Source organism: Paenibacillus sp. FSL H3-0457 (genome assembly GCF_037981725.1).
GTDB lineage: Bacteria > Bacillota > Bacilli > Paenibacillales > Paenibacillaceae > Paenibacillus > Paenibacillus amylolyticus.
The window spans coordinates 2364532-2595217 of record NZ_CP150283.1; the positions used below are offsets into that span (position 1 = coordinate 2364532).

Genomic DNA, 230686 nt, shown 5'->3' on the forward strand with positions numbered 1-230686 from the left:
ATAAACTGTATGGATTCATGGCGAAGGAGGCCTATCTGGCATCGGCAGAGATTGCAGCAGAGAAGGGAGCTTTTCCAGCTTTCGAAGCTGAACCGTATTTACAGAGTGGATTCATGAAAAACATGGTTGCGACGTACCCTGAAGTGGGAGAGGCCATTCGTAAACAGGGCATTCGAAATGTCACACTGATCACACAAGCGCCAACGGGAAGTACAGGTACGATGGTGGGCACATCAACAGGTATTGAGCCGTATTTCGCCTTCAAGTATTTCCGTCAAAGCCGTCTAGGTTATGATGAACAGTTCGTACCGATTGCACAAGACTGGCTGGATGAACATCCGGGTGAAGCTTTACCAGACTATTATGTGACGGCAATGGATTTGTCGGCTGAGAATCACATACGGGTGCAGGCTGCGATCCAGCAATGGGTGGATAGTTCGATCTCGAAGACGGCCAACTGTCCGGCTGATTTTACAGTGGAGGATACGGCTGAGCTGTACGAACTGGCCTTCGACCTTGGCTGCAAGGGAGTAACGATATACCGCGATGGTAGCAGGGATGTGCAGGTGTTGTCCACGTCGAAGAAGGAAGCGACCCAGGCTGAAGATCAGAACACGGCGGAAGCTGAAGAGAAGACAGTCGTATCTGCTATAGAAAACCCGAATAATGCTGAAGTACAGGCAAGTGATGGAACTTCCAATAGCCAGGTTGGTGTTAGAACGCATTCTTCTGATCAAGCCCCGTCCTCATCTACAGTACTGGATAAACAATACAGAAGCCGTCCTCAAGTACTGCGCGGTGCGACATACAAAATCAATACGCCATTTGGTATGGCTTACATTACGATCAATGATCTGGAGGGAACGCCGGGTGAGATCTTCCTGAACGTGGGCAAAGCGGGATCGGACGTGTTTGCCATGGCTGAGGCACTCGGTCGAGTATGCTCTCTGTTCCTTCGATACGGAGACCATGGGCACAAGGTTGAACTGTTGATCAAACATCTCAAGGGAATCGGTGGTTCGGGAGCGATTGGCTTCGGAGCCAATAGGGTGGAATCGATTGCTGATGCAGTCGCCAAAGCATTGGAAAGTCATGTACAGAGCGATGTGCAGGAGAACGAACCTGGAGCATTACAAAAACAGAATCAAGTGGAGAGCACGTATCCAAAAGTAGAGGATAAGAAAACCTTTATCGAATCGAGAGATTTATGTCCTTCATGCGGCTCGGCATCCCTGATGAATGTGGAAGGTTGCAAAACATGCAGCAACTGTGGGTACAGTAAATGCAATTAAATATCTTTTGAAAAAAAGAGAAAAAGAAAGGCACTCCTGACTCCATTACGAAGTCAGGAATGCCTTTTTGTCATTTAGCTAACTAACACCAATCCTGGCATCGATCTGCAAGTGATTGCAATTCATTAAATACAACACCAGCATGGTAGCCGTCGCACACGGCGTGATGTAACTGAACGGATAAGGGAAGATATACTTTATCGTTCTGTTGAACATATTTCCCCATCGTGAAAATAGGCAACAAGTAGGTTCCCTCATTGTAAATATTCAGATTAAATCCCGTAAAGTTCACCCAAGGAATACTGGAAACGGGAAAAGTATTTGGCGGTTCATTGGGTTTGGCAACAAATTGTTTGTGATCTTTGTAATTCTTCATATCTTCCAGATAACGAATGTGGAACGTCTCGAAATCTTCATGGAATGCTGTCCAGATTGTTGAGAAACTTTTGTTGTCCTCATGAAAAATCGTATAACTCGGAGACAATTCGTCCCAATAGCCCAATCTCCCCTCGGCATCAAAACAAGTTCGAAATTCCCTGTGTGCATTGACAACCGTAGAGATCATATGAATAAGAGCCGGATAGAACTTCAATCCTTTAAGCTTCAGTTCGTTGATTAATAGAGTGATATCCAGATTAGCAGTTATGCTGTAGGTACATCTGACCTGATTCAAGTAGTGGTCAAAGTATGGCTTTCGATCCCACTGATCTAACACGATTGAATTAAACATAAGTTATAACCTCCTAAATTTGAATAATGTCTTTTATTTAGGAGGTATATTTGACTGATTTGACCATATCCTATCACATTCCCAGTATCGTATTTTTAGAAATTGATCCATCTCAGTATAACATGATACTGAATGTGTCGCTTATAGCGAAATCCTCTGCAAAACGCTTTTTCAACCTGTTTCTTTCCTTTATAATTAAAGTTGTGTTTATAACGAAGAAGAGAGGGGATTAGATGCGTCAGCCGATAGAAGAACCCATATTTTATTCTTATCCTGGAATGGTAGCGGTGGTGACTTCACGTCATGAGGGAGTCCAGAATGTGATGGCGTCCGGATGGCATACATACATCGGGTCATCACCAGGCGTATACGGCATCTCCCTTCGTAAGGAAACATACTCCTATGAACTCATTGAGAAGAGTGGCGTATTCGGTGTTCATTTCCTACCAGGTCATCGATCAGAGTGGATTCAAGCTGCAGGAACGTTCAGTGGAAGAGATACGGATAAATTCACAAGATTCGGCATTCCATATGAGGAAGGAATCAAGGTAAGTGTACCCATGTTGACAGATGCTTATTTTGCTTATGAATGCAAGGTTATGGATATTACGACATATGGTGACCATGAATGGATTGCAGGCGAAGTGTTGCAGCGATATCAGGATCAGAAGTACTTTCTGGAGAATGGAATGGTTGATCTGGAGAAGTTGCAAATCCCAATGTACACAGGGCGTTCAGCATACCGGATCATGGATGCGAGGACAGAAGAAAAGATTCACCCGTTCCACCTCTAGGGTCCTAGGCAAGAAGAAGCAATTATGAGCAAAACTTTCAATCCGGTCTGACATAGGTTTATAATGGATATTGGCTGCTGAGCAAGTCGGCAGCCTTTTGTTATGAATTCAATTGTTTCAATCGATGTGTGCGTGGGTATGCTGGTTTGCGCAAGTGAGACAGGTAATTTTAGCCACTCGATGAAAAGTACTATATTTAACGACAAAATTAGAGTATGATTTTACAGCTATATGAGCTGGCAGGAAAGGTTACATCGGTTTAATCGTTTGTAACTATTCCTGTAAAGTATGAGGCTTATTTCGGGCGTATAATGCTAAACGTGAACTCACGAATGAATATAAAGAATATTTTAATAATTAAACTTAATGGACAGGCAAATCGTCTTCTTTAAGATTATAGAATTCACACAGAATGTCGCATCATCGGATAGTGCTTCGAACAGAAGCTTTTCTTATGCTGTAAATGAAAGATGGAAGGTGCAATACGTATGTTAATGACAACCAGAACGATCAGGAGTTCCTTTATGCCCCCAACACCGATGTTGTTGACTCACAGTAACAAGGAGGGGCATGCATGTCACAATCGTTAAATCGTAAGAGACATATGAACGGACTTGACGGCTTGCGAGCCATTGCTGTACTTGCGGTAATCGCGTATCATCTGAATTTGGATTTTATTCCGGGCGGACTGCTCGGTGTAGGTATATTTTTTGTTCTCTCGGGATATTTAATTACAGATATTCTCGTGTCACAGTGGCAGGAACATGGACGCATTTCACTCGGTGATTTCTGGGTAAGACGGGTAAGGCGTTTGCTTCCAGGCATGCTGACCATGACAGCTGTGGTGATGATCTGGTTGGCCTGTACAGACCCATCCCGGCTTGCTGCGCTTCGTGGTGATATCGTTTCGGGTGTATTATACATAAGCAATTGGTGGTATATCTTTCACAACGTTTCCTATTTCGAAAGTTTTGGCCCTCCATCACCGTTTGGACATTTCTGGTCACTGGCTGTGGAAGAGCAATTTTATCTTATATGGCCTCTTCTGCTGATTGCAGCAATTGTAGTGTTCAAAAGAAAGGGATGGCTGGTCGTTTTCATTGTCGTCGCAGCTGAATTATCTGCTGGCGCAATGGCCATCATGTATAATCCGGATTTGGACCCGAGCCGTGTATATTATGGAACAGACACGCGGGCATTCGCACTGCTTGCTGGTGCTGCTCTTGCCGTGGTGTGGCCTAGTCGCAAGCTGTCGAACTCTCTGTCTGGCATGAACCGGCTTGTGCTCGATGTGTCGGGACTTGCTGCGCTCGCTTTGTTAATCTACATGATGCTGAACAGCAGTGAATATGATCCGTTTCTGTATCAAGGGGGCATGGTGCTTCAGGCTATCGCAACAACGTTGCTGGTAGCGGTGTTGGCTCACCCATCGTCTTTCCTGGCACGTATCATTGGCGCGAAGCCATTACGCTGGATCGGAGAGCGATCCTACGGATTATATCTGTGGCATTATCCAGTCATTATGTTAACCAATCCCGCGGTGGATACGGGAGGAGCACATCCTGTACGCATCATTTTACAGGTTGCTGCAACGGTTGTACTGGCCTCATTGTCCCTTAAATATATTGAAAATCCGATTCGGTACAATGGATTCCGTGATTCTTGGTCCCGATTATGGGGAAGAGGGCGGTCATCAATCGGTATACGTAACGTATGGTGGAAGCGGGCAGGTCTGTTGATGACGATTCTGCTGTTGTCCTATACGGTATCTCAGATGATGGTCTCCCATGCAGCGAACTCCGATTCCCATTCGGTATCGATGTCCAACACATTAAATGGAGAGAATTCCGTAGCGGAGGAACAGGGACAGGATGTGTTGCCGGCTATTACAGGAACGTCAGGCTCTGGCCAAAATAACGATGCTCATACCCATAAACCGGAAGCAGGAACGAAAGATGATCCGGGGAAAAATGAGAAGCCAACAGGAGAGACTGCTCCAGATTCAAAACCTGACGAACAAGACAATTCAGTGAATGCTGGCAAGGACGGTCAGTCTGAAGATAAGCCGACTGAGGACTCCGTGACTAACGAGAATGATACACCAGATGACGCTGGAGCGAATCAATCCGATAATACGGATCATGCGGATGATGCACCTGATTCATCTCAGGACAATGAAGAAACGGCTCCTCCTGCCGAGGATGGAAAGGTTCATTATACCGTTATTGGAGATTCGGTGATTTTGGATGCAAAACCGTATCTGGAGCAAAGTATATCGGGAGTGTATGTGGACGGACATGTTGGTCGTCAGATGTGGCAGGCAGGCGATGTATTGGAAGGTCTGAAGCAAAACAACCAAATGGGCAGCAAAGTGGTGCTGGAGCTCGGGACGAATGGTTCTTTTAACTCCAAAAACTTGAATGCTGTGCTTGATTATCTGAAGGATGAGGATCGGGTATATCTGGTTACTGTGCGCGTACCTCGTCCATGGGAACGAACGGTGAACAGGGCGTTGAATGAGGCAACATCCAAATACAGCAATGTCTCGTTGATTGACTGGAACAGTGCAAGTGAGGGACATGACGAATATTTTGAAAAAGATGGCGTACATCTCACTACGCAAGGGTCCGAAGCTTTTGCAGAACTGGTGAAGAACAGTATCCAATAATACGCAATCCATATTTAATACGATTTAGCACTTATTCATTATATATAGCCTGGGGTGAAGCTACCGACGGCTACAACAAGAAAGAGCTCTCATTGTGAGGGCTCTTTTTTATATGTTATGAACAAATAAGTCAGCAAAGTAAATTCCAAACAGGGGAACCGATATTTTTCACCCCTGCATCCGTGGATCGTCACCTTACGGTATGATAGCGTTACCATTTACAATAAGTGTATTCAAATCGCCGAGGGGGATTATAGAGATGTTGAAAAAATGGCTTTCAGGTTTCCTGGCAATAACATTGTTCTCCATTATTCTGGCTGGCTGTGCTGGCGGGGACACTTCAGAAGGAGGCAGTGGGAATGACAAAGTAACCGTCACACTCTGGCACAACTGGACCGGACAGGATGCAAAGGCGGTTGCGATGCGCAAAATTATTGAAGATTTTCGCACGGCGCATCCAGATATTGAAGTTGTGGATGAAGGCCTGCCAACAGATGGTCTCAAAACCCGGCTTCGTACGGTGGCCGCTGCCAATGAGATGCCAGACCTGTTCGTGATGTGGCCGGATGCCATGACGAAGGAATTTGTCAAAGGGGATCTGTTACAGCCCATTAATGCAGAGCTGGACGCAAAGCCGGAGTGGAAAGATAACTTTATCCCGAATGCACTGGACGGATACACCGTAGACGGGAATATCTACTCCGTGCCCATGAATCTGGCGCCAAGTTCCTTCATTTATTACAATGAAGCTCTTTTCAAACAGTACAACGTAAAAGTGCCTGAGACGTGGGCGGAACTGGAACAAGCGATTGCTACTTTTAATCAAAATAAAGTCATTCCCATGGCACTTGGCAACAAGGCCAACTGGGTAGCTCAATCAACGATATTCAGTACACTGGCTGATCGGATTACTGGCACAGACTGGTTCCTGGAAGCGGCAGCACAAGAGGGTGCAAGCTTTACCGATCCACAATTTATTGAAGCCTTGAACAAGATGCAGGAGCTAGGCAACACCAAGGCATTCCAGGATGGATTCAATAGTATTGATGAAACACAGATGATGCAGCTTTATTTCCAAGGTAAGGCAGCGATGGTCATGAACGGCGGATGGGCCTTGGCTAATCTGGTGAACAATGCACCTGAAGAGGTGTTGAACAACACACATATTACGATTCTTCCTCCAGTGGACGGAGGTCAGGGTGAACCAAGAACAACATCCGGTGTAGTAGGAACCGGGTTGGGTGTAAGTAAAAAGCTGAGCGGTGCACAAAAAGAGGCAGCGATGGAGCTGTTCTATGCGCTGGCAGGACCTGATGGTCAGAAGGCCACATTGGATAGCAGCACATTGGTGAGTTACAAGATTGATCTGGACAAAACCAAAGCACATCCATTGTTCGTTGAATTATATGATCTGATGCAGGAAGTGAAGATCACGCCAGTATACGATTCCAAGCTGGGATCGGCAACGGTTGAGGTTATTAATAATGCATTGCAAGAGTTGCTTATGGGCGGCAAGGCCGAAGACATTGCGGCTAAAATTCAGGCGGCTCAAGCCAATGCAGTTAGTCAGTAACCATTCGTTAAAACCCCTTCCCGGCAGGGGAGGGGTTTTAAGTATGAATGAGAAAGTCAGTTGCAGGTTGGTAAAGGCATTTATGGAAGGGAAGTGAACAGATGAACGCACTGCGAAGTCGGCGTTTTATTATGCTGGGGCTGGCCCCGGCAGTCATCATTTATGCATTGTTTGTATTTGTACCAGTGGTGTGGTCGGCATACTACGGTTTCTTCAACTGGTCCGGCATCGGCGCATCCAAATATATTGGTGTGGATAATTATGTGGAGATCTGGCATGATCCTGTGTTTTGGCGGGCACTGAAAAATAACGTTATTTTTGTGTTGGCATCGGTGTTTGGACAAATTCCGTTAGCGTTGATGTTGGCGGTCATATTACACAAAAGCAATCCATTACAGCGGTTTCTGCGCTCAGCCGTATTTCTGCCGATGGTGTTATCCACTGTCGTTATCGGTATGATCTGGCAGTATATCTATCATCCGCAGATCGGGATATTGAACTTTCTGCTGGACGCACTGGGGCTGGAAAGTTGGAAGCTGCAATGGCTTTCCGATGACAAGATTGCCATTTTCTCATTGGTACCGCCGCTGCTCTGGAGCTTTGTCGGGTTGTATCTGATTATCTTTATCTCGGCGTTGCAGAATATTCCAGGCGAGATTCATGATGCTGCCAAAATAGACGGGGCTTCAGGAATCCGGAAACTGGTATCGGTCTCTTTGCCCATAATCTGGGGTACGGTTCAGGTAGCGATTATTCTATGTATTTCGGGTAGTCTGAAATCATTCGATCTGGTCTACATCATGACCAAGGGTGGTCCGGCACATGCGACGGAACTGCTTGCAACGTATATGTACAATTCAACCTTTACAACATACCGATATGGTTTTGGTAGTGCGATCTCCACAACCATCGTACTGATCTCCCTGCTGCTGATCGGAACAAGCCAGTGGCTAACCAGTCGCAAACGAAAAGAGAATCAATAGAGAGGAGGAGTTATCATGCGCGTGACACCTGTATCCATGCCATCACCACAAAGCAGCTCGGGCCATCCGATTCGTCGCCTACGTAGCGGAATTGTTTGGACGCTGCTAACGGTCTATGGTATTTTAACATTGTATCCGTTCTACTGGCTCGTGATTAGTGCATTCAAAACAAATGAAGATTTCTATAGCAGGCCCTTTGGTCTGCCGGAAAACTGGAATGTTGCCAATTTCAGCAATGCATGGGAAAGCTCCAGGCTGGGAACCGCTTTTGGCAATTCACTAATTGTATCGGTGGGATCACTTATTCTGACGCTGTTTATTGCAGCGCTGGCTTCATTCATCCTGGCTCGTTTCCAGTTTCGCTGGAAAGGGTTAATCATGACCTTCTTTGTTGTTGGTATGCTCATTCCGATCCATAGTACACTTGTCCCCTTATTTATTCTAATGAAACAGATGTCCTTGCTAAATACGTACTGGGCCTTAATATTACCTTATACGGCTTTTGCATTGCCTACGGCTATTTTTGTGCTTACTGCTTATCTGACAAGTGTTCCACGTGATATTGAAGAGGCAGCTTTCATTGATGGAACAGGACTTTGGGGGCTGTTTACCCGGATCATGTTACCCATGTCCGTACCTGCGTTGTCTACGGTTACGATCTTGAGTTTCCTGCATGCGTGGAATGACTTTTCATTTGCGCTTGTATTCATCAACAAAACCGGATTGAAAACGTTACCGCTGGCCATTGCGAACTTTGCGGATGGGTATCAAACCGATTACGGATTAACGCTTGCTGCCATGACCCTATCGGTCATTCCAACCATTATCTTGTATCTCATATTCCAGGAACAAGTTATGAAAGGCATGACAGCCGGAGCTGTCAAAGGATAAGCGAAAGCGCATCCAGAGGAGGAGAAACGTTTGGCACGCTGGCTCACATCTTCGTTACAAAGGAAGCTATCGGTCGTCGTGACGGCTTCAATGATTGTGCCATTGCTGGCGTTGGGTCTGTTCGCCTTTCTGATCTCTTCCCGCATTACAGAGCAAAAAACAAAGCTGTCCGGCATGGATACGCTGAAACAGGTGGAAGCGAATCTTCGTTATATGTTACAAGATGCCGAGAACCTATCGATTTTTCTGATTGGAGAACGGGACATCCAGCAGTATCTTAGCCACAATGAAGATCATGAGCTGGACCGGGTGGATATCCTGGGCAGGATGACCAATCTGGCGGCTTCCAAGAAATATATCGCCAACATCGCCATATATCCGGGACGTTTTGATGCCACATTGTCAACCGCTACCTGGTATGTATCCAATGAATCCAACCTTTCGTATCCCTCTGTTCCAAGCGGTGAAGCAGTCAAACAATGGACAGGGGTATACCCGGTGCAGAATTACGCGGGTATTCAAAATGTGATCACATTGGTTCGGCCAATCCGTAGTATCCATGATTATCGACCCATCGGCTGGTTAGCCATTAGTCTGGATGAGAAGGCCATATCCAAGGGATGGGCGGCTCTGGGATTAGGCAGAGGGCAAGGCAGACTGGAGCTCATCGGCAGTTCTGGAGAGATTCTGTCTTCGATGGACAAATCCCGGCTTGGACTTAAGCTGGAAGGTGTCGAACCAGGGATTACGACGTTAATTCAGGATGGCGGTAGCGGAACCACCACGTATGGCAGTGGTGACGATAAACGGACGTTGCTCTATTATCCGGAAGAATTGACGGGGTGGACGTTGGTTGGAACAGTCCCATACGACCAGTACAAGTCCGAGAATCGGTACATTCTTATTCTAACCGGCTGCGCCGTTGCCATGTCTGCTGTGATCAGTGCTGGCTTGGTCTGGTTTACGGTGCGGCGTGTGACGAGGCCGCTTCGTGTGCTTACCCGGCATCTGTCCCGAATTGATCCGGAGCGTCCTCTTCCGCTGTTCCGGTCTGAAAGTGATGACGAGATTGGCAGGCTTGGGGAGAGTTACAATCTGCTCGGTGCACATATTCAGTTATTGAAGGAAGAGGTTATTCGAGGTGAAGCTCGCAAAAAAGAGGCAGATCTTCGAGTGCTTCAGGCGCAGATTAACCCGCACTTTCTCTATAACACGCTCTCTTCCATTCACTGGATTGCCTTAATGTCTGAAGAGAAGAGAATTGCGGATATGGTTGAGGGCCTGAGTGATTTTCTGCGTATCAGCTTAAACAATGGTCAGGATTACTGCCCTGTGGAACAGGAGATTGCTCATATTCGCCATTATGTGCGTGTGCAGTCGATTCGTTTCCCTGATCAATTTGTGTTGCATTATATCGTAGATCCAGCACTTGAGAAGCGAATGATGCTGAAGCTATTGCTGCAACCGCTTGTTGAGAACGCCATGATTCATGGCATTCAGCCCAAAGCAGGCGTGGGTACCATCACCATAATGATTCGCAAGGACCCGGATAATGAACAGATAAATGTGCTGGTGCTGGATGATGGTGTAGGCATGGAGCCGGACAGACTGGAGCAATTAAGGATAAGCATTAGGGAATGGAAGGGAAAACAGCCGGAAAAACAGCTGAACCAAGGCGGTTATGGGCTCTGCAATGTGAATGAGAGACTGCTGCTCCATTATGGAGCGGATGCACAGCTTGAAGTAGACAGCAGGGTTGGGGGAGGTACCCGGATTTCGTTTTCCATTCCAATCTTGGAGGGTTCGCCATGAGACTATTAATTGTTGATGATGAAGTGATTATCCGTACAGGGCTTGCCAGCGTTATCGCTTGGCATGAACTCGGAATTGAACTTCTTCAACCTGCTGCCTCGGCAGAGGAGGCGTTAACACGCATGGCTGAGGAACGTCCGAATATCCTGATGACGGATATTCGGATGACAGGCAGATCAGGGCTGGAACTGGCAGAAGAGGGCCTGCGATTACTACCTGAGCTGGAGGTCATTATTTTGTCTGGATACGATGACTTTTCTTATGCCCAACAGGCGATTCGCCAAGGTGTTACAGATTATCTGCTCAAAACAAGCAAGCCGGAAGAGATCATCAAAACCGTATTACAGGCCAAACAGCGAATCACGGAACGTTGGGCAGAGAAGTCCCGAGAGGGCCAGCTTATGCGGGAGAATCGAGAGCGGTTATTTGCTGGATGGATCATTGATGGTGACACCGCTTCGGGCCATTTCCCTTCATTTTTGCGATCTGATGCTGGAAAAGAGGCAGGGGTTGTTGGCCTTGATGATGAACAGATTCTCAGACAAGTCATTATTGTTCGAGCAGAGGGGTGGGATCAATCCTCGGATGCGCTATTACGATTTGCGGTGCAGAATACCCTGGAGGATATGTTACCTGGTGCCATTGCTCATGTAGAGAAACAGCAAATTATCTGTGTAGTTTCATGGCCGCCTGTGGAACATGAAACTACGTTCAGGCTGGAGAGTGCATTACGTCGGGTGGAGCAATTACTGAAGTGCACCCTGCGAGCAGCGGTAGGTCTGCCTATGCGTGGATATGCAGATCTGCACGAAAGCTATAGAACTGCTTCAGCTGCCTTCCGATATCGGGGTCTGATGGATGATAAAGTATGGCATTATGAGCACGTTCAGGATCGCCAAGGTGGTAAAACTGTACTTACGCACGAAGAGGAGACCAGACTTGGTACAATATTGCTGGATAATGATTCAGTCACGTTAACGACATGGACGCGGGAACTTGTGGCTAATCTGATTACAGAACCGGAGGTCACACCAGAATCGTTCAGTGCTTGTCTACACTCGGCCGTTATTGCAGGTCATCGCTGGCTGACTCGCACAATGCGAGCCACAGGGCGTGAAGAACCCGCAAGGCTCGAGCCCTGGTTGCCGGAACCGGATGCCGAAGCTGTGGAGCTCGGGGATATGCTGTTCCATCATCTGTATGGTCTGATGCATGTCTATCATAGCCGAATGGGCCAGGGACAGGCTGCCCATGTGCAGAAGGCTATCGGTTATATTGAATCATCATTGGCGCAGGATATTAATCTGCAGCAGGTAGCTGGACATGTTCATTTGCATCCGGGTCACCTCAGTGAGCTGTTTAAAAAAGAAATGGGTGTGACCTTCGGAGATTTTGTCACCGATATGCGTATACGAAGAGCGATGGATATGCTGGCGGTGTCTCCAGCGAAGGTCAGTGAAGTCGCTGCAATCAGCGGCTACGAGGACGTGAAATATTTTAGCAGACTGTTCAAAAAACATACGGGCAAGACCCCGAGTGAGTATCGCGAAGAGGCGTTGTTGTTCAAGCCTTCGGGAAGTTAGAAATGAGCAGATTAGGAAACATGTTTTACCTTTCTGCAAACGTTTTCGATATAGTATTACTCAGGGTTATTGGAGAGTGAGGGCATACGGATGAAGACCTATAGTTCAAGTCAGGATTTATCGGGACAATGGAAGATACAGCATTTTGAAGTTGGAGAGAAGCGGGCAATGGATGTGGCAGCAGCTGCACTGGATGACCGTTTCTGGATCGGGGCTGAAGTGCCTGGCGATGTACATGCTGCATTGGTTGAGCGCAGTATCATTGATCCGCCCTATTACGGACATAATGATGCCAAAAGTCGCTGGATTGAGCAAAAGGAATGGTGGTATCGCACAACCTTCAATCTGGTGAGAGATGCAGAGACGGAGGAGCACTTTGAATTGGTGTTCGAAGGACTGGATACGTTTGCAACGATATATGTCAACGGCCATGAAGTCGGGAAAACGGCCAATATGCTTATGTCACATGCATTTGATGTAACGTCTCTGGTACGCAGCGGTTGGAATGCGATTGCTCTCAAGTTTGATCCGCTTCACCTGCATCACCGGGACAAAGAAACCTTTGACTGGTCCTCATATACGAAGGAACGGCCATGGTTGCGCAAAGCAGCGATGAATTTTGGCTGGGACTGGGGTCCACGCATGGTTACGGTGGGGATCTGGGGTGCGGTAAGGCTTGAAAAACGAACAATCGCCAAGCTGGAAAATGTGTATGCTCGTACGGAATCAGTCAGTTCAGAGCAGGCCGTCTTACATGTCACGGCGAATGTGAATTCGGTCTTGTCTTACCGTAGCAGACAGAAACGAGAGCAGGCTGTGGTTGCGTCCTGTAATGTTCGTCTGTTGGATCGCAGTGGACACGAGGTGGCAGGTGTAACTGAACTACCCGTAGAGGGTGGCAAAGCGGATACCACATTAAACGTTACGTCACCTCAGTTATGGTGGACTCATGATCTGGGTGAGCCATACCTGTATACACTGGAGGTTACATTGCATGCAGATGGCGTTGAGGTGGATCGTTATAGCGAGCCTTATGGTTTACGAACGATTGAGCTGGCTCTTCACAATGAAGGGGGTGAAGATGCATTTGCTTTTATCCTGAACGGAGTCAAGATCTACGCCAAGGGAGCCAACTGGATTCCGGCTGATCATCTGATTGGCGCCATCCCCAACTCTCGGTATCGTGAGCTTGTCGAGCTGTCGGTGGAAGGGCATATGAACATGCTGCGTGTCTGGGCTGGTGGTATATATGAGAAGGATGTCTTCTACGATGAGTGTGATCGGCAAGGGGTGTTGGTGTGGCAGGATTTTGCATTCGCGAATGCACTGTTCCCGGATTTCAATCGTGATTTCATGGATAATGTACGGCATGAGGTAGAAAAAAATGTCCTGCGCCTGCGTAACCGTGCCTCGCTTGCCCTCTGGTGTGGGAATAATGAAATAGATTGGCTCTATGATATGAAGTCTGCAAGTGGAGATATTACCAGCCCGTTCTACGGTGAACTTATCTATCATGAGCTGATCCCTGAAGTGCTGGAGCGATTGGATCTGTCTCGTCCGTACTGGCCTTCTTCGCCGTTCGGGGACAGTAACGGTCAGGATGCGAATGACCCGGATGTGGGGGATCGCCACAATTGGCAGGTATGGCATGGTTCGGTCTATCCAAGGAAGCATGGAGAGCCGCCGCTGCTGGACTACAGCATTGAAGGTGTAACGTTCAAAAATTATAAAAAGGATCATGCGCTGTTCAGCAGTGAATTTGGTATGCACGCCTCGGCCAATCGTTACACACTGGAGAAAAATATGCCCGCAGGGCAGTTTTACTGGGGCAGTCCGGAGATGGCCTATCGTAACAAAGATACCAATCACCAGAAAGGTATTCTGCTTATGGAGGGTTACACAGGCATTCCGCAAGATATAGAAGAGTATATGAATTACTCCATGCTTACTCAAGCAGAAGGGCTACGATATGGAATTGAACATTTCCGGCGCATCAATCACCGCAACAGCGGAGCGCTTGTATGGCAATTGAACGATAGTTGGCCAGGAACAAGCTGGTCCATGATTGATTATGAACTGCTGCCGAAGGCATCCTTTTATTATGGGAAAATATTCTTTCATCCTGTCCTGTTGTCACTGGAGCATGAGCCGGGTGAGCCGCTTGTGTTGTGGGTTGTGAACGATACACGTGACGTCTTGAAAGGGGAGCTTCGACTCAATGTCTATGCATTGAATGGAGAGAAGATCTACTCCAGCTCACATGCTGTTGAGGTAACATCTCAATCCTCACGGTGTATTGCTGAATTAACTGAAGTACAGGTGTTACAGGGTAGACGCGCGGAGGAAGTAATGGTTGAGTTGGTATCCGAAGGATTTGCGGCACCGAGTAATCGATACTTCTTGCGTGATCCTAAGGATGTGAAGTTGCCAGAGTCGCAATTGAGCGTACATGTGAACGAGGAGGAGCAGTCTGTTACGGTTACGGCCAGTGGTGCGATTGCACGATTGGTGAAGCTGGAGCTTCCCCTTGGGCGTGTCCGATTCAGTGACAATTATTTCGATCTGCTCCCGGGTGAGAGCCGAACAGTGAGACTACGTCATCCAGAGCAAACGTCTCTGCCTCTGACGGAACTTCGAGTTAGTGCCATGAACGGCAGAGAAGGATAAAATAATAATAATAGACTTCGAATCTTATTCGAGGATCAAGGTGGTAATCCTGATCAGGGATTCCACCTTTTTAACTTTTGCAGCAGGGTGAGTTCCTGTCGTTGTCGTTGTGTCAGGTGGTTTTGTCCTTATTCCACAAGCGAAACTTCCAATCGGGTTCACATCTTGTATCATTAAGGTTAGAATGATATAGAGAAATCGTTTTCAAAGGAGGTGGATTCATGTCATTTGTCTTTTACCCGGAGATGGTTATATTCATTCTGATGTTGATCCTGCTGATTATTGGTATCGTATATATCGTTCGTAAAAGCAAACAAGTATTGCGCCGCTTAAGCAATCTGGAGAAAGCAGTATATGAAAAAGATAACATCTCATCCTATCCGAAGGACGTTGATACTGTACAAGAAGGAGCACCCAGAGAAGACACGTTTGCTCCACGCAAACGAAAATGAAGAAGGATACGGAATTACATAAAAAAGATAAACCAACAAACCAACAAACCAAACAGCCGATTCTTCTCTATGAGGAAGTGATCGGCTGTTTGGGCATATAGGCATTTTATCTGTATTAACTGGGTTTAGAGAAAGGATTCATACCGCTGTTGGAAAGAGGATTCCATCTCCACTTGTCGTGCAAGTTGCTGCTGTACCTTTGCACCGCGAATCGTCTGAAGTTCCTGAAGTTGTGCAGTGGAACTGAATTGATCTGCAGCCATTTGGACAAGTAATTCGGAGAGCACATCCGCATCTTCGAGCGCGGCATTAAGTCCAAACGCACCGGTTGGTGTCATGGTATGAGCGGCATCACCGATGAGTACAACATTGTCCTGTGCCCAAGACGGGCAATAGCTGCTTTCGACAGATAACAGAACAAAATCACTCCAGCTCTGAATGTTGGCAGCTACAGAATCAGACAGGCAAGGAAAAGCAGATACAAGTTTATCTACAAAAGGAGCAATCGGCTGCTTTCGCAGCTTGGAGTAAGCTCCTTCGGGAATGTTCCATCCAATCTGAACATAACCGCCGAACTGTGAGAACAGTGCGAGCTGTTGACCATCCATGCTGGCCATTCGAACAGCGGGTTCCCAACCTACGGGTGCCGGAATGCGTGCCCAGAGCAGATCATACCCATGCTTACGAATCTCCGGGGTCATACCGGAATGTTTGCGTACAGCAGAGTATCTGCCATCAGCACCCACAATTACAGATGCTTCAATGGAGGCAGGAACACCCTTCTGCCGAATGTTAATACCCACGACCTGGCCGTTCTTGTCTCGTAACAAACCGGTCATAATCGTATTGAATAGTACTTGTTCATATGAACTGTGCTGCTGAGCGTGCGACACGATGGCTTCCAGGAGATGATCTTGGGGTACATGAATACCAACATGAGATTCTTCATTACCCGGTAGTACCGTATGAATAATCTGCCCATTTTCCCAATACTGAATCTGTTCCAAGAGCAGCGCTCCTCGTTCCTGAATGAGGGAATAGAGGGCGTGTTTATTCAAAATGGCTTCGCCATCCACATTAAGCAACTCCCCGCGAAACGACTTGTGCAGGTGGGGCTGCCGCTCAATGAGCATCGTGGAGATTCCTTTTTGATTCAGTAAATAAGAAAGCAAAGCACCGCCAGGTCCCGCGCCGACGATGCAAACGTCCGTTTTGAGTTGTGATTGTGTATTCTGATTCATGTGCATAAGTCCCTTGCATTATAATGGTGACGCTTTATTTACTTTATAACAACAGATTTATTAAAATCATTAAGTAACTAAAAGTAACTTTAAAGATATAGGTTATTATAAACAAACCCGTTGCCATAATGCAATAGGCGAAACCCAAAATAAAACAAGAGTCTTGCAGTCAACGATAGGATGTCGGATACAAGCGCATTTTTCACAAACATCATAGTGTAAATATGTTACAATACAAGGTAGGTTATGATGAAAGGCAGGAGGAACGTTTATGAGCCCGGATACGGAGCGAAACTCTCAATTGGCAAACGTAGATCAATTGTTGGAGGCCTTCTTCAGATATAAAAATAAAGTATTGGATCAGCAGCAGAAGACCGAAACCAACTGTAAACTGAATCCGACAAAAAGTCATATATTGGGCATGATTTTACGTGAAAAACGCTGCATGGCGGTTGATGTGGCCAGACAACTCAGTTTGTCTTCCGGCGCAACCACCATTGTACTGAATCAACTGGAGACGGAAGGGTTGATCCAGCGGGTGCGCAGTGAAGAAGACCGGAGAATTGTGTGGCTGTCCTTAACGGATGAAGGCGCGCAGCTTGCCAAGACACTTAATGCGAATCGCGGCCGAATGACGTGGGAATTGTTGCAAGCACTTTCCGAAGAGGAGCAACAGCAGATGTTTGGCATGCTGAAGAAAATTGAACTGAAACTACTGGAGAACATGAAGTCGTTTGAGCAAATCCACCGGTAGTCCATAATATGACTTGATCCTTGAAGACGTCAGTCCTCATGAGTTCGTCCCTAATTGCGGAGGGATGAACCTTGAAGACTGGCGTTTTTGAGTTGATTACAAATGAAAGCGAACCACATGATCCGTAAAGCCTTCCTGGATCAAAATTTCTTTTTGTTTGCTGCCCATCAGGTCAAAGTGAGGAAAGGGCTGCCGCCGATGAATGTATCGCGGGTCCAGCCCATGATCGTTGCACCAACGTTCGAGACGTTCCAGATCTGCACAGCCAACTTTGGTGACACTGGTGATACCGGGAAATCGGTTGTCAATCCAGAAATGAGTGAGGTACGCAATCTCACCCCGAGCCACTTGTTCCTTCCACGCAGCAAGCTCTTGTCGTTTAATTCCAAATGCCATAGATGCAAGTTCCTTTCCAAACGGGTATTGTCCTGAGCATATTGTAACATCTTATATACAGAATCCATCAGAAATCTTTCATTCAGACTGGTCTGAGGCGAGTTGATTGGGTATATGAATATGACAACATTTTTATAATAAAGGTTGGATTATGTTAAAATAAACCTATACAACAAAGGTTTCACCACTTCTATAGCGGAAAGGGATTGTCATCATGGAAATATTTATTGCCGTACTTGTGTTACTGGTACTGATTGGTTTATCCAATATTTTAAACCGGTTTGTACCCTTTATTCCCATTCCGCTCATTCAAATCGTGCTTGGTGTAGCTATAGCTTTGCTTCCCGCAGGTGTTCACCTGCCGTTGAATCCGGAATTGTTCTTTGTACTGTTCATCGCACCTTTGTTATACAACGATGGTAAGCGAACGCCAAGGAATGAATTGTGGAATCTGCGTGCACCGATACTTCTGCTTGCGCTGGGACTTGTGTTCGTGACGGTGGTTGTGGCGGGATATGCCATTCACTGGCTGATTCCTTCGATTCCATTACCTGCTGCTTTTGCTCTTGCAGCCATACTGTCCCCGACAGATGCTGTTGCAGTTGGCGCCATGGCGGGCCGGGTACATCTGCCCAAAGGCATACATAGGCTTCTTGAAGGTGAAGCATTAATGAATGATGCATCTGGCCTCGTGGCCTTCAAATTCGCGATTGCAGCCACAGTTACAGGTGTATTTTCCCTGGCGAATGCAACCTTCAGTTTTATTCTGATTGCGATTGGCGGACTTCTTGTCGGGGCATTGTTATCTTTTCTGTTAATCAGGCTAGGGGTATGGATCCGTAGACTGGGCATGGAAGATGTGACCATTCACATGCTGCTGCAAATCCTGACGCCATTTATTATCTATCTGGTGAGTGAAGAAATTGGGGTATCAGGTATCCTTGCGGTAGTGGCAGGCGGTATTATCCACGCCATTGAGCGTGACCGCGCTGAATCGGTTCAGTTGAAAATGCAGGTGGTATCTGCAAGCACATGGTCAGTCATTTTATTTATACTAAATGGTCTGGTGTTTGTTATTCTGGGTGTACAGGTCCCGGATGTGTTGAGTACCATTTTTGAAAATGTTTCGTTTAATAATCTGCAGGTGTTGGGATATGTGGGCTTGATCTCGGTGCTACTGCTGGTTCTGCGTTTTCTCTGGATCTATCTGTTCTGGCAAGGGAATGAATTGCTGCGTACCAAATCCTCTATTGGTCGGCCCAGATTCAAGGATATTACGATCATTTCCCTCTCTGGGGTGCGGGGGGCTGTAACATTGGCGGGTGCGTTCTCCATTCCTTATGTGCTTCAGGATGGATCACCTTTCCCTGAACGGGATCTGATTATTTTCCTCGCGGCAGGGGTTATCCTCTTCTCCCTGATTGCGGCGAGCGTGTTTCTTCCAGTTCTGGCCAAGGACGATGGGAAATCTACAGAAGAAACACCGCAGAAGTCAGAACGAAAAGCACATGACATTATGCTGAATGCGGCAATACGAGCTGTCAAATCCGAAATGAACGATGAGAACAAAGCTGCGGCACTCGCGGTTGTCTCCGACTTGTCCAAGTACATCAGACAGGCCGCAGGTCAGCTTACCGCCGATAAACGCAAAGATATTCAGAAACAAGAAACGGCTATTAACCTGATTGCCACCCGGGCGGAGCGTAAAGAAGTTGAAGTAATGTTAGACGAAAATGAAATTGCTTCTGATGCGGCCTTCAAATGTGACAGCTGGCTGGATCGCAAGGAAATGATGCTGGCGAATCGTGCAAACACTCAGTTCATGACTTCGATCAGCGAGATCGGTCGTGTGTTAGGACATCTCTTCACCAACCGGTCCCAGAAGCCGAATCAACCATTTATGCTTGAAAATGCAGAACTGTTCCGTCAGGTGAAGCTGCGCACCTCTGAAGCAGCAATTAAGGCTATTCGTGCCCATATGAACGATGGGAATCGAGTAGTCGCACTGTCGGTCATTGCCAAGTATGAGCGTGTAATTGCCAAATTGCGCACCTGGAACCAGGGTAAAACGGAAGATCCATTTAATCAGGAGAAATTGGAGTTGCAGATGGTGGCGATTCAGGAACAGCGTAATACAGTGCAACAACTGTATGAAAACGGCGAAATCACCCGTGATGTGGCTGCGAAACTGCGCCGGTTTATTAACGACGTGGAAGCAACTGCGCTGAAAAACACCTAATCCGATAAATCCGATATTTTAAATATGCTAAATGGTTTGATATAATATGGGACAAGAAAGACGTTACAACTAAATTGTACTTATTCGATCAGTGAAGGAGAGATAAGACATGGCAGAACAACAAATTCGGTTGGGCAAGACGGATCTGATCGTGAATCCCATTGGACTGGGTGCGAATGCAGTAGGCGGACATAATATCTATCCGGACATGCTGAATGATGAGACGGGTAAGGAAGTGGTTCGTACAGCTTTGAAACAAGGTATTAACTTTTTGGATACGGCATACATCTATGGACCGGAGCATTCCGAACGACTGATTGGTGAAGTACTGAAGGAAACTGGTCAGCGGCAGAATACCATCATTGCAACCAAGGCAGCTCATAAATTTGTGGATGGCAAGATTGTCATAGATAACTCACCTGCTTTTCTGAAAACAGCCGTGGATGAGGCGTTGAAACGTCTGCAAACCGATTACATTGATCTGTTCTACATCCACTTTCCGGATGAACATACGCCTAAGGATGAAGCGGTAGATACGTTAAAACAATTAAAAGACGCTGGCAAAATTCGTGCCATTGGCATATCTAATTTCTCCATTGATCAGTTGCGTGAAGCCAACAAGGACGGGCATGTAGACGTACTGCAATCTGAATATAATCTGTTCAAAAGAGATGCGGAGAAAGAGCTGTTGCCGTATACGGCTGAGCATAACATTTCTTTTGTTCCTTACTTCCCTCTGGCAGCGGGACTGCTGGGCGGGAAATATAATCGTGATACAACCTTTCAGGATGGACGGGCAAAGAACCCGCTGTTTACAGGTGAAGCTTTCATTGAAAATCTCGATAAAGTTGAACAACTGCGCAGCATAGCACAATCCAAGGATGTTGAGGTCGCTCATCTGGTTCTGGCCTGGTACCTGACTCAGCCTTCTATTGATGCATTGATTCCGGGTGCCAAGCGACCGGAGCAGGTCATTAACAATCTGCAAACATTAAATTTGGAATTAACTGCTGAGGAAATTGCAGTCGTGGATCAGATCTTTCGTTAATGAGTTCGGGTGAATCGGGAAATGCTAACAGGGAGTTTACGTATGAAGACAAAGTGAGGACACCACATGAACCTGAAGGCAGCCCGAGTCATCGGAATGTTCACGCTAATTATTTTGCTGGGTAGCAGTTCTGCCTATGCGAAGCCTGTTCAGAAGAACCGTCAGTATTATGAGGAACGAGGAGAGATTGTGTGGGAAGTTCCCACACAGGATAAACTCATCGCCCTTACCTTTGATGATGGACCAGATCCGATTCAGACTCCGCAGATCCTGGCTTTGTTACAGCAGTATCATGCTAAAGGAACTTTTTTTGTACTTGGCAAATGGGCAGATAAATTTCCTAAACTGATTAAGCAGGAACAGCTCGAAGGGCATGAAATCGCCAACCATACGTATGCGCACACGTATGCAGTTCGATCAACACGTGCGGACAAGTACATGAAGGATATGAACGAAGCAGAAAGTTCCATTATTAAAGCTGGCGCGGAGCGTCCCCTGTTGTTCAGGCCACCGGGCGGCTATTACAATGACATGGTCATCCAGGCTGCCAAACAAAAAGGGTATACCATTGTACTCTGGTCTTGGCATCAGGATACACGGGACTGGGCTTCTCCAGGTGTATCGGCTATCGTTAACAAAGTGTTGAAGAACGCACGTAATGGGGATATTGTACTTTTTCACGATAAGGTGGAAGGCAAGTCGCATACGGTAGCAGCACTCAAAACGATTCTGCCGAAACTGCAGCAGCAGGGGTACCAATTCGTTACGGTGTCTGAGCTACTTGCTGTAAAGGCACGCGAAGCCGCGAAGGATGGGACTTCACCTTCTTCTTCGTTGAAGAACGTAAAGCCCTGAACATGGTAATCCAATTAGAAACCGTAGGTCTCAGATGAAGAGACCTGCGGTTTCTTTATCTTGGTCTTGGTCTTCATATCAACCATGGAACCAGCCTTAGGAGGTTATTGCCGTGTCCCTTTTGTTTTGAAACCAAAACGTCTACAATAGATGGAGCTTTGTGTTTAAGGGTTATATAGTATACAAGATATGAATTACGACATAGAGGAGAGTGAACATAATGAATGGACAACAACGTGTAAATATTAAGCCAGGTCTGGAAGTGGACATTGTGCTGAAGCAGGATCAAGCTACAGGTAAGCTGACACGAGGCATTGTGAAGGATCTGTTAACCAAGTCACCTACGCATCCACACGGAATCAAAGTACGACTGACGAGTGGTCAAGTGGGACGTGTAAAACAGGTCATTACAGGAGGCTCGAACTAACTGTGGCCCAAGGCGGGGAGATGAGTACTACCGCAGAAGTAATGGCACATCTGGCTTCCGGTAATACACGTCAGCAGGACGCCTATTATGTGTTACAGAGTAGTGGATTGCTCGAAATATTAGCTGACTATCACCCGTATCCAGCAGGAACGGTACCAATTGATATTGATATACCGGGCAGTGATCTGGATCTGCTGTGTTATGCAGAGGATCTGGATGTGTTTGAAGCCGAGATACGCAGTCGAATTGGAGCCGTTGCTGAGCTTCAATGTGTACGTGGTGGGGATCTTCCAGACCAACGTCCTTATGTGACTTGTAATTTGCAAGTGGGACATTGGCCTGTGGAGATTTTTGCCCAATCCGTTCCAGTTTACAGGCAGAATGCATACCTACATATGATCGTAGAGTGGAGATTGTTGCAACTATGGGGAGACGCGGGACACCGTGAGATCCGCAGACTGAAACAGGCAGGGTGGAAGACGGAGCCTGCATTTGCTTCTGTACTTGGACTACAGGGAGATCCATATGTGGACATGCTGCATCTGGCAGAGATGAAACGTGAAGATCTCTGGAACTGGGCGCGTTCGCGCACGTCTTTTTAAAATGTCTATTTGAGATGAACTAATCATTTACACGATAACGGAGAGGACAGAAAAAACCTGAAAAAGCGAAGCGGTCGCCTTTATTACCGGATTTCCCCTTGAGAAAGGGGATCAAAAAAATCTGGGAATAACAGCGATTGGAAGGTGCTTCTGTCATCGTAGTGTCAGTGTAAATAACCTTTGGTCAGATCAGAAAGATGGCTACAATTGTTGTTACCGTGAGTCCCAGCAGTACAGGTTTCAGGTTGCGTCTTGCCAGTTCAAAAGGATTGACTCCGCAGATTGCAGCAGCAGGAATCAATGCCCATGGAATCAAGGTTCCGCCACCTACCCATATGGCTGCAACCTGACCTAATGCTGTCAGTACAGGTGCGGAATCTGCTGAACCTGCAAACATGGACGCAATCGAGCCAACCAGGGATATCCCCGAGAACCCCGAACCATCCATTCCGGTCACTGCTCCGGTCACAGTCATTGTAATGGCGCCCACCGTATCATTCAATGGTACCAGTCCAGCAAGTGCGACCCCGAGATCATTCACAATCCCGTGTGAACCTTCAGGAAGAGGGTTGATGAACAACTCCGTAATCGCAGCATCTCCCAGATAAAAAAATGCGGCTATGGGAATAACCGGTCCAAACACCTTGAAACCAAACTGAAATCCTTCTATTAAATAATTGGTCGTTTCCTCTGGTCCCGCATGTCGGTGTGCGGCAAGGGTAACGGCGATCAGTATAACCACAGCGGTTCCGCCAATCAGAGCTGTTGCGTCGCCGCCTTGCAATTTCAATACAAACATCAGAATCACATCAACTGCAAATAACAGAGGGATAAGCAGAGCGAATGCTTTTTGCAAACGGAGTGACATGGCTTGACGTTCAACAGGCTGATCAGTGGGTAGGGAGGTGGACACAGCCTCTGATGAAGAAGAAGGTTCCGTGCTCACGGTACCTGATGTAACGTTTGGGGAATGAACAGGTGAACCTGATTTCATCTCTTTGCGCAGCATCCAGAAGGCTGTAAGTGTAGATACGGTGCCCATGACAATGACCAAAGGAATGCTGGCCGTCATGACGGAAGTGACTGGTATACCCGCCGCATCGGCTGTAAGTTTGGGAGCCCCCTGAATAATGTAATCTCCCGACAGTGCAATCCCATGTCCAAACAGGTTCATGGCAATAGCAGCTCCAATCGGAGGAAGACCTACACGCACGGCTACAGGAAGCAGTACTGCACCAACGAGTGCTACGGCCGGGGATGGCCAGAAAAATAGCGATACTACCATCATAATCAATCCAATACCCCAATACGCTACCTGAGGAGAACGGATAAACCGGGTGACAGGTGTTACCATGACCTCATTAATGCCGGTTCTGATTAGAACACGGCTCATCGCCACAATAATCGAGATGATAAAGATCGTACTCAGCAATTCTTTTGTTGCATAGATAAAACTGCTGAAGATCCCGGCAACTGACCCGCTTAAGGTTTCGGTTGCCAGAAGTCCAATGGTCATAATACCCGCAACACAGATGATGGTGGTGTCCCTGCGCCGGATCATAACTGCGATGATCAAGACGATAAATGCCAGATAGACATAGTGTAACGCAGTGAGTTGAATATTCATCGAACAGGCCTCCCTACATCCTGGTGACTAACCCGAGGAGTGATATATCGTATGCATGTCAAGATCGGGCGTTCGTGGAGTCCGGGGCTTGCCGCAGCATTTATTTTTAGGGAGAAGCTTCTGAGTAATAATGAAGGATTTTTTTTACAACTGGAGAATTTATTACTACATGAAGCTTGTTACTCTTGAAATTGGAGCGGATGGAAGTCACCAGAATTGATATGTGAAGGTCACGGGACCCCATAGACAATGGCAAGCAGGGGTGATTACAATAAACATGCCATCATAAGGAAGAAAATAGAAAAAAATGTTGAAATAAAGTGTGTGTTCAAAAAGTCTGGTTTCAGTACAGCGGACTTTTTGAACTACCTCTAAAAGGGCGGGAATCCATAATCCATGAGCTTTATCCGTTCACTTCGTTTTAAATTTATAGTGGGTCTTACATTGATCATGCTGCCATTATTCATGCTGCTTTATTACAACAACGTCTACGCCATGAAAGTTGTACGTGACAAAGTATCCCTCACCAATATGAATCATCTCGCCAAGAGTGTGGAGCAGAATGAACGTGTGTTACAGGAGACGAATCGGTATTTATATAGTCTGGGCGAGCGGGACCCGGATATTATCTCTCTGTTTTTTCTGAAATACGGCAGCGGCGATTATATCATTGCAAAGCAACGGATTATGAACAAATTCATGACAGATATCGGTTTTTATAATCTAATCGATTCTTTTTTTCTATATGATGCCGTGAATGATGATCTGCTGCTCGCGACTTCAGGCAATTATGATGTCAAAAAGTCGGTTGTGCAGGAGAGTATGCCAGTCCAGATGCAGCAATTGGAAGGGGATATCCAGAAGCCGGAATGGAGCATCGTGCGTGGCGGGACGTGGAATGCGCTGGTGAAAACGGTGCGAATCAACCAGCAGTTCTATGCAGGTGCACTTGTTGATATGAATGCACTGAATCATACCCAACAATTCACTGAATCCGGAGATCGGGGAGGCGCAGTCATTGTTGGAACAGACGGTGGGGCACTATCGGATTCCACATTAAATACTGCACAGATTCAGCTGGCTGCAGCGCATCTTCCCGGCCTGAAGAATCCGTATCAGGTGATCTCTGAAGTTGTGAACAAGGGAGAAGCACGTCAATATTTGATGTTGGGTATTGCCTCGGCCATGTCCGAGATGAATTATATCGTGCTGCTGCCTGAGGAAGACATGATGCGTAACCTCCCGTTTTTCCAGCAGATCATTCGTCTGCTTCCTATTGGCGCGGCAGTAATTCTGGTTACTGCACTGATCTTTTTGCGGCATCTGTTATTCCGCCCGATGAATGCGTTAATCCGAGGCATGAGAAGGGTGAGCCGTGGAGATCTCGATGTGAAGCTGGACCCGCCATCTTCTTCGGAGCTTGAATTTATGACACGAAGTTTCAATCAAATGACCAGTGAGATCAGGCATCTGAAGATTGATGTGTATGAGGAACAGTTGCGGACGCGGGAGGCAGAGTTCAAACAACTGCAGATGCAGATCAATCCTCACTTTTACCTGAATTCACTCAATATTATTCATAGCCTGGCTTCCTTGCAAAAACATGAGTTGGTGCAGCAGATGGCTGGTCATCTGGCCGATTATTTTCGATTCAGTCTGCGTGCAGGCAAACGTGTTATTCGTCTGGATGAAGAGCTCGAGCACATTCGTCATTACTTAGAAATTCAAAAGCTGAGGTTTCCAAGCAGATTCGATTTTGAACTGGATGTTGAGCCGAATCTGGGACATTATGTGATTCCGCCATTAACCATTCAGCCTTTTGTGGAGAATGCCATTATTCATGGATTTCAGCGCCGGACGCAAGCCTTTGTCATTCGAATTGTGGCGCGCCTTGGTGAGAAGTCATCAGGTCAGGTCGAGGGGAGGGTGCTTCAACTGATGATTGTGGACAACGGCGTCGGATTTGAAGAGGAATTGTTGGGGCGTCTGCAACATGGACAATACGCTGAAGATCCGAGTGGACAACATATCGGTATATGGAACGTGGCTCATCGGCTTTTAGTAAAGTATGGTGATCAAGCCAGTTTGCAGTTTGGCAATGAGGTGGATCATGGCGCCAAAGTCATCATTGATTTACCCGCTCAGACCGAAGAGGAAGAAGGGGGAGCCTATGCGGAACCTGTTGATCGTGGATGATGAAGTGTATGCATTACAAGCAATGGTGGAAGGAGTCGATTGGCAAGCAGCAGGCATTGACCAGGTATACAGTGCTGGTGATGTAGAAGAGGCAAGAAAGATTTTAAAGGCTAATGCTATCGATATCATGATCTGTGATATCGAGATGCCTGGTGAAACAGGGCTTGACCTGCAAAGTTGGGTGTTAAAACATGATCCAGGTATAATGACCATTTTCCTGACAGGGCATGCTTTATTCGATTATGCTCAGACAGCCATTAAGCTAAACAGCTTTGATTATGTGTTGAAGCCGGCTCCAGTGGATCAATTGATTAAGGTAGTAACCCAGGCGGTGGAGAAGATCAAGGATGGGGAGCAGCGTACCCGTACCAACGAAGTTTATGAGACCGTATACAAACGCTGGAAAACCCATAAACCGCTGCTGACGGAACGCTTCTGGAAAGATGCCATCTCTCAGCGTATCACGTTAACCGAACAACGGTTGCAAGAGCTCGCAGAACTGTATGGTGCCGAGATTGATCCGCAGGCTCGTGTGTTACCCATTGTGATCTCAGTAGAGGAATGGGTGCGTGATTTTGATTTGCGTGACGAAGAGGTATTGGAATATGCCCTTCGTAATGCAGCCAAAGAGATGCTGCTTGGCGACAAGCCCGGTGAGGTGTTTCAGGATCAAAGTGGTTTAAATATTGTGCTTGCTTATGAGCAAGATGGCATCATTCCGAGTGCGAGCGAAGTGGCACAACGTTGTCAGGGGTATATTCAGGAATGTGGTACGTATTTCTACTGTCGGTTGTCCTGTTATGTTGGTGCCCCGGTTGCTGTAACTGAACTGCAAGGCATGTTAAATGAACTGATGGATATGGAGCGGCGCAATATTAAGGAGCTTGAAGAAGTATTTGTCTATGATGAGCGGGGAAGAGATCAGGAAGATCGCTTTTTACCTATTCCATGGTTTTCGGAATTATCCATTCTTTTTGAGACAGGTAAAGTAGGGGATTTGCGAGAACGTGTGGATGAGATTTTTGAGTTGCTTGCTGCACAGGAGGGTTTGTCTCCTGAAATGCTGCATCTCTACTATCATGCCATGCTGCATGTGGTCTATCCGCTGCTTCATCAGAAAAACGTGTCAATACGCAGTCTGTATCCGGGTGAACGGGAGCCGGAAGAGAGTATGGTGACAAGGTCGTTGCCGCAGTTGAAACAGTGGACGGCTGATCTGATTGATCGTGTTATCCCGGTATTGTACCCGGACGATCATAGCCCCATGACCATTGTGGATCAGTTGTGCGTTTATATTGAAACTCATATTGGTGAAGAACTTATGCGAGAGGAGCTTGCAGCTTTTGCCGGATTCAATCCCGCTTATCTATCACGTCTGTTTCGGAAAGAGAAGGGGATGTCCCTGTCTGAGTTTATTCTGCAGGGCAGAGTAGCCAAAGCGAAGACATTGTTGTCCCAGTCCACCGTCAAAGTGACGGATATCGCTGGCAAGGTGGGGTACTACAATTACTCGCATTTCACCAAAATGTTCAAAAAGTGCACGGGTATAACGCCACAGGAGTTTCGAAAACAGTCACGTACCGTATAGTTCAGGGCGCAGCATGCTGCGTCTTTTGTTTTTTTTGGTACTAGGACGTGTCTCAAAACTCGCTGAAGTGCATCTTTTACCGCCTTTTCGCCCCCTCCTGCGTCACTTTCCCTTGACGTGCCCCGGCACGCCTGCGGAAAACTTCCTTGCTTGGAACGAAAACTCGGGAAAATCTGCTTCCTTCGGAGTTTTCAGACACGTCCTAAAGTCATAATTTGATAAGTCAACAGGTCACCACAGCAGATAGAGGTCTTACTCCCCCCGCCGTATACTTGAACCACAGGAGCCGCAACGGAGCTTCATCCTGAGGAAGAATTCAAGAGGAGTGAGGGAGAACAAGTTATGAAGACACAACCCCAGGCGGGTAAGGGAGTACGGATATCGGAAATACCGGGAGAAACAGTCCGAAAGCGCAAGTCTGTGTGGCACAATCTTGGCAAATTCAAGGTGCTGTATCTCATGTTCTTGCCAGGTGTCCTGTTTCTACTGGTGAACAACTATATGCCGATGTTCGGCGTTCTGATCGCATTCAAAAATGTAAACTATGCTGATGGTATTTGGGGTAGCCCATGGAGTGGATGGGACAATTTTAAATATTTGTTCTCAACCAGTGATGCATGGGAAATTACCCGAAATACACTCGCGTATAACACGGTGTTTATTGCACTAAATCTCTTAGTAGGTGTCGGGCTTGCTATTCTGCTCAATGAAGTGAAGAACAAAGCAATGTCCAAGTTATATCAATCACTTATGTTATTACCGTATTTCTTGTCCATGATTGTGGTCAGTTATCTGGTACTGGCTTTCCTGGGCAAGGATTCAGGCTTCATGAACTCAACGGTTCTGCAGATGTTCGGCGGTCAGCCGATCGACTGGTATTCAGAGCCGAAGTATTGGCCGTATATTTTGCCACTCGTGAACACATGGAAAAATATTGGATATTATGCCGTCATTTATCTGGCAGCTGTCGTGGGTATCGATGAAGAATATTATGAAGCAGCTGTGCTCGATGGCGCAACCAAATGGCATCAGATACGCTTCATCACCATTCCGTTTCTCGTCCCATTAATCGTCATTATGACGTTATTGCAAATTGGCCGTATATTCTATGCAGACTTCAGTCTGTTCTATCAGGTTCCATTGGAATCGGGAGCGCTGTTCCCTGTAACGAATGTACTGGATACCTACGTATATCGTACGTTCCTTATCGGTGGAGATATCGGGATGTCATCAGCAGCCGGTCTATACCAAGCAATCGTTGGATTTGTGCTGGTTCTTGTATCCAATACCATCGTAAGGCGAATAGATAAAGATAATGCATTATTTTGAGAGGAGGCAAGTCAGCTGTGAAATCACGTGATCCACTAGCCGTATCGAAGCGTTCCGCATCCGTTATTCATGCGATGTTTCTATTCTATGCCATTGCCTGTATCGTGCCGATCCTGCTTGTCTTCGCCATCTCATTTTCGGACGAGACAACAGTAATTGCCAATGGATATAAGCTTATTCCAGAGAAATTCAGCCTGACGGCTTATGAGTTTCTGTTCAGAGATATGGATCAGATCATTCACTCGTATGGTATATCCTTTATCGTTACCGTTGTAGGTACCATTACAAGTGTTGCACTGACCGCATTGTATGCGTATCCGCTCTCACGGAGAGATCTGCCTTACCGGGGCTGGTTCGCCTTTTTCATCTTCTTCACAATGTTGTTCAATGGGGGGCTGGTACCTTGGTACCTGGTCTATGTCAACGTATTGGATCTGAAAAACTCCCTACTGGCACTCATTATGCCGCTACTGCTATCCCCATTCTTTGTACTGGTCATGCGTACATTCTTCGCGAACTCCATTCCGGTGTCTATTCTGGAATCGGCTCGGATTGATGGTGCGGGAGAATTGAGAACGTTTGCACGTATCGTGCTTCCGCTCTCTCTTCCCGTAATGGCAACCGTTGCGTTGTTCAGTACATTGAATTACTGGAATGACTGGTACCTTAGCATGATTTTTATATCAGATAACCGGACGATCAGCCTTCAGTACCTTATGTACCGGACGCTGCTCGATATTCAATATTTAACAACCAACTCCAACGTCTCTTCACAGATTTCGTCGCAGGGTGGATTGCTGAATCTGCCTAACAAAACTCTGCAAATGGCGATGGCTGTAGTCGGTATTGGTCCAATTGTACTGGCATATCCGTTCTTCCAGCGTTATTTCATCAAAGGTCTTACGGTTGGCGCTGTGAAGGGATAACTCTGAACCGGTTAGCGGAGTGGGCAAGGTAAATGAAGATGGACTGAAAGGGCATATACAGAAGTAGTTATCGGTTTATTTGTGAATTGGGGAATTCGGTTGTATGGTTCAACACATGACAGGAGGGGTTCAATTGGTTAGATCATTAAAGGTATGGTCACGCATGATGGCAACGGTTATGGCGCTGAGCCTGGTGCTGGCTGCTTGCTCATCAGACAAGGGTGGAACAACAACACCTTCCGCAGAAGGCGGAGGAGCAAGTGAAGGTGGGGGCAAACCCTATGAAGTGACACTGTTCTACCCAGGGACACCACAGAAGGATGTCGCTCTGGTGGAAGCCGAGATTAACAAAAAGATGGAACCAAAGATCGGAGCCACGCTTAAGATCAATGCAATTGACTGGGGACAGTGGGATAACAAGCTGAATCTCATGATTTCCTCAGGTGAAAAATCAGACATCATCTTCACAGCAGCTTGGCAGAACTACACGGTGAATGTAGCTAAAGGCGCATTCTTGCCCTTGAATGATCTGCTTGATGCACATGGTCAGGATATTAAGAAAAACCTGGACCCTGCCTTTCTGGAAGGTTCCCAGGTGGACGGCGTGAATTACGGCGTTCCTACGAATAAGGAACTCGCTGCCACACGTGGTGTGTTGGTACGTAAAGATCTGGCTGACAAGTATAAGCTGGACCTGACAGCTGTAAAAACTTGGGCTGATCTGGAGCCTCTGCTCAAAACAATCAAGGAAAACGAGCCAGCCATCACACCATTCTATATGTCCAATACCAACGGTAACGGGCTGTTAGAGAATCTGGATTGGGATTATCTCGGTGATGCTTCCGTACCTGGAGTCATCTCCAAAACAGCAGGCGGAACAACGGTGCTGAATGAAGTGGAGACCCCGGAATTCAAAGAAGCGGCTGAACTCGCTCGCAAGTGGTATCAAGCGGGATATATCAACAGTGATGCTGCTACGTCCAATGTGTTCCCGAAAGACCAGGCGAAGGCTGGAAAAGCGTTTCTCTGGACGGATGGCATGAAGCCAGGCAAGGATAAAGAAGAAGAAGGGTATGTGGGTTTCCCACTGACTCAGATTGAGATGACACAGCCGACAATCACGACGGGTGATGCGTCTGGAGCGATGCTTGCAATCTCCCGTTCTTCAGAGCAACCGGAGAAAGCGATGCAGGTCATTAACCTGCTGCATTCCGACAAGGAAATTAACAACTTGTTGAACTTCGGAATTGAAGGTACACATTATGTGAAAAAAGACGGACAGGATAATATCATTGCTCTCCCTGATGGCGTAGATGCTAACAGTCGTACCTACAATCCAGGTGCACAATGGCAACTGGGTAACCAATTCCTGAACTTCCTCTGGGATAATGAAGATCCACAGAAATGGGAGAAGTTCAAAGAGTTTAACGCCAAAGGTGTGAAGTCGCCTGCACTGGGCTTTACATTCAACAGCCAATCTGTCAAAAATGAAATTGCTGCGGTCAACAACGTGAACAAACAGTTCAAGCCGGGTATGACATCGGGCGCAGTTGATCCAAATGAGATGATTCCGAAATATCTGGAGAAATTGAAAGCAGCGGGAATTGATAAAATTATTGCAGCCAAACAGGAACAACTCGATGCATTCTTGTCTAAGCAATAAATGATCGTCAGCCATGACAGAGAGACCTGTGTTATTACAAGCTCTTGTCAGCGGTGAAAATGGAGGACGTTTTCGGTGAACAACCGAAGACGTTCTTTTTATTGTTGTTTTTTTGATTTGGATTGTTAATCATAAATAGGAAAAATATGATATAATAAGGTGGTTGATTAGGGGGTGTTCGTGTGTCGAGAACCAGACTTGTGTTCTCAGGGGCGTTATTGCTATTTGCTATTATCTTTACATGTAACCATCATCTTGGTTTTTCTGTTGGAGATACCATGCTGTCAGCAATAGGTATATCACCGTATACTACATCTTACTTGAGTGGAGTTCATATCACACTTTTCCTCGGATTGGGGATATTCGCGTGTGGATTTTACCTTACTCGCAAAGAAATCGGGAAATCATTCCCCGCTCTTGCAAAAGGGTTATGGATCGTAGTTATCGCTATCGTTCTCAGTTATTCGTACATGACGGATAAATTCATGTATGTAGCCAAGTGGGGAGCTTCAGGCATTAATGCGGTATCCTATGTACAGAATGCAAGTTCTTGTACCTTTAACGTGCTGAAAACGGGTGAGACCCGAGCAACCTGTGATCTGACACTCAAAAATTACGGCAGAGATTCCGTATCCGCCGTGTTATTGCCTGATCTCGCACGCAGTTATAAGTTAAAGGACGATCCCCTATTGGAAGCCTTGCAGTCTGTCCAATTAAGGCCCGTACATGTTGAGATTGAACGCCATGGAACGTTTACAGGTAAGTTGGAGTTTTACGGGAAAGCGGAATCCCCTCTGTTCGTCAATGGGAAACTTATGGATATTGTGCTGGATGTAGGCGTGGATGGAGCGAATACGGTATTTGATTATGATATTCCATAGTTGATATTTTCATAGAAAAAAAGAATAATTACATAAACAGAAGTGGAATAAAGTTTGAGTTGAATAGAACGATTAAAGATATATACTGAAATTAGATAGAGAGCTGGCTAATCGCTGGCTCTTTTTGTGCGTGGAAGTTGCATTTAGTGCAGAAATATTGGTTTTATCTCCTTTCCCCTTGAATTGGTAACGCTTACGCTAGATAATGAATCGGTTTGTCTCAAAAAAATTGTTTGTCTTTAGCGCTTACATCATTACAATTAATGTCACGACAAATTAAGACAAGGTGAGATGAAAAGATGTCATATCGGACAAACCTGTTTTCCAAAATGGTCATTCTTATTCTGATTATGCTGATTCCTGTAGTGCTTTTGTACTGGTACTCCAATCACAAAACAACAGCTGTTCTCAGAGATGAGTTGAATCGATCGAATAGTAACCAGCTTGAATTTTTCCAAAATCAAGTGAACACACACATCGAACTGTTATCCTCATGGCCGAATCTGCTCATACATGATCCTGATATTGGCAGCTTCCGGCGAATCTATGCGGACAGTAACTACTTTGATCTGGATGCGATCAACCTGGTCAAACGTATTCAGAATAAGCTGAGTATTCAGGAAAGCTCATCCAATTGGGCCACGAAATTATATCTGTATTCTCCTTCGCTGGGCAGGGTGGTTTCCGAAAGGGACGCACGTTCTTACGATAAAGAAGCGCTAAGGGAAAATATCATTTCCGGCTGGGATGTACGCAAAATTCAGGATGGGGAAGATGATCGGTTCATGTTTAGCTGGATTACGGTATCTCCATACGGTATTAAAGACCCGGCTAATAATGCAGAAACGATTATTAAACTGGAGTTTGATAGTGACAACATCCGGGATATGCTCGACAAATTCAAGGACGATGGCAGGCATGACCCCTTCTATTTCCGTGAAGAATCGGGTGTTATCTATAACCGGACTTCAGATCGTTCATTAACGAATCAGTTGATGGAAGAACTGTCCATCCATAAACTTCAGGACGTTGATAATCGTACAGTAGTGATCGGGAACGAGCCATATATGGTCAACACTGTGAAATCCAGTACAACAGGCTGGTATTTAGTGGACTATATGCCGCTATCAGATATTCTGAAGCCCATTCATCAATCAAATATGCTGTTCTATTCTTCCATGATTTGTTTGTTGTTAATGAGTTTTGGTGTGGCGTATTTGTTCTATGTACAGGTGCAGGTACCAGTGAAACAACTCATTCGAGGGTTCCAGCGGTTGAAGCAGGAGGATTATTCCGTGAGGATTAAGCCAAAGGGCCGCAATGAATTCAGTTTCCTGTCCGAACGTTTCAACTTGATGGTGGAGCAGATCCAACAGTTATTTGAACACGTTTACCTGGAACAGATTCATGTACGTGAAGCTCGGTTGAAGCAGCTGCAATCGCAGATTAACCCGCACTTTTTCTATAATTGTTTCTCCTTCATTACGAGTATGGCGAAACTCAAGCGTATGGACGCTGTTGTAGCGATGTCGCATAATCTATCGCGATATTATCGGTATACAACAAGACAGGAGCGGGACGTGGTACCGTTGACAGAAGAGATTGAATTTGTCAGCTGTTATCTGGAGATCCAACGGATGCGTATGGACCGCATTCATTACAAGATTGATCTGTCTGATGAAATGTTAAGACAGGAGGTACCGCCACTCATCGTGCAACCACTAGTGGAGAATGCGGTGATTCACGGTATCGAAGCGGACGCGGAGGCCGGAGAAATAAGAGTATCCGGGGAAAAACAGGGTGGTGTCATGGTTCTTGTCGTTGAAGATGATGGGCAAGGCATGACGCAGGAGGCACGTGAGGCGCTTCTGAATAAGCTCAGGGGAACGATGGATCAGGAGATGGGATGTGGCCTGTGGAATGTGAATCAGAGACTCCAGCTTCGATATGGGGAGCAGGCAGGGCTGGATGTAACGGAATCGGAACTTGGTGGATTACGCGTTACGCTGTCATGGCCTGCCGAACAGGAGTTTCTTCTGGAGAATGAAGGATAAGCACTTGGAATGTGTAGCGATGGAATCCATTTGCAGAATGAACGAAATAGGGAGTGAATCACTTGATTGATATATTACTGGTAGATGATGAGACATATGTAACAGAAAGTCTGGAACTTACGATCCCCTGGGGAGAGCTTGGAGTAACGACCGTGCTGCGTGCCGCATCTGGTAAAGAAGCGTTGGAGATTATGGAGGAAAATGCAGTAGACATCGTAGTTACCGATATTCGCATGCCTGGCATGTCCGGACTGGATCTCATTGCAGAGGTAAGCAAGCGCTGGTCTCATATCCGCTGTATTTTACTAACGGGTCACAGTGATTTTGATTATGCTAAAAAAGCCATTCAATTGCAGGCAGCAGATTATATCCTGAAACCCGTAAACGATGATGAGTTTATGGGATCGGTGTCGGCAGCCATCACGTCTCTTCGCGATGAGTGGGATGAATTCGATAAATATCACCGGCTGTTATACAGTCGGAAGTCTGACTATAAAATTTTGCGGGAAAATCTCATGCATGATCTGCTGCTGGGGCGTGAGATCACGGCGCGGGCACTTCGGGAACAACTGCAACAATATGAGATTCATATCGATCCGGAACAATCGGCTGTGATGATGCTGATTCGTCTTACAGGACGCTTCTCATCGATGGACCAGCAGTCTCTGGATCTGATGGATTTTGCGGTAGGTAATATTGCAGAGGAAGTACTTGGAGAGCAATTTAACGTGTGGTTTGGTCGCGGACCCCATGAGTGTCTGGTTATGTTCTTGCAGAATCAAGATCAGATCGGAGCTCCGCAGATGGACTTGGAGACGTTGAGAATCTCAGCTGAAACTTTCCGTGAGCATGTCATTCGATATTTACAGGGAGATCTGTCCATGGTAGTTACACCGTCATTTCCCTTTAACGAGTTGACAGCAGCTTATCGAAAAAGTCTGGGTTCGCTTGTCCTTTCAGGACCGGAAGAACACAAGATTATATATATGGACATGGATCAGGCACTCAGCAAAAGACCGGAGAATGATGCAACGCAGGCGCTCGAAGAGCTGTACAAACCGCCTGTACTTCCGCAATTGCTTGAGACCAAGCAATGGGAAGCGGCAGCCCGTAAGCTGAACACGGTCTTTGACGCGGCAGAACAGGTACGATTGTCCAGAGAACATGTGTATGAGATGTATCTGTCGGTAACTAATGCATTTATGTATATCGCCCATAAACAGGGGCATCTGGTGCATGAGATTGATCATGCGGGATTCGATCTGCTCCTTGCTCATCAGTTGATTCAATCCCCCGAGAAGCTGCGGCGTTGGGCTACCGAGATGCTGGCGAAGCTTCAGGAAGAGTTGTCCGATCAGGAAGGTGTGCAGAGCCGCAGACATGTGATCAAGCAGGTTCAGGAGCTGGTGACAAGAGATACAGGACAGGATCTGTCAGTGAAGATGATTGCGGACAAGGTATATTTACACCCCGTATATCTATCGAAAATTTACAAGGCAGAGACAGGGGAAGGTCTTGGGGACTACATGATTCGTATGCGCATGGAGCGTGCTCTGTATCTGCTTAAGAATAGTAATAAAAAAATATACGAGATTACGAGTGAACTTGGCTATCAAAATCCGCAATATTTCAGCAAAATGTTCAAAAAACATTATGGTATGACACCAAATGAATTTCGGGATCAGGCATAATTTCAACAACATTCCAGAATATAGGTTGGCAAAGGTGCAGAAATCTTGATTTCGTATCATAGGCTCAAAGGCCTGGTCAGCCTATAATGAAAGGGTAACCAAAATGATTTAAGGGGGAACAACATGAGAGCGCAATCAACGAAAAAGAGATTCTTGACGCTTCTCGCTACAACGCTGAGTCTAACTGTCGTTCTTGCAGGATGTTCAGGAGGCAGTGGGGGCGGAGATAGTGCAACACCAAGTACATCTGGAACCCAAAACGAATACAAAGAGAAATATGATCCGGCAGTTACTATTACTACAGCATGGGGAATCGATCCAGAGCTGAAATTTAAAAATGGCGAATCCATGGAAAATAACGTGGCAACCAAGTGGGCCAAAGATCAATTCGGGATTGAAATCAAATCGTTGTGGTCAGTAACAGACACAAATGGAGCATTTGCAACCAAGCTTCGTCTTGCGATGTCATCAGGACAGGAAATGCCTGATATTGTAAACGTAGGTGATAATCTGCTTGCTCAGGATCTGATTGATTCTGGAATGTATCAAGAAGTAGGTCCACTGTTCGATAAATATGCTTCGGACACATGGAAAAAAGCAATTGAACAAGATCCAAACGTATGGAACCAGTATAGTCGTGATGGAAAAAGAATGGGTATCCCTGTTCTGGACTATGCCTACAACAATGATTACTTGCTCTGGATTCGTCAGGATTGGCTGGATAAGCTGAACATGAAGGCGCCAAAAACCATCGACGAACTAGAAGCTGTTATGGAAGCATTCAAAAACAATAACCCTGACGGCTTGGCTCCTGATAAAGTCACTCCGCTCAGCATTGGTTTCAAAACTTCCATGAATACATGGATGGGAGACCCATCTTGGATCTTCGGAGCATATGGAACATTGCCGTTCCAATGGAATCTGGGGGAAGACGGCAAGCTGGAGTATGGCTCCATCAATCCGGGTATGAAGCAAGGTCTGACCAAATTGAGCGAATGGCTCAAAAAAGGATATATCCCGCAGGAAGCAGCTCTATGGGATGAGAACAAAACAGCAGAGCCAGCAGTTGCAGGAACTGCAGGTATTATTCCAGGACCTTACTGGATGAGTGGATGGCCACTTCTCGATACAGTGAAAAATGTACCGAGTGCCGTGTGGAAACCAATTGAAATTCCGTCTGGTCCTGAAGGCAAAGCGATGCGTCACGGGACACAGTTCGTTAATGGTGTTACGTTGATCAAAAAAGATATGGCGCACCCAGAAGCATTCTTTACGTATCAGAACTACCTGTTCGACAATTATGCTGACCCGGCTCCGGGTAGCCAGTATGACAACGGTCTGTTTGCAGGCTATGACTATCAATTGGATGCAGATGGGAAACAAATGCCGATTGACGAGATCGAAGGCGGATACGTGAACGTTGTACGTTATTTGCTTGTTCGTGACGGTGCTCGTATTCCAGATGCACAGATGAAAGCTCTGATGAATTTGGCCAATGGCAAAGAGCCGGAAACCAAGCTTGAAAAAGATGTTGCTGTCAACTACGGTAAAGAGACTCCAGCAGCAGCGAAAGTGTTGCTGAGCCAAGAAGAAATTTCCTTCAAGAACATGTTCACAGGTCCGACAACAAAGACCATGAAATCCAAGCTTGACTATTTGAACAAAATCGAGAATCAAGCATTTAACGAAATTATCTATGGCAAAAATCCGGTTGATGCGTTTGATACCTTTGTACAAACGTGGAAATCCGGTGGCGGTGACCAAATTACGCAAGAGGTTAACGAATGGTATGACAGTGTGAAAAAATAATTACAAGGAGCGCCCAGACGACTAACGTCTGGGCGCTTTTTTTGTTTATTAAAGCTGAGGCAAAGTGGTTGAATTTGTGCCATTTATATTGCTTTTATGTGCTGTTTGGACCCCGTAAAAGGTTGATATAATCGCATTATAAGCCACTCAGGGAGTACTTGAGTAGGAAGAAATACAGGGGGAGCAATCATGAGAACTTTGAAACGCACTTGGCCATTCCACGTTATGCTGTTGCCAGCCATTATCTTTCTGATTATCTTCAGTTATGTGCCTATGGGCGGAATCATTATGGCGTTCCAGAACTACAAGCCATGGCTTGGGATTAGCGGTTCTGAATGGGTTGGGCTGGACAACTTTAGATATTTGTTTGAACGTGAAGACAGCTTACAGGTCATCTGGAACACATTAATTATTGCTGTACTTAAACTGATTTTCAATTTATTTGTTCCATTTGTTTTTGCCATTCTTTTGAATGAGGTTCGCAAGATGGCTGTACAGCGAACGATTCAAACACTCGTATATTTACCTCACTTCTTGTCCTGGGTCATTCTGGGCGGGATTTTGATAGATCTGTTGTCAACAGGCGGCTTGGTTAACCGGGTTCTGGGAACCTTTGGACTTGGGCCATATTTCTTCCTGGGAGACAACAGTTGGTTCCGATCTACGGTCATTCTGACAGATGTGTGGAAAGAATTTGGCTATAACATGATTGTCTTTCTGGCTGCCCTTGCCGGAATTAATCCAGCGTTGTACGAAGCAGCGGAGATTGACGGAGCAGGACGCTGGAAACAGACACTGCACATTACAATCCCTTCGCTTGTGCCGATGTTGATGGTTGTAGGAACACTGGCGCTTGGTAACGTACTGAATGCCGGATTTGACCAGATATTCAACTTGTATAACCCGCTCGTATATCAAACGGGTGACATCATTGATACATTCGTATATCGTTCCGCAATGCAGAATGGTGAGATGGGCTTTGCAACCGCGATCGGATTATTCAAATCGGTTATTAGTATGATCTTGATCCTTGTATCGTACAGCTTAGCCAAAAAATACGCTGGATATCGCATATTCTAAACGAATGAACAGAGAAAGAAGGGACCACGATGTATCATAAATCATTGCCTTATCGCGTGTTTAATATAGTCAATACCTGCTTTCTGATTTTGGTCGCCATTATGTGTATCGTACCAATGATTCATGTACTGGCAGTATCCTTTAGTACAAAGGCTGCTGCCGATGCCAATCTGGTCAATCTCTGGCCCGTAGGATTTTCACTTGAGGCTTACAAAAAAACGATGAACAATCCAATTTTCTTGAACTCGCTCTGGATTTCACTTCTACGTACAGTGATCGGTACAGCTATTACCTTGCTGATTACGTTCCTGGCGGCGTATCCGTTGTCCAAAGAGAATAGTGAATTCAAAGGCAGAACGATCTACTCCTGGATTTTTGTATTCAGTATGATTTTCAACGGGGGACTGGTGCCGTTCTACATGGTTATCCAGAAGATCGGGTTGATGGATTCCTTCTGGGTACTGGTACTCCCAGGAGCAGTTAACACATTCCTTGTCATTCTGATGCTGAACTTCTTCCGTGGTATTCCAAAAGAGCTGGAGGAAGCGGCACTCATGGATGGAGCTAACCATTTCAGAACATTGTTCAGGATCTTCCTTCCCATTTCGATGCCGTCCATTGCAACAATTGCATTGTTCAGTATGGTGTTCCACTGGAATTCCTGGTTTGATGGATTGCTCTACATGAATAACGCCAAGGATTACCCACTTGCTACATTTATGCAAACGGTCATTATTGGACGTGATATGAGTAGCATGAGCATGAATCCAAAAGAAATGGAAGCTCTCTCTCAAACTACGGTAAGGGCAGCTCAGATCTTCATCGGAAGTGCACCAATCTTGATTGTGTATCCTTTCCTGCAACGTTTCTTTGTCAAAGGTATGACGTTGGGCTCAGTTAAAGGCTGAGCCTGTACCCCAAATTAATGGAGGTTGATACAGTGAGCAACTTGACGGAAAAGACATTCATTCTGGGAATGGATGTGTCCTTTATGGATGAAATCGAACAGCATGGCGGGAGTTATAGTGATGTGGATGGCAAGGAACAAGACTTGCTGTCCATCCTGAAGATTAATGACGCTAACGCGATACGACTTCGAATCTGGAATGATCCTGTTGGTGGATTCTGCAATCTGGAACGGACGGTGGAGATAGCCAAACGGATCAAGGAACAGGGCTTGAAATTTTTGCTTGATTTCCATTATTCTGATCGCTGGGCTGATCCAGCCAATCAATGGAAGCCGAAAGCATGGGAGAATCTGTCCTATGAAGAGCTTCAACGTGCGGTATGCATGTATACGGCTGACGTTCTGAGAACGTTGAAGGAACACGATGCGCTTCCGGACATGGTGCAGGTGGGCAACGAGATTACACCAGGCATGTTATGGAATGAGGGACGTGTTGGTGGAGAAGAGCATGATACGGATGAACAGTGGGAGCGTTTTGCAGGCCTTGTGAAGTACGGAATTGCTGCGGTCAAATCCGTTGACGCGGATATTCAGATTATGATACATATTGATCGTGGTGGAGATAACGCCGAGAGCCGCAAGTTTTACGATCGCTTTGAAGCACTGGGTGTGGAGTTTGATATCATTGGTCTCTCGTATTACCCTTGGTGGCATGGCACACTCGACGCATTACGTGACAATCTGCATGATCTGGCTGAGCGTTATGGCAAACCGATCAATGTAGTTGAAACCGCTTATCCCTGGACGCTGGAGCAGCCGGAAGGCATTGAATGGATTTTGAATCAGGAAGATATGTTGTTACCAGGATACCCTGCAAGTGTCGAGGGACAGACCAAATATCTGAAGGATCTATTGCAGATTATTCGCGAAGTTCCTGGTGGTTTGGGGCACGGATTCTATTATTGGGAACCTGCCTGGATACCAAGTAAAGAAGAATGGTCCGTCGGTCATCCGAATAACTGGGGCAACCTCACTATGTTTGATTTTAAAGGTCGCAAGTTGGAATCGTTTACAGCACTTGCTACTGTTGAAGAATCAGATGTCGTGACATACGTGTAATCTAGCGTAATATGTATCGTCTGTGAAGTCGTTGTTATCGTTATCATATATAAACTAAAAAAACAGTAATTAAAGCAAGGGAGTTGTCCTTATGACATACAAATTTCCACCTGTAAGTTCCAAAGCCCCGCACATGTTGCATGGCGCAGACTATAACCCGGAGCAATGGCTCCGCTATCCTGAAGTTCTGGAAGAAGATATTCGCTTAATGAAGCTTGCCAAGTGTAACGTGATGTCCATTGGTATCTTCTCGTGGGTGTCCCTTGAGCCGGAAGAGGGTGTATACACGTTTGAATGGCTGGATCAGGTTTTGGATCGTTTTGCAGCAAACGGTATCTATGCATTCCTCGCTACACCAAGTGGTGCCAGACCTGCTTGGATGTCCGCGAAGTACCCGGAAGTGCTCCGCGTATCCGAGAAGCGTGTCCGCAATCTGCATGGTTTCCGTCACAACCATTGTTATACTTCACCGGTATACCGTGAGAAGGTTACTGCGATCAACACAAAACTGGCAGAACGTTATTCGGATCATCCGGCTGTAATCGGCTGGCATATCTCGAACGAGTTCGGCGGAGACTGTCATTGTGATTATTGTCAGGAAGCGTTCCGTGGTTGGGTTCAGAAGAAGTATAAAACACTCGATGAACTGAATCATTCGTGGTGGACCACATTCTGGAGCCATACGGTTACAGACTGGAGTCAAGTGGAATCTCCGGCTCCACACGGTGAGACACAGGTACACGCAATGAATCTGGATTGGCGCCGTTTCGTTACGGATCAGACAGCTGATTTTATCGTGCATGAAACAAAACCGTTAAAAGCTCAGAATCCTGATCTGCCAGTCACAACCAACCTAATGGAATTCTATGGCGGTTTGAACTATTGGAAGTTCGCTGATATTCTGGATTTCCTCTCTTGGGACAGTTATCCGACTTGGCATGATGCAGATGACGACGCGAAACAGGCATCACGTATCGCGATGATGCATGATATCGTTCGTTCAATCAAAGGCGGTCAGCCGTTCTTGCTGATGGAGAGTACTCCAAGTTCGACGAATTGGCAAGATGTCAGCAAGCTGAAAAAACCTGGCATGCATCTGCTCTCTTCTCTCCAGGCTGTGGCACACGGCTCCGATAGTGTTCAGTACTTCCAGTGGAGAAAAAGCCGGGGGTCCAGTGAGAAACTTCATGGTGCGGTGGTAGACCACGTAGGAACGGAACATACTCGAGTGTTCCAAGATGTCACCGACGTAGGAACGGCTCTTGAAGGCATGGAAGCTATTGTAGGAACAGCGGTTCCGGCAGAAGTTGCAATCATATTTGATTGGGAAAACCGCTGGGCCGTTAATGATTCCCAGGGTCCGCGTAATATCGGTGTGAAGTATGAGCAGACGGTGGAAGAGCATTACGAAGCGTTTTGGAAAAAGGGAGTCGCTGTAGACGTTATTGATATGGATGCAGATCTGTCCAAGTATAAGTTGCTGATTGCTCCAATGCTCTATCTGGTACGTGAAGGTGTCGGGGAACGTATTGAGAAGTTTGTAGAACAAGGTGGTACGTTTGTAGCAACTTACTGGTCTGGTATTGTTAACGAAAACGATCTGTGTTTCCTGGGTGGATTCCCAGGCCCGCTGCGTAAGACACTTGGCATCTGGTCCGAGGAAATTGACGGACTGCATGATCGTGATCTGAACGGAATTATCCCTGAGAAGGGCAATGAGCTTCAGCTCAATACAGCGTATGATGCAATTGAACTGTGTGATCTGATTCATCTCGAAGGCGCGAAGTCCCTGGCTACGTACCGTTCTGACTTCTATGCCGGACGTCCGGCATTGACGGTTAACCAGTTGGGTTCAGGAAAAGCATATTACGTAGCGACACGTCTGAAAGCACCATTCTATGATGATTTCTATGCGAAGCTAATCGCTGACCTGAACATTGAGCGTGGACTTGAAACTGAGCTGCCTGCCGGAACAACGGCACATACGCGTACAGATGGTACAGCAGATTATGTGTTTGTACAGAACTACACGCCAGATGAGAAGCTGATTGAACTAGATGGACAGTCCTATACCGATCTGCTCAGTGGTGATGCTGTGGAAGCAAGTCTCAGCTTGAAGCCATATGACATTTGTGTTCTGCGCAGACCGGTTGCCCGGAAATAATGTAGATTCTATATGTTACTAAATAAATGAAGTTAGTAATTAGACAAAGAGTGCCCTGAACGCCTGCATTGGTGTTCAGGGCATCTTTTTTAATTTATGCATTTGGCTGTTAAACCACTTTTTCTGGACAAGATAAAGGATAAACGTGTCCGCGTAGCGAAGACAAACACGTAACATGTAACTCAAGACTTTCAGTCTGGGAGGAATGGAAATGAATCAAAGAAATCTGGATGGTAACAGCATTATTATTCGACTGGAAATGACAACTAAGGATATCAAGTTTGGCGAAGTGGCTTCGGTCATCTCGGAAGCTGGGGGAGACATCATTGCCATCGACGTGATTTCCACCAATCAGGATGTAAGCGTGCGCGACTTGACGGTCGCAGTTACAGATGCACAAGATAACAGTAAAATTATAGAAGGGGTGCGCCAGCTCAAAGGTGTGTCCATTATTAATGTATCGGATCGGACGTTCCTTCTTCATCTGGGCGGTAAGATCGAAGTAACACCAAAGACCCCGATTCAAAACCGGGAAGATCTGTCACGTGTGTACACTCCGGATGTGGCTCGTGTATGTTCAGCCATTTCAGAAGAACCCGGCAAAGCCTTCTCATTGACAATTAAACGGAATACAGTGGCCGTCGTATCTGATGGCAGTGCAGTGCTTGGGCTTGGTAATATTGGGCCTCGTGCAGCGATGCCTGTCATGGAAGGTAAAGCGATGTTATTCAAACAGTTTGCTGGTGTGGATGCTTTCCCAATCTGCCTGGATACACAGGATACCGAGGAAATCATACGTACTGTGAAAGCGATATCACCTGGTTTTGGCGGCATTAATCTGGAGGATATCTCGTCACCGCGTTGTTTCGAAATTGAACGTCGTCTGAATGAGGAATTGGACATTCCTGTATTTCATGATGACCAGCATGGCACAGCGGTTGTGTTATATGCTGGTCTGATCAATGCGCTCAAACTGGTGGGCAAGTCCATTGAAGATGTGAAGATTGTGGTCTGTGGCATCGGTGCAGCAGGTGTAGCGTGCAGCAATATATTATTGTCCGCGGGAGCCAGCCGGCTTATAGGTGTCGATCGTGAGGGTGCAATTGTACGGACACAAACCTATGAGAATGAAGTCTGGAGTGATTATGCAGCTCGTACTAATCCCGAACTGGAGACTGGTTCGCTGCGTGATGTCATTCGTGGAGCCGATGTGTTCATTGGCCTATCCCGCGGGAATCTGTTAACTCGCGAAGATGTAGAGACCATGGCAGAAGATCCAATCGTGTTTGCAATGGCAAACCCGGTGCCTGAGATTATGCCTGCCTTGGTGGAAGACATTGTTGCTGTAATGGCAACAGGACGATCCGATTATCCGAATCAGATTAACAATGTGTTATGTTTCCCGGGCATGTTCAGGGCAGTTTTGGATTGCCGAGCCACCGAAATTAATGAAGAAATGAAGCTGGCAGCCGCGCAAGCGATTGCTTCGGCCATCACGGACGAAGAGCGTACACGTTATTACATTATTCCGAGTGTGTTCAATGATAAAGTAGTCAAATCGATGCGCAGTCGCGTAATTGAAGCAGCTATTAAGACGGGTGTAGCTCGACGTATTCCTCGTGAACAGGCCCGTGAAGGCGGGGAATCGTAAGATGTCAGAGAACCCTCTTCAACCTGGTGGGAATCTGCAAGAATTAGGGCACATGCGTAATATAGATGGAATAACGGCAGGAGAGGCTGTTCTGCGCGCCGCCCGATCCTTTGTTCAAGGGGACTCATCCAAGCATAGTGATGGTCATGACTGGCCGCACATTGAACGGGTAACCGCACTTGCGGTTGAACTCGCTCACCGTATGGGTGCAGATCCATTTGTCTGCGAACTGGCTGCATTATTACATGATGTACCGGATGAGAAGCTGAATGAGAGCTTGGAAGCCGGGATGGCCAAACTGAATGACTGGCTGGATACCCAGTCTCTTGACCCGGATATACGTAATAAGGTTGTGGGTATTATTAGTACCATCTCATATGCGGGAGGCCAGCGTCCTGCGGTCAGTTCGCTTGAAGCACAGGTTGTTCAGGATGCGGATCGACTGGATGCATTGGGTGCGATTGGGATCGCGCGAACCTTTGCCTTTTCAGGTGCCAGAGGGCGCGAGATGTACGATCCGTCCCTTCCCCCACGGGAGCATATGACCCGTGAGGAATATCGCAATGGGCGCAGCACAACGATAAATCACTTTTACGAGAAGTTGTTCAAGCTCAAGGATCTGATGAATACCTCCTATGGCAAGGAGCTGGCGGAACAGCGTCATGATTATATGGTGCAGTTTGTGGACCAGTTCAAAAGGGAATGGGAGGGCACGGACCGTTAGGCAGGCATAATAAGCATGAGCATTCCACAGAGGTATCATAAGTAACAGAGGCGAATCTTTAAAGTGGTGAAAATCCATTTTGAAGATTTGCTTCTTTTTGGGTTAATAATGTGTATTAACATACATAAAGAAATTAATTTCACAGTACCTCTGACTTATGACATGGCAACGGAAGACCTTACATGGTACAATAAATCGTTCTCCTGGATGAATTCAGGCAAAAAAAGAAATATGGGGTAATAATGAACATGATTATCAAATGTAAAATTTCAGGTTCGGTAAAGAGGAGGGGTCACCACCATGTCGTTTGGTGCGCGTGTACTTAAGACGGGGATCGCGGTCACGCTTGCCTTGTACCTAAGCAGCCTGTTCTTGAACCCGCAATCTCCCGTGCCTGCCGCAATCGCGGCTATATTCGCCATGCAGCCTTCCATCTATCGTTCCTGGAAATACTTCCTGGATCAATTGCAAACGACCACGCTGGGAGCTATTGTCGCCCTGGTGGGGGGCATGGTGTTGTCCAATGAGCCAATCGCCGTTGGATTAATTATTGTACTTGTCATCATGATCTGTCTTAAATTGAATATGGGTGAGACGGTTGGCCTTACACTGGTCACGGTTGTATCCATTATGGAAGCATCGGGTGACTGGCATTTTGCACTCAATCGTTTTCTGTTGACACTGGTTGGTATTGTATCGGCGTTTCTCATCAACATTACGGTATTTCCTCCGAAACCGAAAGTTCAGTTCGTGAAGCAGATCCATAGTGTATTCAGCGGTATGTCATTGCTTCTACGAACCTCGATCTCGGATGAGATCAAGGAAGTTGTATTCCGGGAGGAGAAAAGCAACCTGGGCGGTTCCATTAAGTCTCTCTCCGACAAGTATAACTTGTTCGAAGAGGAACAGAAAAAGATGAAACGTTCGAAGTTCAGCGAAACTCGTCAGATGGTGGTCTACAAACAAATGCTGCTGAGTTTGCAAAAAGGGTACGAGGTGCTGGATTCGGTGGAACGCCACTATTTCCAGGCACCGCGGACAACGGCCATGGATCAGTTTTTTGACTCACATCTTGAACTGGTTATCAAATTCCATGAGCATGCACTGCTCAAGTTCGAGGATAAGCTGAAACCTAATGGGGAAGAGGCTGCACAGTTTGTATTGGATAATGACCGTTTCATGGAGCAGGCGATCACCCAGTTTGATATCGACAAGGAAGGGATGTTACGATTGTCCATCGTGGCAGCTGCCATTTATGATTATGGATATCAGTTGGAACGTCTGAATCGACTTGCCGAACATGTGCATAGCGCCAGTGAAGACAAAGAATCACAGGACAAAATTTTGAATTGGCTTAAGTGGCCTTAGGCATGATTCGTAATCAAAATTAGACTTTTTGAACAACCTCTAAGTGCGAATTGCACACCTGCTTGGCGATCATATACAATGTAGTTACATCATAGCCCGGACCATCGTGTCCGGGTTGTTTTGTCATACATAGGACTGAAGGGCATGAATGAATATTAACGAACTGAGGGATAGAGACATGATTATAGAGGAATTGGACGCTGAACTAATGGAATGGTTGAGTGGGACAAATCTGGAGCATAAACAGCATGAAGCCATGCAACTGCTGACCGTATCTGAGGATCAGTGGCCGCATCAGGCCATGATCAGTATGGGGGAAGTGATTGCGATAAATCCGCATCAGCTTAGACTGGCTCTATGGCAAGGTACACAGACCAGTATGAACATGAGCAAAACAGGCAAGGCTACCTTGATTGCGGTTCAAGGACATCGATTGTTGCATATCCGTATAGAAGTAGAACGGCTGCCTGAGATGAAGGGGGCTGTTCATCCGAGAGATCGTTTTGAAGCACAAGTGCTCCATGTACGTGTGGATTACGCGCCATATGCGGAGATCACTTCAGGAATAACCTTTCAATTGAAGGATGAACTTGGAGCAATTACACGCTGGAAAGAGACAATTGAAGAATTACGAAAGTAGGCAGGAGTAGCTAGGTCAGTTGAGGACCTGGTGATTGGGTAATAATGAAGAAGAAAACAACAAAAAACGCCTCCGCTTGCATCGGGACGTTGTCACTGGTACAATAAAAAATGGTTTTCAGAAAATTAGAACTAATTAACATATAATTAAAATGTTTACTTTCTAATAATTATACCATTGCCTTTTCGGGCTTGTCAAATGGGATTTTGAGGACACAATCCGGGGAAAGAGGGGCTATTAACATATGAGTACAGATCAGCAATGGATTAAGGAACAACAACGGGTCAACACCGTGACCGATCAAATTGAACGCAAGATCACAACGCTGGAAGATGAAGTTGGTTCCTTCCGTGACGAAGTGGTTGGCATGAGAAAAGATTTCTGGGATGAAGTCACGATGAACTTTAGCGAAGCGGATGATGTTGGGGAGACTTCAACCAGCATGCGGCAGCAGTCACAGGTACTGTCCGATCGGGAGCGCAGCCATCTCAATACAGCAGCTGCGTTGGATAAAATGAAACGACTGCATCATTCACCGTATTTTGGTCGCATTGATTTCAAAGAAGATGGATATCCAAATGCAGAACGCATTTATCTCGGCATTGCATCGTTGCTGGATGAGAAGGAAGAATCTTTTCTGGTCTACGACTGGCGTGCGCCAATCTCCAACCTGTATTATGACGGAGCACCGGGTCCAATCACGTATCATACACCCAGTGGGGAGATCAGCGGTGATATAGAGATGAAGCGACAGTTTGTCATTCGGGACGGTCGTATCCGGTTTATGTTTGACACAGGGGTTACGATTGGTGATGAGTTGTTGCAGGCCGTGCTCAGTCGAACTTCGGATGCACAGATGAAGAGTATTGTAGCGACCATTCAGAAGGAGCAAAACCGGATTATCCGTAATGACCGAACACGCATGCTCATTGTGCAAGGCGCAGCCGGCAGTGGCAAAACATCCGCGGCGCTCCAGCGTGTGGCATATCTTCTCTATAAATACCGCGAGCATCTGCAAGCGGATCAGATGGTTCTTTTTTCACCAAATCCAATGTTCAACAGTTATGTCTCCACGGTACTGCCTGAGCTTGGGGAGGAAAACATGTTGCAAACGACCTTCCAGGAGTATCTGGAGCGCCGTTTGGGTCGTGAATATCAACTGGAAGATCCGTTTATTCAGCTTGAATATGTACTTACGGGGACGGAAGATCCCGATTACGATGTGCGCATGTCCAGCATTCGGTTCAAGTCATCCGAATCTTTCCTCAAGGTGATTACACGTTATAAGGAAAGTATGTTGTCAGGTGGCATGAAATTCAAGCCGGTTCGCTTTCAGGGCCGAGCGATTGTCACGTCAGAGGCTATGGCTGAGAAATTCTACAGTTTCGAGTCATCCGTTAAGCTGGTGAGTCGACTGGAGATGTTACGGGACTGGATGCTGAAAGAACTGTCTGCCTTTGGTAAAGGTGAACTGGATGCGCCTTGGGTTGATCAGCAACTTGATCTGATGGAGCCGGAGGATCTGCAACGCGCGTATCAACGGTTGAAGCGCAAGCAAAAAGGAAAGACCCATACGTTTAATGACTTCGAGCAGGAAAGAGGGATTCTGGCACGTATGGTGGTCAGTGACCGACTCAAACCGTTGCGAAAATGGATTAAGTCCTTACGATTCGTTGATATAAGACAATTATATGCACATCTATTCAACGATCAGGCTCAGATGGAGCGATTGCTGGGTGACGAAGCGCTGCCTGCTCAATGGGATGAAATCTGTAAGATGACTTTACGCAGATTGAAGCTTCAGGAGTTGGCATATGAAGATATTACGCCATACTTGTACTTGCGTGAGCTTATGCTTGGATTCCATATTAACTCGAATATTCGTCATGTCATTATTGATGAAGCCCAGGATTATTCCGCGTTTCAGTTGGCATTTATGAAGAGATTGTTCCCACGGGCGAAAATAACAGCACTTGGTGACTTTAATCAGGCAATCTATGCCCACTCTTCAGTACTTAGTGGAACAGGACCCTTGACTAACCTGTACGGACCAGACAACACGGAAGTCATTGAGCTGACCAGAAGTTATCGATCTACCCGGGAGATCGTGGAGTTTACACGTGGCATGGTGCCTGGTGGGGAAGAGATTATTCCATTTAACCGCAGCGGTGAGAAACCTAAAGTGATCGTTTCTTCTGATTCAGAGCGTCATATGAATGTAATCACGACAGACCTCAAGCACTTGATTAAGGAAGGGTACGAATCGGTTGCAGTTATCTGCAAAACCGCCGAAGAGAGCAGAGACGTACATGCTGCATTGAGTAAGGTGCTGCCCACAGCACCGAAGTTAATCAAAAAAACGACGCTGGCTTTTGAGCAGGGTGTTCATGTCATCCCGGCGTATCTTGCCAAAGGTGTGGAATTCGATGCTGTCCTGATCTATGACGGCTCTGCGGAGCAGTATGCTCAGGAGCATGAACGCAAGTTGTTCTATACGGCTTGTACACGAGCGATGCATCTGCTGCACGTTTACTGCGTGGGCACACCAAGTCCGTTCATTACCGCCCAGTCGGAAGAACAGTATGATCTTGGCAAGGTGTCTACTGCGCAAGTGGACTGACATAACACTTCATATGCATAAAGAAGGCTTCCGTTCAATGGAACGGGAGTTTTTCTGTATATGATACATATATCGGGAAGAAGCTAGCTTAGCGAGGGAATTATACGTGATGAGGTTACAGCCATATAGGTGATCGTATTGATAAAAATACCTAACGTGAATTCGTAAGGATTGGGTCCCGTGGATAAATACGTCTGCATAATTTGTATTTAAACACAATGGATGTGATTTTTCTTTACACATGAGGTCCGGACTCATATAATCGTAACAATATATTTTTTTTGGATCGTTTATTAAAGGAGGCAACAAAATGAACAAACCATCTTTTGAACGGCCACTTATGGCCGATTGTGTACCGGATCTGGTCGCTACAGCACGGGGAGATTTGCCAGCGACTTTGGTCATTCGGGGAGGTACGCTGGTAAACGTGATATCGGGTGAGATTTTGCCTGAGATGTCCATAGCTGTACAGGGAGCTCGAATCGCTTATGTTGGTAAAGATGTAAGCCACACTATCGGAGAACATACGCGGATTATTGAAGCAAACGGTAAGTATATCGCTCCTGGTCTGCTGGATGGACACTGCCATATCGAAAGTACACAGATGAAAGTAACCGAGTTTGCGAGAGCGGTGTTGCCTTCAGGCACGACCGGAGGTTTCTTTGACCCTCATGAGATCTCTAACGTGCTTGGCCTCAAAGGTCTGAGACTGATGCTGGATGAAGCACGGACCACACCGATGGCAGCTTATATGCAGGTGGCTTCCTGTGTGCCTTCCACGCATCCAGGATTGGAGACAACAGGTGCTTATATCGGGCCTGAAGAGGTAGCTGAGGCTCTTTCCTGGGGTCCGGACATGATTGGTCTTGGTGAAGTGATGAACTTCCCTGGGGTGGTCTATGGGGATGAGACGATGATTGGTGAGATACAGGCGACCCTCCGGGCAGGTAAAGTGGCAGACGGTCATTTCACCTGGGCTGCAGATGACTGGCGTCTGCCAGCCTACGCAGCGAGTGGCGTTACAGGTGATCATGAATGTGTGACCAAGGAAGATGTGGTTGAACGTCTGCGCCTCGGGATGTACGCGAAGATGCGCCAAGGTTCGGCATGGCATGATGTGGCTGAGACAATCAAAGCCTGCACTGAGCTTGGTCTGGATACACGCCGGATGATGCTGGTGACTGATGATCGAAGCTCTGAATCGCTGCTCAAAGAAGGACATATGGATTTTGTTGTTCGTCTCGCAATCTCCCAAGGGGTGAAGCCGGTCACGGCTTTCCAGATGGCAACCATTAACACGGCTGAGCGTTTCGGTGTTGCGCGCGACATTGGAGCGATTATTCCAGGCAATATAGCCGATATTATTCTGCTGGACGGCCGGTTGGCGGATGTACGTGTGGGTATGACGATTGCTGCCGGGCAAGTTGTTGCCGAGAATGGGAAGATGACGGCGGTCTGGGACAGCTTCACGTACCCGGAGGAAGCGCTGAACACGGTGAAGTTAGAAGCTAATATTCAGCCAGTAGATCTGGAGTTGGCTGCGCCGATTCAAGAGGGGACGATTGGTGCCAAAATCATTCATGTGACAGAGAACCATGTGGATACAAAGGAGAAACACCTGCCTGTTACCGTAGAGAACGGCAAGGTTGTGGTTTCAACTTCAGGGGAAGTATGCAAAATTGCGGTATTGGAACGTCACAAACAAACTGGGAATCGAGCGGTAGCACTTGTTGGAGGCATCGGCTTCACATCACCTGCAGCGATTGCGATGACGGTTGCTCATGATAGTCACAACCTGTTGATTATCGGTAATGATGATGCGCTAATGGCTGAAGCCGGTAATCGCGTCATTCGTATGCAGGGCGGGGTGGCCGTGGTAACGGCAGCAGGGGTAACTGAATTCCCGCTGCGGATTGCAGGTTTGATGTCAACTGAATCTTTTGAAGTCGTTGCAGCCCAATCGGCAGCAGTCAGTGAAGCTTTACAGTCCGCGGGATGTACATTGAATAATGCGTTCATGACGCTTTCGTTGCTCGCGCTGGTTGTGATTCCAGAATTACGTTTGTCCGACAAGGGTCTTGTGCGGATCTCGGCAGAAGGTATTGAACTCGTGTCCCTTTTCGATGAAGTGGTTGACAATACACCAGTAGCTCCATCGGGTAATAAATGAACGGAAATGTCGACTAGACATCATTAAATAGGGTTCCATTTAAAGCCGCCTTAGGGCGGTTTTTCGGTGTATTTTGAGAGAAAACGCTTTCTAGGTCTTCTGGAGCTTGGTGTACATATGGCAATAATGACTGAAGTCATGCTGGAATAAGGATTGAATTTGAAAATAATAAATAATTGTGACTTTTGAACTATACATACAGAACTACGAATTCCCGAAATATAGTTATATGATTCTTTCGTCGTAAGTCTTAAAGATGATATTGCATATAAAAGCAATACCAATTCGTCGTACCTAATAAGTATCCATTAAATGAATATGAAACGACACAATTTCATCCAGATTTGCACGTCAGAGCTGATAACTTCAGAGGGAGTGTACAAATATGAAAAGCAAAAGGGGTTACCGTTTTATCTTATTACTGAGTTGTTTGATCCTGTGTGCGAGTACAGCCTGTTCTTCCAAAGCCATTGCGGATGGTTCGGTCGACAGTTATGCAACGATTCATGGAGAGCTTGATGTGCCGGTGAGAGCGACTTGGGTGTGGGATACCACCCAGATCCGAAGTAATCCTCAAGAGGTGTTAAATTACGCTACAGCGAACAAGATCAATACGATCTATCTGCAGATGAACCGGGATATAAAGATTCCTGAGTATAAAAGCTTTATCCGCCAGGCGAGAGCCAAGAACATTGCGGTTGACGTCATGGATGGAAGATCAGCGTGGGGATTGACGGAAAGTCGGGAACAGATTGCATCTTTCCTGGACTGGATCGAGGCATATCAGGCGCAGGCGTTGTCCAATGAGAAATTTGCTGGTATTCATCTGGATATTGAGCCACATGTGCACCCACAGTGGAAAATCAATCAGGCCAGTGTAATTACCCAGTGGCAAGGCAATGTGGAGTATATTGTTGAGCGAGCATCACGGCTGAAGATGCCGGTAGCGGCTGATCTGCCTTTCTGGCTCGATAACTACAAAATTCCGGGTTCTACGATGGCGGTTAGCAGCTGGATGATCCGCAAGTTTGATTCCATCACCATTATGGCTTACCGTGATACAGCTGCTGCAATCTATAGTGTAGCGAAGGATGAACTTGCGGAAGCAGCTCTGCTTGGCAAGACGATCTCAATCGCCGTGGAAACAAAGCAAAGCAAGGAAGGTGACTTCATTACTTTTTATGAAGAGGGATCTGCTTATATGGAAGCACAATTAAAATTGGTCGAAAAAATGGCTTCAGTACATGCGTCCTTTAACGGTTTCTCCGTACATGAGTACACTTCATGGAAGACACTGAAAAAGTGAGAAACTGTTAAGCTTCAAAGCGTAAGGCTGATAGCAGCGAATGAGATGAGTTCTAACTGAGCCAGTGTGGCTCAGATCAGAGCGTTATCTTATTCATTGGCTGGAAGTTGATAAAGAAGATAAAGAAGGTGTTTGCAGCTGAATAGCTGTGAGCACCTTCTTCTTTTACACCTGAACCAGGGCAGACTCCATTCTTACGTTCTCATAGAACATTTTGCGATACTGTGAAGGTGTAGTGGCTTTATGCTTTTTAAATGTAGTGATGAAGTAGCTTAGATGCTCAAAACCCACATCCATGGCGATATCAACAATCTTGTGATCTGTATTCTCAAGCTGAACGCAGGCCTGCTGAACACGGTAATAGTTAATGTAATCAACAGGTGTTTTCTGTACCATTTGTTTGAAGAAACGACAGAAGTGCCCTTCGCTCATATTGGCCTCATCGGCCAGTTCTTTCAGCTTTAATGGTTCAGGATACCGTTTGTGAATATAACTGAGCACGGATTTCAGGCGCTCTACCTTGTCATGACTGCCTGTAGCTACAGTGCCTTTGAGCGGAGCAGGTCTCATATGTTCGAACATTCGGGCAAATATGAGGTACAGGTAGGCTTTCGTTGACATTTCACATGTTTCGGTTCGGGTAGCATGGTCCGCAAATATGCGTTTCAGGTGATCCAGAATTTCTTGTCCCCAGTTCTCATCTGCCTTGATATGACTGGGGGGAATCACCGTTTTGCGTACCAGTGGACCGATGAATTTCTCTTGGACCGTATCGAAGGCACGGCTGCCAAGCAGTTCGGGATTAAATACAATGGAAGAGAATATGCAGGGCACATCGCCCTTCAGATACCCCGCATGAATCTCACCTCGATTGATGAAAATGGCTTCTCCAGCTTGAACCTCAATGGTGTTCATATCAATTTGAAAGACGGCGCAGCCCTGAGTAACCATGGTGAACTCCATCTCATCATGCCAGTGGCAATCGAGAATGCTATCCCCGTTCAGTTGTTGAATATCTGGGTACACACTGACGGGATACATGGCATTGCCGTGAATCCGGTCTTCCCGTAATCGTTCACGTTCCATATCAGATTCTCCTTTTGTATCATTATTAATGTAATCGTTTCCATAGATTGGTGATGATGTTCAAGAATCGGATGTTTATTATCAAAATCGTGATATATTTGGTCAAAATAAGAGAAGAAATTCGTTATTAATATCAATATTATTATAATATAACCAAAGGGGGAAAGAAAACATGAAATTTACTGATGGATTCTGGATGACTCGTGAAGGGTACCAGATTCAAAACCCGACTGACATTCGTGATATTGTGCAAAAAGATAATTCTTTGACCGTATATGCGGCAACTAAATATATTCGCAGCAAAGGCGACACGTTGAACGGTACATTGCTGAAAGCAACGTATAGCTCACCAATGCCTAACGTTATTCGTGTAACCTTGAATCACCATAAGGGCGGAGTGAAAAAAGGGCCTGTATTTGAGCTTAACACACAAGAAGCCAACGTTGAGATCTCAAAAAATGAACAAGGTGCTGTTTTGAAAAGCGGCAATCTGGAAGTTCAAATCGACAAAACAAACGGTTGGGATATTAGCTTCCTGTATGGAGGAAAACGGATTACAGGTAGCGGTCAAAGAGCTGCCGGTTATATTACAGGTCCAAGCAAGGAAGCGTACTTCCGGGAGCAGCTTGATCTAGGTATTGGTGAATACGTTTACGGACTAGGTGAGCGCTTCACACCGTTTGTTAAGAATGGTCAAATCGTCGATACCTGGAATGAGGACGGCGGTACAAGCAGTGAGCAGTCCTATAAAAACATTCCGTTTTATTTGTCCAATAAAGGATATGGCGTATTTGTAAACCATCCTGAACGCGTATCGTATGAGATTGCATCCGAGAATGTATCTAAAGTTCAGTTCAGCGTAGAAGGCGAGACGTTGGAGTACTTCATTATCGGCGGTGACAATCCAAAGGATGTACTTGATAATTATACGAAATTAACAGGTAAACCAGCGCTTCCACCGGCATGGACTTTTGGTCTGTGGCTGACAACATCATTCACAACGGATTATGATGAAGCAACGGTTAACCATTTCGTAGATGGCATGGCAGAACGTGATCTTCCGCTGTCTGTATTCCATTTTGACTGCTTCTGGATGAAGGAATACCAATGGTCTGATTTTGTATGGGATGAAGCGATGTTCCCGGATCCGGAAGGCATGCTTGCACGTCTGAAAGAAAAGGGTCTTAAAATCTGTGCTTGGATCAATCCATATATTGCAGAAAAATCATACTTGTTCGATGAAGGTATGGAGAACGGTTATCTGGTGAAAACAGCGGATGGCAGCGTATGGCAATGGGATATGTGGCAAGCAGGTATGGCTCTGGTTGACTTCACGAATCCGGATGCTGTGAACTGGTATAAGAGCAAGCTGGAAGTCCTGCTGGATCAAGGTGTAGATTCCTTCAAGACTGACTTCGGCGAAAGAATTCCGACAGATGTTGTGTACTTCGATGGTTCTGATCCCGTTAAAATGCACAACTATTATACACAGCTCTATAACAAAGCTGTATTTGAATTGCTTGAAGAGAAGATTGGCAAAAACGAAGCTGCCCTGTTTGCACGCTCTGCAACAGCAGGTGGTCAACAGTTCCCGGTTCACTGGGGCGGTGACTGTTCCTCCACGTATGAATCCATGGCTGAATCACTTCGTGGTGGCCTCTCACTGGGGCTTTCCGGTTTCGGATTCTGGAGCCATGATATCAGTGGTTTTGAAAGCACAGCGAGCCCTGATGTCTACAAACGTTGGGTACAATTCGGACTGTTATCTTCACACAGTCGCCTGCACGGAAGCACTTCGTATCGTGTGCCTTGGCTGTTTGACGAGGAATCCGTGGACGTTGTTCGTGACTTTACCAAACTCAAAATCAGCCTGATGCCGTACCTGTACAATTCTGCGGTGGAGTCAACGGTAAAAGGTATTCCGATGATGCGCGCGATGCTGCTGGACTTCCCAGAGGACCCAACAACATACAGCCTGGATACGCAATACATGTTCGGTGATTCAATTCTGGTGGCTCCAATCTTCAATAAGGAAGGCGATGTGCGCTACTACCTGCCTGAAGGAACTTGGACGAACTATCTGACAGGAGCGAAAGTACAAGGTGGACGCTGGATCAGTGAAAACCATGACTTCAAAACACTGCCAATGATGATTAAGCCAAACAGTCTGATCGCTGTGGGTGCTGTGGATAGTAAACCGGATTACGACTTTGCAAATGATGTGTCCCTGCACTTGTTCGAACTGGCTGATGGTCAAACGGCTCAAGCGGTCGTTGTGAACCAAGCGGCTGAACAGGAGCTGACAGTTAACGTTACACGTAATGGATCAGTGCTGGATGTTCGTGCTGAAGGTGCAGGTAAACCTTGGAACATCGTGCTTCGCGGTATTGAAAGTGTATCCAGCGTTGAAGGTGGTTCCCAAGTGTCTGGTGCAAATGGTGTTGTTGTTACAGCAGCAACAGGCGCAAACGCGCTTACAATCCAACTGTAAAATGATATAGTAAAAGAAAAGGACGGTGCCGAAAGGTGCCGTCTGTTTGTCTACGATGATAGGAGATTGAATGAAATGAGTACAATGAATTCCGGTTTGCACTGCACGATATCAGCAGAGATGCTGCATCATCTGGTAGAAATTAATTTTGGAAGCGATACCAAAGTAAAGGAGTTTGGTCTCCTGCAAGGTGGACTTTTTAATACAACCTATCGGATTCACCTTGAACATACATCCTATACGGATGTGATTTTACGTTTGGCTCCAGAGCGGGGTGAGATGACGGCTGGTTCTGCGAGTGATCCCCTATTTTCGTTTGAACGTACGATGATGGCGGCTGAACCGATTGTGTATGAATATTACCGTAAGGCAGGCATTCCTGCTCCCAACATTATCGCTTGTGATGACAGCGGATCGATCATTCCAAGAACGTACATGTTTATGGAGTTTATCCCGAGTAAGCAGCTGGATCACGCATCGATTTCAGATATAGACAAAGAGCGATTGTACCATCAGCTTGGCGCCTATACCGCCATCATGCATCAGGTCGAGGGTGCTTCGTTTGGCTGGCCGCAGGGTGATGGGACGATTAAAGGCTCGGATCAATGGTCCGAGGTGCTGCACTCTTTTGCAGAAGAAACGGCACTTAAAGCGGCACAAGCCGATTATATGTCAGGTGTGGGAGAAGAGATTGCAGCTATATTCATCAAAAATAAAGACTTATTTGATCAAGTGACCCGTCCGGTACTCGTTCATAATGACCTGTGGGAAGCAAATGTACTTGTTCATGAGGAAAATGGTGAGCTGAACATTGCGGCCATCATTGACGGAGATCGTTCCATGTTTGCCGACAGGGAGTTTGAAGCCATATTGTCGACAGAATCGGTGGCTTTTCATGAAGGATATGATCGTCCACTGGACTCATCCGCTGAAGGACAGGCACGCAGGCTTGCGTACCGAATACTGTCTTCGTATTTTAATGCCTACGTTCATGAACATCAGGTCAACCAACCTGAAGATGGTCAGAAGTATCGCCAGCGCACGCTGGATTTACTGCAGCAATGGAAGCAACTTGGACTTAACTAATTCGCAGGGGGAATGAAGGATGAAGGAGTATCATCAATACCCGATGTGGGACGCGTCACTTTCACTTGAGGAAAGGTTGGATGACCTGATTGCACGATTGACAACGGAGGAGAAGATCCGACTAATTCCTACACGCGAAGCAGCTGTACCAAGACTGGGCATTCCAGCCTACAACGTTGGGGGCGAAGCTGCCCACGGGGTTGCATGGAAAGGGGAGGCAACGGTATTTCCACAACCGCTCGGTCTATCAAGTACCTGGAATACAAGGCTCATGCGGGAGATTGGTTCAGTCATTGGCGATGAAGCGAGGGCATATCATCACCGTAATCCTGAAGTTCACGGGTTAACATTATGGGCACCAACGGTTGATCTGGAACGTGACCCACGCTGGGGCAGAACGGAAGAGGGATATGGCGAGGACCCGGTCCTCACGGGAGAAATGTCGGCGGCTCTCGTCAAAGGCATGCAGGGAAATGATCCTTTTTATCTGAAAATGGTCGCGACATTGAAACACTTTTTTGCCAATAATAATGAGAAAGATCGGCTGAATTGTTCATCCAGCATCGATCCGCGCAATCTGCGGGAATATTATTTGAAAGCATTTGAGACACCATTTGTGGAAGGTGGAGCCTTGTCCATGATGACAGCTTACAATTCCATCAATGGTACACCTGCCATTGAAAGTCCATATGTGAATGATGTGGTTAAGGGTGAGTGGGCGATGCCAGGTTTCATTGTATGTGATGGTGGAGACCTGTCACAGACTGTGAATTATCATGGTTATCATACCAGTCATGCCGAATCAGCAGCAGGTGCGTTGAAGGCAGGAGTGGATTGTCTTACAGATGAAGTTGATCTTGTTGTATCTGCTCTGGAGGAGGCTCTTGACCAGAATCTGTTGAAAATAGCTGATTTGGACAGAGCGATCCGCAACATCTTTGGTGTGCGAATGCGACTTGGACAACTCGATCAGTCCGGGCTCAATCCATATGCGTCTATTCCCGAGTCGGTATTATGTGCACCGGAACATGCCAAACTTAGTTATCGTGCCGCTACCGAATCGATTGTTTTGCTCCAAAATGATGGATTACTTCCCTTGCAGCCAGAAGTGTTGCAGAAAATCAGTGTGATTGGGCCACTTGCGGATGTTGTCTATACCGATTGGTACAGTGGCACATTGCCTTATCGAGTATCCGTCCTAGATGGATTGCGCAATCGCCTACCTGAAGCAGACGTGACCTATGTGGATGGGAATGACCGTATTCAGCTGAAGACAACAAACGGACAAGTTGTAACTCTTGGTGCGCAAGGTACACTCGTCGCTGTACCGGAAGCCAGTGCACCTACAGCCGTCGAATTTGAACATCAGGATTGGGGTTGGGGAAGTCATACGCTGAGAAGTGTAAACAATAATCGATACGTTAGCTTAACCGAGCAAGGCATATATCAGGCAAACGCACCGGAGATTGGTGGCTGGTTTGTAAAGGAAGTTGTTCGCATAGATCCTCTAACGGATGGAAGTAACACCTTGCGGACGTGGAACGGTATCCCTGTTGGACTGAGCGAATATCAGGGACAATCTGCTGTATCACCACTCCGGCCACAAGGAGAACAAACTACAGCTACAGGTACAAATCCGAATGATGTTGGTGACTCTGGACACGCAAGTCAATCACCAGGCAATACACAGAGACCTTCTGCATTCAATATTGATATTGTGACCAGCGGAATACAACAAGCCGTAGAAGCTGCACGTGGCAGTCAGGCATCTGTCGTTGTTGTTGGCAACAGCCCATATATCAACGGCAAAGAAGAAATTGACCGCCCAAGTTTGCTGCTTCCGCAAAGTCAGGTCGAGCTTGTCAAAGCCGTGTGTGAAGCCAATCCCAATACAGTGGTTGTCATTATGGGCAGTTATCCATTTGCCTTGCAGGAGTTGAAAGGTATTGCCCGCGCAATCGTTTATATGACACATGCAGGTCAGGAATTGGGGAACGCGCTTGCAGATGTGCTGTTAGGTCATTATGCCCCGGCAGGCAGATTAAACATGACATGGTATGAAGACGAATCACAGCTTCCTGACATGATGGATTATGACATCATTCAGAATGGCATGACTTATATGTATCATGAAGGACCGGTTCAATATGCATTTGGTCATGGTCTGACGTATTCCGAATTCGAATACGAAGCGATTCGTGTAAGTCGCAGTGCTTCGGGAGAATCCACCACCACAGATCAATTGAAGATTGAGGTGGAGGTACACAATAAGGGTGAACGTGACAGTGATGAAGTTGTTCAGATCTATGGATCTTCATATACCTCCCGAGTGAAACGTGCTCAGAAGCAACTGCTTGCTTTCCGTCGTGTTCAAGTCAAAGCAGGGACGTGTGTTACGATAAGTTTCGAAGTTCCTGTTCAGAAGCTTGCGCTATGGGATGTTACCCGAGATCGATACTGCCTGGAGACCGCGACCTGGGCCATCCTGGCAGGGCGTTCTTCCGCAGATATACGTCAGTCGGCTGATATTAAAATTGAAGGTGAGACGATTCCTGATCGCCCGCTGCACTTGCTTACCTTTGCCGAGAATTACGATGCTTGTGCAGGTGTTCTACTGGATGAATGTCTGGAAGGACGTTCGGCAGTTCGGGCAATCACTCCGGAGGAAGCTTTATATCGAGAGGAGCAGTCGTCTTGGATTGCTTTCAACCATAATGCTGTTCAAGAAATACAAGGATTTGAAGCCAGAGTGGCAGCTTTTGGGGAAGAGGGCAGATTGGAGATTCGTTCCGAAGGACTGGAGGGCGAACTGCTCGGTGTGTGTGAAGTTTCTGGACCTGGAGGCAGTGTGAATGGGAAAGATATCAAGTGGACAACAGTTCAGTGTTTGCTTGAGGCGCCACATAAGGTGAATGCGCTATATATTATCTTCAAAGGTGGAGCAGCGTTACGGCACTTTAGATTGTTGTAGTTGTAGCATGTCCTGAATAATCAACCTCCGAAACAAGCACAATAATGCTGTTGTGTGTAGAATCTGTAAAGGTGGTTGTGGTATGAACGATAAAAAGTGGGACCTCGTCGCACTTGCTTCCATCCCTTTAATTATGACCTTGGGTAATTCCATGCTAATACCGATCCTGCCACAGATTGAACGTGAGTTGAAGGTATCTGCATTTAAGGTCAGTATGCTCATTACAGTCTACGCTGTGGTTGCCATCCTGCTTATTCCTCTTGCAGGGTACTTGTCGGATCGTTTTGGCAGAAAAGCAGTTATCATTCCCAGCCTCGTTATTGCAGCCGTCGGAGGTGCTGTCGCTGGTGTGGCAGCATGGATGCTGAACGGAAACATAGCCTACTGGACCATTCTGGGTGGCAGGTTATTGCAGGGAATAGGTGCTGCCGGCGCATTTCCTATTGTTATCCCGTTGGTTGGGGACATGTTTAATGATGAGAATGAAGTAAGTAAAAGTCTGGGTATCATTGAGACCTCGAATACGTTTGGTAAAGTCATAAGTCCGATTCTGGGTGCAGCGCTGGCAGTCTGGTTCTGGTATGCGCCATTCATGGCTATTCCTATACTTTGTGTGCTTTCGCTGGTCCTTGTTATTTTCCTGGTGAAGACTCCCCGGAAAAAAGAAAAGCCTCCCACCTTTACGGAATTTGTGGCATCCATTCGGGACGTATTAAAAGAAAAGGGACGCTGGTTGTATGCGTTGTTTGCAATCGGCGGTATTTGCATGTTTGTCATCTTTGGTGTGTTATATTATCTATCCGAAACGCTGGAGAGCGAATTTGCCCTGAAAGGTGTACTTAAAGGACTTGTCCTTGCGATTCCGTTGGCAGCGTTATGTCTGTCTTCTTTCCTGGCAGGGAAGTGGATTGGGAAGAACAAAACGCGAATGAAATGGCTTGGCTTCGCAGGACTTGCGCTTCTGACGGTATCGCTGGGCATTATAGGTTTATTCGATAATATCTATGTTGTAGTAGGTCTTTTCACATTGGGAAGTACCGGAATAGGTGCAACGTTACCATGTCTGGATGCCTTGATTACAGAAGGCGTGGACAAAAAACAGCGGGGCACAATCACGGCTCTGTTCAGCAGCATGCGATTCATTGGGGTATCTCTCGGTCCCCCTGTCGTTTCTTTGTTGATCGGTTCTCATCATTTCCTGCTTTTTGGTGTGCTCGCTGCGTCTGGCGCAGTGGGCGGATTACTCACCTTATTTGCAGTTAAACCGGATAAGGGAGATCAGCCTACTTCAGGAAGCAAGCAGAAAGAGGATGAAACATCTATGGATGTGATCGAGACGAGTAGAAGGTATGCTCCCATAGGTCGCAAGAAAAGTCCATTTTAGATAGACGGTGCTGTATGCTGCGTTCATTTCGATGCTGTCTTAAGTTTAACATTCAGATTTGTTCCAAAAAAAACGCGTTTACGCCTAAGAAAGCGGATGAATTTGCTTTCTCGGTGTAAACGCGTTTCTCGTTTCTATGAGCAGAATGACTTTAACCAATCATTCGTGTTTGCTTTTATTTGACTGGCTAGTTTCGGTGTTGCCGGCTCCAGATTCTGAATTCTTGGATTGATCTTGAGGTGGTTCCGTTGCGGTAATATGAGTATGAGCGAGCAGAGCATGAGGTTCAATGGAGAAGCTGCCGCTTCGTTTTCCCTGAATCAGATATATAAGCAAGAACAGAATCATAAACATCACGGAATATCGATACATATCGGTATAACTGGTTATGGCCGCAATGGCACCAAGAAGAAGGGCACCGGTCGCAATACCCAGATCCAGCGAGTTTAAAAACATACCATTAGCCATACCCCGTTGAGTAGGAGATACAACTTGAATCATCCAGGTCTGGAGAGACGACTGCATGGAACCATAACCGATTCCGTAGATAAAGGCAGCAATGAACAGGAGGGACATGGAGGTTGCATACGAGAGCAGAATGAGGCCAACAGCAACGAATATTGCCCCTGGAATGAGCAGTGCTTTTGGACCTTTATTGTCATAGATCCGTCCTGCAAATGGTCTAACCAATAACACGGCGAGTGCATTGAACAAAAAGAACAGCGCAGGATTGGCCAGATTGGCTTCCTTACCATACAAAACGATGAATCCGACAAGCCCACCATAGGTGATGGATAATAGGCAATTCAGCACACTGGGCAGAATCAGCTTGCGGTTGAAAGGTGTCTTCTGTTTTGGGTTGGACCCTGAAGCACTTGTTGTGGCTTGTGGCATGATGGTTGTACTGTTATCGGTTCTGACTGCTTTTTTGCGTGTCAGCGAATAACTCAGTGGATAGATCACAACAAGCACACCCGCAGTACATAACATCAGGGTTACAAAACCTGCACCCTGGAGCAGAGTAACCCCAATGATTGGCCCCATAGACATAGCCAGGCTAGTTGATAGACCAAAGTAACCCATACCTTCACCCATTCGTTTGACGGGCACAATGTCCGAGGCCATCGTTGGAAAAGCGGTACTGCTCATACCAAACCCGATACCAAACAACATTCTGAGCAACAAGAGCACAGCTATACCGGCAGCAAAATAATAGCCGAGCGTTGCCAGCAGGGCTACGGACAGGCCTATATAAATCATGGCGTTACGAAGACCCTTCTCCAGTGCTTTCGCGGAATAGAGACGGGCTGCTATGGCACTTAGTGCAAATAGACAGGTGAATAAACTTACTTCAAATGCATTGGCGTGAAATCGCTCCTGAACGTAGGACGGAAGCGGAGAGACAATCATGTGCAGTTGCAAGAACAACAAGAAGTTGCACAGCATCAGCAGTATAAAATCGGTGGTCCATAGTCTAACTTGTTGTGTAGATTGTTCTTTCATGATGATGTATTCCCCCTGAGTTGTGATTCATTACAAGTTGCGGTTAATGAGGGAAAGAGTATGTTTAAATGCTTCCATCTGGTCTTCGGATATACCTTCAGCAAGTTCTTTATTCATTTCTCTTTCAATCGGAACGAGGATATCATTTAACGCTTTGCCTTCCGTGGTGAGATATAACAGATAGGCTCTGCGATCCTGTTCGCTGGTCCGGCGTTCTACCCAGCCTTTTTTCTCAAGCAGATCAATAATCCGCGCAGTGGTGGGTTGGTCTTTGAAGACACGTGCAGCGAGCTCCTTCTGATTCACACCTTCACCGCGGTCAACATTAAAGAGAACAGAAAATTGCTCTGTCGTAATATCATAAGGTTTGAATCGTGTCGCAAGTAAAGCTACTGCTTTACGGTGTGTGAAACCCAGCATGAATCCAACAGATTGTTCCAGTGTATAGTCCATGTGATTGCTAGACCTCGCTTCCATAATAAAATGTCCCAATTAATTAGTTGTTACAACAACTATATGTCAAACAAGTATTTTTGTCAAAATGGAATATTCTCATATCGAACTTACGTGTGCGCTGTGCAATGATCCGAAAATACTGTTAGAATAGGGATGAAACCGCTTTTATAGGATCGATGTCTAGCGTGCTTGAAGAATGGAGAAAACTAATCTGCTCTAACTAATGTTGGAGATGACCAAGGAGAGCTGTGTATGCTAAAGAATATACCCGCAATAATACCTCCAGAGTTACTCAAAATCATGTCCGAAATGGGTCATGGAGACGAGTTGGTTCTGGCGGATGGCAATTTCCCCGCAGCCAGTCATGCCAAGCGACTGGTACGTTGTGATGCACTGGGAGTCGTTGAACTGCTGGATGCCATCCTGCAATTATATCCACTGGATACCTATGCTGAGCGTCCCGCTGCTGTCATGCAGGTTGTGAAAGGGGATCAGGTGATCCCGATCATATGGGAAGACTACCGCCGGTTGATTGAAGAATATGAAGGCATCACGGATGCTTTTGATCATGAAGAGCGATTTGATTTTTATAAACGCGCTTCGAATGCCTATGTGATTGTTGCAACTGGTGAGCGAGCGCAATATGGAAATCTTATTTTGAAGAAAGGTGTCATTTTCCCCGATGCTGATCCTGGTCAGGAACAGCAGAATGCTGAATCGAACTGAATAATTACGGCGACGGAGCAGTGGATGCTTTGGTCGCCTTTTTTATTTTTGCCAATACGAAGTAAATATAACAAAACGTACAGAATTGGCATGGACTAGATAAGCAGGATGCAATCTGGAAACGCGCATGAACGAATGTCAGCTCACTGCTCAAGATACTACAAACTTTGATGCAGATGATGAATGGGGAAAAGGGAAGGACTGTTTTACAATTGAAAGAAATACAAAGGGGGAGACGATGGTCTCCATCCCAGAGGAGTTGAGTGAAATGCAACACCGAATCAGACAAGCGGATCTCCCTGATTGTAACGAAGTGGGACAATTGTTTAATGAATACAGGATGTTCTACAACCAAAATGCTGATATTGAGGCAGCACGTCAGTATATTAGAGAACGAGTGGAAGGCCATGAATCGGTGATTTTGGTAGCAGAAACAGATGTGGAAAGTGATCATGGGACAGATAAAAGCAACGTTATGTCACTCTCCAATGGCTTAATCTGTACTGGATTTGTTCAACTATATCCCAGTTTTAGTTCGGTATCGATGGGGCCTGTCTGGGTGCTTAATGATCTATATGTGCATACGGATTATCGAAAGCAAGGCATTGCCAGGAAGCTCTTGCAAGCAGCCAAGCAATTGGCATCTGAGCGAGGAGTTCTTCGTATATCACTCTCAACTGAGTTAAGTAACAAACAAGCGCAAGCTTTATATGAATCCGAAGGATATGCACAGGATACCAAATTCATGTATTATGAACTTAATGTATAAGAGGTTGCTCGAAAAGACTCACTATATGAATGAATGGCACACTCGTGTCGTCGGCAACAAGGGAGGGGAGTCGCAACATGATGCAGTGGATTGCCATGATCACGATGTTAATTGATCATATAGGGGCTGTCTTTTTTCCACATATTATAGAGTTGAGGATCATAGGTCGTATCGCTTTTCCAATCTATGCTTTTGCAGTGTATGTCGGTTATAAACATACACGAGACGTACAAAAATACATATGGCGGCTGTTCTGGATCGCGATCATATCACAGGTGCCGTTCATGGCTGCGTTTAATCATTATTCTCTGAACGTGGTATGGACATTGTGGTCAGCCCTGTTGGTATTATTCGTTATTGATAAATTGCCATCCAAACTACTGGCGATTCCGATTGTAATTGGAGCAGGTTGGTTCATGGAAATTAGCCAAATGGATTACGGGATGTACGGGTTGTTATTGGTTCTGTTATTCCGCTATTTCCAGGGTCCTGTACTTGTCGTAGCACATGTCGTGTTAAATGGACTATATCTTCTGCTGCATAACAGCTCTGTGCAAATGTATAGTGTGCTGGCAACCGCCGGCATTGCTATTGCTCAGTATTACCAGGCGGGATTCCGTATGAAGGGGCCACGTTGGGTCTGGCGTTATTTCTATCCAGCTCATCTTGCCATCATTGCAATTATCCGATGGGTCTAAAAGAATGACCTAAAAATGCGAAGAAAAGAAGCCATCTTATCGTCAGTGAATGACGATAGATGGCTTCTCTTTGTGTGACCTTATTTATTAATTAAATGTTAATGATAAAGTGAACTTACTCCATCGCTTTAGAAGTGCCGTTATGGCGCCGGATTGCAGACGGGAAATATCCAATCTGAACGGCGTAGTCTAACATGGCGGAGATGAAGCGATCATCTGTTTTTGCACATGAGATACCGGCAGGTTCCACATAAGCCGTGGTGACAGGGCAAGCATAGACATATGCTGAATCCTTCGCACCGTCGCCTTCAAGCTGTGCAATAGCCAACTGAAGAGCTTCCGGCTCTTTGCTGATGCTCGCATCGAACAACCAACGTGTGTAATCGGCGAAAGGTAGCGTTTCGACTTCGTAACCAGCCCGATTCACAGAACGGATCAGCTCATCATAACGGATGGGCTCCGGATTACAGATGTGGAATACACGACCGGCGGTATCCTGACGTAAGGCCAGATGAACGATAGCTTCACTTGCATAGTTGATCGGTGTAAAATCAACCATCCAGTCAGCCGCAGGAGCCTTGCCGAGCAATAACATTGCTTTGATCATACGATAAAAGGCGTTGCTATCAATATTGGACTGGAAGCGTCCAGTTTCGGAGTGGCAAGTGAGATTACCTGCACGATAGATGCTGACAGGCACACCTTTCTCGGCGGCAATCATGAGCACTTTCTCGGCTTCAAGCTTGCTGTCCGAATACAGGTTGTCCACATGCAAGTCAGCCGGGAACCGATCATATTGCAGGGAAGATTCCCATTGTCCGCTGAGTGCCAGATCTTCCGGAATACCCATCGTGGATACATGGTGGAAGGAAGCACCTGGTTTGCTGCGAATCAAGTCTAGCAATGCGACCGTTCCTTCCACGTTTGTTTTAGCGAACTGATCGGCATCGCCAAAATGACGTACGTCTGCAGCGCAGTGGATGACACGATCAATTCGATCCTGAACATAAGCCCTTTGTTCAGCGGAAAGACCGAGATTAGGTTGTTCGAGATCCCCTTCAATAATCTCCACACGAGTGGAGAGATGGTCAGTCAGTTGTTTGCCGAAATATCCTTCCAGCACGTTAGTCAAACGTTCCATTGCAGTTATTCCATTGGAAGGTCGACGAACAAGGGTGTAGATCCGTGTACTGGAATTCAGAATTAACTGTTGCAGCACATGAGAGCCCAGATAACCAGTTGCTCCAGTCAGTAACACATGCTCAGGTTCACGAATGAGCGGATACCCCAACTGGGGCGTTAGCTCCACAGGGTGTTCGGATAATTGTGTAATCATACCGTCGGTCACCACTGAATCCGTAACTACTGCTGCACTGAGAGACAATACTTCCACACGACGAGCGAGAGCACGGACTGTTTTCTCGGCAAAGAAGTCGGCAATGTTCAGTTGCGGATAATGTGGCTTCAGAATAACCAGTACATGAATAACCCGGAGTGAATCCCCACCGATATTGAAGAAGCTGTCTTCGACACCGAAGTCATCGTGCTGAAGGATTTCTTTCCATGCGTCCAAGATAATGGATTCCGTCTCCGTCTCAGGCATGACCCGGTCAGGGCGATCTTCATGTCGTTCCACATGAGGCAGGGATACCATCGCTTTGCGATTGATTTTTCCAGTCGGTGCAATCGGCATTTCATCCAGCTGACAGATCCACTTTGGTACAAAATAAGAAGGAAGTTTCTCCGTCAGTTCTGCCTTGATGTCCGTAACAGAGAGGGTACTGCCATCTTTCGATGTAAAGTAACCAACCAGCATATTTTGTCCATCGGATTCTTTCTTCGGAATGACCGCAACGTTCTGGATCTGATCAAGCCGTGCAAAGTGATCTTCAATCTCCCCGATCTCAATCCGGTGACCACGAATTTTCAGCTGAGAGTCACTGCGACCAACATATTCCAGCAACCCGGTATCCAGCAATTTGGCAATATCGCCAGACTTGTAGATTTTCTCACCTATCGCAAACGGGTTCTCAATGAATGCTTGCTCTGTACGTTCTGGCTGATTCAGGTAACCTTTGGCCAATGCAGGGGTAGCAATATATACCTCACCAGGTACACCTGCCGGACAGAGCTGTTGTTCTTCATTCACAATGTATACTTTGTAGTTATGAATCGGTTTACCGATAGGGATGCTCACCACATGTTCGGGAACCTGCTCACTGATGCGGTGAGTAGTTGTGGCTACTGTACATTCGGTAGGTCCGTACACATTAACAATATCAATCTGGTTTCCGAATTTGCGCTGGAAGGCACGAACCTGTTCACCATATAACGCTTCTCCGGCTACAGTAATGATTCTGACTTTGGCCAGCTTGTGGAAACCTTCATCGGATAAGTAGGAAGCAAGCTGATTGAAGAAAATCGTAGGCAGTATCGTAATGATGGTTGTTCCTGTCCGTTCAATTGCACTTGCGAATTCTTCAACGGATACACGTTCTTCCGCAGACAACAGATATAATTCTGCTCCATAGAACAAGGCGCCAATGGTATCCCACACGGATGCATCAAAGCTGTATGTAGCAAACTGGGTTAATACATCACCTGGTTGAATGTCACAATCACGCTGAACCACACTGCCAAGATTGGTTACACCTCGGTGGGCAATCAGTGCACCTTTGGGTTTACCGGTCGACCCTGACGTGTAGATAATATACGCAAGATCATCCGGCTGAATATCCAGATTGGGATTACTTGCTGCAAATCCGGCTAAACGACCATCCACAGCGAGAATCTGACGGACCGTAGCTATACTGGAGAACAAGCTGGAAGCTTGGGCATAAGAAGCCTCCGTTGTCAGCACGAAGGAGGATGCCGTATCTTCCACGATATAACTGTTACGTTCTTGTGGATGCTCAGGGTCGATCGGAACATACGCACCACCTGCCTTCAGAATACCAAGCAGGGAGATGATCGTCTCCAGACTTCGATCCATAAAGATACTCACGAATTCACCTTTCTGCAATCCATTGGATAACAGAACACGTGCAACCTGATTAGCTCGTTCATTCAATTCCCTGTACGTATAACTTTTGGATGGCGATGTTATCGCCGGTGAATCTGGATATGCCGCTGCCGTTGCTTCGAACCAGCCATGAACCGTTTGATTCTCTGGTTCGAGAACAGAAGTATCATTCATTTCACGGTAAAGCAATCGATCTGAGGCGGAAAGAATATCTACCGTACCGATTGCTTTCTCACCGTCACGCACGAGGGCGAGTAGAAGAGTCTGATAATATTCTGCATATCTCAGCACGGTAGACTCTTTTAACAGTGAACTATCATAGAACAGATCGAGGATGAGCATGTTCTGATCATCTCGAACGTTCCAGTTTAATATTTGAGGAGCTTGAGGCAACTGTACACTATTCAGCATAAAAAACGATTCAGGGTATCCACCGTTTTGCAACGTGTATTCAATCTTGAGCTGCTCTGAAACTTGATGACATAGTTGGCTGAAGGTCAATTTCCCCTGAATCTGTAATGAAAGATAGGAAGCTGCCTGATCGGGGGAAAGTATACCTATGGCAAGTTCCTGTTCAGCTGACAATCGGAATAACAAGGCTGCATAAGCTGAGAGTAGTACCGGGTACACCATCTGTTCTCCATACTTCTGTTTAAGTTCACGGCTCAGAGAAGCATGTAATGTGATTTGAGCAGACTGATAAGAGAATGATTGTTGACGTCGCCCAAAATCCAGTGGAATCTGCAGAACTGGCAAGCTAGATTCCATGGAATGGGAAGAAGATGGTTGGTTTTCAATCACTTCAGTTATTCCTCCTTGGTTCAAACCGAATGTTTGTGGATTTGAATTATTGTTTGCTTACATTGAAATGAGAGATCAATTCTTGGAGTTCCTCAGACATGCTGTTAAGGCGTGTGGAGGAGTCTACCAGTGTAATCAAAGATGCTTTTTGCTCATCAACAGATGAGGAAATTTGTTCACTGCTGTTTGCTGTCTTGCTTACGCTTGAAGACAAGTCGTCCGCTGTAGCGGTCATTTCCTCCGTACCCGCAGAGATTTCTTCTGTCGCGCTTGATACTTCCTGAATCTGATTAGATACTTTTTTCGCTGCTTCTAAAATATCTTCGAACAGTTGTCCTGTTTGATCGGCTACGCTGAGTCCTGTATCTACTTCTGACGTACCTTGTTCCATTGCACGTACAGCTTGTTTAATTCCAGCTTGAATCTCTTGGATCAATACGCCAACCTGGCTGGTTGCTTGTTCAGACTGCTCGGCAAGTTTGCGTACTTCACCTGCAACAACTGCAAATCCTCTTCCTTCTTCACCAACACGAGCTGCTTCAATGGAAGCATTAAGAGCAAGCAAGTTGGTCTGGCTGGAGATACCCGAGATGATATTGAGAATATCGCCGATTTCCTGTGAACGACTCTCCAGAACCTCAATGGCAGAAGCGGTATTCTTAACCGATTCCGTAATCAGATTCATCTGTTCAGACACCTGACGGACAACACTGTTACCTTGTTGCGAACGACGTTCCATCTCATAGGCTTCATCCGCTACACTTGCCGAGCTGCTGGCAATCGTCTGGATCACGGTAGCCATCTCTGACATGGCACGTGCACTATCCCGGGTTGCCTGTTCCTGTGAACGAATGTTGGAAGTGATTTGAGTTACATTATTATTGATAGAATCTGCATTCTCACTGTTGCGCTCGGAAACTTCATATAGCTCTTTGGCAGACTGATTTACTTCTTGTGACGTGATTTGCACTTTAACGATAGTATCGTTGATTTTGCGAACCATGGTGTTGAACTTCTCGTTAACGAGTCCCAGATCGTCTTTGCCTGTCGGAATGTTGACATTCAAATTACCCCGACTTACGTCATCAATTCCTTTGATCAAGTGACGGATAGGGGAAAGTGTGTTTTTAACTACAAGGTATTGGATAATCAGGAATAACAGCAAGAAGGCTACAAGGATGATAATTCCGTTTTTGAGCAAGGAGTTTAGTCCCGCAGGTACGGCTGATGCATCTGCATCAACGGCAAAATATGAGAAAATCTTTCCGTTGCTGTCTTTGATTGGATATGCAATGGTTGTCCATGTTCCGAAATCATCGGAATAAAATGTTGTGAATGTTGGGCGATCCGTATTAAGCATTTCTTTCAGTGCATTGGCTACAACGACCGGCTGCTCATACATGTCACCAATATTTACGTTCTCACTTTGAAAAGCCTCTCTTAGGTTGGTTGGCATCGCTACAAGGGAAGTTAATCTCTTGTTATCGCCACCGAGCTCAACACCGAAGATGTAGGCTTGTGCAATGTTAGGATAATATTCTTGCATCTCATCGAAATACGCTCGTAATTTCGTTTGTGTTGCTCCATCATAGCTACCTTCCGTAATAGCAGCTTGTACCTCGGCAGGATTGATATCTTCAGCCCATTTTTTGGTAATTTGTTCCACCTGTCCATGCAGTTGATCAACAAGAACTGTTTTTTGAAAATAGTAACTGCTTGCGATAAGTGCTACCCCGATGATAACGATATTAGTAAATGAGAGTAACAAATTTTTGGAGAAAAACGACATGCTTTTCCAACTTAATGATTTCACTAAATTCCACTCCTGATCTTCTTTAAATTAAGAAACTTTAGGGTTGCATTGGTACAGTGAACTAGATCATTCCGTGATCCCCTCCAAAGGAAATTTATGCGACCATGGTCTTGGTTTATCAGTCGCTTTCGTAGAGACTTATGTACCGTATGAACCATAGGTGTCTAATTATTAAAACACATCTATAATTAATATGTCGTATAAAATGTCGTTAAATTGAATAGTATCGTTAAATTTTTTTTAATATTTTACGTATTTATGGACATATCAGATGGTTTATAGGTATTTAGAACTGTTTATTTTTAAATTTCCCATTTTTTAGCTTCATTCTGTATTCTATAACATGGTGGGTAAAAATACATCCTTCAACAAAACAAAAATATGATGGCAGAGATGCAACAGAAGGCACGGATATACATCGGAAGCGGTTTTATCTATAATAACTACATATGCATTTCTCAAATTATGAGCAGCGGGGGTTTATAGATGAATCTTAAACAGATAGCAGCAGAGCGTGCGGCAGAATATGTTGAAGATGGAATGAAGGTTGGATTGGGTACAGGTTCAACAGCTTATTATGCCATCTGCCGGATCGGTGAGCGGGTACGTGATGGATTGAACATTCAAGCGGTTGCCACTTCAGAGGCTTCAGACAAGCTTGCCCGTGAATGGGGGATTCCCATCGTCCCATTTGACCAGATTGGACGTCTGGATCTGACCATTGATGGTGCTGATGAAGTTGATCCCGAATTTAACCTGATTAAAGGGGGGGGCGGGGCTCTTTTGCGTGAGAAAATCGTGGCGGCCAATAGTGACAAATTGATTATTGTAGCGGATGGCAGCAAAGCCGTGCAAAAGTTGGGGAAATTCCCGCTTCCAGTTGAGGTGGTTCCATTTGCTTCTGAGTGGACCTTCCAGGCGCTCGAAAAATTGGGGTGTCAACCACAGTGGCGGATGGATGGACAGCAACGTTATCTGACAGACAACGGAAACCTGATAGCAGATTGCCACTTGGAGGCGATTGATCACGCTGCGGACCTTAATGTTCAATTGAATATGTTACCAGGTGTTGTTGATAACGGACTATTTGTGGATATGGCTAGTACAGTCATTCTTGCCAATGCGGATGGAAGTATCGAAGAGCTTCATCGTTCTTAATATGGAAGAGGGTGATTTTCATCGTATGAAAGAACTGCCAATCGTTGATGGTGAACTTGTACTCAGGTGTGTGGAGAAACAGGATCTGAAAGAACTCTATGAATTGATCTACAGTGATGACGTACCTGAATGGAAGCAATGGGATGCACCCTATTACCCACTTAAACACGAAAGTTATGAAAGTTTTGAACAAGGTATGCTCAAACGTATGGACGTAGATCCAGGCGATTCCAGACCCGTATCAATCCGTATTATTGAATCCGACAGACAAATTGTGGGTACAATCAGCTATTACATAGAAGATGAGTTATCCATGTGGCTGGAAATGGGGATTGTAATATACAGATCTGTCGAGTGGGGACGCGGGGTTGGCACACGCTCACTTGTCATGTGGTCAAGTCATTTGTTCGAACAGATGCCTTTGGTTCGGGTTGGATTGACTACTTGGTCTGGTAATGAACGTATGATGCGTGCGGCTGTGAAAGCCGGATTACAGGTGGAGGGGCGAATGCGGAAGTGTCGTATCGTTCGCGGACAGTACTATGATTCAATTCGTATGGGGATGCTCCGTGAGGAGTGGGAGCAGAAGCTGGCCCCTCATACGAGCCGAAATGTAAACAACTGATGGAGGATTATTGAAATGCTGAACACGGAGGACAACCGGGAACTGTCTTTACAATTATTCGTGGTTCTTGTTCGGGCCTACAATTCTGTGACCTCACGTTCCAATCGGGACATTCAGAGTCACGGACTGAATACGACAGAATTTGGTGTGCTTGATTTGTTATATCATAAGGGACCACAGGCATTGCAAAAGATTGGTGAAAAGGTGTTAATGTCTAGTGGTAATATTACGTATGTTGTAGATAAGTTGCAAAATAAAAATCTGCTGTTTCGTCGACCATCCAAGGAAGATCGGCGTGTCATTTACGCTGAGTTAACCGAGGAAGGAAGAGAATTGTTCACACAGATATTTCCTCAACACCATCAGGTCATCATTGATGCTTTGGAAGGACTTGACCCTTCCGAGAAAGTAGCTGCGATTAAGATGTTGAAGAAGCTGGGACTGGCGGCAGAAGGGAAAACTGACTTGCGTTCATAACGCAGGTCAGTTTTTTTTGTGGATCTTGAAAAGTACAGGTATATACTGGCTGACTGACTTGCAAGGCCCTCCATAATATAGGAAGATTGTTCTATACATTCATCGTGTGTAAAACATGATTATCGAAAGTTCATGTATAATGGAACATAACGATTAAGAGCGGAATGGATGGATTGGATCAAGTAGAAGAACCTATCCCGATTGCAAGTTAGCTAACATCAATCTCATTCTGGATTAGTCACGAATGAAGATTGAGTGTGATGCGGGTATGAGGAGGGGTGCATCTATGAGTCATCAAGAAGCAGGAGAACGTTTGCTCCAAGAATCTGCGAACTTAGCTGATAAAATAACGGAGAAACAGTATCTCAGACAGCCCGATTTACTTGAGCGATTTGGCGAGAATGGAAAAATGCGAACCAAACAGGATTCGGAGTATAGCTTGAACTATTTGGCAGAAAGTACGCTCGTACAGAGTCCAGGTCTGTTTACTCATTATATTGCCTGGCTGAAAGTTCTACTTGAGGGTTATAAGGTATCACCAGAAGACCTGGCGATTAATCTCAATCTGATCAAAGAGACATTGGAAGAAGAATTTGACCATCCGTCAAAGGCACTTCTGCTCGAGTATCTGGAGATGGGAATATATAGAACAACACATATGGAGTCACAAGCGGGTTACATCAACGAATCCATGCCATATGGAGATGCCGCGCAATCGTACTTACAGTGCTTGCTTGAGAATAAACGGAAAGAAGCCTTTGAGATCATTGAAGCCCAGTTAGAAGCCGGGGTGACAATTCGAGATATTTATCGATATATCTTTCAGCCCACCCAATATGAAATTGGACGATTGTGGCAATGCCATCGTATCAGTGTGGGGCAAGAACACTTTTGTACGGCAACGACCCAGTCATTCATATCACGTCTTTATTCCCGCTGGCTGATTCATACGGGTCAGGATAAAAAACTAGTGGCTACCTGTGTAGGCAGTGAGCAACATGAGATCGGACTGCGTATGCTCACAGATGTGTTCGAGATGGAAGGTTGGGATACGCACTATCTGGGAGCCAATGTTCCCAATGGAAGTGTCATAGAGGCTATAGAGCGGCATCAGGGCGATGTTGTTGCGATTTCAGTTACGATGACGTATCACCTTCATCTGGCCAAAGAGTTGATTCATCTGATCCGTCATCATCCGGCAACGGCACATGTGAAGATTATGGTGGGGGGATATCCCTTTAATATTGATCAGGAGTTGTGGAAAACGATAGGAGCTGACGGTTATGCTCCAGGAGCCGATGAAGCGATAGCGGTTGCAGAACAATTACTGTCTCAGCCAGTTACATGTAATTATCTTGATATGGTTAGGGATTAGGAGAGGGATGTTGTGATGTCTAATGAGAGCGGAGAGATACAGAGGCTACGCAGAACGATTAAGCAGTTATCAGATCAGATGATCCGGAGTAAAGAGCAAGAGGAACGGATACTTACGGAATTCTCGGATATGAATAATGAACTGGTGACACTCCAGCGTCTGCTTGCAAAGAACAATAACAGTCTTGAAGCTGCACGTCAGCAAGCAGTAGACGCAGGTGATTCAAAAATCGCATTTATTGCAGGCATCAGTCATGATTTTCGTACGCCATTAAATGGCATATTGGGGATGGCTGAGATGCTGAAGCTGTCTCCATTGTCTGAAGAACAGGAGAATTCCGTTTCCGTTATACAGGATGCTACCAAACTGTTGCTTAAGCTGATTGAGGATCTTCTGGATCTGTCCAAACTTGAGGCGGGTCAGATGCGACTTGAACTGGGAGAAGTGGATCTGCAAGAGACGATAAACTATATTGTTCGTTTGCTCGAACCCCAAGTCAGAAAGAACGGAAATCAGTTATCGATAGACTGTGACCCCAGAATCTCTACCCTTCTTGAAGGGGATTCAACGAGGATTACACAGATACTGATCAATCTAATTCAGAATGCGAACAAATTCACATCAGAAGGTACAGTGCGGATACGAGTCGCCCTTATGAAAGATGATGAGATTACACAAATGATCCGATTTGAAGTCGAAGACACGGGGATTGGTATCTCGGAAGAAGATCAGAACCAGTTATTTCAACCCTACGTGCAGACTGAACGAGGACGCTCAAGTGAGTATGGAGGAACGGGCCTTGGATTATCGATCTGCAAGTCGCTCGTTACACTGATGGAAGGTCAGATTGGAGTAGACAGTCAGGAGGGTGAAGGATCAACATTCTGGTTCGAACTTACACTTGGTAAGAAAGACGGTAACCAGTCTGTTGCTTCCGCTCAAGAGCATCAGGGGCAGGATATGGATGATGAAGCTCCTTCTGTATCTGTATTGCTGGCCGATGATAATGTCATCAACCGGCAGCTTGTTATGTTGCAGCTCAAAAAACTGGGAATAACCCAAGTGGACGCTGTAGTGAATGGGGAAGAGGCAATAGCTGCTTTTCTCAGCAAAAAATACAGTTTGATTCTCATGGATTATATGATGCCAGTGATGGACGGTTTGGAGGCAACACGCAAAATCCGCTCGATAGAAATGGATGAAATGCGCCATACCACACCAATCATTGCAATGACAGGTAATGTCATGCAGGGAGAGAAAGACAAGTGTATGGAAGCCGGGATGAATGACTTTATTGGCAAACCCTTCACGCTGGAAATTTTGAGTAAGATGATCGAGAAGTGGCAGCAATCCTCCGAACCGACCGAGGTACTAAATATGAGCATCGTACATGAGATTGCGGAATTAAACACCGATGGCGATCGTACACTCCTTGGTATGTTGTTGGACATGTATCGTACCGATACACCTGGCAAGATTGAGGTGCTGCGCAGACATATTGTGTCCGGTGACCATGTTGCTGCAACCGAGGTAGCCCATGATCTGAAATCAGGGAGTTTGAGCCTAGGGATTCGTTATTTATCAACTTTGTTTGCTCAGATAGAGCAGTTCGCGAAGGAAGGTCAATCACGGAAAGCAGAACCTTTGCTGGATGCTTTGTTACCCGCCTATCAAGCAGCATGTGCAGCACTGCAACGAGTAAGTAAAGATTGAATATATCTTAATAAGGAAAGAGGGTAGGGCTCGTTCATGTTATTCTACGTACTTGCAGTACTGGTACTGATCGTTCTTGCACTTCTGTGGACAGGAGGGCTTTATTTTTTCAAAACGGCCATTCGCCGTACGCCAAAAACGTTTTTGGTAGATAATCCAAATCTGATGCCTGAACCGGACAATGAAATCATTAGCAGTGCTTCTGACCTGAAGTGGCTGGATGCTCAGCCTACAGAAGAGATATCTCTTCAATCACATGATGGATTAAAACTGTATGGTACATGGCTCGGTTCCAATAAAGGGTCGAATCAGACGGTTATTCTGGCACATGGTTATTCGGGGAGAGGCAGAGAAATGGCTGGATTCGCCCGGTTTTATGCGGAAAAGCATGGTTATAACGTACTCATGCCAGATGATCGAGGTCATGGACAGAGTGAAGGTGATATCATTGGTTTTGGTTGGTTAGATCGGAAGGATTATGTCCAGTGGACCAACTGGGTGCTTGAAAAAGTGGGTACACAAGGGGAAATCATATTGCACGGCATATCCATGGGAGGAGCAACCGTACTGATGACAGGTGGTGAAGTTCTGCCGATTCAGGTTAAAGCGATTGTATCTGATTGTGCGTATACATCCGTGGAAGAAGAACTGACGTTCCAGTTGAAGCAATTATACAAGCTACCTGCATTTCCGTTTATACCTGTCACAAGTCTGATCTCCCGGTGGAAAGCAGGGTATTCCTTTAGAGAGGCTTCTGCTCTCAAGCAGCTTGCCAAAGTTAACATTCCCGTGTTATTCATCCACGGAGAGGCTGATACGTTTGTACCAACGGAAATGGTGTACAGGTTGTATGAAGCCTGCCCAACCAAAAAGGAATTGCTGACCGTCCCCCGTGCCGGTCATGGCACAGCGTTTCAAGTCGATCGCACCGGATATGAGGCGGCACTGGAATCCTTTATGAAGAAAAATCTGTCACCTGCTTTTAATTGATTTTTTTGTGACAATCTGGGTATTAAGTAGAAGATGCAAATCATTTACTAAACGATGGGGGTATCTTGATGGGAAACGAACAATTTGAGGCTGCACGAAAAGCAGAGGAAGGTTATCATTCCAATTTCTATCAGAATAATGAATTATTCGCCTCTGGTACCTGGATGTCGAGGCCCGTGCCTATGGTGATGGATATGCTGGAACGCTTACTTGCTCACAAGGAGGAGTTGCGTGTCCTCGATCTGGGATGCGGAGTGGGGAGGCATACGATACCGATTGCACAGCGCCTTGTAAAAACGAAGAGTGAAGTCATCGGTGTGGATTTACTGGATGAGGCCGTAGACGGACTTCGCAAGTATGCGAAAGAATATCAGGTTGATCATATCGTGCAGGCAGTGAAAGCAGATGTTGAACATTATGCTGTGGAACCAAACTATTTTGACTATATCGCTGCTTGTTCTTGTCTGGAACATGTCTCAAATAAGCAAGCCTTCATGGAAGCGATAGACCGGTTACAGGCCGGAACTCGTACAGGGGGCATTCATTGTATTACGATGAGTACCAATGTGGAGGAGAAAGAAATCAATACAGGCAAGGAGATTAAACCATTAATTGAACTGAACCTGCCCACAGCCGAGGCGATTGCTATACTGGAGGATGCCTACAAAGGCTGGAATATTCTGCTTCAGGAACACGTTACACAGACGATTGAAGAGGAAAAGTATGATGAACCGACACAATTTCGTTGTGAACTGCTTCGTTTCGCTGTGCAAAAGCAATAAATTCTCTGCCGGGACCTGACAATGGACCCGGCAATCTTAATGTGTGGTCGGAAGGGAGATGGTTAAGGATGAATACATATGTAATAGGGATGGATGGAGGAGGGAGCCACACGCGTGTGGCTGTCGCAGATCAGAACGGGAAGATTTTATCCTATGTGCAAAAGAATGGTTGCAACCGTTATCACGATACCAATGCTGAGCAAAATGTGCTGGAGGGTATCGGAGCTGAATCGGCACACGACTTGAACTTTTAGAGGCTAACGACTACAATACGATAACGGAAACAAGCAAGGTATAGGAGGAATCAAGGTGTTAATTAATCTGAAATCACGCATACAGGAGCCGGAAGTACAGGAACTATTGTCCTACTCGGTTTTTCCTGATCCGGATCACTTGAACCGTGCGTTGCAACAATATGTAGAGAAAGACGAATTGCAAATGGGCGGTTACGAAGATGAGGGACAATTGATCGGTCTGATTGGATATGAGAAGACAGGAACAAGTGAGGTTACCATTCATCATATCTCGGTTTTGCCTGAAAACCGCTTTAAAAATTATGGACGTGGTATGATCTCACAACTGTTGGCAACATACAATCCCGATAGACTGATTGCGGAGACCGAGTTGGAAGCCGTCGAGTTTTATCGGAATACGGGGTTTGTGGTATATAGTCTGGGTGAATTATACCCAGGTGTGGAGCGATTCCGTTGTGTGCTTGAAAAAGAGGAAGATACGGACGAAGAGTAGCACAGAGACCTTTTATTACTTTAAGAAATATATGGATTATCATCAGTACAGGATGTTGGATTTGGCAATGAGCTGAGTCGGACGTCCTGTTTTTTTGTCGTTTTCATCTAAAAAGCAGGAAAAAAGTATTGCTTTGTAAGATTGTTTCATTATAGAATAGTTTCACAGAAGAATAGTTCGTTAAGTGAACTATATAGATTTGGGAAAGGAGAATGAAGAATGAGTACACCGGATGCAAAAAGTTTGGTGAACCGCTATTTGGATGCTTCCTTTATGGTCAATAAGCGGTTTGATACGCGGATACGCGAACAAGTGGGGCAGACCATAACGACCGATCAGTTCTGCGCACTTCGTCTGATTGAAGAGAAACCTTTCTGCACGCCCTCTGATCTTGCAGAGCTTCTGTGTATAGGTAAGAGTAGCATTACCGCTTTGGTCAACAAGCTGGTGGATCGCGATCTGGTCCATCGGGCCGGGGATGAACGTGACCGCCGCGTTGTATATCTGACACTGACGGATACCGGACGACAGGTATACAGGGAAACAGAACAGGAAATACAGCAGATTCTGGAGCCGTATCTGGTTCATTTTAAACCGGAAGAAGTCCGAATTTTCATTGAATCTTTTGAGAAGCTTGCAGCTTTGCTATCGCATGAAGGAGGACGGGAGAACGAATGAGAACGATACTAAAAGCAAGATGGTGGTTAATGGGGCTATGGGTTGTTGTAGCTGCCGTGTTGATGTTTACCGCCCCTAACATGAGTGAACTGATTCGGGAAAAGGGACAGTTTTCGGTTCCGGAAGGGTACTCTTCCACCCAGGCAGCAGCGATTCTGAATGAAGCTGCAGCACAAAAAGGAGAACAACAGGGGAGCCAGATCGCCCTTGTATTCTATAATCCCGATGGGCTGGGCACCACGGGGAAACAAGAGGCAGAGAAGGCCGTTAAGCAATTGGAGGCCGACAAGGAGAAGCTCGGTATTCTGTCCATTCTGGAACCTTTCTCTCAGCCTGAACTGTCCGAGAAGATGATCTCAGCTGACGGAAAAACGATTCTAACATCGCTATCCATTGATCAGGGAGATCGTACGGTCAAGGAAATGCGGGAAGACCTGAATGAAGCATTGAAGTCCGTCAATGTGGAGCACTACATAACCGGTAAAGGTCTGATTGATGAGGACACCATTGAAAGTTCCCAAGAGGGGCTTAAGAAATCGGAATATATTACCGTTGTCTTTATTTTACTCATTCTGTTCTTGGTCTTCCGTTCGTTTGTAGCTCCGTTTGTACCGCTACTGACGGTGGGGATCAGTTACATTGTATCGCAACAGATTGTTGCATTTCTGGTGGATGGGATGGACTTCCCGATATCCACGTTTACACAGATCTTTATGGTCGCCGTCATGTTTGGGATTGGTACGGATTACTGCATCCTGTTGATCAGTCGGTTCAAGGAAGAACTGGCTCATCATGAGAATACGTGGGATGCCATCATTGCGACCTATCGTACTGCCGGTAAAACGGTACTCTTCTCAGCACTAGCTGTGCTGGTTGGATTCATTGCGATCGGATTTGCCCAGTTTATGTTGTACCGTTCTGCGGTTGCCGTAGCTGTAGGTATTGCAGTGATGATGCTTGCCTTGGTGACCATCGTGCCATTCTTCATGGCGGTGTTAGGCAAGAAGTTATTCTGGCCGTCGAAGGGTTCACTTGAACATGCCGAGAGCAAGATCTATGGTGCAGCTGGTCGCTTTTCACTAAAACGTCCATGGGCTGCGCTGCTCATCGTTGCAGCTGTCTGTGTGCCTCTTCTGGCAACCTACGATGGCAAACTGTCGTTCAACAGTCTCGATGAGATTGGCGAGAAATATGATTCCGTAAAAGCATTTAACATTATCTCTGACAGCTTCGGTCCGGGTGAATCACTGCCGGGTCAGATCGTCATCCAGAACGATGAAGAGATGGATAATGCAAAGTATATGGCCGTTGCCGAGAAAATTAGCCGGGAAGTAGAGAAAGTAGCCGGAGTCTCTGGTGTCCGTAGTATGACACGACCTACGGGTGATGAGATTAAAGATTTTGAAGTTACACAGCAAGTGGGAACATTATCGGATGGACTGGGTGAAGGCAAGACGGGTCTGGACAAAATCCGTGATGGACTGAGTGAAGCCAGCAGTCAGCTAAGTAAAAATGAACCACAGTTAAAAGAAGCTGCTGATGGAGCAGGTGAACTTACCAAAGGAACCTCCCAGTTGCAATCGGGTATCACGCAACTCAGTGAGGGACTAGGGCAGATTGAAAAAGGTATTCGTGATGGTTCCGCAGGTGCGGGTGATCTGAAAGCCGGACTTCAGCAAGCCAAAACGAGTGCAGATCAGCTTGCGCAGGCGAACAATCAGTTGCTTGAAGCCTATCGTCAGGCGGGAGCAGGGGTCGCTGCACTGGGGGATGGGACCCGCGAACTGGAACAACAGCTGAACGGGGTTTCAACAGCTCTAACCAGTCTGTCCGAATCCTTCACAGCACTTGAAGAGCGTTATCCTGAATTGCAGCAAGATGCTGATTACCAGCGTATCAAAGGTACGATTGGAGAAACAGGTTCTGGCACAGCGCAGCTTGCTCAAGGTTTGGGTCAGATTAAGACCAAACTTGGGGAAGCCGCTGCTGGAATTAATCAGGCCAATGAAGGGTTTGCCTCCGCAGCAGCCGGACAAAAGGCGCTTGCCGATGGCCTGGGCCAGATTGTAACGGGAATCGGTCAGTTGCAATCCGGTCTCAAACAGGCTGCGGATGGTCAGGGTAAAGTGATTAGTGAAATTCCTTCCATTCAGGATGGACTTGGCCAGCTTCAGGGTGGTCAGGAGAAAATTCAGCAAGGCTTCTCGGATCTGAGTGGTCAGCTGACACAACTGACAGATGGCTTGAATCAAAGTGTCGATGGTATTAAACAGGTATCCGGTGGACTGGATTCAGCGCAGGACTACCTGACGCAATTGCAAAATTCACCAGATTCCGATCTGGCAGGCTGGTACGTTCCTGAAGAAGCACTGAACAGCAAAGACTTCACACAGGTATTTGATACGTATCTGTCTGAAGATCGGAAAACGATGACGATTGATGTTATTCTCGCCGAAAATCCATACGGAACAGAAGCCATTGATCGTGTTCCTGACATTGAGGCGGCAGTACATCGCGCGGTACAAGGCAGTACACTTGAAAAAGCAGATATCGCCATAGGTGGCGTTACCAGCACGTTTGCAGATTTGCAGGAGATCTCGAATAACGACTATACACGTACTGTAATGCTGATGCTGGCAGGCACATTTATTATTCTGGTCGTACTGCTTCGCTCGGTCATTATGCCATTGTATCTGATTGTTTCCTTATTACTGGCTTATTTCACATCGATGGCGTTAACCGAAGTGATCTTTGTTAATATCCTCGGATTCGCAGGCATTAGCTGGGTTACTCCGTTCTTCGGATTTGTTATGCTGATTGCACTTGGTGTGGATTATAGCATCTTCCTGATGGACCGTTTCAATGAGAACAAAGGTATGAAAGTACAGGATGCGATGTTGTACGCGATGAAAAACATGGGCACCGTTATTCTATCTGCCGCAGTCATTCTGAGCGGTACATTTGCTGCGATGTATCCATCCGGTGTTCTCTCGATGATGCAGATTGCCACAGTAGTCCTTAGCGGACTGATCTTGTACTCTCTGCTGTTCCTGCCATTCTTCGTCCCAGTGATGGTGAAGATGTTTGGCCGGGCCAACTGGTGGCCGTTCCCGAACAAGGAACAATCAGATTCCGTTGATTCGGATCGGACCATAGGCATGTAATGCATTGCAATGAATCAGGCTCTGCCGCGTTATGCGGCAGGGCTTTTTTCTTTTTTTTACCTCTACAGAAGAAGAAATATGGTTTTATGCAAAAGAAAGGTGCATGCCTAAGGACACCATCCCGCGCCTTGTCTTGCCACCCATCATAAGATATAGAGCAGTTCATTATTGTTCAGAGAAATCACAGCAGAGAGGGGCGACGGGATGGTATATCGATATGTGGCTATAGGAGATTCATTAACGGTAGGTACAGGAGCGTTGCTGGGCACCGGCTTTGTTCCTTTATATCGGCGAATGGCAGAAATGAATGTTCGTACGTTTGTATCCATGGAAAATATGGGCGTGAATGGACTGACGTCGGGGGAAATGTTGCAGATGATCTCTTCGCATCCCCGAGTGCGGCAATCGCTCCGTGAAGCGGATATCATTACCATATCCATTGGCGGGAATGATCTGATTCGTACGTTCAAAGCAAGTAATGGCATTCCAAATGCCAGCAAAATGACACAGGTGCTCGGAGAAACCCGCAGTAATGTATCCCAGATCATGCGGCACATTCGGCAGTTAAAGGGCAACCATGAGTATATGGTCCGATCCATCGGATTGTACAACCCGTATCCACAAGCGACGGAAGCTGCGTACTGGGTGCGCCAATATAATTCGTTTCTGAATGGAGCGGGATCAGGCAACTATGCGTGTGCTCAGGTGTATGACAGGTTTGAAGGTCGTGAACGTGAACTGTTGTTCTGGGACAGAGTGCATCCCAATGCAAGAGGGTATCGTGTCATTGCGGAGCAGCTTAATCGGACGGGATATTATCCGTTCTCTTGATCACTTTGGAACAGAACTAGACCAAGCGATGGACTTCCTTTAAGATAAATAAAAGACAGTTCCATTTTGTGAGATAAAGGGGTTAATTTTTGGTGCAAAACATCGATTCTGGTTCCCTCCATCCTTCAGAGCAGCAGCGTATATCCGAAGTGTTGGCCTTATATGGTTTTACATCGGATTGGAAAGGCGAGCGGGGAAAGGGTGGGATGAATAATTCTACTTACATGCTCCATGTAGACGGGACTAATTACGTCATGAGACAATATGAAACACATAATGATCCGATGAAAATCACCTTTGAACACGAGGTGCTGGAAGCCCTCCAACGTTCGAACTTTAAGCTTGATACACCTTCACTTGTAAGGCGTTTATCTGGTGAGAGAGGTACATTCCTTCCTGTAAAAGATACCCTGACAGGTCATACCAAAATCGTGACTCTGTTTCATTATAGGGAAGGCGTCAATCCCATCTGGCATACACCAGATCAATTGATAGGGCTCGGTAAAGCGGCGGGGGCCCTGTCTTATGTTATGGCTACGCTGGATATACCACTTGAACCTGTGTATCCACCATATTATCGAATTCAGGATGCGTATCCGCTCTGTTCACCAGAACGATTATTACAGCTATGCACATCGCCGCCGGAGCAATTGGCCTCATGTGCAAATGAGTTGAAGCAACTGAGAGATGCGCTGCCAGATCTGTTTGAAGCCCTGCGGGGAATGGAACATCTGCCGCATCAATTGGTTCATGGGGACGTGAATGCCTCGAATGTATTGGTAGATCAGCAGGATGGTGAAATCTGTGCCATTTTGGATTTTGAATTTACGACATGGGATTTGCGGGTAATGGAGCTGGCTGTTCCGATGTCTGACCTCCTTACCATGGACAAGAGTGAAGATTGGATGTGGCAGGCACAGGAGGGACTGATCAGGGGATTTCGGGAACAGGTCAGCCTGAAACCGGAAGAGTTGCTGGCCATACCACGATTGATTTTGCTGCGTAGTCTGGATGTGGTCATGCATTTCATCAGTCGGATGTTCGAGGGTACAGATGAGCCGGAAGTGGCTGTGGAGCAGATTGTGAAGCTGAAACAGCGGATCGACTGGATGCATCTCCATGAAGAACGACTGCGTGAGATATTGGTGTATTAATATCGCTGTTAAGAATAAAGTGCACTGGTTCTGCTCATACGAGGGCAGAGATCAGTGCACTTTTATTAGTTAGAAAAATGATATGTGAAGATTACAGTGTATAGCGGATGACATTACAATCCACGTTTGCGGAACCAACTGCGGACAGCCCAGCGGCGCTCCTGACGTTTTTTGTATTTGGGCAACGAACGATAAACGTTTAACGATTGCTCGTAAGCCTGCTTCGCGTCTGCATTGCGTCCGAGGGAACGGTGAACCGAGCCGAGCAGATAATAAGCTTCACTGGAAGAGGAATGAATCTCCTGAAACTGATGCACATAATCCAGCGCTTTGTCTTCATGCGTATCTTTGAAAGCTCCAGCAAGGGTTAGGTACGGGCGTCCGTACTTGACTCTGGGGTTGATCTCGAGGGCTTGCAAAATATGACGTTCGCCTTTTTCGATGTTGCCCAAATGAAGCTCAGTTGTCCCTAATGCCTCCCAGTACTCAGCTGATTGTTCGTATGGGCGCTCCAGTTCAAGCAATAAGGCATGTGCCTCACTGTAACGCTTGCGCTCAATTAACAGGCGAGCCAGTTCCAGCTTGGAAGAAACTTCATTAGGACTCATGGCAAGCTGTTGCCGAAGCCGTGAGATGTTACGTATACGTTTGAGAGGTTTCGTGAAGCTTGGGAACACCCCAACGTATCGACGATCCAGGAAATACAGTATAACGAGTAAAATGAGGATGGCAATGAACGGATTACCTACAATCCGCCATAGAAGACCAAAGATAAGAAATTTAATAAGCACAGGTTCAACTCCATTTATGATGTAATCGCGTTTCGTACACTTAAAATATATTTCGACTGATCCAGCGGGTTAACTCCTCTGCGTTTGCGAGTATGATTCACATCCGCAGGACAATCTTGGTATCCGGCAAACGAAGTCGTAAGCACCCCGCGGCCGCTTGTCTCGGAACGCAGTTTCACCGGATAATCCATTGAGGTGGCAAGAGGCATAACTCCTTCAATAATACAACGTCCGCTACCAATGACGGGGGCTTCGAAGGTTGCCCGCATATGTACCAGATCACTAAGGGCCTTACCGCCGTATTCCTCCGGGACCGTCAGCCGGAACTGAAGAAGGGGTTCCAGCAAAGTGGTACCTGTTCTCGCCAATCCATCCATGATTCCCATAGGCGTGGCTACAACAAAATCCAGCGGATGTGTATGCCAGACATGATGTTCCCCTTCCACCAGCGTGATGCGCAGATCGGTTACTTCCCAACCGAGCATACCTTGAGACAAGGCTTCCGGAATTCGTCGTTCAACTTCATTCTGATAACGTAACAGCAGATCTTCTGTCCTTACGGTTGAGGCATAGATCAGACCGCTTCCGCGAGGCAAAGGTTCAATCTTGAAGCGAAGGATAGCCCAGCAGGGCTTAGGCATCGTATAAGCGATGTAACCTTCTCCGGCTGTACGTGGTGTCTCCTTATAGATGACGGATGGCGGATCAAACACGACATCCAATCCGAAACGACTCAGCAACAGGCTGGATAAAATCTCAAGCTGAATGGTTCCCATGACCTTGAGATGCAGTTCTCGTTCCTCCGGCAACCATTGCAGGTCGAGTAAGGGGTCTTCATCCGTCAACTCTTGCAATGCTGCGACAAGATCGGGGTAACGTGCCGGGTCCTTGCCATGTACTTGTACGGTCAGCAAAGGCACAGCCATCTGTGGCAGAGGAGGTACACCTTCAGGATTGCCGATAATGTCACCCACATGTGTGTCACTCAGTCCATACAGCGCAGCAATCTGCCCCGCGTGAACGGCACCGGTATCCGCCCATTTCCGTCCATCCATACGGCGAATCTGCGTCACTTTCTCTTCAAGTTCCCGCGTCGAATTATGGATGGTATCCCGATTGTGTAAGCTGCCACCATACATACGGACGTATGCCGTGCGGCCCATCGTACGGTCACGTTCAATTTTGAACACAACACCGGATACGGGAGAGTCCACTGGTTGTGCAGGTGGAGGCAGAAATGCAAGGACCGTGTCCAGCAATGCCGTGACGCCAATTCCTTTGCCGGAAGCACCATAACACACAGGGAACATCTCACCCTGATGCACATACCGCAGGAATGCTTCATTCAGATCCCTTTGCGATAACGGAGTCTCCTGGATGTAGGCTTCCATGACCTTTTCGTCCAACTCGGCAAGTATCTCGACCAGACCTGGAATGGAAGGTGTGCCATCTGACAGGGAATCTTGATTCGGGTTCCATAGCGAGTCGATGCCATGAAATGAATCTTCGTGGAACTGATACGTTTGGATTTCGCATGCGAAAGGGGACAGGGTGGAACGAATCTGCTCCATTACCGCTGGGGCAGACGCACCAATCCGATCCATTTTATTAATATAAATGATGGTTGGGATGCGAAGTGAACGAAGGGCATGCCAGATGGCTTCACTCTGGGACTGAATGCCTTCTACTGCCGACAGAATGAGAATAGCGCCATCCATTACCCGTAGCGTTCGCTCTACTTCGGAGCTAAAATCAATGTGACCAGGCGTATCAATGAGGTCAATGATGGTGTTCTTCCAGATCAGAGAGGTCATGGCTGCCTGAACGGATATGCCACGTTCTTTCTCAATGTCCAGGGAGTCTGTGGCTGTTGTTCCGTCATCTACACGTCCCGGACTGCGGACGACACCACTCTCAAATAACATATGCTCGGTGGTGGTTGTTTTCCCCGCATCCACATGGGCGAAGATGCCAATATTCCTGCGATTCAATTCGTTTAACATGGAATGCTAAGCTCCTCTGACAACGGAATGCAATGTTTCCGACAAGTAATAATCCAGATTATCATACCACATCTTCCATATGGAAGAATATGTGGATATATATGATTAGGCCCAGGCACCTATGTTCCAGTCTGGTTCTATTTTAACGAGAACTGTTCATGGTTCTGCGGTATGCTGCGGGTGTTGTACCGGTTAATTTTTTGAATTGACGGTAAAAGTGGGGCAGGCTGTCGAACCCGCAAGCATCGGCAACGGCTGCCATCGTCTCATCACCTTGCACCAGATGCTCTTTCGCCATAATGACCCTTCGTGCTAATGCGTAATCCGTTAGAGTCATTCCCGTGTATCGTTTGAAGGCACGACTGAAATGGGCAGGGGATACAGAGGCGTGCTGCGCCAGTTCAGGGAGGGACAGGCCATTCCGAAGGTTATCGTCAATATGAGAGATCGTAGAAGAGAGCCATGAGGGACCAGGAGCGGATTTACCCTGATTCGCAGGTCCCGCAGCTTCCAGACGTTCCAGAAAAATGAGCAACAGTTGCAGCCTTAACAGGGCCGCATGTGCGCTTAGATGATGACCGAGCTGGAATTCGGTCTGAATATTATCAATGAGGGCGGCCACCTGTAATTGCTCCTCTGTGTTCAAATGCCTCTTATACACGCGTTGTTTACGACAACGTTCAAACAGGCTTAGCAAGGAAGAAGCAGCGCCTCCGGCGGTCGATGCCAGTAAGCCCGGGCTGAAGAACAATGCGGAAGATGTGACAGGATTGCCTGCATCCGGCAAGGCTCGATGAACCGTGCTGCCCGGTATAATGAACAGATCTCCTTCCTGCATATTCTCAAGTCCCGTATCAATAAAGATGCTTCCCTGACCCCGATATACATAGATAATTTCATGCCAGTCGTGAAGGTGATCTGGCAATTCGTTCTGAGGGGATTTGGTATCGCTGTACACCAGGCGGAACGGAATACCGGATTCTGCTTGAATAGTCGTACGAACAGGTGAACGTTCCATAGAGACTCCTTTCCAGACGATCGTCTTCAACGAGATGTTATACCTGGTCATGAGAGAGTATATTTACCGCAATATAAGCAATTTAATTTCCTTTTATTGATGATACAATGAATTTAAAGCGTTTACAATAAAAGGGTGCAGAGCCTTCGAGCTGCATTCCGACAGTACAAATAATCGATGAGGTGAGTGTCCATGTCGGCAAGCACGAAACGGCCAAGGTTGAAGCTGAATTTACTGGGGAGCGATGGTCAGCGCAAGTGCAAGGAGATTATGGAGCGTCCCGTGAAGGTTTTGCAGATTGGAGAAGGTAATTTCTTGCGGGGATTTGCAGACTGGATGCTTCATGAGAGTGCCAGACAAGGCAAATTCCATGGAAGTGTAGCTGTTACCCAACCACGACCGGGAGGCAAAGCCAAGCTGGAGCAGATTCGTGATCAGGATGGATTATATACGATGATTACACGAGGGCTGTCTCAAGGGAAGCCGGTTGAGCGGACAGAGTTGATCTCCATTTTCTCACAGTGTATCAATCCGTATGAGGAATGGGATGCCTTTTTGAACTTGGCGGAACTGCCTTCACTTGAGTTCGTTATTTCCAATACAACCGAATCAGGATTGAAATATACGTATACGGACTATATCGAGGGTGAACCGGTCCAATCATTTCCGGGGAAATTAACAGTTTTCCTGCATCAGCGATATTTGAAATTTGATGGTGATCCATCCAGAGGTTTGATTCATCTGCCATGCGAGCTGCTTGAAGGCAATGGTGACGTGCTGCGCAGTTGTGTTCTCCGTCATAGTGAGGATTATGGGTATTCGGATGGCTTCCGTTCATGGATCGAGAACCATAATCACTTCCTGAACAATCTGGTAGATCGAATTGTCACAGGTGCGCCGAGCCAGGAGGAAGCCGATTCCCTGACGAATCGCTGGGGTTACGAGGACCAGTTGATTAATACAGCAGAGCCATATCATTTTTGGGCCATTCAGGGTGATGAATCATTGGACAAAAAACTTCCTCTCAAGCAGGCAGGTCTCAATGTACATTGGGTGAAAGATCTGAAGCCTTTTCAGGTACGCAAAGTTCGTATTTTGAATGGGGCACATACCTTAATGTCATCACTAGGCATTCTGCAAGGCAAGCAGCATGTGAGAGAAACGATGGAAGATCCACATTTTGGCACATGGATCAGGGAAGCTGTGCATCAGGAGATCGTGCCTGCTCTGGATATGCCCGATCATCAGCTGGACCAGTATGCAGAAGAAGTATTCGAACGGTTCCTTAACCCGTATATTGATCACAAATTGCAAGATATTGCTTTGAATACGATCGGAAAATTCAAGGTGCGTGTGCTGCCTACACTTTTGTCTTACGAGCAAAATCAGGGAAGTTGGCCAGAACGTTTAATTCAAGGGTTTGCTGGATTATTGTGTCTCTATCGTCCGGTAAATACGCCAGAAGGTTACAAGGCACAACGACTGAATGGGGAGGACATTCTGCTGCGGGATGACCCGGATGTCCTGGCTGCTTTGGCTGCACACTGGGAAGGTTATGACACGCTGAACAGGGATCAGAAGCAACTGGATGACCGGGTAGCGGCTGTGTTGTCAGATACCCTGATCTGGGGCGAAAATCTGGATGCAAGAGAGGGGCTGCGTGCAACACTTGTTCGTGAAATCGGATTGTTGGAAGGTGAAGGGAAATGAACACAACAAGTACAATCAATGACTGGATTGCTATTCAACCGCAGGATGATGTCATTATAGCGCTTCGGGATTATGCCAAAGGAGAACGCATTACACTGCCGGACGGTGTTTCCTTTACACTGCTCGATGACGTGCCCAAAGGGCATAAGATTGCTGTGCATACCCTGGCGCCGGGTGATGATGTGATGAAGTATGGTTTCTCCATCGGGATTGCCCAAGAGCAGATCGAGCAGGGAAGCTGGATTCATAGTCACAACCTGAAGACGGGTCTGCACGGATTGCTTGAATATGAGTATCAGCCGGGAGCGCAGGTTCAGACGGACATGCCTCCGGAACATCTGCGCTCATTCGATGGATATTTGCGCCCCAATGGTGAAGCAGGTATTCGTAATGAGATCTGGATTGTGAATACGGTTGGATGTATCAATAAAGTGTGTGAAGCTTTGGCACGTATGGGTCAGTCCCAGTTTGGAAGCCGGGTAGATGGTGTATTTCACTTTCCACATCCATTCGGGTGTTCACAGCTTGGTGATGATCTGAAGTATACACAACAGTTGCTGGCCTCCTTGGTGGAGCATCCGAATGCAGGAGGCGTGCTCGTCATCGGTCTGGGCTGTGAGAACAATCAGGTCGATGAATTCCGTGAGTGTATTGCTCCGGAATACCGAGGCAAAGTACGGTTTCTCAAAGCACAGGAAACGGATGACGAGCTTGAGGAAGGGCTTCGACTGATGGAAGAACTTGTGGAGATCGTTGAACATGAACAACGGCAGCCGCTTCCGCTCAGTAAACTCAAAATTGGTTTGAAGTGTGGCGGTTCCGATGGTTTATCTGGCATTACAGCCAATCCGCTGGTCGGTGCAGTTGCTGATATGTTGGTTGCTGCCGGGGGTACGGCTATTCTGACGGAAGTTCCGGAGATGTTTGGTGCGGAGACGATCTTAATGAACCGGGCTGCCAATGAGCAGGTGTTTCACGATTTGGTGGACCTCGTGAATGGCTTCAAGCAATATTTTGTGAACCATGGCCAGAACATCTATGAGAATCCTTCACCTGGGAATAAGGCTGGTGGCATCACAACGCTAGAGGAAAAGTCACTTGGATGTACGCAAAAGGGAGGACGTTCTTCCGTTGTCGACGTTCTGCGCTATGGCAAACGTGTAACTCAAACCGGTCTGAACATTGTAGAAGCACCGGGTAATGACCTGGTGTCTGTAACGGCACTGTCTGCGGCGGGTGCACATATTGTGCTCTTCACAACAGGGCGGGGGACTCCCTTCGGAGGTCCGGTACCTACCGTCAAGATTGCGACCCAATCCGATCTGGCTAATCGCAAAAAACACTGGATTGATTTCAACGCAGGCCAGCTGTTGGAGGGGCAGACGATGGATGAGGTGAAAGCACAGCTGTTCAGCCAGCTGATTGACATTGCTTCTGGGCGGTCACATACACTCAGTGAGCAGCATGGATTCCGGGAGATTGCCATATTCAAGGATGGCGTAATTCTCTAAATCGTTCTGGATGGAGGCTGTTAATCGTCTGGGTTACATTATATGGTGAACCAAAGCCAATTCCGGTTGAAATTTGCACTACAACCGGGATTGGCTTTATTTAGATTCCACGGATGCCAAGTGCTTTGGAGATGCTTGATAATACGGCGGGTGAAGCATGTTGTTGCAGTTGTGCAACCAGCAGTTCACGCGCCTCTACTGCGCTGCCTTCAAATGGCTTAATGCCATGACGTTGCATCCAGTGATCTGCGGTCTCATATGCGGAGCTGTTCCATGCAACTTTGCCTTCTGCGAGCCCTTCTTTTTCTTTGGTGCCACTGATCACAATGGCTGCACAGCCCTGAAGGTCCAGAAGTCCACGGTCAAATGTTTTTTTGTCTTCTTTTGCTCCGAATCCTGCCTGAGAACGAAGTGCACGTCCATCGATGCCTTCCTGTTCTGCAACTAACGCATGGAGTTTGAACGCTTCACGGGAGAGCAGACCCGCTTCATACTGTTCCTTGATGGTTCTGGAGTCGGCAAGCAGTCGGTGTACCCAAGGGAAGTATTCAGATGAGACAAGAAGCGCTTTCTTTTTGACAAATTTTCCATATGCAGCAATGCCCTCCTCAGCCAGGCGTGAACGCCATAACCAGGGATCGAATTCATCATCCTTGTGCCAATTTTCTTTGGGGGTTAGCGATGATAGAGAAGGATATTCGGCAAATAGTGGTGCCAGAGGCAGCAGCCCTATAGACTGGATACGCTGTACTGCTTCTTCGTACGTTGTAACGGCTTCATATGTCATGATATCAGTAGGCTCCTTTTTGTGTGTAGTCAAGCTACGACTTGGTTGAAGCAAGGTATCTTCGGCTTACTTCCTCGGCATGCTGACGAATCTCACTGCGAAGTTGGAGGGGTTCGATCACTTCGGCTTCACGTCCCAATCGGTAAAAGAATCGTACGGCCCAGTCCCATTCCCCTGGTGGACAAAGGAATGATAATTCCCAGAGATCCGGGGCAATTTCAATCATCTTTTCACCAATATGCTCGTCCTGTTCAGCTTCAATCATTCCCCGATAACTCAGTTGTGCCTTAACCAGGGTTGGCGGCTGTTCTGGAGGGAGCGGCTTGCTCTGCTGTTGCTCCGCCTGTTCGTTAAGCACCAGTGCATCCTGTGGTTCAATCGCTTTGACATCGATAATTCGGTCAACCCGGAACAGACGCTGTTCACCATGTTCGAGGGAATATGCTTCACAGTACCAGAAGCCGGAGGAAGCATATACCCGTGTGGGACAGATATGCAACCATCGCTGACGTGATACGGAGCGATACAGCACACTAAGCCACCCGTGTTCGGGTATACATGCCAGCAGTGCGTCCAGATGAGGAAGAATGTAATTGCGGTCTGGAATATGATGATGCAGCTGTTGGAGCATGGGATCAATTCGCGACATAATATCATCCGGAATGATGGCCTTAACTTTGTTCATCAGGGTCCAGCGTTTCTCATGAAAGGGTGTGTCGGCGTAGCGACTTAGACCTTCAAGAGCGAATATGAGCGTCGCTGCTTCTACCGGGTCCAGCTGTAATGGGGGTAATACGTAACCCTCCATAAGTCTGAAACCGCCTCCCGGACCGGAAATGGCAATAATGGGCACATTCATCTCGGAGAGGGACTGAATATCCCGAAGAATCGTGCGACGGGAAACTTCAAATTTCTCACCTAATGAGTGTGCCGTTTCGTGACCATGCTGTAATGCCATTACGATGGCAGCAAGCCGATTTGTTCTGTTCATGTCAGCCACTCCGTTTCGATCTGCGCCGCCGGAAAGTGATGTCGTAGTTATATTTCTATTGTAACAACGAATAAGTGACATCATGAGTGTCACCAATATTTCAACTGTTCATTATTTTATAATGGATCAGCATCAGGATTCACAAGCATGTTCCGGCAGGCTTTGTTAAAATGTCTTTCTCGTCCAATTCGCTTTGCATACTGATATTTCCTTCTATCAAAAAGACCACAGATCATGCCAAAAACCCGTATCCGGTGTAGACGGATACGGGAAGTAGCAGCTTTTGGCTTACAGAAGACGATAAAGGTCTGAAATCTATACCAATATCCTTGCTGAAGACAATAACAAGTATAAAAGGAATGAATATGTGACACTTTGTATCACGGATATTTCTATCACATTATATTATTTCGATGATTTCAATTAAGTGAAATCGCTTATTTCATTTCGAGCAGTTGCACTCCACGGGCTTCAATCTCAACACTTCCCGAAAGCTCACGATTGGTGAGCAGATCATGTGCCTTAGCTGTTCCCAGATCATAGGATTGCGTGGTTGCGTTATGGTTCATGACAAACAAGTAGGGCTTGCCGTCTTTGGTTCGTGCGCTTACTTCAACATCTTCTGGTGTCTCAAGCAAGGACTCTACGTTCTTGGCTGCTGCAAGCTGTCCCAGCAAACCATCCAGGAAGCGCTCATCCGGGTCGGATGCAACGTACCAGGCTTCACCTTGGCCAAAGGTATTACGTGTCACAACAGGCATGCCTTTATAAAAGTCGTCTCCATACTCCGCGATGACTTCGGCTCCTTCACTGTGCAGCAGGTCACACAGCATGCCGCAGCCATACTCTCCTTGAAGATCACCGTAGGTTTCTTTGAGGACAATGCGGTTCTTTTGCTCAGGCAGCAGGGCATCAATCTCTTCCACCCAGATTCCGAGCAGTTTACGAAGTTCTCCCGGATATCCACCTGTAGTCACGAGATCGTTCTCGTTGACAATGCCGCTGAAGAAGGTTGTCAGGAATGTTCCACCTGCTTCAACATACTTCTCCAGTTTGGCGGCAAACCCTGGTTTAACCATGTAAAGAACAGGGGCAAGGACAATGTCGTATTTGCTCATATCCGTATCCACACTGATGATATCTACCTGTATGTTGCGGCGGAAGAAGGCTGCGTAGTACTTATGGATCTGATCCACATAGTTCAGGGCAACCGTAGGTCCGCTTGATTTTTCGATGGCCCACCAGTTGTCCCAGTCGAACACAATTGCCACTTTGGATTCAACAGATGCATCCAGCGTGGTATCTCCAAGAATCTGCAATTCCTTGCCCAGCTCAGCAACTTCGCGGAATACACGTGTATTCTCATGCCCAGCATGCTCAATAACTGCACCATGATACTTCTCACAGGCACCGATGGAGCGGCGAAGCTGGAAGAACATGATGGTATCGGCCCCGTGCGCAACAGATTGATAACTCCACAGACGCATGACACCTGGACGTTTCAGTGAGTTATATGGCTGCCAGTTCTGCTGACTTGGTGTTTGCTCCATCAGCATGAACGGTTGACCATCCTTCAGTCCGCGCATAAGGTCATGAGCCATTGCTGTGAAGCTGACGGGTGTTGCGAGACCAGGATAACTATCCCAGGAGACGATATCCAAATATTTTGCCCATTTGAAATAGTCCAATTGCTTGAAGAATCCCATCAGATTGGTAGTAACAACGGAGTCCGGAATATGTTTTTTGATCGCATTGTATTCCAATAGATAACAATCCAGCATGCTGTCGGAGTTGAAGCGAGAGTAGTCCAGCGAGATTCCCTGGAACGTTGAATTATTGTTACCCCAATGTTCGCTCAGGTTGCTTGGTAATACAATCTCGTCCCAATCGTAGAAGGTATGCCCCCAGAAATTCGTATTCCATGCTTTGTTGACCTGTTCCAGAGTCTGATAGCGTTCTTTCAGATACACGCGGAACGCTTTTTCACAGTTGTCACAGTAGCACTCACCGCCATATTCGTTGGAGATGTGCCATACGAGAACCGCGGGGTGATCCTTGTATCGTTCGGCCAGTTTATCCGCAATCTTCTCAGCGTATTTGCGATAGGTCGGGCTGTTGGGACAGGAATTATGGCGCCCACCGAATTTGCGTTTGCGTCCATCGGCATCTACACGAAGCACGTCTGGATATTTCTTTGCCATCCAGGCCGGATGGGCAGCAGTGCTTGTTGCAAGGCATATATAGACACCGTTTTCATGTAAGCGATTAATCAGTTGGTCGAGTTCTTCAAAACGGTATGTAACTTCATCAGGCTGAATCAGTGCCCATGAAAATACGTTGATTGTGGCAATATCAATGCCTGCCAATTGGAACATGCGCAGGTCTTCAAGGTGGGTTTCGTGATCCCACTGTTCCGGGTTGTAATCGCCCCCGTAGAACATTTTGGGCAGTTTGTTACTAATCAATGTGTTCACCTCTTGTATAAGAATAATCCTATACTATATGATACATATGACTTTTAAAATATAATAAAAGTAATGACTCATATAAGAATACGGAAGTTTATTTCAGCTTATACCCAAGGAGGCATCCCATGTTTATCTCCCCCCGACATCAACGATATTTCATGACATCACGTGATCAGCCGTTGCCCCTTTATATTGAGAGCCTGGGTTATAACGGCAATCAGGAGAAGGTGTCCAGACCTGTGGGGTATCCCTGTTACCATTGGCTTCAGACAGTAAAGGGAGCCGGAGAATTCAAGTTTGCCGGGTCCACGGTCGTACTGGGGGAAGCATCAGGTATTTTGCTGCCGCCAAATGAACCGCATGAATATGTGCGCGCCCAAGGAGAGTGGGAGACATTCTATATTACATTTGGCGGTTCCCAGTGTCCGGCAATCTTGGAGTCACTTAGTCTGGGTGAAGCAGCGTTGCATCAGTGGGAACAGAGCAGTCCGTTCAATGATTACGGCCAGGAAGTGCTGGATTCAATCAGAAGTGATCAGGATTTGTCGGGACTCGAGGCGTCAGCGGATATATATCGATTTCTGATTTTGCTCAAAAAACATGGCATGACCGGCAATCGCTCTTCGATCTCTCATGCCGTGGAGAGACTCGCTCCGCTCATTGCATTCATGGAACAGCATTATGCGAATCCCGAGATTGGTCTCGAACATATGGCTGACGTCACGGGGATCTCATCCAGACATCTGAACACCTTGTTCAAGCAGTCCTTTGGCATGACAGCCTATAGTTATTTCATTTTGCTGCGCATTCGCAAAGCCAAGGAAATCATGACCGCAGACCATAGACCCACGATTAGGGAAACTGCAGTTAGGGTAGGGTTTCGAGATGCAAGCCATTTTGTAGCAACTTTTCGCAGGATTGAGGGGGTGACTCCTGAACAGTTCCGTAATTTGTACTAACATGTACCCAAATGATCAAAAAGTGATGCCAGGAAGGTATTGATGCGTTAGGGTCATTACCGTTATGATGGTATCGATTCCTGAGATTCGAAAACGTTTAAACGGACCCATGTATCCGTTCTACTTGGAGAGGATGATTGAAGATGACAACAACTATACCCTTATGGGATCATGCTGCACCTTATGCAGCCCAGGGTCATGAAGACGAGATGCCACATTTGATTCCATTTATTCAGCCCGGTTCCGAGAGCGCTGTCATTGTGTGTCCAGGGGGCGGCTATGGATTTTTGGCTGATCATGAAGGTGCTCCAATAGCGGAATTGTTGAACCGTGCAGGTATAAGTGCATTTGTCCTGAATTATCGGGTGGCGCCTCACCAGCATCCTGCACCTATAACAGATGGTCAGCGTGCCATACGTTATGTTCGTGCTCATGCTGAGCAGTATGGCATCAACCCTGCCAAGATTGCAGTACTTGGTTTCTCCGCAGGCGGACATCTCACAGCAACACTGGGAACGCTGTATGACGAGGGACAACCGGATCATGAGGACCTCATTGAACGCCAGAGTTCACGCCCGGACCGAGTTATTCTCTGTTATCCGGTCATTACGATGGAGTTCTATGGACATGCCGGTTCCCGTGAGAATTTGCTTGGGTCTGATGCGTCTGCCGAGCAGATCAAGGCTTTCAGTGCGGAGCAGCAGGTAAGAGCGGATGCTCCTGAAGCGTTCATCTGGCACACCAGCGATGACCAGGCAGTGCCTGTAGAGAATAGCTTGCGTTACGCACTTGCATTGGGTGCGCATGGCATTCCCTATGATTTGCACGTTTTTGAGAAAGGTTCACATGGTCTTGGATTGGCTGAGGACAACCATGCGATTCGGGTATGGTCGGATCTGTGTCTCACATGGCTCAAGAATCAAGGCTGGTAATCACTGATTGATAACAACTTAACGGTCCTGACTAATCAATTATTCCTATATTAGCGCCTTGGAGCGAAGGAGAAAATAACGATGAAATTGCAGAAAAATGACAAGCTTCTGTTTATCGGGGATTCGATTACAGATTGTGGTCGGGAACATCCTGTAGGCGAAGGCAGTTCAGGTCTGGGCCATGGTTACGTAGCGCAAGTCTATGCCCTCTTGCGGTCCATCTATCCGGAATTGATGTTGCGTGTCCAGAATGTGGGTAATGGTGGAAATACGATTCGTGATCTGAAACAGCGCTGGGATCGTGATGTGCTTGACCTTAAACCGGACTGGCTGACGATCATGATCGGCATTAATGATGTATGGCGTCAGTTCGACAACCCATTGTCAACAGACTCACATGTGTTTCTTGAAGAATACGAATCCACATTGCGTGAACTGGTGGCTTCAGTTCGTCCCAACCTGAAAGGTCTGGTGCTAATGACGCCTTATTATCTTGAGGCCAACCCGGAAGACCCGATGCGGGCAACGATGGATATCTACGGAGAAGCGGTACGCAGGGTAGCCAGTGAGTATGATGCAGTGTATGTGGATACACAGGCTGCATTTGCTCCATTTTGGGATCATTTCTATACGTCTGTGCTGACTTATGACCGGGTACATCCGGATGCAACGGGCCATATGGTACTGTCCAAAGCATTCTTGGATGCCATCGGATTCGAATGGTCAGGCGGCGTCAAATCTGAATAAGGACGTGATGGCATGAGCGACGTAACTGTAGCAGTACAAACCCCGGCATTACTGGGGGAAGGTCCAAGCTGGGATGCGGAGAACAATCGATTGTTGTGGGTAGATATTGAAAGCTTCAAGGTGCATGTGTATGATCCAGCTACAGGGCAGGATCAGGCTTATGATGTCGGTGAACATGTCGGGGCTGTTGTTCCCTATCGTGGTGACGAAGTTGTGGTTGCTTTACGCAGTGGATTCCATACGTATCACTTGCTTACGGGTGAGCTGCAGGCTATTGAAGACCCTGAACAAGATAAGGATACCAATCGTTTTAATGATGGAAAATGTGATGCGAAGGGTCGCTTCTGGGCAGGCACGATGAGCATGAATAATGAGAGCAAAGCCGGATCATTGTATTGTTTGGAGCAAGGGCAACCCGTTCGCACAATGGTACAAGGTGTGTCTACATCCAACGGTCTGGGCTGGAGTCCGGATCGGCAGACCATGTATTACATTGATACCCCGACACGTTCTATTGACCGGTTTGATTTTGATCTGACGGCAGGTACGATACAAAATCGGACAAGTATCATTCACATACCGGAGGAATTCGGTTTTCCGGATGGGATGACGGTTGATGGTGAGGGCATGCTGTGGGTTGCGCACTGGGGCGGAGGAAGAGTCACTCGTTGGAACCCGCATACATCAGAATTGTTGCAACAGATCGAGGTGCCGGCAGATCAGGTAACATCCTGCTGTTTTGGTGGACCGGATCTCGAAGAGTTATACATTACAACAGCACGTATAGGGATTAAGGAAGAACGTTTGAAAGAGACACCGGATGCGGGCTCACTTTTTGTCATCAGACCGGGCGTTAAAGGGCAGGAGACTCACGCTTATGGTAGCCAGCAATAAACAGGTGCCAATTATGTAGTGAACCTTAGTGAACCTCTGCCTGGTTTGCCAGGAAAGAAACGATTCCATTTTTTTTACTCTTATATAAAATGTCGAAAGGTGCTGTTCTAACAGCATCTTTTTTTGTTGTATAAACCTGTTTAAACACTGAAAATATTTTACAAAAATCGGAATTTCGACAGAGGGGTTTGGAGATTGCCAGCGAATGTTATTTATTGAAAGTATTATCCAGATAACCGCGAATCAAGAACAATTATGTAAGCGCTTAACAATATGACTGGAAGGGGGTGAGGCTTCTTGTATCAAGGGATGCATTGATTCGTCTGGCACGCCATCATCAGCACGATGAGACAGCGGGGATAGACCGAAATGCAGTAACGAAGTAGAAGAGGAGGATAAGTTAATATGAGAACGTTTATGGGGAAATTGCGAATGATGAGCCTGACGGTTGCTGTAGTAACCGCCTCGCTGGGAGGACTTGCTGGAACAACAGCGGCGGCACCAAGTGAAGCCTATGAGTGGAAAAATGTGGTGACGGGTGCAGGAGGCGGGTTTGTACCGGGCATTATTTTCAACGAGTCGGAAAAGGATCTGATCTATGCCCGTACAGATATCGGGGGGGCCTATCGCTGGAATGCGGCTGACGAGAGGTGGATACCCTTAACGGATTTTGTCGGCTGGGATGACTGGAACAAGAATGGTGTGGACGCACTGGCTACGGACCCGGTTGATCCCGATCGGGTGTATATGGCAGTTGGGACGTATACGAATTCGTGGGACCAAAATAATGGCTCCATCTTGCGCTCTACGGACCGGGGAGATACATGGCAAACCACAACACTTCCGTTCAAAGTGGGCGGCAACATGCCGGGACGTTCAATGGGAGAACGCCTGACCGTGGACCCAAATGATAACAGTATTCTGTATTTCGGTGCACGAAGTGGTCATGGGTTATGGAAAAGTACCGATTACGGTGTGACTTGGAACGAAGTCACAAGCTTCCCGAATCCGGGAAATTATGTGCAAGATCCTTCGAATGAATATACCAGTGACATCGTAGGTCTGGCATGGATTACATTTGACAAAACAACAGGTTCGGCAGGGCAAGCAACCCAGACAATCTATGTGGGTGTTGCGGATAAAGATCAAAGCGTATATCGCAGCACAAATGGCGGCCTGACCTGGTCAGCTGTTGCTGGTCAACCTACAGGTTATATCCCGCATCATGGTGTGTTTGATTCAGACGGAAGCCTCTATATTACGTACAGCGATGGTGTTGGACCCTATGATGGGGCAAAAGGTGACGTGTGGAAACTGAATACGTCTACAGGTGTCTGGACCAACATCAGCCCTGTTCCAAGCAGTAGCACGGATAATTATTTTGGATATGGCGGATTGGCTGTTGATGCACAGAATCCCGGTACATTGATGGTTGCGACATTAAATTCCTGGTGGCCGGATGCCACCTTGTTCCGGAGTACAGATGGCGGAGCGACATGGACACGCATATGGGAATTTGAAGGATATCCGAACCGGAAGTTACGTTATACACAGGATATTTCGGCAGCGCCATGGCTCACATTTGGCACCAATCCTGCCCCACCCGAAACAACCCCAAAACTGGGCTGGATGATCGGTGATCTGGAGATTGATCCGTTTGATTCGGATCGCATGATGTATGGAACAGGTGCTACGATCTATGGAACGAAGAATCTGACAGACTGGGATGATGATGAAAAAATCAATATTTCAGTGATGGCGAAGGGGGTTGAGGAGATTGCCGTACTGGATCTGGTCAGCCCGCCAAGTGGTGCACATTTGATAAGCGGATTGGGAGATGTCTCCGGATTCCGTCATAACAATCTGGACCAGGCTCCAGCTACCATATTTACGAGCCCGAACTATCCTTCCACAGAAAGTCTGGATTTTGCAGAGTTAAGTCCAAATACGATGGTTCGCGTAGGTAAAGCAGATTATGCTGCTGATCCAAATGCAAAATCCATGGGTTTGTCCAGTGACGGAGGTACTACGTGGTATAAGGCTAATGCAGAACCTGCCGGCACAACCGGAGGGGGGACCGTAGCCATCTCTGCGAATGGTAACCGACTCGTATGGAGCACATCAGATAAAGGCGTACATTATTCGACTGGCGGCAATTCATGGACGGCAAGTACGGGCATACCTGCACAGGCAAAAGTGATTTCGGATCGTGTCAATCCAAACAAATTTTATGGATTTGCAGCGGGTAAAATCTATGTGAGTGTGAATGGTGGTGCTACTTTCACGGCAACATCTGCGACCGGACTTCCGATGGAAGGAAATGCCGATCTGGATGCCGTTCCAGGTGTTGAAGGTGAACTCTGGTTTGCAGGTGGTAGTGAGGAAGAAGGTCCTTACGGATTATGGCATTCCACGGATTCAGGCGCGACATTCACGAAGCTTGCCAATGTAGAGGAAGCAGACAGTATCGGATTTGGTAAAGCGGCCCCTGGGCAGAGCGTTGTTGCGTTATACACGGTTGCACAGATCGATGGAACACGTGGATTCTTCCGCTCCGATGACGGTGGTGCCAATTGGGTTCGTATCAATGATGATCAACATCAGTATGCTCGTGTAACCACAATTACGGGTGATCCGCGTTTGTATGGAAGAGTATATCTCGGAACAAATGGCCGCGGAATTTTGTATGCTGACCGTGTTGGAGGTAACAATGGCGGAGGAGACGGCGGGGGTACTCCAGTGACCAACTCTGCGATTACACCGGTTACAGCCGAATTTGATCGCAAAGCAGGCAATCAGATTAATATTCCAGTCACGTTAACACTTAACGGCAATACACTTGCATCCATTCGCAATGGGAATGCAACGCTGGTTTCAGGTACAGATTACACGTTGACAGGCAATGAGGTCGTATTAAGTAAAAACTACTTGGCTTCACTTCCCAATGGCGCAGCGACGCTAACCTTTCAATTCAGCGCAGGTGCTCCTGCGACCTTGAATCTGCTCATTAAAGACACGACAGCTGCACCTGCTGGAACCATACGCATTGAGATGTTTAACAGCAACACTTCAGCGACGGGCAGCTCGATTAGTCCCAAATTCAAACTGACAAACACAGGTACTACAGCCTTGAATCTGTCTGATGTGAAAATCAGATATTATTACACAATAAACGGCGAACAGCCTCAGAACTTCTTCGCTGACTGGGCGACTGCTGGCAGTGCGAATGTAACAGGCACGTTCAGTGCACTCAATCCAGTTCGAACAGGTGCTGACCACGTGCTTGAGATTGGATTCACAGCTTCTGCTGGAACTCTGAATGCAGGACAAAGTACGGAAATCCATACGCGCATCTCCAAGAACAATTGGACCAACTATACGCAAACGGATGATTATTCTTTTGCAGGTAGTCAGACTTCCTATACGGACTGGTCCAAAGTCACTGGTTATATCGCGGGAAGTCTCCAATGGGGGATTGAACCATAAGTGAGTGATTTAACGAAATAAAGGATTGAAATAGGGGTCCTGATTCGCCAGATGATCAAATGGCGAGTCGGGGCTTCTTATTTTGTCGAAATATAGTGTAAACTATAGATAGTTACCATTGCTTAAAGGATCGTTTTAGGATATAAAAAGATGTACAATTAATTTAGAATTAATGTAACCGCTAACACTGGAAAGTGTTTATAACCGATATATAATAGTTGGTATAGCCTGTACAGATATAGAGGAAAGATTAGACAAGGGGGTCGCGATCATGAACCGGTTGTGCAAGGTGCTGATTGTTGACGATGAGTTTCTGGTAAGACAGGGCATAAAGCACCATATGAACTGGGAAGCGGAAGGATTTATCATTGTGGGTGAAGCTTCCAACGGTGAAGAAGGATTACAGCAGGTCAACCTGTTAAAACCGGATATTGTGATTACCGACATTGTCATGCCTGTCATGGATGGCGAAACGTTTGTCCGTACACTAAAAGCCAGTAATCCGCAGATTGAAGTTATTGTACTTAGCAGCTTCAGTGAATTCGAGTATGTACGTTCAACGCTTCAGCACGGGGCAGCCGATTATATACTGAAACCCAAGCTGGATACAAATGAATTATTGCAAGTCCTCCAACGCACGGCGGGTAAAATTCCCGAGCTACAGTTCGAACCTTCGCACGATGGCTGGAGGCTTGGGCAACTGATGGAGAAGATGCTGTCCGGATTTACACTGGATGAAGATAGCGAAATGCCGATGATTCGAGATACCTTTCCGTATGAATCCTTTCGCTTGCTGGTGTATAAACCGGTGGGTGCTGGAGGGAATCCACTGAAGATGGATCAGGAACAGATTGAATCCAAGCTCCGCAGTGATCTGCCTGAAGTAGAATGTGCAATGGTTCCCGCAGAGGGTACATTACCTGTGATGCTTCTTAATGTCGATCCTGCGAGAGATCAATGGATGCTTGAACGGATCAGACAGTTGGCCAGTGAAAATGCAGCAGGAGAAGACAGTCCTGGTTGGGTGCTTAGTGAAAGCTTTACTTCATTTGAACAGATGGGTGTTGTTTACCGGGAACGCCTGATTAAGCTGATTGAATATCGCTTCTATTATAAGGGTCGATCAATCCTGGTGTATGGTGAACTGCCTCCAATGCATCCCGCAGGTTACCAGTTTAATGTGAATATGTTTTTGCAGCATGTGAAGCGTAACCGGGTCGAAGCGGCAAGGGAGTATTTACAGGATCATGCAAGAACACTTGGACGGGATTATATTGCCGATGTGTTTGAGATCAAATCATTTCTCGGTAACTTGATCTTTAACGTGACCATTACCCTCGCGGATATGGATGTTCAGTCTGCCGGGCTGGAAGAGAGCAAATATACGTATTTTAAAAATGTGGACGGGGCTTCGAGTCTGGACGAAGTCATGACTGTGCTTGACCAATTCATGACGGAAGTTCAGGAGTGCACCGTTGGTGCGGGTGGAAAACGAAGTGATCCCAACATGAAGATGCTGCTGGATTACATGCATGAGCACTTTGATCAGCCGCTCGGGCTTGCTGAAGTAGCAAAGCACTTTCATTTTAATCCATCGTATTTATCCAGTTATTTCTCATCTCACAAAAAAGAAGGATTTAATGAATACTTAAATAAAATTCGGATTGAAAAAGCCGAGGAACTGCTCCGATCCGATGATGTAACGATCTCTGAGATTAGCAGTATGGTAGGTTATTCCGATCATAGTTACTTTTGCAAAGTGTTCAAAAAATTCACCGGATTATCACCAAGCCGATACCGGCGCAAATTCTGGGCATAAAGTCAGAAGGATAAGATTATGAAGAAATGGATGAACCAATTATCTCGTCTCGGATTGTTTCCTAAGTTGTTTCTGGTTATGGTGGTCAGTATTGTCCTCGTTTCTGTACTCATCTTATGGACGACCATTCACATGTCAACCAATCTGTTTACTGAGACGTTCAGTATCACAAACTCCAAGGTGCTTAATCAGATCAAAACAAATTTTGAATCCTTTAATGAGGCCATTGCTGCCGTATCGAATAATGTGACGCAGAGTGGATCGATCCGAGGATTCCTGTCAGAAGGCGATGCCGATTCCCTCACGATGGCCAAATCCTTCTATAATATGAGGGAAACGATGGATCGAATTCAATCCATCACAGAATCCTACGAAGTCGGGATAACAATTATCGGGATTAATGGACGGAGCTATTCCACGAATCGTGCTCACCTTGAGTTGTCCGTGGATGAATTGAAGCAGGAGCCAATTACGATGGAAGCCGCTGAGACGCCGAGTCGTCTTATCTTTGATGTTTACCAAAACGAGGCAACGCTTGGGAGTCAGCAGATGATCTCTGCGACGAAAGCGTTGACGGACCGAACACGCAGCCGGATATACGGTACGCTTTATGTCACGATGAGAGAAGACATATTCCGGCAATTTTACAGCAGCTTTACAAGTCGTGGCAATGATGTGGTCATTATGAATGAAAAAGGTGAGATTGTATCATCGAATCGTGAAGACTGGATCGGAACAACTCAGCTGGATTTGCTATCGTATGCCCGGGATATGAACAACAACTCTCCGAGAAGTATTAATGCTCGTGTGATGGATCAGGATAGCGTTGTGTTATCCGAGTATTTACCGTTCTATCGGTTTTATATTGTCAATGTCGTGGATAAGGATCTGGCGATGGGTCAACTTATCGACATGAAGACGGTTGCCCTGATCTGTGCAGCTATCGTTGTGGGGGCACTCATCCTTGTGTTTCTCATCACCAGCCAGATTACCAAGTCACTGCGCAGACTTGTGAAGCAGATGTCCAACATTACAAAAAGTGATCTGGACAACTATATTCCGGTGAGCGGAAGCTACGAGAGCAGGCAGCTGGGTCATGCTTACAATTACATGCTTGATGAACTGCATGATTATGTGGATCAGTTAGTACAGACACAGCATGAACAACGTAACGCAGAGCTTGCGGCATTACAGAGTCAGATTAATCCTCACTTCTTGTACAATACACTTGCATCTGTCAAAGTTCTGGTGCAACAAGGCAACAAAGACAGGGCAGCGGAGACGATTAATGCATTAATTGGATTGTTGCAAAATACGATCAGTGATGTGAGTCAGACGGTTACCGTGGAACAAGAAGTCGAGAATTTGAAAAATTATGTCTTCATTAATCACGTCAGATATGGTGGCCGGATTAAAGCAGCTTTCTACGTGGCTCCGGATTGTACACACTATCATGTACCCAAACTGGTGATCCAGCCGTTTATCGAGAATGCATTTTTCCATGGATTCATCAAGAAAGAAACGGGTACGATTCATGTCATGGTTTCCAGAGCGGGAGAATCACTCATCTGTGAGATTATGGACAATGGGGATGGAATTGAAGGGCTTGTCATGGGAGAAACGTTGCCCAATCCAAAGAACAATCGTCAACTATTCAGCGGTATCGGTATTCGCAATGTACATGACCGTATTGAGTTATTATATGGTTCACCTTATGGTGTCACCATTATGAGTACGGTTGGGGAAGGAACGAGAGTCACCGTTACACTACCTTTAATCACGAGTTGAATCGAAACCCGATTCCATTGGATACACTTAAAATCGAGATCCCTCGCTTCTGTTTTCTACAGAGTCGGGGGATTTTCACGTGTCAGAGGTAAAGCGGCTGAAATCATTTTTGTACTATTTCAAGATCAAGAAATTACAAAATCAAAAGAAATTACAAAAAACCAAATTTAATGCAAACGGTTTCTGTAAAGGTTTTCATTGTGGCAATAAGATGACAAATCCGTACAAAATTATTACTAACGAATGAAGATATGGGAATGATAAGATGAATACATCGAAAGCAACCGCTTTCAGAAAACGCAAACAAATTACACACAAAGAGGTCGAAGGGGAGTTGAATGTTTTGAAAAAAATGTGGGTATTGATGCTCGTTACAGTACTGCTGTTGTCCGCATGTTCATCCGGTGGCGGAGGTAAATCCGCTAGTGGTGGTGACGAAAAAACAAACGAAATTACGGTCTGGGCTTGGGACAAAGCTTTTAACGTAGCTGCAATGGAAACAGCAAAAGAAGCATATCAAAAAGCAAATCCTGATGTGAAAATCAACATCATTGAATACGCTCAAGCTGATATCATTCAGAAACTGAACACAGGTCTTAACTCCGGAACTGCCAGTGGTCTTCCAAACGTAGTTCTGATTGAAGATTATCGTTCACAAAGCTTCCTGAATGCATATCCTGATGCGTTCAAAGATCTGTCTTCCAGTATCACGGCTTCCGATTTTGCAGATTACAAACTCGGACCAACAGCGTTTGATGGCAAACAATACGGAGTACCATTTGACTCCGGTGTTGCTGGTTTGTACTACAGAACAGATCTGCTGGAGCAAGCTGGCTACAAATCAGCTGACCTGCAAGACATCACTTGGGATGACTACATCCAAATTGGTAAAGACGTAAAAGCTAAAACAGGTAAAGAGCTTCTTTCTCTTGACCCGAATGACCTTGGTTTGATTCGTATGATGATCCAAACTGCAGGTAAATGGTATTCCGCAGAAGATGGTAAAACACCTGACATTGCTAATAACGCTGCACTGAAAGAAGCTTTCATCACATACAAAGCGATGATGGATGCCAACATTGTTAAATTGCACTCTGACTGGAGTCAATTCGTTGCCAATGCCAATAACGGTAGCGTAGCAACAATTCCTACAGGTAACTGGTTCTCACCATCTGTACGTCAAGAAGCTTCCCAATCCGGTAAATGGGCTGTAGCTCCAATACCGAAAATGGCTGGCCAATCAAACTCTGTTCACGCATCCAACTTGGGTGGTAGCTCTTGGTATGTTATGAACAACGTTCCTGGTGCAGATCAAGCAGCTGATTTTGTAGCAAAAACATTTGGTTCTGACAAACAATTGTATCAAGATCTGTTGAACAACATCGGCGCAATTGGTACGTACAAACCAGCAGTTGATGGTGATGCGTATGCCAAAGCAGACGAGTACTTCGGCGGACAAAAAATCTTCACAGACTTTGCAAATTGGACGAAAGAAATTCCAAGCGTAAACTATGGTATCAACACATATGCCATTGAAGATATTCTGGTAGTAGAAATGCAAGCATTCCTGAACGGTAAATCAATCGATGACGTTCTGGCTGATGCACAAAAACAAGCTGAAGCACAATTAAACTAAGATACCCAAGGTAACTTATAGAACCCTAGGAAACATCGGAGCCGTCTCCCACGTCCGGCGCAAGTCGAACCGGATATGGCGAGAGGCTCCGTGGGTTCTACCCATGTTCCATGGAGAGAGAGGAGCCATACTGTGAAAGCCATGAATACAGGAGACAGTCTCCAAAAGAAAAATAATTTGACTGGATGGGCTTTTGTTTTGCTGGCTGTTGTCGGGATTGTTGCATTTTACTTCTACCCGATGATTCAAGCGCTGCTCTTATCGTTCAAGTCTGGTGTAGGAGCCAATCTTGAATTTTCGGGCCTTTCTAACTACAAAAGATTGTTAGTTGATACAACGTTCCGTACAGCATTATCGAATACATTTATCTACTTGATTATTCAAGTGCCTGTAATGATTATCCTTGGTTTGTTTATTTCCGTATTGCTGAATGACAGCACACTACGTTTCCGGAGCTTCTTCCGTACAGCGATTTTCTTGCCTTGTGTAACTTCATTGGTAGCGTACTCTGTTGTATTCAAATATCTGTTCGCACCAGATGGAATGGTGAATCAATTCCTGATGGGCTTGCACATTATTGGCGATCCAATTCAATGGATCACAGACCCGTTCTGGGCTAAAATTACGATCATAATCGCCGTTACTTGGCGTTGGACCGGATATAACATGATTTTCTATCTGTCATCCCTGCAAAACATCGATCAATCGATCTATGAAGCTGCAAGAATTGACGGAGCGAATGCTTTTACACAATTCTTCAAAATCACTGTACCTTTGCTTAAACCGATTATCCTTTTCACGTCCATCACATCAACGATTGGTACATTGCAAATCTTCGATGAGATCATGAATATTACCAAAGGTGGTCCAGGTAATGCGACCATGTCGATTTCACAATACATCTACAACCTTTCGTTCAAATATTCACCGGACTTCGGTTATGCAGCAACAGTGTCGTATTCCATCGTAATCTTGATTATTGTATTGTCCATCATCCAGTTTAAAGTGGCAGGTGATAATAAAAATGGCTAAAGCTAAAGCAAAACGGATTTTCACGTATGTGTTCCTATCCATCGTCGCCTTTGTATCCATTTTCCCTTTCTTCTGGATGCTGGTCAGTTCAACAAATGCATCAGTCGATGTCACCAAGGGTAGACTGCTGCCGGGTTCAGCTTTCATTGATAACTTCAACAAACTGATTGATTCGACAAATCTGGTACAGGCTCTCGGAAACTCGGCGATTATCTCTGTAGTCTCCACTCTCTTGGCACTGTTTATTGGTTCCATGGCAGGTTATGGTTTCGAGGTATATCGCACGAAGTCTCGTGACATTGTGTTTAATATCCTGTTGTTATCGATGATGATCCCGTTTGCAGCGATCATGGTACCACTGTATCGTATGTTCGCAACAATCTCTGGAGTTGCACCGGTTATCGGTATTAACACGATGGCAGCAGTGATCTTGCCAACCATCGCAACAGCGTTCCTGATCTTTTTCTTCCGTCAGAACACCAAAATGTTCCCGAAAGACTTGCTGGAAGCTGGACGTATTGATGGTTTGAGTGAACTCGGCATCTTCTTGAAGATCTATATGCCAACCATGAAAACAACATATGCAGCGGCAGCAATCATTACATTCATGAGTAGCTGGAACAACTATCTGTGGCCACTCATTGTATTGCAAACACCTGACCAACAAACGATTCCACTGTTGATCTCAAATCTGGGTGCTGGTTATTCTCCGGATTACGGAGTAATCATGACAGCAATCGTGATTGCAACACTGCCTACAGCAATCGTTTTCTTCATCATGCAGAAACATTTTGTTGCAGGTATGGTAGGTTCCGTGAAGTAATGAAAACAGCATAATCCGTGCAAATGACGGATGCAGGAAAGAAGAGAGGGCGCTGTTATGGCGTACCTCTGTCTTTTTTGTTTATGTAAAGCAAAAGGAAATCCAGCGTAAACCTTGAATAAGTCAAACTATAACGTTTTAAAGGGAGAGAGAGCCGATGAAAGCAACAAAGGCAGATATTAACTGGTTGGGGGACGTAAGTGTATTTGAGGTAAACCGTCTTCATGCCTATTCCGATCACCGTTACTACCAAACAATGGACGAGGCTGTAAGTTCAGGCGCGATGTCCATGCGTTATGATCTGAATGGTACGTGGAAATTCAACTATGCAATTCGTCCGGACAGCCGTTCTGAGTTTTTCTATACATCCGATTTTTCCAGTGAAGGCTGGGATGATATTGAAGTTCCGGGGCATATCCAACTACAAGGATACGGACAGATTCAATATGTAAATACACAATATCCTTGGGATGGCCTGAACGAAATTCGTCCGCCGGCATTACCAAAGGATAAAAATCCAGTTGGAAGTTACATTCGCACATTCCACCTGCCGACAGGTTGGGAGTCGAATCCGGTATATATTTCTTTCCAAGGTGTAGAGTCTGCATTCTATGTATGGCTTAATGGACAATTCGTAGGATACGGGGAGGACAGCTTCACGCCATCTGATTTTGACCTGACGCCATTCCTTCAGGATGGAGAGAACAAACTCGCGGTTGAGGTGTATCAACGCAGCACAGGCAGCTGGCTGGAAGACCAGGATTTCTGGCGTTTCTCCGGCATTTTCAGAGATGTGTATCTGTATACGGTCCCTGCTGCACACGTACGTGATGTTCATGTTCGCACAGATCTGGACAAGTCCTATACCAACGGTACGTTGCAACTAGATTTGAAACTGGAAGGAAAAGCGGTTGCTGGAGCGCGAGTAGAGGCTGAACTTCGTGATCGTGAAGGCAATACCGTTAAGACGTTTGAATCCAAGGTTAACGATGGACAAGTAAGTCTTCGTGAAGATATCGGTACAGTAAATCTGTGGAGCGCAGAGATTCCATACTTGTACCGCCTTTATATTCGTGTATATGATGCTGCGGGTACACTTGTTGAGGTTGTTCCTCAAGCCGTTGGTTTCCGTACATTTGAAATGATTGATAAAGTGATGCACATCAACGGTAAACGTATCGTATTCAAAGGTGTGAATCGTCATGAGTTCAACCCGCGTCGTGGACGTGCAGTTACGAAGGAAGACATGCTGTGGGATGTTCGTACCATCAAACAGAATAATATGAATGCTGTACGTACGTCACACTATCCAAACCAAAGTCTGTGGTATGAGCTGTGTGATGAATATGGATTGTATGTTATTGATGAGATGAACCTGGAGACACACGGATCTTGGCAGAAACTTGGTGCTGTTGAGCCTTCATGGGTTATTCCAGGTGACAAACCGGAATGGCATGATATCGTTATGGACCGCGCTGTATCCATGGTGGAGCGTGACAAAAACCATCCGTCCATTCTGATCTGGTCTTGTGGTAATGAATCACACGGTGGTGAAGTCATCTACAAAGTATCCCAATACTTCAAATCAGCTGATCCAACACGTCTGGTACATTACGAAGGTGTATTCCATGATCGCCGTTTCGATGAAACAAGTGATATGGAGACTCGCATGTATGCCAAACCGGCAGACATTGAGGAATTCCTGAATGCAAACCCGACGAAACCTTATATCAGCTGTGAGTACATGCATGCCATGGGTAACTCTATTGGCGGTATGCACAAATATACAGAGTTGGAAGACAAATATCCGATGTATCAAGGTGGATTCATCTGGGATTACATCGACCAATCCATTTATAAAAAAGATCGTTACGGCAAAGAATTCCTCGCTTATGGCGGAGATTTTGGTGATCGTCCATCAGACTATTCGTTCTGTGGCAACGGTATCGTCCATGCTGACCGTAAAGTAACTGCGAAAATGCAGGAGGTTAAATTCCTTTACCAGAACATCAAGCTGTTCCCGGATCGTGAAGGTGTTAAAATTGTGAACGGTAATCTGTTCGCAGATACATCTGCGCTGGAACTGGTATACAGCCTGGAGCGCGAGGGACATGAAGTGCTGCGTGGAACATTGGAAGTGAACGTGGATGCACAAAGCGAGACGATAGTGAAACTTCCGCTGGGTGCAGAAGCTCTGGCGGGCGGCGAGTACGCTGTGAACACTGCATTTGTGTTAAAAGAAGCTACACTATGGGCTGACAAAGGCGAGGAAGTAGCATTTGGACAGTTCATTTTCACACAGGATCAGGTAAATGATGCAGTTGAAGTCGACTTGAATCTTGTAAGTGATGTACAAGTTATCGAAGGTGATGTTAACATCGGTGTTCGTGCTGGCAAGACACATGCGCTGTTCTCCAAACAGTTTGGGACACTGGTTTCCCTGAAATTGTCCGGTCGTGAGACGATTGCTGTACCACCTGCACCGCTCTTCTGGCGTGCAATGACGGATAATGACAAAGGTATGGCGATGGGCTTTGAACTGGGTGCCTGGTATGCAGCGAGCCTGATGCCACGTTCTGTAGAGTGGAAAGCGGAACAGAAACCGGATCAATACCGGATCGAGTTCACGTACAAGCTCAACATTTCGGATGATGTACAAGTTAAAGTGGTATATACCGTTCATGCAGATGGAAGTGTACGTGTGCATAATGCGTACAAAGGTACATCTGGATTGCCAAACTTGCCAATTCATGCATTGTCCTTCAGAACATCACCTGACTTCGAAAACGTGGAATGGCTTGCGATGGGACCCGAAGAAAATTATGCAGACCGCGCATTTGGCGCACGTCTGGGTATCCATGGCAGCAAGGTAGCTGATACTATGGCTCCATATCTGGTACCACAGGAATCAGGCAACCGTACGGGCGTACGTTGGGCCAAATTGACAGACAACGCGGGACGTGGCTTCAAAATTGAAGCATCCGGAACTCCGGTTGAGCTGAATGTTTCACCATATACGGCATTTGAGCTGGAGAATGCACAACATGCGTACGAATTGCCTCCTGTACACTATACGGTCGTGACTGTAGCGGGTAAACAAATGGGTGTTGGTGGTGATGATAGCTGGGGTGCTCCAGTTCATCCGGAATACCTGATCCCTTCGGACGGCGAACTGACATTTGAATTTGTCATTCGTGCACTGTAAGTAAAAGGATCATACAGAATAAAGAATGTATTCTATAAAGAACAGAGGTCTTCGCTATCGGAGGCCTCTGTTTTGTTATGTCAACGAACAGCTTGGGAGGCTTGGTATGAAACCGTTCTCTCTCCAACCTCGTAATGTACGAGACAGGAAACATAAGAGGGGGGTTCAAGATGAGTAAAAAAGCAAAGACAGGTATATGGGTGACGGTGTTGGTCTTCTTGGGCATCATAGTTGGATGTTTCATATGGTATTTCAATACCGCTTCAGGTGAACGTGCACTCAAAACAATGAGGTCCAATAACTCTGGTGGCCTGGAGAGGGTTGTTAAAGTGTACAGCAATAATGGTGAATTGATTCAGACCTATGATGGCAAGATTGACGTGGAAGATACGGAATACGGCAATAAAGTATTATTTGATCTCAATGGGAAACGTGTTGTGATCTATAATGCAACGATTGTTGTTGAAGAGAAGTAAGCAAAATTAAGGAAATGATATAAGGGTCGGGTGAGATTTTTATGGTGGATATGTACCTCATAATCCTAGTTGCTATCTTGGGAATGATCCTGTTCTATAGCTTGATCGCTTATTTCTTGATTCGTTTCATTTCGAAAAAAGCATTCAAGCTGACGTTAACCAAATATGAAATGACGGAGATTATGACTTGGCTCGCCGTGTTGTTTATTACCTTCATGATGATTAAGACGGGTTCGATAAATCTTCTCTTGCCGGTTGTTTTACTTATCATTCCATTGATCAATTTGCGAAGGTCTAATCGAAAACATCGAGAGCTGAACTCGTAAGGTCTTGCTACGTTGGGGTAAGGCACAAGAAGGATGAACATAGGAAAGGTTGACGGAGATTACATCACTAGTCAACCTTTTCTAGTTGTATGATTATGAATGGTGAAAATGAACGGGAGGATTTCAATAATGATCTTCGGAAAATCAACGGATACTTCAGGTTTAACGCAAGTTGCCAATCTTTCGGATGAGTTGCAGTCTGTTTTTGATCAAGCAGAAAGCAAATATAAAATAGTTGATATTGAACTCTTCTTTGTTTTCAGGTGTCTTCCTGAAGAATATGAGAGGAAGTCGACGGTCAGACATGTGAAGAAGGAGAATGTCATCTATTTTGATCTGGTGGTCAGCGAGGATCGTTATAAGACATTAAGCAAAAGCAAACAACGGTATGTCTTAAGCCATGAGTTTTATGCTTTTTTAAGTGAAAAGATCCAGAAATACAAGATTGAACATTTAAAAGTGAATGAGTTTATTGCAGATATGGCCATGTGGCTGAGGGAGATCGGATGGTTGCAGACTGAAGAAGAAGCAGAAATAAGTGAATTTGAAGAAAAATATAACTAGCAAAATAAATTAAAACATAAACAACAAAAAGAAGCCCTCTTTCGAGAGCTTCTTTTTCATGGGAGAGGAGAAACCGGACGAAGAGCTTATGGGGAAACGTAAGTCTTCTCCGCGGTTGTCTACGACACTTGTGATGTCGATAATTATAGAATCGCCCGATTGTTTCCTTTTTATACATATGCGTCAACAATTCGTCAACAATTTTCCAAGGGAAATGAAGACTGCACATTTTTCAAACTGAACCCGAGTGTGGTACGATAGTCGTATCAATAAACTTACATAGAGAAAAGGTGACTCGTCAAGTGAGAGTGGTATCTGGGAGTGCAAAAGGCAGGCCGCTGAAGGCTGTTCCTGGCACGGGTACGCGGCCAACCACCGACAAGGTGAAGGAAGCGTTATTTAGCATGGTTGGTCCTTATTTTGAGGGCGGCACAGCATTGGATCTGTTTGCAGGCAGTGGAGGTCTCGGTATTGAGGCGCTGAGCCGCGGCATGGACAAGGCTGTTTTTGTTGATTTGGAATCAAAAAGTATTGAAGTCATCCGCATGAATCTGAAGGCGACCAAGCTGGAAGACCAGGCGGCTGTATATCGTAATGATGCAGGTCGAGCATTGAAGGCACTCGCCAAGCGAGGCACAACGTTTGATCTGGTGTTTCTCGACCCGCCATATCGCATGAAGAACGGGCACGAGTTAATGCTGACCATGCACGAACTGGAACTTTTGGAACCCGAAGCAACCATCGTGCTTGAATATGAATCCAAACATGATTACCCTGAGCAATTCGGCCCGTTTGAACAAACGCGCAAGGCTTTGTATGGGGAGACGGCAGTATCCATCTATTATTATGCGCCAGAAGCAGTTGAAGATGGAGAATCCATTACACCGGAAGAGGAGGCTCCTCATGACTGAAATGATACACCGACAGGAACGAATTGCCGTATATCCTGGAAGTTTTGATCCCGTAACGATGGGGCATCTGGATATTATCGCCAGAGCGTCGAAGCAATTTGATCGCGTCATTGTGGCTGTGTTGAACAATATGAGCAAAAATCCGCTGTTTACGGTGGAGGAACGCAAGGAATTGATTACGGAAGTAACCCGCCATCTACCCAATGTGGAGGTGGATAGTTTCCGCGATCTGACAGCCAATTACGTCCGGCAAAAGGAAGCTCAGGTCATCGTTCGTGGTATACGCTCGGTAACTGATTTTGAATACGAGTTGCAATTGGCGTCGACCAATAGCAAGTTGAACCCGGATGCGGAAACCATATTTATGATGACAAATCCGAAGTATTCCTATTTAAGTTCCAGCATCGTCAAAGAAATCGCTCATTATCATGGAGATGTTACAGATCTTGTCTCACCTGAAGTGGAAGCTGCGCTCCGTCAGAAAATCAGCGAGAAAACCGGCGGTTAAACCAGAAGGTAAGACCTGATAGACTAACCATGACTGCAAGAAGTAACGCAAGTCCCATGCATGCAGCGGGGAAGACGCTCCAAATGGTGTTGATCGTGTATGTGTTACCTGGACTATGTATGAGTAGCCAACCAAATGGTGTTGAGAGGTCTTGCTTTGCATTCGTCTGTAATGTGGTCGAGACTTCTGTGCTATAACGGCTGAACGGCATCCATAGGAACAGACTGATGAAAAAGGCGATTAATCCATGAGTCAGACGAACTCCAGCAAAGTACAACATCGATTTGCTGCCCGGACCAGTTGTTTTCAAGACAGCAGAGACTTGCAGATGGGAGCATAAACCACCCCATCCCAGAACGGCTGCAAGTAGAGACATGAGCAGCATGGGTGTTAATGAAGTCTGGCTCAAATGATAGGTGCCTAGGTGAAGCTCGAAGAAGGCTGGCCACAGCGCAGCAGAGGACCCGGGAGTCAGATAAAGGGAGACCAGCCGGATAAATACGGCAAAACCGATCATGTACCCCCCAGTCATCATTAAGGTCTGTACAGCTTGGGATACGGTGTCACCTAACAGTTTGCCAAATCCTCTTCCATCACGACGATGTGCTTCCCTCGCTGCAATCATCATATCAGACCATATACTGCGTCGTTTGTTCGTAGCGTGGTGGGGGGCAGATGAGCGACTTGTGGAACTTGCAGGACTTGCAGGCTGAAAATCAAGAGAGTTCTTATCTGCTTGCACGGCTGTCGAGCCAACCCTGTCTTTCTGGTTACCCGGTGCTGGCAGGAGACGTGTGGCAAGAATGGCAGCAATCCAGCCGCTGATCCAGTGGACCACGAGTAGAAAATATCCGGCCGCTGGCTGGTGGAGAAAAGCAGCACCAACGACCAAAATGATCATCATTGGATTGGCAAAATGAGATGCCGCCGCAAGGACAACCGCCTGCTTGGCGGTAATTTGTCTATCCTGAAATAAACGGGATACCGCATCTGCTCCTGCGGGGAATCCGCCGCACATGCCAACGGCAATTGCCAGACCTGCGTTGCCTGGGAGTCTGAACCAGCGTTGCATTAACGGTCCAAGCAAGGCGCCGATCGCGTGGGTGAAGCCAAACGCAGTGAGCATTTGGGATAACATGAGGAACGGGAGCATGGCAGGGAAGATGATTTTCCACCATATATCCAGACCTTGAATAGAGGCGTCAAACGCTTCTTTGGGGGAAGCAACTACCGCAATGACCAACATTAAAGCGCCGGTACTTAGAATTATCGTTCGTAACGGGCCAGAATCTCTAACCTCGCTCTGTAATGTCATCGTTTCACCTCATATCAGATAACGCCTATTTGGCATCTGAATCGTTATGGACGGCCGAATGACGCCCGAAGGGCGGTTCGGCCTTGACCGGACAGGCTATTGTATACAGCGGCCTATCCGGCCTGTACCATTGTATGCACAAGGACCAGAGTGTTAGACTTGAAAAAAATGATTAAACAAGATGGAATTACGATCGCTGATTAGTGTAGAGTTCAGCTTATATAGAGATACAAAGAACGGAGGCTCATGCGATGAATCGGATTCGGAAATCTGGCGGATTCAGAGCTTCGATCTTTGTGATCGTGGTGGCTCTGGTCGTTTATGTTGCCGTGTACATGCCAACGCCGTATATCATATATATGCCTGGCAGTGCAGATGAAGTAAAACCAATGGTAACCGTTAAGGGTGGAGACCAGGAAGAACGCGGTGTGTTCATGATGACGACCGTGTCGGCAACATATGCCAATGTGTTTTTGCTAGGAACCTCTCTGTTCAATAAAAATGCTCAAGTGGATAAAAAGGAAGACCGACTGCGCGGCAAAAGCGAAGCGGAATACTCTGCCGAACAGGTGTGGTTCATGAGTGACTCACAATCCTCCGCAATGGAGGCTGCATATGAGCAGGCTGGTGTGACTTACTCTATTGTACCTGAACACATCTTTGTATTTGGACTGTCCGAAGATCCAAAACCGGAAGGAGATATTGCTCCGGGAGATATCATTCTGGGAGTGAACGGAACAGCTACGCCGGATAATACGGTGCTTTCTGCCCAGTTAAAAGATAAAAAGGTCGGAGATACGGTTGAAATGCAACTGGAACGTGGTGGAGAAACCATTAGCCGGGACGTGAAACTGATTCAGGTAAAAGACAATAAAACAGGTGAAACCCGCCCGGGACTCGGCGTTATGATTGGTGCGGTTCAGAAGGTGAAAGCTGAAGATCCAAACAAACAGATATCCTTTACAGATACTCAGGTTGGTGGTCCGTCTGCCGGCTTGATGTTTACGTTGGAGATCTATAACCAGTTAACACCTGGAGATCTGACCAAGGGGCATCGAATTGCGGGTACAGGTACCATTACCAAGGAGGGTGTGGTGGGTGCCATTGGTGGTGTAGTGCACAAGATTGTAGCCGCTGATCGAAAAGAAGCGGAGATCTTCTTTGTACCTAAAGATAACTATAAGGAAGCAGCAGCCAAGGCTGAACAGATCGGCACCAAAATGAAACTTGTGCCTGTGAGCACGGTGGATGATGCGCTGGCTTATTTGAAAACCTTGTCCGTGAAATCATAGGTTATAATCGGGCGGGAAGAGATCGATTTGAGTTGAACCGGATGGATAAAGAACGGATGAAATCCGAATAATTGATTACAGTGGAATGAAACGTGACCAAGAGATTTGAGAAGATCAACAGACTCACTAGACCTAAAGGGGTAGAGATACCCAAAAGTTATAAGAGAACAAGAATTAAGAGAATAAGAGAAGTGAATAAGGAAATCCCCTTGTTGCGAGGTGCCTGAGCGGCGCGCAGCAAGGGGATTTTTAATTGTATATTTGATTAACGAATAGTGGATATCAATGATTTGTTTAATGATGGAACAAAGAGCTTCTTAGGAGATGAAGCCTTATGGTCAAAAGCGGATTACAGTCTCACAGGCGACTCATAGTAGTCACTGAACATCTTGCGTGTGTCCTTATGCTCGCAAGCGAGCCCATACGCAACCTGAGCTTGTATATCCAGTTCAAGTTGATTGTGTGTGAACGTCGACGGTTTCAGCACAACAGGAAGCGACGCAGTCTTCTTCATTTGTTTAAGCAGGCTCTGCCCTTGAGTATTAAATCCGAGGACTCGGAGATATCCGGGTCCGGCAGCCAATTGCTCTGGTGAACACTCGGCTTTGGTGTGATTCAGGAGCAAGTGGGCGAGCATACGCTGGAGTTTGGTGCGTGTGTATCGTTTGGTCTTCATTGCATTCAGGAGTGCTTCGACTGAAGGCTCCGGGAGCTGAGCGAGTGCACGGCTCAGCCGGTGTTCCAGGCCTTCCGTGACTTCGGCGATGCGTTCCAGCTCGGAGGCACGTCGGGTGGCCGCGAGGTGCAACAGCGGCTGTGCAAAGCGCTCCCAGTGTATGGGAGCGCGCCCTTCCTGCCATTCGCGATGCAGAATGGCAAGGGTTGCCGCCGGCACGTATGGCGCGGCGGCGTCAGGTCCGTCCGCCATCAGAAGGCGGCGGACGGCTGTTGCACTGGCGATCGCCCCCGGCCCGGGCGTCGCCTCATGATACGCGGCACCGGTACGCGCCGCCGTAAAGGGCTGGATCGCGCTGCCAAGTCGTTGCAGCGCGATCAGGTAGTGCAGCCCAAGCGAATTGTTGGGCTGCTCCAGCAGTGCAGCGGCGTCGTGAGCATCGACGCCGCCGGGCGCCAGCGCTGCCGCCGCGCCTGCGTACGCGGCGGGGTAGCTGGCGCCTTCCCGCAGGCGGCGCGCGATGTCCTCGCGCATCCCTGCGGGCTCCACAGCCAGCACGCGCGCAATGCGCTGCAGGCTGTCCAGGTCGCCGGACTCGCTGCCAAAGCAGAGCGAGTCCACAATGCCGGTGCGGTGCAGCAGCGAGACCGCACCGAAGGCAAACCACTCGGCCGGTTGGACCGCGTACACAACCGGCAGTTCAAGCACGAGATCCGCGCCTGCGTGCAGCGCCATCTCGGTGCGTGCCCTTTTACCCACGATGGCGGGTTCGCCACGCTGGAGAAAAGGGCCGCTCATAACTGCGACAACGGCGTCTGCTCCGCTTAGCCGCCGAGCTTCCTGCAAATGATAGACATGCCCATTGTGCAAGGGGTTATATTCAACAATAACGCCTACGGCTTTCATGATTAGACGTACTCCTTTCGATTGGATAACCGAGTATGTATAACATCCATTCCATCATAGGGGATGTCATGTATTAGATCAAATCATGCACCAATTCAGACAAGAAAAAGGCACAAATCCAACATCAGCAGATGTCAGACTGTGCCTGCAAATCTATTGTATATTACAGATTTTCGATAATCGGAGAACGGCTTCTTCAACTTAATAAATCAGCACGCTTTAGACACTTTCCGGCGCGGGAGATAGACTTGCTTTTGGCCCAAAAAATTCATAATGAATGTTGTCCGCGGCAACACCAAGCGCCTGAAGTTCCGTATACACTGCCCGCATGAACGAAACCGGTCCACACAGATAATACGTGGAATCCAGTTCATCGATCACTTGACGAAGCCAGATCGCATCTATATAACCTTCCTTATGAAAATACTCATTTTCACGATCAGCATCCTCAGGTTGAGTATAACAATAATAAGCTTTAACGCCCTGATTACGTTTGGCCAGACTGTTCACATGATCACGGAACGCGTGCGATTGACCATTGGGACTTGCATGCAAAAATGTAATGATGCGATTTTCATTCAAGTTAACCAGCGTATTTAACATACTGATCATGGGCGTTAGACCGACACCACCACTCAGGAGAACAACAGGTCGTTTATCGTCTGCATTCAGCGTGAAGTCGCCAGCAGGAGCGGATAGTTCCACCAGACTGCCTTCTTTAATGTGATCGTGGAGATACGTAGAGATAACTCCGTCAGGACGCTCTAATACACCTCGCTCACGCTTAACGGAAATGCGATAGTGGGGTTTACCCGGGGTATCTGAAAGGCTATACTGACGAATCTGGGTAAATGACTGTGCCTCTGGTTTGATTTTGATACTGATGTATTGTCCCGGTTCATAACTAGCAATGGGCTGGCCATCGTCTGGAACGAGGTAAAAGGACGTGATGATTTCACTTTCCTGCACTTTCTTGGCAACCTTGAAGGTACGGAACCCTTCCCAGCCACCCGTTTGGTTTTCCGCTTCCGTATACATATCCTGTTCAATCCCGATAAAGGCGTCTGCAATGACATTATAGGCTTCGCCCCACGCCGTGATAATTTCATCCGTTGCCGCGTCTCCAAGTACATCTTTGATGGCTTGAAGCAGATAGGTGCCAACAATCACATATTGCTCGGGAACGATACCCAGGCTGCGATGTTTATGTGCAACTTGCCGGACGGCAGGCAGGATGGAGGACAGATTATCGATATGCAGGGCAGCGGTGTATACCATATTGGCGAGGGCGGCTTGCTGTCGTCCCTGTTTCTGATTTGCGTGATTGAAAATATTCAGTAGTTCCGGATGAGCTGTGAACATCGTTTCATAGAAATGGCGTGTGATCGCTTCGCCGTGGACTTCAAGTACAGGTACTGTAGATTTAATGACTCTAATGGTGTGCTCGCTTAACATACATTTTCCCTCCCGATATAATATGAAATAGTTGGATAATAAATCGGTCATGGAGCTGATCATGCTTCGGTTTATAGCAAGTATAGATAGGGAGCAAGCGGGTCTGTGTGACATAGATCACACCAAACGTTAACGAAATGTGACCGCTATTTGCAAGGAACTACAATTAAAATGACGACTTGTAGTTTATCTTAAAGTGAGTCTATAATAGACCAGATGGAGTAAACGGTTCTGGGCCATTGGTTTTAAAATAGGGTGTAAAGTTAAAAGTGTTGACAAACGTCTTGAAAAATCGGTATAATGATTTTTGTTTGTTAAGTCAATTTCATAATACTTTTAACGAAGATTCGTCAGAATACATACAGTCAGGATTTATTGCTTTACAAAAGCAGGCTTGACCTGTATAACTGTCGTGATACGTTTGATACGAATTATGAAATTGGTTTCGTTTGGAGTGATGGAAATGTTAATGCCATTTCGCAAAGTGGCTACCAGTGATGGTCCCCTGAAGTTTAACGAACAGTGGGAGATCAAGGAACTGGTTTCTAACCGACAAGATATCACAGCCGTTACCCCGCTGACTGCGGACTTATCTGCAGAATTCAGAGAAGGTGACGTTGTGGATGTTCATGGCAAGCTGACTGTAGGAGTGGACATGTTGTGCTCCCGTTGTCTTAAGCCGATCAATGAACATTTTCATATTGATTTTCATGAGCAATTCAAGCAGGGAAAACAGCCAGAGGGATTACACGAAGACGATGATACGCTCTATGTGGATGGAGATAGCGTTGATCTGAAGGGTTATGCCGAGGAAGCTTTTCTGCTGGATCTTCCGTTTATACCGCTATGTAGCGATACATGCAAAGGGTTATGCCCCAAGTGTGGCCATGAGCTGAACGAAGGTGACTGCGGTTGTGATAACGAGGTTATTGATCCGCGGCTTGCAGGGCTCAAGGATTTTTTTAAATGAGCATGATTGAAAATCGAACATTTTAAGACTACCTGCAAAGGTTGATTTTGATAAGGAGGTGGGAATAATGGCAGTACCTCAACGGAGAACGTCCAAGACGCGTCGCGACAAACGTCGCACTCACTTTAAATTGGCTGTACCGGGCATGGTGAAATGTGAACAATGTGGCGAACTTAAACTTAGTCACCACGTGTGCAAAGTGTGCGGAACGTACAAAGCAAGAGAGATCATCTCTCAATAATAGTTGGACATTAAGTAGCACTTCATTTCGATGAGGTGCTACTTTTTTTGGATTAGAGAGTGTAGGTAGAGTGAGCTAACAAGCATGAAATCCTTGCACCAGAAGGGTGAATTGTTTTTGTTAGGCCAGTCTTTCTTTTTGACACGGGATGAGATATACTATAGTTTAGTACCAGGTTCTAAGATTTGACGTTACATATAGATGAACCATAATCCGTTTGAGAACGACCCTGGTGACCAGGGATGCAACTATAGAAGCAACACGAAAGAATGGTTGAACTGGCCGGACGGGACGGTTCCGTAAACGATACAGCGGGGGGTGTCAGGCATCGAACGTGTACCGAAGAGACAGAGGCAACAGCAGTTAACCAGAATGATAGAAGAGAACCCGTTTGTGACGGATCAGGAACTTACACGCCAATTGAAGGTGAGTATTCAGACGATTCGTCTTGACAGGCTGGAACTTGGAATACCCGAACTTCGGGAGCGGATGAAACTGATGGCAGAGCTCTCGTATGATCAGGTACGCTCGTTGCCCTTGCATGAAATTATCGGTGATATTGTGGATCTGCAACTGGATAAGAGCGGGATTTCCCTGTTTGAGATTAAGGAAGAACACGTGTTTTCCAGAACAGGGATTGCACGTGGACACTATGTCTTTGCACAGGCCAACTCCTTGGCTGTAGCGATTATTAATGACGAGATCGCGTTGACTGCATCAGCAGACATTCGCTTTGTCCGTTCGGTTCATTTGGGAGAGAAATGTATTGCAAAGGCTTATGTGAGATCGATCCCGGGTCAAAAGGGCAAAGCCAAAGTGGAAGTATTCACTTATGTAGGTGAAGAAATGGTGTTTCAAGGCAACTTTGTAATCTACCATTCAGGTGGAGAAGACAGCGGAGAAGGAGGTCATTTGGAATGAAAATCGTCATTGATGCCATGGGAGGCGACAATGCACCTGCATCAACGGTAGAAGGTGCGATTGCCGCAGCCACGGAATGGGCGGATACACAGATCGTCCTGATCGGCGATGAAGCCAAGCTGGAACCTCTTTTGAGTCAGTCAGGTGTTAGACCTGCCAACCTTACGGTCCGGCATGCTTCCGAAGTTATTGGTTCGGATGATGAACCCGTCAAAGCAGTGCGTCGCAAAAAGGATGCCTCCATGGTGGTGGCAGGCCGCATGCTGAAAGAGGGCGAAGCGGACGCGATGATCTCGGCGGGCAATACTGGAGCGCTCATGACAGCGGGTTTGCTTGTTGTAGGTCGCATGGAAGGCATTGAACGTCCGGCGCTTGCGCCTATGATTCCAACGATTGATGATGTAGGTGTACTTGCGCTGGATCTAGGAGCGAATATGGATGCCAAACCGGAGCACCTTGCACAATATGGTCTGATGGGCAGTTTGTATCGGCAAAAAGTACAGGGCATTGAGTCCCCACGAGTGGGCTTGCTCAATGTAGGAACAGAGCCAGGCAAGGGAAATGAGTTAACCAAACATGCATACCCTTTACTGGAACAACTCCCAATTCGTTTTGTCGGTAATGTTGAGGCACGTGATGTGCTGACTGGTGCTTGTGATGTGCTTGTATGTGACGGTTTTGCAGGGAATATCCTGCTGAAGTCGCTGGAAGGCACAGCAGGTGCCATTTTCGCCTTGCTTAAGGAACAATTTTCATCTTCTCTCAAAAGTAAACTGGCTGCAGCTGTACTAATGCCTGAGCTGCGTGGGTTGAAACGAAAGCTGGATTATACGGAGCATGGCGGAGCGCCACTCCTCGGTTTGAGCAGACTAGTTGTGAAAAGTCATGGATCTGCTGATGGCAATGCCATCAAAAATGCTGTGCGCCAAGCTCGGATTGCAGTGCAGAATCAGCTGGTAGAGAGCATATCTAAGGAAATTAGCGGGAAGTGAGTGACGATATGAATAATTTGCGCCCAGTAGGGATTATTGGTACAGGGAAATATGTGCCTGAGAAAATTTTGACAAATAGCGATCTGGAGAAAATGGTCGATACCAATGACGAGTGGATCGTCAGTCGTACAGGAATCAAAGAGCGTCACATCGCTGCACCCGATCAGGCAACTTCTGATCTGGCATACGAAGCGGCGATTAAAGCCCTTGAATCTGCAGGGATGACAGGCAGTGATCTTGATCTGATCATTGTTGCAACCATTACACCGGATTCTTCGTTCCCATCGACAGCCTGCATCTTGCAGGACAAATTGGGTGCAAAAGGTGCCGCGGCATTTGATCTGTCGGCTGCTTGTTCCGGATTTGTATACGGTTTGGCTAGTGCTACGAGCTTCATCCAAAGCGGTATGTACAACAATGCACTTGTAATTGGTGCGGACTGCTTGTCTCGTATTACGGATTATACAGACCGTAACACTTGTGTCCTCTTTGGTGATGGAGCAGGGGCGGTAGTCGTTGGTGAAGTTCCGGAAGGTCGCGGATTCAAAGCGTTCGATCTCGGTGCCGAAGGTGCTGGCGGTAGTCTTCTTCAGATGGAAGGCGGCGGTTCCCGTCTGCCTGCTACTGCAGAGACCGTTGAAAATAAAAAACATTACATCAACATGAACGGTCGTGAAGTGTTTAAGTTTGCGGTACGTGTCATGGGGACGGCTACCATTGAGGTATTACGCAAGGCTGGTATGGAGCGTACGGATGTGGATCTGTTTGTTCCTCACCAAGCGAATATTCGGATTATCCAATCTGCGATGCAACGACTTGAACTTCCTGAAGAAAAGGTTGTAGTTAACGTGGATAAGTATGCAAACACATCTGCTGCTTCCATCCCGCTGGCTCTGGTAGAAGCAGCAGAGGAAGGTCGCATGAAAGCCGGAGATACCGTTCTTATGGTTGGATTCGGTGGCGGTTTGACATGGGGTGCATCGGTACTCGTTTGGTAAAATAGACATCTGGGAGATGAATGAGATGGGTAAAATAGCATTTGTATTTCCCGGACAGGGATCACAGGCTGTAGGCATGGCCAAGGACGCGTATGAGTCCGTGCCTGCGGCAACCGAAATTTTTCGCACAGCAGATGAAACATTGGGTTTCTCGCTGAGCAACCTTGTATTTGAAGGACCGGAGACCGAGTTGAAACAGACATCTAATACACAACCGGCTCTGTTGACAGCAAGTATTGCCTTGCTGGAAGCTTTCAAAGAAAAAGGAATTCAGCCTGACTATACGGCTGGACACAGTCTGGGAGAATACAGTGCACTGGTGGCAGCGGGCGTTCTTTCGTTTGCTGACGCAGTGAGCACTGTGCGGGCACGTGGTCAGTATATGGAACAGGCAGTACCGGGTGGGCAAGGAGCGATGGCTGCTGTGTTGGGTGCGGATCGGGAAGCGCTGGGGGTGCTTTGCCGTGACGTATCTGAAAGTGGTCATGCGGTTGAACTTGCCAACATTAATTGTCCGGGACAAATCGTCATTTCTGGTGTGAAGGAAGGCGTAGCTGCTGTCGCGGAACGAGTGAAAGAAGCAGGCGGTAAACGCGCCATTGCATTGGAAGTAAGTGGTCCGTTCCACTCTTCATTGATGAAGGGTGCAGCTGAGAAGCTGGCAGAGAAACTGAAAACCGTTACGTTCTCACCGGCAGCGGTCCCTGTAGTCGCTAATGTGACTGCAAGACCTGCAGAGGATGGACAGGTTCAGGATTTGTTGACAGCTCAGGTCTATTCTCCTGTATTATGGGAAGACAGTGTGACATGGCTTATTGAGCAAGGTGTGGATACGTTCATCGAGATTGGATCTGGCAGTGTATTGACCGGTTTGATTAAAAAAACAGATAAAACCGTAAAACTGTACAATGTGAACAGTCTTGAAACGCTCGAAGCAACGGCAAGTGAATTAGAAGGAATTATATGAGTTAAACTAAACTTTTTACACTAGAACGGAGAGGACAGAAAAAACCTGAAGAAGCGGAGTGTTCGCCTAAAAGCTTTCTGAAAGAAAGCTACATCGGAAGCATACGCTATCACCGGATCCTTTATAAAAGGGAATCAAAAAAATCTGGGGATAACAGCGATCGGAAGTTTATTCTGTCATCGGAGTGGCAAGTGTAAACATTCTTTGGTTGAACTGATATAGATTTGGGGAAAGGAGGAATGATTATGTCTAAACCATTAGAAGGTAAAAATGCACTTGTTACCGGGGCATCCCGGGGCATTGGGCGCAGTATTGCACTGGCACTTGCAGAAGCTGGAGCGAACGTAGCCGTGAATTATGCGGGTAGCCAAGCAGCAGCTGAGGAAGTAGCGGAAGCGATTCGTGCCAAAGGAGTCAAGGCGATTACACTTCAAGCCAATGTTGGCCTGATGGATGAAGCTGAACAAATGGTCAAAGCTACACTCGAAGCATGGGGCAACGTTGATATTCTGGTGAACAATGCTGGAATTACCCGTGATAATCTGATCATGCGTATGAAAGAGGAAGAATTCGATCAGGTTATTGAAACCAATCTCAAAGGTGTGTTTAACTGCCTTAAGGCGGTTACACGTCCAATGATGAAACAACGGTCGGGAAGAATTATCAATATCTCCTCGGTTGTAGGTGTGCTCGGTAATGCTGGACAAGCGAACTATGTTGCTGCCAAGGCAGGAGTCATTGGCCTGACAAAGGCATCTGCTCGTGAACTGGCTTCTCGTGGAATCACAGTTAACTGTGTTGCACCAGGTTTCATTGAGACAGATATGACAAAAGAGTTGTCCCAGGAGCTGGTGGACGGTATGCTAAGTGGTATTCCGTTGTCCCGTTTGGGTCAGCCGGATGAAATCGCGGGTGTAGTCACGTTCTTGGCTTCACAGGCTTCATCTTATATGACAGGGCAGACGCTGCATGTCGATGGTGGCATGTACATGTAATTCTTCCCGGACTTGAACAATAGTCGGGGAACAGGCGCTGGACGATCCGAAATGCCGGAAAAAGGCCGGGTTCCCCGGCCGGGAGCCGCATATGTCTTCTATGGCATTTTGCCTGCGATTCTCGTATAATACCAAAGAAGGAGGTGAACCGGATGTCCGATGTATTGGAGCGTGTAAAACGCATCGTCGTCGACCGCTTGGGCGCAGACGAAGCTGAAGTTACACTTGAAGCATCTTTCAAAGAAGATTTGGGTGCTGATTCTTTGGATGTAGTGGAATTGGTCATGGAATTGGAAGATGAATTTGATTTGGAAATCTCTGATGAAGATGCAGAAAAAATCACGACCGTAGGTGAAGTTGTAAACTACATACAATCTCATACCTAAAGTCATTTTTAGTCCCGCACATGTTTTCGAACAGGCGGGACTTCTCATCATTCATTGGTTTTTCTCATTCCGCAAGCAGCTCTACTCAAACAGGCCTATCTTTGTTGAGTAGATGTCTGTTTGCGGATATTCCCACAAAATACTTGCGTAATGCAGTCGATATAGAGGTGACTCGGTTTGAAACAAAGAGTAGTAATTACCGGAATGGGCGTAATGACATCGCTCGGAAAAGATTTGGAAACGTTCTGGGGCAGTTTAATGGCAGGAAAGTCCGGAATTTCTCAGATTGAGGCGTTTGATGTTAGTGAATACACGACACAGATTGCAGCCGAAATCAAGGATTTCAACCCGGAAGAATATATGGATCGCAAGGATGCTCGCAAAATGGACCGTTTTGTACAGTTCGCTGTGGCAGCCGGCTTCAAAGCCGTTGAAGACAGTGGTCTGAAAATTAACGAGAATATTGATGCAGAGCGTTTCGGTGTATCCATCGGATCAGGTATTGGTGGATTGGGTACGTGGGAGGACCAACATAATGCATTATTGCAAAAAGGTCCAAAACGGGTAAGCCCATTCTTTATTCCCATGATGATCTCCAACATGGCTTCAGGCCAAATGTCTATTTCCCTTGGTGCCAAAGGTCCTAACATTAACGTTGTTACCGCTTGTGCAACAGGTACACACTCCATCGGAGATTCCTTCAAGCTGATTGCCAATGGTGATGCAGATGCCATGATCTGTGGTGGTGCGGAAGCAACAATCAGACCAACGGGTCTTGCAGGGTTCTGTGCGATGCGCGCAATGTCTACACGTAATGATGATCCTGCGAAGTCAAGCCGTCCTTTTGATACAGAACGTGATGGTTTTGTTATGGGCGAAGGCGCTGGTGTTATGATTCTGGAATCCCTGGAGCATGCTCAAAAACGTGGTGCACGCATTTATGGTGAAGTGATCGGTTACGGTCTGACAGGCGATGCACATCACATGACAGAACCAGATCCGGACGGAGCAGCACGTTGCATGAAGATGGCACTTCGTAATGCGGGCATTGAGCCTGAAGAAGTGGACTACATTAATGCACACGGAACTTCGACGCCTGTAGGCGACAGATCCGAAACGCTTGCGATCAAAAAGGCGTTTGGTGATCATGCGTACAAGCTCGCCGTGAGTTCCACTAAATCCATGACGGGCCACATGCTTGGCGCTGCTGGTGGTGTAGAAGCGGTTATCTGCGGATTGTCACTGACACATCAGACACTGGCTCCAACGATTAACCTGGAAAATCAGGACCCGGAATGTGATCTGGATTATGTACCAAATGTTCCACGTCAAACCAAAGTTAATATTGCCATGTCCAATTCATTTGGATTCGGCGGTCACAATGCCACCATTATTCTCAAAAAATTTGAAGCATAAGGGGCTAGTTCGTTTGAGTGAAGATCTGAAGCAGTTACAACATAAACTTCAAATCAAATTTGACAACAGGCAGCTTTTAAAACAAGCGTTTACCCATGCTTCTTATGTAAACGAACACCGCTTCAGTCAGCATCAGGACAACGAGCGTCTGGAGTTTCTGGGCGATGCCGTGCTGGAACTGACTGTATCGGAGTACTTGTATCATTTGTATCCTAACCGTCCGGAAGGTGAATTAACTAAGCTGCGGGCATCCATTGTCTGTGAGCCTTCCCTCGTCAAATTTGCTGAAGTGTTGGGTTTTGGGCAGTATGTACTTCTTGGTAAAGGTGAGGAACTAACTGGAGGACGGACACGGCCGGCTCTGCTGGCGGATGTGTTTGAATCTTTCATTGGTGCATTGTATCTGGATCAGGGGCTTGCGCCTGTTCGGACATTTCTTGATCAGCATGTCTTCCCATTAATCGTATTGGGCAGCAAGCTGCAAATGAGTGATTACAAAACGGAACTGCAGGAACTTACTCAGCATCACAATATGGGAGCTTTGGAATACCGTATCGTTGAGGAACGGGGACCTGCCCATGAACGTGAGTTTGTCTCGGAGGTCCATATGGGTCAAGAAAGGCTTGGCAGAGGTACAGGACGTTCCAAAAAGGAAGCGGAACAACAGGCTGCATCTGCAGCACTTGATCGACTGAAGCTTCCGGAAGCCGGAGCTTAACCGATAGCGCATAGACAAACGAAGAGCAAAGAGCAGCCCGCGGGTCCGCCCCGGCGGAAGTAATCGGCCGGACTGCTTTTTGCTCTTTTTTTTGTAAAGAGGTTCAGGAGAAGGTTCCTGATCGTTAACTAAATAAGTGAACTTTATTTTGGTTCAATTTATTTAGGCGCTGGAATGCAATACTTGAAATTTGCAAGAGGAGGTGACGAGAAACCCTATGTTTTTAAAACGGATTGAATTGGGTGGATTCAAGTCATTCGCCGACAAAACGGAGATGGAGTTCGTTCGTGGCATTACGGCTGTTGTAGGTCCGAACGGAAGTGGAAAGAGTAATATATCGGACGGAATTCGCTGGGTTCTGGGGGAACAAAGTGCTAAGTCGCTGCGTGGTGGCAAAATGGAAGATATCATCTTTGCAGGTAGTGACGCACGGAAAGCCGTTAATTTCGGTGAGGTGTCGCTTACACTTGATAACGAGGATCACGCACTTGCATTGGATTTTGGTGAGGTGACGGTGACTCGTCGTGTACATCGTAGCGGAGATAGTGAATATTTTATTAACAAACAATCTTGTCGTTTGAAGGATATCACGGAGTTGTTTATGGATACCGGCATCGGTAAGGAGGCCTACTCGATTATTGGACAGGGGCGAATCGAAGAGATTCTGAGTACCCGTTCAGAGGATCGCAGAGGTATCTTTGAAGAAGCTTCAGGTATCGTTAAATATAAATCCCGCAAGCGGGATGCGACGCGCAAACTGGATGAGACAGAGCAAAATTTGCTGCGTATTCATGATCTGGTGACTGAACTGGAAGATCAGATTGGCCCGCTAAAGGAACAATCGGAGAAAGCGATCCACTATAAGGAACTTCGTTCTCAGCTCAAATCGCAGGAAATTTCCATGTATGTGTACCAGATCGAACAGATTCATGCGTCCTGGAGTAAGGCAAATGAGCGCCTGCAATCGCTAAAACAGGAAGAGGTTGGACTGGCGGCGATTGTCTCTACGCATGATGCCAAGCTGGAAAATGATCGGAATGCGCTGCGTATCCTGGAAACAGAGACAGAGCAACTGCAAGCCGCTTTATTGCAATTCAGTGAAGCGACAGAGAAAAGTGAAGGACTTGGAGAATTGCTCAAGGAGCGCTCGCACCATCTGCAAACAAATCAGGAACAGCTCAAAGTAACGCTTGCCGCCAGTGAAGAGAGACATCGCGAACGGGAAACCGAGCTGCTTGCACTGCGTGAGAAGTTTGGCAAGCTTGAGCATGAACTGAATGATGTGAGAAATCAGCTGTCTCAGGAAGAAGCCAAACTCATCGGTGTCACAGGTGGCATTAGTCAGCAGCAAGAGGAAAGCCTCAAAGGCAATTTGCTGGAACTGATGAATCAGATGGCTCAGACACGCAATGAAATTCGTTATGTGGATCAGCAGAAAGAAACGCTGGAGCGCAGAATGAATCGCGCGGCTGAAGAATCAGGCAAATGGGAAGAGCAGAAAGAGACACTGGAGAGTCGCAAAACGGACATTGAGAAAAAAGTTGTTCGCTTGGGCAAAGAAATCAGCGATCTACGTGGTGGTTACATTACGGAAAGTGAACGACTTCAGTCGCTGCAGAAGCTGCTCGAAGAAAGTCGGGGTACGGTCCGTAAATGGGAACAGAAGCGTGAAGCTCAAGTTTCCCGCCGCGATACGATGAAAGAGATGCAGGATGATTTTGACGGATTCATGCTGGGTGTCAAGGAGGTTCTCAAGGCTTCACGTAAAGGTACGCTGAGCGGTGTTCATGGAGCTGTGGCTGAACTCGTAAAAGTTCCCGAGAAGATCGAACTTGCGGTAGAAACAGCAATGGGAGCATCCTTGCAGCATGTGGTCATGGAAAATGAATCAGTTTCCAGACAGGCAATTGCTTTTCTGAAGCAACGCCAGTTGGGGCGTGCAACGTTCCTGCCTCTGGATGTCATTCGTCCTCGTGCCATTGGAGCGGCTGAACGTTCTATGATTGAAGGTATGGAGGGTTTTGTGGGGATCGGTGCTGATCTTGTACAATTCGAATCCAAATATGCTTCAATCATTGGCAGCTTGCTCGGTAATGTTATTATTGCCGAAACGTTGGAGGTCGCCAATAAAATTGCGGCTCGCTGTCAGTATCGTTTCCGGGTTGTGACGCTTGAAGGTGACGTGGTCAATGCGGGTGGTTCCATGACAGGTGGTAGCCAGCACAAGAAAAATGTGAGTCTGCTCAGCCGGAAACGGCAGCTGGACCAGCTCGACCAGGATATTTTGGATACGGAAAATCAAATCGTGAAACTGCATCGCAGTGTGGATGATGTAAAAGTTCAACTGGAACAGTGTCAGGACAAACTGGATGAACTTCGTCAGTCCGGTGATGATACCCGAAATGCAGAACAGCAGGCTTCGATGGAAATGAAACAGGTAGAGCATGAGCTTCGCCATGTGCTTGAACAGGTTGCCGTTGCCGGGCAGGAGAAGAGTGGCTTTACCGAAGAGATCAAAGAGCTGGATACGGCTCGGATCGTCGCTGTGAAGAAGCTGGAGCAGCTTGAAGAGGAAGAAAAAGCGACTCATCGTGCCATTCATGCAGCCGAGTTTGCTCGGAAAGCCAATGAATCTGCGAAGGAAGAATTGCAGAGCCAACTCACCGAATTGAAAGTGCGTGAAGGCAAGCTGGATCAGGAGCGATTCTCCAATGGAGAACAATTGCGACGTCTGGAGCGGGAAGTAGAGTCGCTGGTGAAAGATCTTCGTCAGAATCGCACGTTGCTGGCTTCGATGGAAGCAGATCTCAAGAAAACACAGACCGAGAGTGTTAAACAGATTGAAGATCTGAACCAGTATAAGCTGAAAAAAGCGGAAGCTTCTCAGGATCTGGACTTCAAACGTGCTGCCCGAAGTGAGTTGTCGAAAAAGCTTGAGCTTGCCGAGAGCGAAACGAAGGAACAGCGCACGCAGTTAAAAGCTGTGGAAGAACAGATGCGACAGACGGAAATTTCCGTGAACCGGTTGGATGTTGAGCTGGAAAATATACTGCGAAAGCTGACGGATGAATACGAACTGGGCTATGAACTGGCCAAAGAGCGTTATCCTGTACCGGAAGACGTGGAGCATACACAGGCAGAGGTACAGAAGCTGAAGCGCAGTATATCCGCCCTGGGTGATGTGAACCTGGGAGCGATTGAGGAGTTCCAGCGAGTCAATGAGCGATACGAGTTCCTGAGTGAACAGAAGAATGACCTGGTGGAAGCTAAAACAACGTTGTATCAGGTTATTCGGGAAATGGAAGACGAGATGGCGAAGCGATTCAAGATTACGTTTGATGCCATCCGCCGTGAGTTCGGTACCGTGTTTAGCAAGCTGTTTGGCGGGGGACGTGCTGACCTTGTTCTGATGGACCCGGAGCGCTTGCTTGAAACGGGAATAGATATCGTGGCTCAGCCACCAGGCAAGAAACTGCAAAACCTGCAACTGTTATCCGGTGGGGAACGGGCTTTGACGGCGATGGCTTTATTATTTGCTATTCTGCATGTCAAACCGGTACCATTCTGCGTGCTGGATGAAGTTGAGGCAGCGCTGGACGAAGCTAACGTGGTACGTTTTGCCCAGTACTTGCGTGAATTCTCCGAACAGACACAGTTTATCGTTGTTACCCATCGTAAAGGTACGATGGAAGAGGCAGATGTGCTGTACGGTGTTACAATGGAAGAGGGCGGTGTATCCAAGCTCGTTTCGGTTAAACTGGAAGATGAGGAAGCAGTAATTGCCTGATCTGATCCAAACCTGCGAGACAAACGAACTCATTGTAATCATTGAAAATCATTCAGATTGAGCATTTTTGCAAAACCGCTTAGATTATGTACACGATGGAGGGGCTTTATGAGTTTTTTTAAAAAGCTTAGAGACAGCATTGCAAGCAAAACGGAGTCGGTCACCAAACAGTTTAAGGATGGATTGGAAAAGACACGTAAAGGGTTAGTGGAAAAAGTGTCGGATCTCGTAATCCGTCGCAAAAAAATCGATGAAGAGTTCTATGAAGAACTGGAAGAGATTTTGATCGGAGCAGACGTTGGTGTGAATACAGTCATGAATCTGATCGAAGACCTGCGCGTTGAGGTGAAAAAACGCAAAATTGAGGATGCGGCTGAGCTGCAGCCTGTATTGTCCGAGAAACTGACGGGTCTTCTTCGCGGTGAACAGAATAACGAATTGAAAATGAACCCGGATGGCATTACCGTCATTTTGTTTGTTGGTGTTAACGGTGTTGGTAAAACAACAACGATTGGCAAGCTGGCACATCGATTTAAACAACAAGGTAAAAAAGTCATCATGGCAGCTGGAGATACGTTCCGTGCCGGAGCCATTGAACAGCTGGAAGTATGGGGGCAACGTGCCGGTGTCGATGTGATCAAACAGCAATCTGGTTCTGATCCAGCAGCGGTTATGTATGATGCGGTACAAGCAGCGAAACAACGGGGTGCGGATGTTCTGCTCTGTGATACAGCAGGTCGTCTGCAAAACAAATCTAACCTGATGGACGAGCTTAACAAGATCTATCGTGTTATTCAGCGTGAAATTCCGGATGCTCCGCATGAAGTACTGATGGTACTGGATGCAACAACAGGTCAAAATGCTTTAAACCAGGCTAAACTTTTCGGTGAGAAAAGCGGTGTAACTGGCCTCGTACTGACGAAACTGGATGGAACAGCCAAAGGGGGGATCGTTGTTGCGATCCGTCAGGAGCTGGACTTGCCTGTGAAGCTCGTAGGACTGGGTGAGAAAATTGATGATCTGCAGCCGTTTGATTCGGAGCAATTTGTGCATGCCTTGTTCGCCGGATTGATCCAAGAACAGCCAGCGGAAAGTGCTGAAGAAGAGGAAGCTAATTCCTAGAATCATTAATAATAGAATGAATTAATAATGTTAACCGTATTGCCAGTGATATACGTGATAAGTGTCACGTGTAATGTCACTGGCAATACGTGTATAATGGAGGAATAAAGCAGGCAATGTTAAAGGGTTAGAAAGGACGGTTGAAAATGGCCAATACGTATACCTATTCTCGCCGTGAAGAAGTCGCCAATGCGGTGACACATGGAATCGGCGCTGCACTCAGTGTAGCTGCACTGGTGATATTGATTGTATTTTCAAGTATGAAAGGCACGGCTTGGCATGTGGTCAGTTTCACGATCTACGGAATCACCATGCTGTTGCTCTATACAAGTTCTACACTCGTGCATGCATGGAAAGATGGAAAAGTGAAAGATTTATTTGAGATTTTCGACCATTCTTCCATTTATTTATTTATTGCGGGATCGTACACTCCGCTTTTGTTTATTGCTGTTCGCGGTACACTTGGATGGACCCTGTTTGGCATAATCTGGGGTATCGCATTATTCGGCGTGATCTTTAAGGCATTTTTTACGAAAAAGTTTCTATTCATGTCCACGATTTTCTATATTGCGATGGGCTGGCTGATCGTTATTGCCTGGCAACCTCTTATGGCGGCCATTCCTACAGGCGGCATTGTGTTGCTGGTTGCTGGAGGCCTGATGTATACACTTGGTACGCTCTTTTATGTATGGCGTGGATTTCCGTACCACCATGCGATTTGGCATCTCTTTGTGTTAGCAGGCAGTATTCTTCATTTCTTTATGGTACTGCTGTACCTGACACCACTTCGTTAGAACACCATAGACGGATGCATCTCCACGGACTGAGACGCATTCGTTTTTTCTTCTACATAGAGGTGGGTCGCAGGGACACAGATAGAATTTGCTTGTAGTGAAGAAGGGCATAAACCACCCGTTAAACATCGAAATAACGTATCATCAGAGCTGTTTTTATTGTGACAAGTATTTTTGCTTGACAACCTGATTTGTTTTAGGTATTATTAGGAACGTTGCAAGAGTGTAAAGTGTTTTTCCTTGACGAAGGGAGTGCCCCGATGTGAGTCAAGAAAATCGGCTTGAGAAGACAAACCGGATTAACTTGCTGTTTGCTTTTTATGAATTGTTACTTACCGAGAAACAGCAGACTTTTCTAAAGTATTACTTTCATGACGATTTCTCACTTGGTGAAATTGCAGCCGAGTTTGAGATCAGCCGCCAGGCGGTATACGAGCATATCAAGCGTGCCGAACAAGTGCTGGAAAATTACGAAAGCAAGCTGGGCTTGCTGGAAAAGCATGAACGGCGTAATCGCAATCTTGAAGATTTGCAAAATGCATTGGAACGCGCAGGCGTCTCCATTGATAACAACAAACAAATACACGATATCGTTGCTCAGCTTAGTGAATGAAATATTGGCTGAGCGGAACGTATCGGTCTTGCAAACAGTATTAAAGCTTAAGGAGGTGGGATCATGGCATTTGAAGGATTAACGACCCGATTACAGAATGTGTTCAGCAAGCTGCGCGGCAAAGGCAAGGTGTCTGATGAAGATGTAGCCGAGGCTATGCGCGAGGTACGTCTGGCATTGCTCGAAGCGGATGTAAACTTCAAAGTGGTCAAGGAATTCATCGCCAAGGTGAAAGAGAAGGCTGTTGGCAAAGAAGTGATGGAGAGCTTCACGCCAGGAATGGTCATCATCGACATCGTTAACAAGGAACTAACGGATTTGATGGGTGGAAGCCAAGCGAAACTGGCTAAAGCGAACAAACCGCCTACGGTGCTGATGATGGTTGGTTTGCAGGGTGCTGGTAAAACAACCACATCGGGTAAACTGGCTAAAATGCTGCAAAAGCAAAACAGCAGACCATTGCTTGTTGCAGGAGATATTTATCGTCCCGCAGCGATCAAACAGTTGCAAGTACTTGGCGAGCAGATCAAAGCGCCGGTATTCACACTGGGAGATCAGACAAGCCCTGTTGAGATCGCACGTCAAGGTCTTCAACATGCGAAGGATAACGGTAATGACTATGTTATTATCGATACAGCTGGACGTCTGCATGTTGATGAAGAACTGATGGAAGAACTTCGCCAGATTCACAGCGTAGTGAATCCGGATGAAGTACTGCTTGTTGTAGACAGCATGACAGGTCAGGATGCGGTTAACGTAGCAGAACACTTTAACCAGCAGCTTAATCTGACCGGGGTTGTCCTGACAAAGCTGGATGGAGATACTCGTGGTGGTGCTGCGCTTTCCGTCAAAGCAGTTACGGGTTGTCCAATCAAGTTTGCTTCCCTTGGAGAGAAACTTGACGCTTTGGAGCCGTTCCACCCGGAACGTATGGCTTCACGGATCCTCGGTATGGGTGATATGTTATCTCTGATTGAGAAAGCACAATTAAACATTGATACCGATAAAGCCAAGGAAATGGAACGGAAGATGCGTAATGCAGAATTCACGTTTGAAGATTTCCTGGAGCAGATGGATCAAGTGAAAAAGCTGGGACCAATCGATCAGATCATGGATATGATCCCCGGCATGGGCAAGATGAAACAAGCCAAGGATCTGAAGGTTGATGATAAACAGATGGGCCGGATCGAAGCGATCGTTTACTCAATGACGACCGAAGAGAAACGTAACCCGGACATGATCAACCATAGCCGCCGGAAGCGTATTGCTACCGGAAGCGGAACATCTCTGGCTGAAGTAAATCGTCTGATCAAGCAATTTGATGAGATGCGCCGCATGATGAAACAGTTCTCGGATATGATGGGACCTAAAGGCGGCGGTAAAAATAAAGCGATGAAGCAGCTTAAAGGTATGGGTAAAGGAATGAAGTTTCCTTTCCGTTGATTTAAGCGAAGCTGGATCATATACAGATTTCATTGAAGGAGGTGAATTTTCAAATGGCAGTTCGTATTCGTCTGAAACGTATGGGTGCTCACAAAGCTCCTTTCTACCGCGTAGTGGTATCGGATTCCCGTTCCCCACGTGACGGTCGTTTTATCGAGGAGATCGGTTACTACAACCCGGTTGAACAACCGGCTGTTGTTAAGATCGATGAAGATAAAGCATTGGCATGGCTTCAAAACGGTGCACAAGCATCTGACACTGTCCGCAACTTGCTTAGCAAAGCGGGCGTGATGAAGAAGTTCCACGAGTCTAAATTATCTAAATAAAGTGCTGATTCGGAGGGTCATCTATGGAAGAATTAGTAAGCATAATTGCTAAGGCTTTAGTCGATCATCCGGAAGATGTGACGGTTCGGACGGTTGAGAAAGACCGGCTTGTCGTTTATGAGTTAACTGTTCATCCTGACGATGTCGGGAAGGTAATTGGTAAACAAGGACGAATCGCGAAATCACTTCGTACGGTCGTCACATCAGCAGCAGTTAAGATGGATAAACGGGTTACCGTTGATATCATATCTTAAAGATATACGAAAGGGGGTTAGGATGCATGTCCTAGCCCCTTTTCGTGCATGCTGAACTTAATATGTTGAATTAGATATTGAATTAAAATATTTTGGGTATGAGTGACTTCGGAGCAGTGCAGGGGACGGGATCGATTCTGGAGAAGCGTCAGCGTTCGCCTTTATCACCTCATTTTCACCTTTTAAAGTAAGTTCGAAAAATGAGGGGGTAACAGCGATCGAAAGAACGAACCGTCGCCGGAACGACCGTACGAGAGTCGAAGTAGCTGTTTAGTTTGATTTAATTTCGTAGGAGGAACGTATGGCAGAGTTTATGAATGTAGGTAAAATCGTTAATACGCATGGAATTCGCGGTGAGGTGAGAATCATGCCTATAACCGATTTCCCGGAAGTGCGTTTCGCGAAAAATGCAGAGTTGTTTTTCTTTACACCAGATAATCATCCAGTCATGGTTAACGTGGAATCTGCACGTTTGCATAAAAATATGTATATTCTTCGTCTGAAAGAGTATGGCAATATTAATGAAGTAGAGAAGTTTAAAGGCGGTATGGCCAAAGTGTTAAAAGAGAACCTCGCTGAGCTGGAGGAAGGTGAATACTACTTCCATCAAATCGTTGGGTGTTCGGTTATCACCGAAGAGGGTGAAACGCTTGGAACTATCTCTGAAATTTTGACTCCGGGTGCCAATGATGTATGGGTTGTCAAAACGCCAGCAGGTAAAGAAGTGCTGATTCCCGTTATTGATGATGTAGTACTTGATGTGGACATCGAACAGCAGCAAGTGAAGATTCACCTGATGGAAGGGCTGCTGTAACATGAAAGTGGATGTATTAACACTATTCCCGGAGATGTTTGATGGCGTATTCGGAGCAAGCATTCTGGGTAAAGCCCAAACGAAGGGGCTGGTGTCCCTCGGTGCAACCAACTTCCGTAATTATGCCACAAATAAACATAATACGGTCGATGATGCTCCTTACGGTGGGGGTGGAGGCATGGTGCTAAAACCAGATCCGATCTTTGCTGCTGTTGAAGATGTACTGGAGCAACGCGGAGAAGCCGCGGCAACCATGAAAGCTCCACGTATCATTTTAATGTGTCCGCAAGGTGAGACGTTTACACAGAAAAAAGCAGAAGAACTTGTACAGGAAGATCATCTGATTTTTATATGTGGACATTATGAAGGTTACGATGAGCGAATTCGCGAATTTCTCGTGACGGATGAACTATCCATTGGTGATTACGTGCTCACTGGTGGGGAATTGCCTGCTATGGTTGCGATCGACAGCATCGTACGTCTTATTCCCGGTGTGCTTGGCAATGAGACAAGTGCTGTGACGGATTCATTCAGTACTGGACTCCTCGAATATCCACACTACACACGTCCACCCGAGTTTAGGGGCATGAAAGTACCGGATATGCTGTTGTCGGGACATCATCTGAACATTGAGGCATGGCGTAGAGAACAGTCGTTGCTTCGTACGCTGGAGCGCAGACCGGAGATGTTGGAAACGGCTGATTTGACGGATAAAGAACGTATTTGGTTGAAAAAGATACGCTCAAACCGTAAACATAACACAGAGTAAGTACAAGTATCGTATAAACACGTAAATATATCTTTTTATAGAGTTTGAAAAAGCCAACCTTGATACCAAAGGTTGGCTTTTCTTATGTGTTTTGTAAAGAAAGCTGGATATTAAATGGGTTATTCTATAAAATGGAGGTATATTTTAAAACTCAGTTTCACTAAATGAAACCAAAGGCGGTGTATGAATGACTTACAATATTATTGGTCTTGATCATATTCAGCTCGCAGCACCTGAATCTTGTGAAGCGGAGGCACGTCATTTTTTCCATAAAGTACTGGGCTGGACGGAGATTCCCAAACCTGAAATTCTGAGAAAACGGGGTGGTGTATGGTTCGAGTGTGGTAGACACCAAGTGCATATTGGCGTACAAAAAGATTTTATTCCCGCCACAAAAGCTCATCCGGCTTTTCATGTACAACATTTGGATCAGTTGCGTGATCATCTCATTCATAACCAAATTCATATTGTCGATGACGAAGCAAGGGCAGATGAAGGTGTAAGACGTTTCTATATAAATGATCCTTTTGGCAATCGTCTTGAGTTTTTAGAGTGGGCTTAAAATCATTCGTTTAAATCGTTTAATTACGTAGGCACTTTTTTGCAGCTTTGAACATTTTTGCATGACCACATAATAGGGTTGTAAAAAACAGGGGTTTTCTTTATGGTGAACTCAGCTGGATTTGAATAACAACGATAAGCTGAGGAGGAAGATGATGAGCATTCAGCCTTATGAAATCGCCAGACTAAATATTAGCCAAGCCGGAGAACGCTGCAAAATGCTTTTGGGAGATCTAAACGGGGATAGCAGACTTGAAATGTTGCTGGTACAGGCAGATGGGGGTATAGACGATCGGTACGTCCCGCATCAGGTATGTTGTTTGACTGCATTTGATCTGGAAGGAACATTACTATGGCAGGTCGGAACTGCTGATCCCGATGCAGGGGGTCCGGGTTCAGACTATCCCGCTCAGGTAGCAGATTGGGATGGAGATGGAAATAATGAAGTATTGTGTGTCATGGACAAACAATTTCTGGTGTTGGATGGCCGGACCGGAGAGATTAAAGAAACACGTGATCTGCCAGGTGATGAAGCACATGACTGCATTATTCTCACCAACCTGACGGGTAACCAGCAGAAAATGGACATTATACTGAAAGACCGCTATAAGACGTTATGGGCACTCGACCATGATTTTAATTTGTTATGGAAGCATGAAGGGAATCCGGGACATTTTCCATGGGTATATGACATCGATGGAGATGGGAAAGATGAAGTGATGGCCGGATATGACATGCTGGATCATGATGGGACGTTGTTATGGTCTTGTCATAATCTCGATGATCATGCTGACTGTATATGGTTTAGCGACGTTGATGGTGATGGGGAAGTCGAGATTGTTATCGGTGGCAATGTTACGGTCATGATGGACCGCTATGGTAATGAGAAGTGGCGTTATGAAGATTCGATTGAATCACAGCATATTGCATTAGGCCATTTTTGTACTGGAATGATAGGTTTACAGATTGCAGGTCTGGACCGGATTGTCCGTGGGGATGAGAATGGTAAGGATGGAATGTTCATGCTGGATAGCGCAGGGCAAGAAATATGGAAAGAAAACCGCACGACTCCTGGCTGGTTAACCATTATAGAGCCTGTATGTAACTGGGATGAAGGTGGACTCGATTATATTTTGGCGTATCGTAGAGGTGGAGATGTGTTGCCTTCTTTGGTAGATGGAGATATGAAAACGGTTACTGAATTCCCGAAAGAGGGATATGCGGTACATGCAGACCTGGTTCAGACGGGGAAAGAACAGATCATCATCTATGACGCAGAGGAAGCAGTGATTTATTCCAGCTCTCCGATGACATTATCACTTACCGATGCAAAAAGAGCCAAGCCACAGCTTAAAAGGCTGTATAACTCGACTCTGTATCCGGGCGGTGAAGTTAAAATCTAGGTTTTACTGGTCATTCTCCGATGCAAATGGTTCGTTCTGCGGACTGGATTCGGGTTGAAGCAAGGTCGCCAAATCAGTACCTGTCGTGACCGTCAAGCGAGGCAGCTTCATGGGATGATCTCCTGGATGCACAAATCCAGACTTTACGGTAAAAGCCATGCGATATCCATGTTGCTGTAACTTGTAGATCATCTGTGTGCTGGTATAACCAAAAGGATAGGCCAAATAAGGTGTGTCTATTCCGGTTTGCTTCATATGCTGGATATCATCATCCAGAAGACTGGTGTCCAGACCGACAGGAACACTGTTACCACAGCGCATAAATCCCTTGTGATGCAGGTTATAGGTATGGCTATTGAATTCAAATACGTCAGTTGCTGCCTGCATCTCTGGTTTGGAGATGAAACTGTTAATGGCGGGCTCAAATTCCGAAGGTTGATCTTGAATTTTACTGCCTATGACAAACAGCGAGGCATGAAAATTATATTTCTGAAGCACAGGGTAAGCTAAAGTATAATTGTTCTGGTATCCGTCATCAAAGGTAATTACAATGGACTTCTGTGGCAGGGAAATCTTCCCGCTAACATATTGTTCAAGCTGATTCAATGTAATCGTGCGGTAGCCTTCATCATGCAGGTATTTCATATTTTGCTCAAAATCCTCCAGATTAATGATGGATTTATTATCTGTCTCGTGATTATTCAGTTTGGGCTCTATGTAATGATACATCAGCACAGATTGGTTAGAGAAGTCAGTGTGTGACAGCTCGAATGCTTTGCGTTTGACTATGTCCCAGGATGTGCAGGCTTTGTGTGACAGTGCATTCGTTGGGTGAGTTACGGCATATGAATATAGTGTAATGGAGCATGTGAGCATGGCGAGTAGGGCAAGTGTGATCTTTTCCAATATTTCATAAGTCTTGGGATTCTCCTTTTAAAGTGGTCAATAAGTTATATCATAGACGATATTACTACACTGGAAGTTACAGTATTTTTTCCTGTATCAGGTTGACTTGCAGATGAGAGCGTTGATTCACTTTCCATACGGGAGAATGTATTTTAGAATGAAGTTAACATGTGATGGATGAGTTTCAGAGTGGCAGATTGAACAATAGGCATTTGTTTAATTTCTCTTGTGTTTTGATATGCTGCGTGATACAATAAGTCTGTTATGTGGAATACGGCGGTCCTCTATGGATGATGAAGGAGACAAGGTGATCTCTGGAAGAAGTATGAACGCCTGTATGGAAGGAGGGAGTCATAGATGAATATCGTTCAAGCGATTACACAAGAACAACTTCGCAAGGATCTTCCGAGTTTTCGTCCTGGTGACACTTTGAAAGTGCACGTTAAGGTAATCGAGGGAACTCGCGAGCGTATCCAATTGTTCGAAGGTGTTGTGATTAAACGCCGTGGTGGTGGAATCAGTGAGACTTTTACAGTTCGTAAAATTTCTTACGGTGTAGGTGTGGAAAGAGCTTTCCCGCTTCATTCCCCTAAAATCGATAGAATCGAAGTGGCTCGCCGTGGTAAAGTTCGTCGTGCGAAGCTTTATTATCTTCGTGAACTACGCGGTAAAGCAGCGAGAATTAAAGAAATTCGTTAATATAACGGATACCGGGAAGGGCTTGGAGACAAGCCCTTTTCGTTTTTGTCCGGGAAAAGTTGAACCGGAGGTACACTTCCGAGTAAAATGGTATGGCAACACATGCGGGGAATAGTCCGGGAGGATTGTAAAATCAGTTATTGAAGTGCGTGTTCAAAAGACCGGTTTCAGTACCGACTTTTTGAACAACCTCTTGAAGGCATTTGAATTGTGGATTAAATGTACTGTAATGCTTGGTGTAAGATTACATAACTGATGTGAATGTTTTGTATCCATCCATTGAGTTATTGGAACGATACAGAATGCTGGATGTGTGTACTGCTATAAACATGTACTGTGAAGAGAGGAAGATCTTGAATGGAACAAGAAGTTCAACATGACCGGGGCAATCCTGCCGAAGAGAAAGATAGTCGATCCAAAAAAGCCAAAAATGAAATTGTTGAATGGCTTAAAGCCATTGTTATCGCATTAGTTCTCGTCATTCTCATTCGGTGGTTGCTCTTCAAACCGTTTGTTGTGGACGGTCCGTCCATGCAGCCGAACTTTGAAACGGGTGAACGTGTGATCGTCAACGAAATCTTATATGATATCAGAGAACCGAAGCGCGGTGAAGTTATCGTCTTCCACGTACCATCCGAAGGTCGAGATTTCATTAAACGTGTTATTGCTGTAGAAGGTGATACCGTTGAGGTTCAAGACGATACCGTGATGGTTAACGGTAAAAAGGTTGATGAAACGTATATTCAAGGAGCCATTGATGCAGCTGAAGCAAATGGTGGAACCTATAACGTGAAGGATTTCCCGAATGAACAGTTCCCTGATGGCAAAGTGCCGGCAGGTCATGTGTTTGTCATGGGAGATAACCGTCCAAATAGTACTGACAGCCGTATGATCGGTTATGTTTCGTTAAAAGATATTATTGGTCGTGCAGATGTGATTTTCTGGCCGATCGGTGAGATTAAGTGGATCAACCACTGAAATTGAAGTAAATAATGAGGTGAAGACAAGTTGACGATACAATGGTTTCCAGGTCATATGACTCGAGCCAGACGCCAGATTCAGGATAAGTTAAAGCTCATCGACGTGGTCATCGAACTATTGGATGCCCGTCTGCCTGTCTCCAGCCGTAATCCAATGATTGACGAAATATTGCTGGATAAACCCCGGATGATTTTGTTGAACAAATCGGATTTGGCAGATGCAAAAGTGACGCAAGAATGGATTGAATATTTCAAAAAAGAAGGAATTACCGCTTTTCCTGTAGATGCTTCGACGGGAACCAATGTTAAAGATATTCCCGTGCAGGCCAAGCTTCTTCTTAAAGAAAAAATTGACCGTCAAATTGCTAAAGGGATTAATCCTCGTGCGGTTCGCGGGTTGATCGTAGGGATTCCCAATGTAGGTAAATCAACACTGATTAACCGACTGGCTGGACGGAGTATTGCGTTAACAGGAGATCGTCCTGGTGTGACGAAGGGGCAACAGTGGATCAAGGTAGGCAAAGAAATGGAGTTATTGGATACTCCAGGTATTCTTTGGCCTAAGTTCGAAGATCAAAATGTAGGTTATCGTCTTGCCGTAACTGGTGCGATCAAAGAGGAAATTTTGAATGCAGAGGATATCGCCTTTTTTGGAATCAGTTACCTGATGCGTTATTACTGGGACGCCCTTGAAGAGAGATATGGACTTCAGGAGTTCTCCAAGGATGCAGATGATTCAGACAGTGTTATTGCGATTATGGAACAAGTTGGCCGTATACGTGGTTGCATTGTAAGCGGTGGACGCATTGATCTGGAAAAGGCATCACGAGCATTTCTGCGTGAACTGCGAGCGGGTAAAATGGGACGTTTCTCTATGGAAGCTCCCTATTAAAAAAAATGGACTCTACACGATGAAGATCATTATCTTCATTTGTTCATTTCATATATACAAGTGCCGAAAGAAGCGGCCGTTACCGGATTACCGGGAGCGGTCGTTTTTTGTGTATACAAACGCGGAAGTAGAGCTGGAACATACGTCGAAAACGATAAAATGGAAGAGGATTGAAGAACAGTACGCTTTATGGAATTGGCTGACCTATATATCAGGTGCATCAAAATCGTGCTATGATAAATGGTGGTGCAATTTAAATTAGACGAGGTCTGATATATTCAATTTAAACCATCAAATACCGATAAATGAAGACATCACTATCTTTATATTGTAAATCTCAAGGAAAAGTTTTACTGATAGAGACAGGTTGTACAGAACAAAAGACAGAGGATTTACGTCTATATTATAAAAAGTTATAAGTGATACGTATGCTGAAAAAGCGTGGGTAGAGGAGATGAGCGTTATGGTTGAAAATAATGAAGAGATCGGGTTGAATCTACTGGATACTCCGATTGGACCAAAGAAGAAAAAAGAAGTCAGTGAACCTCGAGATCTGTTGCTCTATGAGCGGGAGTATTGGGACAGTGGATTTGAACGTATTGCTGGTATTGATGAGGTAGGACGGGGCTGTTTGTTTGGGGATGTTGTCGCAGCGGCGGTTATTTTACCGAAGGATCTCATCCTGGAAGGTGTGAATGACTCCAAGAAATTAACGGAGAAAAAACGTGATGCATTATATGACGTCATTATGGAAAAAGCGCTGGCGGTAGGTATCGGGTACGCGGATGCAGAGACGATTGATCGGCTTAATATCAAACAGGCTGCGAGACTTGCGATGAAACGTGCGGTTGAAGCATTGGGAGAAACTCCTGATTATATGCTGGTGGATGCCGAAAAGGTGGATGTGAATGTACCTCAACTGTCCATTATTAAAGGTGATGCTAATAGTCAATCGATCGCAGCGGCATCTATTATTGCCAAGGTAACGCGAGATCGGCTGTGTAAGGAAGAATGGGATACGTTATATCCGGAATATGGTTTGTCGATACATAAAGGATATGCAACAAAAGTTCATCGGGAGCAGATTATGGCATTGGGGGCAACCCCGATGCATCGGCGCAGTTTTCTGGGCAACCTGCTTGGAGAGCAGCAATCTTTGTTTTAACACAGGTTTGAAGAAAGGAGGGGGAGAGATTTGAATATCGGTTCCATGATAAAGGGGTTAATGGGAGACAGTAAGCCCGGCAATGCCAAACCGCTTGAATTAAAGGAAGGTCAGGTGGTTCGTGGCTCCGTCGTTAGTGTATCCGATGATGGGGGAGAAGCAGTTCTGCAGATTCAAGGTGTGCAAGTGCGCGCCAAGTTGGAGACTCCACTCCGTCCGGGTGAGACCACGTTGCTTCAAGTGCAGCCTCCAGGTGAAAATGGCATAACGGTAATGAAACCTATGACGGGTACACTTGCTGAGTTGCCACAAGCTTCGCTGAACAACCTGCTTAAGGATGTAGGACTGCCGGATACAAAAGGGAACCGGGAACTGTTACTTGCCATGCAGCGTAGCGGATTGCCACTAACGAAGGATAATGTGGCTATGGTCCAGAATATGATGACAGCTAAACCTGCACAGGTCCCTGTGGAAGAATGGGTGCAGGCGACGGGAATTGCTTTTCAGCGTGGTCTTCCGGTTACGGCGGAAACAGTAAAAGGATTACACCAGACGGTGTTTGGTCCCCCTCTGCACCAGTTGTTAAGCGGGTTGGCTGATCAGTTGGAAACGATGCTGACTCAAACAACAGGTAAACCGCTATTGCCTGGAGAACAATCTGATGCGATGAAACCAACTGTTGTGGCTGGTGTACCCGTCGTGCTGAATGAAGCACAGATGGAAGAAGGATTGGCTGCGTCAGGCAATGGTCGTCAGGTGACTGGAACCGGAACACCTGCTTTGTCAACGCAACAAGGACAAGCAGCTTTGGCGGGATCTAAATCCATGACGGATGGCGGGACAGAGGATGCAGGTACTGCGGTGAAAGGAAATGTGCAGACCGGCGGAGGCACAGCGAATGCTGAAGCCGGGGCCAAGGCAGTTGCTAGCAACGTTGAAACGGCTGGCAAAGGGGGTGCAGGTATTCCGTCTGGAACCGGAATACCTGGCGAGAGCCCGCGCGGGGCTGACGCGGGCCAAGTCGGGAGCCGCCCGGGTACACCGGGGGCGGCAGCAGAATCTGTGGCTGGCCGTGCAAGTGCAGGCCAGCCTGAAGCAGGCGCGGCCGGTCGGACTGACGGTCGCGCTGAAACGCCTGTTGCTGCGGGGGCGCCGTCCGCAGCAGGCCAGGCAGCGCCAGCAGCGCCTACGGCAGCGCAGCTGGCGCCCAAGCTGCTGACGCTGCTGGACGCCTTGCGCAGCGCGTCCACTGCAGCACAGGCCGCCCCTGCATCGCAGGGCGGCCAGGCGGTTGCGGCTGCCGGAGGCGTGCCGCAGCCGTTGCCAGCCGCTGCTGATGCGCCGCCGGCTGGCGGTAGTGCCGCAGCACCTGCGGGAGCTGCGGCAGTGCACGCGCCTGTCACCCACGAGAGGGACCCGTGGGTGGGGCGCGTGCTGAAGCTGCTCGGTGCGGAGCACGAGCAGCAGGCCGTTCACGGCGCGGCAGTGCAGCCGCGCGTGGGGGATGCGGCGAGTCCGGCAAATGCGGACACGCTGAAGGGCTTGCTGCTGCAACTTGCCAGCAGCGAAGGTGCACCGGCGGCGCTTAAGGATGCCGCCGGACAGGCCGTGCAGTATCTGACAGGTCAGCAGTTATTGCTAACAACAGATCGTAGTGCTACTTTTGCACAGATGCACTGGTTTATTCCGATCACTGGACCGGACGGGGAAGAAACGGCGTCTGTTCAGATTCAATCACGTCGTGGATCTCGTGGGGAACTAGATGCCTCCAACTGCCGTCTATGGTTTGATCTGGACATGAAAAGTCTTGGGCCTACTCTGGTAGATGTCCATGTAGTTAATAACATTGTCAGTCTGCGTGTATTAAATGATCGCGAAGGAATGGGACCGCTTCTGGAGAGTGGACGAGAGGTGATCCATCAGGCATTGGACAAGCTGGGCTATCAACTGCTGACCTTCAAGGCGGAACCGTGGCCTGCGGGCCAGGAACCGGGCGCGGAACGAAAAACGCGGGCCTCGGACTATAGTCCTGAACGATACAAAGGGGTGGACTTGAAGGTATGAAAGACGAGTCGTCACAACCGGACCTACTTTCCAAAAAGGCGGTTGCCCTAAAGTATGTCCCTGGAGAGAGTGAAGCACCTGTTGTTGTAGCCAAGGGGCGCGGCAAAGTGGCAGAAGCCATTCTGGATAAAGCCAGAGAAAACGGCGTGGCTGTTCAGGAGGATGCAGCACTTGTGGAGGTGCTCTCCAAGTTGGATCTGGATGAACAGATTCCGGCAGAACTGTATCAACTGGTCGCAGAGGTGCTAACGTACGTCTACCGTGCAGATCGCATGGCCTCAGGACGTGAGGAAAATGAGTCATGGTAGAACGTAGATTGGGTCAGGAGCCAGGATTAAAGCTCACACGACAGCAGAAAGGCCGATTAGGTGAAGAGGCTGCCTGTCAATGGTTGCGAGAGCACGATTATCGGATCATTAGACAGAACTGGCGTTGCCGTAGCGGTGAGATTGACATCATTGCTTCCTGCGAGGGCCTGATTGTCTTTGTGGAAGTAAGAAGCAGAAGTGGAGCCGCTCAGTACGGTACACCTCAGGAATCGGTTGATATGCGTAAAATGCAGCAGGTACGTTCAACCGCATCCGTATATTTGCAAATGACGGGAGAGACGGAACTTCAGATCCGTTTTGATGTAATTGCCGTAATGCTTGATCAAGCAGGAGAAATTGTCTCTGTGAATCATATTGTTAATGCTTTTTAAGAATTACAATCGAAGTTACTACTGTATTAATTGATACGAATTGTATCTTTTTAATATGAGTTGGTCAGTGATTTCGAGGTACAAGTTTAATTATGTCTTATCTTTGCATTCGTTTTAGTTTTAAAATTAGTTAAAATACTAAAGCCGCAGTTCCTATTTATACAGGAATTGCGGATTTTTTTGATTTAACTATGAAATCACAAAACAAAGGATAGAGCATTGATAATAAAATCATCGTATTTCAGAAATTTATAGATACAAAATGTATCATTTGTAATAAAATAAGAAAGTTGAAATTTAAAGAGAGGTTGGTGGGATGTATGAAAGAGTTTCAGAATACTTCGAACAACACAGTAAAACAAGTATGGGAGTGCCCTCGGATGGAAGTGCTGGATATCAGCGAGACCATGAACGGTGGACAGGGGATTTGGCAATATGTTTGGGACGGAGAATTCTGGAAGCTTGAGCTTATGGTCAGTTAATTTAAGAAGTTAAAGAGGAATGTTTGATCAATAAAATAAATGGTGAGGTGTAGTGAGAAGATGCAGACAAGTATCAAATGGATCATTCGACTAAGTACACTATCTTTATGTTTCATTTTGTTTGGAATCATGTATTCCGGAGTTTCTTATGCAGCCGATCCGTCTACACAGGCAAGTGTATCAGGTAAAGTTATTGATCGTCAGGGATTACCTGTCCAGAACGCTACTGTCAAGTATTGGCTTAATTATCGTGGGGATACGTCAGAGAAAAGCGTGAAGACGGATGGGAATGGACGGTATCATATTATAGAGTCCGTTGAAGACAATACGGACATTACTTTTGTAGTTGAAGCAGAGGGTTATGTGACGTACAGACACTATGGCTCCTACGGATTGTCCGGTGGAGAGCAAATAAAGCTTGATTTTCATATTTATGAGCCATCCACGATTGTAGGAACAGTCAAAGATCAGGCAGGCAGACCTGTTCCAGATGCTCGTATAAAAGTAACAAGTGTCTTTGATCGTATAGTGAAAACTGATCAGCAAGGTCGATATGCGGTTACAGGAATTGATTACGCCTATAATCCGAACATTGCAATATGGGTAGATGCCGATGATTATATGTTATATGAACAGGATCGCTTGGGTGTCCGGGAGGGAGGAACCTTGAGAATGGATGTTGTTTTGGCAGAGGCGGCACATGTGCGGGGAAAAGTTGTAGATGAGTCGGGCAATCCAGTAAGTGGGGCTAAAGTTAATGCTGGAGGTTCGGCAACAACAGATGCTCAAGGCAACTATTTAATAAAGCGCGTACCAACAGGGGCTAGAACGATAACGGGAGAAGCAGCAGGATATCTAAAAACGAGCCTGAGCGTTACTCTTGTAAAAGGAGATCATAATACGTTTAATATCGTACTTAAGAAGGATGCAGATATTACACCTCCAGTAACCAAGTACAGATTAGTTCCTATTACAGATACTGTGAACGGGAAAATATACATCAAAGGATTTACATTCAGACTTCAGGCAACAGACGAAGTCAAAGGCTCGGGCGTAAAAACAACGCAATATCGAATCAATGGGGGAGAATGGAAGAACTATGAAGGACCCGTCAAGTTTTATGCCCCTGATGTCAAGGTGGTAGAGTACTATAGTACAGATATTGCAGGTAACCAGGAGAAGTACAACAAAATGGATTTTGTTAATGGCACATTTGAAGGGAATGGCACGTTTGAAGGGGCGAGTTACGACGATTGATTACTCGTTGATATGATATGTGAATCAATAACATGAGAATAAAAGACGGTTCTGACTTTATGATTCCTCGTGGTGAATCAACATTCAGAGTCGTCTTTTCTGTTCGTAATGACCTTAACGGTAATGACCTCTGCCGCCCCTTTGAATCTCGTGATCAGATGGGTGTATAATCAAGAAGGTAAACTGGTATTTTATTATGTCATAAAGAAATTATATTGAATGTACAAGGCCGCGAATCACTATTGCGGTTGCAAATGATTTTATAAACAGGAGGTACGGCCGATGAGTAAAGCTACGAAAACAACAAATGAAGTCAGAAATGCGATTCAAAACCGTCGTACGGTGAAAAAATTTAAAAAAGAAGCTGTTCCTACACAGCAGATTATAGAATTGCTGGATACGGCAGTCTGGGCTCCTAATCATAAACTGCGTGAACCTTGGAGATTTTTGTTGTTTACCGGAAATGGACGGAAGAAACTGGCTGAGGCTATTGATGCAGAAATGGGAGAAGACAACAAATTCTCACCCAATATTATGCAAGTTCCATCCGTTATGCTTGTTGTGCTGGAAGAAGATCCAAGACAGAATATCTGGGACGAAGACTTCGCTGCGGTTAGTGCATTGGTTCAAAACTTTATGCTTGCAGCCTGGAGTGAAGACATTGGAACGTTCTGGGTGACCAAGCCATTTTTGTACGCTCCCAAATTCCGCAAACCGCTGGGAATAGAGGCGGGAGAGAAGATTGTAGGCATGATTTATATGGGATATCCTGATGTTATTCCTTCTGCCAAAGAACGCACACCAGCTAAGGACAAACTCACTCTTTTTGAATAATAAATTATTTTAGACCTTAGCTATATAAGAGATCCCCTTACGTTTACAGGGAAATCTACGTACAAGTACCTTTCTTCACAGAAGAGAAGGGCTTGTACGTTTTTTGTCATGTTGGCGTATCCGCATTGTAGAATCTGCATAAGGAATCCTTCTCGATCTTCCTCTGCTGTTTACAGTTTCATGCCCATTTCACTGCCTTTGGGTAAATCGGCCTGTTCTTCCCTCCATATGCTTCTAAAATAGCTTCAAAATAAATTAAGATCCAATTGACGATACTGGATGGCTTCAGCCACATGAGCTGTCACAATTTCACCTTCATGGTCCAGATCGGCAATTGTCTGTGCCATCTTGATAATCCGATCATGTGCACGCATGCTCAGGTTTAACGTTTGCAGCGTTTGCTCTAACAGTTGCTCTGCCTCTTGGGGGAGATGGATCGTTCGTCGCAAAAGCGTGCCCGAAAGCTGGCTATTCCAACGAACCGAACTTTTGGCATAACGTGTAGCCTGAATTTGATGAGCGTGGATCACTTTTGCCTGCATTTCTTCAGAGGAAGGGGAAGCAGCAGACTTGCGCCACTCGCCTGGTGGAGGAACCTCAACCTGAAGATCAATGCGGTCCAGCAGTGGTCCTGAAATTTTGGCTCGGTACGCGGCAACACGGGCTGGACTACATATGCAGCGTTGCTCCTCCGAATGAGCGGACAAATATCCGCAGGGACAGGGATTCATGGAACATGCAAGCATAAACTGGGCCGGAAAGGTGAATGCAGCGCGTGCCCGACTAATTGTCACTGTGCGATCCTCTAACGGTTGCCTTAATACCTCCAGCACTTGGCGCTGGAATTCAGGTAATTCATCCAGAAACAATATGCCACGGTGGGCAAGGCTCACTTCACCTGGTTTTGGGATACCACCGCCTCCAATCAGACCAGAGGTGGATATCGTGTGGTGAGGCGAGCGAAAAGGTCTGTCTGCAATCAGGCCTTGAGGCGCTTCTTTCAATTTGCCTGCGGCACTTAATACTTTGGTGACTTCCAACGCTTCATCTTCTGACAAAGGAGGAAGGATGGAAGGCAGACGTTTGATTAACATCGTTTTGCCCGTGCCTGGCGGTCCAACGAGCAGTATATTATGCATGCCGGCTGCAGCAATCATAAGCGCGCGTTTTACATGATGCTGCCCCAGAACATCGCTATAGTCATCTGCAAATAATGGTGTTTGTCTCGGCTTCCTATCCGCCATCTTATGAGTCTTATCAGTTATAGGAGCAGCGAGGTGTGCATAATTTTTCAACACGACTGGTCCTGCATTCGAATTATTTGGTATTCCCACTGATCTAGCGGGTTGATCTGGGTTTTCCGGAGCAATATCCTGTAAATGACGAATGCCAAACACCTGGATACCTCGAATCAGTGACGCTTCCTCTACGTTATCCAAAGGCAGGAGCACGGAAGTAAAGCCTTGTCGTTTGGCCAGATCCACCATGGATAAAATGCCCGGCACGGACCTGATCGAACCGTCCAACGCCAGTTCGCCAACCACTAGTGTCCGTTCCTGGGGAGGAAGTACAAGCTGGCCGCTTGTCATAAGTAAACCAATAGCAATGGCTAGATCAAAGGAAGATCCTTCCTTGCGCAGATCAGCGGGGGCCAGATTGATTGTGATTCGCTGTAAAGGATACTGATATCCGCAGTTTTTAATCGCTGCACGAACACGTTCAACGGCCTCACGAATGGCTGAATCCGGTAAACCGATGATGGATGTCTGTGGCAGACCATTGGATAAATCGGTTTCCACCTCGATCAGAACACCATCGATTCCGTACAAACACGCACTGTGTAATTTTCCGTACATAACAAAGAAACACCTCACTCGATTCTTGACTCCGCATAATACGGGCCAGTCTACGAATTAAGGTGCTTCCTCAGCTTCTACTAGCATTTTATATAAAAGGAATCATGGAGTCAACCTGTCATTATCATTGCTGTAGTCATCTTTCCTGATCCCTGAATTTTATTTCATGAAGGAAATCATTAAATAGCTTTGCGAACATGGTTACGTATAAACTTTCATTATGGTAATTAAATTTGACCTGAGAAAGCGTGAATCTGTTCGTCGGACTTATCTATTATTGTTGTTAAATCATGGGGATGAACTGCTGATTATCTAATTATATTTATGTTTTACACAATCTAATTTATCATAATTAAATTGAATAGTAAAATCATTTGTGCTCAATTATTCTGTTTTTTTTCTATTTTGTGATAGTATAGATCTATAGTTCCCGTATTATTAGGAATAGATTGCACAATAGGCAGGTGAGAAAGACATATGCAGACTGACAGTTTGAAGCTGGATAACCAATTATGCTTTGCCATATATGCATGTTCACGTGAGATTACGAAGATGTACCAGCCTTATCTGGAGGTACTTGGCGTAACGTATTCCCAGTATTTGGTGTTGATGGTTTTGTGGGAACGTGAAGAATGTACGGTTAAGGAGATCGGGGAGGCTCTCTATCTCGATTCGGGAACGTTGACACCACTTCTCAAACGTTTGCAGTCAGCAGGACTTATTAATCGCGAACGCTCGGCTCAGGACGAACGAAAAGTATTAATTACACTAACCGACTCGGGTCGTGAGTTGCGGAACAAGGCATTATCCATACCTGAATCCATTCAGGGAGATGCGTGTTTGAACAGTACAGAGTTTGAAACATTGCTGGGTCAGTTCAAAGGATTGCTGGAGAAAGTTCACGAAACCAACACCAACGCAGCCAAAAAATAAAATGTAGTTTTACATCAAGGAAACCTCAGTTTTTATCTGGGGTTTTTTCCATATATACCCAAGCATTCACAATATGGGATCATACTCATATCAAAATACTGTCTATTAACCATTAGTTTTTTAAGGAAAGCGTTTTAAAAACGTGTTACAATGAATTGGGCTTGAGTGAAAATAGTCAACATTTGTCTTTTGTTAGTCTACCAACCCGCCTTGTTGCAGTCATGTTGATAGGAGGATTCGAGAATGAATATCCATGAATATCAAGGAAAAGAAGTACTGAAACAGTATGGAGTTACCGTTCCAAACGGAAAGGTTGCTTATACAGTCGATGAAGCGGTCGCGGCCGCTGAGGCATTGGGCAGTCCAGTGACTGTTGTCAAAGCACAAATTCACGCAGGTGGCCGGGGTAAAGCCGGCGGCGTAAAAGTGGCAAAGAGTACGGATGAAGTTCGTGCCTATGCTTCCGAAATTCTGGGCAAAGTATTGGTAACACACCAGACTGGACCAGAAGGTAAAGAAGTGAAACGTCTTCTGATTGAAGAAGGATGCGATATCCGCAAAGAGTATTATGTGGGTGTTGTTGTGGACCGTGCCACAGGCCGTGTAGTTATGATGGCTTCCGAAGAAGGCGGTACTGAGATTGAAGAAGTAGCTGAAGCTACACCTGAGAAAATTTTCAAAGAAATCATTGACCCTGCCATTGGATTGCAAGTGTTCCAGGCCCGTAAACTGGCTTACAGCATTAAGATTCCGAATGAACTGGTGAACAAAGCTGTTAAGTTCATGCTCGCGCTGTACACTGCATTTGTCGAAAAAGATTGCTCTATTGCAGAGATCAATCCTCTCGTTGTTACCGGAGATGGAAACGTTATCGCGCTAGATGCGAAATTAAACTTTGACTCCAACGCCCTGTTCCGTCACAAAGACATTTTGGAACTGCGTGACCTGGATGAAGAGGATGAAAAAGAAATCGAAGCTTCCAAATACGACCTCAGCTACATAGCACTTGATGGCAACATCGGCTGTATGGTCAATGGTGCGGGACTTGCGATGGCAACGATGGATATTATTAAATACTACGGTGGAGACCCGGCCAACTTCCTTGACGTTGGGGGCGGTGCGACAACGGAGAAGGTGACTGAAGCATTTAAGATCATCTTGTCCGATGCCAAAGTAGCTGGGATCTTTGTTAACATCTTCGGTGGCATCATGCGCTGTGATGTTATCGCCAATGGTGTTGTTGAAGCCGCGAAGCAGCTTGGCCTGACCAAACCGCTGGTTGTTCGTCTTGAAGGAACTAACGTGGAGCTTGGCAAACGTATTCTGGGTGAATCTGGCCTGAATATCGTTCCTGCTGATTCCATGGCCGATGGTGCACAGAAAATTGTTGCCCTCGTAAAATAAGTTCATTCCTTAGTACCGGAGCTGTCCGGGAATTGAAAAATAACCGTAAGGATGTGAAGCAACGTGAGTATTTTGATTGATAAAAATACAAAAGTCATTACGCAAGGCATTACGGGTTCAACGGGAATGTTCCACACGAAGGGCGCATTGGACTACGGAACCCAGATGGTAGGCGGAGTTACACCGGGTAAAGGCGGAACTAATGTGGATATCACGTTGGAAGACGGTACAGTAGCTAGTCTGCCGGTGTTCAACACTGTGCAGGAAGCGAAGGAAGCTACAGGCGCAACAGCGAGCGTCATTTACGTTCCTCCTGCATTTGCAGCAGATTCCATTATGGAAGCTGTTGATGCTGAGCTGGACCTCGTGATCTGTATTACAGAAGGTATTCCGGTTCTTGACATGATCAAGGTTGACCGCTTCATGGAAGGTAAAGATACTGTCCTGATCGGACCAAACTGTCCAGGTGTTATTACACCAGGCGAATGTAAAATCGGTATCATGCCTGGTTATATCCATATGGCAGGGCACGTAGGCGTTGTTTCCCGTAGTGGAACACTTACCTATGAAGCCGTTCATCAACTGACGACACGTGGCATTGGACAATCTTCTGCTGTAGGAATCGGGGGAGACCCTGTAAAAGGCTCGGAGTTCATTGATATCCTCAAACGGTTCAATGAAGATCCACAGACTCATGCGGTCATCATGATTGGTGAGATTGGTGGTACAGCTGAAGAGGATGCTGCAGATTGGGTACGTGAAAACATGACCAAACCGGTTGTTGGCTTTATCGGTGGCGTAACAGCGCCTCCAGGCAAACGGATGGGCCATGCTGGCGCTATTATCTCTGGCGGTAAAGGTACAGCCAAAGAGAAGATTGCGAAGCTGGAATCATGTGGAATCAAAGTTGCACCAACTCCTGCTGAGATGGGTTCGACTTTGGTGAGTGTACTTGAGGAACGCGGTATTTTGAATTTGTGCACGACACATTAATTCTTTTTCGTTATAATAGAAGAAACGGCTCGGAAATGATTTATTTCTGGTAGACCGACTATTATGGTTACGGAAAAGGTAAGCAACCTTTTGTCCTTGAACAGGGCGAAGGGTTGCTTTTTTGCGTTTTTTTTACGGGAAAAGGGGGAGGAATTGTCTCTCATCTGCGTAAACGCTTGCATTCCGTGGTCACTTAACACACAATATGAGGGAAGATCTCTTCCCGCTTTGGGAGGTTTATGGTATGAAAGAAAGATGGATCTTGTTTGGGTTGCATGAGATGGAGGGTATTGGCAAGAAAACAATCTCGAAACTGATTCTGGGACAACATGAGTTACCCGATCTATTGAATTATGGGGAAAGCGACTGGGTCGCAGCAGGCTTGCGCAAAGATCAGGCTGCCCGTTTGGCTAGCCAATTTACTATCGACTGGATTGAGAGTAAAAGAGAACACGTTTACAATCAGGGGATAGAGGTTATTACTTATCTGGATCAGAATTATCCCATATTAATGAAGGAAACCGTTCAGCCTCCCTGGGTAATGTATGCTCGAGGGGATATTAGTTTGCTACACAATTCGTCTATTGCCATGGTAGGAACTCGTATGCCAACGGTGTATGGGCGCAAAGTTGGAGAAAAGCTGGCAGAGCAATTATGCAATGCAGGACTGACGATTGTAAGCGGGCTTGCCCGCGGTATTGATAGCGTATGTCATGAGGCAGTACTACGTGCCAAAGGAAAAACGATTGCAGTATTCGGAACAGGGATTGATAATATATACCCACCCGAAAATACAAGCCTCGCTGAACGAATCGCGGAGACGGGGCTGCTTTTGTCGGAATATCCACCAGGTACGAGAGCGCGCCAGGGATTATTTCCGGAACGGAATCGAATCATTGCCGGTCTGACACTGGGAACATTGGTTGTTGAGGCTGACATTCGCAGTGGTTCACTCATTACAGCAGATGCTGCGCTTGAAGCAGGCAGGGATGTATTTGCAGTCCCTGGACCTATTACATCGCCGAAAAGTCGGGGAGCACACAATCTTATCCGTCAAGGGGCCAAATTGGTCACTTGTGCAGCAGATGTATTGGAAGAGTATCGATTGGGCTTGCCAAATGCAGAACAACTTCCTTACAATAGAGGACGTTCGACCGAAACAAGCGAGCCTTCCAGGCGTGGGATATTCGCTGAGGTTAAGCTCTCTCCAGATGAACAACGTGTGATTTATCTGTTGGAACAGGGAGAACAATCATTGGATCAACTGGTTGAGCTGCTTGGTTGGGATTTTGGACATTTGCATTCAGTTCTGTTATCTTTAATCATAAAAAAGCAGATTAGCCAATTACCAGGCACTAAATACGCGAGGGTATGACGAAGCTACAACCTACGTAGTGCGTGGAAATATATAATTAGCAGAAGTTATTAACTATGCATAAGCTTACAGAAACAGTTTCATGACAGTTTCATGACTGAGAGGAGGATGAACCTATGGCGGATGCACTCGTAATCGTGGAGTCGCCCTCAAAGGCGAAGACGATAGGCAAATATTTAGGCAGCAAGTTCATCGTAAAAGCTTCGATGGGGCATATTCGCGATTTGCCAAAGAGTCAGATCGGCGTTGAGGTAGAGAATGATTTTAATCCGAAATATATTACGATCCGCGGCAAAGGTTCAATTTTGAAAGAACTGAAGGATGCACGGAAGAAAGTGAAAAAAGTGTATCTCGCAGCTGACCCGGATCGCGAAGGTGAGGCTATCGCATGGCATTTGGCCCATGCCCTTGAACTGGATGATACGGCAGATTGCCGGGTAGTATTTAATGAAATTACAAAACAGGCGGTCAAAGATGCGTTCAAAACGCCGCGGAAAATCAATATGGATTTGGTTAACGCGCAGCAGGCAAGACGTATTCTGGATCGGCTCGTTGGATATAAAATTAGTCCGTTATTATGGAAGAAAGTGAAAAAAGGTTTGTCTGCAGGCCGGGTTCAGTCCGTGGCTGTTAAAATCATTTTAGATCGTGAAAATGAAATTGATGATTTTGAGCCGGAAGAATACTGGAGCATTACCGCCAAGCTGACAGCAGACGGCAATCCGTTTGAAGCCAAGTTTCATAAACTGAACGGGGCCAAAACAGAGCTGGGCAGTGAAGCGGAAGTGCAAGCGATCCTGAAACAGATCGAAGGTGCAGACTTTACGATCAAGGAAGTTAAAGAGAAAGAACGGAGCCGTAACCCTTCCGCCCCGTTTACGACAAGTTCGCTGCAACAGGAAGCGGCGCGTAAATTGAATTTCAGAGCTTCAAAGACGATGTCGGTCGCCCAACAACTATATGAAGGTGTAGACCTTGGAAAAGAAGGCACAGTAGGTCTCATCACGTATATGCGTACGGACTCCACACGAATTGCGGCATCTGCACAAGAAGAAGCCAAAGAATATATCGTTGGTAAGTATGGTGAGCCATTTGCACCTGAGACTCCACGAAACTATTCCAAAAAAGCAGCTAATGCTCAGGATGCGCATGAAGCGATTCGTCCAACTTCAATTTTGCGTGACCCTGACTCAATCAAGTCATTCATGAGTCGCGATCAGTTCCGGTTGTATAAACTGGTATGGGAACGTTTTGTAGCGAGCCAAATGTCTTCGGCTATTCTGGATACACTCTCTGTAGATATTGCTGCGGGGGACACCATTTTCCGTGCAGCAGGTTCGAAGGTACGATTCCAAGGTTTCATGAAGGTATATGTTGAAGGAAACGACGATGGTACAACCGATGAAGATCGTCTGCTGCCTCCGTTGAAAAGTGGAGATGTGCTTGAGAAGCAGGAGATTGAGCCAAAACAGCATTTTACACAACCGCCACCACGATATACGGAGGCAAGGTTGGTTAAGACGCTTGAGGAATTGGGTATAGGGCGTCCGAGTACATATGCGCCAACACTGGAGACCATTCAGAAGCGCGGATATGTTGCAATTGAGGAAAAGAAATTCATGCCGACCGAGCTGGGTGAACTGGTCATCGAACAGATGGAAGAGTTTTTCCCTGAAATCCTGAATGTAGAGTTTACCGCGAACATGGAAGGTGACCTTGACCATGTGGAGGAAGGTTCCGAGGATTGGGTCAAAGTACTCGCAGAATTCTATGAATCTTTTGAGAAACGCCTTGAGTTTGCGGAAGAAGAAATGAAAGAAATCGAGATTGAAGACGAAGTATCCGATGAGATCTGTGAGAAGTGCGGCAAACCGCTGGTTTATAAACTCGGACGTTTTGGCAAGTTTCTTGCGTGCTCGGGCTTCCCTGATTGCCGGAATACCAAACCGATTATCAAGGATATCGGCGTGACTTGTCCGAAGTGTAAGGAAGGTCATGTTGTTGAGCGTCGTAGCAAAAAAGGACGTATTTTCTACGGTTGTGACAAATATCCTGAATGTGATTTTGTCTCATGGGACAGACCTTCAGCCAAACCATGTCCAAGTTGCGGATCGCTAATGATTGAAAAGCGGAACAAAAAGGGAGCACGATTGCAGTGTACTTCATGTGATCATCAGGAGCCGGTGGATGAACCGGATGACGAATCAGCTGATTAATATATATGCGAATCAAATTTAGTGAATTTTGAAATTGTTTTATGGGGGTAAATGATTTTGACGAATGAACAACAAGTAACCGTTATTGGTGCCGGGCTGGCAGGAACAGAAGCGGCCTGGCAGATTGCAAGTCGCGGCGTACGCGTGAAATTATACGAGATGAGACCTGTTGTGAAAACGCCAGCCCATCATACGGATAAATTTGCAGAACTGGTATGTAGCAACTCGCTTCGTGCGAATGGATTGACCAATGCAGTGGGTGTGTTAAAAGAAGAAATGAGAATGCTCAATTCTCTCGTATTGTCAGCAGCAGACAAACATGCAGTTCCCGCAGGTGGGGCGCTTGCTGTGGACCGGGATGGATTTTCAGGTGAGATTACATCCACGTTGCACCAGCATCCGCTCATCGAAGTGGTGAATGAGGAATTAACTTCTCTGCCGGAAGATGGCATCGTTGTTGTTGCAACGGGGCCGCTGACCTCACCTGCCTTGTCTGAGCAAATCAAGGCACTAATGGGGGAAGAGTATTTCTACTTCTATGATGCAGCTGCACCGATCATCGAAAAAGATTCAATTGATATGAATAAAGTGTATCTGGCTTCCCGTTATGATAAGGGTGAAGCGGCATATCTGAACTGTCCGATGACAGAAGAAGAGTTTGATGTCTTCTATGAAGCTCTCATTACTGCTGAAGTCGCTCAATTGAAAGAGTTCGAGAAAGAAATCTACTTTGAAGGCTGTATGCCAATCGAAGTGATGATGAAACGCGGAAAACAGACGGCTCTGTTTGGCCCAATGAAACCGGTAGGTCTGGTTAACCCTCATACAGGAGAGTTGCCACATGCGGTTGTTCAGCTTAGACAGGACAATGCAGCTGGAACCCTGTATAACTTGGTGGGCTTCCAGACGCATCTGAAATGGGGAGAACAGAAACGTGTCTTTTCCCTTATTCCTGGACTTGAAAATGCAGAGTTCGTTCGTTATGGCGTAATGCACCGTAATACATTTATTAACTCTCCTAAACTGCTTCTTCCGACGTATCAGTTTAAAGAGCGTCCAAACCTGTTCTTTGCAGGTCAGATGACGGGTGTAGAAGGATATGTGGAATCTGCTGCATCAGGGCTTATTGCCGGCATGAACGCAGCCAAAGCAGCACTTGGGCAGGAACTGGTAGTATTGCCGGTAGAAACAACACTTGGCAGTATGGCTCAGTATATTACAACTGCTGACTTCAAGCACTTCCAACCAATGAATGCAAACTTTGGTTTGTTGCCGAAGCTTGAAACGAAGATTCGTAACAAAAAGGAAAAAAATGAAGCTCTTGCACAGCGTGCCCTGGATGGCATCACCAGTTTTGCTGCGGCAGAAGGTCTAACTGTTCCGGAACGCGTATAAATTATTCGTGGGAGGATGCTGATATCATGGATATGTCATTTCATGCTACAACGATCTGTGCTGTTCGTCATAATGGTAAGGCTGCAATCGCAGGAGATGGTCAGGTGACCATGGGCCAAAGTGTTGTGATGAAGAATACAGCCAAGAAGGTAAGACGTTTGTACCGCGGACAGGTTGTTGCTGGCTTTGCTGGTTCTGTGGCGGATGCGATCACCCTGTTTGAGAAATTCGAAGGTAAGCTCGAGGAGCACCATGGTAACTTGCAACGTGCTGCTGTAGAGCTTGCCAAGGATTGGCGTCAGGATCGGATCTTGCGTAAGCTTGAGGCACTCTTGATTGTGATGGACAAATCAGGTATGCTGCTCATTTCAGGCGGCGGGGAGATAATTGAACCGGATGATGACGTTATTGCTATCGGATCAGGTGGAAACTTTGCCTTATCTGCTGCGCGTGCGTTGAAACGTCATGCAGTAAACCTGGAAGCGAAAGATATTGCGCGTGAATCACTTCAGATTGCCTCGGAGCTATGTGTATATACCAATAATAATATTATTGTAGAAGAGTTATAAGCCAAAGAAATCTCCCGTAGTGGAGCATGATTCTGTAATCTGCTCCAGGACGTCTAGGGGATTCTTTGTCCTTGTTAGGAAAAATAAATTCAACATACTGGTAGGAGGGAAGCAATATGAATACTCAAGCGTTAACACCGAGACAGATTGTTGCAGAGCTTGACAAGTATATTGTAGGTCAAAAGAAAGCTAAAAAATCGGTAGCGGTAGCTCTTCGTAATCGTTATCGGCGTAGCCTTTTGCCTGAGCACACTCAGGACGACATTGTGCCTAAAAATATCTTGATGATTGGACCTACCGGTGTGGGTAAAACGGAAATCGCCCGTCGCCTTGCTAAACTGGTAGGTGCGCCATTTGTGAAAGTGGAAGCTACCAAGTTCACTGAAGTAGGTTACGTTGGCCGTGACGTTGAATCGATGGTGCGTGATCTGATTGAGACATCACTGCGGATGGTGAAGTTGGAGCGGACTGAAAAAGTGAAGGACAAAGCTGAAGAAGCTGCCAATGAGCGAATTGTACATATTTTGGCTCCTTCACAGTCTAAGTCCAAGAGTCAGCGTAATCCCTTTGAGATGATCTTTGGTAATAATGGCAACAACGTTCAGGAACAGGATGAGCCAGAACCGGATACTGGGGTTGCCGAACGCCGCCGTAAGATCAAGTTTGATCTGTTGTCCGGCAAGCTGGAGGATGACATCATTGAGATTGATGTCGAAGACACTGCGCCTAACATGATGGACATGTTTGCTGGACAAGGTAATGATCAGATGGGCATGAATATGCAGGAGATGTTTGGTAGCCTCTTACCTCGTCGTACGAAAAAGCGCAAGCTCGCCATCAAAGAAGCGCGCAAAGTGTTGACCCAGGAAGAAGCAGGCAAATTGATCGATATGGATGATGTTACACAAGAATCCATTCGTCGAGCAGAGCAGACAGGTATCATTTTCATAGATGAAATTGACAAGGTCGCCAGTCAAGGGCGCGGTAGTGGTCCTGATGTATCCCGTGAAGGTGTGCAACGTGACATACTGCCTATCGTAGAGGGCTCTACAGTAATGACGAAATATGGTCCTGTCAAAACGGATTATATTCTGTTTATGGCAGCTGGCGCATTCCATGTCGCCAAACCCTCTGATTTGATTCCTGAGCTTCAGGGACGCTTCCCAATTCGTGTGGAACTAAGCAGTCTAACACTGGAGGAGTTTGTTTCCATTCTGACTGAACCCCAAAATGCACTGACCAAGCAGTATGTTGATCTGTTGCGGACAGAGAATATTGAGATTGAGTTCTCGGATGAGGCCATTCGCGAGATTGCCAAATTGGCTGAATCCGTCAATCAAAATACAGAAAATATAGGTGCTCGTCGATTGCATACGATTCTTGAAAAGCTTTTGGAGGATTTATCCTTTGAGGCACCTGAGCTTACACTGGAACGTATGGTGATCACTCCGGAGTATGTTCGGGAGAAATTAAATGATATTGCGCTTGATCGTGATTTGAGCCAGTATATCCTGTAACATGCGGCTAGCAATGCAGTTGTTAAAATGATGCTATAAATGAACGGTATGCAAGAGAGTAGAGAACATTTGTGTGATCGACAAAGGGACGCGATCCTTTAACGAATCACAAAGGCCCTCTTACTTGGCGCATATCGTTTATTTTTGTTTCTATCTAAAGGATTTTGATGTTACAACCGATAAAAGATGTGTGGTTGTTATACGGATCGACAAAACCTAGGACTTGTGCCGCATGTATCCGGAGTTAAAACCTATCGGAGTGGTAGTTATTCTTCCATTCCATACCCAATGATTCCCATTAAAAGAATTTTCCTTATTCCAAGTCTGGTCATCGGTTTAGTCGACAGATTGGTAAATGTTGCGTAAATGCGCAAAATGATGAATTATTGAAAAGTTTGAAGTCACTAATTTTTTTCTTAAAATTAAAATATATAGACCCCACTGAATTGTTAAGAAAGTGTTGTGTGGGCAAGACGAGTTTTCTTTATTCTTGAAAGATAATTTGTCAATTGATTAATATACAGCTTTGTATGTATACCTATCATATTGTCCTTAAACCCTTAGTATGACGGCAAAAAATTCTAACATTATCAACTATGAAATATTCGGAAATATACATAATTACGGGCGTTATAAGCTCATGTTGAGACTCAAAATTTTTTTTTTATTTTAAGAATGTATAAGAACAATAAGGGAGAGTATTAACATACTTTTGTTTTGGGCCCCAACATTTACGAAAAAATTCATAATTTGCAGAAAATACACAAAAAGCCCCGTCTTTCAGAAAAGATAGGGCTTTTTTCTTATTGTAATAAATCCCAAACTCGAAGAAACTTATGTTATACGACAACATCAGAGTTAATTCTACTTAAGTCCTAGAAAACCGTGTAAAGACGAATGTTTTTGTCGAAAAAAACATAAGAATTTTCAAGGGAAAAGATACAATCTTTTTCCATAACTTCTAAAGAGAGGAGGGAGATTGTGAATCTTTTAAACGATATCAGCTTTAAAAGATTGCAAGGTGCACTCGATGCGTCCAATATCAGACAACGAACAATTGCTGACAACATCGCGAACGCCGATACCCCGTATTTCAAGCGCTCGGACGTTTCTTTTGAAGAAATGTTGCAAGGGCAAATGAATGGAGATATGCCTGTTCTTAAGGGTAAAGTAACTGATGCAAGGCATTTTGTCATAGGTCCTTCCTCTTCCGTACCCACGCCAGTAGTTAATATGGACCAGTCTACCTCCATGAATAACAACGAAAACAATGTCGATATAGACAGAGAAATGAGTCTTCTGGCGGAGAATCAGTTACGTTATAACGCTTATATTCAGCAAGTGAACGAACAAATTAAAATCATGCGTGTTGGCGTGGAAGGGAGATAACCTAAATTGAACATTAGTAATAGTTTTAGTATCAGTAGCTCAGCTCTGACAGCCCAACGGTTGCGGATGGACGTTATATCTTCCAACATTGCCAACGCAGAGACTACGCGCGCGAGCGTATCCAATGGTGAAGCGGTCCCTTACAAACGTAAAATTGTTGTGCTTGAGCCGAATAAAACGTCATTTGGTACGATGCTGCAAAATCAGATGAGAGGTAGCGGTTCAGGAGATGGCGTAAGAGTAACGGAGATTCGCGAGGATCAGTCACCTCTGAAGCCTGTGTATGACCCTTCTCATCCGGATGCAAACGCAGAAGGATATGTATTTATGCCTAATGTGGATATTGCGAAAGAAATGGTCGACATGATCTCTGCTTCGCGTTCATATGAAGCAAACGTAACAGCACTGAATTCAACCAAAGCGATGATCTCCAAAGCTTTGGAGATTGGAAGATAATCTGCTTAAAAATGAAAATAAGAAAAATACAAACCAGGGATGAAGGGGAGGGACATTAATGATTCAGAACAACATGTTTAGCACACAGGGGATACAACCGCTACAGATGAAGAGTGCAACCGAAAGTAAGCCTTCTACACCAGCCGAAACCATTCAGAGCTTCGGTACATACTTACAGAATGCATTAGGGTCCGTTGCAGCACAGGAGGCTCAATCGCATGAAATGTCGAATCAATTTTTGGTCGGCAAAGCGAATGTGGATCAAGTAATGATTGCTTCAGAACAGGCCTTGTTAAGCCTACAACTCACAACTCAAGTCCGAAACAAAGTGGTCGAAGCATACCAAGAAGTTATGCGAACGCAGTTATAAAATAACCTACTTGCGCTTCGATAATAGCGCTGATCATTACAACAAAGCAGCTGCGATGCTGCTCCTGATCGTCAACCTATGAAACGGCTAGGGTTGAGTAAGGACAGACTAAGCAAAGTTTCGGATGGGGTGACAGAGTGAATGAGAGAATCGCCCAGTACAGGGATAAGGCATCCCAGTATTGGAATAGTTTTAGCAAAAAGCAAAAAGTATTATTTATATCCACCTTCCTGTTCCTGATTTTGGCTGCAGTTGTACTCACGATGCAATTGTCCAAAACGGAATATGAAGTTGCTTTTACAGATTTGAATGCAAGTGATTCAGCGGGCGTGATCAGTTATCTCGATTCATCTAGCATTCCATACAAATTAAGTTCAGATGGCAAGACCATATCCGTACCGAGTACAAGTGTTGCAATTGCAAAAGTGAATGTTGGATCTCAAGGGATTATTCAGAATGGTTCATTAGGGTATAAGTCATTCGAGGAGTCATCATCCCCCATCGGGATGACGGATAAAGAGTTTGATGTAAAGTACAACAACGCTATAAACGGAGAAGTTGAACAGTTACTTCAGCGGATGCAAGGGATACAGGATGCTAAAGTACTGGTTAATATGCCGAAAGATAACATCTTTGCTGGTTTAGAAGAACAAGACAAAGCATCAGCATCGGTAGCTCTCCAATTCAAACCGGGTTATCATCCAAATCAGGCAGCGGTAGATGGCTACTTTAACTTGGTTAAGACTGCAATTCCTAATCTGCCTGTTGAGAACATCACAATTACAAACACAGATGAAGCAGAATTGATCCCAACTGCCCGAGGTGGCAGTGGCGGGTTGTCTTCCGAAGTTCAAGAGAACATGGCACTACAGAAAAAGTTTGAAAACGATGTCCGTAATAACGTAAAACAATTCCTTTCCCAGATTGTAGGCGAAGACAAAGTTAATGTTTTGGTAGCCTCCAAGCTTAATTTTGACAAAGAAACACGTAAGGAAAATCTGGTCACACCTGTTGATGTAGATAATATGAAAGGCATCGAGATCAGTGTGCAGGAGATTCAAAAGAGCTACACTGGCGCAAGCAATCCAACAGGTGGTGTTGCTGGCACAGGACAAGAGGAAGTTCCGGGTTACCCATCATCTGATGCAACCGGTAACTCTACCTCCGAAGAATCATCAAGCACTATAAACTACGATGTTAATCGAATCGCTAAGGATATTATTTCCAGTCCGTATACTGTAAAAGACTTAACCATTAACGTTGCAGTTGAACCACCGAATGGAGAAACAGAATTACAGGGACCGGTTCAGGACGCAATTGAGAACATTTTGGTTAACATTGTTCGTGCTTCACTGGCAGACTCAGGCACTGTAATAAGTGACGCCGATCTGACAAAGAAAGTTTCAGTCATGTCACAAGGCTTCCAGACTGCCTCTGCAGACAATACAGGTTTCCAGCTTTCCTCAACGATGATGTGGGGTGGAGGCGCACTCATAGCGGCATTGATCGCAGCGGTAGTTATTTTGTTAGTACGCCGTCGCCGCAAACAAAACGAAGTCGAAGAAGAAGAGATTCCTCTTCCAATAGCAACAGAGTTCCCGTCCATTACGCTGGACAGTGTAACGAACGAAAGTCAGGTGCGCAAACAATTGGAGAGTTTGGCCAAGAAAAAGCCAGACGAATTCGTCAATCTGCTGCGTACATGGCTGGCTGACGAATAGAGGTGAGCGCATTGGCAAAGGCAAGCAGTCAAGGTTTGACTGGCAAACAAAAAGCAGCAATATTGTTGATTACATTAGGTCCGGAAGTATCGGCTCAGATATTCAAACATCTGCGTGACGAAGAGATCGAGCAACTTACGTTGGAGATTGCCAACGTTCGCAAAGTTGATTCTTCCGAAAAGGATATGATCATGGCCGAGTTTCACCAGATCTGTCTGGCGCAGGAATATATCTCTCAGGGCGGTATCAATTACGCCAGAGAAATCTTGGAGAAAGCTCTGGGTTCATCAAAAGCACTTGAAGTCATTAATCGTTTGACAGCTACGCTGCAAGTCAGACCATTTGACTTTGCGCGCAAAGCAGATCCGAACCAAATTTTGAACTTTATTCAGAATGAAAGCCCGCAAACGATTGCCCTGGTTCTGTCTTACCTGCAATTCGAACAGGCAGCAGCGATTCTATCATCCTTGCCGCAAGAGAAACAGGCAGATGTCGCTCGCCGGGTGGCTGTTATGGATAGTACTTCGCCGGAAGTCATCTCTCAAGTGGAGCGGGTTCTGGAACAAAAACTATCTTCTACCGTAACGCAGGATTACACGAATGCGGGTGGTATCGAATCGATCGTTCAGATTCTGAACGGAGTCGATCGGGGGACAGAGCGTACCATTTTGGACTCACTCGAGATTCAGGATCCGGAGCTTGCAGAGGAAATCAAAAAACGCATGTTTGTATTCGAAGATATCGTCAATGTGGATGATCGTTCGATTCAGCGCATTATTCGGGATATCGACAACGCAGATCTGCAACTCGCACTCAAAGTGGCAAGCGAAGAAGTTCGGGATGCCGTGTTCCGGAATATGTCGAAACGGATGTCGGAGACATTCAAAGAAGAGATGGAATTCATGGGACCTGTGCGATTGCGTGATGTTGAGGAAGCTCAGACACGTATCGTAGGAACGATACGCAGATTGGAAGAAGCCGGTGAGATCATTATCGCACGCGGTGGAGGAGATGATATCATTGTCTAATTTGATTAAGTCTTTCCAGTATGTACCCGTTGATGACCGTAAAAAACTTGAAAATCATCATCATTATGGTGGTACTGAGGAGTCTGAAACGGAATTATACGGTGATAGTGCTGAAGGTTCTGAAGCAGAAACGCTTCAAGCACGCGTGGACGAAGAAACACAACGTCTCACCGCAGAGATGCTGGAAGATGCCAAGGAGTTTGCAGAAAAGCAAGTACGTGAAGCTTCAGAAGAAGCGGAGCGCATGCTTCAAGAAGCCCGTGAACAGATCGATAGCTGGTGGCAGGAACAACGACAACAGGATGAACATCTGACCGAAGCACTACGTTCACAAGGTTTCCAACAGGGTTTTGAAGAAGGCAAAGTACAAGCTGAACTGGATCTCCAGGTGCAGATCGAAAAGATGATGAATGAAGCCCAAGAAGTGCTCAAGGAAGCTTATGTAGCTAAAGATCAGATCATTCAGGAAGCCGAACCGTTCCTCGTGGAACTCGCTTGCGGGATCGCTGAGAAAGTCATTGATAAGCAACTTACCATTGAACCCGATCATACATTGGAACTGATTCGTCAGAGTTTGTCACGTAAGCGGGAGCAGGGCTTGATCACACTTTGTGTGGCACCTGATCAGTTTACATTTGTACAGGCAGCTCGTGAAGAATTGTCTCTTTCCATTGACTCTCAGGCAGAATTGCAGATTTTGCCTGATTCAACGGTCAAAGATAAGGGATGTGTCATTCGTTCTTCGTTCGGAAGTGTAGATGCGAGAATTGATACACAGCTTGCAGAGATTAAAAAAGAACTGGTCCGCATAGCACTTGAGGATGAGGAGCGAAAAAATCAACATGAAGGTTCTTAGTTCACAGCGATATATGGAACATTTGCGCCAATTCGATCCTGTTCGTATTAACGGCAAAGTTACTCAGGTCATTGGTCTTATGGTGGAGTCAGAAGGGCCAGATGCAAGTATCGGTGACGTATGTTATATCTATCCTGGTAAATCGGCCAAGCCTCTTCAGGCCGAAGTTGTTGGGTTTCGAGATAACAAAGTGCTGCTGATGCCACTGGGTGAACTTCAATCCATCGGTCCTGGTTGCGATGTAGTAGGTACGGGTAAACCACTCGGCGTTCAGGTAGGCTCCGAATTGCTCGGTAAAGTATTGGACGGACTCGGACAACCGCTGGACGGTTCCCTCCTTCCATCCAGAATGCCGATGTACTCTACCTCCAATACACCGGTTAATCCAATGGATCGTCCGCGTGTACTTGAAACGATGGGTGTTGGTGTAAGAGCTATCGACGGATTGTTGACCGTAGGTAAGGGACAGCGTGTAGGTATTTTTGCCGGTTCTGGTGTTGGTAAGAGTACATTGATGGGCATGATCGCTCGTAATACAGCAGCAGATGTCAATGTCATCGCACTAGTGGGTGAGCGTGGACGTGAGGTACGTGACTTTATTGAACGGGATCTGGGTCCAGAAGGACTGGAACGTTCCGTAGTCATTGTTGCAACTTCAGATCAGCCTGCCCTGATTCGGATTAAGGGAGCAGTTATTGCGACCACTATTGCAGAGTATTTCCGAGATCGTGGAATGAACGTGATGCTCATGATGGATTCGGTAACCCGATATGCGATGGCACAAAGGGAAGTGGGTCTGGCCGTAGGCGAACCTCCGGCAATGAGAGGATATACGCCATCGGTTTTTGCAAGTTTGCCCAAACTGCTTGAACGGGCGGGTACAGGACCTACCGGTTCGATTACAGCCTTTTACACCGTTCTGGTCGATGGGGATGACATGAATGAACCAATCGCGGATGCGGTAAGGGGTATTCTGGATGGACACATTGTGTTAAATCGATCCATTGCAAATAAAGGTCATTTTCCAGCGATTGATGTGTTAGCCAGCATAAGCCGTGTTATGAAGGATATTGCTCCGGAAGAGCAGTTGGAAGCCGTTAATAATATGAAACGTTTGATGGCTGTGTACAAAGAATCGGAAGATTTGATCAATATTGGAGCTTACCAGCGGGGATCAAATGCAGCCATAGATGAATCGATAGACCAGATTGATAGTATATGGAACTTTACCAAGCAGAAAGTCGACGAGAAAGTCACTTTAAGTGAAGTACAGGAACGTTTGATTCTTGAATTTGCAAGGAGATGAATGGGTAAACGATGAAATTTCGATATCATTTCCAGAAAGTTGTTGACCTGAAGAGTAATGAAAAAACACAGGCAGAGTGGATGTTATCCACAGCGATCGGTAAACTTCAGACGGAGGAAGAACATCTGATACAACTTCTTAATGATAGAAGTAATCTGATCGGCATTATCCAATCTGCTACGGAAAATACAGCGTCTGTAAACAGTCTGCAGGAGATGCAGCGTTATGTACATCACCTTGACGAGTGCATTTCACGCAAAAACAGTGATGTTAAACATGCTCAGGTCAATGTGCAACGGAATCAGACGTTTCTGAACGGTAAGATGGTTGATGAAAAAGTATGGCTTGGAGCGAGAGACAAGGCAAAAATCAAATTTCAGCAGGAGATGCTCCTCCGGGAACAGAACGATCTGGACGAGATGGCTACTGTACGCTTCGCTGCCAAAGCCGGACGCGCGAATTGATGTGAGCCGGACGCGAAGTTGTCTCGTGAAGGAGGAATGAACGATGGCTGTTAAAGATGATAGCGACATGGAAAAAGAGTCGGGAGGCGGTTGGGAAAAGTTTCTCATGATTTCTATCCCGATTGTATTCACCGTGGTATTACTAGGTGTACTACTTACGCTATTTAATGTAGATATTCGTAATAATTTGTTTGAATTCGCCAACAAGATACCGGTAGTTAAGGAATGGGTACCTGATCCTGTGCTGGACCCTGAGAAAGATAAGCTGGAGAAAAGTGAGCAGCAGGTTGAAAGTGCTGAAGCGACAATTGAAAAGCTGAAGTCCCAAGTTACGGCAAAAGAAACAGAACTTAAGGCAGCACAGGAAGCGACAACAACTGAAGCGAAGAAAGCAACAGACCTTCAGAAGAAGTTGGATGATGCGGAAAAAGCGGCTGAAACGGCTACAGCAGCAACGCCGGAAACGGAATCCGATTATCAGAAACAAATCAAAGATTTGGCTAAAATGTATGCTGACATGAGCCCAAGCAAAGCTGCACCGATTTTGCAAAATATGACGAATGAGGAAATGGTATTGTTGTTGAATGCCATGCAGTCATCTGCTCGGACCAAGGTGCTTGAAAAGATGGACCCGAAAACAGCAGCCGATGTCACCATGATGATGAAGGATGCTAAACCGTCCGGGGATCTGGCACTGGATGCGCTGCAATCCAGATTGAAGAAAGAAACCGCAGCAACTTCAACTGCATCCACAACCACAAGCAAAAACCTGGATAAAAACCAGCTTAGTCAAACATTTGCTTCGATGTCTGCTTCAAGTGGTGCCAAGTTATTATTGGAAACATACAAGTTAAGTCCTGACAAAACATTGACCATCCTGAATTCAGTAGATGATGCAACACGCTCTCAATTGCTTGAGAACATGTCTTCAGAGGACTCGGTTGAAACTGCAAAAATTTTGAACAAATTAATGGGCAACAAGTAGACCTGATTGCACTGTTTAACCGAGAGGAGGTGAAAATAAATGTCGATTGTATATCAAATGGCATCCACAGCAACTGCAAAAGCAACAGGAGCAGGTCAGACAACCGGAGCACAATCGAAAGGTTCAGTTGCAGGTGCTAGCGGTGAATTTCTCCAAACTCTTGCACAATCGCTATCTGGAGGAAACACAGAAGGTGATAGTTCAAGCGCTACTGGAAGTCTAACTGCCAATCCGTTGTTGTTTTCCTTTGCTACAAGTGAAGAAGGAGAAACGGCATCAACAATCACGGATATACTGAATTCGTTGTTCACGGACTTGGATTCACTTGACGAAGCTTTGGAAAATGACCCAGCTCTACTTGCAGGTTTGCAAACTCAGATTCAACAGATGTATACACAATTAACTAATCCTTCAGGTACTAATGAAGAAGGTTCCGACGAGTCTTCGAACGGAGCGGAAAGCGTAAAAACAGTACCCGCAATTGAACTGTCGCAGCATCCGGCAGCAGTACGTTTTGTTCTGCAAGATATGCTTACACAATTAGTAGCTGGAATGAATGATCCTGAGAGTAACGTTGCGAAGAACGCTCCTGAATTCAAACATTTGTTACAATCTCTGCAGAGTCAGCTTCAAGAGGCTGGAGTGGATACCACTAGTAACAAAGGATGGACTGAACTGAAATCCCTCCTGGATACATTGACTGCAGTTAAGGATCAGACTGCACAAGTCGCTCCAAGTACTTCGCTTCAAACATCCAAACAGGATTCGGTCATACCACAAGTTCTTGTTGCGGCAGTGGCGAATTCTGGAACCCAGGTAAAAGCTGAGACTGAGACAACATCTGCTTCAAATGCAGGTGGAGAAGTGGAACACTCAACCATCATTACTGCAGGAGAGCTGTCCTTGCGTTCATCAGGTACTACAGCAGGAAAACCGGCTGAACCTGTAATGCAAACATCACAGTTTGCCAAGGAAATGACACAGTTTGTTGTTAATAAGCTGGATATTGTCCAGCAAAAAGGATTTTCCGAGGCGACCATCTCACTTCGGCCTGAGCATCTAGGTAAATTGGATGTTCAAATTACCTTGCAGAACGGGCAGTTGGTTGCACGGTTTATGACTGAACATACGATGGCTAAAGACATGCTTGAACAACAAATGACGCAGCTACGTTCTTCACTTCAAGCCCAGGGAATTCAAGTGGAACGACTTGAGGTTACCCAGAACAGTTCAATCGGATCACAGATGTATCAGGACGGAGGCCGTCAGCCGGGAAGTAACTCTCAACAACAACGCCGTTCGCGTGAGCGTGAGGAACAATCGGATGATGCTATAGCTACAGCAGGGATTCAAGAAGAATTGCGTAACTGGCGTAGCGAGCAAGTCGAAGGAAACGAATTACAGAGAGATACGTTTAGTGCTGAGGCTTAAATAGAAATGAGGTGAGTAAATGGCTAATGAAAATGTTTCAATGAATAATACCTGGCCGAACTATTCGGCAGCCAATAAAGCAACCACAAGTGCTGCAACAAAAGAATTGGGTAAAGATCAGTTTCTAAAAATCCTGATTACCCAGCTGCAAAATCAAGACCCGATGCAGCCAATGGAGGATAAGGAATTTATCGCTCAAATGGCACAGTTCAGCTCAGTGGAACAACTGGTCAATATTTCTACGCAGCTTAAAACATTGAACCAGTCCCTTGGTGCTGTATCCGGTATGATTGGCATGGAGGTAAGTTGGCTTTCTTCTAATAAAGATGATAACGGAACTCTTCGTCAGGGTATTGTAGATTCCATCATTGTAAGAGATAGCGTTCAATACGCAAAAGTGGGCAACGACGAGATTAAGCTGGATGAGATCATTCAGGTGAATTATCCAAAACAGGCAGAAGAGAGTCAAACTCCAGTACAGAACGTTCAGGATGTAACTCCTGAAACGAACGAGAGCCAGGAAGTTGAATCATCCGCTGAAACGGGTGATACGGAAGATAGCGGGAAAACGATATGAGTGATCGCATAACGGTTGGACAATTATACGCAGGCCCGATTACACCGAATATGCTTCAAAGACCCAAAACGGGAGAAGCTTCGGCTATACCCGAAAAACCTTTTGCAAAAGTACTGGAAGATAATCTTCTGAAATTGAGCAATCATGCTGCCAAGCGATTGGAACAGCGTGGTATTGAACTCAAGACTGAGCAAATGGAACAGATTGGTTCTGCTTTGGACAAAGCTGCTGCCAAAGGAGCCAAAGAGTCATTGATTTTAATGCAGGATATGGCTTTTATCGTCAATGTCAAAAATCGTACTGTGGTTACAGCTATGGATAGTGAAAGCATGAAGGATAATGTGTTCACTCAGATTGATAGTGCCGTAATCATTTCTTGACCGGCTGGCCCTTCTCGGGAGCCGGAATGCCGCTGACCGACTGATGCGGTAACCAAATGAAGACTGGGAGGATTTTTAAAAATGTTGAAATCAATGTACTCAGGCGTTTCCGGGATGCGGGGTTTCCAAACAAAACTCGACGTAATTGGTAACAATATTGCGAACGTAAACACGGTTGGCTTCAAAGGCAGTCGGGTTATGTTCAAAGATATTATGAGCCAAACAACGGCAGGGGTAACTGCCCCAACTGATGCTCCATCTGGTGGTGTGAATGCAAAGCAAATCGGTTTGGGTGTATCTGTGGGATCTATAGATACACTGCATCTCGCAGGAAGCCCAATGACTACAAACAATCCGACAGACTTACGTATTAACGGAGATGGCTTTTTTCTTGTCTCCTTGGGTGGAGATCAGGAAATTCCTTACTTGACACGTGCAGGGGATTTCCATGTTGATGCTGCTCGAAATCTTGTAACTTCAGATGGTTTGTTCGTCTTAAGTAGTGAGGGAGAGCCCATTACAATTGGGGATGATGTTGTTTCATTCACAATCGGACAGAACGGTATGATTAATCAGACAATGGCTGATGGAACAATCGAAGGCGATACTCAAATTGGAATAGGGAAGGTAGTTAACCCTGAAGGATTGGAAAAAATAGGGGGTAACCTATACCGGATGACAGCTAACGCAAATCCTGACGGTACTCTTGATCCTTTAACAGCGAACAGTGCTGAGGACGGAACAGGAGCAATCATTGCTGGACAGCTCGAGATGTCTAACGTGGATCTGACTGGAGAGTTTACTGAGATGATCGTAGCTCAACGTGGATTCCAGGCAAACTCCCGAATCATTACAACGTCGGATGAAATACTTCAGGAAGTTGTTAACCTGAAACGTTAATAACTGATTAATGAATTTTTAAAACGTGGGGGAGCTTGCTCCTCCCACTCTGATTAAGGGGGCTTAGCATGATTTCGGTTACGCGGTTAAATGGTTCTCCCATGTGGTTAAATGCGCTGATGGTTGAAATTGTGGAAGAGACGCCGGATACGTATATTACTCTGGTAACTGGAAAGAGACTGATTGTGCTTGAAAAAGCCGCTGACGTTATTTCCAAGATTAAAGATTACAACCGTGAAATCGGGGTTCAGGCAGCCACTATTAAAGTGCAGCAAACGGAGGAATCCTGATGAAAAAAATGATGCCCTGGCTTGCAACAATGTTGCTGGCGATAACACTCATTGTGGTGGTTGTGTTTGTATTTATGCAAGGACAGAACGGGAATAAGGACGACACACATACGGCGGCAGCCTCAGAAGCTAAGAAGATGACTGCGGATGAGATTGTAGAGGTTTCCTCTGAGCTTGGAGAAATTAAAACCAATTTGGCTGATACGGATCATGTTGTAGTTGTCAGCTTCTCATTCAAGTTGTCAGACAAAACAGCCAAAGAAGATTTCGAGAAAATCAAAGAAATTACAGTGAAGCCTATTATCATTCAGACGTTTGCGGATACAAAGTCTGAGGAGCTGGCTACAGCGAAGGGCCGCGTACAATTTAATGAGAGATTGACGGGACTAATTAATGAAGCTTTACCTGAAGGTAAGTTGAGCAGCACCAGTTTTTCAGCTTTTGTAATGGCGCCAATGTAAATGAACAGAACACGCTGTAGACCTGTAAGGGGGTGAGAACATGGTGGATGTATTATCACAAAATGAGATTGACGCCCTATTAGCAGCCCTTTCTTCTGGTGAAATGGACGCAGAAGAATTGAAGAAGGAAGAAACTCAGAAGAAAATCAGATCGTACGATTTTAAGCGGGCAGTGCGTTTTTCCAAAGACCATATCAGAAGCTTGACTCGTATTCACGAAAACTTTGCACGCTTTCTCACCACTTATTTTTCAGCCCAACTGCGGACGTTCGTTCAAATCAATGTCGTTCAGGTCGAACAGTTGCCTTATGATGAGTTTATCCGTTCTATTCCTAAGATGACGATATTGAACATTTTTGAAGCGGAGCCACTACAGGGACGAATGGTGATGGAAGTCCATCCAAACGTGGGATATGCGATGTTGGATCGCCTGCTTGGTGGAACCGGAATTGCTCCAACCAAGATCGCATCCATGACGGAGATTGAGACGACCATCATGGAGCGGATATTCAGCCGAGCATTTGAAAGTTTGCAGGAAGCATGGAAAACTGTGTTGGATATCTCCCCAAGGATGGAAGCGCTCGAGACCAATCCGCAATTTATGCAGATTGTATCTCCCAATGAGACCATTGCTCTGATCTCGCTCAGTACCAAAATTGGTGACACGACAGGCATGATCAATCTATGTATACCGCATGTCGTTCTTGAACCTATTATGTCACGGTTGTCAACTCATCAGTGGTTTGTTTCGGAGAAGAAAACGAGAGCTCCGGAGGAGTATGATGCTCTAAAAGAGCGTGTAAACAAAGCCAAGTTACCAATCGTTGCGGAATTGGGAGAATCGAGAATTTCAATTGCAGAATTTCTGGGTCTGTCCGTTGGCGATGTCATTACGTTGAACAAACCAGTTGATGAGGGACTTTCCATAAAAGTGGGTGACAAACTGAAATACATGGGCAGTCCGGGGACAATCAAAGACCGTGTGGCTGTGCAAATAGACAAGATTGTCACCGAAGGAGTTGAAGAATTTGACGAGTAAGGATTATTTATCCCAAGAAGAAATCGATGCTTTGCTCAGGCAATCGGAATCGATAAACAGCTCGGAACCCGCTGAAAAGACGGTTGATGATTTTTTGACCGAGCTGGAGCAGGATGCCTTGGGGGAGATTGGTAACATTACATTTGGTAGCGCGGCAACAGCCTTATCCACGCTATTAGGCCTCAAAGTAGATATTACAACACCTAAAGTTTCTATCATTAGTCGAACGCAGTTTGAAGAAGCTTTTCCTAAGCCACATGTTGCCGTTCATGTGAATTACGTGGATGGATTCGAAGGTATTAACTCACTTGTTATCAAGAAGAGAGATGCCCAAGTCATCGCTGATTTGATGTTGGGTGGAGAAGGAAATCCGGTCGATGAAGAACTGAATGAAATCCATATTAGTGCAGTACAGGAAGCGATGAACCAGATGATGGGTTCCTCTGCAACCTCAATGTCCACGATTTTTAATCGTTTTGTGAATATTTCCCCTCCGGGAATCGATATTCTCAATCTGGAGAGTGGAGAGGGTGTAAGTAATCTTCCAGCAGATGAGACACTTATCCAAGTTTCATTTCGTTTGTTAATCGGGGATCTGATCGATTCCAATCTGATGCAGTTGCTTCCAGTACATTTTGCCAAAAGCATGGTAGATATGCTGATTGGAGGCGCTCAGGAGTCAACTGCCAGCGCACCAGTGGCATCAACACCTGAACCTGCGCCAGCAGCTGTACCAGCAACGCCACCACCGGTTGCGGAGCAGCCGCCCGTTCAGCACCAACAGGCTCCACAGGCTCCACAACAGCCTGCTCAGGACTATAACGGATATGGACAGGCCCCGATGGGTATGCCTCAAGGAATGCCGCCACAGCAGCCGTATGGCATGCCACCGCAGCAACCTTATGGTGCACCTCAACATTACGGTGGAATGCCAAATAGGAATGTTAACGTACAACCAGTTCAATTCGCCAATTTGCAAAATGGGGCGTATGGTCAGGTAGACGAAAACAATTTGAATTTATTGATGGACATTCCCCTTAAGGTCACCGTAGAATTAGGAAGGACCCAGAAGCAAATTAAAGATATTTTGGAACTGTCACAGGGTTCGATTGTCGAACTGGATAAGTTAGCCGGGGAACCTGTCGATATTTTGGTGAATAACAAACTGATCGCCAAGGGAGAAGTTGTCGTTATTGACGAAAACTTTGGTGTTCGTGTTATAGATATCGTTAGCCAATGGGACCGTATTCAGAAATTACAATAAGCACAATTTAGGGAGGACTTGAATCAAGATGGCAAACCGAATTTTAGTCGTAGACGACGCTGCATTTATGAGAATGATGATCCGGGACATTTTGTCCAAAAATGGATATGAGGTTGTTGGTGAGGCACAGGATGGCTCACAAGCAATTGAGAAATTTAAAGAGCTTCGTCCGGATCTAATCACAATGGATATTACGATGCCTGAGATGGACGGCATTGCAGCTTTGAAAGAAATCAAGAAGATTGATGCTAACGCTAAAGTAATTATGTGCTCCGCGATGGGTCAACAAGCGATGGTAATCGACGCTATTCAAGCAGGTGCTAAAGACTTTATCGTTAAACCGTTCCAATCTGACCGGGTTATCGAAGCGATCAGCAAGACACTGGGCGTTTAAGAGACATGATGATGGCTCAGGGTGATATTCCAGGAGGAGCTGGCGTGGGAAGTAATTATTATTTACAGCTTGTATGGGTGATTGTTGTCCTGGCCGTCATCCTGGCCCTTATTGTTTATCTGATCCGTTTTCTAAACAAAAGGAATCAGCAAATGTTCCGGCACGGCACAATTCGTACCCTGGGCGGAGTTGGACTGGGGCAAAACAAGTCGTTGCAAATTATGGAAATTGGTGGGTGTGTATATCTGCTTGGTGTAGGTGAAGACATCCAGTTGATAGATAAGGTTTCGGATTTGGAAGAGGCCCAAAGAATCATTGATTCCTTCGAACGAGATGCTGCTGCACAACAAGGAAATCTCTCACCTCTCATTGCCAAGCTCACAAAACGTTTCCGTAAAGAAGAACCGCCGCGGGAAATGGAACTAGAGGACACAACTTCTTTTCACGAAATGTTTGAATCCAAACTTCGGCAGATGCCTAACCGTAAAGAGAAGATGGAAAAGCTCCTGGATAAAGACAATACTACAGATCGGTCGAGGGATTCATGAAGAAAAAGATTTGGTTAGCGTGTTGTTTATTAGGACTTATCAGTCTGGCATCTGTAACGGTTGCCTTTGCCGAACCCATTCCGAATATTGATATTCAGATTGGAAACGGTGATGGAGGGACACCAAGCACGAGTTCACTGTCCATCATTCTGTTAATTACAGTGCTTAGTATTGCTCCAGCAATGCTTGTACTGATGACCAGTTTTACCCGGATTGTAATTGTGCTCGGTTTTATACGTACATCTTTGGGTACACAACAAATGCCACCCAATCAGGTGCTGGTCGGTTTGGCGCTATTTCTGACACTTTTCATTATGTCGCCGACGTTGTCTTCCATAAATCAGGTAGCGCTTCAGCCCTATCTCCAGGGAGAGCTTACGCAAACCGAGGCACTTGAAAAAGCAGCGGATCCCATGAAGAAATTTATGTTTAGTCACACCAGAGAAAAAGATCTTCTGCTGTTTATGAAGTACAATCAGACTGAACAACCAAAGACCTATCAGGATATCCCCATTACTGTTATGGTGCCGGCATATGTAATCAGTGAGTTGAAGACAGCATTCCAGATGGGGTTTATGATTTTTATTCCGTTTCTGGTTATAGACATTGTTGTCGCGAGTACACTCATGGCAATGGGGATGATGATGCTTCCGCCGGTCATGATCTCATTACCTTTCAAAATACTGCTCTTTGTCCTTGTGGACGGGTGGTATCTGGTTGTCAAGTCACTGTTACTGAGTTTTAACACTTGATCCGGAAAGTTAAAGGAGGACGGTCATGACTTCGGAATTTATTATCGGTCTGGCCGGGAAAGCGGTATACACGTCATTGCTGGCCAGCGCACCTATGCTTATACTAGCTCTGGTTGTAGGACTTGCAATCAGTATTTTTCAAGCGACAACTCAAATTCAGGAACAAACATTAGCTTTTGTGCCCAAGATTGTTGCCGTACTTCTGTCAGTACTTTTGTTTGGACCTTGGATCTTAAATATCTTGGTCGATTTCACGTTTAACATTCTCGATAATCTATACAGATACATAGGGTAGGCTTTAGCAGATGGAGACATTGTTGCAAAGTTTCCCTGTCGCTCTGCTTATGTTTTGTCGAATCACATCATTTTTTGTAACTGCGCCAGTTTTTTCGGCTCGAAATGTGCCGGCTTCAGTTAAAATAGGTATCTCTGCATTTGTCACATTATCTGTCTATCTGATTTACGGAATAGACCAGACCGTACCCACAGACCTGAGTTATGTCTTATTGATCATCAGAGAGATTCTAATTGGCCTGCTTTTAGGTTTTGTGGCTTATCTGTTGATGACGGCTGTTCAGACTGCGGGGACCTTTATCGATCTACAGATCGGTTTTGGTATGGCCAATGTATACGATCCAATGACAGGTGCTTCCGCTCCACTTACGGGTAACTTGAAGTATGCATTTGCTATGCTTCTGTTTCTAACGATGAATGGTCACCATTATTTGCTGGATGCGATAGTTTACAGTTACCGGTGGGTACCATTATCTAATGTGTTTTTCCTACGGTTGGCAGATGGAAGTATTGCTGAATTTTTGATTCAGACCTTAGGTCAATCATTTATGCTGGCTTTTCAGATGTCGGCTCCGATTGTAGTTGCGTTGTTTTTGACGGATGTTGGATTGGGTTTTTTGGCCAAAACTGCTCCTCAATTTAATGTATTTGCAGTTGGGTTGCCGCTTAAGTTACTCGTTGGTCTTGCTATTTTGCTTTTGCTGGTTCCCAGTTTCTCCTTTGTATTTAGTCAATTGTTCGAAGCGATATTCAGATCGATGGAAAAATTGCTTGGAACCATTGGACAAAGGCCCGGCTGAGTGAAACGGAGGAAAAGACACGGATGAAACTTCAACTCGACCTCCAGTTGTTTTCAGGGGAGAAGACGGAGAAAGCTACCCCGAAAAAGAGACAGGATACACGAAAAAAAGGACAGGTTGTAAAAAGCGCTGAACTATCTGGCGCATCCATTCTCCTAATCGTGTTTTTGATCATGATGGTATTCAGCAATTTCTATAAAGAACGTATAGTTCGTCTGTTTACAGATATCTTCATCAATCGATTGAGTATGGATATCACCGGAGAGAATGTGATGGCGCTTATGATGCGCTATGGCATTGAAGTTTTGTTATTGATCGCTCCCGTTTTGCTGGGTGCGTTCCTGGTTGCTTTGATCGTTAACTACATGCAAGTTGGTTTTCTTCTTGTAGGGGAAGGTTTGAAGCCAAAACTTGAGAAACTGGACCCGATTAAAGGTTTCAAAAATATATTCTCTCTCCGCTCATTAGTGGAATTTGCTAAATCCATTTTGAAAATGTCGCTTATCGGTTATCTCGTTTACAGTACAATTAAAGGCTACCAGTCAGATATTGCTTCACTTTCTCATTTTTCATTGGATGCTATTTTACATTTCGCTGCGTCGATTACTTTAAGTCTTGGTATCAAGATTGCAGTGGCATTAATGATACTTGCGATATTTGATTACATGTATCAAAAGTATGACCATGAGAAGAAGATTCGTATGTCCAAGCAAGACATCAAAGACGAGTACAAGAAAATGGAAGGTGATCCGCTGATCAAAGGTAAAATCCGGGAACGCCAGCGTCGTATGGCTATGCAGCGCATGATGCAGGAAGTGCCAAATGCGGATGTGATCATCACGAACCCGACCCACTTTGCGGTTGCGCTAAAGTATGAAGGTTCCGAGATGGAGGCACCACAGATTATTGCCAAAGGTCAGGATTATGTCGCCTTGCGTATTAAGGAAATAGCCAAAGAAAACGGTGTTATTACGATGGAAAACAAGCCGCTGGCACGGGCATTGTTCCAGAGAGCCGAGATTGGTGACGCTATACCGGCCGATTTGTTTCAAGCGGTAGCTGAAGTGCTGGCTTATGTATATAAACTAAAGGGCAGAACGAAATAAAAGGGGATCGGAGGCCGTACATTCATTGAAGATTAAAGATATAGCTGTCCTTGCGGGTATCATTGGCATTGTGTTGATGATGATTCTTCCGATCCCAACCTGGCTGTTGGACTTGTTGCTGGTCGTCAATATTTCAATTGCACTGATGATACTCCTTGTTGCAATGAACAGCAAAGAAGCGTTACAGTTTTCTATTTTTCCAGCTTTGCTGTTGATCACTACACTATTCCGACTGGCTCTGAACATTTCGACTACCAAGCTAATTCTTGGTGAAGGGGATGCTGGAGCTGTAGTTGCTACCTTTGGTAGCTGGATTGCTGGAGGGCAAATTGCAATTGGATTTATCGTGTTTTTGATCCTCGTTGTCGTTCAGTTTATCGTTATTACAAAGGGGTCTGAGCGCGTAGCTGAAGTTGCTGCCCGATTCACCCTTGATGCGATGCCTGGTAAACAAATGAGTATTGATGCGGATCTGAATGCGGGTCTGATCAACGAGCAACAAGCTCGTGAGCGTCGTTCCAAAATTGAACGTGAAGCCGATTTCTATGGAGCGATGGATGGAGCAAGTAAATTCGTAAAAGGTGACGCAATTGCAAGTATTATCATCCTCCTGATCAATCTCATTGGTGGATTTATTATCGGTATGACTGTGCATGGGATGGCTTTCGCAGATGCGATGGCAACGTACTCTGTACTGACTATCGGAGATGGATTGGTAAGCCAAATCCCGGCTCTGCTTATTTCCACAGCAGCAGGACTTATCGTCACCAGAGCGTCATCAGAAGGAAACCTGGCAGATGATATTACGGGGCAACTGTTTACATATCCAATACTAATTTATATCGTAGCTTTCGTTATTGCCATGCTCGGTTTCTTCACACCAATTCATGTTATTACTACGCTTCCGTTGGCAGGTGTGTTGGCATATGCCGCGTGGCGTATGCAGAATAATCTGAATTTGAAACAAGTAGCGGAAGAACAGTTGGAAGAAGAACAGCAGATTGAAGAGGTTAGAAGTCCTGAAAGTGTAATTAACCTGCTTCAGGTGGACCCTATTGAGTTTGAATTTGGTTATGGTTTAATCCCGCTTGCTGATAATCAGCAGGGTGGGGACTTATTGGATCGGATCATTATGATTCGGAGGCAGTGTGCTCTTGAACTGGGGTTGGTCGTTCCGGTTATACGGATTCGAGATAATATCCAGCTCAGACCCAATGAGTATGTTATCAAAATCAAGGGTAATGTGGTAGGTGGCGGAGAACTGTTGTTGAATCATTACCTTGCCATGAGTCCTGGCTATGATGAGGAGTCTGTGACAGGTATTGAAACGACGGAACCTGCTTTTGGACTTCCGGCACTATGGATTGATGAAGTAACCAAAGACAGAGCCGAACTTGCAGGATATACGGTCGTTGATCCGCCTTCCGTTGTGGCTACACATCTGACGGAACTGATTAAGAAACATGCGCATGAGTTACTTGGAAGACAAGAAACAAAAGCACTTGTGGATAATCTCAGAGAGAACTATTCTGCCCTTGTGGATGAACTGATCCCTTCTCTACTTTCCATTGGTGATGTACAGAAAGTGCTTGCCAAGTTATTGCGTGAGAAAATATCTATTCGAGATATGGTTACCATCTTCGAGACACTGGCTGACTATGGTACGTATACGAAAGATCCTGATGTGCTGACTGAATACGTCAGACAATCCCTCTCACGTCAGATTACTCAGCAGTTCTCACAGAAAGGTGAGACACTTCGAGTGATCACGGTTGGACCTGGTCTTGAGAAGAAAATTGCTGAAAGTGTGCAACAATCGGATCAAGGCAGTTATCTTGCGCTAGACCCTGTATCTACACAAAGTGTATATCAGAAGCTCAGTGAACAAGTGAACCGTTTGATTCAATCAGGTCAACAACCTGTTGTATTAACTTCTCCAACCATTCGGATGTATCTGCGTCAGGTTATTGAACGTACTATGCAGGACATTCCTGTGCTATCCTACAGCGAGTTGGAGCCGAATGTTGAAATTCAAAGTATCGGGGTGGTGAACTTATGAGAGTAAAACAATACGTTGTTGAGACCATGCCCGAAGCTATGCTTCAAATTCGCAAAGACCTGGGAAGTGATGCCGTTATTCTGTCCACCAAAGAGATTAAGGTGGGCGGTGTAATGGGAATGTTTCGCAAAAAACGGATCGAAGTTGTAGCTGCAGTGGATAAGGAAGAAAACAAGCAAACAACAAAGCCAGTACAAAATCAATTCACGCCTGTACCTCGTGCATTTGTACCTGAGGCTTATCGGCAAACAGCTCGTTCGTTTGTTGCGGCTTCTGATGAGTCGGTGACAACGAATACAGCTGATCAAAGTGTACAGGACCAATCTGCGGCTGCACCGTCTGTGTTTGAATCGCGTAATATCGGTTCAAACATAGACAGCGGCTCAGGTTCTTCGAGCACGGATCATAAACCGCGACCGCAAGGGGCGGATTTTTCGGGTTCAACAACTGCTCCGAAGCCAACAGGTTCAGACCTGCAGCAGGATAAGTTAATGACTGAATTGCAGGATCTTAAACAGATGGTGACCAGGCTTTCAAAGCAAGGTACTTCTGCGGACCCTGTGCCAGAGGAACTGCATACGATCCGAGAACGTTTGACAGAACAAGATGTTTGGCCTGAAGTATGGGAATCCTGGTTTGATTCAATTCAAGCAAAATGGTCTGAGAATGGATTAAAAGAACAAGATGTAGAGCAAATAGTGAAGCTTGAGGTTATGCACTTTTTGGAGCAACGTATTGAAGAAGGCATTCTTCCTACCACGCGAATCGTCTATGTAGCTGGACCAACCGGTGTAGGGAAAACTACGACAATTGCAAAATTGGCTGCTGAACAAATGTTCAAAAAACAGCGTAAAGTTGGATTCATTACATCAGATACGTATCGGATCTCGGCGGTAGAACAGCTTAGAACGTATGCATCTATACTGAATGTTCCACTTGAGGTGGTGCAATCGCCTGGTGATACACAACGTGCCATTTCTCGATTAGAGAATTGTGATTTGATCTTTATGGATACAGCGGGTAGAAACTACAGAAATGAATTACTTGTTTCAGAACTGCAAAGTTTGCTTGCTCCTGTAGAGAATAGCGAAACCTTTCTGGTCATGAGTATGACTTCCAAAAGTGCTGATATGGTGCAGATCACGGAACATTTCAGTAAATATGGACTGGATAAGGTGATTTTCACCAAAATGGATGAGACTGGGAGCTGCGGTCCGCTATTTAACTTGTTACACCGTTTTCCACTCAAGCTCGCATATGTGGCAAATGGACAAAATGTTCCGGATGATTTGTTGAAACCAGATGCAGATTCGTTGTCCAAACAGTTGCTGGGAGAATGGTCACAATGAAGGATCAGGCAGCTACACTTCGAAGTATGGTCTCCGCGCCAATGGAAATGGAAGGCATTGAGCGAGATATTCGATCCTCGAAAATCATTACTGTGGCCAGTGGTAAGGGAGGTGTTGGCAAATCCAATTTCACACTGAACTTTGCCTTGGCATTGCAGGCTTTGGGGCAAAAGGTACTTGTATTTGATGCCGATATTGGAATGGCTAATATTGATGTTCTTATGGGTACGTCTTCTTCCTATAATCTTTACCACCTGTTGTACCGACAAAAATCCATAAGGGAAATCATACAACTGGGTGCCAGTGGCTTGCCTTACATTGCTGGAGGATCGGGCATGAAAGAGTTGTTCTCATTGTCTGATCGTGATCTGGAGTTTTTCGCCAGTCAAGTCGAGGATATTGCCCAGGAAATGGATTATGTCATCTTTGACACTGGGGCAGGACTCTCCAGAGAGAATATGAAGTTCATCGGTGCTGCTGATGAATGCCTGATTATAACTACACCTGAACCGACTTCAATAACCGATGCTTATGCTTTAGTCAAAGTTATGCACGGCCAGGAAAATGCTACACCCTTTCGGATGATCGTTAACCGGGTGGAAGACGAACGAGAAGCGGAACGGGTGGCAGAAAAAATAGCTGGAGTGGCGAGGCGGTTTTTGCAGACGGATATTCCGCTGCTTGGGTATATTTCAGAAGACGCCCAGGTAGTCAAGGCGGTTAAAAGGCAAATGCCCTATAGTCTGGCTTATCCGAATGCCAAAGCCTCTAAAGATATAGAGAAACTTGCTCTTCGTTATCTGGCTGTACCTGCAACTCCGGGATCCGGAACCTTGACAGGAATCAGGGGATTTATGAATAAGTGGCTTAAACGAACAACATGATTTCTGAATAAAGGAAACAGGGGTGACACAACATGGCGGCGTATCAAGTATTGGTTGTCGATGATTCCGCTTTTATGCGTAAGATTGTTACGGATTTGATCCAAGCGGATCCGGAATTCAAGGTTACGGCAACGGCATCAAACGGTAGAGAAGCGATTCAAAAATCACTAGAATTGAAACCCGATATTATTACAATGGACGTTGAGATGCCCGAAATGAATGGGTTGGATGCATTAAAATCAATTATGAAGGAATCTTTCGTTCCTGTGATTATGCTCTCTGGTATCAATGAACAAGGCATGAAAGAAACCATTATGGCGCTTGAAGCCGGGGCATTTGACTTCATTCGCAAACCATCTATTTCACATGACCAGGATATTGCTCAAGTTGGTAAAGCCTTGGTTGAGCGCATGCGTGCTGCGATGAATGAGATCAAAAGAAAAGCTGATCGTGAGTTATCCATGAAAAATAGAGACATGTTGCGAGGAGCAGTTGCTCCCCCAACTCAGCCAGTACAGAAAGAACTGCCGGCTAGGGATCGAGCGGAGCCTGTGAAAAAAACGATCGAACCTGTCGAGACGATTCAACGCTCTCTTCGAGAGCGCACTGAAGCCTTTCAGGCCAAAGCCAAGAAACCAATTGAACCATTGTCACCTTCAAAACCAGGTCGCGTAGAGAATAAACCGGAGCCTTTGCCAAAGGCTGAGCGTAATTTGGGGACGAAGGCAGAAAAAGCAGTGAGGTCAGCTAATCCAGTACAGACTCCAAAGGAAGTTCGACTACCTAATGCAGCTAGAGTGGCAGCTGATCAAATAGCGGCAACTTCTGCCTCTGCAAAAGCCAAGGATGTAATCAAGCCTAATCCTGTTCCCAAAGGTGGAGGAGGGCTGGAAGGACCATTCAACAAACTTGTGGCAATAGGTTGTTCTACGGGTGGACCGAGGGCTCTCAAGACATTGCTCGAGCAGTTGCCTGCTGATTTGCCTGCACCGGTCATTATTGTGCAGCATATGCCGCCCAATTTCACACGTTCTCTGGCTCAACGATTGAATACATTCAGTCCACTGCATGTGGTTGAAGCTGAAGAGGGCATGGTTCTGAAAAAAGGAACCGCCTATATAGCACCCGGCGGATTCCATGTGAAAGTTAACAAAACAGCAGACGGGAAGTTTATCGTGAAGTTGACTGAAGATCAACCAGTGAATGGCCATAGACCTTCAGTGGATACGATGTTTGAGTCACTTCTGCCGTTTACATCTTTACAAAGGCATCTTGTTTTGCTAACGGGAATGGGAAGTGATGGAGCACGTATGATGAAGAGATTATACGAAGCCGGAGTTACATCAACCTTTGCCGAGAATGAAGAAACATGTGTTGTATATGGTATGCCGCGTTCTGCTGTAGAGCTGCAATGCGTTCGTCATCTTCTGCCATTGCAGGAGATTGCTTCTAAACTTGTTCAAGCAGTGAAATAACGGAGTGTAACTCACGGAGGAGGTGCCTCACAATGGACATGAACCAATATTTATCCATGTTTATTGATGAGTCTAATGATCATCTGCAATCGCTTAACGAAAACATGCTTCAACTTGAAGGCAATCCGGAAGACCTGGGCATAGTTCAGGTTATATTCCGCTCTGCTCATACCTTGAAGGGTATGGCAGCAACTATGGGCTTTGAAGATTTGGCATCACTGACACATAAAATGGAAAATGTGTTGGATCTGGTTCGTAATGAGAAGTTGAAAATGCAGGATTACATTTTTGATACCATGTTCAAGAGTCTGGACGCTTTGGAAACTATGGTTCAGGATATTACCGAAGGTGGACAAGGTAAAGCAGATGTATCGTCGATCGTAGCTTCACTTCAAGCCATTGAAAATGGTGAAATGACAAACGGAAATGGACCTGCTACAGAAACAAACAAGCCGGCTAACGCTTCAATCTCTTCGGCTGTGGAGCTGGATGAATTCCAATATTCAGTGCTGGATCAGTCGATCGCCGAAGGTCATCGTGTGTTCTACGTGGATGTGCTTGTTAGCGAGCATAGCCAGTTAAAAGGTGTACGGGCTTATATGGTCTTTGATATGCTGGAACGTTCAGGTGAAGTCGTTAAGGCTTACCCATCCGTTCAGGATATCGAGCAGGAGAAGTTTGAGCGCAGTTTCTCGTTGTATTACATAACAACTAAAGAAGCGCACGAACTGGAAGAAGGCATCATGAGTATCTCTGAAATTGAAAGTGCAAAGCTCATTCAACTGGATCAGGAGACTCTTCAGCAGATGGCCAATCAGGTAGCAGCTACAGTTGAAGCGCCACCCGCACCAACAGCTGTAGCTGAGGTTGCTTCGCCGGATAAGAATTCTGTACCCAAAGAAGAAACCACAACGGCACCAGCTAAAACAGCTGCACCGAAGCAAGCTGCTGCACCTTCACGTACCATTCGTGTGGATATTGAACGTCTCGACGTATTGATGAACCTGTTCAGTGAATTGTTGATTGACCGTTCACGTCTGGAGCAACTGGCCAGTGAAACAGGCAACAATGATTTATCCGATACAGTAGCTCATTTAAGTCGAGTTAGCACAGATTTGCAAAATATTGTACTGAAATTGCGAATGGTTCCGGTAGATACCGTATTTAATCGATTCCCGCGCATGATCCGTGATCTGGCTAAGACACTTGATAAAAAAATCGATCTGGTGATTACAGGTGCTGAGACGGAACTGGATCGTACGGTAATTGATGAGATTGGTGATCCGCTTGTGCATTTACTGCGTAACGCGGTTGACCATGGTGTGGAATCCATTGCAGAGCGTGTAGCTGCAGGTAAACCAGAGATGGGTACAGTAAACCTGCGTGCCTTCCACAGTGGAAATCACGTATTTATCGAAATTGAAGATGATGGTAAAGGGATCTATCGCGACAAGCTTTTGAAAACCGCGATCAAACGTGGTGTTGTAACCGAAGAACAAGGTGCCAAAATGAGTGATGATGAAGTGAATCAGCTGTTGTTCGCACCTGGTTTTAGTACTGCTGATATTATCTCGGATATCTCTGGCCGGGGTGTTGGCTTGGATGTAGTAAAATCGAAGATCACTTCGCTTGGCGGTAATGTAACGATTCATTCAACTCCAGGCAAAGGCACGAACTTCTCTGTTCAGCTTCCGTTGACACTATCCATTATTGCTGCAATGCTTGTACGACTTGGCTCAGAGAAATATGCTGTTCCGTTGTCCTCCATTGTAGAGACGGCCATTGTACAACGTGAGCAAGTTCGTAATATTCACGGCAATAAAATGATCACGTTCCGTGAGTCACTTATTCCGTACTTGTCTTTGAGCGAAGTATTCTCTGTACCGGATTTCAATGACGCTGATGAGCAAGAAACAGAAATTGTCGTGATTCGCAAAGGCGACCGTCTTGCAGCCGTAGCTGTTGAAGAATTTATTGGACAAAGTGAGATTGTTCTCAAATCAATGGGAACCTATCTTCCTGCTATTGAAGGAATCTCTGGAGCAACCATTCTCGGAGATGGGCAAGTAGCCCTGATTCTTGATCCTAATGCATTTATTAAATAAGCATAGAGCTAAGTCTTACATTTAATAGGGAGGTTTTTTACATGGAAGAAGAGTTGAAAGTCATCGTCTTTAAATTGGGTTCCGAAGAGTATGGTATTGAGGTAGACAAGGTTCAGACGATTGAGCGCATGATGCCAATTACCCGTGTTCCCAAGACACTTTCCTTTGTAAAAGGAGTTATTAATCTACGCGGTGTTGTAATTCCGGTCATTGATCTACGCGGTCGTTTCTCCCTTCCGGAAACGGAATACACGGATCAGACTCGTATTGTTATCGTAGGTGTAGACGACATGCAAGTTGGCTTTATCGTAGATTCTGCTAATGATGTTATTGATATCAAAAGCAGTGCGATCGATAGCCCCCCAGAAGTGGTTGGCGGCGTCAAAGCGAGATACCTGCGAGGTGTTGCTAAATTGGAAGATTCACGCTTGTTGATTATGCTCAACCTAAACGAAGTATTAAATAAAAGCGAGATTGTACAGCTGGAAAGTGTTGAGGGCTAGTACCGTGGAGATGTTCAACCGATTTGAGGTATTCCAGATGGATGTGCTCAAAGAGGTCGGTAACATTGGAGCAGGCAACGCCGCAACGGCGTTGTCTCAACTCCTCAACAGACCGATTGACATGGGTGTACCTACAGTACAAATGCTCCCTTTTGAAGAAGTTGCCGAAAAAGTGGGCGGAGATGAACGCATCGTGGTTACCGTGTTTCTTCGTGTAGAAGGCGAAGCACCGGGAAATCTTTTCTTTATGATGACACCAGAGGCTGCTAAAATGTTGTTGAATAGACTTGCCGGGTTTGATCTGAAAGAAGGACTTGATTTTACAGATATGGAACAATCAGCGCTTTCCGAGATTGGGAATATTTTGGCTGGATCCTATCTTTCTTCTTTGGCAGATTTCACGAAGTTGTCTATGTATCCAACTGTCCCTGGACTTGCCATCGACATGGCAGGTGCTATTCTAAGTTATGGCTTGCTGCAATTTGGCGAGATGGGTGACGCTGCATTGTTGATTGACACATCTTTCTTTGAAGGTGAAGATCAAGTTGAGGGTCAGTTTTTCCTCATTCCGGATCCACCATCCTTTGCAAAGATATTTGAATCGCTAGGGGTGCCACTGAGCCATGATTGAGGACAAAAGCGTCGTTAAAGTCGGTATGGCGGATTTAAACATCGCTCATCTTCCTGGTGTAATCCGTACGACTGGCTTGGGTTCGTGTGTGGGATTAACAATGTATGACCCACATTTGAAGCTGGCTGGAATGGCGCATGTCATGCTTCCTACTTCGGAGATTGCCCGTGAAGGGAAACTGAACACTGCGAAATATGCGGATACGGCGTTGCCTGAGCTTTTGGAAAAGATGATTAAACTAGGCGCTTCTCACTCACGTATTGTGTCTAAAATGGCCGGAGGCTCTCAAATGTTTGCCTTTGCTGGCGCTGGAGATACAATGCGTATTGGACCAAGGAATGCAGATTCTTGTCGAGAGTGGCTTCAAAAACTCAATATCCCTCTTCTAGCAGAAGATACGGGTGGGAATTATGGACGAACGATTGAGATGGATTGTGAAACTGGACTTTTGACTATTCGAAGCGTACAAATGGGTGTAAAGGAACTATAAGACTATGATAGGAAACTACCGCATTAATCTTGGAGCAGGCATCGTTGGGTTTATTCTTACTTTTTTTGTAGCATACAGCAGCAATGTGCTGATGACCAGTTTAATTCGCGGATTGATCGGATTCGTAGCCTGGTTTGTCCTTGCATATGGTTTACGCTGGGGATTGGGATTGCTGCTGAACCCTCAGATCGAGGGAAATGGGTATGGTTATGATTCACCAAATGCTCAAGATCAAAGAGGTTCACAGGTGGACATTAAAATCGAAGACGATGGACAAGAGCTGAATGATTTGCTCAAGAGTGGACAGAACGCTTCATCTGGGGACGATCTTCCGCCATCTGAGACGAAAGCTCCAACGGGATTCGCCCCTTTGGATCCGCCTAAACTTGTCCGGACCAAGGATCCGGAGGAATTGGCGCAGGCCGTTCGTCACCTGACAGACAAATAAGGAGGGTGAAAGTAATTGAACGAGCGTAAAGCTTCACATTTGAACCATTCTGATCTGTGGGAAAAGTGGAAAGAACATGGAGATCTTGAAGCCAAGAAAACGTTGATTGAAAAGTATCTTCATATTGTAAATTATGTATCCGGTCGACTGGCTGTTGGTTTACCCAAAAATGTTCCCAAGGATGACTTGGAGAGCAATGGCGTTATGGGGTTAATTGATGCATTGGAGAAGTTCGACTATGAACGTGGTCTGCAATTTGAAACTTATGCATCATGGAGGGTCCGCGGAGCCATTCTTGACGGTCTGCGTCAAGGTGATTGGGTTCCGCGTTCTGTGCGTGAGAAGGCCAAGCGAATTGAAGACGCCTACCAACAGCTGGAACAAAGTTATCTCAGGTCTGTTAGTGATGAGGAAATGAGCGAGTACTTGGACGTATCCACTAAAGATTTTCAACATATGCTTCAGGAAGTGGCAGTCATGTCACTTTGCTCGTTGGAGGACCCAATTCGTGAGGAAGAGTCTGAGACTCGTCTGTCTTTGATGGTGGATGAGAAAGCCAAAAATCCGGATTATAAAGTGAATGAGTTTTATTTGAAGGAAGCTTTGGTGCAAGGGCTTGACAAGTTGACGGTAAAAGAGAGAACGGTTGTTTCACTCTTGTATTACGAAGATCTTTCTCTTAGTGAAATTGCTGAGGTTATGTCTCTTTCTCCGTCTCGTATATCCCAGTTACATTCCAAGGCAATATTACGATTACGCGGCACGTTGGACAAACAGAAAGATTTGTTGATGCGTAAAGATTAATAGAGAGAAGTAATATCATTGGAGTTTGGGGAGTGGAAAGTCTAAAAGGGGGAAGAATTGCGGTGATACAGCGGACTGCTTTGGAACAATGTTTAAACATTGTTTTATCGGACGACAAATGCACAGCCTACCTTGAATTTTCCAAAGAGGAAGAAGGCTTTGCCTGCACGATCGATGAACTTGAACAATTTGTGGCAAACAAGGGCATCAAACAAGGTGTATCGCGAGAGGCATTATTACTTTTTGTGAACAACCCTGAAACCTATTTGAAAGATAAATACAAGATCGCAGAAGGTGTCGCTCCCATTCAAGGAACAGATGGCTTCATTAAGGTTCTGGTTGGAATGGACGATTCGAATGAACGACGACCACTGGAATCGGAAGATGGAACTGTCGATTACAAAGAAGTGACCCGGTTAAACAATGTCCGTAGTGGTCAGATCATTGCAGAGCGGATCGCTCCTAGCGATGGCATACCAGGCAGGGCAGTAACGGGTGAGGAAATTCCTTATCGTCCGGGAAAAGAAGCTCGGTTTAAAGTTGGGAAAAACGTTGTGATTAACCCGGATGGTTCTGCGATGTATGCTGCACTAGATGGGCTGGTTACCAAAACGGACGGTAACAAACTGAATGTGTTTCCGGTTTATGAAGTCAATGGTGACGTTGACTACAATAACGGTAATATCGACTTTGTAGGCACAGTTGTCATACGAGGCAATGTACTTACCGGATTTAAAGTAAAAGCAGCAGGTGACATTCGTGTCGTCGGAGGTGTCGAAGGAGCTGAACTGGAAGCAGGCGGCTCAATCGAAATTACCGGTGGTATTATTGGTTATAACAAAGGACTGGTACAAGCAGGCCATAATGTTAAATGTACTTTCATTCAAGAAGGCAACGTAGATGCCGGTGAAGATGTTCTGGTTTCCCAAAGTATTATGCATTCTAATATTCGTGCTGGCCACGGTGTCATCTGTGCGGGAACCAAGGGTCTTATTGTTGGTGGCTCGATCCAGGCTGGCCAGAACGTCTCAGCGCGTGTTGTGGGCAACAGCATGTCCACGGTCACTTCCATTGAAGTTGGTGTGCTACCAAAGCTGCGTAACGAACTCAATGATTTGCGCAAGGAAGTCAGAGAGCAGATGGATTCCTTGGACAAAACGAAGAAAGCTTTGACATTGCTGGATCAATTAGCTGCCGCTGGACAACTAACTCCAGATAAGATGTCGATGCGAATCAAGCTGAATGCTACGCAGAAATCTGCTCTTCGTATAAGTGAAGAAACGAAAATGCGTATCTTTGAAATTGAAAAGGCACTTGAAGATACAAGTAATGCTCGTGTTGATATTCTGAAGATGATTTATGGAGGCTCTAAAATAGTTATCGGCAGATACACGAAATTTATTAAAGATCCAGTGAGTCGAATTTCATTTTATTATCACGATGGTGATATTACGATGGTTCCATACGTTTAAGTACAGCATTCAGGCACAGGAAGAAATCCATTCGAAACCGTGAGGTGAGCGTATGAGTTTCAAAGCAGTGGAGTTGCAGATTGCGGTACCACGAACAAGTGAAGCGGGACGTTATCAAAGTGAAGCCCAGCAGCGACCGATTACGGATCAGAATCTTTTGGCAGAGCAAACGTCGAAAGAAGCAAATGAAGCAAGGCAACGAAGTGAAGCAATGGACGAAACTTCACAGACTTCGGTGCGTGATGGGCATAACCATGATGGAGATCAGCAGAGTGGTTCCGATGGACAGGAGACGGTTCAGTCTCAAGCTCAAGAAACTGTGAAACCTGCAGAGCACCCTTACAAGGGAAAACACATAGATCTGTCTTTATAATAAATGGTTGTTATGGACATGCAGTCTTGCGCACCGATGGTTGAATCAGAAGGAGAGAACCCAATTTGTCACCATGGATCATTATTGTCATATTAGGGGCCTGCGCCATCGCCTACGCTTGTATTATGCCACGGAAAAACAAGGTGCAAGAGCCTGGGCATCAACTGGTGCAGGAGATGGAATCTACGCTTGAGCACTACATGACCGAGATCGAAAATGATAATGATGCTCTTATTCAACGTGTGGCTGAAATGAAGGGAGAAGCGACAGCAGCCGATCAACGTATGCAATTGCAACTTCAGGAATTACAGCAGCGGTTGGATCAGCTGGAACAGAGCAAAAAGAATGAAGCTGTCGCATCACCTGTTCCACACTCCGGTAATGTATCCGTACAATCTTCCGAAGGTTTGCAAGCACAAGCGCTCGTGAAAAGTGTACAAGCAGAGGCGGCCCAGCAGGCGTTAGAAGCAGACCAACAGACTAGTGAAGTCGAATCTTTGCCTGGGCGTGAATCGATTAAAGATCGATATGCAGAACTCTTTAATCTACATGCTGAAGGTAAGTCGATGGATGCCATATCCAAGCAGACAGGCATTCAGCGAGGTGAGGTACAGTTAATACTGCAACTGGCAGAACGGGAGGAAAGCTAAGTCATGGACAAGCGATCCTTATGGATTGGTCTGGGGAGCGGCATGATTATTGGTGCGGTTTTGCTTCAACTGGCCACAGTTGGACAAAATGCATTGTCGGATAGTAATCTGGACCCCGAGCAGACTGCCAATATGACCAAAGAACAGCTTGAAACGGCCGCGAAAACCTTGGATATGAAGTTGGTCGGTTCTGAAGAGGAACTATACACAGAAGCAGAGTGGGTGGCAAAGAAAAAGCAGGAGAGCAGTGAGTTGCAGGGGAGTACAGCAACACCGCCAGAGACAGCAACCTCTACGGAAACACCTACCGAGCCTGAGAAGCCACAAGAGCCTGCTGCAAGTGAAGGTGAAGGGCAGAAAGAGATAACTGAGCCGAAGACAACAGAACCTGTAACGCCAAGCAATCCGAAAGGCGCAACAGTATCATTTAAAGTACGTTCAGGCAACAGTCTGGCGATCGTTGCAGCAAACCTAAAAACTGCGGGAATCGTAGATGATGCTCAAGCATTCATAAAGGCTGGCAAGGCTGAGCGAATCAATACCAAAATCCAGGTGGGTACCTATGCGCTTGAAAAAGGCGAAAGTTTCAAATCCATTATCGCAAAAATCACGAAAGAACCGTCAAACTGAGCATGCTCGGACAGGACGGTTTTTGCGTATTAAACGGTACATTTTCAAAGCTTGATAATAATTAGCGCCTGAGTTACATATCAAGTTTAAAGGATTCGATACTAGCAAAAAAACGAAAAGTAGATTTTAGCTTCAAAGACTGTTGCATCGGACAGTCAGTTATGCTATATTAGATAACGGTGTTAAAACACACGCATGTGCTAATTTTGTTGAGGGTGCTTTCCTTATGGAGAGTCTTGGCGAAAAATGATGCCGGCGGAGGACACAATAAAAACCATATTAGGAGGTGTGTGAAGATGGCAGTAATCTCCATGAAGCAGCTTCTCGAAGCTGGGGTACACTTCGGTCACCAAACTCGTCGTTGGAACCCAAAAATGGATCGTTATATCTTCACTGAAAGAAACGGAATTTACATCATCGATTTGCAAAAAACGGTGAAAAAAGTCGAAGAGGCTTACAATTTCGTTAAAGGAATCGCAGGAGAGAATGGTAAAATTCTTTTCGTGGGCACTAAGAAACAAGCTCAAGATTCTGTTAAAGAAGAAGCTGAACGTGCTGGTCAATTCTACATTAACCAACGCTGGCTCGGCGGTACCCTGACTAACTTCCAAACTATTCAAAAACGTATTGATCGTTTGAAACAGTTGGAAGCTTGGGAAGAAGACGGTACATTCGCTGTATTGCCTAAAAAAGAAGTAATCTTGCTTCGCAAAGAAAAAGATCGTCTGGAGAAATTCTTGGGCGGTATTAAAAATATGAAAGGCTTGCCAAGCGCCCTGTTCATCATCGATCCACGCAAAGAGCGTATCGCTGTTGCGGAAGCTCGCAAATTGGGTATCCCAATTGTTGGTATCGTTGATACTAACTGCGATCCGGATGAGATCGATTATGTTATCCCAGGTAATGACGACGCGATCCGCGCTGTTAAATTGCTGACAGGTAAAATGGCTGATGCTGTAATCGAAGCTAACCAAGGCGAAGAAACTTCCGCTTAATAGATTCGAACATATGTTATAAACTAAATTAAAAGGGTGGTTGGCAGGTGGATAACCTCTCACTGCCCTTTTTTTAGAGTGAACGTACAATACTTAATGTTGGAGGGAATTTATAATGGCAGTTAATGCGAGTGCAGTAAAAGAACTTCGTGAAAGAACGGGCGCTGGTATGCTCGATTGCAAAAAAGCACTGGAAGAAGCAAACGGTGATGTAACAAAAGCGGCTGAATTGTTGCGTGAGAAAGGTCTTTCTGCAGCAGCAAGCAAAGCAGGCCGTGCAGCAACTGAAGGCGTTGTAGAATCTTACATCCACGCTGGTGGACGCATTGGTGTCTTGGTTGAAGTTAACTGTGAAACTGACTTCGTTGGTAAAACGGATCAATTTAAGGATTTCGTTAAAGATGTAGCTATGCAAATCGCTGCAGCTAATCCTAAATTCGTTACACGTGAAGAAGTTCCTGCAGATGAGCTGGAAAAAGAAAAAGAAATCCTGAAAGCTCAAGCTCTTAACGAAGGCAAACCAGAAAAAATCATTGAAAAAATGGTTGAAGGCCGTATCGGTAAATACTACGAAGAGTACTGCCTGCTGGAACAAACTTTCGTTAAAGATCCAGACAAAACGATCTCTCAATTGCTGAACGAAAAAATCAGCCAAATTGGTGAAAACATCTCCATCCGTCGTTTCGTTCGTTACGAACTGGGTGAAGGTCTTGAGAAAAAAGTAGACAACTTCGTAGAAGAAGTTATGTCCCAAGTAAACAAATAAGACGGTTTTTATAAACCGGCGAGCAGAATTGATTTTCGAAGATATAAGAATGATGAAACTTCGAAGCGTAAACTCCCTTATATCTCAGGAAAACAGTGCCTTACCGGTTAAACGTTTTTCCTAAAAGAGCGGAACACAACTGTGTTCCTTTCTTTTTAAGCAGGAGGCCATGCGCGAGAAGTTTTGTTGGTTGAACACCAAGCGTGTTCGATTCAAAGTGGAGGGTGAATAATTGGAACAGCCAGTATTTAAACGTGTTGTCTTAAAGGTCAGCGGAGAGTCTCTTTCCGGTCAAAACGGCTACGGTATTGATGCAGCTACGATCTCGTCGATTGCCCAACAGGTAAAAGAGGTTGTTGCACTTGGTGTACAGGTTGCTATTGTATGTGGCGGCGGAAACATCTGGCGTGGAATTGCCGGTAGTGAAAACGGCATCGATCGTGCAACTGCCGATTATATGGGTATGCTGGCGACAGTAATGAACTCGCTGGCACTGCAGGATGCTTTGGAACAGATTGAAGTGCCTACGCGTGTACAGACATCTATTGCAATGCAACAGATTGCAGAGCCTTATATTCGTCGTAGAGCTATTCGCCATCTGGAGAAAGGCCGGGTCGTTATTTTTGCAGCAGGTACAGGTAACCCGTTCTTTTCCACGGATACAACAGCAGCACTGCGCGCAGCGGAGATTGAAGCAGAAGTTATCTTGATGGCCAAAAATAAAGTTGATGGTGTATACTCAGCAGATCCGTTTAAGGACAGTACGGCTGTGAAATTTGATCAGTTGACTTACATGGATATTCTTAACAAAGACCTTGGTGTAATGGATTCGACGGCATCCTCGCTTTGTAAGGACAACAACATCCCGTTGATCGTATTTGCCATTACGGAACAAGGTAACATCAAACGTGTTGTTCTGGGCGAACGTATCGGAACAATCGTTAAAGGGAGTGTAGATTAATGCCACAAGCGGTTAAACAACATGCCGAAGAGCGTATGGAAAAAGCAATTCAAGCATTGCGTCGTGACCTGGCTAGTTTGCGTGCAGGCCGCGCAACTCCAGCTCTTCTGGACCGAATTCAGGTAGAGTATTATGGAGCAATGACGCCATTGAATCAACTCGCTAATATCAGTACTCCGGATTCCCGTACACTGATGATTCAGCCTTGGGACAAATCCTCCATGGGTGACATCGAGCGTGCCATCATGAAATCGGATCTGGGTCTTACTCCAGCCAATGATGGCAGCATGATCCGTTTGTCTATTCCGGCATTGACGGAAGAACGTAGAGCGGAACTTGTTAAGCTGACGAAGAAGTTCGGTGAAGAAGGTAAAGTAGCGATTCGTAACATTCGCCGTGATGCGAATGATGACATTAAGAAAATGGAAAAGTCAGATATTTCCGAGGATGAATCCCGGAGACATCAAGATGATATCCAAAAATCGACCGACAAGTTTATTGCTGAAGTCGATAAGGTACTCGCTGCCAAAGAAAAAGAAATCATGGAAGTGTAAGACAAGCGCAGCCCCTCCAATACGGTGGGGTTTTGTCTCTTTTTCCAAGCTTCAGATAAAGAAACTTCAGGGATTTTGGAGGAACAGGAATGATCAAACGGGTTCGGTCGTGGTGGAATGGGGCTGACAAGCAGGAAACGCTGACTATATCCGAGGACAATATCCCGCAGCACGTCGCCATCATCATGGACGGCAATGGACGATGGGCCAAACGTTTGGGGCTGCCGCGTATAGCCGGGCACCAAAATGGCATGAAGGCGGTCAAACGTGCGACCATCGCGGCGGATGAACTGGGCATCAAATATCTGACGATGTACGCTTTTTCGACAGAAAACTGGACGCGTCCAAAAGAAGAAGTGGATTTTCTGATGCGACTTCCGCAAGAATTTCTAGCTATAGAGCTGGATGAACTTATAGAAAAAAATGTGCGCATTCGCATGATGGGTCAAGAGGAACATTTACCTTCTCATACCATTAATGCCTTGCGGGAAGCCATTCGTCTTACGGAACATAATACAGGTCTCGTTTTGAATTTTGCAATGAACTATGGAAGTCGTCGTGAAATGACGGACTGTGTTAAACAGATCGCTCTGCAGGTGAAATCGGGGGAACTATCGGCAGAGGATATAACACCTGAACTCATTGATAGACATATGCTGACGGTTGACATGCCTGATCCGGATCTGCTGATCCGGACGAGCGGAGAGTTGAGATTAAGCAACTTTATGCTTTGGCAGCTTGCATATAGTGAATTATGGTTTACGGATATATACTGGCCCGAATTTGGCAAAAAGCATTTGCTTGAAGCAGTAGCCGAATATCAGCGCAGAACAAGGCGTTACGGCGGTTTGAAATAGATGGAGGATGAAGCCGTTGAAACAGCGACTAACGACAGGAATCATAGCAGGTGTGTTGTTTTTAGGTTTTTGCATGCTGGGCGGACCCTGGTACCATGGTTTGGTATTGCTTATGGCTCTCATCGGTTATTATGAATTTGTTAAAATGACCGGGGTGATGCCTTTTTCAGGTGTGGCCCTGATTGGATATGCTGGTGTGTTTGCCATTGTGTTTCCTTGGGAAATGTTTTGGGAGGCAAGACCGCTATCCTTATTTCAGGTCATCTGGATAGTAATGCTTGTACTGATGACAGCTTCGGTTGTCACCAAAAATAAGGTTCCCGTGAATACAGTGGCCATGCTTTTCCTCGGCGTGTTGTATATAGGGATCGGTTTCTATTACATTGCAGAATCCAGACATCTGCATCATGGGTTGTTCTGGACGTTCCTGTTGCTGGGCTCCATATGGGCCAGTGATGCAGGAGCTTATTTTGTAGGGAAACTCATTGGTAAAAACAAACTGTGGCCTTCTATCAGTCCAAACAAAACTATAGAGGGTGCACTGGGTGGCATCGTAATTGCAATTGTTACTTCTGTTATTTTTGCATTAGTATCAGATGGTTTGCTTTCCTGGCAGAGAGCGATTGTGATCGGAATTGCCTGTGCAGTTGTAGGTCAGATGGGTGACTTGATCCAGTCTGCATACAAACGTGTATATAATATCAAGGATTCAGGCAGTCTTCTCCCAGGGCATGGAGGCATTCTTGATCGGTGCGACAGCTGGATTGTTGTTTTTCCATTCGTACATATACTAATGCTACTGCCCTACTAAAGAAGAACATGAGTCTGAGATAACAGCATTGTTCGCCGTAGGCATTGGATAATTAAAGATGAGGTGCAGCATGAAAAAAATTGCGATTCTTGGGTCAACCGGTTCCATTGGAACCCAGACACTGGATGTAGTTGACATGCATCCAGAACTCTTTCAAGTGGAGGGACTGGCTGCCGGAGGCAATACAGACCTGCTGATCGAACAAACCAAACGTTACCGGCCGAAGAAAGTATCAGTGGGGTCCAAAGAACTGGCGGAGAAGATAGCTCCACATTTGCCAGCAGGAACGCAACTATTTTATGGCAACGAAGGACTCGTAGAAGTTGCGGCAGGAACCGATGCGCATACGGTTGTTACAGCGGTGGTGGGCAGTGTTGGATTGGAGTCAACGCTTGCTGCCATAGATGCAGGCAAACAGATCGGACTGGCCAATAAGGAGACATTGGTTACAGCGGGGCATATCGTTACGACAAGAGCGGCTGCCAAAGGAGTTTCTTTACTGCCCGTTGATAGTGAGCACTCTGCTATATTCCAATGTTTAAATGGTGAAAACAAAGAACGCCTGACAGGCATCACGCTCACCGCTTCAGGTGGATCATTCCGTGATCTTACCCGTGAACAGTTAAAGAACGTGACTATAGAGGATGCACTTAAACATCCAAATTGGTCAATGGGCTCCAAAATCACGATAGACTCGGCAACGATGGTTAACAAGGGGCTCGAGGTCATTGAAGCACATTGGTTATTTGGTCTTCGATATGATCAGATTAATGTATTGCTTCACCCAGAGAGTGTTATTCATTCCTATGTGGAATTTGATGACACAAGCATCATCGCACAACTGGGGAATCCGGATATGCGAGTTCCAATTCAATATGCACTGACTTACCCTGACCGCTTGCCATCACCGGCACAGCGTCTGTCTCTTGCTCAAGCTGGGAAATTACATTTCCGTGATATGGATATGGAACGGTTCCCGTGTTTAAGAATGGCGTATGAGTGTGGTAAAATGGGAGGAACCGCAACAACGGCGTTTAATGCAGCCAACGAGGTTGCTGTAGCCCGTTTCTTGCGTAAAGAGATTTCATTCCTTAAAATAGAAGATATTATTGCTTCTGTGCTGGAAGCACACCACAATGTGGACGAGCCTGATCTTCAGGAGATCGCGCGTTGTGATCAGGAGAGCCGTAAGCTTGCGGCGAGTCTGTAATCTCTTTTTTCATAACAAATTGGAAGAAGTGATTCTCTTGTGCGGCATCAGAGAATAATGATAATCTAGAGGGACAGACTGCGGTATGTGCCGTGAAGGAGGATGGATAGGGATTGGAAACCATACAAGTGGTATTTCTAACGGTGCTCATGTTCTTTGTCATCGTGACGGTTCATGAATGGGGGCATTATTATTTTGCCAAACGCGCCGGTATTCTTGTACGGGAGTTTGCGATCGGTTTTGGTCCCAAATTGTTCTCATATAAAAGAAACGAGACCCAGTTTACATTGCGTTTGTTGCCTTTTGGTGGATATGCACGGATGGCAGGGGAAGATCCGGAACTGGTAGAGATCCAGGAAGGACAGACCATTGCGGTAAGATCAGCGGATGACCAGGTGAAGATGATCTATCTGGATCAGCTGGATAACCGTAAAAATGTAATACGTGGTGAAGTCATCTCCATTGATATGGAGAGAGCGCTGAAGCTTCAACTCGATGTAGATGGAGAGATTCAGGAGTATCGTATTCATCCTCAAGCAATGTTGGTAAGTCGTGGTAAACAAACGCAGATTGCACCGAAAGATCGTCAATTCGGCAGCAAAACCGTTGGACAGCGTGCATTGGCTATTTTTGCGGGCCCACTCATGAACTTTATCTTGGCCTTTGTGCTGTTTGCTGTATATGCGCAGATGGCAGGAGTTCCAGTGGAAAATCCAAAAAATCTTGTAATTGGTGAAGTGCTTGAAGGTGGGGCAGCCGATGAGGCGAACCTGCAAAAGGGCGATATTATCGAAACCATCAATGGTACTGCAATTGGTACGGATTCACAAAAAATGGTGTCGATGATTGCCGATTCCAAAGACAAGCCGATGGAATGGACGCTACGCCGGGGTTCGGATACGTTTAATATAACGATTACTCCACGTGCTGTAGAAGGACAAGAGGGCGGTAAAGTGGGAATTGTACCTACGTTACCAACCCGATCTGTTGGATTTGTAGAGACATTTAAAGTCTCAGGCGTGGCCATGGTTGATACAACCAAAATAATATTTGAAGGTTTTAAACATCTGATCAATCAGTTCAACATGGATGATATCGGTGGTCCAGTTCGCACATTTGAAGTGACAGGACAAATTGCTAAACAAGGGATTGAACAGTTAACGAGATGGGCAGCGATTTTGAGTCTGTACCTTGGGATTTTCAACCTGCTACCAATACCTGCACTGGACGGCAGTCGTCTGGTATTTTTGGGAATTGAAGCGCTGCGCGGCAGACCTGTTGATCCCAATCGCGAAGGCATGGTGCATTTCGTCGGATTTGCGATGTTGTTTGTGTTGATGCTGGCAGTAACTTACAATGATATATTACGTTTAATTAACGGATAATTACGGTTGGACTACGCTCTGGACATTCAGAGATAGTCGTTATGGGAGGACGCTGGAGTCTTATGTCAAAGGAAAATGATAAACAGTTCGTGACTGAAATCACACCACAGGGTGAGGATTTCTCACGCTGGTACATTGATGTTATCAAAAAAGCTGATCTCATGGACTATGCACCCGTACGCGGTTGTATTGTGTTCAAACCAGACGGATTTGAAATCTGGGAACATATTAAGGATGAGTTGGATCGTCGTTTCCGGGAAACGGGTCATCGCAACGCATACTTCCCGATGTTCATTCCTGAGAGCTTCTTTCAAAAGGAAAAAGAGCACGTGGAAGGTTTTAACCCTGAATTACCATGGGTTACGGAAGCTGGCGGAGAGAAGCTGGAAGAACGTCTGGCAATCCGTCCTACATCCGAAACGATTATTGGTCACATGTATTCCAAGTGGATTCAGTCTTATCGGGATCTTCCGGTACTGATCAACCAGTGGGCTAACGTAGTTCGTTGGGAAAAAAGAACATTGCCTTTCCTTCGCACAAGTGAGTTCCTGTGGCAGGAAGGTCATACAGCGCATGAGACGGAAGAAGAAGCACGTGAAGAAACGATGAAAATGCTTCAGATTTATCGTGAAGTGGTTGAGGAATACTTGGCTATTCCTGTAATTGTGGGTCAGAAAACCAAGTCCGAGAAGTTTGCGGGTGCGGTGGATACCTATTCGATCGAAGCCATGATGAAGGATGGACGTGCAGTACAAGCAGGTACATCTCACTACATGGGGACGAACTTTGCAAAAGCATTTGAAATCCAGTATCTTAGCCGGAATAATGTGCTGGAGCTGGCTTACACTACTTCATGGGGAGTAAGCACACGTTTAATCGGTGCATTAATTATGGTTCATGGAGATGACCGTGGTCTCGTACTTCCTCCTAAAGTCGCACCGACTCAAGTGGTCATGATTCCAATTGGGCCTCCTAAAACACGTGATGCTGTTGTTGGGCGTGCAGATGAGTTGTTCACTGAGTTGAAAAAAGCTGGAGTCCGTGTGAAAATGGATGATCGTAGCGATGTTCGCCCAGGTTGGAAATTCAATGAATACGAGATGCGCGGTGTTCCGATTCGTCTAGAGATTGGTCCACGTGATATGGAAAATGGCGTTTGTGTACTCGTATCACGGATCACAGGTGAGAAGAAAGTGGTAGAACAAGCAAACCTGGTAGAAGAGATCCAGGCTATGCTGACACAGATCCAGGTAGATATGTTAGAGCGTGCCCGCACATTTATGTCGGATAACTTCTACTCCGTGGATACACTCGATGAGATGAAAGAACTGATGGAAAATAAACGCGGGTTTACACTGGCCGGATGGTGCGGTTCGGAAACTTGCGAAGATAAAGTAAGAGAAGTCACAGGTGCAACAAGCCGGAACATTCCGTTCCAGCCTGCTGAAGAAAAGCATACGTGCCTGGCTTGTGGTGAACAGGCAGAACACACGGTTGTGTTTGCAAGAGCGTATTAAGTCAGGATCACTTGACGAAAAGCACTTATTCACCGTTTAAGTAATGAATGGAGAGCTTCTGTCGGATAAAATGAGTCGGTGCGAGTTCGGATCGGTGACATTTTTGAATGCAGGGGCTTTTCATGCTTTAAGGGGGTACAAGGAGGAACACGATGAGCGGATTCGAGGAGAAAAGAAAACGGTTTGAGTTGTTGATGAAACAGGCAGAGCTTCCGGCTGGTCTGTTAGATCCCTATTTTTTGGATGGATGGATTGAACAAGTAGAGACCAATCGAAGTAATCGGGAATGGAATATTCTGATTGCAAAGGATACGTTGGTACCCGCTCCAATCTATCGCACATTTTGCCTGCATATCCAAGAGAAAATGAATCATATCGCCAAAATTTCATTTGGCTTCAAATACACGGACCAAGTACAAAATGGTGATATCGTCAGTGAATATTGGAATCTGTTTCTGGAGTGGGTTACCCGTGAGATTCCATCTGTAAATGGTTGGATGAACCGGACAACCTTTGAATGTGAAGAGGATCTTCTACAACTGACAATGAGTGATGCAACGTCGATGGAATTGGCTCGTAAGAAACAGATTGATCAGGCTATTACGAAATTCTATGAAAAATACTTTCATCTACCTCTTCGCATCAAGATGCAAGTGGGTGAAGTGGGAAGTAATAAAGAGGCCATGGAACAGTTCCAGGCCCAAAAACGTGTAGAAGAACTTGAGGTCATCGAGAAGATGATGAGTGAAGTGGACACAGAAATCCCGGTGGATGAGGAGCAGGGTGATCTGCGTTTGCAAATGGGTTATGACATCAAGGAGCCAGCAGTACCCATGCAGGAAATCCAGGATGAAGAGAAAAAGGTCACGCTTCAAGGTTCGGTGTTTGGTCTGGATCGTAAAGAACTGCGAAACGGAAATACGTTGTTTACCTTCTACCTGACCGACTTCACGGATTCCATGCAAATGAAGATGTTTGCCAAAACAAAAGAAGATGTAAAAATTCTCAGTTTGTTGGCTAATGGTAAATGGGTGAAAGTGCGTGGTCGTGTAGAATATGACCGGTTTATGCAAATTCCTGAACTCGCCATGATTCCTTCGGATTTGATTGAAGTTAAAGCACCGCCGTCTCGTAAAGATAATGCACCAGAGAAGCGGGTGGAGTTCCATTTGCACTCTACGATGAGTACCATGGATGCTGTAACTTCAATTGACAAATACGTGAAAATGGCAGCGGAGTGGGGACATAAAGCTATTGCTGTCAGTGATCATGGTGGGGTGCAGGTATATCCCGAGGCTTCCAAGGCTGCTAAGAAAAACGGGATTAAAATGATCTACGGCCTTGAGGCCAATGTTGTGAATGACTCTGTTGCCGTTGTAATGGCTCCTCAGCCATTGGATCTTCAAACAGCAACATACATCGTATTTGATATCGAGACCACAGGTTTGTCGGTAACACAGAACAAAATCATTGAGATTGCAGCCGTGAAGATGCAAGATGGTAAAGAAATCGACCGATTTGCAACGTTTGTGAATCCGCATGAACGCATTCCCTACAACATTCAGCAATTGACCAATATTAATGATGACATGGTAAAAGACGCACCTGAGCTGGAGCCTGTCATTCGTGAGTTTGTGCAGTTTGCTGGTGATGGTGTGCTTGTTGCGCATAATGCACGTTTTGATATGGGCTTTATCCAGGCTTCCCTGAAGCAAATTGGAATGCCAGAGCTTCCTAACCCTGTCCTTGACACGTTGGAACTGGCGCGATTGTTATTTCCAAAAAATAAGAACCACCGTCTGAATACGATGGCAGATAAATATAAGGTTGGACTTGAAAGTCATCACCGTGCCATTGATGATACGATTGCACTCGCGGGTATACTGATCGGATTATTAAATGATGCTGCTCAGATGAAAGGTTTAACGAGGCTTGATCGCTTGAACGATTATGTAGGTGTCGACTTGTCGAATACAAGACCTTTCCATTGTGGAATCTATGCATTGAATGATGTCGGTAAGAAAAATCTATACAAGCTGGTATCTCTCTCTCATACGGAACATTTCAAGCGGGTACCGTGCATTCCCAAATCGAAACTGATTAATTTGCGTGAAGGCCTTGTTATTATATCGGGCTGTGAAAAAGGGGAGTTTTTCGAAGCGGTGCTTAACAAATCGCTCGAAGAAGCGGAAGAGATCGCTGAGTTTTATGACATACTGGAGATTCAACCACTTACCATGTATATGCATTTGGTGGATAAAGGGTTGGTGGCTACACCCGAAGAAATCAAAACAGCGATCCGTAAAGTCATTGATATAGGTGCAAAATTTAATAAACCAGTCATAGCCACAGGTAACGTGCACTATTTGGAACCGCGTGACAAGTTATATCGGGATATCACCATTCACGGAATTACAGGTTTTAGTCCACTCAAAGATCAACGTAAACCGGATGCACATTTTAGAACGACAGAGGAAATGCTGGAAGAGTTCCAGTTCCTGGGCCAAGATAAGGCTTACGAAGTCGTTGTTACAAATACGATAGAGTTATCTGATCGTTTTGAGGAAATTAAGTTATTCCCGGACAAACTGTTTACTCCGATTCTGGAAGGTGCGGACGAAGAAATCCGTAATACCTGTTATGACACTGCCAAGTCCATCTATGGCGAGGAATTACCAGAAGTAATCGTGGCACGACTAGAAAAAGAGCTCATTCCAATTATTAAATACGGTTTTTCTGCCAACTATCTGATCTCGGAACGCTTGGTTAAAAAATCGAATCAGGATGGTTATCTCGTAGGTTCGCGGGGATCGGTAGGCTCCTCTGTTGTTGCTACATTTTTGGGTATATCCGAGGTTAATCCACTACCTGCTCATTATATTTGTGTGAATTCAGAATGCAAACACAGCGAGTGGTTCCTGGACGGCAGTGTTCGGAGTGGATTTGACCTTCCAGAGAAAGAGTGTCCGGATTGTGGTGGCACACTTAAAGGAGAAGGCCAGGATATTCCGTTTGAGACCTTCCTTGGATTTAAGGGAGATAAAGTTCCCGATATTGACTTGAACTTCTCTGGTGATTATCAGCCTCATGCTCATAACTATACGAAAGTACTATTTAGTGAGAAGAGTGTTTTCCGTGCGGGGACCATCGGTACGGTGGCTGAGAAAACAGCATTTGGTTTTGCCAAGAAGTACGAGGAACATCATCAGAAGAAATGGCGTGGAGCTGAATTGAATCGTTTGGCCTCTGGCTGTACTGGGGTGAAACGGAGTACTGGTCAGCATCCCGGTGGTATTGTCGTAGTACCTGATTATATCGAGGTCGAAGACGTTACACCTGTTCAGTTTCCGGCTGACGACGTTAATGCGGAGTGGAAAACGACACACTTTGATTATCATGCTTTTGAAGAAAACTTGCTGAAACTTGATATTCTGGGGCACGATGATCCAACTATGATGCGGATGTTACAGGATTTGACAGGGGTCGATCCAACGACCATTCCGATGAATGATCCCAAAGTCATGAGCATGTTTAACTCAACCGACGCTCTGGGTGTTACACCGGAACAGATTAGGTCGCCAGTCGCGACGTTTGGCGTGCCAGAGATGGGAACGAAGTTTGTACGTCAGATGCTTGTTGAATCCCAGCCGACGTCTTTTGCCGATTTACTGCAGATTTCCGGATTGTCCCATGGTACAGGGGTATGGCTTGGAAACGCCCAGGATCTGATTAAGAACGGAACGTGTAACATTAAGACGGTAATTGGTTGTCGGGATGATATCATGTTATTCCTGATCTATAAAACGGGAATGGACGCAAGTCTGGCATTTAAGATTACCGAGAGTGTTCGTAAAGGACGGGGTCTGCCACAGGAATGGATTGACGAGATGAAGAATTGTAAAGTGCCTCAATGGTACATTGATTCGTGTCTCAAAATCCAGTACATGTTCCCGAAGGCTCACGCGGCCGCTTATGTTATTTCGGCAGTACGTACGGCGTTCTTCAAGCTGTATCATCCGATTGAATATTACGCAACTTACTTTACTGTTCGAGCTGATGAGATTGATATCGAACTGATGTGTCAGGGATATGACGCGATCTATCGCAAAATTACGGAAATTGAGCAATTAGGTTTCCAGGCACCTCCAAAAGAGAAAAATATGTTACCTGTCCTGGAAATGGGTCTGGAAATGGCAGCACGCGGATTCTCGCTGAAATCCATTGACTTATACCGTTCAGAAGCGACAAAGTTCATCGTTGACGGAAAAACACTAATCCCTCCATTTTCAGCTTTGGCAGGAATCGGGGATAATGCAGCTCGCAATATTGCTGCGGCAAGAGATCATGGTGAATTCCTGTCAGTGGAAGACTTCCAGCAGAAGTCGAAAGCAAGTAAGACCATTGTTGAACTCCTGTCGAATATGGGATGTTTCCGTGGCTTGCCAGAGAGCAATCAGCTTTCCCTTTTCTAGGATTGAATTTGGATCTAACCATAGCGATTGTTGGGGGAACGTAATTTTTCCTTCATTAGTAAGTAAACTGCCTGAAGCATCGCTTACTTGTCACTATTACCAGACTATGTTATAATTTTTGAAGTGAACGAGATAGTACGAATTTCTAAAGAGTGGGGAAACCCACTCTTTAGTCTTTGGTATACAAGAATCTTGGGTATTGAATAATCTGCCAGTGCTTTTTTGCTGGTGTAACCTAAGTTGGAGGTTATTGGTTTTGAGCACAACGAACATTAAATCTACCGTGGAAGAAATGATCCAACCCTACTTGAACGAACAAGGCTTCGAGCTGGTTGACATCGAATACGTCAAAGAAGGCAGCAACTGGTTTTTACGGGTGTATGTCGACAAAGAGGGTGGCATCGACATCGACGATTGTGTCTTGATCAGCGAAAAGCTGAGCGCCAAGCTGGATGAGAACGATCCGATTCCAACCATCTATTTCCTTGAAGTGTCTTCTCCCGGTGCGGAGCGTCCACTGAAAAAACCTGAGGACGTTACCAAAGCTGTAGGCAAAAATGTTTTTGTTACAACCTACGAGCCGGTGAACGGATTGAAGGAATTTGAAGGCAAGCTGCTTTCCTTTGATGACGATGAACTCGTGATCGAAGCAGGCAAAAAACAGCATGCCATTTCTTATGATAAGGTTGCCAGTGCGCGCCTAGCTATTTTGTTTTAAGTGCCTTGTTCACTTTATTAATGAAAAAGACACATCTCACGATAACGGCAAGGTGCTCATGAGTTCAGAGCCTTTCGCCGTTTTACGTATGAGATGCCATGTTTGAAAGGGGGATCAACATTCATGAGTACGGATTTTATTGAAGCAATGAATGAATTGGAACGGGAAAAAGGGATCAGCAAGGATGTGCTGTTTGAAGCGATCGAGGCTGCACTAATTTCCAGCTACAAGCGGAATTTCAACACGGCCCAGAATGTGCGTGTTGACATGAACCGTAATACGGGAGTTATTCGGGTGTATGCCCGTAAATTGATCGTGGAAGAAGTCCTGGATTCACGTACCGAAATTTCATTGCCTGCTGCACGAGAAATCAACCCACACTTCCAGCTGGAAGATATTGCGGAGATTGAAGTTACGCCGCGTGATTTCGGACGTATCGCGGCACAAACTGCCAAACAGGTAGTGACCCAGCGGATTCGTGAAGCCGAACGCGGCCTGATCTACAACGCTTTCGTAGATAAGGAAGAAGATATCGTTACGGGAGTGGTGCAGCGTCAGGATTTGCGCAATATCTACATCGATCTGGGCAAAATCGAAGCGGCTTTACCGCTGACCGAATTGATGCCGAACGAGAAGTTTGTTCATGGTGACCGTATTAAGGCGTATATCACCAAGGTCGAGAATACGACGAAAGGGCCGCAAATCATTTTGTCCCGTACCCATCCGGGCCTCTTGAAACGTCTCTTTGAACTGGAAGTGCCTGAGATCTTTGACGGTGTAGTTGAAATTCGCTCCGTCGCTCGCGAAGCAGGGTTCCGCTCCAAGATTGCCGTTCATTCCCGCAACGAGGAAGTTGATCCAGTTGGATCTTGTGTAGGTCCTAGGGGAATGCGCGTGCAGACCATTGTGGGTGAGCTGCGCGGTGAAAAAATCGACATCGTTCGTTTCTCCGATCAGGTAGACGAATATGTTGCTAATGCACTGAGTCCTTCCAAAGTATTGGAAGTTCATGTATTTGAGGAAGAAAAGATGGCTCGGGTTATCGTTCCGGACTATCAACTGTCCCTCGCAATTGGTATCAAAGGCCAAAATGCCAGATTGGCAGCCAAATTAACCGGCTGGAAAATCGACATTAAGAGCGAGAGCCAGGCGGAACAGGAATTCGGCAGAGAAAAAGATTCTTCTTCTGAAATGCATCAGGATTCCGTCTCCGTCGACTAAAGTAAAGTACGGGGGGCGCTGACGTATGAAACCAAAAAAAGTGCCGCTGCGCAAATGTGTGGCATGCCAAGAAATGATGCCCAAAAAGCAGCTGATTCGCATTGTTAAAACGCCAGAGGATGAAGTGCTGATCGATTTGACTGGCAAAAAATCCGGACGTGGTGCCTATTTATGCGGCAAAGAGTCCTGTTTTAAGCTCGCACTCAAAAACCGGGCTTTGGATCGGGCGTTAAAAGGCAAAGTCTCACCTGAAATTTACGAGCAATTAGCAGCTGACTTCATCGCGGTTGAGGATGAATTCATAGCAGCACAGGAGCGTGAACATGACTAATATTAAAACGCTGTCTTATTTGGGACTCTCTATGCGTGCAGGTAAACTTGTAACAGGTGAAGAAATTGTACTTAAAGCGATCCGTTCTTCCGAAGCTAAAATGGTTATTGTTGCGGGTGACGCCTCAGCCAATACACAAAAGAAATTTCGCGATAAATGCGGAACTTATAAGGTTCCTCTGTTGATCGGATTTGACCGGGATAGTCTGGGTTCAAGTATCGGTAAAGACACGCGTGTTGTTCTTGCAGTAACGGATCGAGGGTTTGCAAAAATGATCTCCAAGCAAGTCGGTATAATGTCGGAGGTGGAGTATATTGAGTAAACAGGAAAACAAGGATAAATTGCGGGTTTATGAATATGCGAAGTCCCTTAATATGAGTAGTAAAGAAATTATAACCATTCTTAAAAAGCTGGAAATTCCCGTAAACAATCATATGAGTGTCATGGAGAATGGTTCAGTCGGTAAGGTGGAACAATTTTTTAAAGATATAAAATCCACTGCTGCTTCGAAACAAGGCAACGATGCAAAACCAGTTGCAACTTCGGCAGTACGCAGTGACAAACCAGTGGACAGCAACAAGCCGGCCGGCGGAGTGAACACGCCGATTAGCAGCAACCCATCCGGTAGTCCCGTACAAACAAAAATACAACAGGAAAAGCAGGTAGGTATGAACAATAGACCAAATTCCAACAATAACAATGGCACTCAAAGACCCAGCGGCCAAGACAGTCGCAACAGAACGAACTCTTCCCAAGGCTCAAGCCAAGGGGGACAATCAACTAACCGTCCAAAACTAGCTCAAGGTGGACAAAGCAGTACTGCATCCCGTCCGCAAGGAACGGGTCAACGTCCGAATAACAGCGGTGGCGGTCAAGTAAGAACTTCAGGCCCTAACAGCGGTGGTAATACAGGTACTGCTGGCAACCGTAGCGGTGGCCAAGGTCAGAGCCAAGGACAAGGCCAACGTAGAAGCGGCCCAGGTGGTACTACTGGCAGCAACAACAATAGTGGTAACCGTTCGAACAGCGGTGGCGGTGGACGTCGTTATGATGACAACCGTGGCGGTAACTTCCGTGGTAACCGTGGTGGCAAGAACAACCGCAACAGAAATCAACAACAGTACCAACAACGTGAGAAAATTGATAACACACCTAAGAAAATCATCGTTCGTGGTGATATGACCGTTGGTGAAACAGCGAAGTTGCTCCATAAGGATGCTTCCGAAGTTATCAAAAAGCTCATCGCTATGGGTGTTATGGCAACAATCAACCAAGAGCTTGATATCGAAACGATCCTTCTGCTTTCAGGTGAATTCGGTGTTGAGGTTGAAGTGAAGATTGTGCTTGAAGATGACCGTTTCGAAACACTGGAAGAGAATGATGATGCTGCTGACTTGCAGGCTCGTCCACCAGTAGTTACGATCATGGGTCACGTTGACCATGGTAAAACTACTTTGCTGGATGCGATTCGTTCTACGAATGTATCCGATGGCGAAGCAGGCGGAATCACGCAACATATCGGTGCTTATCAAGTTGAAATTAACAACAAAAAAATCACGTTCCTGGATACTCCGGGTCACGAAGCGTTTACAGCGATGCGTGCACGTGGCGCACAAGTTACGGATATGACGATTATTGTCGTAGCTGCGGATGACGGTGTTATGCCACAGACCATTGAGGCGATTAACCATGCCAAAGCTGCTGGGCTACCAATCATCGTTGCTGTCAACAAAATTGACAAGCCGGGCGCTGATCCAGATAAAGTGAAACAAGAATTAACCAGCTATGAACTCGTTCCGGAAGAGTGGGGCGGAGATACCATCTTTGTTAACGTGTCAGCGAAACAAAGAATGGGTCTGGAAGGTCTGCTTGAAATGATTCTGCTCGTTGCAGAAGTGAACGAATACAAAGCGAACCCGGACAAACGTGCCCGTGGTACAGTGATTGAAGCCGAGCTGGATAAAGGACGTGGCCCAGTTGCACGTATCCTCGTACAGCACGGTACATTGAAAGTCGGCGATGCTTTCGTTGCAGGTAACTGCTTCGGTCGTGTTCGTGCGATGGTCAATGACAAAGGTCGCAAATTGAAAGAAGCTGGACCTTCAACACCTGTAGAAATCACAGGTCTGACTGAAGTTCCAGGTGCGGGAGATCCATTCATGGTGTTTGAAGATGAGCGCAAAGCGCGTTCCATCGCTGACAAACGTTCGATCACGCAACGTGAATCCGATCTGGGTACGCATACTCGTGTGACGTTGGATGATCTGTTCCAGCACATCAAAGATGGCGAGATCAAAGATCTGAACGTAATCATCAAAGGTGATGTACAAGGTTCGGTTGAAGCATTGAAAGGTTCCCTTGCGAAGATCGAAGTTGAAGGTGTACGCGTGAAAATTATTCATAGCGGCGCTGGTGCAATCACAGAATCCGACATCATTTTAGCTGCAGCATCCAATGCTATCGTGATCGGTTTCAACGTTCGTCCTGATAACCAGGCGAAATCAACTGCAGATCAAGAGCAAGTAGACATTCGTCTGCATCGCGTGATCTACAGTGTTATCGAAGAAATTGAACAAGCGATGAAAGGTATGCTCGATCCGATCTACAAAGAAAAAGTTATCGGTCATGCTGAAGTTCGGAGCACGTTCTCCATCAGTAAAGTGGGTACCATCGCTGGTTGTATGGTTACCTCGGGTAAAATTACGCGTTCTGCGGAAGCACGCCTGATTCGTGATGGCATTGTCCTTTACGAAGGTAAGCTGGATTCCCTGAAACGTTATAAAGATGATGCCAAAGAAGTAGCACAAGGTTACGAGTGCGGTATCACACTTGATAAATATAATGATCTCAAAGAAGGCGACGTTATCGAAGCTTTCATTATGGAGACAGTACAACGATAAGCAAGGAAGCATGAGGTGAACAACAATGGCTAAGATTCGTACAGGTAGAGTGGGCGAGCAGATCAAGAAAGAAATAAGTCTGCTCATCCAGTCTGAACTGAAAGATCCACGTATCGGCTTTATTACGGTAACGGGAGTCGAAGTGACAGGAGACTTGTCGCAAGCCAAAGTTTATCTGAGTGTCTTCGGTGAACAGGAACAAAAAGATAACACGCTGAAAGCTCTGGCAAAAGCAAATGGATTTTTGCGTTCGGAGCTGGGCAAACGTATCCGGTTCCGGCATGTTCCCGAGTTGATATTTAAGATTGACGAATCCATCGCTTATGGCAGCCGAATTGAGAAGCTGCTTGGCGATATTGGTTCCGACAAGAACGAATCCCAGTAACAGAATAGAGGAGACGGCAATGCACACTTATGAACAGGCGCTCCAGGCCGGAAAGCAATTTCTGCTGGAGCATGATGATTACCTGGTCGTGTCGCATGTACAGCCGGACGGTGACGCAGTCAGCTCGACGGTAACGGTGGGCTGGCTGCTGTCATGTCTGGGTAAGACATTCACGATGATTAATGAAGGTGAAATCCCCGGGCGTATGCAATTTTTGTGGGAAGCAGGCAACATTGTGAACATGACCGAACAACCACCGCAGCGAAAATATAAAGCTGTTATCTGTGTGGATTGTGCAGACTTTGCCAGAGTAGGTTTGACACGTCATTATTTCGAAGACGATGCTGTTATTTTGAATATTGATCATCACCCTACAAATGACGGTTATGGTACAGTTAACATCATTAAGTCTGATGCTGCTGCAACGGCTGAAATCTTGTTCGATTTTCTTAACCTGTTCCAAGTAACATGGGATAAAGATGTTGCGACGGCAGTTTATACAGGATTGCTTACCGATACAGGTGGATTCCGCTATGCCAACACCAGCCCAAATGTAATGACAACTGCCTCCAGACTGCTTGAACATGGCGTGGATGGACCCTATCTCGCCCAGACCTTGTTGGAGCAGGTGACTCTTCCGCAAGTTCGGATTTTGAATCAGGCACTATCAAGCCTGCAGATGACAGATGATGGAAAGATAGCCTGGGTTGTTATTACACCAGATGATATGGTGGCTTGTGGAGCAGCTAATGAAGATCTTGAAGGGGTAGTGAACTATCCGCGCAACATTCAGGGCGTGGAAGTTGGTATCTTTTTCAAAGTCATCAACGAGAATGCAGTCAAGGTTTCTTTGCGTTCAGCTGGTAAAATTGATGTTGCTGCACTAGCACAGACCTTTGGCGGAGGCGGGCATGTGCTCGCAGCCGGATGTCGTCTGGAAGGCAGACTTGATGATATTATCGCAAAAGTGCTGAAGCAGGTGAATTCACAATGGTAAAGCCATTTGAAGGTGTACTTCCGGTATATAAACCGGCGGGATTTACTTCTCATGATGTTGTAGCCAAAATGCGTCGCATTCTCAAAATGAAGCGCATTGGGCATACGGGCACACTTGACCCACAAGTTACAGGCGTTCTGCCGCTCTGTCTTGGACGGGCGACACGTGTGGTGGAGTACATGCAGGAGCTTCCGAAGGAATATCTGGCTACGCTGAGATTGGGACTGTCTACTGACACAGAGGATATGACAGGGGAAGTCATTGAGCGGGCTGAAACGACTGTGGAAGTAACACAGGAACAGGTTCAACAGGTGCTTGAGCAGTTTCTGGGCACGATCTCACAGGTACCACCCATGTATTCTGCGGTAAAGGTAGACGGCAAACGTCTTTATGAGCTTGCTCGTGAAGGTAAGACGGTAGAGCGTAAGAGCCGTGAGGTCACAATCTATGAGCTCGAACTCACTGGGATTGAGACTCAGGGTGAGACCACCGATATATCCTTCCGGGCATTATGTTCAAAAGGTACTTATATTCGGACATTGTGTGTAGACATTGGTCGGCAACTTGGATATCCATCAACCATGGTTCAACTGGAGCGTACGATATCGGCAGGTATCTCTGCAGATCGTTGTCTTCGTATTGAAGAAGTGGAACAACTTATGGCTGACGGGACTTTGGCGGAGGCGCTGATTCCTGTTGACGAGGCTATTGCTTCAATTCCGGCCCACAAGGTTGGAGAAGAACTGACCAAAGGAGCACTGCAAGGTCAGAAACTGTCTGCGCGTCTTCTGGAACCGCCTGTGGAGCAACCTGGTTTGCTGCGGTTGTATGCTCAGGATGGTACGTTTCTGGGGATATTTGAGCGGGATGAACTAAAACCAACGGTGAGGGCAGTTAAAGTCTTTTTGCCGGAATAAAGAGGTTTCGGGCTTGGAGTTGTGGTGATGCTCTAGCTTGGCCTATCTAGTGAAATGCAGGTGAATGATTGTGAAAACCGTAATGCTAACCTATCCGCAGACGTTACATTCGACTGAGCTGAGCACACTGCCCCAAGTGCTTGCGATTGGTCAATTCGACGGACTGCATCTCGGACATGCAAGTGTCATTTTATCAGCTGTCCGCATTGCGCGGGAAACGGGCATGCAGGCAGCGGTCATGACCTTTCATCCACATCCGAAGGAAGTTATGCGCAAAGGGGATTACGAGGGTTATTTAACTCCCTTGAGAGATAAAGAAGAGATCTTGGCAGGAATGGGCGTTGATGTACTCTATGTGGTGGAGTTCAATGAGGATTTCTCACGGTTGACGCCGCAACAATTCGTACACGACTTGTTGATTCCTCTTCAGACACGAACAGCGGTGGTGGGTTTTGACTTCCGTTTTGGTCACAAGGGTGCAGGGGATGAACAACTTCTTCGTACTTTGGGAGAAGGAGAGATGACGGTGGAAACCGTTCCTCCTTTCTTGTTAAATGGTGAAAAAGTAAGCAGTTCTCTCATTCGTGGCCTGTTGAAGCGTGGGGAGATGGATGAGGCCAGTCATTGGCTTGGCCGACCTTACAGCATCAGAGGAACCGTCATTCACGGGGAGAAGCGTGGACGAACGATTGGATTTCCTACAGCCAACCTTGAACTCACGGATCATTACGTTACCCCGTCGAAGGGTGTTTACGCTGTTCGTGTGCAGTATGGCGAACAGGAACTGCGTGGGGTAATGAATCTCGGTGTGAAACCTACGTTTCACGAAAGCGGGATGAAACCTACGTTTGAAGTGCACCTGCTTGATTTTGATGGACACTTATATGACCAGGAACTAAAGGTTGAGCTCGTTCACTATATTCGTGCAGAACGAAAGTTTGACTCCATTGATGCATTAATTAGCCAGATTCGTGAAGATGCATTAACTGCCGGCCGCCTGTTATCTTAAAGGTTCAGGATTAAATGCATGTTTACATTTACTTTAACTAGGCAATTATGATATACTGTACTACGTTGTCGATTGAGACAACATTAACCTTGGCTTGGTTGCTTGCTCTCACCGGCGGTGACGAGGCTAATGGCGATTATATTGAAGGAGGTGAACAGGATGGCATTGACTCAAGAACGTAAACAACAACTGATCGACGAGCACAAAACTCACGAGTCCGATACAGGATCTCCAGAGGTGCAAGTTGCTATCCTTACGGAAAACATCACAAGTTTGACAGACCACTTGCGTACGCATAAGAAAGACCACCACTCACGTCGTGGACTTTTGAAAATGGTAGGTCAACGTCGTAAGCTTTTGGCTTATGTGAAAAACAAAGATGTTAAACGTTACAGCGCACTGATCGAAAAACTCGGATTGCGTCGTTAATTATCGTACATGTTTTCAAAATCAACCTGGCTGTTATCCGTCATTCTTTTGTCTAAAAGGACAAGCGGAACTTACAGCCGGGTTGTTTTGTAGATGAACATGTTGCCATATATTTGTAGATGGGGCTCCGTGAGGAGCTTTTGTTGTGCAGGTTAGCATGTTGAAAGTTCCATACATAGCTAATGAATGCAGGACAAGCAGGAAATACTGTGAATATGCAGAATCCATTGAATTAGGAACGAATAAAAGGAGGGGTTTCATGGAACAGCGTGTTGAAATGCAGCTTGGTGGAAGAAAACTTACGCTTGAGACCGGGCGTTTGGCCAAGCAGGCTAATGCTGCCGTTAAGGTAACATACGGGGATACCGTGGTATTGTGTACCGTGACAGCATCAAGTGAGCCGAAAGATCTGGACTTTTTCCCATTAACGGTGAACTATGAAGAAAGATTGTACGCCGTAGGTAAAATCCCGGGAGGATTTATTAAACGTGAAGGCAGACCGAGTGAGAAAGCGATTCTTTCAAGCCGTCTGACAGACCGTCCAATTCGTCCTTTGTTCCCGGAAGGCTTCCGGAATGATGTACAAGTTCTGAATATCGTTATGAGTGTGGATCAGGACTGCGAACCGCAAATCGCTGCAATGATTGGTACATCAGCAGCATTGAGCATTTCGGATGTTCCATTCAGCGGACCGATTGGTGGCGTGAAAGTTGGACGTATTGATGGCGAGTTCATCATTAACCCAACGATTGCACAGCTTGAAGTTAGTGATATTGAACTGGTTGTTGCAGGAACCAAGGATGCCATCATGATGGTTGAGGCCGAAGCAAACGAAGTGCCGGAAGAAGTGATGCTCGAAGCAATCATGTTTGGACATGATGAGATCCAAAATATTATTGCTGTAATCGAACAACTTGTGCAAGTTGCTGGAAAAGAAAAAATGGCTGTTAAGTTGCGTACCGTTAATGCTGAAGTTAACAGCAGTGTGCGTGAATTCGCCAGCGCTCGTCTGGTCGAAGCGGTTAAAATCGCCGAGAAGCATGCTCGTCAAGATGCAATCGATGTAGTGAATGACGAAACCGTTGCTCACTTTGAAGAGAAATATATTGAAAGTCCGGAATTGTTCAAAGACGTGAAGGAAGTTCTGCACGATATCGTCAAAGAAGAAGTGCGCCGTCTGATCACGCATGATAAAGTTCGTCCGGATGGACGTGGACTTGCTGAAATTCGCCCAATTGAATGTGATACATCTCTGTTGCCACGTGCACACGGTACAGGACTGTTTACGCGCGGTCAAACGCAAGCACTTAGCGTTTGTACACTTGGTGCACTGGGTGATGTTCAGATTTTGGACGGAATCAGTCTTGAAGAAACGAAACGATTCATGCATCACTATAACTTCCCACCATTCAGCGTAGGTGAAGCTCGTCCATTGCGGGCTCCGGGCCGTCGTGAAATCGGACATGGTGCTCTGGGTGAGCGTGCTCTTTCCAAAGTAATCCCTTCCGAAACGGATTTCCCATACACGATTCGTTTGGTATCTGAAGTTCTGGAATCCAACGGCTCATCATCTCAGGCAAGTATCTGTGCCAGCACTTTAGCTATGATGGATGCAGGTGTACCAATCAAAGCTCCGGTTGCGGGTGTAGCTATGGGTCTGATCAAAGATGGAGATCATGTATCCATTCTGAGTGATATTCAAGGTATGGAAGATCACCTCGGTGACATGGACTTTAAAGTAGCTGGAACACCTGATGGTGTAACCGCGATTCAAATGGACATTAAAATTGCTGGTATTAACCGTCAAATTTTGTCTGATGCATTGGCGCAAGCCAAAGAAGGTCGTATGCACATTTTGGGCAAAATGAACGAAATTTTGAAAACTCCACGTGAGCAGTTATCACAATATGCGCCTAAAATTACAACGATGCATATCAATCCGGACAAAATCCGTGATGTTATCGGTGCAGGTGGTAAAATTATCAATAAAATCATCGAAGAAACCGGTGTTAAAATTGATATTGAACAGGATGGACGTGTCTTTATCGCTTCTTCCAACCAGGAGATGAATGATAAAGCCAAAGCGATCATCGAAGGTATTGTGCGCGAAGTATTGGTCGGCGAGATTTATGTCGGCAAAGTAAAACGCGTAGAAAAATTCGGTGCATTCGTTGAAGTACTTCCGAACAAAGAAGGTCTGGTACACATCTCGCAACTGTCAACTGAACGTGTTGCCAAAGTGGAAGATGTTGTAGCTATCGGTGATTCCATTACGGTAAAAGTAACGGAAATTGACCCACAAGGTCGAATCAACTTGTCCCGTAAAGCAGTTTTGACTGCTGAAGCTCCGGCTCAATCCTAGGATACCGAAGCGACAGGTTATAAATGGATAGATTGAATGAAGAGACAGAATGTGAATTTCTGGCTCTTTTTTTAACGTTTAAATACGTAAAGCAAGGATGAAACCATGGCTTAGCATTCATATTTTTGCCCTTGTCCTCATATGATGGGGACAAAGACGGCGGGAGGATGGAGCTGTGGGAAACCAATCCAAAAAGCTGGCGGCTGTTCTGGCGGGTGTGACTGCGGTCATATTGATCGGACAAGTTGGCAGTGTACGTACATACATTACGGAGATCCGTGATGGGCCAGGTACGCAAAATGCTTTTGACATGTTTAAGGAGGCAACTGGAGAAGATGCGCTGTTGTCTGCGATTCGGGATAAAGCGGCTGAAACGAAAATTGCTCCGGTAAATGCCAGAGTGGATCGGGTATGGAAAGCGATTCCTGGTTATAATGGCATGGAGATTGATGTGGAAGCGACATATCGTAAGGCGCTGAGTGGAACGTTGAATACCAAAATAGCGTATGTCTACCGTCAGATTGAACCGGAGATCCAGCTTAAGGATTTGGGTGCACATCCGATCTATCGGGGGAATGCAAACAAACCGATGGTTTCTTTTATGATTAATGTGGCCTGGGGGAACGAATACATCAAACCGATGCTGGATACGCTCGATGCCGAGAAAGTGAAGGCTACTTTTTTTCTGGATGGAAGTTGGTTAAGCAAAAATGTTGAACTGGCCAAAGAAATTCAGAAGCGTGGGCATGAGATGTCCAACCATGCATATTCTCACCCTAATATGAGTCGATTGAGCGCAGAACGGGCCAAGCTGGAAATTAGCAAAACCCAGGATCTGCTCCATAAAACACTGGGCGTAGAGAATCGTTGGTTTGCTCCGCCATCCGGTGACTTTAATCAGAAGACCGTTGACATTGCTTCATCCATGGGACTGCACACCGTGTTATGGACAGTAGATACTGTGGATTGGCGTAAGCCAAGCCCGGATGCCGTTGTTGCCAAAATTGCTAAAAATACCGAGGCTGGAACGTTAATTCTAATGCACCCTACAGCTGCTTCTTCGGGAGCTTTAAAGGGCATGATTCAATCCATACGGGCCAAAGGTTTGGTGCTCGGAACAGTAAGTGAGACGCTGTCTTCGGAACGTGTAAATACGTCTGCGGTTGAGTGAACGTTGTTTTTTTGTTAATATCAAACAGTTGGAACCAAATGTCGATTTCAATTTTAAGGTTGAGATCAAGGCAATTATAGAGATGTAGGAGGGCCAACCATGAAAAAAATTCAGCTGGGCAATGGCCTCAGAGTTGTCATGGAACAGATACCGACCTGCCGTTCTGTGTCTTTCGGAATATGGGTCAAGACAGGTTCGCGCAATGAGCAACCAGCAAGTAACGGAGTATCACATTTTATTGAACACATGTTATTCAAGGGAACAGATCGTTATGATGCCAAGGCGATTGCGGAGCAGTTCGATGCGATTGGCGGTAACGTGAATGCATTCACCTCCAAAGAATATACGTGTTATTATGCTAAAGTGTTGGATGAACATTTGCCGATTGCGGTTGATGTATTGTCTGATATGTTTTTCCGCTCCAAAATGGATGATGGTGAATTGATCAAGGAGAAAAACGTCATTCTGGAAGAAATCTCGATGTATGAAGATACGCCTGATGATATGGTTCATGATCTGATGGCCTTGGCCGCCTATGGTGAGCATCCACTCGCATACCCAATCCTGGGTACGGAAGAACGTCTCAAAGCGATGGATTCCAGCCATCTGCGTGCATATATGAAGGAGCACTACACGATTGAGAACACGGTCATTAGTATCGCGGGTAATATTGATGACAGTGTAATCGATCTGATGGAGAAGCATTTTGGTGCTTTTGATGTAAATGGAGTATCGGAAGCAGTCACGATGCCAGCCTTCCAAAGCGGACAGCTCTTTCACAAAAAGAAAACGGAACAGAATCATATCTGTATTTCGTTCCCGGGCTGTAAAATCGGAGATCCGCTGCAATTCGCTATGGTTGTTCTGAATAACGCCATTGGTGGAGGCATGAGCTCCAGGCTGTTCCAGGAAATTCGTGAGAAACGGGGTCTTGCGTACTCCGTGTATTCCTATCATAGCTCTCATGCGGACAGCGGACTTTTCACGATATACGCAGGTACAGCACCGAAACAGACCAAAGAAGTGCTCGATCTGACCAAAGAGGTTCTACGCGACCTGGCTGTTAACGGCTTGTCCGAAGATGAACTTCGTAAAGGAAAAGAACAGCTGAAAGGCAGCTTGATTCTAAGCTTGGAAAGCACAGGCAGTCGCATGAATCGTCTGGGTAAAAACGAGCTCATGCTGGGCAGACACCATACACTGGATGAGATGATTGCCAAAATTGAGCAAGTTACCATGGACGATATTAACGCGGTACTAGATCTGATGTTTGCTGAACCTTTTGCACTTGCTATGGTTGGCGCTTCAGATAAGACGATCGCTGGATTGAGAAGGGATGATTTTGTTGCATTACGTTCAAATACAGAAACTGCCGGGCAATGAAGATATTAAACTGCCTCAAAAAATGTCGGAGCTGGCATCCGGCTTTGATGTAGTAGCTGCACTTCAGGAAGATGTTGTATTGCAGCCGGGTCAGCGTACGCTGATTCCTACCGGACTTGCGATGGCAATGCCAGCTGGATTGGAAGCACAGATTCGCCCTCGGAGCGGACTGGCTTTCAAACATGGTATTACTTGCCTCAACACACCGGGGACCATTGATGCGGATTATCGCGGAGAAGTTAAAGTTCTGTTGATTAATTTGGGTCAGGAACCGTTCACAATTGTACGGGGAGAGCGCATCGCACAGATCGTCTTCCAGACCGTGCCTGCGGTTGAATTGACTGAAGTGAATGAACTTTCGGAAACGGTACGTGGCGAAGGTGGATTCGGTCATACCGGGAAATAAGCAGCGTAAATATACCTATTCTTTAGAGTCGTCCCTGACAGGGGCGGCTCTTTTTTACATTTGAGAAACGGACGGTGGAATGCAATTATTGTTTTCACCCCCCTGTGGGCCCCTGCATACGATAAGGCATACATGTGGTGAAAGGAGTGACGTCCCGATGCTGACCGGAGTCCGGATTGTAGTCCTGGGCGGAGATGCGCGGCAGCTTGAAGTCATTCAAAAGTGCGCTGAGCTGGATGCAACGGTAAGTGTGGTGGGTTTCGATAAAATAGAGCGTTCCATTCCAGGGATCGAGCACCAGGAACTGGAGGATGAAGTGTTTGCTTCCGCAGATGTACTCGTACTGCCTGTTGTCGGTTGCGATGAGCAGGGAAAAGTAAGTACTTCATTCAGTGACACACCGATCTATTTGAAAAAGGAACATATTGCAGCATTACCAGAGCATTGTATTGTGTTCACAGGTATGGCAAAGCCGTTCTTGCGCGAACTTAGTCTTGAAAATGGGCTGCGACTTGTTGAAGTACTTGATCGTGATGATATTGCACTTTATAACTCTATTCCAACAGCTGAGGGAGCCATCGCCATAGCAATTCGGGAGACGGACTTCACAATCCATGGTTCGGAATGCATTGTGCTTGGCATTGGTCGAACAGGATTCACAATGGCCAAAACACTGCAGGGACTTGGAGCAAATGTACGGGTGGGAATCAGGCGGGAAGAGGATGCTGCCCGCGCTACAATAATGGGCTGGAAGCCTTTCATGACAACGGATTTGGCCGCTCAGACCGGGGAAGTTGACTTGCTTTTTAATACGATACCGACTATGATAATCACAGCACAAATCCTGTCCAGAATGCCGCAAAAGGCTGTCATTATCGACCTCGCATCCGCTCCTGGCGGCTGTGATTTCAGGTATGCCGAGAAACGCGGTATCAAAGCGCTACTTGCGCCAGGCCTCCCCGGCATTGTTGCTCCCAAAACGGCTGGCGGCATTATTGCCGACGCGTTGATCCGTTTGCTTTTGGAAGAACAGAACGCACGGGAGGTTAAATCATGAACTGGCAGGGAAAAACGGTAGGTTATGCAATTACGGGTTCTCATTGTACGTTTGAAGAGGTTATGCCGGTAATTAGCCGCTTCGTAGCTGAAGGTGCCAACGTCGTTCCGATTATTTCGAATTCGGTTCTGACGACGGATACACGCTTTGGTACGGCGCAAAATTGGCAAAAACAGTTGAAAGATATAACAGGTAATGATATCATTTCTACAATTGTTGAAGCGGAGCCATTAGGGCCTTCCAAGCTGCTTGATGTGCTGGTTATTGCTCCATGCACAGGGAATACAACAAGCAAGCTGGCTAATGCGATGACCGACAGTCCAGTGCTAATGGCAGCCAAAGCGCAGATGCGCAATCAGCGTCCACTTGTGCTCGCGATTTCCACGAATGACGGTCTGGGCTTGAATGCTGCGAATATCGCCAAATTGCTTGTGGCTAAATACTTGTATTTTGTGCCATTTGGGCAAGACGATCCAGTGAAAAAACCAAACTCGTTAGTCGCCAAAATGGAATTGATTCCAGAGGCTTGCTGGAGTGCTCTTGAGGGCAAACAGTTGCAGCCGATGATTGTGGAGCGTTCTTCACAGGCTTGATGGAACAATGATTCGGTGACAACGTTTATACGCTTGGAGAAATGAAGAAGGGTTCGAGAGACAAAGAAAATCATGGGGGACAATATGCTGGATTGAACAGCTACTATGTCCACGTTCCTGTCTATAAGGCATTCCTGCTTGCGGGCAGTACAGGTTAAGCAAGCGGGAGAGGTCTATTGTGAATGTATGCATCATGACCTCGATAACAACCGCGACCTTTGATTTGCGATTGTCCCAGACAATTACAGAAAATAAGGAGCGGCATGGAATGCCGTATAAAATGCTGAAATTATCGCATCAGAACGCTCCCTAGAGTGATCCATTTGTTGATTTGACCCGTGTCCAGTCTTCTTGCGTACACAAATGGAGGAATAAAGATGCGTATCATGGTACAGAAATTCGGAGGCACGTCTCTCTCCACTGTTCAGGCGAGAGAGCATGTGCTCCGTCATGTTAAACGTGAACTTGAAGCAGGATTGAGTCTGGTCATCGTTGTGTCTGCGATGGGGCGCCGCGGCGAGCCATATGCGACCGATACGTTGCTGGACTGGGCTGCACAGAACGGAAACGCACTATCCGCACGCGAAAAGGATTTACTGCTGTGCTGTGGTGAAATCATATCGGCGACAACGTTGAGCAGTTTACTCGAACATGAAGGCATTCCAACTACAGTGCTGACCGGTGCACAAGCAGGTTTTGTGACGGACGACAATTTCGGGAATGCCCGGATATTGGATGTCCGTCCTGTTCGTGTGTTGGAGCAGCTTCAGCTTGGCCGTGTCGTTGTTGTAACCGGATTCCAGGGGCAGACAGAGAACGGAGACTTCACGACATTGGGTCGTGGGGGAAGCGATACGTCTGCTACAGCTCTCGGTGCAGCATTACGTGCTGAAATGGTGGATATCTACACAGATGTGAACGGGATACTCACCGCTGATCCGCGAATTGTTGAGGATGCACGTCCACTGACTGTTGTGAGTTATGCAGAGATCTGTAACATGGCCCACCACGGGGCCAAGGTAATCCATCCACGTGCGGTTGAGATTGCGATGCAATCCCAGATTCCAGTGCGGGTAAGATCTACTTTTGCAGACACGGAAGGAACTCTGGTTACGCATCCGGAAGGATTCCAGGATGTGCAGACAGGCATTGTTGACCGTTATGTAACAGGCATCGCCTACGTGAGCAATGTAACGCAAATTACGGTGGATGTGCCTGGTGGTGGTGCAGATCGATTGCAACTCAAAGTGTTCAAAACCATGGCTGAGAATTCAATCAGCGTTGATTTTATTAATGTTACCCCCTCGGGAGTTGTCTATACGGTTTTTGACAGTGATTCCGAGAAAGCCATACAGGTATTGCAGGAGATAGGTCTCAAGCCACAAAGCCTGTCCGGTTGTGCCAAAGTGTCCGTCATTGGCGGAGGCATTAATGGTGTACCTGGAATCATGGCTCGAATCGTGGAGTCCTTGACAGTGGCAGACATTCAGATCCTGCAATCGGCAGATTCGAATACAACGATCTGGGTACTCGTAAAAAAAGAAGATATGGTTCAGGCCCTGAGGGCACTTCACGCCTCATTCGAACTTCATTTGTAAATAACTGAAGTTAGAGGAGCCAAACCTGTTTTGAAGGAGGAATCGAATTGGACTTTGGAAGATTGATTACAGCAATGGTCACTCCGTTCAATGAACAAGGAGAGATTCATTGGGAGGAAACGGCACGTCTAATCGACTATCTAATTGTAGATCAAAAGTCGGAGACGCTTGTGGTTTCTGGAACAACAGGGGAGTCTCCAACACTTAGTGATACTGAGAAA

The 230686-nt window shown here is 46.0% G+C and carries 198 protein-coding genes (2 of these 198 running past the window's edge); 178 read left to right on the forward strand and 20 right to left on the reverse strand.

Annotated features, from left to right (window positions below):
- Positions 1-1292: the 3' end of an adenosylcobalamin-dependent ribonucleoside-diphosphate reductase gene (locus MHH25_RS10695; RefSeq protein ID WP_340019959.1), read on the forward strand. Its footprint begins 1348 nt before the window's first position; only the last 1292 of its 2640 coding nucleotides appear in the window; its start codon lies off the left edge, out of view; the stop codon is at positions 1290-1292.
- An 82-nt stretch (positions 1293-1374) separates the two neighbouring features.
- Here the strand turns inward: MHH25_RS10695 and catA are convergent, their stop codons facing one another.
- A complete protein-coding gene (gene catA, locus MHH25_RS10700) occupies positions 1375-2022 on the reverse strand; it encodes a type A chloramphenicol O-acetyltransferase (RefSeq protein WP_076326925.1) in 648 nt (215 codons plus the stop codon).
- A gap of 233 nt (positions 2023-2255) precedes the next feature.
- Between catA and MHH25_RS10705 the strand changes: the two genes are divergently transcribed.
- The 9 genes from MHH25_RS10705 to MHH25_RS10745 all read left to right on the forward strand — a co-directional run bounded on the left by MHH25_RS10705 (position 2256) and on the right by MHH25_RS10745 (position 15445).
- Positions 2256-2816: a flavin reductase family protein gene (locus MHH25_RS10705; RefSeq protein WP_076249882.1), complete on the forward strand. Its 561-nt coding sequence runs from the start codon at positions 2256-2258 to the stop codon at positions 2814-2816.
- Positions 2817-3390: 574 nt separating this feature from the next.
- Positions 3391-5484 (forward strand): acyltransferase family protein, encoded by a 2094-nt coding sequence (locus MHH25_RS10710; protein ID WP_340019960.1) that lies wholly within the window; start codon positions 3391-3393, stop codon positions 5482-5484.
- Between the two features lie 259 nt (positions 5485-5743).
- Positions 5744-7057 (forward strand): extracellular solute-binding protein, encoded by a 1314-nt coding sequence (locus MHH25_RS10715; protein ID WP_340019961.1) that lies wholly within the window; start codon positions 5744-5746, stop codon positions 7055-7057.
- Between the two features lie 101 nt (positions 7058-7158).
- The gene (locus MHH25_RS10720) at positions 7159-8040 is read left to right on the forward strand and encodes a sugar ABC transporter permease (protein ID WP_047842406.1); all 882 of its coding nucleotides are present in this window, start codon (positions 7159-7161) and stop codon (positions 8038-8040) included.
- A gap of 36 nt (positions 8041-8076) precedes the next feature.
- The gene (locus MHH25_RS10725; RefSeq protein WP_235193817.1) at positions 8077-8931 is read left to right on the forward strand and encodes a carbohydrate ABC transporter permease; all 855 of its coding nucleotides are present in this window, start codon (positions 8077-8079) and stop codon (positions 8929-8931) included.
- A gap of 30 nt (positions 8932-8961) precedes the next feature.
- Positions 8962-10743 carry a sensor histidine kinase gene (locus MHH25_RS10730; protein WP_340019962.1) on the forward strand — a complete coding sequence of 594 codons (1782 nt, stop codon included), beginning with the start codon at positions 8962-8964 and terminating at the stop codon, positions 10741-10743.
- Positions 10740-12326 (forward strand): helix-turn-helix domain-containing protein, encoded by a 1587-nt coding sequence (locus MHH25_RS10735; RefSeq protein ID WP_340019963.1) that lies wholly within the window; start codon positions 10740-10742, stop codon positions 12324-12326. Before MHH25_RS10730 ends, MHH25_RS10735 begins: the two co-directional genes overlap by 4 nt.
- Before the next feature lie 90 nt (positions 12327-12416).
- A complete protein-coding gene (locus tag MHH25_RS10740; protein ID WP_340019964.1) occupies positions 12417-14993 on the forward strand; it encodes a glycoside hydrolase family 2 protein in 2577 nt (858 codons plus the stop codon).
- Between the two features lie 221 nt (positions 14994-15214).
- Positions 15215-15445: a hypothetical protein gene (locus MHH25_RS10745; RefSeq protein WP_076208990.1), complete on the forward strand. Its 231-nt coding sequence runs from the start codon at positions 15215-15217 to the stop codon at positions 15443-15445.
- A 125-nt stretch (positions 15446-15570) separates the two neighbouring features.
- Here the strand turns inward: MHH25_RS10745 and MHH25_RS10750 are convergent, their stop codons facing one another.
- Positions 15571-16686, reverse strand: a complete 1116-nt coding sequence (locus MHH25_RS10750; RefSeq protein ID WP_340019965.1) for an FAD-dependent monooxygenase — start codon at positions 16684-16686, stop codon at positions 15571-15573.
- A gap of 271 nt (positions 16687-16957) precedes the next feature.
- On the opposite strand from MHH25_RS10750, the gene MHH25_RS10755 reads away from it, so the two are divergent.
- The gene (locus MHH25_RS10755) at positions 16958-17440 is read left to right on the forward strand and encodes a MarR family transcriptional regulator (protein WP_036609579.1); all 483 of its coding nucleotides are present in this window, start codon (positions 16958-16960) and stop codon (positions 17438-17440) included.
- Between the two features lie 96 nt (positions 17441-17536).
- Here MHH25_RS10755 and MHH25_RS10760 read toward each other — a convergent pair whose 3' ends face one another.
- Positions 17537-17836, reverse strand: coding sequence for a hypothetical protein (locus MHH25_RS10760; protein WP_307413841.1), 300 nt, complete (start codon positions 17834-17836; stop codon positions 17537-17539).
- Between the two features lie 214 nt (positions 17837-18050).
- Here MHH25_RS10760 and MHH25_RS10765 point away from each other — a divergent pair, with 214 nt between their 5' ends.
- From MHH25_RS10765 to MHH25_RS10785, 5 genes are all read left to right on the forward strand, one after another.
- Positions 18051-20075: a Na+/H+ antiporter gene (locus MHH25_RS10765; RefSeq protein WP_340019966.1), complete on the forward strand. Its 2025-nt coding sequence runs from the start codon at positions 18051-18053 to the stop codon at positions 20073-20075.
- 109 nt (positions 20076-20184) lie between these two features.
- Positions 20185-21123, forward strand: a complete 939-nt coding sequence (locus MHH25_RS10770) for an aldo/keto reductase (protein WP_340019967.1) — start codon at positions 20185-20187, stop codon at positions 21121-21123.
- 66 nt (positions 21124-21189) lie between these two features.
- A complete protein-coding gene (locus MHH25_RS10775; RefSeq protein ID WP_051447130.1) occupies positions 21190-21978 on the forward strand; it encodes a polysaccharide deacetylase family protein in 789 nt (262 codons plus the stop codon).
- Positions 21979-22198: 220 nt separating this feature from the next.
- Positions 22199-22405 carry a YwbE family protein gene (locus tag MHH25_RS10780; protein WP_026081155.1) on the forward strand — a complete coding sequence of 69 codons (207 nt, stop codon included), beginning with the start codon at positions 22199-22201 and terminating at the stop codon, positions 22403-22405.
- Positions 22406-22425: 20 nt separating this feature from the next.
- Positions 22426-23007: a DUF4269 domain-containing protein gene (locus MHH25_RS10785; RefSeq protein WP_340019968.1), complete on the forward strand. Its 582-nt coding sequence runs from the start codon at positions 22426-22428 to the stop codon at positions 23005-23007.
- A gap of 184 nt (positions 23008-23191) precedes the next feature.
- On the opposite strand, the gene MHH25_RS10790 is transcribed toward MHH25_RS10785, so the two are convergent.
- Positions 23192-24634 (reverse strand): hypothetical protein, encoded by a 1443-nt coding sequence (locus tag MHH25_RS10790; protein WP_076249871.1) that lies wholly within the window; start codon positions 24632-24634, stop codon positions 23192-23194.
- Between the two features lie 396 nt (positions 24635-25030).
- Here MHH25_RS10790 and MHH25_RS10795 point away from each other — a divergent pair, with 396 nt between their 5' ends.
- From MHH25_RS10795 to MHH25_RS10890, 20 genes are all read left to right on the forward strand, one after another.
- Positions 25031-26830, forward strand: a complete 1800-nt coding sequence (locus MHH25_RS10795; RefSeq protein WP_340019969.1) for a sensor histidine kinase — start codon at positions 25031-25033, stop codon at positions 26828-26830.
- Positions 26805-28418, forward strand: coding sequence for a helix-turn-helix domain-containing protein (locus tag MHH25_RS10800; protein WP_340019970.1), 1614 nt, complete (start codon positions 26805-26807; stop codon positions 28416-28418). The genes MHH25_RS10795 and MHH25_RS10800 overlap by 26 nt, the downstream gene beginning before the upstream one ends.
- Positions 28419-28760: 342 nt before the next feature.
- Positions 28761-29747 carry an ABC transporter permease subunit gene (locus MHH25_RS10805; RefSeq protein ID WP_036670214.1) on the forward strand — a complete coding sequence of 329 codons (987 nt, stop codon included), beginning with the start codon at positions 28761-28763 and terminating at the stop codon, positions 29745-29747.
- Positions 29748-29764: 17 nt separating this feature from the next.
- Entirely contained in the window at positions 29765-30673 is a 909-nt protein-coding gene (locus tag MHH25_RS10810) for a carbohydrate ABC transporter permease (RefSeq protein ID WP_017689303.1), read from the forward strand.
- A 133-nt stretch (positions 30674-30806) separates the two neighbouring features.
- Positions 30807-32336, forward strand: a complete 1530-nt coding sequence (locus tag MHH25_RS10815; RefSeq protein ID WP_340019971.1) for an ABC transporter substrate-binding protein — start codon at positions 30807-30809, stop codon at positions 32334-32336.
- A gap of 182 nt (positions 32337-32518) precedes the next feature.
- On the forward strand, positions 32519-33217 hold the full coding sequence (locus MHH25_RS10820) for a hypothetical protein (protein WP_076318457.1): 699 nt from the start codon (positions 32519-32521) through the stop codon (positions 33215-33217).
- A gap of 299 nt (positions 33218-33516) precedes the next feature.
- Positions 33517-35271: a sensor histidine kinase gene (locus tag MHH25_RS10825; RefSeq protein ID WP_036609555.1), complete on the forward strand. Its 1755-nt coding sequence runs from the start codon at positions 33517-33519 to the stop codon at positions 35269-35271.
- 62 nt (positions 35272-35333) lie between these two features.
- The gene (locus MHH25_RS10830) at positions 35334-36962 is read left to right on the forward strand and encodes a response regulator (protein WP_036670221.1); all 1629 of its coding nucleotides are present in this window, start codon (positions 35334-35336) and stop codon (positions 36960-36962) included.
- A 123-nt stretch (positions 36963-37085) separates the two neighbouring features.
- Entirely contained in the window at positions 37086-38771 is a 1686-nt protein-coding gene (locus tag MHH25_RS10835) for an extracellular solute-binding protein (RefSeq protein WP_253507358.1), read from the forward strand.
- A gap of 189 nt (positions 38772-38960) precedes the next feature.
- Positions 38961-39851, forward strand: coding sequence for an ABC transporter permease subunit (locus MHH25_RS10840; RefSeq protein WP_017689297.1), 891 nt, complete (start codon positions 38961-38963; stop codon positions 39849-39851).
- Between the two features lie 29 nt (positions 39852-39880).
- The gene (locus tag MHH25_RS10845) at positions 39881-40759 is read left to right on the forward strand and encodes a carbohydrate ABC transporter permease (RefSeq protein WP_036670224.1); all 879 of its coding nucleotides are present in this window, start codon (positions 39881-39883) and stop codon (positions 40757-40759) included.
- A gap of 32 nt (positions 40760-40791) precedes the next feature.
- Positions 40792-41877, forward strand: a complete 1086-nt coding sequence (locus tag MHH25_RS10850) for an arabinogalactan endo-1,4-beta-galactosidase (RefSeq protein ID WP_083656916.1) — start codon at positions 40792-40794, stop codon at positions 41875-41877.
- 91 nt (positions 41878-41968) lie between these two features.
- Positions 41969-44041 (forward strand): beta-galactosidase, encoded by a 2073-nt coding sequence (locus MHH25_RS10855; RefSeq protein WP_340019972.1) that lies wholly within the window; start codon positions 41969-41971, stop codon positions 44039-44041.
- 211 nt (positions 44042-44252) lie between these two features.
- Positions 44253-45692 (forward strand): NAD-dependent malic enzyme, encoded by a 1440-nt coding sequence (locus tag MHH25_RS10860; RefSeq protein WP_340019973.1) that lies wholly within the window; start codon positions 44253-44255, stop codon positions 45690-45692.
- Between the two features lies 1 nt (position 45693).
- The gene (locus MHH25_RS10865; protein ID WP_340019974.1) at positions 45694-46416 is read left to right on the forward strand and encodes an HD domain-containing protein; all 723 of its coding nucleotides are present in this window, start codon (positions 45694-45696) and stop codon (positions 46414-46416) included.
- 300 nt (positions 46417-46716) lie between these two features.
- On the forward strand, positions 46717-47784 hold the full coding sequence (locus MHH25_RS10870) for an aromatic acid exporter family protein (protein WP_017689291.1): 1068 nt from the start codon (positions 46717-46719) through the stop codon (positions 47782-47784).
- Between the two features lie 148 nt (positions 47785-47932).
- A complete protein-coding gene (locus tag MHH25_RS10875) occupies positions 47933-48424 on the forward strand; it encodes a hypothetical protein (RefSeq protein WP_083669768.1) in 492 nt (163 codons plus the stop codon).
- 244 nt (positions 48425-48668) lie between these two features.
- Positions 48669-51044 (forward strand): RNA polymerase recycling motor HelD, encoded by a 2376-nt coding sequence (helD, locus tag MHH25_RS10880; protein WP_340019975.1) that lies wholly within the window; start codon positions 48669-48671, stop codon positions 51042-51044.
- A 310-nt stretch (positions 51045-51354) separates the two neighbouring features.
- Positions 51355-53214, forward strand: coding sequence for an adenine deaminase C-terminal domain-containing protein (locus MHH25_RS10885; RefSeq protein ID WP_340019976.1), 1860 nt, complete (start codon positions 51355-51357; stop codon positions 53212-53214).
- Positions 53215-53599: 385 nt separating this feature from the next.
- A complete protein-coding gene (locus MHH25_RS10890) occupies positions 53600-54520 on the forward strand; it encodes a hypothetical protein (RefSeq protein ID WP_340019977.1) in 921 nt (306 codons plus the stop codon).
- 165 nt (positions 54521-54685) lie between these two features.
- Here MHH25_RS10890 and MHH25_RS10895 read toward each other — a convergent pair whose 3' ends face one another.
- Positions 54686-55606 carry an AraC family transcriptional regulator gene (locus MHH25_RS10895; RefSeq protein WP_340019978.1) on the reverse strand — a complete coding sequence of 307 codons (921 nt, stop codon included), beginning with the start codon at positions 55604-55606 and terminating at the stop codon, positions 54686-54688.
- A 172-nt stretch (positions 55607-55778) separates the two neighbouring features.
- Here MHH25_RS10895 and yicI point away from each other — a divergent pair, with 172 nt between their 5' ends.
- From yicI to MHH25_RS10915, 4 genes are all read left to right on the forward strand, one after another.
- Positions 55779-58097, forward strand: a complete 2319-nt coding sequence (yicI, locus tag MHH25_RS10900; protein ID WP_340019979.1) for an alpha-xylosidase — start codon at positions 55779-55781, stop codon at positions 58095-58097.
- A gap of 75 nt (positions 58098-58172) precedes the next feature.
- Positions 58173-59183, forward strand: coding sequence for an aminoglycoside phosphotransferase family protein (locus MHH25_RS10905; RefSeq protein WP_340019980.1), 1011 nt, complete (start codon positions 58173-58175; stop codon positions 59181-59183).
- A 19-nt stretch (positions 59184-59202) separates the two neighbouring features.
- The gene (locus MHH25_RS10910; protein ID WP_340019981.1) at positions 59203-62154 is read left to right on the forward strand and encodes a glycoside hydrolase family 3 C-terminal domain-containing protein; all 2952 of its coding nucleotides are present in this window, start codon (positions 59203-59205) and stop codon (positions 62152-62154) included.
- Positions 62155-62236: 82 nt separating this feature from the next.
- Complete coding sequence (locus MHH25_RS10915) at positions 62237-63538, forward strand: MFS transporter (protein ID WP_340019982.1); 1302 nt, start codon at positions 62237-62239, stop codon at positions 63536-63538.
- A 159-nt stretch (positions 63539-63697) separates the two neighbouring features.
- Here the strand turns inward: MHH25_RS10915 and MHH25_RS10920 are convergent, their stop codons facing one another.
- Entirely contained in the window at positions 63698-65041 is a 1344-nt protein-coding gene (locus tag MHH25_RS10920; RefSeq protein WP_340019983.1) for an MFS transporter, read from the reverse strand.
- A 30-nt stretch (positions 65042-65071) separates the two neighbouring features.
- Positions 65072-65518, reverse strand: coding sequence for a MarR family transcriptional regulator (locus MHH25_RS10925; protein ID WP_340019984.1), 447 nt, complete (start codon positions 65516-65518; stop codon positions 65072-65074).
- A 231-nt stretch (positions 65519-65749) separates the two neighbouring features.
- Here MHH25_RS10925 and MHH25_RS10930 point away from each other — a divergent pair, with 231 nt between their 5' ends.
- From MHH25_RS10930 to MHH25_RS10940, 3 genes are all read left to right on the forward strand, one after another.
- A complete protein-coding gene (locus MHH25_RS10930; RefSeq protein WP_340019985.1) occupies positions 65750-66223 on the forward strand; it encodes an RbsD/FucU domain-containing protein in 474 nt (157 codons plus the stop codon).
- A gap of 268 nt (positions 66224-66491) precedes the next feature.
- The gene (locus MHH25_RS10935; protein ID WP_340020487.1) at positions 66492-66992 is read left to right on the forward strand and encodes a GNAT family N-acetyltransferase; all 501 of its coding nucleotides are present in this window, start codon (positions 66492-66494) and stop codon (positions 66990-66992) included.
- A 77-nt stretch (positions 66993-67069) separates the two neighbouring features.
- Positions 67070-67690 carry a TraX family protein gene (locus MHH25_RS10940; RefSeq protein ID WP_340019986.1) on the forward strand — a complete coding sequence of 207 codons (621 nt, stop codon included), beginning with the start codon at positions 67070-67072 and terminating at the stop codon, positions 67688-67690.
- A gap of 115 nt (positions 67691-67805) precedes the next feature.
- Here MHH25_RS10940 and MHH25_RS10945 read toward each other — a convergent pair whose 3' ends face one another.
- Complete coding sequence (locus MHH25_RS10945) at positions 67806-71513, reverse strand: amino acid adenylation domain-containing protein (protein WP_340019987.1); 3708 nt, start codon at positions 71511-71513, stop codon at positions 67806-67808.
- A gap of 46 nt (positions 71514-71559) precedes the next feature.
- Positions 71560-73302: a methyl-accepting chemotaxis protein gene (locus MHH25_RS10950; RefSeq protein ID WP_237176430.1), complete on the reverse strand. Its 1743-nt coding sequence runs from the start codon at positions 73300-73302 to the stop codon at positions 71560-71562.
- A gap of 510 nt (positions 73303-73812) precedes the next feature.
- Here MHH25_RS10950 and rpiA point away from each other — a divergent pair.
- The 13 genes from rpiA (at position 73813) to MHH25_RS11015 (ending at position 87020) form a co-directional block, all read left to right on the forward strand.
- Positions 73813-74484 carry a ribose-5-phosphate isomerase RpiA gene (gene rpiA / locus MHH25_RS10955; RefSeq protein ID WP_047842431.1) on the forward strand — a complete coding sequence of 224 codons (672 nt, stop codon included), beginning with the start codon at positions 73813-73815 and terminating at the stop codon, positions 74482-74484.
- Between the two features lie 25 nt (positions 74485-74509).
- A complete protein-coding gene (locus tag MHH25_RS10960) occupies positions 74510-75109 on the forward strand; it encodes a GNAT family protein (protein WP_076318719.1) in 600 nt (199 codons plus the stop codon).
- A 15-nt stretch (positions 75110-75124) separates the two neighbouring features.
- Positions 75125-75586, forward strand: coding sequence for a MarR family transcriptional regulator (locus tag MHH25_RS10965; protein WP_036670259.1), 462 nt, complete (start codon positions 75125-75127; stop codon positions 75584-75586).
- Between the two features lie 286 nt (positions 75587-75872).
- Positions 75873-76961 (forward strand): cobalamin-dependent protein, encoded by a 1089-nt coding sequence (locus MHH25_RS10970; protein ID WP_076318470.1) that lies wholly within the window; start codon positions 75873-75875, stop codon positions 76959-76961.
- Positions 76962-76976: 15 nt separating this feature from the next.
- Complete coding sequence (locus MHH25_RS10975; RefSeq protein WP_076326897.1) at positions 76977-78674, forward strand: ATP-binding protein; 1698 nt, start codon at positions 76977-76979, stop codon at positions 78672-78674.
- 36 nt (positions 78675-78710) lie between these two features.
- Positions 78711-79664, forward strand: coding sequence for an alpha/beta hydrolase (locus MHH25_RS10980; RefSeq protein ID WP_340019988.1), 954 nt, complete (start codon positions 78711-78713; stop codon positions 79662-79664).
- Positions 79665-79732: 68 nt separating this feature from the next.
- Positions 79733-80446, forward strand: coding sequence for a methyltransferase domain-containing protein (locus tag MHH25_RS10985; RefSeq protein ID WP_340019989.1), 714 nt, complete (start codon positions 79733-79735; stop codon positions 80444-80446).
- Positions 80447-80514: 68 nt separating this feature from the next.
- A complete protein-coding gene (locus MHH25_RS10990; protein WP_211081698.1) occupies positions 80515-80700 on the forward strand; it encodes a hypothetical protein in 186 nt (61 codons plus the stop codon).
- A gap of 55 nt (positions 80701-80755) precedes the next feature.
- Entirely contained in the window at positions 80756-81193 is a 438-nt protein-coding gene (locus MHH25_RS10995) for a GNAT family N-acetyltransferase (protein ID WP_036609514.1), read from the forward strand.
- A 219-nt stretch (positions 81194-81412) separates the two neighbouring features.
- Positions 81413-81871: a MarR family transcriptional regulator gene (locus MHH25_RS11000; RefSeq protein ID WP_036609512.1), complete on the forward strand. Its 459-nt coding sequence runs from the start codon at positions 81413-81415 to the stop codon at positions 81869-81871.
- On the forward strand, positions 81868-85035 hold the full coding sequence (locus tag MHH25_RS11005; RefSeq protein WP_340019991.1) for an MMPL family transporter: 3168 nt from the start codon (positions 81868-81870) through the stop codon (positions 85033-85035). Before MHH25_RS11000 ends, MHH25_RS11005 begins: the two co-directional genes overlap by 4 nt.
- A gap of 204 nt (positions 85036-85239) precedes the next feature.
- Positions 85240-85866: a GDSL-type esterase/lipase family protein gene (locus MHH25_RS11010; protein WP_017689264.1), complete on the forward strand. Its 627-nt coding sequence runs from the start codon at positions 85240-85242 to the stop codon at positions 85864-85866.
- Positions 85867-85958: 92 nt separating this feature from the next.
- Entirely contained in the window at positions 85959-87020 is a 1062-nt protein-coding gene (locus tag MHH25_RS11015; protein ID WP_340019992.1) for a phosphotransferase, read from the forward strand.
- A 113-nt stretch (positions 87021-87133) separates the two neighbouring features.
- Here the strand turns inward: MHH25_RS11015 and MHH25_RS11020 are convergent, their stop codons facing one another.
- From MHH25_RS11020 to MHH25_RS11030, 3 genes are all read right to left on the reverse strand, one after another.
- Positions 87134-87811, reverse strand: a complete 678-nt coding sequence (locus MHH25_RS11020; RefSeq protein ID WP_340019994.1) for a tetratricopeptide repeat protein — start codon at positions 87809-87811, stop codon at positions 87134-87136.
- 14 nt (positions 87812-87825) lie between these two features.
- Positions 87826-89814 carry a translation factor GTPase family protein gene (locus tag MHH25_RS11025; protein ID WP_340019995.1) on the reverse strand — a complete coding sequence of 663 codons (1989 nt, stop codon included), beginning with the start codon at positions 89812-89814 and terminating at the stop codon, positions 87826-87828.
- A gap of 142 nt (positions 89815-89956) precedes the next feature.
- Complete coding sequence (locus MHH25_RS11030; protein ID WP_340019996.1) at positions 89957-90832, reverse strand: AraC family transcriptional regulator; 876 nt, start codon at positions 90830-90832, stop codon at positions 89957-89959.
- A 192-nt stretch (positions 90833-91024) separates the two neighbouring features.
- Between MHH25_RS11030 and MHH25_RS11035 the strand changes: the two genes are divergently transcribed.
- Together MHH25_RS11035 and MHH25_RS11040 are read left to right on the forward strand one after the other, a co-directional pair.
- Positions 91025-92542 (forward strand): tagaturonate reductase, encoded by a 1518-nt coding sequence (locus MHH25_RS11035; protein ID WP_340019997.1) that lies wholly within the window; start codon positions 91025-91027, stop codon positions 92540-92542.
- Entirely contained in the window at positions 92539-94053 is a 1515-nt protein-coding gene (locus MHH25_RS11040) for an altronate dehydratase family protein (protein WP_340019998.1), read from the forward strand. The genes MHH25_RS11035 and MHH25_RS11040 overlap by 4 nt, the downstream gene beginning before the upstream one ends.
- Positions 94054-94153: 100 nt before the next feature.
- On the opposite strand, the gene MHH25_RS11045 is transcribed toward MHH25_RS11040, so the two are convergent.
- From MHH25_RS11045 to MHH25_RS11055, 3 genes are all read right to left on the reverse strand, one after another.
- Entirely contained in the window at positions 94154-94840 is a 687-nt protein-coding gene (locus tag MHH25_RS11045; protein WP_340019999.1) for a hypothetical protein, read from the reverse strand.
- A gap of 34 nt (positions 94841-94874) precedes the next feature.
- Entirely contained in the window at positions 94875-95831 is a 957-nt protein-coding gene (locus MHH25_RS11050; RefSeq protein WP_340020000.1) for a WYL domain-containing protein, read from the reverse strand.
- A gap of 437 nt (positions 95832-96268) precedes the next feature.
- Positions 96269-98296, reverse strand: coding sequence for a beta-galactosidase (locus MHH25_RS11055; protein ID WP_340020001.1), 2028 nt, complete (start codon positions 98294-98296; stop codon positions 96269-96271).
- 128 nt (positions 98297-98424) lie between these two features.
- Between MHH25_RS11055 and MHH25_RS11060 the strand changes: the two genes are divergently transcribed.
- The 15 genes from MHH25_RS11060 (at position 98425) to coaD (ending at position 118405) form a co-directional block, all read left to right on the forward strand.
- Positions 98425-99258, forward strand: coding sequence for an AraC family transcriptional regulator (locus MHH25_RS11060; protein WP_036609496.1), 834 nt, complete (start codon positions 98425-98427; stop codon positions 99256-99258).
- 143 nt (positions 99259-99401) lie between these two features.
- Positions 99402-100190 (forward strand): alpha/beta hydrolase, encoded by a 789-nt coding sequence (locus MHH25_RS11065; RefSeq protein ID WP_340020002.1) that lies wholly within the window; start codon positions 99402-99404, stop codon positions 100188-100190.
- Positions 100191-100271: 81 nt separating this feature from the next.
- A complete protein-coding gene (locus MHH25_RS11070) occupies positions 100272-100937 on the forward strand; it encodes an SGNH/GDSL hydrolase family protein (protein ID WP_047842445.1) in 666 nt (221 codons plus the stop codon).
- Positions 100938-100949: 12 nt separating this feature from the next.
- On the forward strand, positions 100950-101831 hold the full coding sequence (locus MHH25_RS11075) for an SMP-30/gluconolactonase/LRE family protein (protein ID WP_036609490.1): 882 nt from the start codon (positions 100950-100952) through the stop codon (positions 101829-101831).
- A gap of 435 nt (positions 101832-102266) precedes the next feature.
- Complete coding sequence (locus MHH25_RS11080) at positions 102267-105317, forward strand: X2-like carbohydrate binding domain-containing protein (protein WP_235200767.1); 3051 nt, start codon at positions 102267-102269, stop codon at positions 105315-105317.
- 271 nt (positions 105318-105588) lie between these two features.
- Positions 105589-107136, forward strand: a complete 1548-nt coding sequence (locus tag MHH25_RS11085; RefSeq protein ID WP_036609486.1) for a response regulator transcription factor — start codon at positions 105589-105591, stop codon at positions 107134-107136.
- Positions 107137-107154: 18 nt separating this feature from the next.
- Positions 107155-108924, forward strand: a complete 1770-nt coding sequence (locus MHH25_RS11090; protein WP_036609485.1) for a sensor histidine kinase — start codon at positions 107155-107157, stop codon at positions 108922-108924.
- Between the two features lie 343 nt (positions 108925-109267).
- Complete coding sequence (locus tag MHH25_RS11095) at positions 109268-110560, forward strand: extracellular solute-binding protein (RefSeq protein WP_036610890.1); 1293 nt, start codon at positions 109268-109270, stop codon at positions 110558-110560.
- A 141-nt stretch (positions 110561-110701) separates the two neighbouring features.
- Entirely contained in the window at positions 110702-111592 is an 891-nt protein-coding gene (locus MHH25_RS11100; protein WP_036610887.1) for a sugar ABC transporter permease, read from the forward strand.
- A complete protein-coding gene (locus tag MHH25_RS11105; RefSeq protein ID WP_036609483.1) occupies positions 111585-112415 on the forward strand; it encodes a carbohydrate ABC transporter permease in 831 nt (276 codons plus the stop codon). The genes MHH25_RS11100 and MHH25_RS11105 overlap by 8 nt, the downstream gene beginning before the upstream one ends.
- Before the next feature lie 157 nt (positions 112416-112572).
- The gene (locus tag MHH25_RS11110; RefSeq protein ID WP_036609481.1) at positions 112573-115620 is read left to right on the forward strand and encodes a glycoside hydrolase family 2 TIM barrel-domain containing protein; all 3048 of its coding nucleotides are present in this window, start codon (positions 112573-112575) and stop codon (positions 115618-115620) included.
- A 170-nt stretch (positions 115621-115790) separates the two neighbouring features.
- Positions 115791-116096 carry a hypothetical protein gene (locus tag MHH25_RS11115; RefSeq protein WP_017689244.1) on the forward strand — a complete coding sequence of 102 codons (306 nt, stop codon included), beginning with the start codon at positions 115791-115793 and terminating at the stop codon, positions 116094-116096.
- A 455-nt stretch (positions 116097-116551) separates the two neighbouring features.
- Positions 116552-116986, forward strand: coding sequence for a hypothetical protein (locus tag MHH25_RS11120; protein ID WP_036609477.1), 435 nt, complete (start codon positions 116552-116554; stop codon positions 116984-116986).
- Between the two features lie 302 nt (positions 116987-117288).
- Positions 117289-117897 carry a 16S rRNA (guanine(966)-N(2))-methyltransferase RsmD gene (rsmD, locus tag MHH25_RS11125; RefSeq protein ID WP_036609474.1) on the forward strand — a complete coding sequence of 203 codons (609 nt, stop codon included), beginning with the start codon at positions 117289-117291 and terminating at the stop codon, positions 117895-117897.
- Between the two features lies 1 nt (position 117898).
- Positions 117899-118405: a pantetheine-phosphate adenylyltransferase gene (coaD, locus tag MHH25_RS11130; RefSeq protein WP_085981453.1), complete on the forward strand. Its 507-nt coding sequence runs from the start codon at positions 117899-117901 to the stop codon at positions 118403-118405.
- On the opposite strand, the gene MHH25_RS11135 is transcribed toward coaD, so the two are convergent.
- A complete protein-coding gene (locus tag MHH25_RS11135) occupies positions 118383-119720 on the reverse strand; it encodes a nucleoside recognition domain-containing protein (RefSeq protein WP_036609472.1) in 1338 nt (445 codons plus the stop codon). The genes coaD and MHH25_RS11135 overlap by 23 nt on opposite strands.
- A gap of 251 nt (positions 119721-119971) precedes the next feature.
- On the opposite strand from MHH25_RS11135, the gene MHH25_RS11140 reads away from it, so the two are divergent.
- Positions 119972-121012, forward strand: coding sequence for a SepM family pheromone-processing serine protease (locus MHH25_RS11140; RefSeq protein WP_036609470.1), 1041 nt, complete (start codon positions 119972-119974; stop codon positions 121010-121012).
- 349 nt (positions 121013-121361) lie between these two features.
- Here the strand turns inward: MHH25_RS11140 and MHH25_RS11145 are convergent, their stop codons facing one another.
- Both MHH25_RS11145 and hmpA read right to left on the reverse strand, forming a co-directional pair.
- The gene (locus tag MHH25_RS11145; RefSeq protein ID WP_036609468.1) at positions 121362-122594 is read right to left on the reverse strand and encodes a nucleotidyltransferase; all 1233 of its coding nucleotides are present in this window, start codon (positions 122592-122594) and stop codon (positions 121362-121364) included.
- 219 nt (positions 122595-122813) lie between these two features.
- Positions 122814-124049, reverse strand: a complete 1236-nt coding sequence (gene hmpA / locus MHH25_RS11150; RefSeq protein ID WP_036609467.1) for an NO-inducible flavohemoprotein — start codon at positions 124047-124049, stop codon at positions 122814-122816.
- 463 nt (positions 124050-124512) lie between these two features.
- Here hmpA and MHH25_RS11155 point away from each other — a divergent pair, with 463 nt between their 5' ends.
- The 21 genes from MHH25_RS11155 to MHH25_RS11255 all read left to right on the forward strand — a co-directional run bounded on the left by MHH25_RS11155 (position 124513) and on the right by MHH25_RS11255 (position 144539).
- Positions 124513-125019: a DUF177 domain-containing protein gene (locus tag MHH25_RS11155; protein ID WP_036609465.1), complete on the forward strand. Its 507-nt coding sequence runs from the start codon at positions 124513-124515 to the stop codon at positions 125017-125019.
- 67 nt (positions 125020-125086) lie between these two features.
- Positions 125087-125260, forward strand: a complete 174-nt coding sequence (gene rpmF, locus MHH25_RS11160) for a 50S ribosomal protein L32 (RefSeq protein WP_017689233.1) — start codon at positions 125087-125089, stop codon at positions 125258-125260.
- Between the two features lie 372 nt (positions 125261-125632).
- Positions 125633-126181 carry a transcription factor FapR gene (gene fapR, locus MHH25_RS11165; protein WP_047842457.1) on the forward strand — a complete coding sequence of 183 codons (549 nt, stop codon included), beginning with the start codon at positions 125633-125635 and terminating at the stop codon, positions 126179-126181.
- Positions 126178-127173, forward strand: a complete 996-nt coding sequence (gene plsX, locus MHH25_RS11170) for a phosphate acyltransferase PlsX (protein ID WP_017689231.1) — start codon at positions 126178-126180, stop codon at positions 127171-127173. Before fapR ends, plsX begins: the two co-directional genes overlap by 4 nt.
- A gap of 8 nt (positions 127174-127181) precedes the next feature.
- A complete protein-coding gene (locus tag MHH25_RS11175) occupies positions 127182-128171 on the forward strand; it encodes a beta-ketoacyl-ACP synthase III (RefSeq protein ID WP_036610885.1) in 990 nt (329 codons plus the stop codon).
- Positions 128172-128196: 25 nt separating this feature from the next.
- A complete protein-coding gene (gene fabD / locus MHH25_RS11180) occupies positions 128197-129138 on the forward strand; it encodes an ACP S-malonyltransferase (RefSeq protein ID WP_076249833.1) in 942 nt (313 codons plus the stop codon).
- A gap of 245 nt (positions 129139-129383) precedes the next feature.
- Complete coding sequence (fabG, locus tag MHH25_RS11185) at positions 129384-130133, forward strand: 3-oxoacyl-[acyl-carrier-protein] reductase (protein ID WP_017689228.1); 750 nt, start codon at positions 129384-129386, stop codon at positions 130131-130133.
- A 152-nt stretch (positions 130134-130285) separates the two neighbouring features.
- Positions 130286-130519 carry an acyl carrier protein gene (gene acpP / locus MHH25_RS11190; RefSeq protein WP_024630176.1) on the forward strand — a complete coding sequence of 78 codons (234 nt, stop codon included), beginning with the start codon at positions 130286-130288 and terminating at the stop codon, positions 130517-130519.
- A gap of 177 nt (positions 130520-130696) precedes the next feature.
- The gene (gene fabF, locus MHH25_RS11195; protein ID WP_036609459.1) at positions 130697-131935 is read left to right on the forward strand and encodes a beta-ketoacyl-ACP synthase II; all 1239 of its coding nucleotides are present in this window, start codon (positions 130697-130699) and stop codon (positions 131933-131935) included.
- Positions 131936-131948: 13 nt separating this feature from the next.
- Positions 131949-132653, forward strand: coding sequence for a ribonuclease III (gene rnc, locus MHH25_RS11200; protein ID WP_036609458.1), 705 nt, complete (start codon positions 131949-131951; stop codon positions 132651-132653).
- Between the two features lie 217 nt (positions 132654-132870).
- Entirely contained in the window at positions 132871-136440 is a 3570-nt protein-coding gene (gene smc / locus MHH25_RS11205; RefSeq protein WP_036609457.1) for a chromosome segregation protein SMC, read from the forward strand.
- 108 nt (positions 136441-136548) lie between these two features.
- Complete coding sequence (ftsY, locus tag MHH25_RS11210; RefSeq protein WP_036609455.1) at positions 136549-137562, forward strand: signal recognition particle-docking protein FtsY; 1014 nt, start codon at positions 136549-136551, stop codon at positions 137560-137562.
- Positions 137563-137708: 146 nt separating this feature from the next.
- Complete coding sequence (locus MHH25_RS11215) at positions 137709-138356, forward strand: hemolysin III family protein (RefSeq protein ID WP_017689222.1); 648 nt, start codon at positions 137709-137711, stop codon at positions 138354-138356.
- Positions 138357-138618: 262 nt separating this feature from the next.
- A complete protein-coding gene (gene ylxM, locus MHH25_RS11220) occupies positions 138619-138969 on the forward strand; it encodes a YlxM family DNA-binding protein (RefSeq protein WP_017689221.1) in 351 nt (116 codons plus the stop codon).
- 63 nt (positions 138970-139032) lie between these two features.
- Positions 139033-140412 carry a signal recognition particle protein gene (ffh, locus tag MHH25_RS11225; RefSeq protein ID WP_017689220.1) on the forward strand — a complete coding sequence of 460 codons (1380 nt, stop codon included), beginning with the start codon at positions 139033-139035 and terminating at the stop codon, positions 140410-140412.
- A 53-nt stretch (positions 140413-140465) separates the two neighbouring features.
- Entirely contained in the window at positions 140466-140738 is a 273-nt protein-coding gene (gene rpsP, locus MHH25_RS11230) for a 30S ribosomal protein S16 (protein ID WP_017689219.1), read from the forward strand.
- Positions 140739-140761: 23 nt separating this feature from the next.
- Positions 140762-140992, forward strand: coding sequence for a KH domain-containing protein (locus MHH25_RS11235; protein WP_017689218.1), 231 nt, complete (start codon positions 140762-140764; stop codon positions 140990-140992).
- A gap of 301 nt (positions 140993-141293) precedes the next feature.
- Entirely contained in the window at positions 141294-141806 is a 513-nt protein-coding gene (rimM, locus tag MHH25_RS11240; RefSeq protein WP_036609454.1) for a ribosome maturation factor RimM, read from the forward strand.
- Between the two features lies 1 nt (position 141807).
- Positions 141808-142575: a tRNA (guanosine(37)-N1)-methyltransferase TrmD gene (trmD, locus tag MHH25_RS11245; RefSeq protein WP_036609453.1), complete on the forward strand. Its 768-nt coding sequence runs from the start codon at positions 141808-141810 to the stop codon at positions 142573-142575.
- A gap of 187 nt (positions 142576-142762) precedes the next feature.
- Positions 142763-143137 carry a VOC family protein gene (locus MHH25_RS11250; RefSeq protein WP_036609452.1) on the forward strand — a complete coding sequence of 125 codons (375 nt, stop codon included), beginning with the start codon at positions 142763-142765 and terminating at the stop codon, positions 143135-143137.
- A 154-nt stretch (positions 143138-143291) separates the two neighbouring features.
- Positions 143292-144539 carry a hypothetical protein gene (locus MHH25_RS11255; RefSeq protein ID WP_036609451.1) on the forward strand — a complete coding sequence of 416 codons (1248 nt, stop codon included), beginning with the start codon at positions 143292-143294 and terminating at the stop codon, positions 144537-144539.
- Positions 144540-144542: 3 nt separating this feature from the next.
- Here the strand turns inward: MHH25_RS11255 and MHH25_RS11260 are convergent, their stop codons facing one another.
- Positions 144543-145445 carry a polysaccharide deacetylase family protein gene (locus MHH25_RS11260; protein ID WP_235200753.1) on the reverse strand — a complete coding sequence of 301 codons (903 nt, stop codon included), beginning with the start codon at positions 145443-145445 and terminating at the stop codon, positions 144543-144545.
- A 357-nt stretch (positions 145446-145802) separates the two neighbouring features.
- Here MHH25_RS11260 and rplS point away from each other — a divergent pair, with 357 nt between their 5' ends.
- The 10 genes from rplS to MHH25_RS11310 all read left to right on the forward strand — a co-directional run bounded on the left by rplS (position 145803) and on the right by MHH25_RS11310 (position 154518).
- Positions 145803-146144: a 50S ribosomal protein L19 gene (gene rplS, locus MHH25_RS11265; protein ID WP_017689212.1), complete on the forward strand. Its 342-nt coding sequence runs from the start codon at positions 145803-145805 to the stop codon at positions 146142-146144.
- Positions 146145-146501: 357 nt separating this feature from the next.
- Positions 146502-147122 carry a signal peptidase I gene (lepB, locus tag MHH25_RS11270; protein ID WP_036609449.1) on the forward strand — a complete coding sequence of 207 codons (621 nt, stop codon included), beginning with the start codon at positions 146502-146504 and terminating at the stop codon, positions 147120-147122.
- Between the two features lie 30 nt (positions 147123-147152).
- Positions 147153-148016 (forward strand): ribosome biogenesis GTPase YlqF, encoded by an 864-nt coding sequence (gene ylqF, locus MHH25_RS11275; protein WP_017689210.1) that lies wholly within the window; start codon positions 147153-147155, stop codon positions 148014-148016.
- Between the two features lie 463 nt (positions 148017-148479).
- Complete coding sequence (locus MHH25_RS11280) at positions 148480-149181, forward strand: ribonuclease HII (protein ID WP_081745912.1); 702 nt, start codon at positions 148480-148482, stop codon at positions 149179-149181.
- Positions 149182-149211: 30 nt separating this feature from the next.
- Entirely contained in the window at positions 149212-151245 is a 2034-nt protein-coding gene (locus MHH25_RS11285; RefSeq protein ID WP_340020004.1) for a DNA ligase, read from the forward strand.
- A complete protein-coding gene (locus MHH25_RS11290) occupies positions 151242-151553 on the forward strand; it encodes an EscU/YscU/HrcU family type III secretion system export apparatus switch protein (RefSeq protein ID WP_036609395.1) in 312 nt (103 codons plus the stop codon). Before MHH25_RS11285 ends, MHH25_RS11290 begins: the two co-directional genes overlap by 4 nt.
- Positions 151547-151945, forward strand: a complete 399-nt coding sequence (locus tag MHH25_RS11295; protein WP_100529387.1) for a YraN family protein — start codon at positions 151547-151549, stop codon at positions 151943-151945. Before MHH25_RS11290 ends, MHH25_RS11295 begins: the two co-directional genes overlap by 7 nt.
- 320 nt (positions 151946-152265) lie before the next feature.
- Entirely contained in the window at positions 152266-152427 is a 162-nt protein-coding gene (locus tag MHH25_RS11300) for a paeninodin family lasso peptide (RefSeq protein ID WP_133120486.1), read from the forward strand.
- A gap of 60 nt (positions 152428-152487) precedes the next feature.
- Positions 152488-153684 (forward strand): carboxypeptidase-like regulatory domain-containing protein, encoded by a 1197-nt coding sequence (locus MHH25_RS11305; protein ID WP_340020005.1) that lies wholly within the window; start codon positions 152488-152490, stop codon positions 153682-153684.
- A gap of 282 nt (positions 153685-153966) precedes the next feature.
- Positions 153967-154518, forward strand: coding sequence for a nitroreductase (locus MHH25_RS11310; protein WP_036609391.1), 552 nt, complete (start codon positions 153967-153969; stop codon positions 154516-154518).
- 245 nt (positions 154519-154763) lie between these two features.
- Here the strand turns inward: MHH25_RS11310 and MHH25_RS11315 are convergent, their stop codons facing one another.
- Positions 154764-156374: a YifB family Mg chelatase-like AAA ATPase gene (locus tag MHH25_RS11315; protein ID WP_076326821.1), complete on the reverse strand. Its 1611-nt coding sequence runs from the start codon at positions 156372-156374 to the stop codon at positions 154764-154766.
- 477 nt (positions 156375-156851) lie between these two features.
- On the opposite strand from MHH25_RS11315, the gene MHH25_RS11320 reads away from it, so the two are divergent.
- The 73 genes from MHH25_RS11320 to dapA all read left to right on the forward strand — a co-directional run.
- Positions 156852-157307 (forward strand): MarR family transcriptional regulator, encoded by a 456-nt coding sequence (locus MHH25_RS11320; RefSeq protein ID WP_036609387.1) that lies wholly within the window; start codon positions 156852-156854, stop codon positions 157305-157307.
- A 243-nt stretch (positions 157308-157550) separates the two neighbouring features.
- The gene (gene sucC / locus MHH25_RS11325) at positions 157551-158711 is read left to right on the forward strand and encodes an ADP-forming succinate--CoA ligase subunit beta (protein WP_036609384.1); all 1161 of its coding nucleotides are present in this window, start codon (positions 157551-157553) and stop codon (positions 158709-158711) included.
- A gap of 63 nt (positions 158712-158774) precedes the next feature.
- On the forward strand, positions 158775-159704 hold the full coding sequence (sucD, locus tag MHH25_RS11330; protein WP_074094556.1) for a succinate--CoA ligase subunit alpha: 930 nt from the start codon (positions 158775-158777) through the stop codon (positions 159702-159704).
- A 244-nt stretch (positions 159705-159948) separates the two neighbouring features.
- Positions 159949-161079, forward strand: a complete 1131-nt coding sequence (gene dprA / locus MHH25_RS11335; protein WP_076326820.1) for a DNA-processing protein DprA — start codon at positions 159949-159951, stop codon at positions 161077-161079.
- Positions 161080-161195: 116 nt separating this feature from the next.
- Positions 161196-163295 (forward strand): type I DNA topoisomerase, encoded by a 2100-nt coding sequence (gene topA / locus MHH25_RS11340; protein ID WP_047842473.1) that lies wholly within the window; start codon positions 161196-161198, stop codon positions 163293-163295.
- 57 nt (positions 163296-163352) lie between these two features.
- Positions 163353-164690 carry an FADH(2)-oxidizing methylenetetrahydrofolate--tRNA-(uracil(54)-C(5))-methyltransferase TrmFO gene (gene trmFO, locus MHH25_RS11345; RefSeq protein ID WP_036609377.1) on the forward strand — a complete coding sequence of 446 codons (1338 nt, stop codon included), beginning with the start codon at positions 163353-163355 and terminating at the stop codon, positions 164688-164690.
- Positions 164691-164716: 26 nt separating this feature from the next.
- Entirely contained in the window at positions 164717-165259 is a 543-nt protein-coding gene (hslV, locus tag MHH25_RS11350; RefSeq protein ID WP_017689194.1) for an ATP-dependent protease subunit HslV, read from the forward strand.
- Positions 165260-165375: 116 nt separating this feature from the next.
- Positions 165376-166776: an ATP-dependent protease ATPase subunit HslU gene (gene hslU, locus MHH25_RS11355; RefSeq protein ID WP_036609375.1), complete on the forward strand. Its 1401-nt coding sequence runs from the start codon at positions 165376-165378 to the stop codon at positions 166774-166776.
- Between the two features lie 981 nt (positions 166777-167757).
- Positions 167758-168165, forward strand: coding sequence for a flagellar basal body rod protein FlgB (gene flgB / locus MHH25_RS11360; protein WP_036670359.1), 408 nt, complete (start codon positions 167758-167760; stop codon positions 168163-168165).
- 6 nt (positions 168166-168171) lie between these two features.
- Positions 168172-168621, forward strand: a complete 450-nt coding sequence (flgC, locus tag MHH25_RS11365) for a flagellar basal body rod protein FlgC (protein WP_340020006.1) — start codon at positions 168172-168174, stop codon at positions 168619-168621.
- A gap of 58 nt (positions 168622-168679) precedes the next feature.
- Positions 168680-168991, forward strand: a complete 312-nt coding sequence (gene fliE, locus MHH25_RS11370; protein ID WP_017689190.1) for a flagellar hook-basal body complex protein FliE — start codon at positions 168680-168682, stop codon at positions 168989-168991.
- Positions 168992-169128: 137 nt separating this feature from the next.
- A complete protein-coding gene (gene fliF / locus MHH25_RS11375; protein ID WP_036609370.1) occupies positions 169129-170712 on the forward strand; it encodes a flagellar basal-body MS-ring/collar protein FliF in 1584 nt (527 codons plus the stop codon).
- Between the two features lie 11 nt (positions 170713-170723).
- Positions 170724-171740, forward strand: a complete 1017-nt coding sequence (fliG, locus tag MHH25_RS11380) for a flagellar motor switch protein FliG (protein ID WP_036609368.1) — start codon at positions 170724-170726, stop codon at positions 171738-171740.
- A complete protein-coding gene (locus tag MHH25_RS11385; RefSeq protein ID WP_340020007.1) occupies positions 171733-172596 on the forward strand; it encodes a FliH/SctL family protein in 864 nt (287 codons plus the stop codon). The genes fliG and MHH25_RS11385 overlap by 8 nt, the downstream gene beginning before the upstream one ends.
- The gene (fliI, locus tag MHH25_RS11390) at positions 172583-173902 is read left to right on the forward strand and encodes a flagellar protein export ATPase FliI (RefSeq protein WP_036609365.1); all 1320 of its coding nucleotides are present in this window, start codon (positions 172583-172585) and stop codon (positions 173900-173902) included. Before MHH25_RS11385 ends, fliI begins: the two co-directional genes overlap by 14 nt.
- Positions 173903-173913: 11 nt before the next feature.
- The gene (gene fliJ, locus MHH25_RS11395; protein WP_036670362.1) at positions 173914-174366 is read left to right on the forward strand and encodes a flagellar export protein FliJ; all 453 of its coding nucleotides are present in this window, start codon (positions 173914-173916) and stop codon (positions 174364-174366) included.
- A gap of 43 nt (positions 174367-174409) precedes the next feature.
- Positions 174410-175351, forward strand: a complete 942-nt coding sequence (locus MHH25_RS11400) for a DUF4088 family protein (protein WP_221824181.1) — start codon at positions 174410-174412, stop codon at positions 175349-175351.
- 39 nt (positions 175352-175390) lie between these two features.
- Positions 175391-176782 (forward strand): flagellar hook-length control protein FliK, encoded by a 1392-nt coding sequence (locus MHH25_RS11405; RefSeq protein WP_340020008.1) that lies wholly within the window; start codon positions 175391-175393, stop codon positions 176780-176782.
- Positions 176783-176801: 19 nt separating this feature from the next.
- The gene (locus tag MHH25_RS11410; protein ID WP_017689182.1) at positions 176802-177359 is read left to right on the forward strand and encodes a flagellar hook capping FlgD N-terminal domain-containing protein; all 558 of its coding nucleotides are present in this window, start codon (positions 176802-176804) and stop codon (positions 177357-177359) included.
- On the forward strand, positions 177356-177739 hold the full coding sequence (locus MHH25_RS11415; RefSeq protein WP_047842481.1) for a TIGR02530 family flagellar biosynthesis protein: 384 nt from the start codon (positions 177356-177358) through the stop codon (positions 177737-177739). The genes MHH25_RS11410 and MHH25_RS11415 overlap by 4 nt, the downstream gene beginning before the upstream one ends.
- Positions 177740-177820: 81 nt before the next feature.
- Positions 177821-178639, forward strand: coding sequence for a flagellar basal body rod protein FlgG (gene flgG, locus MHH25_RS11420; protein WP_036609361.1), 819 nt, complete (start codon positions 177821-177823; stop codon positions 178637-178639).
- A 68-nt stretch (positions 178640-178707) separates the two neighbouring features.
- Positions 178708-178929, forward strand: a complete 222-nt coding sequence (locus tag MHH25_RS11425; protein ID WP_017689179.1) for a flagellar FlbD family protein — start codon at positions 178708-178710, stop codon at positions 178927-178929.
- Positions 178929-179390 carry a flagellar basal body-associated FliL family protein gene (locus tag MHH25_RS11430; RefSeq protein WP_036609360.1) on the forward strand — a complete coding sequence of 154 codons (462 nt, stop codon included), beginning with the start codon at positions 178929-178931 and terminating at the stop codon, positions 179388-179390. Before MHH25_RS11425 ends, MHH25_RS11430 begins: the two co-directional genes overlap by 1 nt.
- A gap of 40 nt (positions 179391-179430) precedes the next feature.
- Complete coding sequence (fliM, locus tag MHH25_RS11435; RefSeq protein WP_036609359.1) at positions 179431-180429, forward strand: flagellar motor switch protein FliM; 999 nt, start codon at positions 179431-179433, stop codon at positions 180427-180429.
- Positions 180419-181693, forward strand: a complete 1275-nt coding sequence (gene fliY, locus MHH25_RS11440) for a flagellar motor switch phosphatase FliY (protein WP_036609358.1) — start codon at positions 180419-180421, stop codon at positions 181691-181693. Before fliM ends, fliY begins: the two co-directional genes overlap by 11 nt.
- A 28-nt stretch (positions 181694-181721) precedes the next feature.
- On the forward strand, positions 181722-182087 hold the full coding sequence (locus tag MHH25_RS11445; RefSeq protein WP_017689175.1) for a response regulator: 366 nt from the start codon (positions 181722-181724) through the stop codon (positions 182085-182087).
- Positions 182088-182098: 11 nt separating this feature from the next.
- A complete protein-coding gene (locus MHH25_RS11450; RefSeq protein WP_100529395.1) occupies positions 182099-182635 on the forward strand; it encodes a flagellar biosynthetic protein FliO in 537 nt (178 codons plus the stop codon).
- Positions 182632-183387 (forward strand): flagellar type III secretion system pore protein FliP, encoded by a 756-nt coding sequence (gene fliP / locus MHH25_RS11455; RefSeq protein WP_036609355.1) that lies wholly within the window; start codon positions 182632-182634, stop codon positions 183385-183387. Before MHH25_RS11450 ends, fliP begins: the two co-directional genes overlap by 4 nt.
- A gap of 25 nt (positions 183388-183412) precedes the next feature.
- A complete protein-coding gene (gene fliQ / locus MHH25_RS11460; RefSeq protein WP_017689172.1) occupies positions 183413-183682 on the forward strand; it encodes a flagellar biosynthesis protein FliQ in 270 nt (89 codons plus the stop codon).
- Positions 183683-183692: 10 nt separating this feature from the next.
- Entirely contained in the window at positions 183693-184481 is a 789-nt protein-coding gene (gene fliR / locus MHH25_RS11465; protein WP_036609353.1) for a flagellar biosynthetic protein FliR, read from the forward strand.
- A gap of 23 nt (positions 184482-184504) precedes the next feature.
- On the forward strand, positions 184505-185587 hold the full coding sequence (gene flhB, locus MHH25_RS11470; RefSeq protein WP_179086416.1) for a flagellar biosynthesis protein FlhB: 1083 nt from the start codon (positions 184505-184507) through the stop codon (positions 185585-185587).
- Positions 185588-185612: 25 nt separating this feature from the next.
- Positions 185613-187646, forward strand: coding sequence for a flagellar biosynthesis protein FlhA (flhA, locus tag MHH25_RS11475; RefSeq protein WP_036609349.1), 2034 nt, complete (start codon positions 185613-185615; stop codon positions 187644-187646).
- A complete protein-coding gene (flhF, locus tag MHH25_RS11480) occupies positions 187643-188995 on the forward strand; it encodes a flagellar biosynthesis protein FlhF (RefSeq protein ID WP_076326818.1) in 1353 nt (450 codons plus the stop codon). Before flhA ends, flhF begins: the two co-directional genes overlap by 4 nt.
- Positions 188992-189879, forward strand: a complete 888-nt coding sequence (locus tag MHH25_RS11485; RefSeq protein WP_340020009.1) for a MinD/ParA family protein — start codon at positions 188992-188994, stop codon at positions 189877-189879. The genes flhF and MHH25_RS11485 overlap by 4 nt, the downstream gene beginning before the upstream one ends.
- Positions 189880-189911: 32 nt before the next feature.
- Positions 189912-191354 (forward strand): chemotaxis-specific protein-glutamate methyltransferase CheB, encoded by a 1443-nt coding sequence (cheB, locus tag MHH25_RS11490; protein WP_047842490.1) that lies wholly within the window; start codon positions 189912-189914, stop codon positions 191352-191354.
- 32 nt (positions 191355-191386) lie between these two features.
- Entirely contained in the window at positions 191387-193459 is a 2073-nt protein-coding gene (locus MHH25_RS11495) for a chemotaxis protein CheA (protein ID WP_036609342.1), read from the forward strand.
- A gap of 41 nt (positions 193460-193500) precedes the next feature.
- Positions 193501-193962, forward strand: coding sequence for a chemotaxis protein CheW (locus MHH25_RS11500; RefSeq protein WP_036609340.1), 462 nt, complete (start codon positions 193501-193503; stop codon positions 193960-193962).
- 10 nt (positions 193963-193972) lie between these two features.
- Complete coding sequence (locus tag MHH25_RS11505; protein WP_091017763.1) at positions 193973-194593, forward strand: chemotaxis protein CheC; 621 nt, start codon at positions 193973-193975, stop codon at positions 194591-194593.
- Complete coding sequence (locus tag MHH25_RS11510) at positions 194586-195083, forward strand: chemotaxis protein CheD (protein WP_017689162.1); 498 nt, start codon at positions 194586-194588, stop codon at positions 195081-195083. Before MHH25_RS11505 ends, MHH25_RS11510 begins: the two co-directional genes overlap by 8 nt.
- 4 nt (positions 195084-195087) lie before the next feature.
- On the forward strand, positions 195088-195531 hold the full coding sequence (locus MHH25_RS11515) for a hypothetical protein (protein WP_076208888.1): 444 nt from the start codon (positions 195088-195090) through the stop codon (positions 195529-195531).
- Between the two features lie 15 nt (positions 195532-195546).
- Positions 195547-196335 (forward strand): FliA/WhiG family RNA polymerase sigma factor, encoded by a 789-nt coding sequence (locus MHH25_RS11520; RefSeq protein WP_017689160.1) that lies wholly within the window; start codon positions 195547-195549, stop codon positions 196333-196335.
- 62 nt (positions 196336-196397) lie between these two features.
- On the forward strand, positions 196398-197807 hold the full coding sequence (locus MHH25_RS11525) for a FapA family protein (protein ID WP_036609334.1): 1410 nt from the start codon (positions 196398-196400) through the stop codon (positions 197805-197807).
- A gap of 52 nt (positions 197808-197859) precedes the next feature.
- A complete protein-coding gene (locus MHH25_RS11530; RefSeq protein ID WP_036670379.1) occupies positions 197860-198180 on the forward strand; it encodes a hypothetical protein in 321 nt (106 codons plus the stop codon).
- 65 nt (positions 198181-198245) lie between these two features.
- Positions 198246-198830, forward strand: a complete 585-nt coding sequence (locus MHH25_RS11535) for a hypothetical protein (protein WP_036670381.1) — start codon at positions 198246-198248, stop codon at positions 198828-198830.
- Between the two features lie 3 nt (positions 198831-198833).
- Positions 198834-199460, forward strand: coding sequence for an endolytic transglycosylase MltG (locus MHH25_RS11540; RefSeq protein ID WP_036670382.1), 627 nt, complete (start codon positions 198834-198836; stop codon positions 199458-199460).
- Positions 199461-199756: 296 nt separating this feature from the next.
- Positions 199757-200455 carry a 30S ribosomal protein S2 gene (gene rpsB, locus MHH25_RS11545; protein ID WP_017689155.1) on the forward strand — a complete coding sequence of 233 codons (699 nt, stop codon included), beginning with the start codon at positions 199757-199759 and terminating at the stop codon, positions 200453-200455.
- 115 nt (positions 200456-200570) lie between these two features.
- Entirely contained in the window at positions 200571-201221 is a 651-nt protein-coding gene (gene tsf / locus MHH25_RS11550; protein WP_036609326.1) for a translation elongation factor Ts, read from the forward strand.
- Between the two features lie 232 nt (positions 201222-201453).
- Positions 201454-202182: a UMP kinase gene (gene pyrH / locus MHH25_RS11555; RefSeq protein WP_211081635.1), complete on the forward strand. Its 729-nt coding sequence runs from the start codon at positions 201454-201456 to the stop codon at positions 202180-202182.
- Positions 202182-202736, forward strand: coding sequence for a ribosome recycling factor (gene frr, locus MHH25_RS11560; protein ID WP_100529402.1), 555 nt, complete (start codon positions 202182-202184; stop codon positions 202734-202736). Before pyrH ends, frr begins: the two co-directional genes overlap by 1 nt.
- An 89-nt stretch (positions 202737-202825) precedes the next feature.
- Complete coding sequence (locus MHH25_RS11565; protein ID WP_017689151.1) at positions 202826-203593, forward strand: isoprenyl transferase; 768 nt, start codon at positions 202826-202828, stop codon at positions 203591-203593.
- Positions 203594-203609: 16 nt separating this feature from the next.
- A complete protein-coding gene (locus tag MHH25_RS11570; RefSeq protein ID WP_036670385.1) occupies positions 203610-204404 on the forward strand; it encodes a phosphatidate cytidylyltransferase in 795 nt (264 codons plus the stop codon).
- A gap of 70 nt (positions 204405-204474) precedes the next feature.
- The gene (locus MHH25_RS11575) at positions 204475-205614 is read left to right on the forward strand and encodes a 1-deoxy-D-xylulose-5-phosphate reductoisomerase (RefSeq protein ID WP_036670386.1); all 1140 of its coding nucleotides are present in this window, start codon (positions 204475-204477) and stop codon (positions 205612-205614) included.
- Positions 205615-205727: 113 nt separating this feature from the next.
- Positions 205728-206999, forward strand: coding sequence for an RIP metalloprotease RseP (gene rseP, locus MHH25_RS11580; RefSeq protein ID WP_036609317.1), 1272 nt, complete (start codon positions 205728-205730; stop codon positions 206997-206999).
- Positions 207000-207061: 62 nt separating this feature from the next.
- Complete coding sequence (gene proS / locus MHH25_RS11585; protein WP_036670387.1) at positions 207062-208516, forward strand: proline--tRNA ligase; 1455 nt, start codon at positions 207062-207064, stop codon at positions 208514-208516.
- A 152-nt stretch (positions 208517-208668) separates the two neighbouring features.
- Complete coding sequence (locus tag MHH25_RS11590) at positions 208669-212988, forward strand: PolC-type DNA polymerase III (protein ID WP_340020010.1); 4320 nt, start codon at positions 208669-208671, stop codon at positions 212986-212988.
- Between the two features lie 256 nt (positions 212989-213244).
- A complete protein-coding gene (gene rimP, locus MHH25_RS11595) occupies positions 213245-213706 on the forward strand; it encodes a ribosome maturation factor RimP (protein ID WP_036609311.1) in 462 nt (153 codons plus the stop codon).
- 123 nt (positions 213707-213829) lie between these two features.
- Entirely contained in the window at positions 213830-214927 is a 1098-nt protein-coding gene (gene nusA / locus MHH25_RS11600; protein ID WP_036609309.1) for a transcription termination factor NusA, read from the forward strand.
- Between the two features lie 25 nt (positions 214928-214952).
- Entirely contained in the window at positions 214953-215258 is a 306-nt protein-coding gene (locus MHH25_RS11605; protein WP_036609307.1) for a YlxR family protein, read from the forward strand.
- Complete coding sequence (locus MHH25_RS11610; protein WP_017689142.1) at positions 215251-215580, forward strand: ribosomal L7Ae/L30e/S12e/Gadd45 family protein; 330 nt, start codon at positions 215251-215253, stop codon at positions 215578-215580. Before MHH25_RS11605 ends, MHH25_RS11610 begins: the two co-directional genes overlap by 8 nt.
- Entirely contained in the window at positions 215573-218158 is a 2586-nt protein-coding gene (gene infB, locus MHH25_RS11615) for a translation initiation factor IF-2 (protein ID WP_340020012.1), read from the forward strand. Before MHH25_RS11610 ends, infB begins: the two co-directional genes overlap by 8 nt.
- A gap of 25 nt (positions 218159-218183) precedes the next feature.
- Positions 218184-218543 (forward strand): 30S ribosome-binding factor RbfA, encoded by a 360-nt coding sequence (rbfA, locus tag MHH25_RS11620; RefSeq protein WP_017689140.1) that lies wholly within the window; start codon positions 218184-218186, stop codon positions 218541-218543.
- A gap of 19 nt (positions 218544-218562) precedes the next feature.
- Entirely contained in the window at positions 218563-219540 is a 978-nt protein-coding gene (locus MHH25_RS11625; protein WP_076318527.1) for a bifunctional oligoribonuclease/PAP phosphatase NrnA, read from the forward strand.
- Positions 219534-220457 (forward strand): tRNA pseudouridine(55) synthase TruB, encoded by a 924-nt coding sequence (truB, locus tag MHH25_RS11630; RefSeq protein ID WP_076249803.1) that lies wholly within the window; start codon positions 219534-219536, stop codon positions 220455-220457. The genes MHH25_RS11625 and truB overlap by 7 nt, the downstream gene beginning before the upstream one ends.
- 82 nt (positions 220458-220539) lie before the next feature.
- A complete protein-coding gene (locus tag MHH25_RS11635; protein ID WP_100529444.1) occupies positions 220540-221466 on the forward strand; it encodes a bifunctional riboflavin kinase/FAD synthetase in 927 nt (308 codons plus the stop codon).
- 159 nt (positions 221467-221625) lie between these two features.
- On the forward strand, positions 221626-221895 hold the full coding sequence (gene rpsO / locus MHH25_RS11640) for a 30S ribosomal protein S15 (RefSeq protein ID WP_017689136.1): 270 nt from the start codon (positions 221626-221628) through the stop codon (positions 221893-221895).
- 259 nt (positions 221896-222154) lie between these two features.
- Positions 222155-224257, forward strand: a complete 2103-nt coding sequence (gene pnp / locus MHH25_RS11645; protein WP_340020013.1) for a polyribonucleotide nucleotidyltransferase — start codon at positions 222155-222157, stop codon at positions 224255-224257.
- 175 nt (positions 224258-224432) lie between these two features.
- On the forward strand, positions 224433-225428 hold the full coding sequence (locus MHH25_RS11650; protein ID WP_127543747.1) for a polysaccharide deacetylase family protein: 996 nt from the start codon (positions 224433-224435) through the stop codon (positions 225426-225428).
- A gap of 99 nt (positions 225429-225527) precedes the next feature.
- A complete protein-coding gene (locus MHH25_RS11655; protein ID WP_036670399.1) occupies positions 225528-226811 on the forward strand; it encodes a pitrilysin family protein in 1284 nt (427 codons plus the stop codon).
- On the forward strand, positions 226771-227217 hold the full coding sequence (dut, locus tag MHH25_RS11660; protein WP_017689132.1) for a dUTP diphosphatase: 447 nt from the start codon (positions 226771-226773) through the stop codon (positions 227215-227217). Before MHH25_RS11655 ends, dut begins: the two co-directional genes overlap by 41 nt.
- Positions 227218-227374: 157 nt before the next feature.
- A complete protein-coding gene (gene dpsA, locus MHH25_RS11665; RefSeq protein WP_036609288.1) occupies positions 227375-228274 on the forward strand; it encodes a dipicolinate synthase subunit DpsA in 900 nt (299 codons plus the stop codon).
- Positions 228271-228867 (forward strand): dipicolinate synthase subunit B, encoded by a 597-nt coding sequence (locus MHH25_RS11670; protein ID WP_017689130.1) that lies wholly within the window; start codon positions 228271-228273, stop codon positions 228865-228867. The genes dpsA and MHH25_RS11670 overlap by 4 nt, the downstream gene beginning before the upstream one ends.
- Before the next feature lie 377 nt (positions 228868-229244).
- Entirely contained in the window at positions 229245-230465 is a 1221-nt protein-coding gene (gene dapG, locus MHH25_RS11675) for an aspartate kinase (RefSeq protein WP_340020014.1), read from the forward strand.
- Positions 230466-230512: 47 nt separating this feature from the next.
- Positions 230513-230686: the 5' end (the start) of a 4-hydroxy-tetrahydrodipicolinate synthase gene (gene dapA, locus MHH25_RS11680; RefSeq protein ID WP_036670403.1), read on the forward strand. Its footprint extends 705 nt past the window's final position; the window shows 174 of its 879 coding nt (coding positions 1-174); its start codon is at positions 230513-230515; its stop codon lies beyond the right edge, outside the window.

Excerpts from the sequence above, each read along its gene's own strand:
- catA (WP_076326925.1), bottom strand. The coding sequence starts at position 2,022 with ATGTTTAATTCAATCGTGTTAGATCAGTGGGATCGAAAGCCATACTTT.
- MHH25_RS10705 (WP_076249882.1), top strand. The coding sequence starts at position 2,256 with ATGCGTCAGCCGATAGAAGAACCCATATTTTATTCTTATCCTGGAATG.
- MHH25_RS10710 (WP_340019960.1), top strand. The coding sequence starts at position 3,391 with ATGTCACAATCGTTAAATCGTAAGAGACATATGAACGGACTTGACGGC.
- MHH25_RS10715 (WP_340019961.1), top strand. The coding sequence starts at position 5,744 with ATGTTGAAAAAATGGCTTTCAGGTTTCCTGGCAATAACATTGTTCTCC.
- MHH25_RS10720 (WP_047842406.1), top strand. The coding sequence starts at position 7,159 with ATGAACGCACTGCGAAGTCGGCGTTTTATTATGCTGGGGCTGGCCCCG.
- MHH25_RS10725 (WP_235193817.1), top strand. The coding sequence starts at position 8,077 with ATGCCATCACCACAAAGCAGCTCGGGCCATCCGATTCGTCGCCTACGT.
- MHH25_RS10735 (WP_340019963.1), top strand. The coding sequence starts at position 10,740 with ATGAGACTATTAATTGTTGATGATGAAGTGATTATCCGTACAGGGCTT.
- MHH25_RS10740 (WP_340019964.1), top strand. The coding sequence starts at position 12,417 with ATGAAGACCTATAGTTCAAGTCAGGATTTATCGGGACAATGGAAGATA.
- MHH25_RS10745 (WP_076208990.1), top strand. The coding sequence starts at position 15,215 with ATGTCATTTGTCTTTTACCCGGAGATGGTTATATTCATTCTGATGTTG.
- MHH25_RS10750 (WP_340019965.1), bottom strand. The coding sequence starts at position 16,686 with ATGAATCAGAATACACAATCACAACTCAAAACGGACGTTTGCATCGTC.
- MHH25_RS10755 (WP_036609579.1), top strand. The coding sequence starts at position 16,958 with ATGAGCCCGGATACGGAGCGAAACTCTCAATTGGCAAACGTAGATCAA.
- MHH25_RS10760 (WP_307413841.1), bottom strand. The coding sequence starts at position 17,836 with ATGGCATTTGGAATTAAACGACAAGAGCTTGCTGCGTGGAAGGAACAA.
- MHH25_RS10765 (WP_340019966.1), top strand. The coding sequence starts at position 18,051 with ATGGAAATATTTATTGCCGTACTTGTGTTACTGGTACTGATTGGTTTA.
- MHH25_RS10770 (WP_340019967.1), top strand. The coding sequence starts at position 20,185 with ATGGCAGAACAACAAATTCGGTTGGGCAAGACGGATCTGATCGTGAAT.
- MHH25_RS10775 (WP_051447130.1), top strand. The coding sequence starts at position 21,190 with ATGAACCTGAAGGCAGCCCGAGTCATCGGAATGTTCACGCTAATTATT.
- MHH25_RS10780 (WP_026081155.1), top strand. The coding sequence starts at position 22,199 with ATGAATGGACAACAACGTGTAAATATTAAGCCAGGTCTGGAAGTGGAC.
- MHH25_RS10785 (WP_340019968.1), top strand. The coding sequence starts at position 22,426 with ATGAGTACTACCGCAGAAGTAATGGCACATCTGGCTTCCGGTAATACA.
- MHH25_RS10790 (WP_076249871.1), bottom strand. The coding sequence starts at position 24,634 with ATGAATATTCAACTCACTGCGTTACACTATGTCTATCTGGCATTTATC.
- MHH25_RS10795 (WP_340019969.1), top strand. The coding sequence starts at position 25,031 with ATGAGCTTTATCCGTTCACTTCGTTTTAAATTTATAGTGGGTCTTACA.
- MHH25_RS10800 (WP_340019970.1), top strand. The coding sequence starts at position 26,805 with ATGCGGAACCTGTTGATCGTGGATGATGAAGTGTATGCATTACAAGCA.
- MHH25_RS10805 (WP_036670214.1), top strand. The coding sequence starts at position 28,761 with ATGAAGACACAACCCCAGGCGGGTAAGGGAGTACGGATATCGGAAATA.
- MHH25_RS10825 (WP_036609555.1), top strand. The coding sequence starts at position 33,517 with ATGTCATATCGGACAAACCTGTTTTCCAAAATGGTCATTCTTATTCTG.
- MHH25_RS10835 (WP_253507358.1), top strand. The coding sequence starts at position 37,086 with ATGAGAGCGCAATCAACGAAAAAGAGATTCTTGACGCTTCTCGCTACA.
- MHH25_RS10840 (WP_017689297.1), top strand. The coding sequence starts at position 38,961 with ATGAGAACTTTGAAACGCACTTGGCCATTCCACGTTATGCTGTTGCCA.
- MHH25_RS10845 (WP_036670224.1), top strand. The coding sequence starts at position 39,881 with ATGTATCATAAATCATTGCCTTATCGCGTGTTTAATATAGTCAATACC.
- MHH25_RS10855 (WP_340019972.1), top strand. The coding sequence starts at position 41,969 with ATGACATACAAATTTCCACCTGTAAGTTCCAAAGCCCCGCACATGTTG.
- MHH25_RS10860 (WP_340019973.1), top strand. The coding sequence starts at position 44,253 with ATGAATCAAAGAAATCTGGATGGTAACAGCATTATTATTCGACTGGAA.
- MHH25_RS10865 (WP_340019974.1), top strand. The coding sequence starts at position 45,694 with ATGTCAGAGAACCCTCTTCAACCTGGTGGGAATCTGCAAGAATTAGGG.
- MHH25_RS10870 (WP_017689291.1), top strand. The coding sequence starts at position 46,717 with ATGTCGTTTGGTGCGCGTGTACTTAAGACGGGGATCGCGGTCACGCTT.
- MHH25_RS10875 (WP_083669768.1), top strand. The coding sequence starts at position 47,933 with ATGAATATTAACGAACTGAGGGATAGAGACATGATTATAGAGGAATTG.
- helD (WP_340019975.1), top strand. The coding sequence starts at position 48,669 with ATGAGTACAGATCAGCAATGGATTAAGGAACAACAACGGGTCAACACC.
- MHH25_RS10885 (WP_340019976.1), top strand. The coding sequence starts at position 51,355 with ATGAACAAACCATCTTTTGAACGGCCACTTATGGCCGATTGTGTACCG.
- MHH25_RS10890 (WP_340019977.1), top strand. The coding sequence starts at position 53,600 with ATGAAAAGCAAAAGGGGTTACCGTTTTATCTTATTACTGAGTTGTTTG.
- MHH25_RS10895 (WP_340019978.1), bottom strand. The coding sequence starts at position 55,606 with ATGGAACGTGAACGATTACGGGAAGACCGGATTCACGGCAATGCCATG.
- yicI (WP_340019979.1), top strand. The coding sequence starts at position 55,779 with ATGAAATTTACTGATGGATTCTGGATGACTCGTGAAGGGTACCAGATT.
- MHH25_RS10905 (WP_340019980.1), top strand. The coding sequence starts at position 58,173 with ATGAGTACAATGAATTCCGGTTTGCACTGCACGATATCAGCAGAGATG.
- MHH25_RS10910 (WP_340019981.1), top strand. The coding sequence starts at position 59,203 with ATGAAGGAGTATCATCAATACCCGATGTGGGACGCGTCACTTTCACTT.
- MHH25_RS10915 (WP_340019982.1), top strand. The coding sequence starts at position 62,237 with ATGAACGATAAAAAGTGGGACCTCGTCGCACTTGCTTCCATCCCTTTA.
- MHH25_RS10920 (WP_340019983.1), bottom strand. The coding sequence starts at position 65,041 with ATGAAAGAACAATCTACACAACAAGTTAGACTATGGACCACCGATTTT.
- MHH25_RS10925 (WP_340019984.1), bottom strand. The coding sequence starts at position 65,518 with ATGGAAGCGAGGTCTAGCAATCACATGGACTATACACTGGAACAATCT.
- MHH25_RS10930 (WP_340019985.1), top strand. The coding sequence starts at position 65,750 with ATGCTAAAGAATATACCCGCAATAATACCTCCAGAGTTACTCAAAATC.
- MHH25_RS10935 (WP_340020487.1), top strand. The coding sequence starts at position 66,492 with ATGCAACACCGAATCAGACAAGCGGATCTCCCTGATTGTAACGAAGTG.
- MHH25_RS10940 (WP_340019986.1), top strand. The coding sequence starts at position 67,070 with ATGATGCAGTGGATTGCCATGATCACGATGTTAATTGATCATATAGGG.
- MHH25_RS10950 (WP_237176430.1), bottom strand. The coding sequence starts at position 73,302 with ATGTCGTTTTTCTCCAAAAATTTGTTACTCTCATTTACTAATATCGTT.
- rpiA (WP_047842431.1), top strand. The coding sequence starts at position 73,813 with ATGAATCTTAAACAGATAGCAGCAGAGCGTGCGGCAGAATATGTTGAA.
- MHH25_RS10960 (WP_076318719.1), top strand. The coding sequence starts at position 74,510 with ATGAAAGAACTGCCAATCGTTGATGGTGAACTTGTACTCAGGTGTGTG.
- MHH25_RS10965 (WP_036670259.1), top strand. The coding sequence starts at position 75,125 with ATGCTGAACACGGAGGACAACCGGGAACTGTCTTTACAATTATTCGTG.
- MHH25_RS10970 (WP_076318470.1), top strand. The coding sequence starts at position 75,873 with ATGAGTCATCAAGAAGCAGGAGAACGTTTGCTCCAAGAATCTGCGAAC.
- MHH25_RS10975 (WP_076326897.1), top strand. The coding sequence starts at position 76,977 with ATGTCTAATGAGAGCGGAGAGATACAGAGGCTACGCAGAACGATTAAG.
- MHH25_RS10980 (WP_340019988.1), top strand. The coding sequence starts at position 78,711 with ATGTTATTCTACGTACTTGCAGTACTGGTACTGATCGTTCTTGCACTT.
- MHH25_RS10985 (WP_340019989.1), top strand. The coding sequence starts at position 79,733 with ATGGGAAACGAACAATTTGAGGCTGCACGAAAAGCAGAGGAAGGTTAT.
- MHH25_RS10990 (WP_211081698.1), top strand. The coding sequence starts at position 80,515 with ATGAATACATATGTAATAGGGATGGATGGAGGAGGGAGCCACACGCGT.
- MHH25_RS11000 (WP_036609512.1), top strand. The coding sequence starts at position 81,413 with ATGAGTACACCGGATGCAAAAAGTTTGGTGAACCGCTATTTGGATGCT.
- MHH25_RS11005 (WP_340019991.1), top strand. The coding sequence starts at position 81,868 with ATGAGAACGATACTAAAAGCAAGATGGTGGTTAATGGGGCTATGGGTT.
- MHH25_RS11010 (WP_017689264.1), top strand. The coding sequence starts at position 85,240 with ATGGTATATCGATATGTGGCTATAGGAGATTCATTAACGGTAGGTACA.
- MHH25_RS11025 (WP_340019995.1), bottom strand. The coding sequence starts at position 89,814 with ATGTTAAACGAATTGAATCGCAGGAATATTGGCATCTTCGCCCATGTG.
- MHH25_RS11030 (WP_340019996.1), bottom strand. The coding sequence starts at position 90,832 with ATGGAACGTTCACCTGTTCGTACGACTATTCAAGCAGAATCCGGTATT.
- MHH25_RS11035 (WP_340019997.1), top strand. The coding sequence starts at position 91,025 with ATGTCGGCAAGCACGAAACGGCCAAGGTTGAAGCTGAATTTACTGGGG.
- MHH25_RS11040 (WP_340019998.1), top strand. The coding sequence starts at position 92,539 with ATGAACACAACAAGTACAATCAATGACTGGATTGCTATTCAACCGCAG.
- MHH25_RS11045 (WP_340019999.1), bottom strand. The coding sequence starts at position 94,840 with ATGACATATGAAGCCGTTACAACGTACGAAGAAGCAGTACAGCGTATC.
- MHH25_RS11050 (WP_340020000.1), bottom strand. The coding sequence starts at position 95,831 with ATGAACAGAACAAATCGGCTTGCTGCCATCGTAATGGCATTACAGCAT.
- MHH25_RS11060 (WP_036609496.1), top strand. The coding sequence starts at position 98,425 with ATGTTTATCTCCCCCCGACATCAACGATATTTCATGACATCACGTGAT.
- MHH25_RS11065 (WP_340020002.1), top strand. The coding sequence starts at position 99,402 with ATGACAACAACTATACCCTTATGGGATCATGCTGCACCTTATGCAGCC.
- MHH25_RS11070 (WP_047842445.1), top strand. The coding sequence starts at position 100,272 with ATGAAATTGCAGAAAAATGACAAGCTTCTGTTTATCGGGGATTCGATT.
- MHH25_RS11075 (WP_036609490.1), top strand. The coding sequence starts at position 100,950 with ATGAGCGACGTAACTGTAGCAGTACAAACCCCGGCATTACTGGGGGAA.
- MHH25_RS11080 (WP_235200767.1), top strand. The coding sequence starts at position 102,267 with ATGAGCCTGACGGTTGCTGTAGTAACCGCCTCGCTGGGAGGACTTGCT.
- MHH25_RS11085 (WP_036609486.1), top strand. The coding sequence starts at position 105,589 with ATGAACCGGTTGTGCAAGGTGCTGATTGTTGACGATGAGTTTCTGGTA.
- MHH25_RS11090 (WP_036609485.1), top strand. The coding sequence starts at position 107,155 with ATGAAGAAATGGATGAACCAATTATCTCGTCTCGGATTGTTTCCTAAG.
- MHH25_RS11100 (WP_036610887.1), top strand. The coding sequence starts at position 110,702 with ATGAATACAGGAGACAGTCTCCAAAAGAAAAATAATTTGACTGGATGG.
- MHH25_RS11105 (WP_036609483.1), top strand. The coding sequence starts at position 111,585 with ATGGCTAAAGCTAAAGCAAAACGGATTTTCACGTATGTGTTCCTATCC.
- MHH25_RS11110 (WP_036609481.1), top strand. The coding sequence starts at position 112,573 with ATGAAAGCAACAAAGGCAGATATTAACTGGTTGGGGGACGTAAGTGTA.
- MHH25_RS11115 (WP_017689244.1), top strand. The coding sequence starts at position 115,791 with ATGAGTAAAAAAGCAAAGACAGGTATATGGGTGACGGTGTTGGTCTTC.
- MHH25_RS11120 (WP_036609477.1), top strand. The coding sequence starts at position 116,552 with ATGATCTTCGGAAAATCAACGGATACTTCAGGTTTAACGCAAGTTGCC.
- coaD (WP_085981453.1), top strand. The coding sequence starts at position 117,899 with ATGATACACCGACAGGAACGAATTGCCGTATATCCTGGAAGTTTTGAT.
- MHH25_RS11135 (WP_036609472.1), bottom strand. The coding sequence starts at position 119,720 with ATGACATTACAGAGCGAGGTTAGAGATTCTGGCCCGTTACGAACGATA.
- MHH25_RS11140 (WP_036609470.1), top strand. The coding sequence starts at position 119,972 with ATGAATCGGATTCGGAAATCTGGCGGATTCAGAGCTTCGATCTTTGTG.
- MHH25_RS11145 (WP_036609468.1), bottom strand. The coding sequence starts at position 122,594 with ATGAAAGCCGTAGGCGTTATTGTTGAATATAACCCCTTGCACAATGGG.
- hmpA (WP_036609467.1), bottom strand. The coding sequence starts at position 124,049 with ATGTTAAGCGAGCACACCATTAGAGTCATTAAATCTACAGTACCTGTA.
- MHH25_RS11155 (WP_036609465.1), top strand. The coding sequence starts at position 124,513 with ATGTTAATGCCATTTCGCAAAGTGGCTACCAGTGATGGTCCCCTGAAG.
- rpmF (WP_017689233.1), top strand. The coding sequence starts at position 125,087 with ATGGCAGTACCTCAACGGAGAACGTCCAAGACGCGTCGCGACAAACGT.
- fapR (WP_047842457.1), top strand. The coding sequence starts at position 125,633 with ATGATAGAAGAGAACCCGTTTGTGACGGATCAGGAACTTACACGCCAA.
- plsX (WP_017689231.1), top strand. The coding sequence starts at position 126,178 with ATGAAAATCGTCATTGATGCCATGGGAGGCGACAATGCACCTGCATCA.
- MHH25_RS11175 (WP_036610885.1), top strand. The coding sequence starts at position 127,182 with ATGAATAATTTGCGCCCAGTAGGGATTATTGGTACAGGGAAATATGTG.
- fabD (WP_076249833.1), top strand. The coding sequence starts at position 128,197 with ATGGGTAAAATAGCATTTGTATTTCCCGGACAGGGATCACAGGCTGTA.
- fabG (WP_017689228.1), top strand. The coding sequence starts at position 129,384 with ATGTCTAAACCATTAGAAGGTAAAAATGCACTTGTTACCGGGGCATCC.
- acpP (WP_024630176.1), top strand. The coding sequence starts at position 130,286 with ATGTCCGATGTATTGGAGCGTGTAAAACGCATCGTCGTCGACCGCTTG.
- smc (WP_036609457.1), top strand. The coding sequence starts at position 132,871 with ATGTTTTTAAAACGGATTGAATTGGGTGGATTCAAGTCATTCGCCGAC.
- ftsY (WP_036609455.1), top strand. The coding sequence starts at position 136,549 with ATGAGTTTTTTTAAAAAGCTTAGAGACAGCATTGCAAGCAAAACGGAG.
- MHH25_RS11215 (WP_017689222.1), top strand. The coding sequence starts at position 137,709 with ATGGCCAATACGTATACCTATTCTCGCCGTGAAGAAGTCGCCAATGCG.
- ffh (WP_017689220.1), top strand. The coding sequence starts at position 139,033 with ATGGCATTTGAAGGATTAACGACCCGATTACAGAATGTGTTCAGCAAG.
- rpsP (WP_017689219.1), top strand. The coding sequence starts at position 140,466 with ATGGCAGTTCGTATTCGTCTGAAACGTATGGGTGCTCACAAAGCTCCT.
- MHH25_RS11235 (WP_017689218.1), top strand. The coding sequence starts at position 140,762 with ATGGAAGAATTAGTAAGCATAATTGCTAAGGCTTTAGTCGATCATCCG.
- rimM (WP_036609454.1), top strand. The coding sequence starts at position 141,294 with ATGGCAGAGTTTATGAATGTAGGTAAAATCGTTAATACGCATGGAATT.
- trmD (WP_036609453.1), top strand. The coding sequence starts at position 141,808 with ATGAAAGTGGATGTATTAACACTATTCCCGGAGATGTTTGATGGCGTA.
- MHH25_RS11250 (WP_036609452.1), top strand. The coding sequence starts at position 142,763 with ATGACTTACAATATTATTGGTCTTGATCATATTCAGCTCGCAGCACCT.
- MHH25_RS11255 (WP_036609451.1), top strand. The coding sequence starts at position 143,292 with ATGAGCATTCAGCCTTATGAAATCGCCAGACTAAATATTAGCCAAGCC.
- rplS (WP_017689212.1), top strand. The coding sequence starts at position 145,803 with ATGAATATCGTTCAAGCGATTACACAAGAACAACTTCGCAAGGATCTT.
- lepB (WP_036609449.1), top strand. The coding sequence starts at position 146,502 with ATGGAACAAGAAGTTCAACATGACCGGGGCAATCCTGCCGAAGAGAAA.
- MHH25_RS11280 (WP_081745912.1), top strand. The coding sequence starts at position 148,480 with ATGGTTGAAAATAATGAAGAGATCGGGTTGAATCTACTGGATACTCCG.
- MHH25_RS11290 (WP_036609395.1), top strand. The coding sequence starts at position 151,242 with ATGAAAGACGAGTCGTCACAACCGGACCTACTTTCCAAAAAGGCGGTT.
- MHH25_RS11295 (WP_100529387.1), top strand. The coding sequence starts at position 151,547 with ATGGTAGAACGTAGATTGGGTCAGGAGCCAGGATTAAAGCTCACACGA.
- MHH25_RS11300 (WP_133120486.1), top strand. The coding sequence starts at position 152,266 with ATGAAAGAGTTTCAGAATACTTCGAACAACACAGTAAAACAAGTATGG.
- MHH25_RS11305 (WP_340020005.1), top strand. The coding sequence starts at position 152,488 with ATGCAGACAAGTATCAAATGGATCATTCGACTAAGTACACTATCTTTA.
- MHH25_RS11310 (WP_036609391.1), top strand. The coding sequence starts at position 153,967 with ATGAGTAAAGCTACGAAAACAACAAATGAAGTCAGAAATGCGATTCAA.
- MHH25_RS11315 (WP_076326821.1), bottom strand. The coding sequence starts at position 156,374 with ATGTACGGAAAATTACACAGTGCGTGTTTGTACGGAATCGATGGTGTT.
- MHH25_RS11320 (WP_036609387.1), top strand. The coding sequence starts at position 156,852 with ATGCAGACTGACAGTTTGAAGCTGGATAACCAATTATGCTTTGCCATA.
- sucC (WP_036609384.1), top strand. The coding sequence starts at position 157,551 with ATGAATATCCATGAATATCAAGGAAAAGAAGTACTGAAACAGTATGGA.
- dprA (WP_076326820.1), top strand. The coding sequence starts at position 159,949 with ATGAAAGAAAGATGGATCTTGTTTGGGTTGCATGAGATGGAGGGTATT.
- topA (WP_047842473.1), top strand. The coding sequence starts at position 161,196 with ATGGCGGATGCACTCGTAATCGTGGAGTCGCCCTCAAAGGCGAAGACG.
- hslV (WP_017689194.1), top strand. The coding sequence starts at position 164,717 with ATGGATATGTCATTTCATGCTACAACGATCTGTGCTGTTCGTCATAAT.
- hslU (WP_036609375.1), top strand. The coding sequence starts at position 165,376 with ATGAATACTCAAGCGTTAACACCGAGACAGATTGTTGCAGAGCTTGAC.
- fliE (WP_017689190.1), top strand. The coding sequence starts at position 168,680 with ATGATTCAGAACAACATGTTTAGCACACAGGGGATACAACCGCTACAG.
- fliI (WP_036609365.1), top strand. The coding sequence starts at position 172,583 with ATGAAGGTTCTTAGTTCACAGCGATATATGGAACATTTGCGCCAATTC.
- fliJ (WP_036670362.1), top strand. The coding sequence starts at position 173,914 with ATGAAATTTCGATATCATTTCCAGAAAGTTGTTGACCTGAAGAGTAAT.
- MHH25_RS11400 (WP_221824181.1), top strand. The coding sequence starts at position 174,410 with ATGGCTGTTAAAGATGATAGCGACATGGAAAAAGAGTCGGGAGGCGGT.
- MHH25_RS11405 (WP_340020008.1), top strand. The coding sequence starts at position 175,391 with ATGTCGATTGTATATCAAATGGCATCCACAGCAACTGCAAAAGCAACA.
- MHH25_RS11410 (WP_017689182.1), top strand. The coding sequence starts at position 176,802 with ATGGCTAATGAAAATGTTTCAATGAATAATACCTGGCCGAACTATTCG.
- MHH25_RS11415 (WP_047842481.1), top strand. The coding sequence starts at position 177,356 with ATGAGTGATCGCATAACGGTTGGACAATTATACGCAGGCCCGATTACA.
- flgG (WP_036609361.1), top strand. The coding sequence starts at position 177,821 with ATGTTGAAATCAATGTACTCAGGCGTTTCCGGGATGCGGGGTTTCCAA.
- MHH25_RS11425 (WP_017689179.1), top strand. The coding sequence starts at position 178,708 with ATGATTTCGGTTACGCGGTTAAATGGTTCTCCCATGTGGTTAAATGCG.
- MHH25_RS11430 (WP_036609360.1), top strand. The coding sequence starts at position 178,929 with ATGAAAAAAATGATGCCCTGGCTTGCAACAATGTTGCTGGCGATAACA.
- fliM (WP_036609359.1), top strand. The coding sequence starts at position 179,431 with ATGGTGGATGTATTATCACAAAATGAGATTGACGCCCTATTAGCAGCC.
- MHH25_RS11445 (WP_017689175.1), top strand. The coding sequence starts at position 181,722 with ATGGCAAACCGAATTTTAGTCGTAGACGACGCTGCATTTATGAGAATG.
- MHH25_RS11450 (WP_100529395.1), top strand. The coding sequence starts at position 182,099 with ATGGCTCAGGGTGATATTCCAGGAGGAGCTGGCGTGGGAAGTAATTAT.
- fliP (WP_036609355.1), top strand. The coding sequence starts at position 182,632 with ATGAAGAAAAAGATTTGGTTAGCGTGTTGTTTATTAGGACTTATCAGT.
- fliQ (WP_017689172.1), top strand. The coding sequence starts at position 183,413 with ATGACTTCGGAATTTATTATCGGTCTGGCCGGGAAAGCGGTATACACG.
- fliR (WP_036609353.1), top strand. The coding sequence starts at position 183,693 with ATGGAGACATTGTTGCAAAGTTTCCCTGTCGCTCTGCTTATGTTTTGT.
- flhB (WP_179086416.1), top strand. The coding sequence starts at position 184,505 with ATGAAACTTCAACTCGACCTCCAGTTGTTTTCAGGGGAGAAGACGGAG.
- flhF (WP_076326818.1), top strand. The coding sequence starts at position 187,643 with ATGAGAGTAAAACAATACGTTGTTGAGACCATGCCCGAAGCTATGCTT.
- MHH25_RS11485 (WP_340020009.1), top strand. The coding sequence starts at position 188,992 with ATGAAGGATCAGGCAGCTACACTTCGAAGTATGGTCTCCGCGCCAATG.
- cheB (WP_047842490.1), top strand. The coding sequence starts at position 189,912 with ATGGCGGCGTATCAAGTATTGGTTGTCGATGATTCCGCTTTTATGCGT.
- MHH25_RS11495 (WP_036609342.1), top strand. The coding sequence starts at position 191,387 with ATGGACATGAACCAATATTTATCCATGTTTATTGATGAGTCTAATGAT.
- MHH25_RS11500 (WP_036609340.1), top strand. The coding sequence starts at position 193,501 with ATGGAAGAAGAGTTGAAAGTCATCGTCTTTAAATTGGGTTCCGAAGAG.
- MHH25_RS11505 (WP_091017763.1), top strand. The coding sequence starts at position 193,973 with ATGTTCAACCGATTTGAGGTATTCCAGATGGATGTGCTCAAAGAGGTC.
- MHH25_RS11510 (WP_017689162.1), top strand. The coding sequence starts at position 194,586 with ATGATTGAGGACAAAAGCGTCGTTAAAGTCGGTATGGCGGATTTAAAC.
- MHH25_RS11515 (WP_076208888.1), top strand. The coding sequence starts at position 195,088 with ATGATAGGAAACTACCGCATTAATCTTGGAGCAGGCATCGTTGGGTTT.
- MHH25_RS11530 (WP_036670379.1), top strand. The coding sequence starts at position 197,860 with ATGAGTTTCAAAGCAGTGGAGTTGCAGATTGCGGTACCACGAACAAGT.
- MHH25_RS11540 (WP_036670382.1), top strand. The coding sequence starts at position 198,834 with ATGGACAAGCGATCCTTATGGATTGGTCTGGGGAGCGGCATGATTATT.
- rpsB (WP_017689155.1), top strand. The coding sequence starts at position 199,757 with ATGGCAGTAATCTCCATGAAGCAGCTTCTCGAAGCTGGGGTACACTTC.
- tsf (WP_036609326.1), top strand. The coding sequence starts at position 200,571 with ATGGCAGTTAATGCGAGTGCAGTAAAAGAACTTCGTGAAAGAACGGGC.
- frr (WP_100529402.1), top strand. The coding sequence starts at position 202,182 with ATGCCACAAGCGGTTAAACAACATGCCGAAGAGCGTATGGAAAAAGCA.
- MHH25_RS11565 (WP_017689151.1), top strand. The coding sequence starts at position 202,826 with ATGATCAAACGGGTTCGGTCGTGGTGGAATGGGGCTGACAAGCAGGAA.
- MHH25_RS11575 (WP_036670386.1), top strand. The coding sequence starts at position 204,475 with ATGAAAAAAATTGCGATTCTTGGGTCAACCGGTTCCATTGGAACCCAG.
- proS (WP_036670387.1), top strand. The coding sequence starts at position 207,062 with ATGTCAAAGGAAAATGATAAACAGTTCGTGACTGAAATCACACCACAG.
- MHH25_RS11590 (WP_340020010.1), top strand. The coding sequence starts at position 208,669 with ATGAGCGGATTCGAGGAGAAAAGAAAACGGTTTGAGTTGTTGATGAAA.
- nusA (WP_036609309.1), top strand. The coding sequence starts at position 213,830 with ATGAGTACGGATTTTATTGAAGCAATGAATGAATTGGAACGGGAAAAA.
- MHH25_RS11605 (WP_036609307.1), top strand. The coding sequence starts at position 214,953 with ATGAAACCAAAAAAAGTGCCGCTGCGCAAATGTGTGGCATGCCAAGAA.
- MHH25_RS11610 (WP_017689142.1), top strand. The coding sequence starts at position 215,251 with ATGACTAATATTAAAACGCTGTCTTATTTGGGACTCTCTATGCGTGCA.
- rbfA (WP_017689140.1), top strand. The coding sequence starts at position 218,184 with ATGGCTAAGATTCGTACAGGTAGAGTGGGCGAGCAGATCAAGAAAGAA.
- MHH25_RS11625 (WP_076318527.1), top strand. The coding sequence starts at position 218,563 with ATGCACACTTATGAACAGGCGCTCCAGGCCGGAAAGCAATTTCTGCTG.
- truB (WP_076249803.1), top strand. The coding sequence starts at position 219,534 with ATGGTAAAGCCATTTGAAGGTGTACTTCCGGTATATAAACCGGCGGGA.
- MHH25_RS11635 (WP_100529444.1), top strand. The coding sequence starts at position 220,540 with ATGCTAACCTATCCGCAGACGTTACATTCGACTGAGCTGAGCACACTG.
- rpsO (WP_017689136.1), top strand. The coding sequence starts at position 221,626 with ATGGCATTGACTCAAGAACGTAAACAACAACTGATCGACGAGCACAAA.
- pnp (WP_340020013.1), top strand. The coding sequence starts at position 222,155 with ATGGAACAGCGTGTTGAAATGCAGCTTGGTGGAAGAAAACTTACGCTT.
- MHH25_RS11655 (WP_036670399.1), top strand. The coding sequence starts at position 225,528 with ATGAAAAAAATTCAGCTGGGCAATGGCCTCAGAGTTGTCATGGAACAG.
- dpsA (WP_036609288.1), top strand. The coding sequence starts at position 227,375 with ATGCTGACCGGAGTCCGGATTGTAGTCCTGGGCGGAGATGCGCGGCAG.
- MHH25_RS11670 (WP_017689130.1), top strand. The coding sequence starts at position 228,271 with ATGAACTGGCAGGGAAAAACGGTAGGTTATGCAATTACGGGTTCTCAT.
- dapG (WP_340020014.1), top strand. The coding sequence starts at position 229,245 with ATGCGTATCATGGTACAGAAATTCGGAGGCACGTCTCTCTCCACTGTT.